At 62.4% G+C, this 230686-nt stretch carries 205 protein-coding genes, 2 tRNA genes, 1 other RNA gene and 2 pseudogenes (1 of these 210 cut by a window edge); 81 read left to right on the plus strand and 129 right to left on the minus strand.

Translation table 11 applies throughout. The features are described from left to right. Positions 1-260, plus strand: a pseudogene (locus P353_RS18975) (hypothetical protein); the annotation flags it as partial. 104 nt (positions 261-364) lie between these two features. Here P353_RS18975 and P353_RS18980 read toward each other — a convergent pair. The 7 genes from P353_RS18980 to P353_RS19010 form a co-directional block, all read right to left on the minus strand. Further along, a complete protein-coding gene (locus P353_RS18980) occupies positions 365-1264 on the minus strand; it encodes a carbohydrate kinase family protein (RefSeq protein ID WP_034373047.1) in 900 nt (299 codons plus the stop codon). Positions 1265-1374: 110 nt separating this feature from the next. Further along, positions 1375-2676: a DUF3426 domain-containing protein gene (locus tag P353_RS18985; RefSeq protein ID WP_034374084.1), complete on the minus strand. Its 1302-nt coding sequence runs from the start codon at positions 2674-2676 to the stop codon at positions 1375-1377. Between the two features lie 61 nt (positions 2677-2737). Then, complete coding sequence (prmA, locus tag P353_RS18990) at positions 2738-3628, minus strand: 50S ribosomal protein L11 methyltransferase (RefSeq protein ID WP_034374086.1); 891 nt, start codon at positions 3626-3628, stop codon at positions 2738-2740. 144 nt (positions 3629-3772) lie between these two features. Further along, entirely contained in the window at positions 3773-5131 is a 1359-nt protein-coding gene (gene accC, locus P353_RS18995) for an acetyl-CoA carboxylase biotin carboxylase subunit (protein ID WP_034373050.1), read from the minus strand. 124 nt (positions 5132-5255) lie between these two features. Next, positions 5256-5711 carry an acetyl-CoA carboxylase biotin carboxyl carrier protein gene (accB, locus tag P353_RS19000; RefSeq protein WP_034373053.1) on the minus strand — a complete coding sequence of 152 codons (456 nt, stop codon included), beginning with the start codon at positions 5709-5711 and terminating at the stop codon, positions 5256-5258. A 147-nt stretch (positions 5712-5858) separates the two neighbouring features. Then, positions 5859-6410: a TlpA family protein disulfide reductase gene (locus P353_RS19005; RefSeq protein WP_034373055.1), complete on the minus strand. Its 552-nt coding sequence runs from the start codon at positions 6408-6410 to the stop codon at positions 5859-5861. Continuing rightward, on the minus strand, positions 6403-7005 hold the full coding sequence (locus tag P353_RS19010) for a hypothetical protein (protein ID WP_196354083.1): 603 nt from the start codon (positions 7003-7005) through the stop codon (positions 6403-6405). The genes P353_RS19005 and P353_RS19010 overlap by 8 nt, the downstream gene beginning before the upstream one ends. Positions 7006-7278: 273 nt before the next feature. Between P353_RS19010 and mpl the strand changes: the two genes are divergently transcribed. Further along, positions 7279-8697 carry a UDP-N-acetylmuramate:L-alanyl-gamma-D-glutamyl-meso-diaminopimelate ligase gene (gene mpl, locus P353_RS19015; RefSeq protein WP_034373058.1) on the plus strand — a complete coding sequence of 473 codons (1419 nt, stop codon included), beginning with the start codon at positions 7279-7281 and terminating at the stop codon, positions 8695-8697. A 164-nt stretch (positions 8698-8861) separates the two neighbouring features. Here the strand turns inward: mpl and P353_RS19020 are convergent, their stop codons facing one another. Further along, positions 8862-9179 carry a hypothetical protein gene (locus P353_RS19020; RefSeq protein WP_034373061.1) on the minus strand — a complete coding sequence of 106 codons (318 nt, stop codon included), beginning with the start codon at positions 9177-9179 and terminating at the stop codon, positions 8862-8864. A gap of 396 nt (positions 9180-9575) precedes the next feature. Between P353_RS19020 and P353_RS19025 the strand changes: the two genes are divergently transcribed. Then, entirely contained in the window at positions 9576-9947 is a 372-nt protein-coding gene (locus tag P353_RS19025; protein ID WP_034373064.1) for a YqcC family protein, read from the plus strand. A gap of 97 nt (positions 9948-10044) precedes the next feature. Here the strand turns inward: P353_RS19025 and P353_RS19030 are convergent, their stop codons facing one another. The 3 genes from P353_RS19030 to rodA all read right to left on the minus strand — a co-directional run bounded on the left by P353_RS19030 (position 10045) and on the right by rodA (position 14819). Further along, positions 10045-11205: a 3-deoxy-7-phosphoheptulonate synthase gene (locus tag P353_RS19030; protein WP_034373068.1), complete on the minus strand. Its 1161-nt coding sequence runs from the start codon at positions 11203-11205 to the stop codon at positions 10045-10047. A gap of 587 nt (positions 11206-11792) precedes the next feature. Then, positions 11793-13253 (minus strand): metalloprotease TldD, encoded by a 1461-nt coding sequence (tldD, locus tag P353_RS19035; protein ID WP_003051333.1) that lies wholly within the window; start codon positions 13251-13253, stop codon positions 11793-11795. Positions 13254-13637: 384 nt separating this feature from the next. Next, the gene (gene rodA, locus P353_RS19040) at positions 13638-14819 is read right to left on the minus strand and encodes a rod shape-determining protein RodA (RefSeq protein ID WP_034373071.1); all 1182 of its coding nucleotides are present in this window, start codon (positions 14817-14819) and stop codon (positions 13638-13640) included. A 178-nt stretch (positions 14820-14997) separates the two neighbouring features. Here rodA and P353_RS19045 point away from each other — a divergent pair, with 178 nt between their 5' ends. The 6 genes from P353_RS19045 (at position 14998) to ruvC (ending at position 21174) form a co-directional block, all read left to right on the plus strand. After that, on the plus strand, positions 14998-15582 hold the full coding sequence (locus tag P353_RS19045) for a YqiA/YcfP family alpha/beta fold hydrolase (RefSeq protein ID WP_034373074.1): 585 nt from the start codon (positions 14998-15000) through the stop codon (positions 15580-15582). A 169-nt stretch (positions 15583-15751) separates the two neighbouring features. After that, the gene (locus tag P353_RS19050) at positions 15752-17821 is read left to right on the plus strand and encodes a ribonuclease catalytic domain-containing protein (RefSeq protein ID WP_034373077.1); all 2070 of its coding nucleotides are present in this window, start codon (positions 15752-15754) and stop codon (positions 17819-17821) included. A gap of 29 nt (positions 17822-17850) precedes the next feature. After that, positions 17851-18711, plus strand: a complete 861-nt coding sequence (locus tag P353_RS19055) for an energy transducer TonB (protein WP_034373080.1) — start codon at positions 17851-17853, stop codon at positions 18709-18711. 180 nt (positions 18712-18891) lie between these two features. Beyond that, the gene (gene aroE, locus P353_RS19060) at positions 18892-19758 is read left to right on the plus strand and encodes a shikimate dehydrogenase (RefSeq protein ID WP_034373083.1); all 867 of its coding nucleotides are present in this window, start codon (positions 18892-18894) and stop codon (positions 19756-19758) included. A 14-nt stretch (positions 19759-19772) separates the two neighbouring features. Further along, entirely contained in the window at positions 19773-20501 is a 729-nt protein-coding gene (gene mtgA, locus P353_RS19065) for a monofunctional biosynthetic peptidoglycan transglycosylase (protein ID WP_034373085.1), read from the plus strand. 124 nt (positions 20502-20625) lie between these two features. Beyond that, positions 20626-21174 (plus strand): crossover junction endodeoxyribonuclease RuvC, encoded by a 549-nt coding sequence (ruvC, locus tag P353_RS19070; protein WP_003081116.1) that lies wholly within the window; start codon positions 20626-20628, stop codon positions 21172-21174. A 173-nt stretch (positions 21175-21347) separates the two neighbouring features. Here the strand turns inward: ruvC and P353_RS19075 are convergent, their stop codons facing one another. From P353_RS19075 to P353_RS19235, 33 genes are all read right to left on the minus strand, one after another. After that, positions 21348-21776: an RcnB family protein gene (locus P353_RS19075; protein WP_034373089.1), complete on the minus strand. Its 429-nt coding sequence runs from the start codon at positions 21774-21776 to the stop codon at positions 21348-21350. A gap of 202 nt (positions 21777-21978) precedes the next feature. Beyond that, positions 21979-22155 (minus strand): hypothetical protein, encoded by a 177-nt coding sequence (locus P353_RS29630; RefSeq protein WP_198529103.1) that lies wholly within the window; start codon positions 22153-22155, stop codon positions 21979-21981. An 11-nt stretch (positions 22156-22166) separates the two neighbouring features. Then, on the minus strand, positions 22167-23090 hold the full coding sequence (lpxC, locus tag P353_RS19085; protein WP_034373096.1) for a UDP-3-O-acyl-N-acetylglucosamine deacetylase: 924 nt from the start codon (positions 23088-23090) through the stop codon (positions 22167-22169). 252 nt (positions 23091-23342) lie between these two features. Further along, positions 23343-24536 carry a cell division protein FtsZ gene (gene ftsZ, locus P353_RS19090; protein WP_034373099.1) on the minus strand — a complete coding sequence of 398 codons (1194 nt, stop codon included), beginning with the start codon at positions 24534-24536 and terminating at the stop codon, positions 23343-23345. Between the two features lie 146 nt (positions 24537-24682). Next, positions 24683-25912, minus strand: coding sequence for a cell division protein FtsA (gene ftsA / locus P353_RS19095; protein ID WP_003051293.1), 1230 nt, complete (start codon positions 25910-25912; stop codon positions 24683-24685). A gap of 72 nt (positions 25913-25984) precedes the next feature. After that, positions 25985-26794: a cell division protein FtsQ/DivIB gene (locus tag P353_RS19100; protein WP_034373103.1), complete on the minus strand. Its 810-nt coding sequence runs from the start codon at positions 26792-26794 to the stop codon at positions 25985-25987. Beyond that, complete coding sequence (locus P353_RS19105) at positions 26791-27762, minus strand: D-alanine--D-alanine ligase (RefSeq protein ID WP_034373106.1); 972 nt, start codon at positions 27760-27762, stop codon at positions 26791-26793. The genes P353_RS19100 and P353_RS19105 overlap by 4 nt, the downstream gene beginning before the upstream one ends. Further along, positions 27759-29192, minus strand: coding sequence for a UDP-N-acetylmuramate--L-alanine ligase (gene murC, locus P353_RS19110; protein ID WP_034373108.1), 1434 nt, complete (start codon positions 29190-29192; stop codon positions 27759-27761). The genes P353_RS19105 and murC overlap by 4 nt, the downstream gene beginning before the upstream one ends. After that, entirely contained in the window at positions 29189-30274 is a 1086-nt protein-coding gene (gene murG, locus P353_RS19115; protein WP_034373110.1) for an undecaprenyldiphospho-muramoylpentapeptide beta-N-acetylglucosaminyltransferase, read from the minus strand. The genes murC and murG overlap by 4 nt, the downstream gene beginning before the upstream one ends. Continuing rightward, a complete protein-coding gene (gene ftsW, locus P353_RS19120) occupies positions 30271-31542 on the minus strand; it encodes a putative lipid II flippase FtsW (protein ID WP_034373115.1) in 1272 nt (423 codons plus the stop codon). The genes murG and ftsW overlap by 4 nt, the downstream gene beginning before the upstream one ends. Then, the gene (gene murD / locus P353_RS19125) at positions 31539-33467 is read right to left on the minus strand and encodes a UDP-N-acetylmuramoyl-L-alanine--D-glutamate ligase (RefSeq protein WP_034373122.1); all 1929 of its coding nucleotides are present in this window, start codon (positions 33465-33467) and stop codon (positions 31539-31541) included. The genes ftsW and murD overlap by 4 nt, the downstream gene beginning before the upstream one ends. Positions 33468-33472: 5 nt before the next feature. After that, positions 33473-34651, minus strand: coding sequence for a phospho-N-acetylmuramoyl-pentapeptide-transferase (mraY, locus tag P353_RS19130; RefSeq protein WP_003081135.1), 1179 nt, complete (start codon positions 34649-34651; stop codon positions 33473-33475). Further along, a complete protein-coding gene (locus P353_RS19135) occupies positions 34642-36069 on the minus strand; it encodes a UDP-N-acetylmuramoyl-tripeptide--D-alanyl-D-alanine ligase (protein WP_034373124.1) in 1428 nt (475 codons plus the stop codon). Before P353_RS19135 ends, mraY begins: the two co-directional genes overlap by 10 nt. Next, positions 36066-37571 carry a UDP-N-acetylmuramoyl-L-alanyl-D-glutamate--2,6-diaminopimelate ligase gene (locus P353_RS19140; RefSeq protein WP_034373126.1) on the minus strand — a complete coding sequence of 502 codons (1506 nt, stop codon included), beginning with the start codon at positions 37569-37571 and terminating at the stop codon, positions 36066-36068. Before P353_RS19140 ends, P353_RS19135 begins: the two co-directional genes overlap by 4 nt. After that, the gene (locus tag P353_RS19145) at positions 37568-39316 is read right to left on the minus strand and encodes a peptidoglycan D,D-transpeptidase FtsI family protein (RefSeq protein WP_034373133.1); all 1749 of its coding nucleotides are present in this window, start codon (positions 39314-39316) and stop codon (positions 37568-37570) included. The genes P353_RS19140 and P353_RS19145 overlap by 4 nt, the downstream gene beginning before the upstream one ends. Beyond that, positions 39313-39594 carry a cell division protein FtsL gene (gene ftsL, locus P353_RS19150; protein WP_034373136.1) on the minus strand — a complete coding sequence of 94 codons (282 nt, stop codon included), beginning with the start codon at positions 39592-39594 and terminating at the stop codon, positions 39313-39315. The genes P353_RS19145 and ftsL overlap by 4 nt, the downstream gene beginning before the upstream one ends. A 43-nt stretch (positions 39595-39637) precedes the next feature. Further along, the gene (gene rsmH, locus P353_RS19155; RefSeq protein WP_034373139.1) at positions 39638-40567 is read right to left on the minus strand and encodes a 16S rRNA (cytosine(1402)-N(4))-methyltransferase RsmH; all 930 of its coding nucleotides are present in this window, start codon (positions 40565-40567) and stop codon (positions 39638-39640) included. 9 nt (positions 40568-40576) lie between these two features. Next, positions 40577-41005: a division/cell wall cluster transcriptional repressor MraZ gene (gene mraZ / locus P353_RS19160; RefSeq protein WP_034373141.1), complete on the minus strand. Its 429-nt coding sequence runs from the start codon at positions 41003-41005 to the stop codon at positions 40577-40579. Between the two features lie 354 nt (positions 41006-41359). Next, complete coding sequence (gene hslU, locus P353_RS19165) at positions 41360-42679, minus strand: ATP-dependent protease ATPase subunit HslU (protein WP_003051251.1); 1320 nt, start codon at positions 42677-42679, stop codon at positions 41360-41362. Positions 42680-42756: 77 nt separating this feature from the next. Beyond that, the gene (hslV, locus tag P353_RS19170; protein WP_034373143.1) at positions 42757-43302 is read right to left on the minus strand and encodes an ATP-dependent protease subunit HslV; all 546 of its coding nucleotides are present in this window, start codon (positions 43300-43302) and stop codon (positions 42757-42759) included. A 146-nt stretch (positions 43303-43448) separates the two neighbouring features. Next, positions 43449-45176 (minus strand): STAS domain-containing protein, encoded by a 1728-nt coding sequence (locus P353_RS19175; protein ID WP_034373147.1) that lies wholly within the window; start codon positions 45174-45176, stop codon positions 43449-43451. Between the two features lie 46 nt (positions 45177-45222). Then, on the minus strand, positions 45223-45966 hold the full coding sequence (gene dksA / locus P353_RS29635; RefSeq protein WP_003069012.1) for an RNA polymerase-binding protein DksA: 744 nt from the start codon (positions 45964-45966) through the stop codon (positions 45223-45225). Between the two features lie 254 nt (positions 45967-46220). Next, complete coding sequence (locus P353_RS19185; RefSeq protein WP_034373150.1) at positions 46221-47342, minus strand: CobW family GTP-binding protein; 1122 nt, start codon at positions 47340-47342, stop codon at positions 46221-46223. A 210-nt stretch (positions 47343-47552) separates the two neighbouring features. Then, the gene (locus P353_RS19190) at positions 47553-48599 is read right to left on the minus strand and encodes a tyrosine recombinase XerC (RefSeq protein ID WP_034373153.1); all 1047 of its coding nucleotides are present in this window, start codon (positions 48597-48599) and stop codon (positions 47553-47555) included. Positions 48600-48623: 24 nt separating this feature from the next. Continuing rightward, a complete protein-coding gene (locus tag P353_RS19195; protein ID WP_003069020.1) occupies positions 48624-49337 on the minus strand; it encodes a DUF484 family protein in 714 nt (237 codons plus the stop codon). Further along, positions 49334-50212, minus strand: a complete 879-nt coding sequence (dapF, locus tag P353_RS19200; protein WP_034374093.1) for a diaminopimelate epimerase — start codon at positions 50210-50212, stop codon at positions 49334-49336. The genes P353_RS19195 and dapF overlap by 4 nt, the downstream gene beginning before the upstream one ends. Before the next feature lie 50 nt (positions 50213-50262). Continuing rightward, complete coding sequence (locus tag P353_RS19205) at positions 50263-50823, minus strand: MarR family winged helix-turn-helix transcriptional regulator (protein WP_034373157.1); 561 nt, start codon at positions 50821-50823, stop codon at positions 50263-50265. A 96-nt stretch (positions 50824-50919) separates the two neighbouring features. Beyond that, on the minus strand, positions 50920-52683 hold the full coding sequence (locus tag P353_RS19210; RefSeq protein WP_034373159.1) for an acyl-CoA dehydrogenase family protein: 1764 nt from the start codon (positions 52681-52683) through the stop codon (positions 50920-50922). Positions 52684-52852: 169 nt separating this feature from the next. After that, positions 52853-53860, minus strand: coding sequence for a Bug family tripartite tricarboxylate transporter substrate binding protein (locus tag P353_RS19215; RefSeq protein WP_034373162.1), 1008 nt, complete (start codon positions 53858-53860; stop codon positions 52853-52855). A 91-nt stretch (positions 53861-53951) separates the two neighbouring features. Then, on the minus strand, positions 53952-54959 hold the full coding sequence (locus P353_RS19220; protein ID WP_034373165.1) for a tripartite tricarboxylate transporter substrate-binding protein: 1008 nt from the start codon (positions 54957-54959) through the stop codon (positions 53952-53954). Positions 54960-55055: 96 nt separating this feature from the next. Then, entirely contained in the window at positions 55056-55823 is a 768-nt protein-coding gene (locus P353_RS19225) for an SDR family NAD(P)-dependent oxidoreductase (RefSeq protein WP_034373169.1), read from the minus strand. Between the two features lie 60 nt (positions 55824-55883). Further along, on the minus strand, positions 55884-57788 hold the full coding sequence (locus P353_RS19230) for a feruloyl-CoA synthase (protein ID WP_034373172.1): 1905 nt from the start codon (positions 57786-57788) through the stop codon (positions 55884-55886). 39 nt (positions 57789-57827) lie between these two features. Continuing rightward, a complete protein-coding gene (locus tag P353_RS19235) occupies positions 57828-58610 on the minus strand; it encodes a crotonase/enoyl-CoA hydratase family protein (RefSeq protein ID WP_003069038.1) in 783 nt (260 codons plus the stop codon). A 159-nt stretch (positions 58611-58769) separates the two neighbouring features. Here P353_RS19235 and P353_RS19240 point away from each other — a divergent pair, with 159 nt between their 5' ends. The 4 genes from P353_RS19240 to P353_RS19255 all read left to right on the plus strand — a co-directional run bounded on the left by P353_RS19240 (position 58770) and on the right by P353_RS19255 (position 65316). Then, positions 58770-60464 carry an MBL fold metallo-hydrolase gene (locus P353_RS19240; protein WP_034373175.1) on the plus strand — a complete coding sequence of 565 codons (1695 nt, stop codon included), beginning with the start codon at positions 58770-58772 and terminating at the stop codon, positions 60462-60464. Positions 60465-60530: 66 nt separating this feature from the next. Continuing rightward, positions 60531-61298 carry a pseudouridine synthase gene (locus P353_RS19245; RefSeq protein ID WP_034373178.1) on the plus strand — a complete coding sequence of 256 codons (768 nt, stop codon included), beginning with the start codon at positions 60531-60533 and terminating at the stop codon, positions 61296-61298. A 96-nt stretch (positions 61299-61394) separates the two neighbouring features. Next, positions 61395-62711 (plus strand): sigma-70 family RNA polymerase sigma factor, encoded by a 1317-nt coding sequence (locus P353_RS19250; protein WP_034373182.1) that lies wholly within the window; start codon positions 61395-61397, stop codon positions 62709-62711. A gap of 136 nt (positions 62712-62847) precedes the next feature. After that, positions 62848-65316, plus strand: coding sequence for a TonB-dependent siderophore receptor (locus tag P353_RS19255; protein ID WP_034373186.1), 2469 nt, complete (start codon positions 62848-62850; stop codon positions 65314-65316). Between the two features lie 44 nt (positions 65317-65360). On the opposite strand, the gene rnpB is transcribed toward P353_RS19255, so the two are convergent. Continuing rightward, positions 65361-65721: RNase P RNA component class A (rnpB, locus tag P353_RS27665), an RNA gene on the minus strand. Between the two features lie 21 nt (positions 65722-65742). Next, a complete protein-coding gene (locus P353_RS19260; protein WP_034373188.1) occupies positions 65743-66567 on the minus strand; it encodes an AraC family transcriptional regulator in 825 nt (274 codons plus the stop codon). 91 nt (positions 66568-66658) lie between these two features. On the opposite strand from P353_RS19260, the gene P353_RS19265 reads away from it, so the two are divergent. Beyond that, positions 66659-67573: a DMT family transporter gene (locus P353_RS19265; RefSeq protein ID WP_034374096.1), complete on the plus strand. Its 915-nt coding sequence runs from the start codon at positions 66659-66661 to the stop codon at positions 67571-67573. Here the strand turns inward: P353_RS19265 and P353_RS19270 are convergent. Next, positions 67557-67721 carry a hypothetical protein gene (locus P353_RS19270; RefSeq protein WP_230847704.1) on the minus strand — a complete coding sequence of 55 codons (165 nt, stop codon included), beginning with the start codon at positions 67719-67721 and terminating at the stop codon, positions 67557-67559. The genes P353_RS19265 and P353_RS19270 overlap by 17 nt on opposite strands. A gap of 404 nt (positions 67722-68125) precedes the next feature. On the opposite strand from P353_RS19270, the gene P353_RS19275 reads away from it, so the two are divergent. From P353_RS19275 to P353_RS19285, 3 genes are all read left to right on the plus strand, one after another. Next, on the plus strand, positions 68126-69445 hold the full coding sequence (locus P353_RS19275) for an MFS transporter (protein ID WP_034373194.1): 1320 nt from the start codon (positions 68126-68128) through the stop codon (positions 69443-69445). A gap of 75 nt (positions 69446-69520) precedes the next feature. Further along, positions 69521-70198 (plus strand): DUF2848 domain-containing protein, encoded by a 678-nt coding sequence (locus tag P353_RS19280; protein WP_034373197.1) that lies wholly within the window; start codon positions 69521-69523, stop codon positions 70196-70198. Between the two features lie 15 nt (positions 70199-70213). Continuing rightward, the gene (locus P353_RS19285) at positions 70214-71578 is read left to right on the plus strand and encodes an amidase (RefSeq protein ID WP_034373199.1); all 1365 of its coding nucleotides are present in this window, start codon (positions 70214-70216) and stop codon (positions 71576-71578) included. A 177-nt stretch (positions 71579-71755) separates the two neighbouring features. On the opposite strand, the gene P353_RS19290 is transcribed toward P353_RS19285, so the two are convergent. After that, positions 71756-72697, minus strand: coding sequence for a LysR family transcriptional regulator (locus tag P353_RS19290; RefSeq protein ID WP_034373201.1), 942 nt, complete (start codon positions 72695-72697; stop codon positions 71756-71758). Between the two features lie 155 nt (positions 72698-72852). Between P353_RS19290 and cysK the strand changes: the two genes are divergently transcribed. The 3 genes from cysK (at position 72853) to P353_RS19305 (ending at position 77492) form a co-directional block, all read left to right on the plus strand. Further along, entirely contained in the window at positions 72853-73773 is a 921-nt protein-coding gene (cysK, locus tag P353_RS19295) for a cysteine synthase A (protein WP_034373204.1), read from the plus strand. Between the two features lie 246 nt (positions 73774-74019). Beyond that, positions 74020-75864, plus strand: coding sequence for an ABC transporter ATP-binding protein (locus tag P353_RS19300; protein WP_034373207.1), 1845 nt, complete (start codon positions 74020-74022; stop codon positions 75862-75864). 386 nt (positions 75865-76250) lie between these two features. After that, entirely contained in the window at positions 76251-77492 is a 1242-nt protein-coding gene (locus P353_RS19305) for a helix-turn-helix transcriptional regulator (protein WP_034373210.1), read from the plus strand. A 78-nt stretch (positions 77493-77570) separates the two neighbouring features. Here the strand turns inward: P353_RS19305 and P353_RS19310 are convergent, their stop codons facing one another. Both P353_RS19310 and P353_RS19315 read right to left on the minus strand, forming a co-directional pair. Then, a complete protein-coding gene (locus P353_RS19310; RefSeq protein ID WP_034373213.1) occupies positions 77571-78518 on the minus strand; it encodes a LysR family transcriptional regulator in 948 nt (315 codons plus the stop codon). A 15-nt stretch (positions 78519-78533) separates the two neighbouring features. Then, a complete protein-coding gene (locus tag P353_RS19315) occupies positions 78534-79508 on the minus strand; it encodes a quinone oxidoreductase family protein (RefSeq protein WP_034373216.1) in 975 nt (324 codons plus the stop codon). Between the two features lie 221 nt (positions 79509-79729). Between P353_RS19315 and P353_RS19320 the strand changes: the two genes are divergently transcribed. Genes P353_RS19320 through P353_RS19335 form a run of 4 tightly spaced genes read left to right on the plus strand, consistent with a single transcriptional unit; the run spans position 79730 to position 84997 of the window. Then, complete coding sequence (locus tag P353_RS19320) at positions 79730-79996, plus strand: DUF2164 domain-containing protein (protein WP_034373219.1); 267 nt, start codon at positions 79730-79732, stop codon at positions 79994-79996. A gap of 1 nt (position 79997) precedes the next feature. After that, entirely contained in the window at positions 79998-80276 is a 279-nt protein-coding gene (locus P353_RS19325) for a hypothetical protein (protein ID WP_034373222.1), read from the plus strand. A 48-nt stretch (positions 80277-80324) separates the two neighbouring features. Next, positions 80325-81569 carry an exonuclease subunit SbcD gene (gene sbcD / locus P353_RS19330; protein WP_034373225.1) on the plus strand — a complete coding sequence of 415 codons (1245 nt, stop codon included), beginning with the start codon at positions 80325-80327 and terminating at the stop codon, positions 81567-81569. Continuing rightward, positions 81566-84997 carry an AAA family ATPase gene (locus tag P353_RS19335; protein WP_034373227.1) on the plus strand — a complete coding sequence of 1144 codons (3432 nt, stop codon included), beginning with the start codon at positions 81566-81568 and terminating at the stop codon, positions 84995-84997. The genes sbcD and P353_RS19335 overlap by 4 nt, the downstream gene beginning before the upstream one ends. 8 nt (positions 84998-85005) lie before the next feature. Here the strand turns inward: P353_RS19335 and P353_RS19340 are convergent, their stop codons facing one another. After that, the gene (locus tag P353_RS19340) at positions 85006-85971 is read right to left on the minus strand and encodes an intradiol ring-cleavage dioxygenase (RefSeq protein WP_034373230.1); all 966 of its coding nucleotides are present in this window, start codon (positions 85969-85971) and stop codon (positions 85006-85008) included. Between the two features lie 340 nt (positions 85972-86311). Between P353_RS19340 and P353_RS19345 the strand changes: the two genes are divergently transcribed. The 5 genes from P353_RS19345 (at position 86312) to P353_RS19365 (ending at position 92780) form a co-directional block, all read left to right on the plus strand. Then, positions 86312-87427: a TRAP transporter substrate-binding protein gene (locus tag P353_RS19345; RefSeq protein ID WP_003068127.1), complete on the plus strand. Its 1116-nt coding sequence runs from the start codon at positions 86312-86314 to the stop codon at positions 87425-87427. A gap of 109 nt (positions 87428-87536) precedes the next feature. Continuing rightward, entirely contained in the window at positions 87537-88109 is a 573-nt protein-coding gene (locus tag P353_RS19350) for a TRAP transporter small permease subunit (RefSeq protein WP_034373233.1), read from the plus strand. Continuing rightward, on the plus strand, positions 88106-90043 hold the full coding sequence (locus P353_RS19355) for a TRAP transporter large permease (RefSeq protein ID WP_034373236.1): 1938 nt from the start codon (positions 88106-88108) through the stop codon (positions 90041-90043). The genes P353_RS19350 and P353_RS19355 overlap by 4 nt, the downstream gene beginning before the upstream one ends. Before the next feature lie 220 nt (positions 90044-90263). Further along, the gene (locus P353_RS19360) at positions 90264-92048 is read left to right on the plus strand and encodes an NAD(P)/FAD-dependent oxidoreductase (protein ID WP_034373238.1); all 1785 of its coding nucleotides are present in this window, start codon (positions 90264-90266) and stop codon (positions 92046-92048) included. A 177-nt stretch (positions 92049-92225) separates the two neighbouring features. Next, entirely contained in the window at positions 92226-92780 is a 555-nt protein-coding gene (locus P353_RS19365; RefSeq protein ID WP_034374099.1) for a hypothetical protein, read from the plus strand. An 18-nt stretch (positions 92781-92798) separates the two neighbouring features. Here P353_RS19365 and P353_RS19370 read toward each other — a convergent pair whose 3' ends face one another. The 6 genes from P353_RS19370 to pyrC form a co-directional block, all read right to left on the minus strand. Continuing rightward, a complete protein-coding gene (locus tag P353_RS19370; protein ID WP_034373241.1) occupies positions 92799-93593 on the minus strand; it encodes an oxepin-CoA hydrolase, alternative type in 795 nt (264 codons plus the stop codon). A gap of 86 nt (positions 93594-93679) precedes the next feature. Continuing rightward, positions 93680-94048: a YXWGXW repeat-containing protein gene (locus P353_RS19375; RefSeq protein WP_034373244.1), complete on the minus strand. Its 369-nt coding sequence runs from the start codon at positions 94046-94048 to the stop codon at positions 93680-93682. Positions 94049-94173: 125 nt separating this feature from the next. Continuing rightward, a complete protein-coding gene (gene htpX / locus P353_RS19380; RefSeq protein WP_003068113.1) occupies positions 94174-95046 on the minus strand; it encodes a protease HtpX in 873 nt (290 codons plus the stop codon). Between the two features lie 73 nt (positions 95047-95119). Then, positions 95120-95992, minus strand: a complete 873-nt coding sequence (locus tag P353_RS19385; protein ID WP_080750618.1) for a DUF3025 domain-containing protein — start codon at positions 95990-95992, stop codon at positions 95120-95122. 4 nt (positions 95993-95996) lie between these two features. Further along, positions 95997-96899 (minus strand): NYN domain-containing protein, encoded by a 903-nt coding sequence (locus P353_RS19390; RefSeq protein WP_034373246.1) that lies wholly within the window; start codon positions 96897-96899, stop codon positions 95997-95999. Positions 96900-97048: 149 nt separating this feature from the next. After that, complete coding sequence (gene pyrC, locus P353_RS19395; protein ID WP_080750619.1) at positions 97049-98089, minus strand: dihydroorotase; 1041 nt, start codon at positions 98087-98089, stop codon at positions 97049-97051. A 159-nt stretch (positions 98090-98248) separates the two neighbouring features. Here pyrC and P353_RS19400 point away from each other — a divergent pair, with 159 nt between their 5' ends. Both P353_RS19400 and rocF read left to right on the plus strand, forming a co-directional pair. Next, positions 98249-99355 carry an ornithine cyclodeaminase gene (locus P353_RS19400; RefSeq protein ID WP_034373251.1) on the plus strand — a complete coding sequence of 369 codons (1107 nt, stop codon included), beginning with the start codon at positions 98249-98251 and terminating at the stop codon, positions 99353-99355. A 13-nt stretch (positions 99356-99368) separates the two neighbouring features. Further along, positions 99369-100322, plus strand: a complete 954-nt coding sequence (gene rocF, locus P353_RS19405) for an arginase (RefSeq protein WP_034373254.1) — start codon at positions 99369-99371, stop codon at positions 100320-100322. Positions 100323-100350: 28 nt separating this feature from the next. On the opposite strand, the gene P353_RS19410 is transcribed toward rocF, so the two are convergent. Next, a complete protein-coding gene (locus P353_RS19410; protein ID WP_034373257.1) occupies positions 100351-101070 on the minus strand; it encodes a Crp/Fnr family transcriptional regulator in 720 nt (239 codons plus the stop codon). A 166-nt stretch (positions 101071-101236) separates the two neighbouring features. Here P353_RS19410 and P353_RS19415 point away from each other — a divergent pair, with 166 nt between their 5' ends. The 7 genes and pseudogenes from P353_RS19415 (at position 101237) to P353_RS19445 (ending at position 110657) form a co-directional block, all read left to right on the plus strand. Next, positions 101237-102301: a porin gene (locus P353_RS19415; protein ID WP_034373260.1), complete on the plus strand. Its 1065-nt coding sequence runs from the start codon at positions 101237-101239 to the stop codon at positions 102299-102301. Positions 102302-102313: 12 nt separating this feature from the next. Further along, the gene (locus P353_RS19420) at positions 102314-104470 is read left to right on the plus strand and encodes an acetate--CoA ligase family protein (protein ID WP_034373264.1); all 2157 of its coding nucleotides are present in this window, start codon (positions 102314-102316) and stop codon (positions 104468-104470) included. After that, complete coding sequence (locus tag P353_RS19425; RefSeq protein WP_080750620.1) at positions 104467-105579, plus strand: Bug family tripartite tricarboxylate transporter substrate binding protein; 1113 nt, start codon at positions 104467-104469, stop codon at positions 105577-105579. The genes P353_RS19420 and P353_RS19425 overlap by 4 nt, the downstream gene beginning before the upstream one ends. A 55-nt stretch (positions 105580-105634) precedes the next feature. Beyond that, entirely contained in the window at positions 105635-107023 is a 1389-nt protein-coding gene (locus tag P353_RS19430; RefSeq protein ID WP_034373267.1) for a DUF1254 domain-containing protein, read from the plus strand. Next, a pseudogene (locus tag P353_RS19435) lies at positions 107020-108384 on the plus strand (DUF1254 domain-containing protein). The gene P353_RS19430 and the pseudogene P353_RS19435 overlap by 4 nt, the downstream one beginning before the upstream one ends. Position 108385: 1 nt before the next feature. Continuing rightward, entirely contained in the window at positions 108386-109639 is a 1254-nt protein-coding gene (locus tag P353_RS19440) for an alkyl sulfatase dimerization domain-containing protein (protein ID WP_034373271.1), read from the plus strand. 25 nt (positions 109640-109664) lie between these two features. Beyond that, positions 109665-110657: a Bug family tripartite tricarboxylate transporter substrate binding protein gene (locus P353_RS19445; protein WP_034373274.1), complete on the plus strand. Its 993-nt coding sequence runs from the start codon at positions 109665-109667 to the stop codon at positions 110655-110657. A 210-nt stretch (positions 110658-110867) separates the two neighbouring features. On the opposite strand, the gene P353_RS19450 is transcribed toward P353_RS19445, so the two are convergent. From P353_RS19450 to P353_RS19470, 5 genes are all read right to left on the minus strand, one after another. Then, positions 110868-111605: an amino acid ABC transporter ATP-binding protein gene (locus P353_RS19450; protein WP_034373277.1), complete on the minus strand. Its 738-nt coding sequence runs from the start codon at positions 111603-111605 to the stop codon at positions 110868-110870. A gap of 144 nt (positions 111606-111749) precedes the next feature. Continuing rightward, the gene (locus P353_RS19455) at positions 111750-112421 is read right to left on the minus strand and encodes an amino acid ABC transporter permease (RefSeq protein ID WP_003068096.1); all 672 of its coding nucleotides are present in this window, start codon (positions 112419-112421) and stop codon (positions 111750-111752) included. Between the two features lies 1 nt (position 112422). Next, a complete protein-coding gene (locus tag P353_RS19460; protein ID WP_034373280.1) occupies positions 112423-113175 on the minus strand; it encodes an amino acid ABC transporter permease in 753 nt (250 codons plus the stop codon). Between the two features lie 113 nt (positions 113176-113288). After that, on the minus strand, positions 113289-114188 hold the full coding sequence (locus tag P353_RS19465) for a transporter substrate-binding domain-containing protein (RefSeq protein WP_034373283.1): 900 nt from the start codon (positions 114186-114188) through the stop codon (positions 113289-113291). A gap of 430 nt (positions 114189-114618) precedes the next feature. Then, the gene (locus P353_RS19470) at positions 114619-115569 is read right to left on the minus strand and encodes a LysR family transcriptional regulator (protein WP_003081255.1); all 951 of its coding nucleotides are present in this window, start codon (positions 115567-115569) and stop codon (positions 114619-114621) included. Between the two features lie 425 nt (positions 115570-115994). Between P353_RS19470 and P353_RS19475 the strand changes: the two genes are divergently transcribed. From P353_RS19475 to P353_RS19485, 3 genes are all read left to right on the plus strand, one after another. Beyond that, positions 115995-116558: a TRAP transporter small permease gene (locus tag P353_RS19475; RefSeq protein ID WP_034373286.1), complete on the plus strand. Its 564-nt coding sequence runs from the start codon at positions 115995-115997 to the stop codon at positions 116556-116558. Further along, a complete protein-coding gene (locus P353_RS19480; protein WP_034373289.1) occupies positions 116555-117853 on the plus strand; it encodes a TRAP transporter large permease in 1299 nt (432 codons plus the stop codon). The genes P353_RS19475 and P353_RS19480 overlap by 4 nt, the downstream gene beginning before the upstream one ends. Positions 117854-118055: 202 nt before the next feature. After that, a complete protein-coding gene (locus tag P353_RS19485; RefSeq protein ID WP_034373292.1) occupies positions 118056-119093 on the plus strand; it encodes a DctP family TRAP transporter solute-binding subunit in 1038 nt (345 codons plus the stop codon). Positions 119094-119380: 287 nt separating this feature from the next. Here P353_RS19485 and P353_RS19490 read toward each other — a convergent pair whose 3' ends face one another. The 9 genes from P353_RS19490 to P353_RS29640 all read right to left on the minus strand — a co-directional run bounded on the left by P353_RS19490 (position 119381) and on the right by P353_RS29640 (position 129010). Further along, complete coding sequence (locus tag P353_RS19490; RefSeq protein ID WP_034373293.1) at positions 119381-120322, minus strand: 2-hydroxyacid dehydrogenase; 942 nt, start codon at positions 120320-120322, stop codon at positions 119381-119383. Positions 120323-120415: 93 nt separating this feature from the next. Then, positions 120416-121384, minus strand: coding sequence for a PDR/VanB family oxidoreductase (locus P353_RS19495; protein WP_034373295.1), 969 nt, complete (start codon positions 121382-121384; stop codon positions 120416-120418). A 30-nt stretch (positions 121385-121414) separates the two neighbouring features. Further along, a complete protein-coding gene (locus P353_RS19500) occupies positions 121415-122494 on the minus strand; it encodes a Rieske 2Fe-2S domain-containing protein (RefSeq protein WP_034373297.1) in 1080 nt (359 codons plus the stop codon). Positions 122495-122508: 14 nt separating this feature from the next. Beyond that, positions 122509-123864, minus strand: coding sequence for an MFS transporter (locus tag P353_RS19505; protein ID WP_034373300.1), 1356 nt, complete (start codon positions 123862-123864; stop codon positions 122509-122511). A gap of 161 nt (positions 123865-124025) precedes the next feature. Then, the gene (locus P353_RS19510; RefSeq protein WP_034373304.1) at positions 124026-124505 is read right to left on the minus strand and encodes a MarR family winged helix-turn-helix transcriptional regulator; all 480 of its coding nucleotides are present in this window, start codon (positions 124503-124505) and stop codon (positions 124026-124028) included. Positions 124506-124613: 108 nt separating this feature from the next. Beyond that, on the minus strand, positions 124614-125690 hold the full coding sequence (locus tag P353_RS19515) for an aromatic ring-hydroxylating oxygenase subunit alpha (RefSeq protein WP_034374108.1): 1077 nt from the start codon (positions 125688-125690) through the stop codon (positions 124614-124616). A 95-nt stretch (positions 125691-125785) separates the two neighbouring features. Next, positions 125786-126550, minus strand: a complete 765-nt coding sequence (locus tag P353_RS19520) for a GntR family transcriptional regulator (RefSeq protein WP_034373307.1) — start codon at positions 126548-126550, stop codon at positions 125786-125788. Positions 126551-126731: 181 nt separating this feature from the next. Beyond that, positions 126732-128561, minus strand: coding sequence for an ABCB family ABC transporter ATP-binding protein/permease (locus P353_RS19525; protein ID WP_034373310.1), 1830 nt, complete (start codon positions 128559-128561; stop codon positions 126732-126734). Then, complete coding sequence (locus P353_RS29640) at positions 128519-129010, minus strand: hypothetical protein (RefSeq protein WP_196354082.1); 492 nt, start codon at positions 129008-129010, stop codon at positions 128519-128521. The genes P353_RS19525 and P353_RS29640 overlap by 43 nt, the downstream gene beginning before the upstream one ends. A 212-nt stretch (positions 129011-129222) precedes the next feature. Between P353_RS29640 and P353_RS19535 the strand changes: the two genes are divergently transcribed. Then, positions 129223-129693, plus strand: coding sequence for an acyl-CoA thioesterase (locus P353_RS19535; RefSeq protein WP_034373313.1), 471 nt, complete (start codon positions 129223-129225; stop codon positions 129691-129693). A 64-nt stretch (positions 129694-129757) separates the two neighbouring features. On the opposite strand, the gene P353_RS19540 is transcribed toward P353_RS19535, so the two are convergent. The 14 genes from P353_RS19540 to argB all read right to left on the minus strand — a co-directional run bounded on the left by P353_RS19540 (position 129758) and on the right by argB (position 145428). Then, positions 129758-130411, minus strand: coding sequence for a bactofilin family protein (locus tag P353_RS19540; protein ID WP_034373316.1), 654 nt, complete (start codon positions 130409-130411; stop codon positions 129758-129760). 241 nt (positions 130412-130652) lie between these two features. Continuing rightward, positions 130653-131165, minus strand: coding sequence for a thioesterase family protein (locus tag P353_RS19545; protein ID WP_052084943.1), 513 nt, complete (start codon positions 131163-131165; stop codon positions 130653-130655). A gap of 175 nt (positions 131166-131340) precedes the next feature. Beyond that, complete coding sequence (locus tag P353_RS19550) at positions 131341-132135, minus strand: enoyl-CoA hydratase (RefSeq protein ID WP_034373319.1); 795 nt, start codon at positions 132133-132135, stop codon at positions 131341-131343. Positions 132136-132181: 46 nt separating this feature from the next. Further along, complete coding sequence (locus P353_RS19555) at positions 132182-133015, minus strand: acyl-CoA thioesterase (protein ID WP_034373322.1); 834 nt, start codon at positions 133013-133015, stop codon at positions 132182-132184. A 37-nt stretch (positions 133016-133052) separates the two neighbouring features. Further along, on the minus strand, positions 133053-134018 hold the full coding sequence (locus tag P353_RS19560; protein ID WP_034373324.1) for an alpha/beta fold hydrolase: 966 nt from the start codon (positions 134016-134018) through the stop codon (positions 133053-133055). 11 nt (positions 134019-134029) lie between these two features. Next, positions 134030-135226 carry an acetyl-CoA C-acyltransferase gene (locus P353_RS19565; protein ID WP_034373327.1) on the minus strand — a complete coding sequence of 399 codons (1197 nt, stop codon included), beginning with the start codon at positions 135224-135226 and terminating at the stop codon, positions 134030-134032. 22 nt (positions 135227-135248) lie between these two features. Then, entirely contained in the window at positions 135249-137672 is a 2424-nt protein-coding gene (locus P353_RS19570; RefSeq protein ID WP_034373329.1) for a 3-hydroxyacyl-CoA dehydrogenase/enoyl-CoA hydratase family protein, read from the minus strand. A gap of 80 nt (positions 137673-137752) precedes the next feature. Then, positions 137753-138196: a DUF2147 domain-containing protein gene (locus P353_RS19575; protein WP_034373332.1), complete on the minus strand. Its 444-nt coding sequence runs from the start codon at positions 138194-138196 to the stop codon at positions 137753-137755. 87 nt (positions 138197-138283) lie between these two features. After that, positions 138284-140080 carry an acyl-CoA dehydrogenase C-terminal domain-containing protein gene (locus P353_RS19580; RefSeq protein ID WP_034373336.1) on the minus strand — a complete coding sequence of 599 codons (1797 nt, stop codon included), beginning with the start codon at positions 140078-140080 and terminating at the stop codon, positions 138284-138286. A 75-nt stretch (positions 140081-140155) separates the two neighbouring features. Further along, the gene (locus P353_RS19585) at positions 140156-140962 is read right to left on the minus strand and encodes a TetR/AcrR family transcriptional regulator (protein WP_113707742.1); all 807 of its coding nucleotides are present in this window, start codon (positions 140960-140962) and stop codon (positions 140156-140158) included. Between the two features lie 187 nt (positions 140963-141149). Further along, a complete protein-coding gene (slmA, locus tag P353_RS19590; RefSeq protein WP_034373339.1) occupies positions 141150-141845 on the minus strand; it encodes a nucleoid occlusion factor SlmA in 696 nt (231 codons plus the stop codon). 176 nt (positions 141846-142021) lie between these two features. Next, positions 142022-143521, minus strand: a complete 1500-nt coding sequence (locus P353_RS19595; RefSeq protein WP_034373342.1) for a sensor histidine kinase — start codon at positions 143519-143521, stop codon at positions 142022-142024. Positions 143522-143651: 130 nt separating this feature from the next. Continuing rightward, positions 143652-144371: a response regulator transcription factor gene (locus P353_RS19600; protein ID WP_003068054.1), complete on the minus strand. Its 720-nt coding sequence runs from the start codon at positions 144369-144371 to the stop codon at positions 143652-143654. A 157-nt stretch (positions 144372-144528) separates the two neighbouring features. Continuing rightward, positions 144529-145428, minus strand: a complete 900-nt coding sequence (gene argB / locus P353_RS19605; protein WP_003068053.1) for an acetylglutamate kinase — start codon at positions 145426-145428, stop codon at positions 144529-144531. Between the two features lie 141 nt (positions 145429-145569). Between argB and P353_RS19610 the strand changes: the two genes are divergently transcribed. Continuing rightward, entirely contained in the window at positions 145570-146679 is a 1110-nt protein-coding gene (locus P353_RS19610; protein WP_052084944.1) for an MraY family glycosyltransferase, read from the plus strand. Here P353_RS19610 and P353_RS19615 read toward each other — a convergent pair. The 10 genes from P353_RS19615 to glyQ all read right to left on the minus strand — a co-directional run bounded on the left by P353_RS19615 (position 146665) and on the right by glyQ (position 158264). Beyond that, positions 146665-147135 (minus strand): WbuC family cupin fold metalloprotein, encoded by a 471-nt coding sequence (locus tag P353_RS19615; protein WP_198529105.1) that lies wholly within the window; start codon positions 147133-147135, stop codon positions 146665-146667. The two genes, P353_RS19610 and P353_RS19615, sit on opposite strands and share 15 nt — an antisense overlap. A 32-nt stretch (positions 147136-147167) precedes the next feature. After that, positions 147168-148358 (minus strand): glycosyltransferase family 4 protein, encoded by a 1191-nt coding sequence (locus tag P353_RS19620; protein ID WP_034373349.1) that lies wholly within the window; start codon positions 148356-148358, stop codon positions 147168-147170. 15 nt (positions 148359-148373) lie between these two features. Then, complete coding sequence (wecB, locus tag P353_RS19625; protein ID WP_034373352.1) at positions 148374-149504, minus strand: non-hydrolyzing UDP-N-acetylglucosamine 2-epimerase; 1131 nt, start codon at positions 149502-149504, stop codon at positions 148374-148376. Between the two features lie 60 nt (positions 149505-149564). After that, positions 149565-150695: a UDP-2-acetamido-2,6-beta-L-arabino-hexul-4-ose reductase gene (gene wbjC, locus P353_RS19630; RefSeq protein ID WP_034373355.1), complete on the minus strand. Its 1131-nt coding sequence runs from the start codon at positions 150693-150695 to the stop codon at positions 149565-149567. A gap of 3 nt (positions 150696-150698) precedes the next feature. Next, positions 150699-151748, minus strand: a complete 1050-nt coding sequence (locus P353_RS19635; protein ID WP_034373358.1) for a polysaccharide biosynthesis protein — start codon at positions 151746-151748, stop codon at positions 150699-150701. Next, positions 151735-152856 carry a hypothetical protein gene (locus P353_RS19640; protein ID WP_157839641.1) on the minus strand — a complete coding sequence of 374 codons (1122 nt, stop codon included), beginning with the start codon at positions 152854-152856 and terminating at the stop codon, positions 151735-151737. Before P353_RS19640 ends, P353_RS19635 begins: the two co-directional genes overlap by 14 nt. Continuing rightward, entirely contained in the window at positions 152849-153835 is a 987-nt protein-coding gene (locus P353_RS28475) for a glycosyltransferase family 2 protein (RefSeq protein ID WP_080750621.1), read from the minus strand. Before P353_RS28475 ends, P353_RS19640 begins: the two co-directional genes overlap by 8 nt. Before the next feature lie 4 nt (positions 153836-153839). Further along, complete coding sequence (locus P353_RS19650) at positions 153840-155069, minus strand: oligosaccharide flippase family protein (protein ID WP_034373363.1); 1230 nt, start codon at positions 155067-155069, stop codon at positions 153840-153842. A gap of 50 nt (positions 155070-155119) precedes the next feature. Next, entirely contained in the window at positions 155120-157228 is a 2109-nt protein-coding gene (glyS, locus tag P353_RS19655) for a glycine--tRNA ligase subunit beta (RefSeq protein ID WP_034373366.1), read from the minus strand. Positions 157229-157325: 97 nt separating this feature from the next. Beyond that, complete coding sequence (gene glyQ / locus P353_RS19660) at positions 157326-158264, minus strand: glycine--tRNA ligase subunit alpha (RefSeq protein ID WP_003068041.1); 939 nt, start codon at positions 158262-158264, stop codon at positions 157326-157328. A 390-nt stretch (positions 158265-158654) separates the two neighbouring features. Between glyQ and P353_RS19665 the strand changes: the two genes are divergently transcribed. From P353_RS19665 to P353_RS19675, 3 genes are all read left to right on the plus strand, one after another. Continuing rightward, a complete protein-coding gene (locus P353_RS19665) occupies positions 158655-159764 on the plus strand; it encodes an SPFH and helix-turn-helix domain-containing protein (RefSeq protein ID WP_003068040.1) in 1110 nt (369 codons plus the stop codon). A gap of 29 nt (positions 159765-159793) precedes the next feature. After that, positions 159794-160177 (plus strand): bleomycin resistance protein, encoded by a 384-nt coding sequence (locus P353_RS19670; RefSeq protein WP_034373368.1) that lies wholly within the window; start codon positions 159794-159796, stop codon positions 160175-160177. 88 nt (positions 160178-160265) lie between these two features. Further along, a complete protein-coding gene (locus tag P353_RS19675; protein ID WP_034373369.1) occupies positions 160266-161360 on the plus strand; it encodes a TFIIB-type zinc ribbon-containing protein in 1095 nt (364 codons plus the stop codon). A 183-nt stretch (positions 161361-161543) separates the two neighbouring features. Here the strand turns inward: P353_RS19675 and P353_RS19680 are convergent, their stop codons facing one another. From P353_RS19680 to P353_RS19695, 4 genes are all read right to left on the minus strand, one after another. After that, positions 161544-162659, minus strand: coding sequence for a TIGR03364 family FAD-dependent oxidoreductase (locus tag P353_RS19680; protein ID WP_034373372.1), 1116 nt, complete (start codon positions 162657-162659; stop codon positions 161544-161546). 97 nt (positions 162660-162756) lie between these two features. Then, complete coding sequence (locus tag P353_RS19685; protein WP_113707748.1) at positions 162757-164517, minus strand: putative 2-aminoethylphosphonate ABC transporter permease subunit; 1761 nt, start codon at positions 164515-164517, stop codon at positions 162757-162759. A gap of 2 nt (positions 164518-164519) precedes the next feature. Then, positions 164520-165596 carry an ABC transporter ATP-binding protein gene (locus P353_RS19690; RefSeq protein WP_034373378.1) on the minus strand — a complete coding sequence of 359 codons (1077 nt, stop codon included), beginning with the start codon at positions 165594-165596 and terminating at the stop codon, positions 164520-164522. A gap of 202 nt (positions 165597-165798) precedes the next feature. Then, positions 165799-166848 carry a putative 2-aminoethylphosphonate ABC transporter substrate-binding protein gene (locus tag P353_RS19695; RefSeq protein ID WP_034373381.1) on the minus strand — a complete coding sequence of 350 codons (1050 nt, stop codon included), beginning with the start codon at positions 166846-166848 and terminating at the stop codon, positions 165799-165801. A gap of 346 nt (positions 166849-167194) precedes the next feature. Between P353_RS19695 and P353_RS19700 the strand changes: the two genes are divergently transcribed. Further along, complete coding sequence (locus tag P353_RS19700; protein ID WP_034374127.1) at positions 167195-168061, plus strand: LysR substrate-binding domain-containing protein; 867 nt, start codon at positions 167195-167197, stop codon at positions 168059-168061. Here the strand turns inward: P353_RS19700 and rfbC are convergent. The 5 genes from rfbC to P353_RS19725 form a co-directional block, all read right to left on the minus strand. Then, entirely contained in the window at positions 168058-168609 is a 552-nt protein-coding gene (gene rfbC, locus P353_RS19705; RefSeq protein WP_034373384.1) for a dTDP-4-dehydrorhamnose 3,5-epimerase, read from the minus strand. The two genes, P353_RS19700 and rfbC, sit on opposite strands and share 4 nt — an antisense overlap. Beyond that, positions 168606-169493, minus strand: coding sequence for a glucose-1-phosphate thymidylyltransferase RfbA (rfbA, locus tag P353_RS19710; RefSeq protein ID WP_034373387.1), 888 nt, complete (start codon positions 169491-169493; stop codon positions 168606-168608). The genes rfbC and rfbA overlap by 4 nt, the downstream gene beginning before the upstream one ends. 63 nt (positions 169494-169556) lie before the next feature. Next, positions 169557-170462 carry a dTDP-4-dehydrorhamnose reductase gene (gene rfbD / locus P353_RS19715; protein ID WP_034373390.1) on the minus strand — a complete coding sequence of 302 codons (906 nt, stop codon included), beginning with the start codon at positions 170460-170462 and terminating at the stop codon, positions 169557-169559. Then, a complete protein-coding gene (rfbB, locus tag P353_RS19720; protein WP_034373392.1) occupies positions 170459-171529 on the minus strand; it encodes a dTDP-glucose 4,6-dehydratase in 1071 nt (356 codons plus the stop codon). Before rfbB ends, rfbD begins: the two co-directional genes overlap by 4 nt. 66 nt (positions 171530-171595) lie before the next feature. Next, a complete protein-coding gene (locus P353_RS19725; RefSeq protein WP_034373396.1) occupies positions 171596-172369 on the minus strand; it encodes a type III pantothenate kinase in 774 nt (257 codons plus the stop codon). Between the two features lie 170 nt (positions 172370-172539). On the opposite strand from P353_RS19725, the gene lysM reads away from it, so the two are divergent. Both lysM and galE read left to right on the plus strand, forming a co-directional pair. Further along, a complete protein-coding gene (gene lysM, locus P353_RS19730; protein ID WP_034373399.1) occupies positions 172540-173010 on the plus strand; it encodes a peptidoglycan-binding protein LysM in 471 nt (156 codons plus the stop codon). 82 nt (positions 173011-173092) lie between these two features. Continuing rightward, positions 173093-174103, plus strand: a complete 1011-nt coding sequence (gene galE, locus P353_RS19735; protein WP_034373401.1) for a UDP-glucose 4-epimerase GalE — start codon at positions 173093-173095, stop codon at positions 174101-174103. 24 nt (positions 174104-174127) lie between these two features. Here galE and P353_RS19740 read toward each other — a convergent pair whose 3' ends face one another. The 10 genes from P353_RS19740 to P353_RS19785 all read right to left on the minus strand — a co-directional run bounded on the left by P353_RS19740 (position 174128) and on the right by P353_RS19785 (position 183282). Continuing rightward, positions 174128-174544 carry a rhodanese-like domain-containing protein gene (locus P353_RS19740; protein WP_034374130.1) on the minus strand — a complete coding sequence of 139 codons (417 nt, stop codon included), beginning with the start codon at positions 174542-174544 and terminating at the stop codon, positions 174128-174130. Positions 174545-174570: 26 nt separating this feature from the next. After that, positions 174571-175563 (minus strand): M48 family metallopeptidase, encoded by a 993-nt coding sequence (locus tag P353_RS19745; protein ID WP_034373404.1) that lies wholly within the window; start codon positions 175561-175563, stop codon positions 174571-174573. Positions 175564-175576: 13 nt separating this feature from the next. Next, the gene (locus tag P353_RS19750; RefSeq protein ID WP_034374132.1) at positions 175577-176317 is read right to left on the minus strand and encodes a lysophospholipid acyltransferase family protein; all 741 of its coding nucleotides are present in this window, start codon (positions 176315-176317) and stop codon (positions 175577-175579) included. A 131-nt stretch (positions 176318-176448) separates the two neighbouring features. After that, a complete protein-coding gene (locus P353_RS19755) occupies positions 176449-177036 on the minus strand; it encodes a D-glycero-alpha-D-manno-heptose-1,7-bisphosphate 7-phosphatase (RefSeq protein WP_034373407.1) in 588 nt (195 codons plus the stop codon). 79 nt (positions 177037-177115) lie between these two features. Next, positions 177116-178339: a beta-ketoacyl-ACP synthase I gene (gene fabB, locus P353_RS19760; RefSeq protein ID WP_034373410.1), complete on the minus strand. Its 1224-nt coding sequence runs from the start codon at positions 178337-178339 to the stop codon at positions 177116-177118. After that, positions 178336-178860, minus strand: coding sequence for a bifunctional 3-hydroxydecanoyl-ACP dehydratase/trans-2-decenoyl-ACP isomerase (fabA, locus tag P353_RS19765; RefSeq protein ID WP_003073442.1), 525 nt, complete (start codon positions 178858-178860; stop codon positions 178336-178338). The genes fabB and fabA overlap by 4 nt, the downstream gene beginning before the upstream one ends. Before the next feature lie 189 nt (positions 178861-179049). Further along, positions 179050-180711 carry an apolipoprotein N-acyltransferase gene (lnt, locus tag P353_RS19770; protein ID WP_034373413.1) on the minus strand — a complete coding sequence of 554 codons (1662 nt, stop codon included), beginning with the start codon at positions 180709-180711 and terminating at the stop codon, positions 179050-179052. Between the two features lie 152 nt (positions 180712-180863). Then, on the minus strand, positions 180864-181745 hold the full coding sequence (locus P353_RS19775; RefSeq protein WP_034373416.1) for an HlyC/CorC family transporter: 882 nt from the start codon (positions 181743-181745) through the stop codon (positions 180864-180866). Positions 181746-181933: 188 nt separating this feature from the next. Further along, positions 181934-182656 carry a GNAT family N-acetyltransferase gene (locus P353_RS19780; RefSeq protein WP_034373419.1) on the minus strand — a complete coding sequence of 241 codons (723 nt, stop codon included), beginning with the start codon at positions 182654-182656 and terminating at the stop codon, positions 181934-181936. Between the two features lie 143 nt (positions 182657-182799). Then, the gene (locus tag P353_RS19785) at positions 182800-183282 is read right to left on the minus strand and encodes an Lrp/AsnC family transcriptional regulator (protein WP_003050977.1); all 483 of its coding nucleotides are present in this window, start codon (positions 183280-183282) and stop codon (positions 182800-182802) included. Between the two features lie 219 nt (positions 183283-183501). Between P353_RS19785 and hppD the strand changes: the two genes are divergently transcribed. The 4 genes from hppD to P353_RS19805 all read left to right on the plus strand — a co-directional run bounded on the left by hppD (position 183502) and on the right by P353_RS19805 (position 189613). Beyond that, on the plus strand, positions 183502-184623 hold the full coding sequence (hppD, locus tag P353_RS19790; RefSeq protein ID WP_034374134.1) for a 4-hydroxyphenylpyruvate dioxygenase: 1122 nt from the start codon (positions 183502-183504) through the stop codon (positions 184621-184623). Positions 184624-184934: 311 nt separating this feature from the next. Further along, positions 184935-185945: a Bug family tripartite tricarboxylate transporter substrate binding protein gene (locus P353_RS19795; RefSeq protein WP_113707743.1), complete on the plus strand. Its 1011-nt coding sequence runs from the start codon at positions 184935-184937 to the stop codon at positions 185943-185945. Between the two features lie 94 nt (positions 185946-186039). Then, positions 186040-186924 carry a phenylalanine 4-monooxygenase gene (phhA, locus tag P353_RS19800; RefSeq protein ID WP_052084946.1) on the plus strand — a complete coding sequence of 295 codons (885 nt, stop codon included), beginning with the start codon at positions 186040-186042 and terminating at the stop codon, positions 186922-186924. Between the two features lie 241 nt (positions 186925-187165). Then, positions 187166-189613: a DUF3772 domain-containing protein gene (locus tag P353_RS19805; RefSeq protein WP_034373422.1), complete on the plus strand. Its 2448-nt coding sequence runs from the start codon at positions 187166-187168 to the stop codon at positions 189611-189613. On the opposite strand, the gene P353_RS19810 is transcribed toward P353_RS19805, so the two are convergent. After that, entirely contained in the window at positions 189553-190581 is a 1029-nt protein-coding gene (locus tag P353_RS19810; RefSeq protein ID WP_420093393.1) for an esterase/lipase family protein, read from the minus strand. The genes P353_RS19805 and P353_RS19810 overlap by 61 nt on opposite strands. Before the next feature lie 176 nt (positions 190582-190757). On the opposite strand from P353_RS19810, the gene P353_RS19815 reads away from it, so the two are divergent. The 5 genes from P353_RS19815 to P353_RS19835 all read left to right on the plus strand — a co-directional run bounded on the left by P353_RS19815 (position 190758) and on the right by P353_RS19835 (position 194397). Continuing rightward, positions 190758-192467, plus strand: coding sequence for an AMP-binding protein (locus tag P353_RS19815; RefSeq protein ID WP_034373425.1), 1710 nt, complete (start codon positions 190758-190760; stop codon positions 192465-192467). A gap of 66 nt (positions 192468-192533) precedes the next feature. Next, positions 192534-192608, plus strand: a tRNA-Val gene (locus tag P353_RS19820). A gap of 6 nt (positions 192609-192614) precedes the next feature. Further along, positions 192615-192689: transfer RNA gene (locus P353_RS19825), tRNA-Val, on the plus strand. Positions 192690-192847: 158 nt separating this feature from the next. After that, entirely contained in the window at positions 192848-193300 is a 453-nt protein-coding gene (locus P353_RS19830) for a bacteriohemerythrin (protein ID WP_034373428.1), read from the plus strand. 134 nt (positions 193301-193434) lie between these two features. After that, entirely contained in the window at positions 193435-194397 is a 963-nt protein-coding gene (locus P353_RS19835; protein ID WP_034373431.1) for an MBL fold metallo-hydrolase, read from the plus strand. Between the two features lie 7 nt (positions 194398-194404). On the opposite strand, the gene P353_RS19840 is transcribed toward P353_RS19835, so the two are convergent. Next, on the minus strand, positions 194405-194680 hold the full coding sequence (locus P353_RS19840) for a DUF2798 domain-containing protein (protein WP_034373434.1): 276 nt from the start codon (positions 194678-194680) through the stop codon (positions 194405-194407). After that, positions 194673-195473 carry a siderophore-interacting protein gene (locus tag P353_RS19845; RefSeq protein ID WP_034373436.1) on the minus strand — a complete coding sequence of 267 codons (801 nt, stop codon included), beginning with the start codon at positions 195471-195473 and terminating at the stop codon, positions 194673-194675. Before P353_RS19845 ends, P353_RS19840 begins: the two co-directional genes overlap by 8 nt. Positions 195474-195540: 67 nt before the next feature. Here P353_RS19845 and P353_RS19850 point away from each other — a divergent pair, with 67 nt between their 5' ends. From P353_RS19850 to P353_RS19860, 3 genes are all read left to right on the plus strand, one after another. Continuing rightward, entirely contained in the window at positions 195541-195984 is a 444-nt protein-coding gene (locus tag P353_RS19850; RefSeq protein WP_034373438.1) for a MarR family winged helix-turn-helix transcriptional regulator, read from the plus strand. Between the two features lie 339 nt (positions 195985-196323). Beyond that, positions 196324-198639 carry a catecholate siderophore receptor Fiu gene (locus P353_RS19855; RefSeq protein ID WP_034373441.1) on the plus strand — a complete coding sequence of 772 codons (2316 nt, stop codon included), beginning with the start codon at positions 196324-196326 and terminating at the stop codon, positions 198637-198639. Between the two features lie 196 nt (positions 198640-198835). Continuing rightward, the gene (locus P353_RS19860; protein WP_034373444.1) at positions 198836-199516 is read left to right on the plus strand and encodes a Fe2+-dependent dioxygenase; all 681 of its coding nucleotides are present in this window, start codon (positions 198836-198838) and stop codon (positions 199514-199516) included. A 15-nt stretch (positions 199517-199531) separates the two neighbouring features. Here P353_RS19860 and P353_RS19865 read toward each other — a convergent pair whose 3' ends face one another. From P353_RS19865 to P353_RS19875, 3 genes are all read right to left on the minus strand, one after another. Next, positions 199532-200104: a DUF4124 domain-containing protein gene (locus P353_RS19865; RefSeq protein ID WP_034373447.1), complete on the minus strand. Its 573-nt coding sequence runs from the start codon at positions 200102-200104 to the stop codon at positions 199532-199534. A gap of 209 nt (positions 200105-200313) precedes the next feature. After that, a complete protein-coding gene (locus P353_RS19870; protein WP_034374145.1) occupies positions 200314-202494 on the minus strand; it encodes a TonB-dependent receptor domain-containing protein in 2181 nt (726 codons plus the stop codon). A 357-nt stretch (positions 202495-202851) separates the two neighbouring features. Further along, entirely contained in the window at positions 202852-204831 is a 1980-nt protein-coding gene (locus P353_RS19875; RefSeq protein WP_034373450.1) for a lytic transglycosylase domain-containing protein, read from the minus strand. A 15-nt stretch (positions 204832-204846) separates the two neighbouring features. Here P353_RS19875 and P353_RS19880 point away from each other — a divergent pair, with 15 nt between their 5' ends. Further along, positions 204847-205419 (plus strand): 5-formyltetrahydrofolate cyclo-ligase, encoded by a 573-nt coding sequence (locus P353_RS19880; RefSeq protein WP_034373454.1) that lies wholly within the window; start codon positions 204847-204849, stop codon positions 205417-205419. 38 nt (positions 205420-205457) lie between these two features. After that, positions 205458-205718 carry a hypothetical protein gene (locus tag P353_RS19885; protein ID WP_034374148.1) on the plus strand — a complete coding sequence of 87 codons (261 nt, stop codon included), beginning with the start codon at positions 205458-205460 and terminating at the stop codon, positions 205716-205718. A gap of 117 nt (positions 205719-205835) precedes the next feature. Here the strand turns inward: P353_RS19885 and queC are convergent, their stop codons facing one another. Further along, positions 205836-206597: a 7-cyano-7-deazaguanine synthase QueC gene (queC, locus tag P353_RS19890; protein ID WP_080750622.1), complete on the minus strand. Its 762-nt coding sequence runs from the start codon at positions 206595-206597 to the stop codon at positions 205836-205838. Between the two features lie 114 nt (positions 206598-206711). On the opposite strand from queC, the gene P353_RS19895 reads away from it, so the two are divergent. From P353_RS19895 to adhP, 3 genes are all read left to right on the plus strand, one after another. Continuing rightward, a complete protein-coding gene (locus P353_RS19895) occupies positions 206712-207392 on the plus strand; it encodes a glutathione S-transferase family protein (protein ID WP_034373457.1) in 681 nt (226 codons plus the stop codon). Between the two features lie 59 nt (positions 207393-207451). After that, a complete protein-coding gene (locus P353_RS19900; protein ID WP_034373461.1) occupies positions 207452-208714 on the plus strand; it encodes a multifunctional CCA addition/repair protein in 1263 nt (420 codons plus the stop codon). 301 nt (positions 208715-209015) lie between these two features. Continuing rightward, positions 209016-210050 carry an alcohol dehydrogenase AdhP gene (adhP, locus tag P353_RS19905; RefSeq protein ID WP_034373464.1) on the plus strand — a complete coding sequence of 345 codons (1035 nt, stop codon included), beginning with the start codon at positions 209016-209018 and terminating at the stop codon, positions 210048-210050. Between the two features lie 61 nt (positions 210051-210111). Here the strand turns inward: adhP and trxC are convergent, their stop codons facing one another. Next, positions 210112-210546, minus strand: coding sequence for a thioredoxin TrxC (gene trxC, locus P353_RS19910; RefSeq protein ID WP_034373467.1), 435 nt, complete (start codon positions 210544-210546; stop codon positions 210112-210114). A gap of 208 nt (positions 210547-210754) precedes the next feature. Further along, complete coding sequence (locus tag P353_RS19915) at positions 210755-210955, minus strand: DUF2905 domain-containing protein (protein ID WP_012839950.1); 201 nt, start codon at positions 210953-210955, stop codon at positions 210755-210757. A gap of 208 nt (positions 210956-211163) precedes the next feature. On the opposite strand from P353_RS19915, the gene P353_RS19920 reads away from it, so the two are divergent. Beyond that, a complete protein-coding gene (locus P353_RS19920) occupies positions 211164-212150 on the plus strand; it encodes a Bug family tripartite tricarboxylate transporter substrate binding protein (RefSeq protein ID WP_034373470.1) in 987 nt (328 codons plus the stop codon). Positions 212151-212188: 38 nt separating this feature from the next. Here the strand turns inward: P353_RS19920 and P353_RS19925 are convergent, their stop codons facing one another. Then, on the minus strand, positions 212189-213316 hold the full coding sequence (locus tag P353_RS19925) for a class I SAM-dependent methyltransferase (protein WP_198529106.1): 1128 nt from the start codon (positions 213314-213316) through the stop codon (positions 212189-212191). 9 nt (positions 213317-213325) lie between these two features. Here P353_RS19925 and P353_RS19930 point away from each other — a divergent pair, with 9 nt between their 5' ends. From P353_RS19930 to P353_RS19960, 7 genes are all read left to right on the plus strand, one after another. Continuing rightward, entirely contained in the window at positions 213326-214111 is a 786-nt protein-coding gene (locus tag P353_RS19930; RefSeq protein ID WP_034373473.1) for an SDR family oxidoreductase, read from the plus strand. Between the two features lie 25 nt (positions 214112-214136). After that, positions 214137-214508 (plus strand): dihydroneopterin aldolase, encoded by a 372-nt coding sequence (locus P353_RS19935; RefSeq protein ID WP_003050921.1) that lies wholly within the window; start codon positions 214137-214139, stop codon positions 214506-214508. Continuing rightward, positions 214502-215497 carry a tRNA 2-thiocytidine(32) synthetase TtcA gene (gene ttcA, locus P353_RS19940; protein WP_034373476.1) on the plus strand — a complete coding sequence of 332 codons (996 nt, stop codon included), beginning with the start codon at positions 214502-214504 and terminating at the stop codon, positions 215495-215497. Before P353_RS19935 ends, ttcA begins: the two co-directional genes overlap by 7 nt. A gap of 83 nt (positions 215498-215580) precedes the next feature. Further along, positions 215581-216312, plus strand: coding sequence for a DUF4136 domain-containing protein (locus P353_RS19945; RefSeq protein WP_034373479.1), 732 nt, complete (start codon positions 215581-215583; stop codon positions 216310-216312). 103 nt (positions 216313-216415) lie between these two features. Beyond that, positions 216416-216898 (plus strand): DUF2501 domain-containing protein, encoded by a 483-nt coding sequence (locus P353_RS19950; protein ID WP_034373483.1) that lies wholly within the window; start codon positions 216416-216418, stop codon positions 216896-216898. A 353-nt stretch (positions 216899-217251) separates the two neighbouring features. Then, the gene (locus P353_RS19955) at positions 217252-217893 is read left to right on the plus strand and encodes a histidine phosphatase family protein (protein WP_034373486.1); all 642 of its coding nucleotides are present in this window, start codon (positions 217252-217254) and stop codon (positions 217891-217893) included. Beyond that, on the plus strand, positions 217877-219061 hold the full coding sequence (locus P353_RS19960; RefSeq protein WP_034373488.1) for a DSD1 family PLP-dependent enzyme: 1185 nt from the start codon (positions 217877-217879) through the stop codon (positions 219059-219061). The genes P353_RS19955 and P353_RS19960 overlap by 17 nt, the downstream gene beginning before the upstream one ends. Before the next feature lie 138 nt (positions 219062-219199). Here P353_RS19960 and P353_RS19965 read toward each other — a convergent pair whose 3' ends face one another. From P353_RS19965 to P353_RS19980, 4 genes are all read right to left on the minus strand, one after another. Then, entirely contained in the window at positions 219200-219955 is a 756-nt protein-coding gene (locus tag P353_RS19965; RefSeq protein ID WP_034373491.1) for a phosphoribosyltransferase, read from the minus strand. Positions 219956-219962: 7 nt separating this feature from the next. Then, positions 219963-221192 (minus strand): M20 aminoacylase family protein, encoded by a 1230-nt coding sequence (locus P353_RS19970; RefSeq protein ID WP_034373495.1) that lies wholly within the window; start codon positions 221190-221192, stop codon positions 219963-219965. 3 nt (positions 221193-221195) lie between these two features. After that, positions 221196-222188, minus strand: coding sequence for a Bug family tripartite tricarboxylate transporter substrate binding protein (locus tag P353_RS19975; RefSeq protein ID WP_034373497.1), 993 nt, complete (start codon positions 222186-222188; stop codon positions 221196-221198). 192 nt (positions 222189-222380) lie between these two features. Then, positions 222381-223346, minus strand: coding sequence for a LysR family transcriptional regulator (locus P353_RS19980; protein ID WP_232776718.1), 966 nt, complete (start codon positions 223344-223346; stop codon positions 222381-222383). A gap of 104 nt (positions 223347-223450) precedes the next feature. On the opposite strand from P353_RS19980, the gene P353_RS19985 reads away from it, so the two are divergent. The 7 genes from P353_RS19985 to P353_RS20015 all read left to right on the plus strand — a co-directional run. Beyond that, positions 223451-224647, plus strand: a complete 1197-nt coding sequence (locus P353_RS19985) for a CaiB/BaiF CoA transferase family protein (RefSeq protein WP_034374158.1) — start codon at positions 223451-223453, stop codon at positions 224645-224647. A 26-nt stretch (positions 224648-224673) separates the two neighbouring features. Next, a complete protein-coding gene (locus P353_RS19990; protein WP_034373498.1) occupies positions 224674-225900 on the plus strand; it encodes an acyl-CoA dehydrogenase family protein in 1227 nt (408 codons plus the stop codon). Further along, a complete protein-coding gene (locus tag P353_RS19995) occupies positions 225897-226991 on the plus strand; it encodes an NAD(P)H-dependent flavin oxidoreductase (RefSeq protein ID WP_034373500.1) in 1095 nt (364 codons plus the stop codon). Before P353_RS19990 ends, P353_RS19995 begins: the two co-directional genes overlap by 4 nt. 16 nt (positions 226992-227007) lie before the next feature. After that, entirely contained in the window at positions 227008-227985 is a 978-nt protein-coding gene (locus P353_RS20000; protein WP_034373503.1) for a Bug family tripartite tricarboxylate transporter substrate binding protein, read from the plus strand. Between the two features lie 74 nt (positions 227986-228059). Then, positions 228060-229862, plus strand: a complete 1803-nt coding sequence (locus P353_RS20005; RefSeq protein ID WP_034374160.1) for a lysoplasmalogenase family protein — start codon at positions 228060-228062, stop codon at positions 229860-229862. Between the two features lie 389 nt (positions 229863-230251). After that, the gene (locus tag P353_RS20010) at positions 230252-230449 is read left to right on the plus strand and encodes a hypothetical protein (RefSeq protein WP_034373506.1); all 198 of its coding nucleotides are present in this window, start codon (positions 230252-230254) and stop codon (positions 230447-230449) included. 236 nt (positions 230450-230685) lie between these two features. Further along, position 230686, plus strand: partial view of a hypothetical protein gene (locus P353_RS20015; protein WP_034373513.1) — a 1-nt sliver only. Its footprint extends 320 nt past the window's final position; only 1 of the gene's 321 nt is visible here; the start codon is cut by the window's right edge — 1 of its three bases falls inside, at position 230686; its stop codon lies off the right edge, out of view.

Below are 230686 nucleotides of genomic sequence, written 5' to 3' on the forward strand. Positions count from 1 at the left end.
CCAAGAAGGCTGCAACTGCTGCCAAGGCCGCCGCCCCCAAGAAGGCTGCAACTGCTGCCAAGGCCGCCGCCCCCAAGAAGGCTGCAACTGCTGCCAAGGCCGCTGCTCCTGCAAAGGCTGCACCCAAGAAGGCTGCCCCCAAGAAAGCTGCCGCACCTGCACCTGCACCCGCCGCCGTAACCGAAACCACCGCACCCGTGGCGCAGACCCGCCTGGCACCTCAAGCCGCCTGGCCCTTCCCCACAGGTAACAAGCCCTGATCGGTTCGCTGACCTGCACGCCATAAAAAAGCCCGGCCTCTCTTGCGAGAGCCGGGCTTTTTTACATGCGCCGCGATCAGCACCCTCAGGGCACTGACATCGCATCAGGGCTGGAAGTCCAGCTGATAGTTCTGCGGGCCGCGTTGCGCAATCTTCAGCGCCCCCAAGCGGTTGCCCAGTTCGGCGCAGCGCAGCAGATCCCAGCCACGCTCCAGACCAAACAGGAAAGCACCGCGCCAGGCGTCGCCACAACCCGTGGGGTCGACCACGGCGGCGGGCTTCACCGGCGCCACCAGGGTCTTCTCACCCTGCTGCCAGACTTCGCAGCCCTCGGCACCCAGGGTCACGACCAGACCGCGCACCTTGCGCGAGATCTCGTCAAAGCTCAGGCCCGTGCGCTCGCTGAGCATCTTGCCTTCATAGTCGTTCACTGCCACCCAGTCGGCCTGCTCGATAAAGGCCTTGAGCTCGTCACCATTGAACATGGGCAGGCCCTGACCCGGATCGAACACGAAAGGAATGCCTGCAGCCTTGAACTGGGCGGCGTGGTCGATCATGGCCTGGCGGCCATCGGGAGCAATGATGCCGACCTTGACCTCGGCGGCCATATCGGCCGTGATGCGGTTCTCGTGCGCCTGCATCATGGCTCCGGGATGGAAGGCCGTGATCTGGTTGTTGTCATGATCGGTCATGATCATGCACTGCGCCGTATGCGTGCTCTGCAGCTGGCCCACATGGCGGGTTTCGATACCCAGGTCCCTGAAGCGCTGCACATAGTCCGCGCCGTCGCTGCCCACCATGGCCATGGGATGCGCATCGCCACCGAGCAGCCTCAGGCTATAGGCAATATTGCCGGCGCAACCACCAAAATCGCGGCGCAGCGTGGGCACCAGAAACGACACATTGAGGATGTGCAGCTGGTCGGGAAGAATCTGGTCGGCAAAACGACCTTCAAAGGTCATGATGTTGTCGAATGCCAGCGACCCGCAGATCAAAGCGGCCATGATGCGTTCTCTTTCAGAAATGGATGAAGGGGGGCTTGCACCAACCAGGATGTACAACGGGCATTTCTATTGACGAGACACCTGCCTGATCCGAATTTGCGCAAGCCGTATTAGGGATAAAAAACCAGGGCCCGATAACCCGCCACGGCAGCGCCAAGATCCTGCACTTGCACAGGCACGTTGACGCTCCACTCCTGGCGGGCTTGCAGCTGCTGCGGGGCCCCCAGAGGCTTCAGGTCGATCACTCGGCGCAGCAAAGGCCTGTCCTGTGCATCGGTCAAGGTCAGCTCGGCCATGGGCATGGCCACCGGCACATCGGAGCGATTCTCCAGGGTCAGGCTCCACTGGTACTGATGGGCATCGGCAAGCTGCTTGAAGCCCGAGCCGCTGATCACCACATCGGCAATCGCGCGGCGGGCCTGCAGCTCGCAGCCTGCCAGACTGCAGGCCTTGGTCAGCACCGGAGCCAGCGCCGGGTACTGCGCAGCCAGCACATCGCGCTGCTGCCAGGCATGCTGTCCGACGACACCGGCAACAGCCGCCAGTGAACCCAGCACCAGCGCCACACGCATGCCTGCCGAGTGCCAGAAGGCCTGGCGTCGGGCCTGGCGCACAAAGCCCGGCTCATCGCCAGCAAGGGCCGCAGCCTCATCCTGATCCGTATCCGTGACAGCTTGCGCCCGGTCCCTGGCAGGTTGTATATCGCCGATATCGGCGTGCAGCAGCGCCTCTTTCGAGGCGGCCTCGACCCGGGCCTCATCCTCGAGGTCCTGCGCCGCCTCGGGCGTCAGGGCCTCGCTAGGCGGCGGCGAAGCCAGCAGCTCTGACTCCAGCGCCGGCTCGGCGGGCGCGGGAACATCACTAGATTCCAGCCCGCCTTCGGACTCCCTCGCATCCGGATGAGTATCTTGCCGGACCGCCGCTGCATCCTCTTCAGCCAGAGGACGCGCCTGATCGACAAACGACGGCTGTGCATCCGCCATCCCGGGCATGGACCCGGACAGCTCGGGTTCGGAAACCGCATCGGCAGTCTGTGCTGCCGGTGCGGCTTCTGCGGCCTGAGCAACAGCCGGCGCAGCGTCCACGGAATCCGAACCCGAATCCAGCAAGGCCTCAGCCTTCTGCGCATCGAAGGCGGAAGCGGGCAGCGCAGAATCTGCGGCATCCTGCTGCGGCCAAGCCGGCGCCCGCTGACCAGCCTGCGCCGGCTGCATTTCCTGCTCGGGCGGCTTCTGCGACACATCAGCAGCTTCCGGCTGCAGCAGCTCGTCGGGCACGGACTGCAAATCCTGCGAAGCATCAAAGACGCTTTGGCACATCCCGCAGCGCACCCAGCCCTGCGAGATACGCAGCTGGTCGGCAACCACTTTGAAGCGGGTTCCACAGGAAGGGCAACGGGTGACTTGGCTCATCAAGATGTCATTGTAGGCAGCAACCACCCACACACCTGCTGGCGGCGGGTCTGTCTCGCAATCAGGCCGCGCGCCGGGCGGTCATGAGAATCCAGCCGTCCTCGCTATCGGCCACCTCAAGCCTGAGGTAAGGCGCATAAGCCTCTTTCAGCTCATCGGCCTGGCGCTCCAGAATGCCGGCCAGCACCAGATTGCCACCGGCCTGCACACGGCCGCACAGCAGCGGAGCCAGCACCTTGAGCGGCGTGGCCAGGATATTGGCCAGCACGGTCTGGTACTCGCCGTCAGCCGCATCGGGCAGACCGGCCTTGATCTCCACATGGTTGGCGCTGCTGTTGTAGTTGGTCGACTCCACGGCGGCGGGATCGATGTCCACCGCATCCACATCGGTCGCGCCGAACTTGGCTGCACCAATGGCCAGGATGCCCGAGCCGCAGCCGTAGTCCAGCGTGCGTCCCAGAGTCGCCTGGGGCTGGCGCGCTATCCAGCGCAGGCACATGCGGGTGGTGGGATGGGTGCCGGTACCGAAAGCCAGACCGGGGTCCAGGCGAATGCTGACCTTGGCCTGCTCGGGCAATTCATGCCAAGTGGGCACGATCCAGAACTCGGGCGTGATGTCCACAGGCTCGAACTGCGACTGCGTCAGACGCACCCAGTCTTGCTCGGGCACGGGCTTGACGGCCAGAATCTTGCAGCCTTCGAAGAAGTCCTGCAGCTGCAGCAACTCGCGCGCCTCGGTGGCCGCAGCCTCGCTGGGGTAGAGAGCGATCACGCGGCTACGGTTCCAGCCTTCCTTGGGTGCGGGCATGCCAGGCTCGCCGAACAGCGCCTGCTCGGCTTCGGTCTGCGCATCGGCATCTTCGACGGACACGCTCAATGCATCAAGGGCATCCAGCGCATCGCTAATGGTTTCGACCCGGTCTTCGGGGCACAGCAGGCTCAGCTCAAACATGGCCATCCTTTCTAGCAACCGCGTCACTCGTGTCAGGCCGGAGCCGACAGAGACAGCGCAAGTTGTACTTTCCTGAAAAACGAAAATGCTGGCCTCCGTTGCCAGAGGCCAGCATGGGAACTCAGAGCTGCAAGGCTCCTGATCTCATCGCTTGCTGGGCGTGCGATGCGTCAGCCACTCTTCCAGATAGTGGATGTTGGTGCCGCCTTCCATGAACTTGGAGTCGACCATCAGATCCTGGTGCAGCGGAATATTGGTTTTGATGCCTTCCACCACGGTCTCCAGCAAGGCCGTGCGCATGCGGGCCATGGCCTGCTCGCGGGTATCGCCATAGGTAATGATCTTGCCGATCATGGAGTCGTAGTTGGGCGGCACGAAGTAATTGTTGTACACATGGGTGTCAACACGTACGCCAGGGCCGCCGGGAGCATGCCACATGGAGATGCGGCCTGGCGAAGGGATGAACTTGTACGGATCTTCGGCGTTCACACGGCACTCGATGGCGTGCCCCTTGAACTCGATCTGGCGCTGGGTGAAAGGCAGCTTCTCGCCGGCAGCGATCATGATCTGGGTGCGCACGATGTCGATGCCCGTGATCAGCTCGGTGATGGGGTGCTCCACCTGCACGCGGGTGTTCATCTCGATGAAGTAGAACTCGCCGTTCTCGTACAGGAACTCGAAGGTACCCGCACCGCGATAGCCGATCTTCTTGCAGGCCGCAGCACAGCGCTCGCCGATCTTCTCGATCAGACGACGGGGAATGCCGGGAGCCGGTGCTTCTTCGATCACCTTCTGGTGGCGACGCTGCATGGAGCAGTCGCGCTCGCCCAGATACACGGCACTCTTGTGCGTATCGGCCAGCACCTGGATCTCCACGTGACGTGGGTTCTGCAGGTACTTTTCCATGTAGACGGCAGGATTGCCGAAAGCAGCGCCGGCTTCGGCCTTGGTCATCTGCACGGCATTGATCAGCGCAGCTTCGGTGTGCACCACACGCATGCCGCGACCGCCGCCACCGCCCGAGGCCTTGATGATCACGGGGTAGCCAATGGTCTTTGCAATGCGCTTGATGAGTGCGGGATCATCGGGCAGTTCGCCGTCCGAGCCGGGCACGCAAGGCACACCGGCCTTGATCATGGCTTGCTTGGCCGAAACCTTGTCACCCATGGTGCGGATGTTCTCGGGAGTCGGGCCGATAAAGGTGAAGCCGCTCTTCTCCACTCGCTCGGCAAAGTCGGCGTTCTCTGACAGGAAGCCGTAACCGGGGTGGATGGCTTCTGCATCGGTCACCTCGGCAGCCGAGATGATGGCCGGCATGTTGAGGTAGGACAGCGGAGAAGGAGCCGGGCCGATACACACGGCCTCATCGGCCAGCTTGACGTACTTGGCATCACGATCGGCTTCGGAATACACCATCACCGCCTTGATACCCAGCTCACGGCAAGCGCGCTGGATGCGCAGGGCGATCTCGCCCCGATTGGCAACCAAAATTTTCTTAAACATGAAGTTCCTCGCAGCTTGGTGCCTGTGCCGCAGCACAGACCACTGCCAATGACTCAGTCGCGCAGCCAGTGGCTAGCGCACCTCGGCGCTGCAATGCGAACTGCATGCAACGCCTCATGATCTATCACTCGATCACGAACAGAGGCTGGCCGTATTCCACAGCCTGGCCGTTTTCACCCAGAACGCGAACAATGGTGCCGGTCTTGTCGGCTTCGATCTCGTTGAGGATCTTCATGGCTTCGACGATGCAGATGGTTTCGCCTTCCTTGACCTGGCTGCCCACATCCACAAAGGGCTTGGCGCCAGGGCTGGAGGCACGGTAGAAGGTACCGACCATGGGCGACTTGACCACATGGCCTTCTGCAACAGCCGGGGCGGCCACCGGTGTGGCGGCTGCGGGAGCGGCAGCCACGGGGGCGGCCATCATCGGTGCAGCTTGCACGGGGGCTGCGACGTATTGGTGGACCACACCTTCGCTCTTGACGATACGGACCTTGCCCTCTGCTTCGGTGATCTCCAGTTCCGACACATTCGATTCGGACACCAGATCAATAAGGGTCTTGAGTTTTCGCAAATCCATGGGAGCTCCAGCGACGTAATTCTAAACAGGGCGCGAATTTACCTCAAATTCGGCCTTCTGCGTGCATTGGCAGATATTTTTCACTAACGTCGCCATGGAATTTAGTTACCTACACTTTTCTGACGACAAGAGCAATGTTCGTTCGCTCTATTTGCTCCAATCTGTCAGATCTTCGCGGGAAAGCTCGCCTATTTTACGTTGTCGCACTTGTCCCTTGGCATCAAAAAGAACCGTGAATGGCAGGCCACCCTGCAAGTTGCCCAGGCTACGGCTCAGCCCCAATCCCCCTTGCATGGCGATGGCTACCGGAAATTGCACGGGTTGGCGCTGCAAAAAACGCAGCACCGCTTCGGATTTGTCGACCGCCAGCCCCACGACCTGAATGCCTTTTGCACCTTGCTGCGCCGCAAATTCGCTGAGCATGGGCAGCTCCTTGACACAGGGCGGGCACCAGGTGGCCCAGAAGTTCACCAGCAGAGGACGGCCCTGTAAACCAGCCATGGCAAAAGGCTTGCCATCGGGCGTTTCAAAGGTCTGGCTCCACAGCTGCACCTCGGCGCCAGGGCCCATGGCCTGCGGCTGGCTGCGCCACCAGGCCACGCCGGCTCCAGCCCCGGCCGCCACTGCGGCCACCGCGCCGGTCAGCCACAGACGGCGCGCGCCATTGGTCGACTTGTTCTCAGGGGTGTTTTCACTCATCGCGGCTCTCCTGCAGCAGCTTGCGCAAGGCCTTGGCATCGCCACGCGGGCTTTGGCCACGGCTGTCGGGCTTCATGGCGCCGCGCATATCGTCATGGTCGTAGACCAGCAGGTGCACGCCCACGGTTTCGTTGATCGGCTTGCACAGCGCGTGAACCGAAAGCGCCTCGACCGGCTTGCCCTGAAAGCCGGTGACCGTGCTCGGCTCGTACTGCACATGATTGTTGATGAGCGCTATTTCGGCCGATTTGGGATCATCGCAGAACAGCTGCAGATAGATGTCCGACAGCCTCGTGGCCGTGCCGCGCCAGACGGCCCCGGCCAGATGCGGGCGGAACTCCTGCAGCCTGTCCATCCAGACCAGGGCCAGCTCGCGCAGCGCCTGAAGCTCCTGCGGCTGGGTGTCACCGCAGAACAACTCTATATATTCGCGCACTGCTTCTTCAAGTTGGTCGTTATCAGGCAGCGCCGTGCGGCCGGGCAGACCGAGCTGACGCACGGCCCGTTGCTTGGCCGGGCCCCATTCGAGGCCTTCCTCCACCACCAGGCGGGCCGCTGTCTGAGCGATTTCAGCAGTCACGTTATCCAAACTCATAGCGCCATTTCATCACGCCTGCCGCAGCAGGCGCAGCAGGTCATGCACGCATTGTGACCGAGATGAATGACCGCACTTTGACCTGACCCGTGCAGGCCAATGTTTTGGTAGCTGCTAGCGCCCCTCCTATATGGAACTGAAAGTAAAAACACATTTAGATCTATATAGATCATGCGCAATAAGCTATCAATTTGATAAGAAAGGTTACCGCCAGCGCCCAGGCGCTCCGTGACTCGAATTAAGGTCACACAGGCAAACGTAGAATCCCCGGCCATGCACATACATATTCTGGGCATTTGCGGCACCTTCATGGGGGGCCTGGCCGCCTTGGCACGAGAAGCCGGTCACAAGGTGACGGGCTGCGATTCCGGCGTTTACCCGCCAATGAGCGATCAGCTGCGCCAGCTGGGCATCGAGCTGATCGAGGGCTATGGCGCCGACCAGATTGCGCTCAAGCCCGATATGTATGTGATCGGCAACGTCGTCAGCCGCAAACGCCTGCCCGACGGATCGCCCAAATTCCCGCTGATGGAAGCGATTCTGGACACCGGCGCCGCCTATACCAGCGGCCCGCAATGGCTGGCCGAGCATGTGCTGCGCGGTCGCCATGTGCTGGCCGTGGCCGGCACCCACGGCAAGACCACCACCACATCCATGCTGACCTGGGTGCTGGAGTGCGCGGGTCTGCAGCCCGGTTTCCTGGTCGGCGGCGTGCCGCTGGACTTTGGCGTCTCCGCCCGCCTCGGTGCGGCCCAGCGCCCCGTCGCGGGCCCTGGCCCCGTCGGTGAAGAACCCGTATTTGTGATCGAGGCCGATGAGTACGACACGGCCTTCTTCGACAAGCGCAGCAAGTTTGTGCACTACCGCCCCCGCACGGCCGTGCTCAACAACCTGGAATTCGATCATGCCGACATCTTTGACGATCTGGCTGCCATCGAGCGCCAGTTCCACCACCTGATACGCACCGTGCCGTCGAGCGGCCGTGTGGTGAGCAACGGCCTGGAAGAGAGCCTGACCCGCGTGCTGACCCAGGGCTGCTGGAGCGAAGTGCGCAGCTTCGGCTCGGCCGTCAGCGATTTCAGCGCCGATGGCGATCCCAGCGACTTTGCCGTGCTGCAGCGCGGCAAAAAGGTGGCGCAACTGCGCTGGAGCCTGACCGGCGTGCACAACCAGCTCAATGCACTGGCCGCCATCGCTGCCGCCGACCATCTGGGCGTTAGTGCCGAGGTGGCTTGCGAAGCCCTGTCGCGCTTTCAGAACGTCAAGCGTCGCATGGAGCTGCGCGGCACGGTCAACGGCATCGAGGTCTATGACGACTTCGCCCACCACCCCACAGCCATCCGCACCACCCTGGACGGCCTGCGCCGCAAGCTGGGTGCGCAGGCCCGCATCCTGGCCGTGTTCGAGCCGCGCAGCAACACCATGAAGCTGGGCACCATGAAGAGCCAGCTGCCCTGGTCGCTGGAAAGCGCCGATCTGGTCTTCTGCCACACCGCGGGTCTGGACTGGGATGCCGCCGAAGCACTGGAATCCATGGGCGTGGGAGCGGGCCAGCGCGCTCAGGTCGCCGGAGATATCGAGACCCTGATAGCGCAAATCACCGCCGTCGTCCGACCCGGTGACCATATCGTCTGCATGAGCAACGGCGGCTTTGGCGGGATCCACGCCAAGCTGCTGCAAGCGCTGAAATAAGTCCCGAACAAAAGCAAATGCCCGCCAAATGCGGGCATTTTCATCAGCGATCTTAAAACTGGCTTGCCTCGACACAGGGACAGCAAGCAAGAGCGGTCTCGCAGCGAAGCTGTCGCCCCCTCCGCGAAGCAGAGAGGGGGAAGCCGCAAAGCGGCTCAGGGATGTCAATAACTAATCGACATTGCCGGCACATCCACCCGGATCAAGGGCTTGGACAGCACAGCATGCGCTGCCTGGGCATAGCTGTTGCGCCAGTCTTCGTTGTCAAACAGCTCGGGGCGATTGCGCGCCTCACGCGCCACCACCACCAGCTTGTCAGCCAGCAGCACCTTGCCGGTGGCCCGCAAAGGCTCGCATTCGAGCGAGACGAACTGCTGATCCAGCCAGCGCCGACCTTCGTCCGAACTGATAGGGGACAGCGACTGGATATCGACCCGGTATTCACGGTCGACATCCAAAACCACGATTACTTCACTACGCATAAATCTCCTCTGACCTGGTGACTCTTGCACCATTCGTTGTCGTGGTCACAGCTTAATAGTGACCGCGGTGCTGAAGACGCTGCAAGCTGACGGCTCGCAAACAACTGCGGCAACCAATGCATGACCTGAAAGACTTGCATCAAGCATCACAGTGGTTACAGGAACATGATATGCAAAGCAATGAAAAAATCTTTAAATTTCATAGCATCGCCAGCATACTTGGCACGAATATAAGGGCAAAACCGTCTTTTTCAAGTGTCACGACGGACTCGTAACCCGCCAGTTATCTCCATCCAGGCTCCTGCCTTGAAAATGTGATGAGAGGACCTACATACTGGATAGATTTTTGACGAATACCAGTTTGCAGGCCTTGCAAGGCCTTCAGGAACCATCACCATGACCGCTGAAAACATCCACAAAGAAATACGCGAGCATCTGCAACAACTGGAGGCCGAACTGCAGGTCCAGAAGCTCTGGTCCGCCGTAGCCCCAGACCCCAAGGCACTGGAGTCCACAACGCCTTTCATGTACGACACTCTCAAGCTGCACGAGTGGCTGCAATGGGTGTTCATCCCGCGCCTGCGCGCCGTGATCGATGCCAAGGGCAGCCTCCCCCACCAAAGCCATGTATATCCGCTGGCCGACCACGAGTGGCAGCAGCGCACCGACTTCGACAAGCAGCAGTTGCTGCGCCTGCTCAACCGCATCGATGCCACACTCAATGGCTGCGAGATGACACCGACATCAACGCCGGACACCAAACACTGATCGAGCAGGCAAGCAGCAGCCGCATTCCCATATAAAAAACAAACAGGCCACAGGAAATACTCCCTGTGGCCTGTTTCGTTCACGCCAGCATTATCGATCAGGCGAGCACTTCGGCTTCCTGCTTGCTGGCGAGCACAGAAGCGCGGCGCTGGCTCACGGCCTGCGACAGCTCTTGCAGTGTTGCCAGAGAATCATCCCAGCCCAGGCAGGCATCGGTAATGCTCTGGCCATAGGTCAGATCGCAGACCTCGTCCTTGCCGGGTGTGAACTTCTGCGCACCACCGACCAGATGGCCTTCGATCATCACGCCGAACACGCTGCTGGAGCCTCCGGCGATCTGAGCCGCGATATCACGGGCCACATCCTTCTGGCGCTCATGCTGCTTGTTGCTGTTGGCGTGGCTGCAGTCCACCATCAGTGAAGACGTGAGGCCCGCTGCCTCCAGATCCCGGCAGGCGGCCGCCACATGCGCGGCATCGTAGTTGGGCGTCTTGCCACCGCGCAGAATCACGTGACAGTCCTGATTGCCTGCCGTATGCACGATGGCGACCTGGCCGTTCTTGTGTACCGACAGGAAATGGTGGCCGCGGCTGGCCGACTGAATCGCGTCGGTAGCAATGCGGATATTGCCGTCCGTGCCGTTCTTGAAGCCAATCGGTGCCGAAATGCCCGAAGCCAGTTCACGATGTACCTGGCTTTCCGTGGTGCGGGCACCGATGGCGCCCCAGCTGATCAGATCACCAATGTACTGGGGCGAGATCACGTCCAGGAACTCGCTGGCCGCAGGCACCCCCAGGCGGTTGATGTCGATCAGGAGCTGGCGCGCAATTCGAAGGCCTTCGTCGATGCGATAGCTCTGATCCAGGTAGGGATCATTGATCAGTCCCTTCCAGCCCACGGTGGTACGGGGTTTTTCGAAATAGACACGCATCACCACTTCCAGCGTGTCCTTGTACTGCTCGCGCACGACGGCCAGGCGGCGGGCGTAGTCCAGGGCAGCGGCTGGATCGTGAATCGAGCAAGGGCCGACGATGACCAGCAGACGATCATCCTGCGCACGCATGATGTTGTGGATGCTGCGGCGGGTGTCGCTGATCAGCGTCTCCACGGCAGTGCCGCGAATGGGGAAGAAGCGAATGAGGTGCTCTGGAGGGGGTAACACTGTGATTTCCTTGATACGTGCGTCGTCGGTCTGGCCTGTCTTGGGAGAGCCGGCGCGATACCAGGAGTCGGTGGCGGAAGTGTTCAGAGCAGTCATGGCAATCTTTCGTGAGGTGTTTGATCGTTGAAAACCGGGGGTGCTGAAACGTAGGGGTGAAAAAAAACCGCCGGGCTTTGCAGCTTCGGCGGTTCTTTGGGAGGTGTTTGCAGGGTGCGCGCGTTTACCTCTCAGCCGCCGGGGGCGAGAACCAAAAGTAAAAGAAATAAGCGCGTTGCGTTTGCATGTCTTTCAATGTAGCACAGCTCTTTTGCATTGCAACATCAGCAGATCGCGCAGCTGTTCTGTCAAAAACAAGTCTCCCCTCTGAAATGGCGCATTTTTCAAAATTTATCCATACGCAACATTTTTGCGTTTTTTATTATTTTTCAGAATTTTATTGATATAAATTTCTATTTACCCAGCGTTAGTGCAATTTTTCAGCGAATCAGCAATATTCAGTATCAGCCCACGAAACGCCATGAAAAACCCTGCTGCCAGGCAATACAAAGCGTTCTGCCACAAGCTTTGTTGCCTCACACGGTCTGTGGCGAACGGTTTGCGCACGCTGAAATGAAAAAACCCCGCTCTGCCATGCAAAGCGGGGTTTGGTGCTCGCGACGGGCAGAGCCGCCATGAAACCTCTATCAGGCCGTGCCGCCAACGGTCAGGCCGTCAATGCGCAGCGTAGGCTGTCCCACGCCCACAGGCACGCTCTGACCTTCCTTGCCGCAGGTGCCCACACCCGAGTCCAGGCGCATGTCGTTGCCTATCATGCTGATGTGCTTGAGCGACTCCGGGCCGCTACCGATGATGGTCGCTCCCTTGACGGGGTACTGGATCTTGCCGTTTTCCACCCAGTAGGCTTCGCTGGCAGAGAACACGAACTTGCCGCTGGTGATGTCCACCTGACCGCCGCCGAAGTTGGTGGCGTACAGACCCTTCTTGATGGAGCCAATGATCTCCTGCGGATCCTTGTCGCCACCCAGCATATAGGTGTTGGTCATGCGCGGCATGGGAATGTGGGCGTAGCTTTCGCGACGGCCATTGCCCGTGGGCTTGACGCCCATCAAGCGCGCATTCATCGAGTCCTGGATATAGCCCTTGAGAATGCCGTCCTCGATCAGCACATTGCTCTGGCTGACATGGCCTTCGTCGTCCACGTTCAAGGAGCCGCGGCGATCGGCAATCGTGCCGTCATCCAGCACGGTCACGCCCTTTGCGGCCACGCGCTGGCCGATGCGGCCGCTGAAGGCGCTGGAGCCCTTGCGGTTGAAGTCGCCTTCCAGTCCATGACCCACGGCCTCGTGGAACAGCACGCCGGGCCAGCCCGAGCCCAGCACCACCGTCATCACGCCTGCTGGTGCGGGACGCGATTCAAGGTTGACCAGGGCCGCATGCACGGCCTCGTCCACATACTGGCTGATTTGCTCGTCGCTGAAATAGGCCAGACCGAAGCGACCACCGCCACCGGAGGAGCCCACCTCGCGGCGGCCCTTCTGCTCGGCGATCACCGTCACCGACAGGCGTACCAGCGGGCGCACGTCAGCCGCCAGCGTGCCGTCTGCACGGGCCACCAGCACCACATCGTATTCACTGGCAAGGCCTGCCATGACCTGCACCACGCGCGGGTCCTTGGCGCGGGCCAGCTTTTCCACCTTGCCCAGCAGCTCGACCTTGGCCGTGCTGTCCAGCGTGCTGATGGGGTCCAGTTCAGGGTACAGAGAGCGGCTTTGTGCAATCTTCTGCGCACCCGCCTTGACGCGGCGCGTCTGGGTGGCGCTGGAGATGGAGCGCACGGTACGTGCGGCATCCAGCAGCGAGGCTTCGGAAATGTCGTCGGAATAGGCAAAAGCCGTCTTCTCGCCGCTGACCGCCCGAACGCCTACTCCCTGATCGATGGAGAAGGAGCCGGTCTTGACGATGCCTTCTTCCAGACTCCAGCCTTCCGCGCGGGTGTACTGAAAGTAGAGATCGGCGTCATCCACCTGGTGCGAGCGAATTTCGGCAAGCGCACGCGCAAGATGGGTTTCGTCCAGGCCGAAGGGCTCAAGCAGCAACTGACGGGCCGTGGCCAAGCGTTCGATGGTGGGTTCGCGGGAAATCATGAGAGCATTGTAGAGATAGCTGCAAGCCCTGACTTGTCTCGGGCTGCGCATAAAAAAGAGCGGAATGCTGCCCCACCAGGCTGAACAACATTCCGCTCCATTCACTTAGCTTCGCACTTGCCGGGTTCCGCCCTGCCCGCTTTGCATGACAGAACCCCACCTGGGTCCTTGCCGCTCCCGCTTGATCGGTCTTCTGACCCCCCAGAACCGTTTGTAAACGCTGTTTACAGTCGAAGCAAGACCTTGGACGGAACTACTGACATTTTTCAACGATCTAAGCCCGCCGCCCCGGCACGCAATTTCACATAAAACCATTACCCGAAGCTTGCAAAGCATGGGGTAGAAGCTCTCCTTTTAAGAGCATCCAATCCCAATCACGGGTCTTCACGCATGGGGAATATGCCCATCACCGCCAGGGAGTTGCCGCTGCGCCCGCGACACCGACATCAACACGCCCAGCGCCAGACCCAGCGTGACCATGGCTGTGCCGCCATAGCTGATGAAAGGCAGAGGCACCCCCACCACCGGCAGGATGCCGCTGACCATGCCCATGTTCACGAACGCATAGGTGAAGAAGATCATGGCCACGGCCGCTGCCATCAGTCGGCCGAACAACGAGTTGGCATTCATGGAAATGGCCAGCCCCCGCCAGACCAGCAGCAGAAAGCCGACGATGATGAAGAGATTGCCAATGAGACCGAATTCCTCGGAATAGGCGGCAAAGATGAAGTCGGTGGTGCGCTCTGGAATGAATTCCAGGTGGGTCTGCGTGCCTGCCATAAAACCCTTGCCCCAGACACCGCCCGAGCCGATGGCGATCATGCCCTGAATGATGTGAAAACCCTTGCCCAGCGGGTCGCGCGTGGGGTCCAGCAAGGTGCAAACGCGTGTACGCTGATAGTCATGCAAAAAATACCAGCTCACGCCATCGGCGCAGAGCTGGGGTTCAAACCAGACGATGAGGAAAATGCCGACCAGGGCCAGCAGCACGGGCGGCACGATGAGTTTCCAGGGCAGGCCGGCAAAAAAGATCACAGACAGGCCGGCAGCCATCACCAGCAGCGAGGTACCCAGATCGGGCTGCTTCATGATCAGGCCCACGGGCACCATCAGCAGCACAAAGGCGATGACAAAGTCCGATGCGCGCAGATTGCCCTCGCGGCGCTGGAACCACCAGGCCAGCATCAGCGGCGTGGCGATCTTCAAAAGCTCGGAGGGCTGAATCACCACTCCCACGTTCACCCAGCGCGTGGCCCCCTTCTTGGTGATGCCGAATAGCGCCACCGCCACCAGCAGCGCCACGCCCAGGGTGTAGAGCGGCACGGCCACCTTCATCAGTTGCTGGGGAGATATCTGGGCCAGCACGAACAGCAGACCCGCCGCAATCAGCATATTGCGGCCGTGGTCCACAAAGCGCGTGCCGTGATCGAAGCCCGCCGAGTACATGGCCAGCAGCCCCGCACCCGCCAACATGGCGATAAAGAGAAGCAGCAGGAAATCAAAGCCGCGAAACAGCGGAACAATGCGTTGCAGCAGCGAGGGCTTATCGAATTCGATGGCGGACATGGGCCGCAATTATCGTGGGAGCCGACTGCCGTGCAGCTTGCAGGGTTGAGCTTTGCTGACGACTCAAGTCGGCCCACGCTCATTGCCCCCGCCATAGGCCTTCTCCCCTGATAGTCTTGGGGCAGACAGTCCACAATGACCGAGACAGAAGTGTTTTTTACCAGAGGAGATTGCCGCTATGACGACCACCCACCTGCTGTATCTGCATGGCTTTCGCTCCTCCCCTCAGTCCAACAAGGCACGCATCATGGCGGACTACGTTGGTGCCAGGCATTCCAAGGTACGCTGGTGGTGCCCTCAGCTGCCGCCCTCGCCGCGCGAAGCGGCGGCCGTGATCGCCGAGGGCATCGCCAACTGGCCACGCCAGAACATGGCTGTCATGGGCTCCTCGCTGGGCGGCTATTACGCCAGCTGGGTGGCCCAGCTGGCGCGCTGCAAGAGCGTGATGATCAACCCCGCCGTCAACCCGGCCCGCGACCTGGAAAAATACATTGGCGAGCAGTCCAGCTGGCATGACCCCGAGGAAAAGTTCCTCTTTCGCCCCGAATACATAGAGGAATTACGCCAACTCGACACCCGCACCATGACGCCCGCAGCGCCCGAGATGGTGTTGATGGCCCAGGGCGACGAGGTGCTGGACTGGAACGAGATGAGCGAGCGCTACCCTCACGCCCTGCAATTGGTGCAAGAAGGCGGCGACCACGCCCTGAGCAACTTTGCCGAGTATCTGGACCGGATCGACGAGTTTTTGGCCTTGGCCTGATCCCCTCGGCGACTTCATGCGCTGCCCCAGGTAACGGCGGGTTTGCTGCAACGTGCCCCCTGTTCCCTGCCCTGACTGCGCGGGGCCGCGTCTGATATTGACCGATCTCAAGCATGAACTGAATCACTTCTGAGCGCCGAATGTTCGGCTCGTGGGAAAATGCGCGGTTATGCACGCACTGTTTGAAGAAGCCGGCAAATTTCTGGCCGGGCGCATCCTCTCCGAAGCCGAATCCTCTGCCCAAGTCGAGCTGGACTCGGGCAAGCGGGTCAAGGTCAAGGCCGCCAATATCCTGCTCAAGTTCGAGAAGCCGGCTCCTGCCGAGTTGATCGCCCAGGGCCAGGCCCAGGCCGCCGAGATCGATCTGGATCTAGCCTGGGAATTTGCGCCCGAGGAAGAGTTCGGCTTTGCCGACCTGGCGCGTGACTATTTTTCCGAATCCGCGACGCTGGCCCAGCAGGCCGGTGCGCTGTTCTGCCTGTACGACGCACCGCACTATTTCCGTCGTGCGGGCAAGGGCCGCTTCAAGAAGGCCCCTGCAGAAATCCTGCAGCAAGCCCTTGCCGCCATCGAGAAGAAAAAACAGATTCAGGCACAGATCGACGCCTGGGCCGAAGAGTTGGGCCGCGGCGAGTGCCCGCAGGCGATCCGCGAACAGCTCTACAAGATTCTGTTCAAGCCTGACAAGAACGCCCCCGAATACAAGGCCGTGGTCGATGCCAGCCGCGCCACCAAGCTGGCCCCGCTGGAGCTGCTGCACCGCGCAGGCGCTATCGACTCGTCCTACCAGTTCCACTGGAAGCGCTTCCTGTTCGACAACTTCCCCAAGGGCACAGGCTTCCCCTCCGTGCAGGCTCCCCAGCCACCGGCCGACCTGCCCGTGGCCGATGTAAAGGCTTTTTCCATCGACGACTCGGCCACCACCGAAATCGACGATGCGCTGTCCGTCACCGGCCTGGGTACAGGCACCGTCACCGTGGGCATCCACATTGCAGCTCCCGGTCTGGCCATCACGCCCGGCGGCGAGCTGGACAAGCTGGGCCGCGCCCGCCTGTCCACCGTCTACATGCCCGGCTACAAGATCACCATGCTGCCCGACGACGTGGTGCATATCTATACGCTGGACGAGGGCCGCTCCAACCCCGCCGTTTCGCTGTATGTGCAGATCAACGAGGAGACGCTGGAAACCATCTCCAGCGAAACCCGTCTCGAGCGCGTGCCCGTGGAAGTCAACTTCCGCTACGACAAGCTCGATCACATCGTCACCGAGCAATGGCTGAGCGACTCCTCAATCGAGGTTGAAAATACGCCTGATTCATTGCTGGGAAAGCGCAAGGAGCTCACCTTCTTGCAGCGCTGGTCCAAGTTCCTCAAGGCCAACCGCGAAGTGGTGCGCGGCAAGCCCGAGAACTTCAACCGCCCGGACTACAACTTCCGTCTCGTCGGCAACGACGGCGCCGAGCCCAACGGCAGCGAGCAGGTGCAGATCACCGTGCGCAAGCGCGGCGCGCCGCTGGACCTGATCGTGGCCGAGGCCGCCATCGTGGCCAACAGCACCTGGGGACTGATGCTGGCCGAGCACGGTGTGCCCGGCATCTACCGCAGCCAGGCCAGCCTGGCACCCGGCGTCAAGGTGCGCATGAGCACCAAGGCCCTGCCGCACGCCGGCATCGGCGTGAAGGCCTACTCCTGGGCCACCTCCCCGCTGCGCCGCTATGTGGATCTGGTCAATCAGTGGCAGATCATTGCCTGCGCCCGCCACGGCAAGACGGCCGCACTGGCAGCGCCCTTCAAGCCCAAGGATGCCGAGCTGTTCGGCATCATCAGCAGCTTTGACGGCGCCTACAGCGCCTACAACGGCTATCAAGCCGGCATGGAGCGTTTCTGGACGCTCAAGTATCTGGAGCAAAACGGCATCAGCGAGCTGACGGCCAGCGTCTTCAAGGAAGGCCCCAACGGATCCTTCCTGGTGCGCGCCGACAATCTGCCACTGGTGCTGCCCGTGCTGGGTGCGCAGAACCTGCCGCGCGGCGCCCATGTGCGCGTCAGGCTGGGCGAGATCGACGAGATCTCACTGGACGTCTCGGGCACGCTGATCGAGCGCCTGGATGCAGGAGCCGAAGCCGAGAGCGAAGGTGAGGATAGCGGCGAGGACGATGACGACACCGTGGCCGGCCCCATCTCCATTGCAGTGGACATGAACGACGCCGATCCCGCTGCAGACCAGCCAAAGTCCTGACCTCCACTCCTCATCGCCCTGACGCTGCCGTGAAACTGCCCACCTCTCTTCGACGACTGAGTACGCTGCAGCTGGCGCTGGGCGTGTCCATCGCCGTCCATGCCGTGTTGCTGACCATCCGTTTCGTGGACCCGGAACGCTTTGAGCGCGTTTTTCAGGACACGCCGCTGGAAGTGATTCTGGTCAACGCCCGCGCCAACGAGACGCCGGACAAGGCCCAGGCCATTGCCCAGACCTCGCTGGCCGGCGGCGGCGATGCCGACCAGGGCCGCTCCACCAGTCCCATGCCCTACTCGGCCCTGACGACGGTGGGCGATGATTTCGAGGAAAAACAGCGTCAGCTTGATGCCATGCAGGAGCAGCAAAACCAGTTGCTGACCCAGCTGCGCCAGCAAGTGGCCGCGCTGCCCCCCATAGACCCGCGCCTGAGCGCCGACAACAAGGCACTGGAGGCCCAGGAAGAAAAGCGCCTGCAGCTCATCAAGCTGCTGGCCGAGATTGAAAAGCGCATCAACGCAGAAAACGCCCGCCCAAAGAAGCGCTATATCAGCCCCGCCACCAAGGAGGCCGTGTATGCGGTCTACTACGATGCGCTGCGCCGCAAGGTGGAGGACAAGGGCACGGAAAATTTCCCCGAGAACAAGGGCAAGAAGCTGTATGGCGAGTTGGTCATGATCCTGACTGTGAATCATGACGGCCGCGTGCTCTCTACCGAGATCGTGCAGGGCTCGGGCAACCGCATGCTCGATACCCGTGCCGAGGCCATCGCCCGGGCCGCAGGCCCCTACGGCCACTTCGGCCCGGCCATGCGTACCAGGGCCGATCAGATTGCCGTCGTCTCGCGCTTCAGGTTCACGCGCGAGCAGACACTGGAAACAGACATAAGGTGACCCCCTGTGCCGCCTTCGGCGTCTTCCCCCCCTCTCGCATCGCTTCGCTTGCAGGCGGGGAACGCAGCCAGCGCGGCGGGACGGCCCTTGCGCGGCTGCCTTGGCTTAGGCCGCGCCGATCTCGCCGGCCACTACCCCAGCGCGCACCCAACTCTGTTTAGCAATTTCTTTCAGCCTTCTATGACAAATACGCTTGATGCCTACTGCGTCATCGGCAACCCCGTTGCCCATAGCCGCTCGCCCTGGATTCATGCCCGCTTTGCCGAGCTGACCGGCCAGCCCCTCAGCTACGACCGCGCCCTGGTACCACTGGATGGCTTTGCCGACTTTGTGCGCGACTTTGCCGCGCGTGGCGGCAAGGGCTGCAATGTGACCGTTCCCTTCAAGCTGCAGGCGGCCGAGCTGGCCAGCAGCGCCAGCGAGCGCGTGCGCCTGGCAGGTGCCGCCAACACTCTGGTATTCAGCGCCAACGGCATTCATGCAGATAACACCGATGGCCTGGGCATCGTGGCCGACATCACCCGCAATGCCGGCGTGCCCATCGCCGGGCGCGATGTGCTGCTGCTGGGTGCGGGTGGCGCAGCAGCCGGAGCACTTGGTTCGCTGATCGAGCAGCAGCCGCACCGCATCGTCGTCACCAACCGCACACAGGCCAAGGCCGTGGCGCTGATTGAGCAGCACGCGGCCATTGCCGCACTACATAAAGTAGAGCTGATAGCACTTGAAAGACAAGTGCTTGAGACCGATTTGACCCAGAACTTCGACATCATCATCAACGCCACGGCCAGCAGCCTGGCCGGCGCTGACGTGCCCGCACCCGCCAGCGTGCTGCACGCACGCAGTCTGGCCTACGACATGATGTATGGCCCTGCCGCCCAGAATTTTCTGAACTGGGCCAGCAGCCATGGCGCACTGGCGCGTGATGGCCTGGGTATGCTGGTGGAGCAGGCCGCCGAGTCCTTTGCGCTTTGGCGCGGCATGCGTCCGCCCTCTGCACAAGTCTTGGCCGAGCTGCGCGCTCTGCTGCACGCTGAAGCCGCTCACTAAAGCCCCGCCCCACGATGAAAGCTCTTGGCCGACTGCTGTTGCTGGTGCTTTGCGCCATCCTGCTGCTGCAATTGTTTTTTGTAGCACGCATCGCAGTCATGACCTGGCTGGATCCAGAGTCCACCAGCTATCAGCGCTCCGAAGCCTGGCAGCTTGCACACAGCAGCGAGGGCCTGCGCTGGCGCCAGCAATGGGTGGACTACGGCCAGATCTCCAGCAATCTCAAGCGCGCGGTGATTGCCTCCGAAGATGCCGGCTTCATGGACCACCACGGCGTTGAATGGGATGCCGTCCAGAGGGCCTGGCAGCGCAACGCACAAGCCGAGGCCAGGGCCATGCAGGCAGAAAAAGCCGGAAGCAACAGCAAGCCAGCCAAGGTCTATGGCGGCTCCACCATCACCCAGCAGCTGGCCAAGAACCTGCTGCTGTCGGGCGAACGCAATTTTCTGCGCAAGGGGCAGGAGCTGGTGCTGGCGCAATTGCTGGAGCTGATGCTGAGCAAGCAGCGCATTCTGGAGATCTACCTCAACAATGTGGAATGGGGGCAGGGCGTGTTCGGCGCCGAGGCCGCCGCCCGGCATTACTTCCGCAAGAGTGCCGCCCAACTCAATGCGGCTGAGGCAGCACGACTTGCCGCCATGCTTCCAGCACCCAAGCGCTTCGAGAAAATGCCGCAATCGCGCTATCTGGCTCAGCGCAGTCGCACGGTTGCTCGCTATATACCGATGGTGACCCCTCCCTGAGGCGCTTCGCCTGAGCGGCCCCGCGCCTTACCCCGAGGGGGACGGCAGCATCGCCGCGAAGCGGCTCTTGCTTGCTGCCACCTGCATGGCGCGTGAAGGTTGTGTACGTGGATAATCGACAGCCATGCGAATTCTAGGAATCGACCCCGGCCTGCAGACCACGGGCTTTGGCGTCATCGACATGGAAGGCCAGCGCCTGTCCTATGTGGCCAGCGGCACCATACGCACCAACAAGATGGAACTCGGCGACCTGCCGGGCCGTCTCAAGGTGCTGTTTGACGGTATCTCCGAGGTCGCTGCCCGCTACCAGCCTGAGGTAGCCTCCGTGGAAATCGTCTTCGTCAACGTCAACCCGCAGTCCACACTGCTGCTGGGCCAGGCACGCGGCGCGGCGCTGACGGCCCTGGTCAACGCCAATCTCGCGGTTTCCGAATACACCGCCCTGCAGATGAAAAAAGCCGTGGTCGGCCATGGTCGCGCAGCCAAGAGCCAGATTCAGGAAATGGTCAAACGGCTGCTGCAACTGCCCGGCCTGCCCGGCACCGATGCCGCCGACGCGCTGGGACTGGCCATCACCCATGCCCATGCTGCTGCCGCCATGGGGCTGATGGCCAAGTCCACCGATCTGCGCCGCAAGCAACATGCCATGTACCGGGGCGGACGGGTCTATTGAGCTCGCCCCGAGCCGCTTCGCGGCTTCCCCTTCTCTCTTCGCAAGGGGTCGGCAGTTGCGCCGCAGGATGGTTTTTGCTCGCTTCCTCCGAGTTGGCGAGCACACCGTCTCAAAGCTCTGCCCGATACAAAAAAGCCGTGACATGCCACGGCTTTTTTGATGGTGTGCTTTGCTTAATAGGCGCTCAGCACCATGGAAGCGATCACGCCGGTGGCGATGGCCACCAGCAGATAGTCGCCGCCGTTCTGAATCCAGTGATAGCCGCGCGGTGGCGCAGACAGACGGTGGCCCCGCCAGTCATTCACCACATAGTGCTGGCTGCGGTATTGCGGCGGTACGCGACTGCCCTTGTACCAGTTGTGATCGGGACCACCGCCGCGGCGGCCGTGGTCATGGCGATCGGCACGTCGGTCGTCGCGCCTGTCATAGCGCTGGTCATGCCGGCCGCGATCGTCATGGCGACCGCCATGGCGCATGTCCTGGGCTCCATGCCCATTGCCGCGACCGGGCGGCGGGCCGGGCTGCGCCTGGACGGCCAGACTGCCCAGACCCAGGCATGCGGCAATGGAGGCAGAAAGAATGCGGGTAGTCAAACGGGACATGGGTACTCCTTTGTCGAGTCGTTTCGGTCAACAAGGTGTGCGGTCGGTCATGGCGGCCGCAGCAGGTCCATCTTTACCCAATTTCGGCACCGCAAGAAGTGAGCAACTGCCGATTTACCACTTTTTGCGCGCTGTTTACAGAACGGATACCCATGAAGCGCCGAGCCGGATTTGGCAAGCCGCTATCAATATTCATTAGCTCTCAGATGATGCGCCCGACAAACATCACGGCAAAAAAGGCCAGAGCGGCGATCACCGTCCACTTGAACAGCAATAAGCCCAGGCGCTTGTAGTGCGCCTTGCCGGTTCCCAGGTAGAAGGCAAAGCTCAGTGCCGAAGCCAGAATCAGCAAGGTGGCCAGCCAGCGAAAGATCAGCATGGAGGTCTCGCTCACCAGGCCTGGGCAGGCATGGCAAAGCCCTGGGGAGCCTGGCGCTCGCTCTCAAAGGTCACGAGCTCCCAGGTCTCGGGCTGAGCGATCATGGCGCGCAGCAGCTTGTTGTTGAGGCCGTGACCCGAGCGAAAGGCGCTGTAGGCACCGAGAATGGGCTTGCCGATCAGATACAGGTCGCCGATCGCATCAAGGATCTTGTGCTTGGCAAACTCGTCGTCATAGCGCAGGCCGTCGCTGTTCAGGACCTTGTAGTCGTCCATGACGATGGCGTTGTCCAGCCCGCCGCCCAGTGCCAGGCCGTTGTTGCGCAGCATTTCCACATCCTTGGTGAAGCCGAAGGTGCGCGCGCGGGCGATATCGCGTGTGTAGTTGTCCAGGCCCATGTCGAACTCCACGCACTGCCCCGTGGAGTCCACCGCGGGGTGAGCGAAGTCGATCTCGAAGCGCAGCTTGAAGCCATGGTAGGGATCGAAGCGCGCCCACTTGAGGTTCTGGCCTTCACCTTCACGCACCTCGATCGGGCTCTTGATGCGGATGAAGCGCTTGGGAGCCTTCTGCAACTCGATGCCGGCGCTTTGCAGCAGAAAAACGAACGAGGACGAGGAACCATCGAGAATCGGCACTTCTTCGGCAGTGATGTCCACATAGAGGTTGTCGATTCCCAGACCGGCGATGGCCGACATCAGGTGCTCTACCGTATGCACCTTGGCACCGCCGCTGCCGATGGTCGAGGCCATGCGCGTATCGGTCACTGCCTCGGCGGAAATGGGGATATCCACAGGCTCGGGCAAGTCCACGCGACGAAACACGATGCCGGTATCAGGCTGGGCAGGGCGCAGCGTCAACTCGACACGCTGGCCGCTGTGCAGGCCCACGCCTACGGCACGGGAAATGGTCTTGATGGTACGTTGCTGAAGCATGCTGGTATTTTAAATGGGACAACCCCGAGCCGGCTTACGCCGACCCAGGGTTGTCTTAATCGCTGCGATACAGCGAACTGATGGGTCTTCAGCCCTTAACGAACCAAAGGCCTTTGCGGCTGACCTCTCAAATACTGACGATCACCAGCTCAGAGATGCCGAGCGAGGGACGCCCCGCAGCGATGGCGTCGTCCCCCTCCTGCGAAGCGAGAGAGGGGGAAGCGGCGCAGCCGCTCAGGGGGTATCGGACTATCAGTCAGCCTGCTTGCGCAGGAAGGCCGGGATCTCCACATCGTCCATGCCGCCAGAGGCCAGCGCGCTCACACGCTCCGAAGCCTGGGTGCGGTTGGTGCGCCAGACGCTGGGCACATTGGTGTTGGCCGTGCCGTATTCCATGCCGCCCAGGGGAGGCAGGCCCACGGCCACGTTGTCGGTACCGGTACGCAGACCGCCCTGCACCACCTGGATGTTCTGGCGACGCACATTGGGACGCGACAGGCCGGTGGCCACCACGGTCACGCGGATCTCGTCGCCCAGCGAGTCATCGTATGCGGCGCCATAGATCACATGCGCATCGGGAGACGCGTAGGCGTTGATGGTGGACATGGCCAGACGCGACTCGGACAGCTTCAGGCTGCCCTTGGCGGCCGTCACCAGCACCAGCACGCCCTTGGCGCCGGACAGATCGATACCTTCCAGCAGCGGGCAGGCCACGGCCTGCTCGGCGGCGATGCGGGCACGGTCAGGACCGGCTGCCTTGGCCGTGCCCATCATGGCCTTGCCGGGCTCGCCCATCACGGTGCGCACGTCTTCGAAGTCGACGTTCACATGGCCGTACTCGTTGATGATTTCGGCAATGCCGCCCACGGCGTTCTTCAGAACATCGTTGGCATGGGCAAACGCCTCGTCCTGGGAGATATCGTCACCCAGCACATCGAGCAGCTTTTCGTTGAGCACAACGATCAGCGAGTCCACATTCGCTTCCAGCTCGGCCAGGCCGGAGTCAGCGTTTTGCATGCGGCGACCGCCTTCCCACTCGAAAGGCTTGGTCACCACACCCACCGTCAGAATGCCCATCTCCTTGGCCACTCGTGCGATCACAGGCGATGCACCGGTACCCGTACCACCACCCATGCCTGCCGTAATGAAGAGCATGTGCGCGCCTTCGATGGCAGCGCGAATATCTTCCACAGCAGCTTCCGCAGCATCGCGGCCCTTGTCGGGCTTGCTGCCGGCCCCCAGGCCGCTGCCACCCAGATGGATGGTGCGGTGGGCGCGGCTGCGCAACAGAGCTTGAGCATCGGTATTGGCCGTAATGAATTCGACGCCCTGAACGCTGCGTTCAATCATGTGGTCGACGGCGTTGCCGCCGCCGCCGCCGACGCCGATCACCTTGATCTGCGTGCCTTGGTTGAATTCTTCGGTTTCAATCATGTCGATAGGCATGGTGGTGCTCCTGTTCTCTAGTGGTGGTTTGTCGCTGCTGTGGAAAAGAAATTTCGAACTCTTGAAGTCTTCGCGGTCTTCGTCGTCGATACCGCGAAAAATCCATCTGTGGTGGTCCGGTGATGAACATGCGATAAATGCTCATATCAGAAGTTCCCCACGATGAAGTCTTTGAACCGGCCGAAAGCGGTCTTCATGGAGCCGCTCTTCTGGGCCACCTTGTAGCCACGCAGACGTGCCAGACGTGCTTCATCGAGCAGGCCCATCACGGTGGCTGCACGGGGCTGGGCGACCATGTCGGCCAGCGCACCGGAATATTTGGGAAGACCGCGGCGCACGGGCTTGAGGAAGATGTCCTCGCCCAGCTCGATCATTCCGGGCATGACGGCGCTGCCGCCCGTGAGCACGATGCCCGAGGACAGCACTTCTTCGTAGCCCGACTCGCGGATGACCTGCTGCACCAGCGAGAAGATCTCCTCCACGCGGGGCTCGATCACGCCGGCCAGGGCCTGCTTGCTGATCATGCGCGGGCTGCGGTCGCCCAGACCAGGCACTTCGACCTGGGCATCGGGGTCGGCCAACAGTTGCTTGGCGTAGCCGCTCTCGACCTTGATGTCCTCGGCATCCTTGGTGGGAGTGCGCAGGGCCATGGCGATGTCGCTGGTGATCAGGTCACCGGCGATCGGGATCACGGCCGTGTGGCGAATCGCACCACCGGTGAAGATGGCCACATCGGTCGCGCCCGCGCCGATATCCACCACAGCCACGCCCAGCTCGCGCTCGTCGTCGGTCAGCACGGCCTGGGCCGATGCCAGCGGGTTGAGCAGCAGCTGCTCGACTTCCAGGCCGCAGCGGCGCACGCATTTGATGATGTTCTCGGCCGCGCTCTGGGCGCCGGTCACGATATGGATCTTGGCTTCAAGGCGAATGCCGCTCATGCCGATGGGCTCGCGCACCTCGTGGCCGTCGATGACGAACTCCTGCGCCTCGACCAGCAGCAGACGCTGGTCGGACGAAATATTGATGGCCTTGGCGGTTTCCATCACGCGGGCCATATCGGTGGACGAGACTTCCTTGTCCTTTATGGCCACCATGCCGCTGGAATTCAGACCGCGGATATGACTGCCCGTAATGCCGGTGCACACTCGCTGAATCTTGCAATCCGCCATCAGCTCGGCCTCTTTGAGCGCCTGCTGGATGCTTTGCACGGTCGCATCGATGTTCACGACCACGCCGCGCTTCAAGCCATTGCTGGGGGCTACGCCCAGACCTGCCAGCTTGAGCTCGCCATTGGACATGACCTCGGCCACCACCGCCATGACCTTGGCCGTGCCGATATCCAGCCCAACAATCACATCCTTGTATTCTCTTGCCATATCAGCTTCCGCCCCCGGTAGGTTCTGTCTTGTCTTTGTGTGCGCCTTGCATGTCTGCTCCCCTGCTCCCGCTCATCGTCTGGCCCTGGCAGCAGTTGCCGGCGCGGAGGTTCCAGTGGTCACGCCCTTGAGTCGCAAGGCATAGCCGTCTTCGTAACGCAAGTCTGCAGACTCCAGAGCCGCAGCCGAGCGCTTGTATTGAGAGGTGATCTGAGGCAGCGTGCGCACAAAGCGCTGCACGCGCTGCAATATGTCTTCGGCCGTGCCGCCGCCAAGTTCCAGCAGCGCATCGTTGTCCAGCACCAGCGTCCAGCTGCCACGCGCATCCAGAGTCAGGCTGTCCAGTGCCACATCGAGCGGCTTCAAGGCCGGCTCCAGTGCTCGATACATCTGCAGAACACGCGGGGCCGAACCCTCGGGGCCTTGCAGACGCGGCAGACCTTCGCGGTCCAGCTCGCCCAGATTGGCTTCAAACACTTCGCCGGCCTTGTTGACCAGACCGGTACTGGTCTCAGCCCCCCAGAAGGCCTCGGCCACATGCTCCTTGAGCGCAACGCGCAAGCCGTTCGGATATTCGCGGCGCACCTGCGCCTCCTGCACCCAGGGCACTTGCTCGAATGCGTGCTGAGCCGCCTTCAGGTCCACCGTGAAGAAGTTGCCTTTGAGCACTGGCGCCACATTGGCACGCAGCGTCACGGCGTTGTTATGCACCAACTCGCCTTCCACCACGATGCGGCCGATATTGAAGGCCGGAGTTCGCATCAACCACCAACCCACGGCCATCACGCACGCCGTCAAGCAGCCCATGAACATCACCGTGGCAGTGATGTTCATGAGCTTGACGTCGAACGGGACGACGGCTGTGGGCTGGTTGCGGTTCATGGCTGCTCCGCTTCTCCATCCAGCGTGCTCATGGCCAGAATGCCAAGGCACAGGTTTTCGTAGCTCACGCCGGAGGCGCGCGCAGCCATGGGGACGAGAGAATGCCCCGTCATGCCCGGAGAGGTATTGATCTCCAGCAAGAAAGGCTTGCGGTCGCTGGCGCGAATCATGATGTCGGCACGCGCCCAGCCACGGCAGCCCAGGGTGCGGAAGGCTTTCTCCACAATGCGCTGGATCTCGGCCTCCTCGGCAGCCGGCAGGCCGCTAGGGCAGTGGTACTGCGTGGTATCTGTGAAGTACTTGTTCTGGTAGTCGTAGTTGCCTTCGGGCGCAACGATTCGGATCACCGGCAGCGCTGCGGCCTTGGCTCCCGTGCCCAGCACGGGGCAGGTGGTCTCGTCACCGGCAATGAACTGCTCGCACAGCACTTCTGCGTCGTACTGGGCCGCCAGCTCGTAGGCCTTGGCGCATTCGTCGGCATTCATCACCTTGGTCAGGCCAATGCTGGAGCCGTCGCGTGCGGGCTTGACGATCATGGGAGCGCCCAGGGCCTGCAATGCATCACGAGTGGCTTCGGCCGAATCGACCATGCGCCAGTCCGGCGTGGGCAGGCCTTCAAAGCGCCAGATGCGCTTGGTCATGATCTTGTCCATGGCGATGCTGGAAGCCATCACGCCCGAACCCGTATAGGGGATGTCCAGCAACTCCAGCGTGCCCTGCACCGTGCCGTCCTCGCCGTAGCGGCCATGCAGCGCTATGAAGCAGCGGTCAAAGCCTTGTACCTTGAGCTGGTCCAGCCCCTGCTCGGCAGGGTCGAACTTGTGGGCATCGACACCCTTGGACAGCAATGCGGCCAGCACGCCAGCGCCGGACATCAGCGAGACCTCGCGCTCGGACGAGCGACCACCCATGAGCACTGCGACCTTGCCCAGTGCCTTCACATCGATATTTGTACCAAACATGCTCATTGCGCGCTCCCTGTGGGCGCAGCCAGCTCTTGTTTCTGAAGCATTTCAACCAGTTTCCCAGGCACGGCGCCAATCGACCCGGCACCCATGCACAGCAATACATCGCCCGCTTGCGCATTGGTAGCGATGGCTGCCGGCATATCGGCAATGTTTTCCACAAATACAGGCTCGACCTTGCCGGCCACGCGCAAAGCGCGAGCCAGGGATCGACCGTCGGCAGCCACGATGGGGGTCTCGCCCGCGGCATAGACCTCGGCCAGCAGCACCGAGTCGGCGCTGCCGATGACCTTCACAAAGTCCTCGAAGCAGTCGCGTGTGCGGCTGTAGCGATGCGGCTGGAAGGCCAGCACCAGGCGCTGCCCCGGAAAGGCACCGCGTGCCGCAGCCAGCGTGGCAGCCATTTCCACGGGGTGATGACCGTAGTCGTCGATGACGGTGAAAGTGCCACCATTGGCAGCCGGCAGTTCGCCATAGCGCTGGAAGCGCCGCCCCACGCCCTTGAAGCCTTCCAAGGCGCGCAGCAGCGCCTCGTCGGAAATCTCGAGTTCCATGGCCACCGCCACGGCAGACAGGGCGTTGAGCACGTTGTGCTCGCCGGGCAGGCTCAGCACGACTTCCAGATCCGGGTAGCTCTGACCGTTTTGGCGCCGCACGGTAAAGCGCATGCGACCGGCTTCGGCACGCACGTTCACGGCGCGCACCTGGGCATCATCGGCAAAGCCGTAGGTCGTGACCGGACGCGCCAGCTTTGGCAGGATCTCGCGCACGGCAGGGCTGTCGACGCAAAGAATGGCGCGCCCGTAAAACGGCATGCGATGCAGGAAGTCGACAAAGGCCTGCTTGAGACGGCCAAAGTCATGGCCGTAGGTTTCCATGTGATCGGCGTCGATATTGGTGACGACGGCCATCACAGGCAGCAGGTTCAGGAAGGAGGCATCGGACTCGTCAGCCTCGACCACGATGTAGTCGCCCTGACCCAGCTTGGCATTCGCGCCGGCGCTGTTGAGCTTGCCGCCGATCACGAAGGTGGGGTCCAGTCCGGCCTCGGCCAGCACACTGGTCACCAGGCTGGTGGTGGTGGTCTTGCCATGCGCGCCGGCAATGGCGATGCCCTGCTTGAAACGCATCAGCTCGGCGAGCATCAGTGCACGAGGAACCACAGGAATCTTTTTCTCGCGCGCAGCCATGACCTCGGGGTTGTCGCCCTGCACGGCCGTGGATGTCACCACGGCATCGCTGCCAACAACGTTCTCGGCCGCGTGACCGACAAAGGTCTTGATGCCCAGGCCCGCCAGGCGGCGCAGCGTGGCGCTGTCAGCCAGATCCGAGCCTGAAATGGCGTAACCCAGGTTGTGCAGAACCTCTGCAATACCGCTCATGCCGGCGCCGCCAATACCGACAAAGTGAATGTGATGAATGGCGTGTTTCATGCTGCCAACTCCTCACAAGCGGCGACCACCTTCGCGGTGGCATCAGTCTTTTGCATTTTCTTCGCGAGTTCAGCGCGCTCCAACAGCGTCGCACGCTGCATATTTTGTAGCATTTCCGCCAACCCTTGGGCGCTCAAAGTACTTTGTGGCTGTAACCAGCCGCCACCGGCATCCACCAGGAAGCGGGCATTGGAGGTCTGGTGGTCATCCACCGCCGCCGGAAACGGTACATAGACCGCTGCTGCGCCCACGGCGGCAATCTCGGTCACGGTGCTGGCACCGGCACGGCAGACGATGAGATCGGCATCGGCAAAGGCCTTGGCCGTGTCATCGATGAAGGGGGTCAGCTCGGCCTGTACGCCTGCCGCCTGATAGTTGGCGCGCAGCGCATCGATCTGGGTCGTGCCGCTTTGGTGCAGCACCACGGGGCGTTGCTCGGCGGGTATCAGGGCCAGAGCCTGGGGCACGATCTCATTGAGCGCCCTGGCTCCCAGACTGCCGCCCACCACCAGCAACTTGAGCGGGCCGCTGCGGCCGGCAAAGCGCTGGGCGGGCACGGCCTGCTCCAGGAAAGCCTGACGCAGCGGATTGCCCACCCATTCACCCTTGGCAAACACCCTGGGGAAAGCCGTGAACACGCGCTTGGCCACCTTGGCCACAACCTTGTTGGCCATGCCGGCCACGGAGTTCTGCTCGTGCAGCACCACGGGCACGCCCGACGCCGCGGCCATCAGGCCACCGGGGACGGTGAGGTAACCGCCCAGGCCGATGACCACATCGGGCTGCACGCGCTTCATCACGGCACGCGCCTGCGAGAAGGCCTTCGCCAGCCTGAACGGCAGTTGCACCAGGGTCTTGAGTCCCTTGCCGCGCACGCCGCCAAATTCGATCAGCTCCAGTGCAAAGCCCTGAGGCGGCACGATGCGCGACTCCATGGAGCTGGGCGCGCCCAGCCAGTGCACATTCCAGCCGCGCGAGCGCAGCTCCTGTGCCACGGCCAGACCGGGGAAGATATGACCGCCGGTACCACCGGCCATCACCAGTGCCGTGCGTGGCTTGTTTGGCTTGATGAGACGGCTCATGCGTGGCCCCCCTTCATCAGCAGCTTGTTTTCGTAATCGACTCTGAGCACCACAGCTATCGCAATCAAATTCATCAAAATGGCCGAACCGCCAAAGCTCATTAACGGAAGAGTCAGGCCTTTGGTTGGCAAGGCGCCCAGATTCACACCCATGTTGATAAAGGCCTGGAAGCCCATCCAGATCGCCACGCCCTCGGCCACCAGCCCGGCAAAGACACGGTCCAGCGCGATGGCCTGACGGCCGATCAGCATGATGCGGCGGGTCAACCAGAAGAAGACGGCAGCAATCAGCAGCAGGCCGACCAGACCAAATTCTTCGCCGATCACGGCCAGCAGAAAGTCGGTATGCGCCTCAGGCAGCCAGTGCAGCTTTTCCACGCTGCGGCCCAGGCCCACGCCAAAGATCTCGCCCCGCCCGATGGCAATCAGCGCATGCGAGAGCTGGTAGCCCTTGCCCAGCGCATGCTTCTCATCCCAGGGATCGAGGTAGGCAAAAATACGTTCACGGCGCCACTCCGAGGTGGCGATGATCATGCTGAAGGCCAGCACCACCAGCAGGGCGATGATGAAGAACATGCGCGCGTTCACGCCACCCAGGAACAGAATGCCCATGGAGATCACGACGATCACCATGAAGGCCCCCATGTCAGGCTCGGCCAGCAGCAGCACGCCCACCACGACCACGGCCAGGCCCATGGGCAGCACGGCACGGAAGAAGCGCTCCTTGACCTCCATCTTGCGTACCATGTAGTCGGCCGCGTAGATCAGGATGGAGAACTTGGCCAGCTCGGAAGGCTGGAAGTTCATGATGCCCAGCGACAGCCAGCGACGCGCGCCGTTGACCACCGTGCCCACATGCGGGATCAGCACCGCCACCAGCAACACGATGGAGATCAGAAACAGCTTGCGCGCCACCTTCTCCCAGACATTCATGGGCACCTGGAAGGCCAGCAGCGCAGCTACAAAGGCCATGCCTATCGACATGGTGTGGCGCAGCAGAAAGTGATAGGGCTCGATCTTGCCGAAGCGCGGGTTGTCGGGCATCGCAATCGATGCCGAATACACCATGACCAGACTCCAGGACAGCAAGGCGATGACGACCCAGATCAGAGCCTGGTCCAGTCCCAGGACGCTGGCAGGCGTGCGGGTCGGGCGGTCGTACATGGGCCCGCCCACGCGCACCGGCAGCACGTCGATGGGCTTGTCCCCGACCGTGCGGAACCACGAGCGCATGCGGCCGGAGAGGCTGGTCAGGAAGGCGGCTGTCATGCGCCGTCCTCCAGTTGCTGGCCTGCTTCAAGCGCCAGCTCGCGCACCGCTTCCACAAACTGGTGGGCGCGGTCCGCATAGTCCTTGAACATGTCCATGCTCGCGCAAGCGGGCGAGAGCAGCACCGCATCATTGGCATGGGCCAGGCGCGCGGCCTGCTGCACGGCGTCCTGCATGCTGGCAGCATCGACCAGGCTCACGCCGGTGTCGCTCAGTGCCTCGCGAATCTGCGACGCATCCTGGCCGATCAGCACGGCCGCGCGCACATAGCGCGAGACGGGCGCGGCCAGCGGAGTGAAGTCCTGGCCCTTGCCCAGTCCGCCCAGGATCACCACGATGCGGTGGTCAGGCCCCAGGCCCATGAGGGCGGCCACGGTGGCGCCCACATTCGTGCCCTTGCTGTCGTCAAAGTATTCGACATCGCCCACCCGGCCCACGGGCTGCACGCGATGCGGCTCGCCCCGGTATTCGCGCAGACCGTATAGAAGCGGTGCCAGCGTGCATCCCGCACCGGTCGCCAGCGCCAGGGCCGACAGCGCATTGATGGCGTTGTGGCGGCCGCGGATGCGCAGCGCATCGGCGGGCATCAGGCGCACGATGTGCAGATCGTCGACGTTCTTGCCCTTGCTGGTTTCGTCAGCCTCATGGGCGCGCACCAGCCAGGTCATGCCGTTGACCACCTCCAGACCAAAGTCTCCGGGGCGGCGCGGCATGTCGCCGCCAAAGGTGACATGGGCACGCTGGAAAGTCTTGCCACGCTTGCCGGGCACCGCCACGGGCGCGGGCAGCATGGCCATGACGACGGGGTCTTCCCGGTTGAGCACCATCAGAGCCTGCTCGCCAAAGACATGGGCCTTGGCATCGGCATAGGCCTGCATGCCGCCATGCCAGTCCAGATGGTCCTGGGTGATATTGAGCACCGTGGCTGCGGTGGGCTCGAAGCCGCGGCAGTCGTCGAGCTGAAAGCTGGACAGCTCGAGCACCCAGGCCTGGGGCAGGGTCTCGGCATCGATGCGCCCGGACAGGGTGTCGAGCAGCGTGGGGCCGATATTGCCGGCCACGCCCACGCTCATTCCGCCATGCTCCAGCAGCTGACCGGTCAGCGAGGTGACCGTGGTCTTGCCATTGGTGCCGGTGATGCCCAGCACCTTGGGCGCATAGCCATGGGCTTCGCGCAGGCCCTTTAGCGCAAAGGCAAACAGATCGAGTTCGCCACCCGTGGGCAGGCCGATGCTGCGCGCGGCATTGAAGACCGGCGCCACGCTGGCCGGGCTCAGACCCGGGGAGCGATAGACAGAGCTCAGGCTCTGGCCGTCGACCAGAGCCGCCGTGAACTCGCCTGCGACAAAGCGCACGCCGGGCAGCTCGGTCTGCAGCGCAGCCAGATAGGGCGGGGCTTCACGCGTATCTGCCACGGTGACCTCGGCACCGGCACGCACGCACCAGCGGGCCATGGCAATGCCCGAGATGCCCAGACCCAGAATCAGCACACGCTGACCCTGCAGATGCTGGGCCGCGCCCTGCGGCCAATGCACGGGGACAGGCGGCAGCTCCACCGCCTCCTGCGGCTCGGCTTCGGGCTGCGGCTCGGCCGCAGTCACTTCGGCATCGGCCGCATCGGAGATGCTGGGGTCGGCAAAGATTTGTGCCACAAAGGCGGCCGCGTCCCTGGCTGCCGTCAAGGTGGAGATATCGGGCACCGGCTCGGCATCCAGCGTCTTGGCGATGATGACAGTCGCTTCTATTTCAGGAGCACTTTGCGCTTGCTCCTGAATAACTTCAGACATATTCTCATCTGAAATGCTTTGCAGATCAGCGGAATGCGCTTGCATTTGCATAGCATCCGATTCCGATTCCGATTCCGATTCCGATTCCGCTTCCGGCTGCAGAAGCTGGTCGTCGAGCTTGAGGTCTTCGTCTTGCATGGCGATTACCTCAGCTTCAGGGTGGACAGGCCCAGCAGGCACAGCAGCATGGTGATGATCCAGAAGCGGATCACGACCTGAGTCTCCTTCCAGCCGCTCTTCTCAAAGTGGTGGTGCAGCGGCGCCATCTTCAGCAGACGGCGGCCCTCGCCATAGCGTTTCTTGGTGTACTTGAAGTAAGTCACCTGCAGCATCACCGAGATGGCTTCCGCCACAAAGATGCCGCCCATCACGGCCAGCACGATTTCCTGGCGCACGATCACGGCAATCGTGCCCAGAGCGGCGCCCAGCGCCAGCGCGCCCACATCGCCCATGAAGACCTGGGCGGGATGTGCGTTGAACCAGAGAAAAGCCAGACCTGCACCCGCCATGGCGCCGCAGAACACCATCAGCTCGCCCGTGCCGGGAATGCTGGGAAACAGCAGATAGCGCGCATAGGTGGCGTTGCCGGTCACATAGGCGAAGATGCCCAGCGCCGTGCCCACCATGATGACGGGCATGATGGCCAGGCCGTCGAGGCCGTCGGTCAGGTTCACGGCATTGCTGGCGCCCACGATGACCAAATAGGTCATGACGATGAAGCCCAGCACACCCAGCGGGTAGCTGACTTCCTTGAAGAAGGGCACCATCAGGCCGGCCTTGGGCGGCAGATCCATGGAAAAGCCCGACTGCACCCAGGAGACGAACAGCGCGAAGACCTCGGCATTGCTGTTCTCCGAGATGCAGAACACCAGATACAGGGCCGCCAGCAGACCGATGACGGACTGCCAGAAATACTTCTCGCCCGAGCGCATGCCCTCGGGGTCCTTATTGACGACCTTGCGCCAGTCGTCCACCCAGCCAATCGCACCGAAGCCCAGCGTGACCAGCAGCACGATCCAGACAAAGCGGTTGGATAGGTCAAACCACAGCAAGGTGGAGACGGCAATCGAGAACAGAATCAGCACGCCGCCCATGGTGGGCGTGCCGCTCTTGACCAGATGGGTCTCCATGCCGTAGCCGCGCACGGGCTGACCGATCTTGAGTGCGGTCAGCATGCGAATCGCCCTGGGGCCGACGATCAGACCGATCAGCAAGGCGGTGACGGCGGCCAGCACGGCACGCAGCGTCAGGTACTGGAAGACGCGCAGAAAACCGAATTCCGGCGAGATACCCTGCAGCCATTGAGCCAGCATCAGCAGCATGCGGCCTCCTCGCAGTTGCCCTGCTTCTTGTCTGCACAGGCCTCAATGCTCTGCACCACTTGCTCCATCTTCATGAACCGCGAACCCTTGACCAAAACGCTACCCACCTTGGGTAAAACTGCGCACACCGCCTGCTGAAGGGCGGCCATGCTATCAAAATACTGAGCACCACTGCCAAAGGCAGAGGCAGCAAACGCGCTCTGCTCACCCAGAGCAAAGAAATGGGCAATACCTGCCTGCTGCGCCAGCGCGCCGGCCTCGGCATGGAACTGCGGGCCGTTATCGCCTACTTCCCCCATGTCGCCCAGCACCAGCAACTGCGGTGCGGGCAGCTCGGCTAGCACCGCAATGGCAGCTGCCACGGAATCGGGATTGGCGTTATAGGTGTCGTCGACCACCGTGACGCCTTGACCCTTGATCTGCACGGCCAGCGCGCGCGAGCGGCCGGTCACGGGCTCGAAGCCCGAGAGTCCTTGTGCAATGGCAAGCAAAGGCACACCTGCGGCATGGGCACAGGCAGCCGCGGCCAGTGCGTTGCGCACATTGTGGCGGCCAGCAATATGCAGCTGCACGGCTGCCACGCCTTGCGGGGTGTTCAGCGCAAAACTCCAGGCTCCGTTGGCCCAGACCACATCGCTGGCAAAAACCTGAGCCCCATCAGCGGCCTCGCCAAACATCAGACTGGGGCGACCGGCGGCCAGCTCCGTCCACAGCGACGTGTACGTATCGCCGGCAGGGAAGATGGCCACGCCGTCCTTGGGCACAAAGCGCAGCACCGAACCGTTTTCACGCGCCACGGCTTCCACCGTGCCCATGAACTCCTGGTGTTCACGCTGGGCGTTGTTGACCAGGGCCACCGTGGGCTGGCCGATGGCGGCCAGCTCGGCAATCTCGCCGGGGTGGTTCATGCCCATCTCCAGCACTGCAATGCGATGCGCGCCCGTCATGCGCAGCAGGTTCAGCGGCATGCCGATGGAGTTGTTGAAATTGCCGCGTGTAGCCAGCGCTGCCTCGCCCTGCCCGCCCACGTGCGCGCGCAGGATGGATGCGATCATCTGCGTGACCGTAGTCTTGCCATTGCTGCCGGTCACGGCAATCAAGGGTAGATCGAACTGTGCACGCCAGGCCCGCGCCAGCGCGCCCAATGCCAGCAGCGTATCCGGCACTTCGATACCGGCCATGCCTGCAGCTTCCAGCCCATGGCTGGCAATGGCCGCCACAGCACCGGCGGCCTGCGCCTGAGGCAGAAAATCATGGGCGTCAAAACGCTCGCCCTTCAGGGCCACGAACAAGTCCCCGTTCTGCAACGTGCGCGTATCGGTGTGCACGCGTGCCAGCTCCAGCTGGCCGTTGCCGACCAGGCGGGCTTGTGGGATATGCGTCTGGATCAGCTCCAGCGCTTTTGCCAGGGTCATCATGACCGAATCTTTCCTTCGCGGGCTGCAAGCGCCTTGTGCGCCTCAGCCATGTCGGAGAACGGATGGCGCACGCCCATCGTCTCCTGATAGTCCTCATGTCCCTTGCCGGCAATCAGCACCACGTCGCGCGCATCGGCACGGGCAATGGCTTGGGCAATGGCCGCCGCGCGGTCGGCCTGAACATGCAATGCCTCGCCCGCCTGCATGCCGACCAGAATCTGGTCGATGATGCTTTCGGGCACTTCACTGCGCGGGTTGTCGCTGGTGACGAACACGCCGTCGGCATTCGCCTGTGCGGCCCGTCCCATCAGCGGGCGCTTGCTGTTGTCCCTGTCACCGCCGCAGCCAAACACGCACCACAGCTTGCCCTGGCGCTGGCGCGCTGCAGGCTGCAGGGCGCGCAAGGCCTTCTCCAGCGCATCGGGGGTATGGGCATAGTCCACGGCCACCAAAGGCAGGCCGGGCTTGACGATCTGCTGCATGCGACCGGGTACTGGCTCCAGATGGGCGCAGGCCTGCACGGCCTGCTCCAGCGTCAGCCCCAGGCAGCGCAAGGCGGCCAACACCCCCAGCAGATTGGAAACGTTGTACTGACCGACCAGACGCGTGTTCATGCGCAGGCTGTGACCGGCTTCCAGCACGGTAAAGCTCAGGCCTTCGTCGCCCAGTCCGATGTCCTTGGCCTGCAGGCGCGCCGGTCCTTGAATGGAAACACTCCAGACATCCATCGCACGGCCCTGCAGCCTGGCCCAGAGCCTGGCGCCGTGTGCGTCATCGATATTGACCACGGCCGCCGGCAAGCCGGGCCAGTCGAACAGCTGGGCCTTGGCCTGCCAGTAGGCATCCATGCTGCCGTGGTAGTCCAGGTGATCCTGCGTGAAATTGGTGAACAGAGCCACGCGAATCTTGCTGCCATCAAGACGGTGCTCGGCGATGCCGATGGACGATGCCTCAATGGCGCAGGCGGCGAGGCCCTGGTCGGCATAGCTGCGGAACGCGCGCTGCAGAAGCACCGGGTCCGGCGTGGTCATGCCCGTCGACTCCAGCGCAGGCGGTACGCCCACGCCCAGGGTGCCCACCAGCGCACAGCCAGTGCGCGCGTTCCGCGTCACCTTGGCCAGCGCATGGGCCAGCCACCAGGCTGTGGTGGTCTTGCCATTGGTGCCGGTCACGGCCAGTACGTCGAGCTCGCCACTGGGATGTGCAAACCATTGATCGGCAATCAGTCCCGTCGCGGCCTTCAGACCCTTGAGAGCCGCAATACGGTCACCGCTCAGATCGAAGGTCTGCAGGCCGTCGGCCTCCACCAGCACAGCAGCGGCGCCCTGCTCCAGAGCCTTGCCCACATAGGCTCGGCCGTCAGTAGCTGCTCCAGGCCAGGCGACAAAGGCATCGCCTGCCTTGACCTTGCGACTATCGGTCTGCAGATCACCCTGCACGCGGCTGCGCAGCCAGGCAACGGCCTCGGCTGCATTGTTCAGAATTGGAATGGGGGTGCTCATAGCACAGGCTCCTCAGCGGGTGCAGCCACGATCTGAGGCTTGACTTCCTTGTCGGGCTGAACGCCCATGAAACGCAATGTCTGCTGGACCACGTCCGCAAACACCGGGCCGGCCACCGTGCCACCGTAGTAGGACCCTGCCGTAGGCTCGTCCACCATCACGGCCACGATGATGCGCGGCTTGTCGATGGGAGCAATGCCTGTGAACCAGGCACGGTACTTGCCCGCGGCATAGCTCTTGCCCACCTGCTTGCGGGCAGTGCCCGACTTGCCGCCAATGGTGTAACCCTCGGCCTGGGCCTTCTGGCCGGTACCGCCAGGGCCGGCAGCCAGGCGCAGCATGTGCAGCACCGCCTCGGCGTTTTCCTTGGAGATCACACGCACGCCCACGGGAGGCTCGTTTGTTTTCAGAATCGTCGAGGGAATGACATTGCCGTCGTTGGAAAACACGGTGTAGGAACGCGCCATCTGGAACAGCGAGGCCGACAGGCCATAGCCATAGGACATGGTGGCCTGCTCGATGGGCTTCCAGGTCTTCCAGGCACGCAGACGACCCGAGACCGCGCCAGGAAACTGGATCTGCGGCTTCTGGCCGAAGCCCAGCGCACTGAAGTACTCCCACATTTCCTGAGGCGAGAGCTTTTGCGCCACCTTGGTCGCGCCCACGTTGCTGGACTTCTGGATCACGCCCTCCACCGTCAGCGCACCGTAGTTGTGCGTGTCGGTGATGGTGGAGCCCGTCACCGTATAACGGCCGGGTGCGGTATCGATGATGGTGCTCGGCTTGACACGCTTGAGCTCCAGCGCCGTGGCAACGGTGATGGGCTTCATGGTCGAGCCGGGCTCGAAGGTGTCGGTCAGCGCGCGATTGCGCAGCTGCTCGCCTGTCAGGTTCTTGCGGTGACCCGGGTCATAGCTGGGATAGTTCGCCAGGGCCAGCAATTCGCCGGTGTGTGCATCCATGACCACCACGCTGCCTGCCTTGGCCTTGAAGGTCTCGACCTGCTGCTTGAGTTTCTGGTAGGCGTAGTACTGGACCTTGCTGTCAATGGACAACTGAATATCCTGACCGTCCTGAGGCGGCACTTCATCGCCCACGCCCTCCACCACGCGGCCCAGACGATCCTTGATCACACGGCGCGAGCCAGCCTTGCCGGCCAGTTCCTTGTCGAACGCCAGCTCCATGCCTTCCTGACCATGGTCTTCCACATTGGTGAAGCCCACGATATGCGCCGCAGACTCCCCTTCGGGATACTGGCGCTTGTATTCCTTGCGGTTGTAGATGCCCTTGATATTGAGCGCCACGATCTTCTGGCCCACATCCCAGTCCAGCTGACGCTTTACCCAGACAAAGGTCTTGTCCTCGACATCCAGCTTCTCCATCAGGGAGCGCAGCGGCATGTCCATGAGGCGTGCCACCTCCTTGAGCTTTTGCTGGACTTCAGGATCCTTCAGATCCACGTCCTCGGGAATAGCCCAGATACTGGCCGCCGGCACGCTGGACGCAAGAATCAGGCCATTGCGATCCAGCAAACGGCCCCGATTGGCCGGCAGCTCCAGGGTACGCGCAAAGCGCACCAGACCCTGGCGCTTGAAGAAGTCGTTGCCGAAGACCTGCACATAGGCCGCACGCGCGCCCAGGCCCACAAAGCCCAGCGCCAGCGCAGCCACGATGAACTTGCTGCGCCACAGCGGTGTTTTCGAGGCCAGCAAAGGGCTGGTGGTATAGAGCACGCTGCGTGTCATTGCGCAGTTCCTGCAGCCGTTTCATGCACGTACTGCGTAATTGCCTGAGAAGCCTGCTTCATCTGCAGCTTTTCTCGCGCCACTGTCTCGATGCGCTGAGGCGTGGCCTGGGCACGCTTTTCCACCTGCAGGCGCAGTTGATCCGTCGCCAGCCGACGTGCCTCTGCCTCGGCGCGGTCCAGTTCGGTGAACAGGCGACGCGACTCATACTGGGTATGCACCAGAAAGATGGCACTGGCCATGACCGCCAGCAGCAGCAGCAGGTTTATGCGCAGCATGGCAGCCCTCCTGCAACCATGCTCGGAGCGGCATGGCGATACATCATGCAGGCACCTCGGTGCGCTCGGCGACGCGCATCACGGCGGAACGCGAACGGGGATTGACAGCTACCTCGGCAGCACTGGGCTTGATGCGCTCCAGCGCCTTCAGACGCATGGGCGTGGGAGGCGCAAACGGTGCACGGCGGTCGTAGACCTCCTTGGAATGCTTGGCAATGAACTGCTTGACGATGCGATCTTCCAGCGAGTGGAAGCTGATCACGGCCAGACGGCCGCCGGGGGCCAGCACGCGCAGACTCGCTTCTAGCGCTTGCTCAAGCTCCTGAAGTTCGGCATTGATGAAAATCCGAAGAGCCTGGAAGGTCCGTGTTGCCGGGTTCTGCCCAGCCTCGCGGGTCTTGACCGCGCCAGCCACGAGTTGGGCCAGCTCGGCAGTGGTGCGTAATGGGCCCTGGCTTTCGCGCCGAGCAACAATCGCCTTTGCAATGGGGCCAGCAAACCGTTCTTCGCCGTAGTCACGTATCACCTCCGCAATCTGCTGCACTTCCGCATCTTCGAGCCACTCGGCCACGCTCTGACCACGCGTGGTGTCCATGCGCATGTCGAGGGGGCCGTCAAAGCGAAAACTGAAGCCCCGGTCCGGGTTGTCGATCTGGGGCGAGCTCACCCCCAGGTCCATCAACACGCCCTGCACACTGCCTTCGGGCAGTTCGCCCAGATGGCGAAATCCTTCATGCCGAATCGAAAAACGCGCATCGGTGATGCGCGCCGCCTCAGCAATTGCGTCCGGGTCTTTGTCGAACGCGATCAGGCTCCCGTCCGGCCCCAGCCTTTGCAATATGAGCCGGGAATGACCACCTCGACCGAACGTCGCATCGACCCACTGGCCGGCGGGCGGCTCTGCGGCACCACCCAGCAGGGCGTCCACGGCCTCTTCCAGCAAGACGGTGATATGTTGCAACGGCTGATTCACAAGCACTTCCTACAAAACAAAATCCTGGAAAGCTGCCGGCATCGGTTGCTGGCGCGCTTCCGCTTCGCGCACTTCATAAGTGGCCTTGTCCCAGACCTCGAAATGCGCCCCCATGCCCAGCATCAAGACCTCTTTGGTCAGACCTGTGGCTTCACGCAACTCGGGCGAAATCAGCAGCCGACCGGTTGCATCCATCTCCGCATCCATGGCATTGCCCAGAAAAATCCGCTTCCACCACTGAGCCGTGATCGGCAGTTGCGCGACACGTTCGCGAAACTGCAGCCACTCTGGGCGCGGAAACAGCAACAGACAGCCATCGGGATGCTTGGTGAAAGTGACCTGCCCCTCAGCCAAGGACAAAAGGGCGTCACGATGCCGGGTCGGCACTGAGAGCCGCCCCTTTCCATCGAGATTCAGCGAAGACGCCCCTTGAAACACGGCAAGTTACTCCGGTCATCTGGAGCCGCTCGTTCCCCAAAAATGGGCACGAGGGCAGCTTTCACCACTTAATTGCACTTTTTTGCACTGTATCAGCAATTTAAGGTGAATCCAAACCCGAATGAACAATTATTTGCAATGAAATCAAGCACTTAGAGAGAAAAAGAAAAGCCTTATTCTGAAAATATCTTTCCTTTACAAGCACTTAGCAAAGTCAATGCAAGTGGACTCTCATTAGGAGGCGTCAATTGCAACCATTCAATTCAATGGAAAGAACTGATTTAAGTCTCGACCTTCTCCTACAAATGCAAACTGCCCGCACAGGCGGGCAGCTCGCTTCAAGCGCTCGGTTCTTCAAAGAATGAAGCGCGACAGATCCTCATCCTTGCTCAGCACCTGTAGGCGCTGATCCACATAGGCTGCATCGATCACCACCGTCTGACCCGAAAGCTTGGCCGCATCGAAGCTGACCTCATCAAGCAGACGCTCCATCACTGTGGACAAGCGCCGTGCACCGATGTTTTCGGTACTCTCGTTGACATCAAAGGCAATCGTTGCCAGACGCGTGATGCCCTCTGGCTTGAACTCCAGAGTCACGCCTTCGGTCGCCAGCAGCGCCTGATACTGCTTGACCAGGGAGGCGTGAGTCTGCATCAGAATCGCCTCGAAGTCCTGTACCGACAGAGATTCCAGTTCCACGCGAATGGGAAAGCGCCCCTGCAGCTCGGGAATCAGATCGCTTGGCTTGGACAGATGGAAGGCACCCGAGGCGATGAACAGAATGTGGTCTGTCTTGACCACACCGTACTTGGTCGAGACGCTGGTGCCTTCGACCAAGGGCAGCAGGTCGCGCTGCACACCCTGACGCGATACATCGGAGCCACTGGTTTCCTGGCGCGTCGCCACCTTGTCGATTTCGTCGATGAAGACAATGCCGTTTTGCTCGGCATTGGCAATGGCGCGGGTCTTGACGTCCTCCTCATTGACCATCTTTGCTGCTTCCTCATCGGTCAGCAGCTTCAGGGCCTCGGCGATCTTGAGCTTGCGCGTCTTGCGCTTTTCCTGGCCCATATGGCTGAACATGCCGCGCAGCTGCTCGGCCATCTCTTCCATGCCCTGGGGGCCCATGATCTGCACCTGAGGCATCTGCTCGGCGATATCGATCTCGATCTCCTTGTCGTCAAGCTGGCCTTCGCGCAACTTCTTGCGGAAAACCTGACGCGCCGTGTTGTCCGCAGGTACTTCGCCGGTGCGGGCCTGCGGGATCAGCACATCGAGAATGCGCTCCTCGGCAGCATCTTCGGCGCGGGCGCGCATCTTCTTCATGTCCGACTCGCGCGTTTGCTTGACGGCAACTTCGGCCAGATCGCGGATGATGGCGTCCACATCCTTGCCCACATAGCCCACTTCGGTGAACTTGGTCGCCTCGACCTTGATGAAGGGAGCATCGGCGAGTTTTGCCAGGCGGCGTGCTATCTCCGTCTTGCCAACGCCCGTGGGGCCGATCATCAGAATGTTCTTCGGTGTGATTTCCTGGCGCAGGCCCTCGGGCACCTGCTGGCGGCGCCAGCGATTGCGCAATGCAATCGACACCGCGCGCTTGGCACCATGCTGGCCGACGATGTGCTTGTCTAGCTCGGAGACGATCTCCTGGGGAGTCATGGCAGAAGACATGTGAATTCTCAGTCAAATATGCATCTGGCGCCCATCCATAAAGCGCCAGTAGCTATCAATTCGGATAGACGAGACGCTTACAGCGTCTCGATCGTGTGATTCATATTGGTGTAGATGCACAGCTCGCCGGCAATCGCCAGGGATTTGCGCACCACATCTTCGGCCGACAGCTCGGTGTTGTTCAGCAAGGCCTTGGCTGCGGAATGCGCATAGGCGCCGCCGGAGCCGATGGCCACAATGCCCTGCTCGGGCTCCAGAACGTCGCCATTGCCGGTAATGATGAGCGAGGTCGTCGCATCGGCCACGGCCAGCATGGCTTCAAGCTTGCGCAGCACACGGTCGGTACGCCACTCCTTGGTCAGCTCGATCGCAGCGCGGGTCAGGTTGCCCTGGTGTTTTTCCAGCTTGGCCTCGAAGCGCTCGAACAGCGTGAAGGCATCTGCTGTGGCCCCCGCAAAGCCCGCCAGCACCTTGCCGTGATAGAGCTTGCGCACCTTGCGCGCCGTGCCCTTGATGACGATATGACCCAATGTGACCTGACCATCACCGCCGATGGCGACTTGCACGCCCTCGGGAGTCTGGCGGCGCACGCTCAAAATGGTGGTGCCGTGAAACTGTTCCATCTGGAGCAAATGGGGGCAGGCAAGATCGACCTCAAGGGGCCCTGAAAAATTAAATTTACCGCGCTTGCTGTGGATAGCGCCTCAAACGGCCCGACTCCAACCAGAGACACAGCCCCTTGGCGCAGGCGGCATAGCCACTCTGGGAGCTAGTCCCGTCTTGGAATCACCTGTGCATGTTCCTGAATGCCAACAACATTGAAGAACACCGCCAGCAACTGGTGCAACTGACTGAACTGCAACACGTGGCCCAGCTCCTGCATCTGCGCAGCCCAGTTCAGCACCGAGCCTGCGGCAGCAAAGTCCATGCGCACCAGGCGCGAGCAGTCAATGGCAATGGCTTCGCCAAGCTTGGCCTTTTCCTGAACCTCGGCAAGCCAGGGCAATGCATCGCCGTCGATCACGCCTTGCAGCGTAAAACGCGGCTGATGCTCCTTCCAGAGCATACCGGGCTGAATCGTCTCCGGCCCCAAGAGCCGGCTATCTTGGACACGCAGGTTCTGTGCCTGCCCTTCATTCGAATACGCACAGACCGGATCGTCCCAGGAGGGTGGCGACAGCTCGTAGGTCACGCAATAGTCCAGCGCCGTCAGCTCAAATTCGTCCTGCAGACGCATCAGGCGCTGCATGGCCAGACGCAAATACCACCAGTCCTGATCGACGGCGCGATCACCGGAAGGGGTGTGCTTGCTGAGCACGGCCTGCAATCTTTCATGACCGGCAAAAACCAGTGATCCCTTTTCGTCGGCCCATCGCTGTGCCGCATCCAGCAGCGGCTTCTTCACGCCGGGGTCGAGGCTCTCCAGAACGCTCCAGTCCATGACCGAGCTGCCGGAGCTGCGCGCCTTGCTGGCCAGCAGCGCCTTGAAACCAGGCTCATCCAAATGCACAGGAGCCCGCCAGCGAAAGCCGGTCTGCACTGCTGCGGCATCCGGCGCGGTTTCGCTAAGCCTGCCCGCCTGCTGCGGCATCACAAACCATTGCGGGGCCGAACGACCGAAGCGCGCCACAAAATCCATGGCAGCGTCTTCAAACTGAGCCTGCATGCCTGCTGCGCGGTACATGTCCAGCAGCGCCAGCCAGACCTGCAACTGTGCCGGCGTATCCTGAGCACGCTCGGCAATCAAGGCCTTGAGACTGCTCTCGGCTGCGACGCTGTCACCGCTGGCAAAGACAATCGCAGCATCCTCCAGCGCGGCATCATGCTCGAAGCGCGCAAAGGACGGCGGAACCATGTTGATATCGGTTGGAGCAGAGACCTCGGTTGTGGCAAACGCCGGCGAAAAGTCTGTCTCGCCACGCAGGCCCGGCAAAGCAACAGGATTGCCCTGCCGACCCGGTTGCGGCAGCTCCAGATCGCTTGGCAACACATCCTGAAGCAGAGGCAGCGTGCTGATCGAAAGCGGCTGGCTTTTAAATACCGAAGGCATGCTGCCACCGCCCTCAGGCAGTTGCAGCGGCATGGTGGCGGCATCGGCGGCCAGCTTGCCGCGCCACCATTGCTGGGCCATCTGCGCTTCGATCTCGTCGATCTTCTTGATGGTTTCTGCGCGCTCGCCCGGCACGGAGCTTTGGGCAGTCTGCAAAAAAGAGGACGGTGCCAGTGGGGTCGGCGTCTCGAGTGGAGCCCTGGCAGTCACCGCCGTCTTGGACAACTGAGCCTGACGCAGCTTGCGCAACTGGTCAAACTCGCGCTTTCGCACAAAGTCGTTCTGGCGCTTGCGCTCCAGCATCTCCTTGAGCGCCTGCTTGCTGTACTGGCTTTCTTCGCTTTCCTGGTTGAGATTCTCCAAATCGGACCAATTCACGGTCGGGTGGCGCACAAAACGCACCACCTTGGACAGCAACCCTCCCGACTTGTTTTCTTCTTTTGCCATGGTCCTCTACTTTGCTGCCTGCAGCCCCGCCAACGCCTGACGCAGATCAATCGCCGTACATCTTCTGCTTGAGCTCACGGCGCTGCTGGGCTTCCAGCGACAGTGTAGCCGTGGGGCGAGCCAACAGGCGTCCCACACCGATAGGCTCGCCGGTTTCGTCGCAGTAGCCGTAGTCACCGGCATCAATGCGGGCAATGGACTGATCGATCTTCTTGAGCAGCTTGCGCTCGCGGTCACGGGTGCGCAGCTCGAGAGCGTGCTCTTCCTCTATGGTGGCACGATCGGCAGGATCGGGCACCACGACGGTGTCTTCACGCAGGTTTTCCGCAGTCTCGCCCGCATTCACATGCATATCGTTCTTGAGCGCGACCAGCTTGCGACGGAAATAGGCCAGCTGGGCGTCGTTCATGTAATCGTCATCAGACATGGCCAGCACTTCAGCATCGGTCAGCTCCTCTACCGACTTGGTCTTCCAGGCGTTGGCCAGCTTGGGATCTTTCTTGGGCACAGCTTGCTTTGTGTTGGTCATTGCTTTCGTATCTCTCATGGTTGCCGCAGCCTTGACTGCCGAAGCTGCCAGGGGCGGAACATCTGTTTCAGGCTGCCGCGCTGGAGGCGATGCAGAACGCTTGGATCTGGACGATTTGGAAGATTCTCCCGCTGCTGCAGGTACCAGCACCGGGTTGTCCAACGCTGCGTCCACCAAAGAGGTCTCGACGCTGCGGGGGTGCACAGCCGCTGCCGCAGCTTTGGCTGCAGCCTTGGGCAGATTACTTTTCACAGCGGTCACGTCCTGTCTCCTTACAGTACAGAGCCCTTGCAGGGCCGGATTGCTCCAACACCCTCTTTAGGGCCGGCATTGTAGCCACGCCAGTCGCCCCAGCCCGACTCCGTTGCACATACCCCACAATTTGCAACAAAGCCTGCGCCTGTTTCGGTCAGTTTGCGAGAAATAACAGACAAACAAAACGGCCTGCTTGGCAGGCCGTCAGTCATTGTCAGCAAACCGTTAGCTTTCGCCGAAACAGCCCCAAAACTCAGGGTTTACACCAGACATTGATCCAGTCCCTGGCGAAGAATATCCTGCGGCAGATCGATACCGATGAAGACCATTTTGCTGACTCGCTTTTCATCGGCTTCCCACTCGGGTCCCAGATCGCTGCCCATGAGCTGGTGCACGCCCTGGAAGATGACCTTGCGGCTGGTGCCCTTCATGTCGAGCACGCCCTTGTAGCGCAGCATCTTGGGGCCGTAGATATTGACGATGGCGCCCAAGAAGTCTTCCAGCTTGGCCGGGTCGAAAGCGCGATCGGCCCGGTAGACAAAGCTCTTCACGTCATCGTCGTGATGATGGTGATGTGGGTGATTGCAGTGCTCGCCATGCTCGTGGTCATGGTGGTCGTGGCCACAATGCTCGTCATGCTGGTGTCCATGGTCGTGATCGTGTTCGCATTGGCCATGGTCATGGTCGCAAGCGCTGTGGTCGTGATGATCGTGGTCGTGATCATCTTCCTTGAGGAAATCGGGGTCGATGTCCAGCTTGGCGTTCAGGTTGAAGCCACGCAGGTCGAGCACTTCGCTCAGGGGCACATCGCCAAAATGAACGGCACGGATGGGCGCGCGAGGGTTCATATGCTTGAGGCGATGGGTCAGCGCCTCCTTTTCCGCATCCGTCACCAGGTCGGTCTTGGACAGGAACATCTGGTCGGCAAAGCCCACCTGACGGCGCGCTTCCTGGCGGTCGTCGAGTTGCTGGTTGGCATGCTTGGCATCCACCAGAGTGATGATGGAGTCGATCAGATAGGTCTCGGCGATCTCGTCATCCATGAAGAAGGTCTGGGCCACGGGGCCAGGGTCTGCCAGGCCGGTGGTCTCGATGACGATACGGTCGAAGTCCACCTGTCCCTTGCGGCGCTTGGCGGCCAGCAACTGCAAAGCCTCACGCAGGTCTTCGCGGATGGTGCAGCAGATGCAGCCGTTGCTCATCTGCAGAATCTGTTCTTTGGATTCGGTCTTGAGAATGTCGGTGTCGATGTTCTCCTCGCCGAACTCGTTCTCGATCACGGCAATCTTCATGCCGTGGGATTCGTGCAGCACGCGCTTGAGCAGCGTGGTCTTGCCCGAGCCCAGAAAGCCCGTGAGGATGGTGACTGGAATGAGAGCCATGCGTTGAAACCTCTTGCTGCGGCCAGCCGCCACATGCGGCTGTCCAAAAAACACGGGCGGCGCATCCCTATGCGCGCTCCGGTGATAACAGCTGGGGAGTGTAGCGGCGCTTTCAAGCGCGCATGGACAGCAGGGACGGCAGAAATTTCAGCAAAAATCTCCCTCCATCACATACTCAACAATCACTTTACGCTATCAAATCAGGACTCTTCAGTCTTGCTCTTCGTCGTCCAGCGTGCGCAAGGGAGCAGGCATCTCACCGACACTGCGGCGCTGCGCACGCGGATGGGATTTTTCATAAGCCTGGGCCAGATGCTGGAAATCCAGCCGCGTATAAATCTGTGTGGTGGCAATGCTGGAATGCCCGAGCAGCTCCTGCACGGCACGCAGATCGCCACTGGACTGCAGCATATGACTGGCAAAGGAGTGACGCAGCACATGCGGGTGCACGCCAGTTGCAAGCCCCGCCTGCTGGCCTCGCTGCTTGAGACGTGACCAGACCGACTGGGCGCTGAGCCGCTCGCCCCGGCGGCCGACGAACAAGGCCGCTTCGTCCTGTGCCTTGAGCTGTGCAGTGCCGGTCATCGCGGTGCTGCGCAGCGCCAGCCAGCGCTGCAAGGCCTGGATCGCCATGCGCCCCACGGGCACGATGCGGCGCTTGCTGCCTTTGCCCTGAACATGGGCATCGCCCGCCTCCAGATCAATCCAGCCCCGGCCTTCATGCCGGCTATGCTGATCGGGCCGCAGATCCAGCCCCACCAGCTCGGCCACACGCAGGCCACAGCTGTAGAGCAGCTCGGTCATGGCGACGTCACGCGCCTCTATCCACGGATCAGCTTCGGGGTTCTGAAAACTGGCCAATTGCACGGCGTCGTCCACTGCCAGAGCCTTGGGAAGAGGCTTGGCAGCCTTGGGGCCGCGCACGCCCTCCACGGGGTTGAAAGGTACCAGTTCCCGCTGGGCCGCCCAGCGAAAGAAGCTGCGCCAGCCTGAAAGAATCAGTGCGATGCCGCGTGCACTGCGGCCGGCGCCATGCATTTGCGCAGCAAAGCGGCGGATATGCGAGGGTTGCAGCGTCAAAAGCTCCTGAGCTGCCGCCTGCGCAAAGCTCTGCAGCTTGATCAGGTCCAGCGCATACAGCGTATGCGTGCGCTCGGCCAGGCGCTTTTGCACACGCACATGCTCCAGATAGCTGTGGACAACTTCCGGAAGCTGCGCGTACTGCTCCTCAAAAGAGGGCTGCTCGCGCTCTTGCATCAGTATCTACACCCTTTTGCAGCTTCAGCCGTGCGCCAGCGTCAGCGCAGGAGCACGCATGCGCGAGAGCGAGGCACTGGCCAGCTCGGAGATGCGTGAAAGGAATTCAAGACCCATAGTGGCATCGAAGCGCAGCGGGTCGGGCGAGCCCAGCACCAGCATGCCAAAGGCGTTGGAAGTGCTGTCCATGGCACCGTCATGCAGGGTCAGCAGCGCTACCGACTGCACCGCATTGGGGTTTGGCAGCCAGGTCACGGGTTCGAAGCCCATATTGGGGCCGCAGAACGGCATGGTCAGCGACGAGGCAAAGGCCTTGGCATCATCGCTCACTCCCATGGTGTAGACGGTGCCGCTGTGCGCGCCCGCCACATTCCACAGACGCAGCGCGACCTGGGGTACATCAAACGTGTGCTGCAGGCTGGCGGTGAGCGCATGGGGCAGCTCGCGCAGGTCCTGCACCTTGACCAGGGCATGGGTCCACTGGTGAATCTTGTTGGCGATGGAGGCGTTCTCGCTGCCGTGGCGCACCATGTCCATGATGCGATGCTCCAGACCCTTGATCTTTTCGCGCAGCATCTCGGCCTGGCGCTCCTGCAGGCTGACGGCACGTGGGCCATGGCCGCTGATCAAACGCACGCCCGTCAGCATCTCGGCGTGGCGCTCGAAGAAATCGGGGTTTTCCTGGAGGTAGTCGGCAATCGACTCTTCGGTCATGGCGGTATCGGTCAAGCTGTTCATAAGGTATCAGGTATGTCGATCTGGCCTTCAAAAACAAATTCGGCAGGGCCTGTCATGCGCACGCGATCCTGCGCACCGCCAGCCCATTCAATGGTCAGCAGACCGCCACGGGTATGCACATCGACGCGCTGGTCGAGCAGGCCCCAGCCAATGCCGGCCACCACGGCGGCACAAGCCCCCGTGCCGCAGGCCAGGGTCTCGCCAGCACCGCGTTCATAGACGCGCAAGCGGACTTCACCACGGTTGAGGATCTGCATGAAGCCGGCGTTCACACGCTGAGGAAAACGGGCATGGTTCTCGATCAACGGGCCGTGCAACTCCACCAAAGCGGCATTCACATCGTCCACCAGTTGCACCGCATGCGGGTTGCCCATGGAAACGGGCGCTATCCAGACTGTAGCTGGCTGCAAAGGTGTATCAATCGTCAGAGGCCATTTTTGTGTTGACCCCAAGGCTTCAGGCTCCAGACCGTCGCTCGTGAACGGCACCTTGGCCGGATCGAGCTGAGGCGCACCCATATCGACCGTGACGCGGCCATTGCCATGAATTTCGGGGGCGATGACGCCCGAGAGGGTCTGTACTCGGATCACGCTCTTGTCGGTCAGCCCCTTGTCATGCACATAGCGCGCAAAACAGCGTGCGCCGTTTCCGCACTGCTCGACCTCGCCACCATCGGCGTTGTGGATGACATATTCAAAGTCCACGCCCTCTGCGGGCGCCGGGCGCACCGTCAGGATCTGGTCGGCGCCCACGCCAAAGTGACGATTGGCCAGGTAGCGGTACTGGGCGGCGCTCAAGCCCAGACGAGCCTGGGTTTCGTCGAGCACGACAAAGTCGTTGCCCGCGCCTTGCATCTTGGTAAAGCGAATCTGCATGATGCCGCACATTATCGCGCCGGGCGCAGGATCTGCGCCATGCCATGGGATCAGCGATACAGCTTTTGCAACAACGCCATGAGCTGCACCTGCTCGGCAGCACTCAGATGCGCGATGGCACGGGTCTCGCTGCTCTTGAGTTCGGGCTCGGCCGTATCCACCAGTTCGCACCCTGCGGCGGTCAGGTACAGACCCGTGGCGCGGCCGTCTCGCGGGTGCGGACGCCGCTCCAGAAAACCGCGCTTGCCCAGCGCATCGATCATCCCCACCATATTCGGCGGCAGCACGGCCAGTTGCTGACAGAGCTGACGCGAGGTGATGCCCGGATTGCTGCCCACCAGCGACAGCACGGAAAACTCGACAATCTTGAGGTCAAAACGCTCCATGCAGCGCATGAAAACCCCCACCAGAGCGAGCGAGGCGCGCCTTGCGTTGTAGCCCAGCAGCGACTCCAGAAAGCTGGCATTGACCTGATCGACGGCAAAAACTTCGGCACTGTCCCTGGGCTCCTGCCCCGAGCCCGGGAGGTCCGAGCCGGCCTCTTTGGAGCGCGTTCCGCGCAAGGAGCGTGCAGGTTTGGAATCTGGTTCAGCAGTCTTGTGAGCGAGCATTGGCGATGTCAACTTCGAAGGCAAAAGAGCAATCCAGGAGCGCGATGAAAAGACTGCAATTGTGCCGGTATTGCTCGCATCTTGCAGCCATTTTGATCAATGCGCAGAGGTGAACAGCTGGTTGCCGTGCACAACGGAAGCCTGCGCCCACTGCGCCTTCATCAGAGTCAGACGCCAGTCCATTTCAGGCAATATGCGCTGCAGCACCTGCTTGCAGGGGCCTCGCCAGCGCTCACCATCACCTCCCGCTGTGGCAGCAATACGTGCCCACGCCCAGCCCAGCAGCACCACGGCCACGCAGCGCAGATAGTCGTCGGCCACGCGCCAGGCCAGGGTGTCATCTTCCTTGCAGGCCTGCGCCAGCACCGTGGTGAAGTAGCGCAGTTGGGCCAGGCAGCGCAGCACTTCTGCATCCAGCGCCCGCCCAGCATCGAGGCTGTTGCGCAAAGTCAGCAGCCATTGCCCCATGGCCTGACCACCGTCCGGAAGCACCTTGCGCACCAGCAGGTCGATGGCCTGAATTTCATTCGTGCCTTCGTAAATCATGGCCACGCGCGAATCACGCACGATCTGCTCTATGCCCCACTCGCGGATATAGCCGTGGCCGCCGAATACCTGCAGGCAGGCGCTGGAGCCCTCGAATGCCTGCTGGGTCCAGGCCGCCTTGAGCACGGGCGTGATCAGGCTGCACCACTGCTGGGCCTGATCACGCTCACGGGCGCTTTCGGCATGTCGCGCCATATCGAGATAAATACCGGTCTGGTAGGCGAGCACACGCCCGCCATCCACCCAGGCACGCTGGAGATCGAGCGTACGGCGAATGGCCGGATGCTCGATGATCAAATCTGCTGCATCGCCAGCGCCACGCGAGGCAGGCACCGCCCCTGGCGCGCGCATCTGGCGGCGTTCCTGCGCATAGGCATGGGCCTTCTGCCACGCCGCGTCCAGCAGCCCTATGCCCTGCAGCGCCACGTGCAGACGCGCGGCATTCATCATGACGAACATGGCGTTCAGGCCCGCTGCGGGCTGACCGATCAGCCAGCCGGCAGCGGCATCAAAACGCATCACGCAGGTAGGGCTGCCATGCAGGCCCATTTTCTCCTCGATGCGCTCGCAGACCACGCTGTTGCGCTCGCCATCTGGCAATAGCTTGGGCACAAGAAAAAGCGACAAGCCCTTTGGCCCTGCAGGGGCCCCGGGCAGACGCGCCAGCACCAGATGCACGATGTTATCGGTCAGATCATGCTCGCCGCCCGAAATGAAAATCTTGCTGCCGCTGATCTCGAAGCGCTCGCCCAGCTCGGATTCGCCCATCGCCACGGCCTGCGTGCGCACCTGCCCCAGGTCGCTGCCCGCATGGGCCTCCGTCAGGCACATGGTTGCCAGCCATTCTCCGCTGGCCACCTTGGGCAGATAGGCACTCTTCAAGGCCTCGCTGCCATGGTGCTTGAGGCACTCATAAGCGCCATGCAGCAAGCCCGGAGCCATGGTCCAGCCATGGTTGGCGGCGCTCAGCCATTCATAGAGCACGCCTTCCAGCACCCAGGGCAGACCCTGACCTCCGTCCTCCTCGGCACAGGCCAGTGCAGGCCAGCCGGCCTGCCAGAAGTCCTGATATGCCTGGGCAAATCCAGGCGGCGTAGTGACCTTGCCCGCTGCAAACTGCACGCCGACCTCATCGCCTTCGCGCGACAGCGGCGCCACCACCTCGCCCACCCATTTGCCGCCCTCCTCCAGCACTTGCTGCATCAGCCCCCGGTCCGTTGCCGCATGCGTCGGCAGGCGCTGCAACTGCTCATCGGCCTGGAGCACATCAAAAAGAAGAAACGCGATATCGGCACTGGCGGGCAAATAGGACATACAAAACCGGCTGCAACGCAGCAAATGAAAATCTCTAAATAACGACCCCATACGCGCCGAGCGCGGCCCATGCCAGAGATGCCAAGCAAGGGCCGCCCCGCCGCGAAGGCATCGTCCCCCTCCCGCGCAGCGAGAGAGGGGGAAGCCGCGAAGCGGCTCAGGGGCTGTATCAGGTATCCGCAGTAAAGCCAATCTGCTTGACCAGCGGCCCCCAACGCTCGAACTCCGCCTGCTGCGAACGGGCCATCTCCTCGGGCGTGGAGCTGGTGGCAATCAGGCCGACCACACCCACGCTTTCCTTGAGAGTCTCGCTCTTGAGCGCCGCCGTGATCGCGGCATGGGCGCGTGCACGCACATCGGCGGGCGTCTTGGCATTGGCATAGAAGCCAAACCACTCCTCGGCTGTCAGATCGGCAAAGCCCTGCTCGGCAAACGTGGGCACATTGGGCAGATAGGGATTGCGCTGCGGGCCGCTGGTGGCCAGCACGCGCAGCTTGCCGGCCTTGTAGTAACTCAGGAAGTCGCCGCTGGGGCCCATCACGGCAGCAATCTGGCCACCGGCCAGGTCGGACACCGCAGGCGCCGTGCCGCGATAAGGCACATGGCTGAGCTTGATGCCCGAACGCAGGCTGAGCAGGGAGCCGATCAGATGCGGCTGGGTACCTGCTCCTGGGCTGCCGAAGCTGGCCTTATCGGGGTTGTTCTTGCACCAGGCCAGAAAGTCCTTGAGCGTCTTCACCTCGGCCGGCACGGCAGGGCCGACAGCCAGCCCGTGGTGCATGATGGCCCCAATCGAGATCGGCTCGAAATCCTTGGCTTGATAGGTCAGCTTGCTATAGATATGTGGATAGATGGAGAAGGCCGAGACCTGCGACAGCACGATGACCGAGCCGTCCCCCACGGAGTTGCGCAGATTCTCCAGCGCGATGCGGCCACCGGCACCAGGCTTGTTTTCCACCACGCCCATGTTCTTGGAGTAGCTGGTGCCACCGATCTTTTCGGCCACGCGACGCGCCACCGAGTCACCGGCACTGCCTGCGGGAAAGCCGTACAGAATGCGCACCTGCTCCAGCGGCCCGCTGCCCTGGGCATAGGCACTGCGGCCGGCGATGCCGCCGAATGCGGCCAGGGCGGCTCCAGCGCCCAGGCCTTTGACGAAATTGCGACGATCTTGCATGGTTTGTCTCCTTTATTGTTCGATCGCTATGTGCAGGCTTGAGCCTGTCTGAAAAATCCCAGCTCGAATGCTATTCGATACCAAGCGGTCATCAGGAATCGCTCGTAAAACCGATCTGCTTGACCAGCGGCCCCCAGCGCTCGAACTCGGCCTGCTGCGAACGGGCCATTTCCTCGGGCGTGGAGCTGGTGGCAATCAGGCCGACCACACCCAGGCTTTCCTTGAGCGCGTCGCTCTTGAGCGCCGCCGTGATCGCCGCATGGGCGCGTGCACGCACATCGGCCGGTGTCCTGGCATTGGCGTAGAAGCCAAACCACTCTTCGGCCGTCAGATCGGCAAAGCCCTGCTCGGCAAAGGTGGGCACATTGGGCAGATAGGGGTTGCGCTGCGGACCGCTGGTGGCCAGCACGCGCAGCTTGCCGGCCTTGTAGTAGCTCAGATAGTCGCCGCAAGGCCCCATGATGGCCGCGATCTGGCCACCCACCACGTCCGAGACACCGGGAGCCATGCCGCGATAAGGTGCATGGCTGAGCTTGACGCCCGAGCGCAGGCTCAGCAACGCCCCCAGCAGATGCAGCTGGCTGCCGGCACCGGGGCTGCCGAAGCTGGCCTTGTCGGGGTTGTTCTTGCACCAGGCCAGAAATTCCTTGAGCGTCTTCACCTCGGCTGGCACGGCAGGGCCGACGGCCAGACCGTGGTGCATGATGGCTCCGATGGAGATCGGCTCGAAATCCTTGGCCTGATAGGTCAGCTTGCTATAGATATGCGGATAGATGGAGAAGGCCGAGACCTGAGACAGCGCAATCACCGAGCCGTCCCCCACGGCATTGCGCAGATTCTCCAGCGCGATGCGGCCACCGGCACCGGGCTTGTTTTCCACCACGCCCATATTTCTGGTGTAGCTGCTGCCGCCCATTTTTTCGGCCACACGGCGGGCCACCGAGTCCCCGGCGCTGCCTGCGGGAAAGCCGTACAGAATACGCACCTGCTCCAGCGGCCCGCTGCCCTGGGCATAGGCGCTGCGGCTGGCGATGCCGCCGAATGCGGCCAGCGCTACGCCAGCGCCTAGACCTTTGACGAAATTGCGACGACCTTGCATGACTTGTCTCCTGCTTGAAATACGGACTCTTCGGTCCTGTGGAATCAATACACGTCTCGATAGCAAACCAGCGGGCTGTCACCAGCCCGCCCTGTCTCAGCGCGCAGCCATGCGCAGCGCACCATCCAGGCGAATCACCTCTCCATTGAGGTGATCGTTGTGCACGACGTGCACGGCCAGATCGGCAAACTCCGAAGGCTTGCCCAGGCGCGAGGGAAAGGGAATGGACGCCGCCAGCGACTGCTGCACGGGCTCGGGCAGCTCCTTCATCAACGGTGTGGCGAACAGGCCAGGCGCCACGGTGCAGACACGAATGCCGTGCTGAGCCAGATCACGCGCCATGGGCAGCGTCATGCCAACCAGGCCACCCTTGGATGCGCTGTAGGCCTGCTGCCCCACCTGGCCGTCAAAGGCTGCCACCGAGGCGGTATAGAGAATCACGCCACGCGCGCCATCTTCGAGCGCTGCCAGCCTGGCGCAGCGTGCGGCAAACAGCCGCGTCATGTTGTAGCTGCCGATGAGGTTGACGCGAATTACGCGCTCAAAGTCTTCCAGCGGTGCGGGCTCGCCATCGCGGCCGATCACGCGCTTGGCCGTACCGATGCCGGCCACATTCATGAGAATGCGTGCGTCGCTGCCCCATTGCTCGCGAATGGCGTCCAGCGCAGCCGTGACGCTGGCCGCATCGCAGATATCGCTCTGCAGCGCCAGTCCGCCAATCTCGGCAGCCACCGCCTTGGCCTTGTCGAGCTGGCGGTCCAGCACGGCAACCCTGGCCCCTGCAGCAGCCAGCGCACGCGCCGTGGCTTCGCCCAGGCCCGAGGCTCCCCCGGTCACGATGGCAATCTGATCCTTAACTTGCATGTCACTATCCTTTTAAAAGCTGCTTGCGCTTTCTGCTATCGGGCTCAAGCCTGTTCTGGCTCAGAGATTGGGCTTGAGGATCAAAGCCAGCGTTTCGTCGTACAGGCCGGTCACCACATCGGCGCGATGCTGGAGCACGGCACGCTGGTTGATGGAGCCCTTGTCCGTGACTTCGCCCAGATCCAGCGATGGCGGCTTGATCGCCGCCACCGCACGCGCAATGCGGGTGGCACTGCCGGTTGCCGTCTGCGCCAGCTGGTTCAGAACCGTCTGCAAATGCCGCTGCACGGACTCGCTGTGCATGATCTGCTCCAGCGTCGCCCCCGCGTCCAGGCCGCTTAAGGCCGCACAGGCCGGGGTCCCGAAAACGATGGCACCGACCTCCTTGCGATCCAGGCCGGTCAACACCACGTCCTGGATATAGGGCGCACCTGCGTGAATGATCCTGGCCCGCAACGGTCCCACATTGACGAACGTGCCCGTGGCCAGCTTGAAGTCTTCGGCAATGCGGCCATCGAAGCGCAGGCCCTGGTTTCGATCCTGCGGGTCGCGCCACTGCACGGCGTCGCCGGTGCGGAAAAATCCGTCCTCATCAAACGCCTCGTGCGTCGCCTCCGGCGCGCGCCAGTAGCCGGGCGTGACGTTCGGTCCGCGATAGCGGACCTCCAGCTTGCCATCCACAGGCGCCAGCTTGAGCTCCAGACCCGGCACCGGTACGCCCAGGTCTCCCGAGCGCACATCGGGACGGTTGATGAACAGGGCCGATGGAGAGGACTCGGTCATGCCCAGGCCCGTTCCCATCACGATGCGCTCGCCGCACTCGGACTCCTGGGTGCGGTGCAGGCTATCCCAGACGGGCTGCGCCAGAGAGGCTCCGGCGTAGAAGAACATCTTGACGCGCTTGAGCAGGCTGCTGCGCAACTGCGCGTCGCTCTCCATGGCGCGGGCGATGTATTCGAAGCCCGTGGGTACGTTGAAGTAAACAGTGGGCGAGATCTCGCGCAGATTGCGCAGCGTCTCGGCAATGCCCGCCGCCGTGGGCTTGCCTTCGTCGATATAGACGGTGCCGCCGTGATAGAGCGCGAGGCCGATGTTCTTGTTGCCGCCGAAAGTGTGATTCCAGGGCAGCCAGTCCACGAGAACCGGCGGCCCCTTGACCATATCGGGCATGGTCTGGGCAATCTGCTGCTGGTTGGCACACCACATTCCATGCGTGTTGATCACGGCCTTGGGCAGCTTGGTCGAGCCCGAGGTGAACAGGAACTTGGTGATGGTGTCGGGCCCGGTGGCCTGCATGGCAGCATCCACCGCAGATGTGGGCGCGGTCGCCAGCAGGTCGGCAAACAAGGTGCACGACTGGGCGTCGACGGCCGGCTTGCGGTAGACCACCTCGCAGCCATCGGGCAGCACGGCGCGTACCGCCTTGTCATAGCGCGCGGCATCGGCAGCAAAGATCAGGCCGGGCGTGAGCGTGTCGACCACATGACGCAGCTTGGCGTAATCGGTGCTGACCAGCGAATAGGCCGTGGAGACCGAGCAATAGGGCACGCCCGCATACAAGCAGCCCATGGCAAGCATGGCATGGTCGAGATCGTTCTCGCTGAGGATGATGACGGGGCGCTGTGCGGAGAGCTTTCTGTCCAGCAAGGCCTGCGCGATGCTGCGCGCTGCTGCCAGTGTGCGTTCATAGCTGATGCATTGCCAGTCGCCCGTGCTGCCGTCGACCAGTCGCTCACGCTGAGCAATGAAGGTCTGCTGCGGCGTGGTCTGCGCCCAGTGCACCAGCTTGTCGGTCATGCGCGCTGCGTGCTCTGCCAGCTCCTGGTCGGAGCGCACGTAGAAAGTGCCGTCGCCTGCCTCCCTGACCTGGATGCTGCGCACGCCGAACTCCAGCTCGCGGTAGCGGGGCCTGCTCCCCTCTACCACCTGGCCGAGGGCCTGCATGGCTGTGTTTGTCTCCTGCATTGTCTTTGTCTCCACAGCGTTGTTTTATTGAGGTTGCTTTCAGTCCTTGCTGACCTTGGCCGCCCGCCCGGACAGGAATTCCTGCAAACGGAACTTGGCTTCCGGCGCACTCTGCGCCACGGCGGCCATCAGAGCTTCTGTCATCAGCCCCTGATCGGCGGGCTGATCGGCAATCCGGGGCAACGCGTGCATCAGCGCGTAATTGGTCATGGGGGCGTTTTCGGCAATGCGCAGCGCCAGCTCCACGGCCTTGTCCAATGCATGTCCTTCGGGCACCAGATATTGCGACAGACCAATGCGCTCACCCTCTTCGGCCTTGTACACACGGCCTGTGAACATCATGTCGGCCATGCGCGCGGCTCCGATCAGGCGCGGGATGCGCACCGAGCCGCCGCCGCCCACGAAAATGCCGCGCGAACCTTCGGGCAAGGCATAGAAGGTACTGCTGTCGGCCACACGGATATGGCAGGCGCTGGCCAGCTCCAGACCGCCCCCCACCACGGCACCATGCAGGGCGGCGACAACGGGCACCGCGCCGAACTGCACCTGGCGCAGCGCCTCATGCCACATGCGCGAATGCAGAACGCCCTGGGCCGCATCGCGTTCGCTGAGCTCGCTCAGATCCAGGCCGGCGCAGAAATGCGGTCCATCGCCATCCACCACTGCAGCGCGCACGCTGGCAGGCAGATTCATGAATACATCGCGCAGACCCAGAACCAGCCCGTCGGACAAGGCGTTGCGCTTGGCGGCACGCATCAGGCGAATGACGGCGACCTGTTCGGCTTCGCCACGGAACTCAACTGCAATTTCTTTATGAGTCATAACCATTCCTTTTGCAACATTATTGTTATTTCAAATAACTAAATGCAAGACATCCCCGGACGTTTGCTCTCAGTGCTTTCCCCGATTCGCACAGCAGGAGTGCACAACTAGTCCAGGTGTGACATTCACGAACGCGGCGACTTCGCATAATGTGACCTCATGACATCACCCAGCCAGCCCCGTCCCAGCCAGTTGCTTCAGCCCCAGCGCGCGCCAGTTCCCGCGCGAGACGCTTCCACGCTTTTGTTGCTGCGCGACTGCGCCGACGGCAATGGTTTTGAAGTGCTGATGACAAGGCGCGCCGATCAAGGCATCTTTGCCAATGCCTATGTTTTCCCCGGTGGCGGCCAGGAAGATGAAGATGCAGCCCCAGCCAGTCACGCGCTGGCGCGCGTGCGCCCCAGCATGATCGCCGAGGCGGGAGATGAACGCATCACCCAGGCTCTGGCAGGCATTCGCGAGACTTTTGAGGAGCTGGGCATCCTGCTGGCCTATGACCAGGCTGGCCAACCCGTTCCACCTGCCCAAGTTCAGCAACTGGACCGCAAGGCATCGCTGTATGAGCAATGCCGCGCGCGCGGCTGGACGCTGGCCGTGGACCAGCTCTGGTATCTGGCCCACTGGACCGCACCACTGGACCTGCCCAAGCGCTTCAACGTTCCGTTCTTTGTGGCCCGCATGCCCGAGGGCCAGACGGCGGTGGCCGACGAAACCGAGCAGTTCGAGCCAACCTGGATTTCTCCGCAGGATGCGATTGCGCGCTTTGAAGAGAAAAAGCTGTTCATCCTCTTTCCCACCCAGCGTACATTGCAGCGCATCGCTCACCTGCCCGATACCCAGGCCGTGATCCACACCCTGCTAAACGAGAAGCCGCTGTGGCAGGCCTGCCCCCGTGGCGGCCACCTCAAAGGCAAAGACACACGCCATACCGAAACCGATATGGCCTATGGCGAGCTGGAAATGGTGCTGCCCGACGGCCACGGCATTCACCATCTGGACTGGCAGCCTGAAAAAGCTGTGCCGCTGCGCAAGAACCTGCTGCGCCTGACGGCCCCCAACCCCGGCATGATGACCGGCCCCGGAACCAACAGCTATCTGGTCGGCGATGCGCATACCGGCTATATCGCCATCGACCCCGGCCCGGACGATGCCGATCATCTGCAGCGCCTGCACGATGCAGCTGGCGGCGATATCCGTTTCATCGTCTGCACCCATTCCCACCCCGATCACTCGCCGGGTGCCGCGCCGCTGCAGGCCATGGTCCTGCTCTCGGGCCACGCCAGGCCGCCCATCATGGGCCTGCCTTCAGCACCCACGGCACGTGCCAACAGTCGCTTCAGACCCGAGGTGACGCTACAGGACGGAGAGCGCATCACGCTTAGCGGAAAAGGGGAAGAAGGCGAAATCACGCATACGCTGCAAGCCATCTTCACGCCCGGCCACGCGGCCAACCACCTGTGCTTTGTGCTGGAGGAGGACGCGCTGCTATTCAGCGGCGATCACATCCTCAATGGCAGCACCACCGTCATCAGCCCGCCGGACGGCAATATGATCGATTACCTCGATTCGCTGGACCGGCTGCATGCCATGTGTCTGGAGTACGACATTCGCTACATCCTGCCCGCCCACGGCTACGTGCTGGGCTTTGCTCAGCACCAGATCACCCGCCTCAAGGCCCACCGCCTGGCGCGCGAGGCCAAGGTGCATCAGGCCATGCGCGCCAAGCCGGACGGCAGCATTCAGGACTGGGTGGCGATTGCCTATTCCGACACGCCGCAAGCGCTGTGGCCCGTGGCCCAGCAATCGCTGCTGGCGCATGTGGAACGCATTCAGAAGCTGTGCCTGGGCCGATAGCGCGCCGCGACCGCCGCGCTAGACCTGTGGACAACTAGGACATGGCCGGAGCATTAAGCTCTCGCCATGTCTGAATCCCTGCCTGAACAAGAAAGCATCCGCCTGGCCAAACGCCTGGCGGAGCAAGAACAATGCTCGCGCCGCGAGGCCGAGCTCCATATCGTCGCGGGCAATGTCCAGGTGGACGGCAAAGTGGTGCAAGTGCCCGAAACCCGTGTGCGCCCCGACCAGGTGGTGATCCTGACCAAGGATGCCAAGCCTGAAGCCATTCCGCCCGTCACCATCCTGATGAACAAGCCTGCGGGCATGACCCAGGGCCCGGCCTATGGCCGCGTGCGCAGCGCGCATTCGCTGCTGAGCGAAGACACCAAGGCCAAGCTGGACACACCCATGCCCCAGCTGGTGCTGGATCATCACTTCAGGAATCTGGAGTCGTTTCTGACGATTCCCCTGCCTGCCAGCGGCCTCATCGTCTACACCCAGGACAAGCGCGTGGCACGCAAGCTGGCCGAGGAAGGCATCTGGCTGGAGCAGGAAATCATCGTCGGCGTAGAGGGCCAGATCATTGAAGATGGCCTGGAGATCCTGTACGAAGGTCTGCCCATTCCCGGCGGCAATGGCCATCGCCGCATGCCACCCTGCCATGTGAGCTGGCAAAGCGACAACCATCTGCGCTTCGCTCTCAAGGGCATTGCGCCCGAAGAGATCGAGAAGATGTGCGCCGCCATCGGCCTGACGGTGCTCAGCATGCGCCGGCTGCGCCTTGGCCGCGTCTCGCTGGCCAAGGTGCCCGAGGGTCAGTGGCGCTATCTGATGCCCTGGGAAAGGTTCTAGACACCTGCCCTCCAGCGGCATCGCGGGTCACGCGATTGGCAAATGAGAATCATTTCATAGAATGCGGGATTCCTGTGCTGCCTTCCGGCCTCCCGCATGCCCGCGCCCGTCTCTTCCTCCTCCCTGCTGAGTACCTTCCAGGACTGCTATCACGAGCTGGTGCGCTTCGTTGCACGCCGCACCGGCCCTCAGGCCGCGCGTGACCTGGTCCATGACGCCTGGATACGCCTGGCCGAACGCCAGCGCGGTGAAAGCGATGCGCCCACCGCGCCGGACCACTCACCAAGCGCCAGCCGTCCCTATCTCTACGCGGTGATGGAGAACATCGCCATCGACCACCTGCGCCATGGCCAGCGCACGGCCGAGCGCTTTGACAGCAGCGTCCGCGAAGGCGAGCCGCCCTCCCCGCTCAGCCCCGACGTGGCCGACACCCATTCCTACCGCCAGGCCCTGGCTGGGGTCGAAGGTGCCCTGGCGCAGCTGCCAACGCGCTGCCGCGACATCTTCTTGGCCGACCGCATCGAGGGCGCCTCGCATGCCGAGCTGGCGGCGCGCCACGGCGTATCGGTCAAGACGGTGGAGCGCGACGTCATGCGCGCCATGGACAGCGTGGAAGCCGAGCTGCGCCGCTGGCGCGGAGATGCCGTAGCATCCTCCGCAACACGCACGGGCCGCCGCCGTGCCCTGTCCAGCCTGCTGGGCCTGGCAGGCCTGGGTGCGGGCAGTGCGGCGATCTGGCGGGCCTGGCTCCAGTGGATGCCGCAATACCAGATCCGTCTGAGCACAGCCACCGGCCGCATGCTGAGCCAGCCCCTGCCCGACGGCAGCAGCTTGACGCTGGACGCAGCCAGCCGCGCCGAGGTGGACTTCTACGCCAAGCGCCGACAGGTGCGGCTGCTGGCCGGCAGCGCCTTCTTCGTCGTGGCGCGCGACACGGAAAGGCCCTTCGTGGTCCAGGCCGCAGACGTACAGGTCACCGTGCTGGGCACGCGCTTCGAGGTCGCGCTGGAGGGCGATGCCGTGCTGGTCGCCGTCGATGCAGGCCGCGTGCAGGTGCGCGACGGCAGCGGCGCCCACTATGAACTGGGCGCAGGCCAGATGCTGCGCCTGGTGGCAGGACAGACAGCCGCCGTACAGACCACTGCCACGGTGGCGGTCTGGCAGGCAGGCTGGCTGGACTTCCAGAACACGCCGCTGGCCGACGTGGCCCGGCGTCTGGAACGCTACAGCCCGCAACCGCTGCGCGTGGAGCCCGATGCCGCCGCTCTGCCCGTGCTGGGGCGCGTGCGCATTGCAGCGGCCCAGAGCTGGCTGCGCATGCTGCCGCACACCCTGCCGGTCAGTGTGCAGGAAGAGGAAGGGGAACAGGGCCCGGGAACCGGGCGCACCCTGGTCATCCGCCGCCGCAGCTGATGCGCCGAAAGCTCGCCATGTGCGCATCAGGAATGAGGGAATGTCGGCGCCCGTTCGTAAAGGCATGAAGACCCCGGAACGCGAATCATCCGCAACCCGGGAATCACCATTGCCCAGATCCGTCACGGGACCTTCCATGTCTTCATCCCCATCCCAACCTTCCCGCCTTGCCCGCCACCATGCGATCGCGGCTGCCATCGCACTGCTGGCCCTGCAGCTGCCTCCTGGCGCTCAGGCTCAGGCAGCACCGGCCACGGCCGCCAGCACCGACTTCCACATTCCCGCTCAGCCGCTGGACCAGGCGCTGGCCCAGCTGGCCCGCCAGGCTGGCCTGCAACTATTGGCCGCGCCCGAACTGGTGCAGGGCCGACGCGCGCCCGCCGTGGAAGGGCGCCTGAGCACGACAGCAGCCGTAGCCCGGCTGCTGCGCGGCAGCGGGCTGGAAGGCCATGTGAGCCAGGGCACGCTGGTGGTGGAAACGCCTGCCGGCACCGGATCCCTGCCCGAAGTCACGGTCTCCGCCGTGGGCGAGACCACGACCACCGAAGGCTCGGGCTCCTACACCACGGGGCTGATGAGCACCTCCACCAAGCTGCCGCTGTCTATCCGCGAGACGCCGCAGTCCCTGACCGTGGTCACGCGCCAGAAGATGGATGACCAGGGCATGCTATCCATCGACGACGTGGCCAACAGCGCCACCGGCATCACCATCAACCGCTGGAGCGACGACCGGGCGCGCTATTTCTCGCGCGGCTTCGTGATCGGCTCCTTCCTGCAGGACGGCGTGCCCGTCTCGTATGAAACCGATACCTCCACCTACGACACCATGGCCATGTACGACCATGTGGAAGTGGTGCGCGGCCCCACGGGGCTGATGACGGGCGTGGGCGATCCTTCGGGCACGATCAACTTCGTGCGCAAGCGCGCGCCGCGCACCACCCAGCGCTCGGCCACGCTGCGCGCCGGCAGCTGGAACCAGGCCGTGGGCGAGATCGATGTGGGGGGCTCCTTCAACGAGGACGGCTCGGCGCGCGGGCGCGTCGTGGCCTCGCTGCAGTCGCGCGACCACTTCATCGATGGCTACGGCAGCCGCCGCCAGCTGCTGTACGGCACCGCCGAATTCGACCTGGGGCGCGACACCACGCTGAGCGTGGGCGGCTCCTATGTCAACGAAGACAACCCCGGCTCGCAATGGATGGGCGTGCCGATGGGCTTCGATGGCTCTTTCCTCGACATTGCGCGATCCAGGCGTTTCTCGCCCTCCTGGAGCAAATGGGACAAGAAGGAGGTCAGCCTGTTCGCCGACCTGGAGCACCGCTTCGACAGCGGCTGGAAGGCCAGGCTGGCCGCGCGCGCCCTGCAGGCCAAGTCCGCGCTGGACGGCGCCTACCTGGTCTCGGGCGGCCTCGACGAACTGGGCCGTACGCGCTACGACGTGGCTGGAGGCCTCTACGACTACGACAAGCGCCAACTCAGCCTGGATGCCTCGGCCCAGGGCCCCGTGCGCCTGTTCGGCCGCGAGCACGACCTAGCCTTCGGTGTCAGCCGCCGCACCATCCGCTGGAGCGACCAGGGCTACAGCTACCTGTCGCCCACCGGCGAGTGGTTGATCGCCAATGGCGTCGATCCCTACACCTGGAACCCGGACTCGCTGGACCGCTCCGGCCTAATGGCCGAAGACCTGTGGACGCGCCGCCAGAAGACCACGCTGACCTCGGCCTACGCCACGGGCCGCTTCCTGCTGGCCGAGCCGCTGAACCTGATCGCCGGTGCACGCCTGGATTGGTATGACTTCACCAACGCCCAGCGCCAGGGCAGCTGGAGCCGTGAACGCGAATTCAGCGAGAAAGCCCATGCCACACCCTATGCGGCGCTGACCTACGACATCAACAAGACCTACTCGGCCTATGCCAGCTACACCAGCATCTTCCGGCCACAGGATTTTCTCGATGTCTCGGGCAGCATGCTGGCGCCGGTGGAAGGCCGCAATTTCGAGCTGGGCCTCAAGGGCAGCTATCTGGACGACCGCGTGAACCTAGCCGTTGCCGTGTTCAACACCACGCAGGACAACCTGCCCCAGGCCATTACGGACATCAACTCCTGCACGGTGAAGACCAATTGCTACCGCTCGGTGGGCAAGGTCAGGAGCAAGGGGCTGGATGTGGACATCAGCGGCGAGGTCCTGCCACGCCTGAATGCCGGCTTTGGCTACACCTTCACCCAGGCCCAGATCGCCAGCGACAGCACCGAAGGCGTCAAGGGTGCGCCCTATGCCAGCTACACGCCGCGCCACCAGCTCAAGCTTTCCGCCATGTACCACCTGGGCGGCGAGCTGGGTGCATGGCGCGTGGGCGGCGGCCTGCGCTACCAGAGCCGCACCACGTCCGAGTCGCTGACCAGCGCCGAGGGCTATGTCATCCGACAACCGGCCTATGCTGTGGCCGACCTGGTGGTCGGCTGGCGCGTGAACCAGCAGTTGGACCTGCAGGTGAACATCAGCAACCTGTTCGATCGTCGCTATTTCGAGACCCTGGGCACAAACAATGGTGGCAACTATTTCGGCATGCCGCGCAAGGTTCTGCTGACCGCGCGATACCAGTTCTGACCCGCCAACGAAAATGCCCCGCCAGTGGCGGGGCATGGAAGAAAGTGTGAAGTGCGCCGATAAGCCGGATTCTGTGCACAGCGGTTGCCCGCCATGTGACCGCCATTAATCTTGGCCATCAGTCGCCTGATGGCTCGGTGCTACCTACCCGCACACTCCGGGGGCCCCGTCAACGTGTGCCTACTTGGTATTGCTGCGCGTAGAGATTGCCCGTTTCACCCTGGTTGGTCTGCCTTGCGGCACTCCTGCCAGACTCGTCTCTGTTGCTCTGATCCTCACCTCACGGTGGACAGCTGTTAGCTGCTACGCCGCCCTATGCAGTCCGGACGTTCCTCCAGTACGGTCTTTCGACCCAACGCAAGCGTTGGCCTTTCGGCTAGTACCAGCGGCGGTCTGGCGCACTTCACGGCGCGCATTATCCCGCGTTCAGAAAGAACTTGCACAGAACTCGCGTCTGAACTGCTCGGGCGGCAGGCCGGACTCGCGCTGGAACATGGCAATAAAGGCCGAGGGCGTGCTGTAACCCAGGTCGTAGGCGATCTGCTGCACGGTGTGGCCGGCCTCCAGCGCATCGATCGCCTGCAGATAACGCATGCGCTGGCGCCACTCGCCCAGACTCATGCCCAGCTCGCGCTGACAGTGACGTGCCAGTGTGCGCTCCGTCATGTGCACGGTCTCGGCCCATTCGGCCAGGCTGCGATGGTCATCGGGGCTCGACTGCATGGCGTCCAGCACCTGCACCAGCGCCGGATGCCGGGCCACGGGCAGAAAGCTCAGCTCCAGCGGCGTGGCACGCAACTGGTCATGCACCACCCGGGCCAGACGCAGGTCTGCGTCAGTCACCGGGATCTGCACGCCTCGGGCACCGAAGTCCGCCAGCACGGCCTTGACGATGGGCCCCAGGCGCATGCAGCCCGCCGTCTGCGGCAGATCCGCACACAGATCAGGGGCCAGATAGACGGAGCGGTACTGCACAGCATGCTGCAGATAGCAGCTGTGCACCACGCCCGGCGGAATCCACACCCCGTGCTGCGGCGGGCACAGGATATGACCCGTGGGCACGTCCATGCTCAGACTGCCGTGGGCCGCATAGTTCAGGTGCCCCCAGCGATGGCTGTGCGGCGGAGCCTCGCTGTGTTCGCCGAACTCGTCATAGCGGAAGTAATAGCTGCCAGGCACTTTGTCGGTGTCCAGTATCTGTACGGCATGGCGCTTGGCGGCCGGACCGGGAGTCGGGGCAGAGGCGGGCATGGGTTCGTCCGGCTTGAGTTATGAAATGTCTGAAATCAGCAATGCGCTTCAAATACGTCAAGCGCATCATAAGCACCTCAAGGAGTTTCATATGGGTGCATACCTACTACCACTGGGCGCGGTGCTGATCTGGTCGGTCAACACCGTGGTCAGCAAGCTGGCCGCAGACAGCATCAGCGCGGCCGAGATCGGGTTCTTTCGCTGGCTGGTGGCCGCCGTGCTTTTCACGCCCTTCGTTCTGCCCTCGATCTGGCGCCAGCGCGCCGACATCAAGCCCCTGCTGCCACGGATCGTCGTGCTGGGCGTGCTGGGCATGGTCATCTACCAAAGCCTGGCCTATTACGCTGCCCACTTCACCACGGCCACACACATGGGCATCATCGGCTCGCTCACGCCCATGCTGGTGCTGGCCCTGGCCGTGTTCATGCTGGGCCAGCCGCTCACGCATGGCGGCATCTGGGGTTCGTTGCTGGCAATTGTGGGAGTCGCGCTGGTGGTTTCCTCGGGCCGGCTCAGCCATCTGGCCTCCGAGGGACTGAACCTGGGCGACGCCATGATGTTCCTGGCCATGCTGGCCTATGCGGTCTACAACATCCTGCTCAAGCGCTGGCCCATGCCGCGCCTGGCCACGGTGCAGCTGCTGTATCTGCAGGTGCTGGTTGCCGTTATCGTGCAATTGCCGCTCTATCTCTTCTCGCCCAAGACCGGGCTTGACGCCAGCAACCTGCCGCTGGTGGGCTACGCGGGCATCATGGCCTCCATCGCTGCGCCGCTGCTGTGGATGAAGGCGGTGCAGACGCTGGGACCCGGGCGATCGAGCATGTTCTTCAATCTGATCCCGGTCTTCACCGCCCTGATCGCGGCTTTCGCCCTGAACGAGCCCCTGGCGGCCTACCATGCCGTGGGCGGCATCATGACGATTGCCGGTCTGCTGCTGGCCGAGTTGTGGAAGGCCCCGCTGCGCTCGCGGCCTGCCTTGGCCTGCAGTGCTAAAGCAGCAGATTGAGAATCGCGTAGCTCATCAGCGACAGCAGGCTGACCACGAACACCAGCATGACCCAGGGGCCCCAGCGCTGCTCGCGCCAGGAAAAACCGACCAACAGGCCTACGCAGCAGGCCCCCAGCAGCATCAAAATTGTGTTGAACGTGAGCAAGAGCAGTCCTCCCTGAAACAGACTTCGTTCCATTGTTCCCGATTGCAGGCCCCAGGGGAAACACCATCGCCCCTGGGCTTGACCTGAATCAAGCACAAGCCCTGCAGACTCGCGCCCGCGGCCTGCCCAGCGCTGCCATCGGCCGCGCCCAGCCCCTAGGGTTTTCCCGCGCTTTATCGGTGCACGCCTGCCTCATGCCGGTGCAAAGCCCGCACCACCTCTGCTCATAAGAATTTGCATTCAGGGCCGCTCAGAATTTCTTGTTGGACAGCCCCTCGCTGCCTTTCGATACTGCCGCCACAGGAACACCGGCCCGCGCCGCATCCCCATGTTCCAAATCACACAGGAGCGCCAGCAAAAGCGCCCCATGTGCCCGCTGCACTTTCGCATACAGGAGACTCCCCATGAGCAGCCCGGCTTCCGCCACCACCCCTCTTGCCGACCATGCCGGTGCGCACGCGCACCTCGACATGGACGCCACCTACCGCAAGATCACCTGGCGCCTGATCCCCTTTCTGGTCTTTCTCTTTGTCCTGGCCTGGATAGACCGCGTCAACGTCGGCTTCGCCAAGCTGCAGATGCTGCAGGACCTGCAGTTCAGCGAGGCCGTCTACGGCCTGGGCGCCGGCATCTTCTTCATCGGCTACTTCCTGTTCGAAGTGCCCAGCAACCTGCTGCTGGAGAAGATCGGCGCACGCAAGACGCTGGCGCGCATCACCATCCTCTGGGGCGCGGCCTCAATGGCCATGGCCTATGTGACCACGCCCACCATGTTCTATGTGCTGCGCTTCATCCTGGGCGTGGTCGAGGCGGGCTTCTTCCCCGGCGTGGTGCTGTATCTGACCTACTGGTTCCCGGCCCGTCACCGCGCACGCATCAACGGCTTGTTCATGACCTCGTTCGCCATCGCCGGCGCCGTGGGCGGCCCGATCGCGGGCGCCATCATGAACGGCATGCAGGACGTGGGCCATCTGGCCAACTGGCAATGGCTGTTCATCCTTGAAGGCATTCCCTCGGTGATCGCCGGCTTCTTCGTGCTGGCCTGGCTGCCCGAGAAGCCCGAGAACGCCAAGTGGCTGAGCGCCGCCGAGCAGCGCGCCGTCACCGCCGCCGTGGCCCAGGAGAGCCAGCAAGGCCACAAGCAGCATTCCTTCGCCGACGCCTGCCGCAACTACCGCGTCTGGCTGTGCGCCGCCGTGTACTTTTGCATCGTCAGCGGCAACGCCACGATCGCCTTCTGGTCGCCGTCCATCATCAAGGAGATCGGCATCCATAACAATCTGCAGATCGGCCTGATCTCGGCCATTCCCTTTCTCGCCGGCACGCTGGCCATGGTCTGGAACGGCATGCATTCGGACAAGACCGGCGAGCGCCGCATGCACAGCGCCATCCCCGCGCTAATCGCCGCCACAGGCCTGATCCTGACAGGCATGTTCCTGCACGACGCCGTGCTGGCCCTGTGCGCGCTGACGCTGGCCTCCGTCGGCATCCTCGCCGCCTTCCCTGTGTTCTGGTCCATTCCCTCGGCCTTTCTGGCCGGCACGGCGGCCGCAGGCGGCATCGCCCTCATCAACTCCATCGGCAACCTAGCCGGCTTTGTGGCGCCCTACATGATCGGCGCGCTCAAGACCAGCACCGGCTCGCTGTCCTCGGGGCTGTACTTCGTGGCCGCGCTGGAGTTCCTCGCCGCCTTCCTGGTCGTGCTCTTCGTCAAGAAGCAGTGACCGCCTGACGCTGCCTGCGCAGCGCCGCTTTGCGGGGCCCACGGCCCCGCCTCCCCCTTTTTTGAGATTTCCGCCATGCAACTGCAATTCACCACCCCCGAAGGCCAGACCCTGGCCCCCATCTTCGACACCCTGATCGTCGCCGGCTGGGCCGGACGCGACCATGCGGCCATCGAGCACCATATCGAGGAGCTGGCCGCGCTCGGCATTCCGCGCCCCAGCGCCGTGCCGCTGTACTACCGCATCGCCAGCAACCAGCTGAGCCAGAGCAGCACGCTGCAGGTGCTTGGCCCGGACTCCTCGGGCGAAGCCGAGGTCTTCGTCTTCACCCATGACGGCGAGATGTTCGTGAGCCTGGCCTCGGACCACACCGACCGCAAGCTCGAAGCCTATAGCGTGGCCTTCTCCAAGCAGGCCTGCATCAAGCCCGTGGCCACCCAGGCCTGGCGTTTTGCCGATGTGGCCGGCCACTGGGACGAGCTGATCCTGCGCTCGTGGATCGTGGAGGACGGCCGCGAAGTGCTGTACCAGGAAGGCACGCTGGCCAGCCTGCGCACGCCCCAGGACCTGATCGCGGGCTACACCGGCGGCCAGAGCCTGCTACCCGAAGGCAACGGCATGACCTGCGGCACCATGGCCGCCATCGGCGGCATACGCCCGGCCACGCAGTTCGCCATGGAGCTGTACGACCCGCGCAGCCAGCGCAGCATCCGCCACCGCTACCGCAGCGAGCTGCTGGACATCGTCGCCTGAACCCCGGAGCTGCCCATGACTTCAGTCTCTCCCCGCCTGGACCAGGCCTGCGAGCGCCTGGCCCAAGGCCAGACCAGCGCCGTGCAACTGACCGAGCAGGCGCTGGACCGCGCCGCGCAAGGCGAAGGCCCGCGCGTGTTCACCCGCGTGCTGCGCGAACAGGCCCTGGCCGAAGCCCGCGCCAGCGATGCGCTGCGCGCGGCCGGCCTGGCGCGCTCGCCCCTGGAAGGCCTGCCCATCTCGGTCAAGGATCTGTTCGACATCGCCGGCCACCCCACGCTGGGCGGCTCCAGACTGCTGGCCGATGCCGCACCCGCCACGCAGACGGCCGAAGTCGTGCAGCGCCTGCGCCGCGCGGGCGCGGTCATCGTGGGCACCACCAATATGACCGAGTTCGCCTACTCGGGCCTGGGGCTGAATCCGCACTACGGCACGCCGCGCAACCCCTGGCTGCGTGATATCGACGGCGGCCGCATTCCCGGCGGCTCGTCCTCGGGCGCGGCCATCTCGGTGACCGACGGCATGGCGCTGGCCGCCATCGGCTCGGACACCGGCGGCTCGGTGCGCATTCCCTCGGCGCTGTGCGGCCTGACCGGCTTCAAGCCCACGGCGCGGCGCGTTTCCATGCAGGGCGTGCTGCCGCTGTCGGCCAACCTCGACTCCATAGGCCCGCTGGCGCCCAGCGTGCGCTGCTGCGCCGCGCTGGACGCGGTGCTGTCGGGCGAGCCGCATGGCGAGCTGCGCGCGGCCTCGCTGCAGGGCCTGCGCCTGTTGGTGCCCACGAATGTGGTGATGGACGGCATGGACAGCACCGTGGCCGCTGCCTGGCAGCGTGCGCTGTCGCTGCTGTACGCGGCCGGCGTGCAGATCACCGAGGCCGTGGTGCCGCCCTTTTCCGAGCTTGCGCAGATCAATGCCAAGGGCGGCTTCACCGCCGCCGAGGCCTGGGCCTGGCATCGCAGCCATATCGACGGCGCCGGCCGCCTGGCCGAATACGATCCGCGCGTGGGCACGCGCATTCTGCGCGGCAAGGACATCAGCGCGGCCGACTATATCGAGCTGCTGGCGCGCCGCCAGCAGTGGATTGCCCGGGTCCAGGCGCAGATGGCCGATCACGACCTGATGCTCATGCCCACGGTACCCGTGATCGCGCCCAAGATTGCCGAGCTTGAAGCCAGCGATGAAGCCTATTTCGCGGCCAACGGGCTGATGCTGCGCAATCCCACGCTGATCAACTTCCTCGATGGCTGCGCGCTGTCCCTGCCCTGCCACCGCGCGGGCGAAGCACCCGTGGGCCTGAGTCTGGCCGGCACGGCCGGTCAGGACCAGCGCCTGCTGTCGGTGGCGCTGGCCGTGGAAGACTTGCTGGCCCGGGCCTGATTGCAGAGCCAAAAAAACAGGAGCTGCTAGCGCTTGACTGCACTCGATTTCAGAAACAAAACACTCTGAAATCGATATGTATCAGGCGCTAGCAGCTCCTTTTTTGTTCAGTATTGAGGCACACCCCAATGCACGGCAGGCATTGGCGCCCGCACCATTGGAGCCTGCTCCTGCGCCTTATGCGTCCCCCGCCAGACGGGTGCCGGGCAGCCGCGCCACCGCCTGGCCGTGGTTCAGCGCAAAGGCCGTGGCCACCTCTTCGGCGGCGCGCACCACGGTTTCGGCCAGCGGGTTCTGGTGATCGTTGCGCCAGCAGGCCACCAGCGGCAGCGAGGGAAACTCGCGATCCACGCGCAGCAGGCGCAGGCGCTGCTCGGCCAGCTCGCGCTGGATGATGGCCGGCGGCACGGCCGCCACGCCCAGGCCGTCGCAGACCACGCGGATCATGGTCGCCACAGAGGCAATGCAGTTCATGTGCGGCGAGGCGTTGCCTTCGGCGCTGAACAGTTGCTCGATCACCGCATACGGCTCGGAGCCACGCGCAAAACTCATGATGGGAAAAGCCGCCAGCTCGGCCAGGCTCAGCGTCTCGTCGCCTATGCCCAGCTTGGGGCTGCCCACCCAGGCCATGGCGAACTCGCCCAGCGACAGATTCGCGATGGCAGCGCCGGAGACTGGCTTGGCCTGCAGCGAGACATCGAGCTGCCCCTTGAGCAACTGCTCCGACATATGGATGGTGGTGTCGCAGGCGATCTCCACCTGCAGCCGCGGATAGCGCTGCTGCAGCAGCGCGAGAAAGTCGGGGAACCAGCTGTGCACGATGGATTCGATGGCGCCGATGCGGATCACGCCCGCATAGGCCTGCTTGTCCAGCATGTCCTCGCGCATCTCGCGCATGAGCCTGAGCATGCGCTCGGCATGCACCAGGGCCTTGGCTCCGTCGGCCGTGAGCGTGACCTCGCGCACACCGCGGTCGAACAGGCGCACGCCGAACTCCTGCTCCAGCGTGGCGATGCGGCTGGAGACGGCGGCCTGTGTGGTGAACAGCCGCTCGGCCGTCATGCGGAAGTTGCGCAGCTCGGCCAGCAGCACAAAGGTTTCCAGAAACCGTAGATTCATGGGCCGATGTTAATCACCGCCCGGGCCTTGCCCACTTTTCGGGTCATATCGATATAGCCCATTCGCACAACGCTTGCGTGCACAATGCTTTCTGTCTGCGCAGACCGCCTGCGCTGCGATCCACTGTCCCACCACCCCTTATTCGCGGAGGTCCGATGAGAGCTGACAACATTCTGCAAACGATTGGCGACACGCCCGTCATTCACATCAACCGTCTGTTCGGAAGCAATACCAACGTCTGGATCAAGTCCGAGCGCAGCAACCCCGGCGGCTCCATCAAGGACCGTATCGCGCTGTCCATGGTGGAAGACGCCGAGAAGTCCGGTGCGCTCAAGCCCGGCGGCGTCATCATCGAGCCCACCAGCGGCAACACCGGCGTGGGCCTGGCCCTGGTCGCGGCCGTCAAGGGCTACAAGCTGATCCTGGTCATGCCCGAGAGCATGAGCATCGAGCGCCGCCGCCTGATGCTGGCCTATGGCGCATCGTTCGATCTGACGCCCAAGGAAAAAGGCATGAAGGGCGCCATCGCCCGCGCCCAGGAGCTGGCCGCCCAGACGCCCGGCTCCTGGATTCCCCAGCAGTTCGAGAACCCCGCCAACGTGGCCGTGCATGAAACCACCACGGCCCAGGAAATCCTGCGCGACTTCCCCGACGGCATCGACGCCTTCATCACCGGCGTGGGCACGGGCGGTCACCTCTCCGGCGTGGCCAGGGTGCTCAAGGCCAAGTTCCCCAATCTCAAGGTCTATGCGGTCGAGCCCGCGGCCTCGCCCGTGATCTCCGGCGGTCAGCCCGCACCCCACCCGATCCAGGGTATTGGCGCCGGCTTTGTGCCCAAGAATCTTGACGTCAGCCTGCTCGACGGCGTGATTCAGGTGGAGGCCGAGCCCGCACGCGAATACGCGCGCCGCGCCGCTCGCGAGGAAGGCCTGCTGGTCGGCATCTCCTCGGGCGCCACACTGGCCGCCATTGCCCAGAAGCTGCCTGAGCTTCCACCCAGCGCCAGGGTGCTGGGTTTTGCCTACGACACAGGTGAGCGCTACCTGTCGGTGGAAGGCTTCCTGCCCAACGCCTGATCGCGCAGCGCGCTTTCCTGCCACGCCGCACACGATGCGGCGTTTTTTTTCGCCGCGCAGGCCGCCGCAATAGCCCTCTATAAGCCGCTATAACCCGCTATAGCCCGAGCGCGCCATGCGCTCAACAGGCCCGCACCAATGGCCCATGGGACAAGCGGTCATCGAGTCCGCTTGACACCAATCCAGGGCACTCCCCTACCATGGGGACAAGATATGCCACAAGCATGAACCGGGAGAATTTCCATCTTGTTCCGATTTTTTGAAAAAAAGGTTCCACCTTATCCCGCACAGGAGCCCAAGGTCCCGCCCAAGGGTTTTTTTGCTTTTGTCTGGGCCTGCACGCAAGGCATGCGCGGCTGGATTGGTCTGATGACCCTCACCTCGGCACTGCTGGCCGCTTATGAAGCAGTGCTGTTCGCCATCATGGGCCGCGTGGTGGATTGGCTGGGAACAGTCTCGCCCGCCAGCTTCTGGGCCGAGCAGCAAACCATGGTGCTGGGCATCGCCGCCATCTTGCTCGGCAGCGTGGTGCTGCTGGCCCTGCACACCACCGTCATGCACCAGGTGCTGGCCATCAACTTTCCCATGCGGCTGCGCTGGGTGTTCCACAAGCTGATGCTGGGCCAGAGCATGTCCTTTTATGCGGACGAATTTGCCGGCCGCATCACCACCAAGATCATGCAGACCGCGCTGTCGGTGCGGGAAGTGGTGTTCATGGTGGTGGACGTGTTTGTGGGCGTTGGCGTCTACATGATCGGCATTCTGATTCTGGCGGCCAGCTTCGAGTGGCGGCTGATGATTCCGTTTGCGCTGTGGTTCGTCGCCTATGCCGGCGCCTGCTTCTATTTTGTGCCGCGCCTGGGCCAGATCGGCAAGGAGCAGGCCGACGCACGCTCCATGATGACGGGCCGCGTCACCGATGCCTATACCAATATCGCCACCGTCAAGCTGTTTGCACACACACGCCGCGAGGCCGAATATGCGCGCAATGCCATGGAGGCGTTCAAGGTCACGGGCTATGCGCAGATGCGTCTGGTCAGCCTGTTCGAGATCACCAACCACCTGATGATTGCCCTGCTGCTGCTGGGCAGCGGCGGCACGGCGCTCTATCTGTGGACGCAAGGCCAGGCATCTGCTGGCGTGGTGGCGGCCGTGATTGCCATGGCGCTGCGGCTGATGGGCTACTCGCACTGGGTGATGTGGCAGATGACGGGCCTGTTCGAGAACGTGGGCACCATCCAGGACGGCATCACCACGCTGACCAAACCGCGCACCATCGTCGATGAACCCGACGCCAAACCGCTGCAGGTCACGCGAGGAGCGATTGCCTTCGAGGATGTGAGCTTTGGCTACAAGGCGGGCGGCAAAAAGGTGCTGGACCATCTGAACCTGCACATCCGCCCCGGCGAGCGCATCGGCCTGATCGGACGCTCGGGCGCGGGCAAGTCCACGCTGGTCAATCTGCTGCTGCGCTTTCACGAGCCGCAAAGCGGGCGCATCACCATCGACGGCCAGGACATTCGCAGCGTGACGCAGGACAGCCTGCGCAGCTCCATCGGCATGGTGACGCAGGACACCTCGCTGCTGCACCGCTCCATGCGCGACAACATCCTCTATGGTCGCCCCGACGCCAGCGAAGCCGACATGCACGCCGCTGCCGACAAGGCAGAGGCTTCTGAGTTCATCGCCACGCTGACCGACCTCAAAGGCCGCAGCGGCTATGACGCCCAGGTCGGCGAGCGCGGCATCAAGCTCTCGGGCGGCCAGCGCCAGCGCGTGGCAATTGCACGCGTGATGCTCAAGGACGCTCCGATTTTGCTGCTCGACGAAGCCACCAGCGCGCTGGACAGCGAGGTGGAAGCTGCCATCCAGGAAAGCCTGGACTCGCTGATGGACGGCAAGACCGTGATCGCCATTGCCCACCGGCTGTCCACCATTGCAGCCATGGATCGCCTAATCGTCATGAACGAAGGCCATATCGTGGAAGAAGGCACGCACCAGCAACTGCTGCAGCGTGGCGGCATTTACGCCAAGCTCTGGGCGCACCAAAGCGGCGGCTTCCTGGCCGAGCAGGACGAAGCCGTGCAATAGGCCTGTCTTGTCGTGAGTTCAGGCCACAATCGCCCGTAGCGCCTGGCACACGGGGGCACGCCACTCATCGCATGCGTGCACCAGAGATCACAAAAGGGGAGCATCGCTCCCCTTTTGCAGGCCGCCAGCCCACACGCAGCAATACGCTTCAACTCCAGCTTGCAAGAGTGTGTGCCTCTTCGCCATGGACCGCATCACAAAGGGGCACATTGAACTGGTTGCTGGACAGGTTCACTGCACATTCGATGCTCGGTTTACTGGAACATGTACTACACACCGCCCCGTTCAAGAGCTGCCAGATGGCTTTGTGTCGTCCATACGACGGCATTGCACGAAGCAGGCCGATGAGGGGCACTGATAATGCAAGACAGCAAGAGGTCAACGCAATGAGCACCACCTACGGCAAACTGAAACCCATCGATTACGCACAGGCCTCAATGACTTTTGCTCTCAAGGATGGCTCGACATCCGGAATTCAGAACCCAGAGACAACAGAGCTGATCAGTGCGGAGCTCTTCAGCGAATTCATCAACCACCTCTACGATGCGGCTTCTTTGCCGGAGGCCTGGGTTCCCTGCCTGGAGGTGATTCGCACGCATATGCGCAGCAATTTTGCGGTGCTGATCATCCGCCAGACCGAGGGGGACAATATCGGTTTGGTGGTCACCGCATCCGGAGGGCTCAAGGGCTTGCTTACGCACGACGTCTACAGCGAGCACAGTCCTTTCCTTGGCATGCCCAAGGAGCAATTCAAGACCATTCCCGACCTGATGTCCGAAAGCGAATGGCGCAGCAGCGTCTATTACAAGGACTGGTGCCGTGTGCACAATATTTTCCATGTGATGGCTGCCGATATCGTGACCACCGATGGCAGTGTCTACGGCCTGCGGATCACGCGCCCCGAATCAGAACCGGCCTTCAGCCAGCGGGATATGGATCTGGGGCGCATGATCATGCCGCACATCCGCCGTGCGCTGAACATGCATCTGGCGCTGCACCATGACCGCCAGGTCATGTCGCTGTACAGCACTGTCACGGCTCGCTTGATGGTAGGTGTCGTCATCCTGGACCAGAATGGCCAAGTGCTGGAAAGCAATCCTGCGGCCAAAGGCATTCTCGATGCTCAGGATGGACTCAGGATCTCCGGCGGCATGCTGGAGGCTGAATATGCCAGCGACAACCGAAAGCTCCAGCGACTGGTCAAGGATGCCTTGCTGTCCTCCCTGGCGTCGGCGTCCGTCATGACCGAAGGCATCTCGATTGCCCGTCCTTCGGGTCAGCTCAATTGGGGGCTTGTCGTCCAGAGCATTTCCTCGGGTGAAAACGCAGAGGGCAAGAGCCGTCCCTGCGTCGCGGTGTTCATGCGCAACACCGATGACAAGGCCGATCCGTCGGCGCACCTGGCCCAGCAGCTGTTTCAGCTCACGTCGGCGGAGACCGCGCTGGTGATCCAGCTGACCCACGGCCTGACGCTGGAGGAAGCAGCCAAAGCGCTGGGCATTCGCCTCAACACCGCAAGAGCTCACCTGCGCTCCATCTTCTCCAAGACCGGCGCCCGTCGTCAGAGCGAGCTGGTACGCTTTTTTCTCAATAGCGCTGCCTGGCTGGGAAGCAAGAGCGGCACCTGATCCTCGCGCGGCAACCGCGCTCCAGGCCTTGAGCGGCCCGTACTCATCGCCCTTAAGCGGCAGGGCAGGCAGGACTCTTCAGCGGTCTGAGGGCCGCTGCCAGGCAGCCGCCGCGAAAGCCTCCGTCACCCATTGCTTGAACGCCTTCATGGCGCCCGTGTTGTACTGCCCCGAAGGTCGTAGCAGGTAGATGCCGCCGGCTTCCCCCAATGTCCATTGCGGCAATATGCGGACCAGCTCTCCAGCATGGATGGAAGGCATGAGGTGCCAGTCACTGCCGGCGATGATGCCCACGCCCTTGATTGCCGCATGAAGCAAAGCTTCGTTGTCGTTGCTGAGAATGGAGCCGCTGACGCGCACCGATTCGGCAACCCTTGCGACCTTCTTTCCTGCCGACTGAACCAGCCGCCATTGCGGAAAGTCCAGCAAGCCGGTGTAGCCCAGGCAGTTGTGACGGACGAGATCTGCAGGCCTGTCTGGCGCTTCATGGCGCTCAAGATAGCTGGAGGATGCACACAGAAGGCGGTACTGATCGCATAGCCGCGTGGCAACCAGCCGGCTGTCCGCCAGATTGCCGATACGTATGGCGGCGTCAAAACGCTCTCCCACAATGTCCACGATGCGCTCGCTGTACTCCACTTCGAGCGCCACTTCCGGGTAGGCCAGGGAAAAATCCGCCAGCATGGGGCTGATCCACCGCCGCCCCATCGTCGCGGGCATGGACAAGCGCAGGCGCCCCCGTATTTCCTGCGCTCCCTGCGCCGCTTCCTGCTCTGCATCCCGAATCAGATGGGCAGCCTGGCGCAGCTTTTCGACCAGTCGCCAGCCTTCGTTGGTGAAGTGCAGCTGGCGCGTGGTTCGCTCCACCAGACGCACACCCAGTCTTCGCTCGAGCGCCTGCATGCGCTTGGAGAGCACCGAAGGGTGACGCGCCAGCAATCGTCCCGCAGCGGCAAACGATCCCTGGTCCGCCAGTGCGACCAGCGTGGCGAGCTCATCCGTGTGCTGGCTGTCGAATATCTCCATGGTGTCTATAGCGATTCAGGGGGTGAGGATGATCGAGCCTTGCGAGCGTCCTTGCTCCAGGTCTGCGTGCGCCAGGGCTGCGTCCTTGAGCGCGTAGCTTTTCCATATGCGAGGCGTGAGTATGCCGGCTGCGATGGCATCCAGCACGTCCTGCGCACGGCTCTGATACTCCTCTATCGTTGCCGTATGCGCGGCCAGAGACGGACGGGTCAGAAACAGCGAACCCTTGGCATTGAGCACGCCCACCTCGACGGCAGGCGGCAGGCCCGATGTGGCACCAAACGACACCATCAGCCCTCTGGGTCGCAGGCAGTCCAGCGAGGCGTAGAAGGTGTCTTTTCCGATGGAGTCGTAGACCACATCCACCTTTCGGCCCTGCGTGGCCTGCATCACCTGGGATGGCAGTGACTGCGCCTCGAAGACAAACACATGGTCGCAGCCTGCCGCCTTGGCGCGTTCAACGCTGGCGGGCCTGGAGACGACGCCCAGAACCTGGGCGCCCAGATGCTTTGCCCACGCGCACATCAACTGCCCCAGAGCCCCCGCAGCGCCATAGATCAGCACGCGGCTGCCCTGCTTCACCTGGCCGGTGGTCTTGAGCAGGTACTGGGCCGTGATGCCCTTGAACAGGACCGATGCGGCAGCTTCGTCCCCAAGTGCGTCCGGAAGCCTGATCAGGCGATCAGCGGGAAACAAGCGCGCACTGGCATACGCGCCCAGGGGTCCGGTGGCATAGCCGACACGGTCCCCTGACTTCAGGCCCGACACTCCCGAGCCCACGGCAGCCACTGTTCCCGCGCCCTCCAGACCCAATCCCGAAGGCAATGCGATCGGGACCAGGCCCTTGCGTTGATTGACATCCAGAGGATTGACACCGATGGCGGTCTGCTCGAGCAGAACCTCGCCCGGCCCTGGCGACGGCAGATCCAGCTCTTCGAGCTGCATCACTTCGGGCGCACCTGAGCTGTAGATTCGAATGGCGAGGGCCATGGCTTTTCCTTGGGAATGATGAAGCAGCCATCGTATTCATGCCATCTGTGTGCATCAACATGAGCGCATGCACATAATAAGTGCATGTGGTGCAGCAATATCTGCCTGAAGCCCTGAGCTTGTGCCGAAGTCATGAAGCCGGTTGCGAGGCAGGGTAGCCAGTCAGCTGAAGCGAAATCAGACGCTTGAGGCGAAAGAAGATTTACAAGAAAGCTTGATCGATGAGCATAGAACTCCCCAAACACGCACAGCAGCAGGCCATTGCCTCCATAGAACGCTATTTCCGCGAAAACATGGACGAGCCCATCGGCAATATGCAATCCGGTGCCCTGCTGAATTTCTTTCTCGCGGAAATAGGCCCCAGCATCTACAACCGTGCCGTGGCCGATGTGCAGGAGAACCTGCAGGCCCGGCTGCAGGAGCTGGACTATGAAGTGGGCAAGGAAGAATTCAGCTACTGGACGGCCAAACGCACAAGCAAGCGCTGAAATGATTCCTGCCAGACGCCTGCAAGCAGCTTTGCGGCTGGATCAGCCGGCACCGACTGCCGCTGCGTTGGAGAAACTGGCTCATGCCCTCAGGGATGAAGGCATGAGCCAGGTCGCGCTCTACCGCCTGTACCAGGGCGAACATGCGCGCGGCGACCTCGACGAACTGCGCCTGGAGGCGCTGGCCGAGACCATGGATCGGATCTGGGGTGGCGGCTGGGCCAAAGGCCATGCATTGTTCGAACAAGCGCTGTCGCAAGCACGGCTGGATAGCGAATAAGACAGCGCCTGCGCCCGCCAGCCGGTCCGGCTGGCATACCATCGCCGCATGCGTCTTCTCCACACCTCCGACTGGCATCTGGGCCAGCACTTCATGGGCCAGAGCCGCCAGGCCGAACATCAGGCCCTGATTGACTGGTTGCTGCAGCAGGTACAGGCCCATCAGGTCGACGCCGTGCTGATTGCCGGCGATGTGTTCGACACCGGCGCACCGGCCAGCTATGCGCGCGAACTCTACAACCAGCTGATTGCGCGGCTGCACCAGGCCGGTGTGGGCCTGCTGATTCTGGGCGGCAACCATGACTCGGTCAGCGTGCTCGACGAAAGCCGCGAGCTGCTGACCTACCTGGGCGCCCAGGTGGTCAGCTCGACCGGCGACGAGGCCCGGCATGTGATCACGCTGCCGCTGCGCGGCACGGCCCGCAAGCCGGGCTGCATCGTCTGCGCCCTGCCCTTCATCCGCCCGCGTGATGTGCAGCAAAGCCAGGCCGGACAAAGCGCGCAGGACAAGCAGCAGGCACTGCAAACCGCGATAGCTGCCACCTACCTGCGCGTATATGCCGCAGCCCTGCAGCAGCAACAGACGATGCAGGCCAGCCTGGGCGAGCGGCTGCCCATCATTGCCACCGGCCATCTGACCACGGTGGGAGCCAGCAGCAATGAATCGGTGCGCGAGATCTATGTGGGCGCACTGGAGGCCTTTCCCACCAATGCTTTTCCGCCAGCCTGCTATATCGCTCTTGGCCATATCCACAAGCCGCAGCTCGTCGGCGGACTCGATCACATTCGCTACAGCGGCTCTCCCATTGCGCTGGGCTTTGACGAAGCCAGGCAGACCAAGCAGGTACTGCTGGTGGACCTGGATGCCGACGGGCTGCAGACCGTCACTGCCCTGCCCGTGCCGGTGTTCCAGCCCATGGCCTCCATCGCCGGCACTCTGGCGCAGATGCCTGCCTTGCTGGAATCTGCCTCGGCCCAGGCACAGGCCGATCGGCCGGTCTGGCTGGAGGTGACGGTGCAAGATGACGACTACCTGTCCGACCTCACGGCGCGCGTGCAGGCCATGGCCGAGTCACTGCCCGTGGAGATTCTGCGCATCAAGCGCCAGCGCGGCCAGGCTGCGGCACTGCTGTCCGGCGAGGCCCGCGAGTCACTGGATGAACTCACTCCGCTCGATGTGTTTGCGCGTCGACTGGCCCAGGAGAGCCTGGAGCCGCCGCTGCAATCGGCGCTGACCGAGCGCTATCAACAGGTGCTGCACGGCCTCCACGACGAGCAAGGAGCAGCGGCATGAGAATTCTCAAACTACGCCTGAAGAACCTGAACTCGCTCAAGGGCGAGTGGAACATCGACTTCACCGCTGCCCCCTTTGCCGACAACGGCCTGTTTGCCATCACCGGCCCCACGGGCGCGGGCAAGTCCACGCTGCTCGATGCCATCTGCCTGGCGCTCTATCACCAGACGCCGCGGCTCGACAGCATCAGCGGCAGCAACGACATCATGACGCGCCACACCGGCGAGTGCGAAGCCGAGGTGGAGTTCGAGGTCAAGGGCGTGGCCTATCGCGCCTTCTGGAGCCAGCGCCGCGCGCGCGGCAAGCCCGACGCAGCCCTGCAAGCGCCCAGGGTGGAGCTGGCACTGGTGGCGGACGGCAGCATACTCACCACCCACGTCAAGGACAAAACCCGGCGCATCGCCGAGATCACCGGGCTGGACTTTGCACGCTTTACCAAGTCCATGCTGCTGGCCCAGGGCGGCTTTGCCGCCTTCTTGCAGGCCACGGCCAATGAGCGTGCCGAACTGCTCGAAGAGCTGACCGGCACCGATATCTACGGCCGCATCTCGGAGAGCGTCTTTGCACGCGCACGCGACGCCCGCCAGGCCCTGGAAAAGCAGCAGGCCCAGGCACAGGGCATGCAGTTGCTGGATGCCAGCACGCGCGAGCAACTGCAATCCCAGGCGGCACTGCTGCAGACCGGCTTGACGGATCTGCAGGCACGCCACCAGCAACTGCAAACCGTGCAACGCTGGCAGGCGCAAACCATGCAGGCCATGCAGGCAGTGCAAGAGGCCCGCAGTGAACAAGAGAAAGCCCGGCAAGCGCTGAGTGATGCCGCGCACGATTTGCTGCGTCTGCAGGCCCACGGACCTGCGCAGGCAATCCAGCCCATGCACCAGCGCTGGCAACTGGCACAAGGCCAGCAAAGCGAACAGGCCGCGCAATTGCAGCAACTGCATACCCTGCGGCGGCAAGCCCAAAGCGCGCAATGGCACCAACACCAACAGGCCCGGCAATTGGCTGACGCTCAGCAGCAGCAGTCAAGGCTGCAGCTGGAGTCTGCCCAGAATCAGCAGGCTAATCTGGCCGCATGGCTGCAGGTCCATGCCAGCCACGCCCTGCTGGGCGAGAACCTCAGCGGCTGGCGCGAGCAGCTGCAGCAAGGCCAGCAACTGCAACGTCAAACCGTCCAGGCAGAAGGCCAGATGACGCAGTTGCAGAAGGCCGCCCGGCAACTGCAGCAGCAAGCAGATGCACAGAAGCAGCAATCCACGCAGTCGACACAGCAAGTCTCCCAGACGCTGCAACAGCAGCAGGCCGCAGAGCAAGCCCTGCAGCAGCAACTGCTCACGCACGGCAGCCTGCCTCAGTTGCGCAGCCACTGGCAAAACGCTCAGCGCCAGCTGCATCACTGGCAGCTGTTGCAGGAGCATGCCGCGCTGCGCCAGCCCCTGGACGTACAGCAGCAGCGCAATGCGCAGGCGTTGAGCGACGTTGATGCCCGCATTCAGCAGCAGCTTGCACAACGCGACGACTTGCGTGCGCAGTACAAGGCGCTCAAGGACAAGGTGGCCGACAAGCAAGCCCTGCTTGACCAGGAGCGCCTCATCCAAAGCCTGCAAGAGCACCGCGCCGCGCTGCAGCCCGGCGATGCCTGCCCGCTGTGCGGATCGCACGAGCACCCTGCCATCACCGAGTACGCCACGCTGGATGTATCTGCCACTGCCGCTGCGCTGCAGCAAGCACACAGCGAACTAGAGTCACTGCAGCGCCTGGGCGAGCAGCTGAACACCGCGCTGGCCACTGCCCAGGGTCAGCGGCACCAGCAGCAGGAGCAGCACCAGGTCATTGCCCAGCAGATTGAGAAATGGCTGGCACGCTGGGCTGACCTGCGCGCACAGAGCGCAGTGCCGCTGGATGAGGCGGCATGGCAACAGCCCGATGCACTGCGCACCGCTTGCGCTGAAGCCGGGCAGCAGATTGCACAGTTGCAGCAGAGCCTGGCCGATGCCGAAACTGCCGAACGCCAGCTGCAACAGGCCAAGGACGCCTGCCAGGCGGCTGTGCAACACCAACAGCAGATCGAGCATGCACAGGCCAGTACCCAGCAGGCTCTGCAGAACAATCTGACGCAGCAGCAGCAGACCGACCAGGCACTGCAAGCCTTGATACAGCAGGCCGGCGACCTGCAAAATCGCTTGCAGCTTGCTCTGCAGACGGCAGGCTACGCATTGCCCGACAGCGCGGACACCGCAGAGTGGCTGGCTGCACGCCAGCAGGAATGGCAGCAATGGCAGCGCCAGCAACAGGCAATGCAGGAGCTGACCCAGCAGATCGACCTGCTGCAACGCCAGGTCGAACAAGCCGCAGAGGATGCCGAGCACTGGCTGCAACGCAGCCTGGCCCTGCCCGATCTGCCCGCCGACGCCACCGCCTGTACAGCACCACCCGCCGCCACGCTGCAGGACTGCAGAGTTCTGCTCGAGCAGACTGCGCAGCAACTGGCCACGCTGCAAGGTCAGGAAAGCCAGGCACAAGCCACGCTCGAGCAGCTGCAGCAATCGACGCAGCAGACCCTGGTCGAATGGCAGCAGGCGCTGCAGGCCAGTCCGTTCTCCGACGAAGCGCAGTACACCGCAGCTCTGCTGTCCGATGCCGAACAGCAAGGTCTGCAGGCACTGAGCAACCAGCTTCAGGGCGCGGCACAACGCGCAGCCGCCTTGCAGGCAGACGCCAGCCGGCGCCTGACCACACTGCAGACACAGGCGCTCAGCGATGAAGCACCCGAAACCATTACCGAGCAGATTACCCAGCTGGAAGCCGAGCGAGCCCAGCAGGCCGAGCAACTGGGCGCCCACCGCGCCCGCCTCAAAGATGACGATGACCGCCGCGCTGGCCAGCAAGCCTTGCTGGCCCAGATTGCCGAGCAGGAAAAAGACTGCGACCTGTGGCAGCGGCTGGACGGTCTGATCGGCTCCGCCAGGGGCGACAAGTTCCGCAAATTTGCACAGGGGCTGACGCTGGACCATCTGCTGCATCTGGCCAACCGGCACCTGGAGCGCCTGCACGGTCGCTATCTGCTGCGGCGCAAGCCCACGGGCGAGCTGGAGCTGGACATCGTGGACGGCTGGCAGGGCGATGTGGCGCGCGACACGCGCACGCTCTCCGGCGGCGAGGCCTTTCTCGTCAGCCTGGCACTGGCACTGGCACTGTCCGATCTGGTCAGCAGCAAGACCTCGATCGATTCGCTATTCCTGGACGAAGGCTTCGGCACGCTGGACGGCGACACGCTGGAGATGGCCCTCGCCGCGCTCGATGCACTCAATGCCAGCGGCAAGATGATTGGCGTCATCAGCCATGTGGAAGCGCTCAAGGAGCGTATTCCGGCGCAGATCCGCGTGGAAAAAGCGGCCGGAATCGGTTACTCCAGACTGGTGATCTGAAGCCTGGTTCAGGTGCCGGGCGGAGGTGGCGGCATCATGCCCGGGCGCGGCGGCCGCATGCCGCCGGGCCGCCCCGGACCTCCAGGCCCACCTGGGCCGCCTGGCGGCATGGAGCCCTTGACCTGGCAGAGCTTGTCGGCACTGTCGCTACGCACCACCACGGTCTTCGATGCCAGCATCACCCCTGCCAGGTTCTGCACATCGAAGACATAAGGTGTCTTGTCCGGCTCCTGCCCGACCACGTTGTCCACATCCAGGCGGGTATCGGGCTGGCCCTTGTCCTTGTAGAGCGGCGCCTGCGCAAAGATTTCGCTGTTGAGCGCATCGCTGAACAACAGCTGGCTGGTCAGCCACGATGCAGCGCTGTCCGCCGGGTCGTAGCTGCCTTGCAGAATGCGGAAGTGCACATGCACGGCACGGCCTCGATACCAGCCGGGGTAGCAGCTGTCGAAGCGCGCCACGCCATTGCCGTCGGTGCGCTGATAGCCGCGAAAGAACTGCTTGTTCACATCGGCGGCATCGTTGTTGCACATGCGGTGAATCTGGCCGGAGTAACCGCCCGTGTGATTGGTATGCCAGATCTCCACAATCGTGCCCGCCACCGGCTCGCAGCGCTCGTTGACCACGCGAATCTGCATATGCAACGGCAGGCCATTCCAGCCATCGCTGATATCCATGCGCTCGGGCGACAGCGTATGGCAGGGGCCTATGGTGGCCTCGCAGCTCAGGCGGCAACTACCCGCCAGCCCGGCACCGGCAAACGGATTGATGCCGCGCACGGCAGCGGTGATGGCCTTGGTACCACCGCTGAGCCATGGCGCAGCGGCTTGCCCCCCGCTCCTCACCGACTGCGCAGCGGGAGCTGCGCAGCCGAGCAGGGGAATGACGGGCAGCGCCCCCAGTACAGCACCGGAATGCTGCAGCCAATGCCTGCGGGTAAGCGGTGGGAAAGAGTCGGAGGATGAATGGGACATGGAGCTTGGGCATCAAGTCAGACTGACTGCATGCTAGTGCACGGCCAGGCATTCAGGCGCTTGCCTTGCGAGCTTTACCGCAACGATACATCCACGCAGCGCCCCCCCAAATTACCCTAAACCGGCAGATCTCCGACACTGCCAAACACTCACCAATCCATAGCAATCACCACTTTAACTTCGGGCGTAATCGTTTGATTTCACTAAGAAAAAATCAAGACTTCAAGCCGCCATCCGCCCATCAAGTCTGGTGTTAACCCTCTGCGCCGGCCTGTCACTCGCTTCAAAGATGCATGCACTGGCGGAAGGCCAGGATAACCACCATGAGGAGATGAAGTAGATGACACAGGAGACCCAGAAAACCGGCCGCCGCAACCTACTCAAAGGTGCCGCGGTGGCTGCTTCCGCCATGTCCGTGCCCATGATAAGCACGGCCCAGACCACGTCCTGGCGCTTTCAGAGTACCTGGCCAGCCAAGGATATTTTTCACGAGTTTGCCCAGGACTTCGCGAAGAAAGTCAACGACATGACCGGCAACCGCCTCAAGATCGAGGTGCTGCCTGCCGGCTCCGTGGTGCCTGCGTTCCAGTTGCTGGATGCGGTATCCAAAGGCACGCTGGATGGCGGGCACGGCGTGATTGCGTACTGGTATGGCAAAAGCCAGGCCGTAGCGCTGTGGGGGTCCGGGCCGGCCTTTGGCATGGATGCCAATATGGTGCTGGCCTGGCACAACTATGGCGGAGGCAAGGAGTTGCTGGACGAAATCTACGGCGGCCTGAAAATGGACGTGGTCTCCAAACTCTACGGCCCCATGCCGACCCAGCCGCTGGGCTGGTTCAAGAAACCCGTGGCCAAGGTGGAGGACCTCAAGGGACTGAAATTCCGCACCGTCGGCCTTGCCGTGGATGTGTTTACGGAGATGGGTCTGGCAGTGAACCCGCTGCCTGCCGGTGAGATCGTTCCAGCCCTGGATCGCGGCCTGCTGGATGCCGCCGAGTTCAACAATGCATCCAGCGACCGCGTGCTGGGCTTTCCGGATGTGACCAAGAACTGCATGCTGCAAAGCTTTCACCAGTCGAGTGAGCAGTTCGAGGTGCTGTTCAACAAGACCAAGTTCAACGCCCTGCCGGCCGAGATCAAGTCCATCATCGAGTACGCCACCCAGGCCGCCAGCGCCGACATGAGCTGGAAGGCCACCGACCGCTATGCCAAGGACTATGCAGAGATGCAGTCCAAGCAAGGCGTGAAGTTCTACAAGACACCCGACGCCATCCTGCGCGCCCAATTGGCCGCCTGGGACAAGGTGACATCCAAGAAGGCCGCCGAGAACCCCATGTTCAAGCGGGTGATGGACTCCATGCGCACGTTTGCCCAGCGCAGCGGGCGCTGGCAAAACGATACCGACCTCGACTTCAAGATGGCCTGGAACCACTATTTCGCGCAAAAGCGCAGTTGATTGCGGCACGGCGCAGCCCAGAAGGGGCTGCGCCTGCCTCCCGTAGTCCCGCCCCGGCAGGCGGGCATCTCCTCTTCGCACCTCGCTGCCTCACGCAGCGGAGACTGCCATGCAAAAAATTCTGCTTGCTGTCGATGCGTTCTCGACCTTTATCGGCAAGGTGGCGGCCTGGGCCGTGGTGCTGCTGACAATGCTGATCAGCTGGGAGGTGTTCTCCCGCTATGCACTGAACAAACCTCACGCCTGGGTGCTGGATGCACAGATCATGCTCTACGGCACCATGTTCATGCTGGCCGGCGCCTACACCCTGTCCAAGAACGGCCATGTGCGCGGCGATGTCCTCTACGGCTTCTTCAGCCCGCGTGCGCAGGCTGCCGTTGATCTGTGCCTGTACATCCTGTTCTTTCTGCCTGGCGTGCTGGCCCTGACATGGGCCGGATGGACCTATGCCCGCGAATCGCTGGACATTCGCGAGCAGACCTTCTCTGCCCATCCGTTGCCGCTGTATCCATTCAAATTCATGATTCCGCTGGCCGGTGGCGTGCTGCTGCTTCAGGGCCTTGCTGAGATCGCCCGCTGCATGCTGTGCCTGCGCGACGGCCAATGGCCCCGCCGCAGCGCAGACGTGGAAGAAGTGGATGTGGAAAAGCTCAAGGAAATGGTGCAGGAGGGAAAAGCATGAAGATGCGCAAGGAACTGTGGTTCGGCTTTTCCATCATGGCCCTGGTCGTGCTCTCGGCCATCGTGCTGCTGCTGGGCGTAGAAAACATCACCAACGGCCATCTGGGCCTGCTGATGCTTTCGCTGGTGGTGGTCGCCATCATGCTGGGCTTTCCCACGGCCTTCACGCTGATGGGCATGGGCATGATCTTCACCTGGCTGGCCTATGAGCGCGATACCACACGCACACTGGATTTGATGGTTCAGTCAGCCTACAAGAGCATGACCAATGACGTGCTCATCGCCATCCCCCTTTTCGTCTTCATGGGCTATCTGGTCGAGCGCGCCAACCTGATCGAAAAGCTGTTCAAAAGCATGCACCTGGCCATGGCCCGCGTGCCGGGCTCGCTTGCTGTGGCCACGCTGGTGACCTGCACCGTGTTTGCCACCGCCACCGGCATTGTGGGCGCCGTGGTCACGCTCATGGGCCTGCTGGCACTGCCCACCATGCTGCGTGCCGGCTACAGCACGTCCATGGCGGCAGGGGCCATCACGGCGGGTGGCTGCCTTGGCATCTTGATACCGCCTTCGGTGCTGCTGATTCTCTATGGCGCGACAGCAGGCGTTTCCGTCGTCCAGTTGTATGCCGGCGCTTTCTTCCCTGGCCTGATGCTTGCCGGCCTGTACGTGGGCTACGTGATTCTCATGGCCAAGATCAAGCCGGCCTGGGCACCACCGCTGTCAGCCGCCGAGCGCCAGGTAGCTCTACCGCCCCTGACGCGCGAGCTGCCCGCCACCGCTCAGCAATACGCCCCCATGCGCCTGCTGGCCGCACTCAAAGGCCAGCGCAATGCACAGGTACCCACGGGCTACCTGCTGCGCCAGCTGGCCGTGGTGGTTCTGCCCGGAATGCTGTTCCTGCTGCTGGCTGCCAGCAGCTGGCAGGCAGTGACAACGCCGAAGGTGCAGGAACAGTTCGAGATCCAGCCCATAGGCATGGAAAGCGGCAGCTCCTCGAGCTCCGGCACAGGCCTGACCGAGCCGCCCATAGAAGGTGGCTTGCAGGAACCACCAACCGAAGGAGGGCTGCAGGAGCCGCCCGGCTCGGAGTCCTCCAGCACAGTGGCAGCAACGGCGCTGGCAGAGCCTGAAACAGGCAGCAACGCACCGGGCGTGCCTGCTGCCAGCCAGGCTGAAACCCAGCCAGCCCCCACCTGGTGGTGGATTGGCTTTGCAATGCTGGGGGCTTGCACCGCACTGTTCTACCTGTTTCTGAGTTTTGCGCGGCTGGAAATCTTCAAGATGCTGCTGGGCTCGTTCTTTCCGCTGGTAGTGCTGATCCTGACCGTACTCGGCTCCATTGTCTTTGGCCTGGCCACGCCGACCGAAGCGGCTGCCATGGGCGCCTTGGGCGGCTTTGTGCTTGCCGCTGCCTACAAGCGCCTGAGTCTCAATGTCGTCAAGGAGTCCGTGTACCTGACCGCCAAGACCTCGGCCATGGTCTGCTGGCTGTTTGTGGGCTCGGCCATTTTCTCCGCCGCCTTTGCGTTGCTGGGCGGGCAGGAGCTCATAGAGCGCTGGGTGCTGTCCATGAACCTCAGCAAGATCGAGTTCATGATCCTCTCCCAGGTCGTGATCTTTCTGCTGGGCTGGCCGCTGGAGTGGACCGAGATCATCGTCATCTTCATGCCCATCTTCATTCCCCTGCTCAACCACTTTGGCGTTGACCCGCTGTTCTTCGGCCTGCTGGTGGCGCTGAATCTGCAGACGGCCTTCCTCTCGCCACCCGTGGCCATGTCTGCCTTCTACCTCAAGGGAGTGGCACCGCCTTCGGTGACGCTCAACCAGATCTTCCTGGGCATGATGCCCTTCATGGGCATACAAATCCTGGCCATCGTGCTGCTCTACATCTGGCCGCAGATCGGTCTGTGGCTGCCGCAACTGCTCTACAAATAACAAAAGGCCATCAGCACATAACTATCAAATGCATAGCTTACTTCTCTTGCTACATAGTAACTTCGTATTCATTTATATGAAAACATGAGATGGAACAAGCGCAAGAAGCTATCTTTTTAGAATCGATAAGCACAACAAAGCTCGAGGTCACCATGGCCTTGTCGCGCGGTCATCAGGTCTTTGCCGTACCATCCAGACCCTTGCTTGATAGGTACAAGCCATGATCCGGATCGCAGAACTCAAACTCCCTCTCTCGGCGGTTGAATACCACCCCGAGAACCACACCGAATATCAGCCCACGGACAAGCTCACGCAGCTCGCGGCCGAGCGTCTGGGCATTCCATCCTCCGCCATTGCCAAGCTGCATGTGCACAAGCGCAGCTTCGATGCGCGCAAGGCGGAACTGCTGGCCGTCTACATTGTCGATATCACGCTGGCCGACGAAGGCCAGGAAGCTGCGCTGCTGACGCAGTTTGCCGACCATCCCCATGTCAATCCCACGCCCGACATGAGCTGGAAACCCGTGGGCCAGGCCCCGGCGGATCTGGACGAGCGCCCCGTGGTCGTGGGCTTTGGCCCCTGCGGCATGTTTGCCGGACTGGTGCTGGCCCAGATGGGCTTCAAGCCCATCGTGCTGGAGCGCGGCAAGACCGTGCGCGAGCGCACCAAGGACACCTGGCGCCTGTGGCGCAAGCGCGAGCTGACGCCCGAGTCCAATGTGCAGTACGGCGAAGGCGGCGCCGGCACCTTCTCCGACGGCAAGCTCTATAGCCAGATCAAGGACCCGCGCCATCTGGGCCGCAAGGTGCTGACCGAGTTCGTGACCTATGGTGCTCCGCCCGAAATTCTCTACGCGGCTCACCCCCATATCGGAACTTTCAAGCTGGTCAAGCTGGTCGAAGGCATTCGCGAGGAAATCGTGCGCCTGGGCGGCGAAATCCGCTTCGAGCAGCGCGTGACCGATGTGCAGATCGAAGAGGTCGACGGCCAGCGCCAGCTGGTCGGCCTGCAGGTGCTCGACCAGGCCACAGGCCAAAGCTATGCGCTGCCCACCCATCATGCCGTGATGGCGCTGGGCCACAGCTCGCGCGACACTTTTGCCATGTTCTACGAGCGCGGCGTGGCCATGGAGGCCAAGCCCTTCTCCGTGGGCTTTCGCATCGAGCATCCGCAAAGCGTGATCGACCGCGCCCGCTGGGGCAAGGATGCCGGCCACCCGCTGCTGGGCGCTGCCGACTATAAGCTGGTGCACCATGCCAAAAACGGCCGCGCCGTCTATAGCTTTTGCATGTGCCCGGGCGGCACCGTGGTGGCCGCGACCAGCGAACCCGGGCGCGTCGTCACCAACGGCATGAGCCAGTATTCGCGCGCCGAGCGCAATGCCAATGCCGGCATGGTCTGCGCCATCAGCCCCGAAGACTACCCGCAAGACGCCGAGAGCTTTGCCTGGGCCTTCGACGGCAAGACCTTCGGCGTCGAAAAGCTGCAAAAAGGCGAGCATCACCCGCTCTCCGGCATTGTGCTGCAGCGCCAGCTGGAGTCCAAAGCCTATGTGCTCGGCGGCCAGAACTACAGTGCGCCCGGCCAGCTCGTGGGCGACTTTGTGACTGGCAAGCCATCCACCGAATTTGGCGAAGTTCAGCCCTCCTACAAGCCCGGCATCAGCCTCGGCGATCTGCACCAGGCCCTGCCCGCCTATGCGATCGAAGCCATGCGCGAGGCCCTGCCCGCCTTTGGCAAAAAGATTCGCGGCTACGACATGAAGGATGCCGTGCTGACCGGTGTGGAAACCCGCACCTCGTCCCCGGTCAAGATCGGTCGCGGCGCCGACTTCCAGAGCGACAACACGCGCGGCCTGTACCCGGCAGGCGAAGGTGCCAGCTATGCGGGCGGCATTCTGTCGGCCGGTGTGGACGGCATCAAGGTCGGCGAGGCCGTGGCTGCGGCGATTCTCGGCGTCGAGGTGCCCTCATCGGGCGCGCGCGGCTCGGGCGGCGCCCTGTAAGCGAGGCAGACAGCCACGCTGCACCCACTCTCAGGCATGCCAGCCCTGCTGCTGGCTGCCTTTGATGGGTACTTCCATGCCAGACGTCATGGCCCTACAGGTTTTGGGACGCTGACTGACATTGCGCCAGGCTTGGCATCGGTACGCTGGGGGCTTCATCGCACGCCAAGCGTCACCATGAAACCTCTGCGACTCGCACCTGCCTCTTTAACCCTGGGACTGGCCTGCTGGCTGGCTGCCACCAGCGCCAGCGCACAAACTAGCGATTCAACTACCGCCGACAAGCCCTCTGCGCTGTCGGGCTGGATGTTTGGCTACGCCCCCCTGGACTGGCATTTCTCCGATGCCAAAAAGGAAAACGATTTCGAGCCCGACGAACAAAAGCATGCCTATGTCTGGCTGATCCAGGCCGAGAAGGAGCTGGACGAACGCCATATCGCAGGCTTTGCCTATTTCAAGAATTCATTTGGCCAGCCCAGCCAGTACGCCTACTACGGCTGGCGCTTCAGACCGTTTGACAGCGTGCCAGGCCTTTTCTTCAAGGTCACGGGCGGCATCATTCACGGCTACAAGTTTCCGTACAACAAGAAGATCCCGTTCAACAACCGGCATGGCTGGGGCATCACGGCCATTCCGGCCGTGGGCTATGACTTCAATCGGAACTGGGGAGCCCAGATCAATGTGCTGGGCAATGCCGGCGTGATGTTCCAGCTCAACTACACGGTTCGCTAGGCCGTCGGATACGACCTGTCAGGCTCCGCGCAGCCTGACGAAGTCGGGCGCACGCTTTTCCAGAAAGGCCGCAATGCCTTCGCGGGACTCCTCGCTGCCCTGGGCCTCGACCATGTAGTCAGCCTCCAGCGCCAGCTGCTGCTCCAGGCTGTGGCTGTGGGCCACGCGGCACAGTGCCTTGATACGCGCGGTCGCCACCTCCGGCCCCTGGGCCAGCTGCCGCGCCAGCTCCAGCGCTTGGGCCAAGGCCTGGCCCGGCTCCGTCAAACGGTTGATGCAGCCATACGCATGCATGCGCTCGCCGCTGATGCGCTCACCCGTCATGCAGAGCTCGGTCAGCAACTGACGGGACATGAACTCGGCCAGAAACGACGTCGCGCCACCGTCGGGGGTGAGGCCGACCTTTACATAGGCCACCGAGAAAACCGCAGACCTTGCCGCCACCAGCATGTCGCAAGCCATGGCCAGAGACAGGCCCGCACCCGCGGCAGCACCCTCCACCGCCGCGATCACGGGCTTGGGGCAGTCGCGTATGGCACGCATCAGATGGTTGAGATCCTCGAGCCTGAGACGGCGCTCGGCCAGCGGCATCTCGCGCCGCGTCGCCAGCTGGTTCAGATCGCCGCCAGCGCAGAAATGACCGCCCTCGCCCGTGAGGATCACAGCGGCCACCGAGGCATCGGTGCCGGCCGCACGCAGCGCTTCCATGACCGCGTGGTAATACTCGGGCGACAGCGCATTGCGCGCGGCCTGGTTGTTGTTGGAGAGAACGAGAACAGCGCCTTCGCGGCGGGTGACAAGAGCAGGATTCACGGCAAACCTCCTGCATCCGACTCTAGCGATGCCGGCATGGCCCGCCTAGCGGGCTTATGCCATCTCTTGTCACCTAGCGGACGCCCTCAGCGGCGCGGCCCCCAATGGCCACCGCCATGATGCCAGCCTCCAGGGCCATGGTTCCAGCCCCCTTCATGCCAGCCGTAGCCGGGACGTGGCGGCATGGCCCAGCGACCGGGACGCCAGTTGTAGCGTCCGCCGCCCCAGCCCCAGGAGCCGCCGATCCAGACATAGGCCGGCGAGGGAGCCACCGGGATCACCTCGTTGATCAGGGGAGGCGGGGCCATGGGTGCATAGACGTCGCCCGCGACCACCTCGCCTCCATAAGCCGGATAGGCCGGGGCCACCACGCAGCCCGTAAGCAGGGCGGCCGAGCCACCCAGCAGCAAGACCGGCAGCAGTCGGCGGGTCATGGTTTGAGAGATGAAGGACATCACAACTCCTGAAAGTCCGGGGGACATGTATATGCTCTTACAACGCAAAAGCCCCTGCCAGTTGTTGACAGGGGCTTGTGAAGCAGCGGTAAAGACCGGCTACTGCCGTTTACACATGTGTACGCTTAACGGGCGTTTTGCAGTGCAGCAATGCGCTGCTCGATGGGCGGGTGGGTGGAGAACAGCTGGCCGATGCCGCCGGCAATGCCCATGGCCGCCACGCTCTTGGGCAGCTCGCCCGGATGCATGCCGCCCAGACGGGCCAGCGCATTCATCATGGGCTGCTTGCGACCCATGAGCTGCGCGGCGCCCGCGTCGGCGCGGAACTCACGCTGGCGCGAGAACCAGGCCACGATCATGGCGGCGACAAAGCCCAGCAAGATATCCAGCACCACGGTGGTGATCATGTAGCCGATGCCGGGGCCCGAGCTTTGCTCGTCGTTGCGGCGCAGGAAGGAGTCGACCGCATAGCCGATCACGCGCGAGAGGAAGACCACAAAGGTGTTCATCACGCCCTGGATCAGCGTCATGGTCACCATGTCGCCATTGGCGATGTGGGCCACTTCGTGACCGATCACGGCCTCGACCTCTTCGCGCGTCATGCCTTCAAGCAGCCCTGTGGACACCGCCACCAGGGCCGAGTTCTTGAAGGCGCCGGTCGCAAAGGCGTTGGGCTCGCCCTCATAGATGCCGACTTCGGGCATGCCGATGCCGGCCTTCTCGGCAAAGCCGCGCACGGTGTTGACGATCCAGGCCTCATCGGCGTTGCGCGGCTCGTTGATGACCTGCACGCCCGACGTCCACTTGGCCATGGGTTTGGAGATCAGCAGCGAGATGATGGCGCCGCCAAAGCCCATGATGAAGGCAAAGCCCAGCAGGGCGCCCAGGTTGAGGCCGTTGGCAGTGAGGTAGCGGTTGACGCCCAGCAAGCTGGCGACAATGCCCAATACCGCCACCACGGCGATATTGGTCAATAGAAATAAGGCAATACGTTTCATCGAGGGTGTACTCCACACAGGGGACAAAATGGCCAGAACCCCTGAGGCACCGCCTGTGCAGGACGAATGCGCATCAAGCCAGTTCTCTTTCTGGCAGTACCCGTTGTTGTGTTGTTTGTGCGGTACGTGGGGCTCGGAAAACTAGAGAGTCATCATAGAAGGAAAAGTTCTGGTTTTGCAGGCACCAGTCCGGGATTCCCAATATGGGAATTGGTAGATAGGGCTTGCTGGCCAGATTGCAAGACTGGGTCCTCAACTGATCGTCCAGCCAGCCGTCGGCCTCGGCCAGCGATGTCAGGCGCGGCGCCTGCTCCAGCGGCACGCAGATCACATGTGCGGTGATGGCCTTGCGCGGCTGGACCAGCTTTTCCAGCAGTGCATGGCCTATGGGAAGGAGGCGCGCCTGCTGCCACAGCGCACGCCGGCCCACGAACAGTTCCTGCCAGCGCTTGTCGCGCAGCGCATCGCACAGGGCCTGCGGCGCCAGCAGCAGGCCGCCGTTTTCGTCCAGCACCGTGATCGAGTCGCGCAGGCGCCCGCGCTGCGCTCCCACACCCTGGCGCGCTATCTCGGCCGCCTGCAGCGCGTTGAGCCGCTGCTTGAGCAGCGGCCAGTGCAGCCAGATCAGGCCGTTGAAGAAGTCATGCAGATTGTCGCGCGTGGGAATGCTGCGCCGGCTGTGGATGAATGCCTCATAGGCCTGACCGGCAGGCAATGCCTCTTGCGGCAAAAAGTGCCAGCCATGATCGCTCAGGGCCGGGGGCAGCCTGTCATTGAGCGCTAGGTACACAGGCATCCCTTTCGCAATGCGCTCCGCCATCGACCGCCCGGCAGAGGCCAGGCAGCTGAGCCAGGGGCGTGACCAGTCGATCGCCAAAAATGCCTCGGCATCACTGGCGCTCGATAGGCCCGGACATGCGGTGCGCAGCGGATTCATGCATTCCATGCCGCTATTTTGGCGGTGGCATTGCGGCCGAGATGCTCTGGGGCGACGCTGCTTTCTTCAGGCGCTTGTCGCGCACGGCGACTCGCGAAGTGCCTTCATCGCGGAATTCAAATGCCTGAATTGCCGCCAGCAGCTTGCTCAAGGAAGGGTAGCCATAGTTGCGCGCATCAAAAGACAGCTTGTTGCCGATATGCGTGCCCAGCTTACCCACCAACGCCCACCCGGCTTCATCTTGGGTAGCCTTCACCGCATCCCGCAACATCGCCAGCAGCTTGGTGTTCTGGCGCAGCAAATTGGTCGGCACCGGCGCCGGAGTCGCCGGCTCCGCAGAGCTTGGTGCTTTTTCAAGGATGGCAGGCACGGCCGTCACAGCCGCGACAAGGCTGGCAGATGACTGCGGCAACGCTTCCCCCGCATATTCTTCCAACTCGCGGCGTTCACTGCGGCTGACAATGCCGTCGCCCAGCTCCTTGAGCGCATCGAAATACAGAAAGCGCGAGCAGGCGTTGACGAAAGCCTTGGGTGTCTGCTCCGCACCGAATCCGTAGACGGCAGCGCCCTTGGCGCGCAGATGCATGACCAGCGGCGTGAAGTCGGCGTCCGAGGAGACGATGCCGAAGGCATCGGGCTTTTCGGTATAGAGCAGCTCCATGGCATCCACCGTCATGGCCATGTCGGTCGCGTTCTTGCCCTTGGAGTAATCGAACTGCTGCATGGGCCGCACGGCATATTCGAGCAGCTTGCTCTGCCAGCCATGCAGACCGGCCTTGGTCCAGTTGCCATAGGCACGGCGGATATTGATCAGGCCGAAGGTGGACAGCTCGGTCAATATCTCGTCAATCATCTCCGCGGGCGCGTTGTCCGCATCGATCAGCAAGGCAATCCTGGGCTGGACATCGTTGGGCATGCAATCTCCTGAGCGCTGTTTGGCCAAGCCTAACCGAGGCCTTGCGCAAAGCCAAATTAAAAAAGGAGCAGCTTGCGCAACTCCCTTCTAAATTTCAGAACGAAAACACCTTCAATTCAATTGAACACAGGCGCTTGCAGCTACTGTTTTTAATCCAGCATCTTCCAGGGCAGGGCTTCGCCAAAGCGCAGCGGCTTGAGCTGCGCACCTTCGCCGTATGCAAAGCTCACGGGCGGCGTCCAGCTTTCCTTGACCAGGGTGATGGTGTCGGTGTTGCGGGGCAGGCCGTAGAAATCGGCGCCGTTGAAGGAGGCAAAGGCTTCGAGCTTGTCCAGGGCGCCGACGCCGTCAAACACCTCGGCATACATCTCGATGGCGGCGTGGGCGCTGTAGCAGCCGGCGCAGCCGGTCGCGGCTTCCTTCAGGTGCGCGGCGTGAGGAGCGCTGTCCGTGCCCAGGAAGAACTTGCGGCTGCCGCTGGTGGCGGCCTGCACCAGCGCCAGGCGATGGGTTTCGCGCTTCAGCACCGGCAGGCAATAGAAGTGCGGGCGCACGCCGCCCAGGAAGATGGCATTGCGGTTGAACAGCAGATGCTGGGGCGTGATGGTCGCTGCCAGGAAATCATCGGCTGCGGCCACGTACTCGGCGGCTTCCTTGGTCGTCACATGCTCCATGACGATCTTGAGCTCGGGGAAATCCTTGCGCAGAGGCTTGAGCTGCTGCTCGATGAACACGGCTTCGCGGTCGAACAGGTCGATGCTCTGATCGGTCACTTCACCGTGCACCAGCAGCACCAGGCCTTCGCGCTGCATGGCCTCCAGCGTCGGGTAGATCTTGCGCAGATCGGTCACGCCGTGGTCGGAATTGGTCGTGGCACCTGCGGGGTAGAGCTTGCAGGCCACCACGCCGGCTGCCTTGGCATGCACGATTTCCTCGGGACCCAGGTTGTCCGTCAGATACAGCGTCATCAGCGGCTGGAACCGGCTGCCTGCGGGCACGGCCGACAGAATGCGGGCGCGGTAGTCCGCTGCCATCTCCGCCGTGGTGACCGGGGGCTTGAGGTTGGGCATGATGATGGCACGGCCCATCTGGCGGGCAGTGTGCGGCACCACGCAGCGCATGGCATCGCCATCGCGCACATGCAAGTGCCAGTCATCGGGGCGGGTAATCGTGATGGTCTGCTGAGTCATGGCCGATATTGTCCCATCTTCCCTGACGACAGTCCTGCAGCCACGCGCGTGCGCATGCGGACCATGGCGGGTGCGGGCAGGGCCCAGGCTTCATCCGAGCGGCATTTCTCTGGCGTTTGGCGCAGAAATCCTCAAAAATGAGGCCAAGGAGGAGGTCTTATGTCTGTTCCTCAAGCTCTGGCCGGCACACCTTTGCGCACCGACTTTCTCAGCGCCAGCGATGCAGCCCGGCTGGTCGCGCGCATCGGCATCACCCAGGTGCTGCGCCTGATCAGCCAAGCCCTGGAGGCCGACTTCGGCCGCTGGCAGGACTTCGACAAAAGCGCGCGTACGGCCGCCCATTCCGCCAGCGGCGTGATCGAGCTGATGCCGGTGGCCGATGCGCGGGACTACGCCTTCAAATACGTCAACGGCCACCCGCACAATCCGCGCCTGGGCCTGCCCACGGTGATGGCCTTCGGCGCGCTGGCCGATGTCGCCACCGGCATGCCGCGCTTTGTCAGCGAGCTGACGCTGACCACGGCCTTGCGCACCGCTGCCACATCCGCCATGGCCGCGCGTCATCTGGCGCGCACCGGCAACCGCAGCATGGCGCTGATAGGCAATGGCTCGCAAAGTGAATTTCAGGCCCTGGCCTTCATGGAGCTGCTGGGCGTGCGCGAGCTGCGCCTGTTCGACATCGACCCTGCAGCCTCGCAAAAGCTGCTGCGCAACCTGCAGCCGTTCCTGCCCGGCTTTTGCGCCACGGCCATCGTCTGCACCAGCGTGCGGGACGCAGTGGCCGGCACGGACATCGTGACCACCGTCACCGCCGACAAGACCCACGCCACCATCATCCCCGGGCATTTGCTGGAGCCCGGCATGCATATCAATGCCGTGGGCGGAGATTGCCCCGGCAAGACAGAGTTCGATGCCAGCGCCCTGCAACGTGCACAGGTCTTTGTCGAGTACGAGCCGCAGACGCGCATCGAGGGCGAGCTGCAGCAAATGCCTGCCGACTTTGCCGTGACCGAGCTGTGGCGCGTGCTGCAAAAGCTGGCGCCGGGCCGGACATCGGCCGACCAGATCACCTTGTTCGACTCCGTGGGCTTCGCACTGGAGGACTACTCGGCGCTGCGCACCATGCATAGCCTGGCGCAAGGCGCGGGCCTGCTGTCCCAGATCGAGCTGGTGCCGGAGCTCGCCGACCCCAAGGACCTGTTTGCCATGGTGAGACAGGCATCGAATCCCCAGATCATCAATCTTGCGGCCCGTAAGACGGCCTGAAGCGGAGCGGCTCATGGCATACACATCATCCACACTGATCGGTCTGCCCACCGATATCGGTGCCTCACGCCTTGGCGCAGCCATGGGGCCCGATGCCCTGCGTGTGGCCCAGCTCGCTCCAGCCCTTGAACGGCTGGGCGTGCAGGTCAGCGATCTGGGCAATCTGAGCGGCCCCGCCAACCCGCGTGGCGCGCGCGACGCCCAGGGCCTGCGCAATCTGGCCGAATGCCTGAGCTGGAACCGGATCGCCCATGACGCGGTACTGCAGGTGCTGCAGCAAAACCGGCTACCCATACTGCTGGGTGGTGACCATACGCTTGCAACGGGCTCCATCAGCGCCGTGGCCCGCCATTGCCGCGCCACGGGCAAGCAGCTGCGCGTGCTCTGGCTGGACGCTCACTCGGATTGCAACACCCCCGAAAGCTCGCCCACGGGCAATCTGCACGGCATGCCGGTGTCAAGCCTCTGCGGACTGGGGCCGACGGAGCTGGCCTCGCTGTCGGGCACGACTCCCGCCCTGCCCGCCTCATCGTTCTGTCAGATCGGCCTGCGCAGCGTGGACGAGAGCGAAAAGCACATGATCCGAGAGCTGGGGCTGGAGGTCTACGACATGCGGGCCATTGACGAGCTGGGCATGCGTGAAGTGATGCGCCGGGCACTGCTCACCTTGCTGGGACGCAACGACAGGGACATCCACCTGCATCTGAGCTTTGATGTGGACTTTCTCGATCCTGACATTGCTCCCGGCACCGGCACGCCGGTACGCGGCGGCCCCACCTACCGCGAGGCCCAGCTGTGCATGGAAATGATTGCCGACACCGGCCGTCTTGCCTCGCTGGACATTGTGGAGCTCAACCCGGCGCTGGACCTGCGCAACCAGACGGCGGAGCTGGTGGTCGATCTGGTGCAAAGCCTGTTCGGCCAGAGCACGCTGATGCGCCCCGCGCCGCAAGCGGCACTGCGCTGAGGCTGACACAGCACGCGCCGCAGGCAGATCAGCCGCCGGCTGCCTGGCGCAGGGCTTCAAGGTCGTGGATGGTCACGCGCCCGTAGGCCGCATTGATCACGCCCATCTGCTCCAGCGTGCGCAGCTCCTTGTTCACGGTCTGGCGCGAGACCGCCACCATGGCCGCCAGATCGCCCTGCGAGATGCGCAGGCTCACGGCCTGGCCGCCTTCGATGGGCTTGCCGTGGATCAGCGCCAGCCGCACCAGCGCATCGGCCACATGGTTGGCGGTATGGCCCAGAGCGCGGCGCTGCTGGGTGGCAATCTGCTCGTGCAGGCGCTCCAGCACCAGCATGCAGACATCGCGCCACAGCGCCGGATGCGCATCCAGCACGGCCATGAACGCCCCGCCCGGCAGGTGCACGAGCACCGTGCCCTCCTGCACCACGAAGTGATAGACGAAGCGGGTGTTGCCCAGCATGCGCACCAGGCTCAAGATCTCTCCGGGGCCGTGCAGGGACAGCACGAAGCGCACGCCCGCCGCATCCACGCCCTCCACCGCCAGACGCCCCGAAGCCACCACCAGCACCTCGCGGCGCGATCGCTCGCCGACCATGAGGGGCGTTCGCTTGTCATAGCGCCTCAGCCGCGCCACGGCCACCACTTCGTCCAGCACGTCATCCGGCCAGTGCCTCATCAGCGGGCACAGCCTCAGGGCTCGCCGTATCAGCGCCACGGAATCGGCTTCAGGGTGGTGTTTGCGAGGCATGGATCTGTGTGCGCGGAAAAACAGGCTCCGGGTTAGTCCCGGGCTCGAGTGCCGCCAATTGTCAAAGCGTTGACAGAGTGCCAACCGCACTGGTTCGGATAGTAGCAGTCACACCGCAACGCAAGGCTGTGCGCCCGTGCAAAAGCACAAACACAGGAGACATATCGTGAAGCACAAACAATGGCTGGCCGCCGCAGGCTGGGCCATAGTCGGCAGTGCCGCCTGGGCCCAGAGCAGCGTGGAGATCTTCGGCGTCATGGACGTCCATCTCAACAGTGCCCGATCGGGGGCCACACGGCTGACACGCCTGGAAGACGGCGGCAGCGCCGCCTCGCGCATAGGCTTTCGCGGCTCCGAGGAACTGGGTGGCGGCTGGCGCGCCCATTTCATGCTCGAGGCCGGCGTCACTCCGGACACCGGCATGGGCACCATTCCCGGCCCTTCCCTGGCCTTCACCCGCCAGTCCTTCGTCGGCCTGAGCGCGCCCTGGGGCCACATCGATATGGGCCGCATGTACACGCCCATGTTCAGCGCCCTGTTCCGCGCCGATCCATTCGGCATGAATTCACTGTTCTCTCCCACCAACCTCGGCTATAGCACCGACGGCCAGCCCCGCCTGAAGGCCTTTGCCGCGCGCGGCAGCAATCTCGTGCGCTACCGCCTTCCCGAGGGCCAGCCCTGGGTGCTGGACCTGGCCTACTCCTTCGGCGAGGTGCCCTCGCCCAACAGCAACAACGCCCGGCTCTACGGCGCCACCGTGGGCTGGAGGCAGAAGCCCTTCTTCGTGGCCTACAGCGTCCAGAACTCCACAGAAGGCAGCGCGGCAGCGCCCGTGGCCACGCCGCGCACCAGCCGCTACCAGACGCTGGTGGCCAGCTGGGAGGCCATGCCTGCGCTGCGCCTGAGCGGCAGCTACAGCCGCGGCAGCATCAACCAGGCCGGTACGGGCGACGCCCGCCTCCTGCAGCTGGGCACGGAGTGGAGTGCGACCTTCACGTCCAAGGTGCTGCTGTCGGTGGCACGCCGCAAGGTCGACGGCTCCGAACGCCGCCAGACCGCCTGGACCCTGGGCTACGACTACCACCTGAGCAAGCGCACCACGCTGTACGCGCGCTGGCTGCAACTGAGCAACGGGGGCGGCTCCTCGGTATCCATCGCCAACGTTCCCGTGGTGGCCGACAGCGGCAACAGCGTGCATTCGCAGGCACTGGGCGTGCGCCACAACTTCTGACAGAGGAACTTCATGCAGCCATCAATGGACTTCGATTTCGCCGGGCTGGACGCCCTGTTCTCGCCACGCTCCATCGCCGTCGTCGGCGCCACCGACTCGCCGCAGCGCATAGGAGGCATTGCGCTCGACTACCTGCTGCGCTTTGGCTACACGGGCCGGCTGCATGCCGTGAACCCGCGCTCGGCCACGGTGCAGGGCCTGCCCGCCCACGCGCGGCTGACCGACATCCCCGAGCCCGTGGACCTGGCCATCGTGGCCGTGCCCCAGGCCCATGTGGCCGCGGTGCTTGAGGACGCGGCCGCGGCCCGCGTGCGCTCCATGGTGCTGTTCTCGTCGGGCTTTGCCGAAACCGGCGCCGAAGGCGCAGCCGCCCAGCAGGCCCTGCAGGAACGCGCCCGCGCTGCCGGCATACGCCTCATAGGCCCCAACTGCCTGGGCTTCATGCGCCCCGGCCACCAGACCTATGCCACCTTCTCGCCCGCCCCCAATGCGGGCCGCGTCAAGCCCGGGCGCATAGGCCTGATCAGCCAGTCCGGGGCCTTCGGAGCCTATGCCTACAGCATGGCGCGCGAGCGCGGTCTGGGCCTGTCCCTGTGGGCGACCACGGGCAACGAAGCCGACGTGCAGCTGGCCGACGGCCTGGCCTGGCTGGCTCGCGATCCGCAGACCGATGTCATCATGGCCTACATGGAGGGCTGCCGCGACGGCGAGCGCCTGCGCGCGGCCCTGGCGCTGGCGCGCGAGCGCGGCAAGCCCGTGATCATGTTCAAGGTGGGCACCAGCGAGCTGGGCGCGGCTGCGGCCGCCTCGCATACGGCATCGCTGGCCGGCAACGATGCCGTCTATGACGCCGTGTTCCGCCAGTACGGCGTGCTGCGTGCACACACCATCAGCGACTTCTTCGCGCTGGCAGCCAGCGCCTCCATCGCGCCGATTCCGCGCAACCGATCCCTGGGACTTCTCACCGTCTCGGGCGGCGTGGGCGCCATGATGGCCGACGACGCCAGCGCCGCCGGTCTCGACGTGCAGCCCCTGTCCGAGGCCGCCCAGCGCCAGTTGCTCGAATGGGTGCCGTTTGCCGCGCCGCGCAACCCCGTGGACATCACGGGCCAGGTCACCAACGACGTCACGCTGCTCGAGCGCAGCGCCGAGCTGATGATGCAGGATCGGAACTTCGCGAGCTGGCTGGGCTTTTTCGCCGCAGGCGGCCTGTCCGACGCGTTCTGGGCCGCGCTGCGCTCCCTGGTGGAAAAGCTGCGCGCCGCCCACCCCGACACGCTGCTGGCCATCTGCACGCTGTGCTCCGACGCACGCCGCGCCGAGATGGAAGCCCTGGGCTGCCTGGTGTTCTCGGACCCCAGCGCGGCCATACGCTGCATAGGCGCCCTGGCCTCGCTGGCCGATGCGCCGCTGCCGCCGGCTTCCCCGGCCCAGGCTGCACTGCAGCTGCCTGCGGGCAGCCTGTCCGAAGCCCGCAGCATGGAGCTGCTGGCCAAGGCCGGCATGCCCGTGGTGCCCCACCAGCTGGTGCGCACCCAGCAGCAGGCGGCGCAGGCCGTGCAGGCCCTGGGCGGCACCATTGCGCTGAAGGTGGCCAGCGCCGACATCGCGCACAAGTCCGAGGTCGGCGGCGTGGCGCTGAACCTGCGCACGGCCGTGGATGCGAGCGCCGCCTTCGAGCGCATTCTCGCCAGTGCGCGCCAGGCACGACCCGGAGCGCAGCTGGACGGAGCGCTGGCCGCCCGCATGGTGCACGGCGGCGTCGAATGCATTGCGGGCGTGCACCGCGATCCGGTGTTCGGCCCGGTGCTGATGTTCGGCCTGGGCGGCATCCACGTCGAAATCCTGCGCGACGTGTCGCTGCGCGCACTGCCCATCACCCGGGGCGATGCCCTGGCCATGGTGCAGGAGCTGCGCACCTTCCCCATCCTGGCCGGCGCGCGCGGCAAGCCGCCTGCGGACCTGCAGGCGCTGGCCGATGCGCTGGTGGCCCTGGCCGACTTTGCCCAGCGCTGCGGCGACACCCTGTCCAGCGCCGAGATCAACCCGCTGATCGCCCTGCCCCGGGAGCAGGGCGGCTGCGTGGCGGTCGATGCGCTGGTGATAGGCGCCGACCGCTGCACGGACCCGGCCCGCATGTCCTCTGCCCCAACCCAAGGATTCGCATGAAGACCCATCACACCCATGCCCCGGCCGCTGGCGGCCACAACGACGGCGCCATGCAGGGCCTGCCTGCAGGCAGCTGCGCAGCCGGCTCCACCACCGGCTACACAGGCCTGTCCCGGCGCAGCTGCCTGCTGCATCTGGCGGGCCTGGCTCCCGCACTCGCTCCCGCATTCGCCCTGGCTCCGGCCGCCGCACGCGCCCAGGGCGGCTACCCCAGCCGGCCCGTGCGCATCATCGTGCAGTTCGCGGCAGGCGGCTCCTCCGACATCCTCGCGCGCACCCTGGGCGACGGCCTGTCCAAGCGCCTGGGCCAACCCGTCATCGTGGAAAATCGCAGCGGCGCGGGCGGCATCATTGGCACGGACTACGTGGCCAAGAGCGCTGCCGACGGCTACACCCTGCTGCTGACCGTGCCCGGCCCCATCGCCGCCAACCTGGTGCTGTACAAGAAGCTGCCCTACGACCCGCGCACCGACCTGCGCATGGTCTCGGACGTGGCCGGCCAGCGCACCGTCATGGCCGTGCACTCTTCCGTGCCTGCCAAGACCTTTGCCGAGCTGATCGAGCTGGTGCGCAAGGCGCCCGGCGACTACGCCATGGGCTCCTGGGGCGCGGGCACGCAGCCGCACCAGATACAGGCTTTCATGGAGCGCAAGTACGGCGTCAAGGTGCTGCACGCCGCCTACAAGGGCGAAAGCCCCATGGTCTCCGACCTCATCAGCGGCATGATCCAGATGACCTCGGCCTCCATCTCCGCGCTCAAGCCCTATATCGAGTCCGGTCGGCTGCGCGCCCTGGCCGTGCCCGGCACCAGCCGCGCGACCGCCCTGCCCGACGTGCCCACCTTTGCCGAACAGGGCTTCAAGGACGACGTCTACATCTTCATGGCGCCCACCTCGCTGATGGCTCCGGCCAAGACGCCCGACGCCATCGTCGAGCTCATCGGCCGCGAGGTGGCCGTGGTGATCCGACAGCCCGAGATGCTGCGCCGCCTGAAGGAAATGGGGGCCGACCCCATAGGCAACACGCCCGCCCAGGCCGCCAGCGACTACCAGTCCTACCTGCCAGTCGCCATTGCGCTGACCCAGTCCACCGGCGTGCAGCCGAACTGAAGCCCCGCACTCTTTCCCCGAACGCCTTCCTGTTCCTTTTGCAAAGGTAGATTCCATGCCCCAGTCCACCACGCCCCTGCTGCAGACGCGCCAGGCCCTGGCCCGCTCCATAGGCCAGGCCGCCTTCGTCTACGGCTACCCGCTCACCGAGACCTACCGCACCTGCGCCCTGCAGACCGCCGAGCAGGCACGGCTGCGCCCCGGCAGCTCGGCCGGCTCGGATGTGCGCGCTCCCATGAATACGCTGCACCATGCGCCGCGCCCTTCCACCCACGAGGACCGCGACGTGGTCACTCCGGCCAACGACCTGCTGTATTCCATGGCCTGGCTGAACCTGGAAGGCGGCCCCATGCTGCTGACCATTCCGTCCTCGGCCCGCCATACGGGGCGCTACTTCGTGCTGCCGCTGTACGACGCCTATACCGAGAACTTCGAGAACCTGGGTCCGCGCAACTGCAATCCCGAAGGCGAGACCGTGCTCCTGCTCGGCCCCGGTGGCCAGGTGCCGGCATCGATGTCCCATCTGCGCGCGGTGCACTGCCCCTCCCACCTTGTCTGGCTGATAGGCCGCATCCTCGCGGGCGACGAGCGCGACTGGCCCGCGGCACGCGCGCTGCAGTCGGAGATACGTCTGGAGCCCGCGCCCGGCACCGTGCCTCAGGGACGCCCCGCCGCCATCGCGCACTGGTGCGGCGAGCCCGTGGACGCCATGGCCGCCGCCTTCGAGAACGGCGAGCCCGCGCAGCAGGTAGCGCCGCGCTTTTTCACCAATCTCTGCCAGGCGCTGGCCGAGGCGCCAGGCCGCATCGAGGACCGCGGCCTGGTCGCCTGGTTGGGCCAGGCCGGCCTGGTGCCCGGCGTGCCTTTTTCCTGGGAGGCGCTGGACGAGCCCACGCGCGCCGGCCTCATCGAAGGCTTTGCCGACGGCGTGCAGACCGTGGCGGCCATGGGCAGCAACCGCCGTCCCCGGCCGTGGACCATGACGACCAATACCGGCCGCTACGGCAGCCACTTCCTGATCCGCGCCCGCACCGCCTACCTGGGCCTGGGCGCGCTGGCCACCACCGAGGCCATCTACTGCGCCTCGCATTACGACGCCGGCCTCGAGCCACTCAACGGCCAGCAGCGCTATGTGATGCGCTTCGAAGCGGGCGACCTGCCGCCGGCCGATGCCTTCTGGTCCGTGACGCTGTATGACAGCGACCGCTTTCTCTACCCCAACGACATCCGCCGCCACGCCATCGGCGACCGCACGCCCGGGCTCCAGTTCGGCGCCGACGGCAGCCTGGAGATACAGATCGGCCACGAGCGCCCCGCCAATGCGGCCAACTGGCTGCCCTCGCCCGCCGGGCGCTTCTACCTGATACTGCGCATGTACTACCCGCGCGACGGCGTGCAGAGCTGGCGCATTCCCGCCCTGCAGGCACAGGCGGTGCACGCATGACCGCCATGACCGCCACCGCAACGGCCGCCGAACTGCAGGCCCTGGCCGAGCAGGCCGTGACCTGGGCCTACCCGCTGTACGAGATGCGCCGCATGCGCGCGGCCACCTCGCCCCGGCGCACCGAGGCGGGCCATGCCGCGCCCGAAGGCATGCGCTGGTGCAACCTCTTCACCCACGCGCGCCAGCTGCTGCGCGCCGGCACCAGCCGCGTGGTCACCCCCAACAACGACACGCTCTACACCAATGCCTGGCTGGACCTGGGCGCCGGACCGCTTGTCATCGACGTGCCCGACACCGCGGGGCGTTACTACGTGCTGGGCCTGCTGGACTTCTACACCAATCCCTTCGCCCACATAGGCCCGCGCCTGACCGGCACCCAGGCGCGCTCCTTCCTGGTCACGCCGCCGGACTGGAGCGGCGCGCTGCCCGCGGGCTTCGATGCGCCCGGCGCCCACATCCAGGCGCCCACGCGCTGGCTATGGATCATTGGCCGCATCCTCGTGGACGGCCCCCGGGACCTGGCGATCGTGCATGCGCTGCAGGACGGCTTCAGCGTGGCCCCGCTGGCCGACTGGCAGGCCGGGCAGGCGGCAGTCGCGCCCGCGCCCCGGGCCTTTGCGCCGGACTGCGACCCGCAGGCCCCGGCCACGGCCGCCCACTTCGCCGCCCAGGTCAACGCCGCGCTGCGGGAGAATCCGCCGCCCGCTGCGCAGCGCAAACTGGTGGAGCGCTTTGCGGCCGTGGGCCTGGGCAGCGGCTGCACCGGGCCGAACGAGGACCAGACCCTGGTCCTGCAGCAGGCGCTGGACGCCGTGCTGCCGCAGCTGCGCAGCGCACAGTCCGGCGCGAGCCAGGCCTCAGGCTGGATCGTGCCGCCGCTGGTGATGGACAGCTTCGGCGACGACTACATCACCCGCGCCCAGGTGGCGCTCAAGTACATAGGCATGCTGGACGGGCGCGAAGCCGTCTACCCCATGGCCTGAACCGATGCCCGGGGCCAGCCCCTGGATGGCGGCGCGCGCTACCGCCTGCGCTTTGCGCCCGGGGCCCTGCCGCCCGTGGACGCGTTCTGGTCCATCACCCTGTACGACGCGCGCAGCTACATGCTGGTGGACAACCCGCTGGACCGCTACGCCATAGGCGACCGCAGCACCGGCCTGCGCCGCGACGCCGACGGCGGCCTGAGCCTGCACATACAGCACGCCGCGCCGCACAGTGAAGCCGCGCGCGCCAACTGGCTGCCCGCGCCCGAAGGCCGCTTCTACCTCTGCCTGCGCGCCTATCTGCCGCGCACCGACATGCTGAACGGGCGCTACGCACTGCCGCCGCTGCAGCGCCTGAACGATGAACAGGAGACCTGACATGGACAGCAAAGACGACGACAAGCCCTTCCTGCTCGTGGGCACGGGCAGCGAAACCGTGGCCCCGGGCCTGCACATACTGCGCGGCCAGGGCCAGTCCTTCGTGGCCGAGACGGACGCTGGCCTGGTGGTCGTGGACGCCGGCCCCGGCGGCTCCGTCACCCAGGGCATGATCGACAGCCTGCGCGCGCTCAGCGACGCCCCCGTGCATGCGCTGTGCTACAGCCATGGCCACATCGGCTACAACGCCGGCGTGTCCCAGTGGCTGGAGCATGCACGCCAGCGGGGCGAGCCCGCGCCTCGCCTCATCGCCCACCGCAACGTGCTGCGCCGCCACGCACGCTACCGCGAGACGCAGGCCCTGCAGCACCGCATGGCCGAAGTGCAGTTCAACCGCTCGCCCGGCTTCTTCGAGCGCCGGCTGGCCATGCACGAGCCCACCGAAACCTTTGACCAGCGCCTGGTCATAGGCAGCGGCGAGCAGCGCATCGAACTGCTGTGGGCTCCGTCCGAGACCGACGACGCCATCGCCCTGTGGAGCCCCGCGCAGCGCGTGATCTACGGCGGCGCGGCGCTGCTGGACTCCATTCCCAACATCGGAACTCCGTTTCGCACGCTGCGCGACACCGTGCGCTGGGCCGGCACGCTCGAAGCCCTGGCCGCGCTCGATCCGCGCATCGCCGTGCGCGAATTCGGCCCCGTGATCGAGGGCGAGGCCGAAGTGCAGAAGGTGCTCACCCACACGGCCCGCGCGCTGCGCTGGCTGCGCGCCGAAGTGGTCAGCCTCATGAACCAGGGCCTGGGCGAGCAGCAGGTGCTGGCCCGGATGCACTACCCCGAGGAGCTGTTCGGCGTGCCCTGGATGAAGCCCACCTATGGCGACCCCAGCTACATCGTGCGCGACATCTACCGCTCGGAAAACGGCTGGTGGGACCGCAATCCCACCACCCTGCACCCCGAGCCGCCCGAGGCCGTGGGCGCCGCCGTGGCCCGGGCCATCACCGACAAGCCCGCCGTCATCGCCAGCGCCCGGGCCCTGGCCGACGCCGGCCAGTGGCAGCTGGCCCTGCACGTCGTCGACCTGCTGGCCACCGCCCATGGCGACGCGCCCGAACTCATCCAGGCGCGTGCCCTCAAGGCAGCCTGGCTGCGCGAGCGCGCGGCCCAGGTCGCCAGCTACGTATCGCGCAATCTCTACAAGGTCAGCGCCGACATGATCGAGCAAGGCACGCAGGGCCGCTTCGGCATCCGCTAGCACGCCCGCCATCCAGGAGACATCCATGCACCCTCAACCGCACCACCTGCGCCGCTGCCTGGCCCTCGCCGCAGCGCTGGCCTCCGCCACCTGCGGCACCGCCAATGCACAAGGCGCCGCCGGCTACCCCAGCCGGCCCGTGACCCTGGTCGTGCCCACGGCGGCCGCCGGCGGCACCGACACCATTGCCCGCCTGTTCGCCGACGCGCTGGGCAAGGCCTTGAAGCAGCCCTTCGTGGTGGACAACCGCCCCGGCGCCAACGGCATCATCGGCGTCGAATCCGTGGCCAAGGGCCCGGCCGACGGCTACCGCCTGCTGTTCACCTACGCGGCCACCATGGCGGTCAACCCCAGCCTCTACCGCAAGCTGCCCTACGACCCGCTCAGGGACTTCGCCCCCATCGCACAGATCGGGCGCGCCGGCAATCTGCTGCTGGTCAGAAAGGACCTGCCCGTCAACACGCTGCAGGAATTCGTGAGCTATGCCAAGGCCCATCCCGACACGCTCAACTACTGCTCCTGGGGCCTGGGCTCGGGCGGCCACCTGACCATGGAAAGCCTGAAGAAGCAGGCCGGGATCACCATGACCCACGTTCCCTACAAGGGCTCCGGCCCCTGCGTGCAGGACATCATGGGCGGGCAGGTGGATGCGGGCTTCGGCGACACCGCCACCACCGTGGAACTGGTCAAGGCCGGCCGCGTGAAGGCGCTGGCGCACAGCACGCAGCGGCTGCCGTCCCTGCCCGAGGTGCCCTCCATGGCCGAGGCCGGCTACCCATTCAAGAACTACTCGTGGTACGGCATCTTCGCGCCGGCCAAGACCCCGCCGGCCATCGTCGCGCGGCTCAACGAACAGGTGCTGCGCGCGCTGCGCGACCCGGCCCTGATTCAGCGCATGCGCGAGCTCAACTTCTCGGACCTGCCGCTGACCACGCCTCAGCAATTCACCCAGACCCTGCGCCAGGACCTGGACGACTGGAGCCAGCTGGTCAAGGAAACCGGCGTGCAGCTCGACTAGCGCGCACCGGCCAGCCGCTGTCTGATGCAGGCAAGCTCATGCTAGAAAACAGGAGCTGTCATCGCTCACGAGCCAATAAATCTGAATACTTTCATATCCATATTTGTTGATTGACAAGCGATGTAAGCTCATCTTTTATTCAAACCCTCATGGCCGAACCATGAAAAAAGGCGCTCACGAGGAGCGCCTTGGGCCCAGAGGGCAGCAGCATCAATGCTGCAGGATCTTGTTGAGGAATTCCTTGGTACGCGGCTGGCGGTTTTCGGGATGACCGAAGAACTCGTCCTTGCTGCAGTCTTCCAGAATCTTGCCGCCCACGTCCATGAAGATCACACGGCTGGCCACCTTGCGCGCAAATCCCATTTCGTGGGTCACGCACATCATGGTCATGCCTTCATGGGCCAGGCCCATCATCACGTCCAGCACTTCGCCGACCATTTCAGGATCCAGCGCCGAAGTGGGTTCGTCAAACAGCATGACGATGGGATCCATCGACAGAGCGCGCGCAATGGCCACGCGCTGCTGCTGACCACCGGAGAGCTGGCCGGGGAACTTGTCCTTGTGAGCGGTCAGGCCCACACGGTCCAGCATCTTGAGGCCACGGGTCTTGGCGTCGGCAGCACTGCGGCCCAGCACCTTCATCTGTGCGATGGTCAGGTTCTCCGTCACCGACAGGTGGGGGAACAGCTCAAAGTGCTGGAACACCATGCCCACGCGGCTGCGCAGCTTGGGCAGATTGGTCTTGGGATCGTGCACTGCCGTGCCGTCCACAAAGATCTCGCCCTTCTGGAAAGGCTCCAGTGCATTGATGGTCTTGATCAGCGTGGACTTGCCGGAGCCCGAAGGGCCGCACACCACCACCACCTCGCCCTTGTTGATATTGGTGGAGCAATCGGACAGCACCTGAAAGCTGCCGTACCACTTGGAAACGTTCTTGAGTTCAATCATTTTTCACTCCGACTTTTGTCAGTGATCCATCGCAGCGCCTGCAACGGGCTCGGTCAGGCCAGGGACGGCCAGCAAGGGCCGCCCCGCAGCCGAGGCCGTCGTCCCCCTTGAGGGGGGAGGGCGCAAAGCGACTCAGGGGGTGTTTCATCGAATAATGGCGATCTTCTTGTGCAGACGCTTGACGAACCAAGACAGTGCAAAGCAGATCACAAAATAGGTCACGGCAGCCGCCAGATAGGATTCGATGGGTCGGCCGAAGTTCTTGCCGGCAATTTCGAAGCCCTTGAGCATGTCGTAGGCACCGATCGCATAGACCAGCGAGGTATCCTGAAACAGGATGATGGTCTGGGTCAGCAGCACGGGCAGCATGTTGCGGAAGGCCTGAGGCAGCACCACCAGACGCATGTTCTGACCATAGGTCATGCCCAGCGCCTGGCCGGCAAACACCTGTCCACGTGGAATGGACTGAATGCCGGCGCGCATGATTTCAGAGAAATATGCGGCTTCGAACGCCACAAAGGTGATGATGGCCGAAGTCTCCGCACCGATGGGCTTGCCGATAAGCATGGGCATCAGCAGGAAGAACCACAGAATCACCATCACCAGCGGGATGGAGCGCATGCCGTTGACATAGATGGTGGCAGGCAGGTCCAGCCACTTCTTGCCCGACAGGCGCATCAGCGCCAGCAAGGTGCCGAAGAAGATGCCGCCCAGCGTGGCGATCACGGTCAGGGACACGCTGAAATACAGCCCCTTCAGCACAAAGTTGCTGAACAGGTCCCACGAGAAAAACGACCAGTCGAGGTTGAGATTCATATCAGTGGCCTCCACCGCTGGCTGCAATCAGGCCGGGCACGCGAGAACGCTTCTCGATGAAGGCCATGATGCGGTTGATGATGAAGGCAGAAATCACATACAGACCTGTCACAGCCATATAAATTTCGACGCCGCGTGCAGTCTCTTCCTGGGCCTGCATGGCGAACATGGTCAACTCGGCCACGGACACGGCAAACGCCACGGACGAGTTCTTGAACACGTTCATGGCCTCGCTGGTCAGCGGCGGAATGATGATGCGAAACGCCATCGGCAACAGCACATAGCGGTAGGTCTGGAAGGTCGTGAACCCCACGGCCATGCCTGCGTACCGCTGGCCCCGCGGCAGAGCCTGAATACCGGAGCGCACCTGCTCGGCGATACGGGCAGAGGTGAAGAAACCGATCGCAAACACCACCAGCACAAAGCCCGGCAGGGACTTCATTGCAGGGAAGATGGCCGGAACCACGTGGTACCAGATGAACACCTGGACCAGCAACGGAATATTGCGGAACAACTCCACCCAGGCATTGCCCAGGCGCACTATCCACGGACGATCAGGCAAGGTACGCAAGGTACCGATGGCTGCGCCCAACACCAGAGCGATGACCAGCGACAGCAATGCCACCGACACGGTCCAGCCCCAGGCAGACATCATCCAATCCAGATAGGTGATGTCACCGTTCTTGCCAAAACAACTCTGCCCGACCTCTTGGGTAATGGTGTCCTGACAGAACACCTGCCAATCCCAACTCATACGAGCACCTCTTTCATTCTTGGTTTATGAGGGCAAACGCTCACACCGGCCCTCGCAACAAAAAAGCCCCTTCTAACCGCTTGGCAGAAGGGGCGGTACACCTATAGGCGGGATTACTTGACTTCGTAAGCTTCCATGGGCTTGTCGTTGGGGTGAGCCCACGCATCCTTGGTCGCTGCCGACAGTGGCAGACCCACCTTCACGTTGTTGGGAGGAATGGGCTGCAGGAACCACTTGTCGTACAGCTTGGTCAGAGAACCATCCTTGATCTGACGCACGATGGATTCGTCCACAGCCTTCTTGAAGGCGGGATCGTCCTTGCGCATCATGCAGGCAATGGGTTCCACCGACAGCACTTCACCCACGATCTTGTACTCGCTGGGAGACTTGGACTTGGAAATATTGGCGGCCAGGATGGAGCCGTCCATGATGAAGGCATCGGCGCGGCCGGTTTCCAGCATCAGGAAGCTGTCGGCGTGGTCCTTGCCCATGACTTCCTTGAAGGTCAGGCCGTCAGCGCGCTTGTTCTTGCGCAGGGTCTGCACGGAAGTCGTACCCGTCGTGGTCACGATGGTCTTGCCGTTCAGATCCTTGATGCCGGTGATGCCGGAGTTGGCACGGGTGGCAATACGCACTTCTTCCACATAGGTGGTGAAGGCGAAGGCTGCATCCTTTTGGCGAGCCGTGTTGTTGGTGGTGGAGCCGCACTCGATGTCCACGGTGCCGTTCTGCACCAGAGGAATACGGTTTTGCGAGGTCACGGGCTGGTACTTCACTTCCAGCGCTGTCAGGCCCAGTTGCTTCTGGATGTCCTTGAGAATGCGCTCACCCATTTCGGTATGGAAGCCTACATATTTGCCATTGCCCAGCGTATAGCCCAGGCCGGACGATTCACGCACGCCCAGAGTGACGCTGCCGCTGGACTTGATCTTGGCCAAGGTGTCATTGGCCTGGGCAAACACGGTGCCAGTTGCCAGTGCGGTTACGGCGATGGCCAACAAATGCTTCTTCATACGGATCTCCTATTGGTGAGGACCAAAAACGCTTGCCACTCCTTAACGCATCGCCCTTTGTGAGGGTGGACAGGTTGCGTTAACAAATGTACTGCACACATTGTGCAGTCATGAAGATGGCTGAAATGCAATCATTTCTAAGACTTTTCCCGTAGGTAATTCAGGAAGGCAACCACCTACTTACCGCCTCATTCTTGTGTTGCAAAGCAGCACCTCTTTTTGTGCAAGCTGCGAACTCTAATGCTTTCGTGATTTCACAAGCCAATGCCGATGGCAAAAATCCTTATGCGCAACTTGCATATTCAGTATTAACCCGATGCATAACATTAGGGTTTTCACCAGTAAAACGCCTGAAATCACGACAAGCAGGTCACACAAGCAAAAAAAGGGCCAACTGGCCCTTTTGGAAGAAAAGCAACACTCGATCAGGTTACACAGCCTTGACCTCGCCACCCGCAATCTCGCCCTGCTCCTTGAGGAAGTTCCAGAGCGCGGCAGCTCCTCCCTGAGGGGCATCGCCCGTGGGTTTTTCCCGATAGGCCCGCACTTCCATGTCCATCTGAAAACCGGTCACGCCTTCCGGCACTGCACGCACCAGTCGACCGGACTCCAGATCGCCGCGTACTGCGCTGTAGGGCAGAAAAGCCACGCCATGACCTTCCAGCGCCATGGCCTTGAGGCCTTCGGCCATATCGGTTTCATAGACACGCTCCAGATGCACGGCCTCGGCCGCCTCCTTGAGGATCAGCTCCGTCACCCGACCCAGATAGGCACCAGCGGCATAGCCCAGATATGGCAGCGGCTGACCCTGGCGGCCGGGCAGGACGAAGATGGGATTGCCGTTCTCGTCCGGCTTGGAGTAGGGAGCCAGCACCTCATGCCCCAGGCTCACCATCTCATAGCGCGAAGGGTCCAGCTGGAAGGGCTGGGAAGAGTGGTAGTAGGCGATCAGCAGATCGCAGCCGCCTTCCACGAGGCGCATCACCGCATCATGCACATTGAGGGCGAACAGACGGCTGCGGAAGGGGCCGAACTTCTCGTGCACGGCCGAAACCCAGTTCGGGAAGAATGTGAACGCCAAGGTATGCGGAACGGCAAAGCCCACCATGCCCTTGCCCGCACTGACGTGGGCACGCAACATGGTTCGGGTGCTCTGCAAGGACTGCAGTATCTCCAGCGCCTGCTCGTACATGGTCTTGCCCGCTGGCGTCAGGCGCGTCGGATACGAGCTTCTGTCGACCAGATCGGTTCCCGCCCAGGCCTCCAGCGCCTGGATACGGCGCGAGAACGCAGGCTGCGTAACGTGGCGCAGCTGGGCCGAGCGGCTGAAACTGCGGGTTTCAGCAAGGCTGACAAAATCTTCAAGCCATTTGGTTTCCATAGACTCTCATTATCCGCTGCCCTGCACCAAAGCTGTGCAACGGAGGTAATCCTTGTTGGCTAGTAAACGGGACAAATCACAGACTCGACGATGAGCCATGCCTTGGTCGCCAGATCCTAGGGTAATGCCTGTCGCCGGACGTAAGCCCTGCGACATAGATACCTTGATAATATTTGTTCACATCTATCCGGTGTGTCTACTCGCTCCAAGCCATCCCGGCGCACAACGCCGTGAAGGTCAAGGAACAACATAAGGACTTACGCAAACAAGAATGCAACAACGGCCTGCCTCCTGAGGCAATCGTCTTGCCTGAACCCGTTTTGCGTAAGTCGTGAACATAAGGGCATTCTCATCGAGTGCGCGCGGATCACGCCATTCAGGCGAGCTGCCCTGACTCCTGTGTGTTTTTCTGACTTTCCGCGTTCATGTCCTCCACTCCTCCCGAGACCGATGGTGCAGCCGATGCCGGCGCGCGCCCGGACGAGCCTCGCTCCCTGCGCATTGAAGACTGGCTGACCGTGATCATCATGGCCGCTCTGGCCCTGATCACGTTTGCCAATGTGCTGGTGCGCTACTTCACCAACTCCTCCTTCGCCTGGACCGAGGAAATTTCCGTCTTTCTGATGATTTTGCTGGCCCTGGTCGCAGGCTCTGCCGCCGTGGCCCGCAATCAGCATATCCGCATCGAGTTTTTCTCGGACAGCGGCTCCGTCCAGCGCCGCAAGGCTCTGGCCCGGTTCGGCTCGCTGATGGTGGCGCTGCTGTTTGCCATCATTGCCGTGCTCAGCGTGCGCGTGGTCTGGGACGACTTCCGTTTCGAGGAAACCTCGCCCGGCATCGGCCTGCCCCAGTGGTGGTATTCGATCTGGCTGCCCGTGGTCTCGGCACTGATCACCGTGCGCGCCATCGGCCTGTTCATCCGCCAGGGCAGGCCCGGCGCCTTCCCTGACGAGCCCGTGGAAAAAGACCACAGCAAGGAGATCGCATGATCGCCACCTTGCTGTTCGTGGCCTTTCTGGGCCTGATGTTCATTGGCGTGCCCATAGGCGCGGCCCTCGGCCTGGCCGGGGCGGCGGCGATTGCTCTTGCCAATGCCGATACGCAGTGGTTCGGCCTGCTGGCCGTGCCGCAGAACTTCTATGCCGGGCTGGGCAAATATCCGCTGCTGGCCATTCCCATGTTCGTGCTGGTGGGCTCCATCTTCGATCGCTCGGGCGTTGCCCTGCGCCTGGTGAACTTTGCCGTGTCCATCGTGGGCCGCGGCCCCGGCATGCTGCCACTGGTGGCGATCGCCGTGGCCATGTTCCTGGGCGGCATCTCCGGCTCCGGGCCGGCCAATGCGGCGGCCGTGGGCGGCGTGATGATTGCCGCCATGAGCCGCGCGGGCTACCCCAAGAGCTTCTCGGCCAGTGTGGTCGGAGCGGCCGCAGCGACGGACATCCTGATTCCGCCTTCGGTGGCCTTCATCATCTACTCGGTACTGGTGCCCGGCGCTTCGGTGCCCGCCCTGTTCGCGGCCGGCATGATTCCCGGCGTGCTGGCGGGTATCGCGCTCATCATTCCCGCCGTGTGGATGTCGCGCAAGCACAAGATGGGTGCGCTCGAAGCCTCCATGCCCCGCCCGCCGTTCTGGAAGAGCCTGCGCGAGGCCTCCTGGGGCCTGGCCGCTCCGGTGCTGATCCTGGGCGGCATGCGCATGGGCTGGTTCACCCCCACCGAAGCCGCCGTGGTCGCCGTGTTCTACGGGCTGTTCGTCGGCATGGTGATTCACCGCACCATCGGCGTGCGCGACCTGTTCCCGATTCTGCGCGAAGCGGGCGAGCTGTCGGCCGTGATCCTGCTGGTGGTGTCGCTGGCCGGCATTTTTGCCTTCTCGCTGTCCACCCTGGGCGTGATCGATCCGGTGGCCAATGCCATCGTGAATTCCGGTCTCGGCGAATACGGCGTGCTGGGCCTGCTGATCCTGCTGCTGATCACCGTGGGCATGTTCCTGGACGGCATCTCGATCTTCCTGATCTTTGTGCCGCTGCTGCTGCCCATCATGAATCACTACCAGTGGGATCCCGTCTGGTTTGGCGTGATCCTCACGCTCAAGGTGGCACTGGGCCAGTTCACGCCGCCGCTGGCCGTGAACCTGATGGTCAGCTGCCGCATTGCAGGCGTGCGCATGGAGTCCACTGTGCGCTGGGTGGGCTGGATGCTGCTGTCGATGTTCGCCGTGATGATTCTGGTCATTGCCTTCCCGCAGCTGGCGCTCTGGCTGCCCGCCAGACTTGGCTATTGATCTCCTGAGCGGCTATGCCTAGGCGGCCCCACCACTTCCCCCCTCTCTCGCTTCGCGGGAGGGGGACGACACCAGCGCTGCGGGGCGGCGCGGCCAGCTTCGGCCCTTGCGCGGTGTCCGCTGAAATGGGCCGTGCTTATTCCATGTGCAATGCATCCAACAAGCAAAGCATTTTTTCGTTTCTAAAAGGGAGACAAACCAAATGAAACTTCGTACCTTCCTCGCATCCGCCGTGGCCACGGCCGCCGCTTTGGCCTTTGCATCGCCCATGGCCATGGCACAGACCAAGTACAAGAGCGAATACCGCATGTCCCTGGTGCTGGGCACGGCCTTCCCCTGGGGCAAGGGCGGCGAGTTGTGGGCCGACAAGGTGCGCGAGCGCACCCAGGGCCGCATCAACATCAAGCTCTACCCCGGCACCTCGCTGGTCCAGGGCGACCAGACGCGCGAGTTCTCCGCGCTGCGCCAGGGCGTGATCGACATGGCGGTGGGCTCGACCATCAACTGGTCGCCCCAGGTCAAGTCGCTGAACCTGTTCTCCATGCCCTTTCTCTTCCCCAACTTCAAGGCCGTGGATGCCGTGACCCAGGGCGAAGTGGGCCAGGAAATCTTCAAGACCCTGGAAAAAGGCGGTGTGGTGCCTCTGGCCTGGGGTGAGAACGGCTACCGCGAAATCTCCAACTCCAAGCACGCCATCAAGACGCCTGCCGACCTCAAGGGCATGAAGATCCGCGTCGTGGGCTCGCCCCTGTTCCTGGACACTTTCACGGCACTGGGTGCCAACCCCACGCAGATGAGCTGGGCCGATGCCCAGCCCGCCATGGCCAGCGGCGCCGTGGACGGCCAGGAGAACCCCATCGGCGTGTACATGGCGGCCAAGCTGCAATCGGTGGGCCAGAAGCATCTGACCATGTGGGGCTATATGAACGACCCGCTGATCTTCGTCGTCAACAAGGACGTGTGGGCCAGCTGGACGCCTGCCGACCAGGCCATCGTCAAGCAGGCCGCGCTGGATGCCGCCAAGGAAGAAATCGCCATTGCACGCAAGGGCCTGATCGAGGCCGACAAGCCCTTGCTCAAGGACCTGGCCGGCCTGGGCGTGACCGTGACCACGCCTAACGCGGCCGAGCGCGAAGCCTTTGTCAAGGCCACGCGCCCCGTCTACGACAAGTGGAAGAGCCAGATCGGCGCACCGCTGGTCGACAAGGCCGAAAAGGCCATTGCTGCCAGCCAGAAATAAGCTCCCCCTGAGCCGCTACGCCTAGGCGGCCCCGCGGCTTCCCCCTCTCTCTTCGGGAGGGGGACGACACCCTCGCTGCGGGGCGGCCCTTGCTTGGTGTCACTGGTTTGGTCCGCGCCAGTTTCATGGCGCCGCAGATAGTAAAAATCCCCGCACGGCTTGCCGTGGTGGGGATTTTTTTGCTATGAATATCAAAGCTACAAGCGCTTGATATAAGGGATTTTCAATGCTATATCGTATTGAAATACAACAATATCAAGCGCAAGCAGCTTTCAATTCAATAGCACTCAAATGGGCGAAACCAAGGGCTTGCCATCCAGATGGCAGCGCATATTGGCGATGAAGCGATCCACCGAGTTCTGCACCGCCTCGGGCGACCAGCCGCCCACATGGGGCGTCAGCACCACGGCGTCCAGATCGATGAGTTCCTGCGGCGGCTGCGGCTCGCTTTCGTAGACATCCAGCCCGGCACCGGCCAGACGGCCTGTGCGCACGGCGTCGGCCAGCGCTGTGGTATCGACCACCGAGCCGCGCGCGATATTCACCAGCACGCCTTTTTCGCCCAGCGCATCGAGCACCTCGGCATTGATCAGATGGCGGGTGCCAGTGCCTCCCGGCGTGGCCACCAACAGCACATCGGCCCAGGTGGCCAGCGCCAGCAGATCGTCGAAGTACTGGTGCTCGACTCCCTCGCGCGGCTTGCGGTTGTGATAGCCGACGGGCATGTCGAACGCGGCCGCGCGCCTGGCGATCTTGGCGCCGATCTGGCCCAGTCCCACGATGCCCAGGCGCTTGCCCGAGACATTGGCCGGCAGCGGCAGGGCCGAGCGCCAGATGCCGGCACGCGTGGCCTTGTCCAGCTTGACGAGGCCGCGCACCGCGGCGATCAGCAGACCCATGGCGTGGTCGGCCACGCAGTCGTCGTTCGTCCCCACGCCGTTGCCGACGGCAATCCCGTGCGCCTTCGCATAGGCCACGTCGATGTTCTCGTAGCCCGCGCCCATGGCGCAGACCAGCGACAGCCGCGGCATGCGCTGCATCTGCGCGGCCGACAGGCCCGTCGCACCAATCGTGCACACGCATTGCACGCGTGCGCCGTGGGCGGCGATTGCGGCCTCGGCCTGATCGACCTCGGGCGCATAGATCACATCAAAGTCGGCAAAGGTCTGCTCCATCTGCTGCAGATGGGCGGGGACCTGGAGGTTCAGAACTAGCAGGGCAGGCTTCATGGCGGGAACGCGGCGCTTTCATGGAAAACGCCTATTTTGAGCAGGCTGCGCCAGCCCTGCCCGCGCATGGTCAAAGCCTGCCCGATCCGCTGCTCACAGATCCAGCACCAGGCGACCCGACCTGGCGCGCGAGCAGCAGGGCAGGAACTGGTCGTTGGCTGCCTGCTCGTCTTCCGTCAGATACATATCGCGGTGATCGGGCTGACCCGAGATGACGCGCGTCAGGCAGGTGCCGCAGACGCCCTGCTCGCACGAGGTCTGCACGCAGACGCCGATGGACTCCAGCGCCTGCACCACGGTCTGCGCCGGCGTGACGCGCACCACCTGGCCGCTGCTGGCGACTTCCACCTCGAAGCTCTCGTCGTCGTCGCGGTGCTCCACTTCGGCGGCAAAGAACTCGTAGTGCAGCTGCTCGGCAGGCCAGCCCGCCGCTCGCGCCGTGTCGAGCACGGCGTCCATGAAGCCCTTGGGCCCGCACACATACAGATGCTGCCCCTGCTCTCTTTGCTGCAGCAATTCGCTCAATCCCAGCGACGACTTTCCATTCACGTCATCCACATGGATCTGCGCCTTGTCAGCCCATTGCGCCGCCTCGATGGCCTGGGCAAACGCCATGCGCTCGCGCGAGCGGCCGCAGTAGTGCAGTGCGAAATCCGCACCGTCGCTCGCCAGCTTGCGCGCCATCGCCAGAATCGGCGTGATGCCTATGCCGCCTGCCAGCAGCAGGTGCTTGCGGGCCGGCGCATGCAGCTCGAAATGGTTGCGCGGCAGGCTGATGGTGATCTGCTGGCCGGCCTGCAGCTGCTCGTGCACGGCCGCCGAGCCACCGCGCGAAGCGGGCTCGCGCAGCACGGCAATCACATAGCGATCCAGCTCTGCCGGATCGTTGCTCAGCGAGTACTGGCGCACCAGCCCTCCGGGCAGGTGCACATCGATGTGCGCACCCGCACTGAACGGCGCCAGGCTGCTGCCTTCCAGAGCCCGCAACTCCAGGCTGCAGATGCCAGCCGCCTGCTCCTGCTTGTGCGCAATGCGCACCTCGAACGTGGTTTCAGTCTTCATCTCGGGTACTTCTCTTTTGCTTGTGCGTCGCTAGGCCTGCGCCTTTGAGGCTTGCGCGCCGGCCTGGCGCAAACGCTCGATCACGCGCCGCGCACGGTTGGGCCCCACATCCACGTGGATATCCACCACGGAGCGTGAACCAAAGCGTTGCTGGTTGCGGAACTGGGCTTCGATGACCACCTTGTCTTCCTCAAAGGTGGCCGCCGTCTGATCGATCACCAGCTGTGTCGTGTCCAGCATCTGCGGATGCGGATTGGTCGCGATCGTCCAGAAGTAATGCGCGCTGGTCTCCGTCTCCGGCGTCACGCCGTGAAAGCCGCGCATATGAAATCCTTCGCGCGCCGGGTTGTCCAGCCTGTCCTGGCCGGCATCCATGGCACCGGTCCAGATACGCACATGCGAGGGGTGGAACTCCACTTCCTGCCAGCGATCGATGCGGCCCTGAAAAGGCCAGGCCTGTGCATAAGTAGGTGGAGGGTCCGAATCCGGCATCCAGCGCACCACCTTCACGCTGTCCCCGTCCTGGCTGACCTTGAGATCCGCGTTCATATGCACGCGGGCGTTGCCGCCGATGGTCTTGAGGTGCACATAGCCCAGATGGCTCAGATCCAGCAGATTGTCGTGAATCAGCTGATACGGAGCGTCGTAGTGGTAGACGCCGCCGCCAAAACGATATTGCGGGTCGCTGTGCACGGCATAGGCCGGCGGCTCCGTGCCCGGCACGGAATCCGGCGTCGCGCCCATCCAGATCCAGAGAATCTGGTCGCGCTCGCGCAGATCGAAGGATTTCACGCAGGCCTTGGCTGGAATCCGTTCCTGGCCCGGTATTTCGAGGCACTGCCCCTCATGGCTGAAGAGCAGACCATGGTAGCCACAACGCAGACCCGCAGCTTCCACCGTGCCGCAGGACAGCGGCAACTCGCGGTGGCAGCAGCGATCCTCAAGCGCCGCAACGCGGCCATCTTGCGTGCGAAACAGCACCACCGGCTGACCCAGCAAGGTGCGCGCCACCGGCTGGTCCTTGAGCTCCCAGGCAAAGCCTGCCACATACCATTGATCCAGCGCAAAGGCCGGCATGGCTGCGCTCATGGTTTGAGAAATCTGGTTCATCGAAGTCTCCCTGCTCAATGAGCGGCCACTGTTTCGGACGCGGTGCGCCTGTGCGCGGCCTGCGGGCCGGCAATGCGGTGCAGGGACACGATGACGGCAGCCAGGACAAACGCCATGCCATAACCCAGGTACAGCTGATCGGGCGACCAGGCCGCATCCAGCAGGCCGCCGGCCACCAGCGGCGACACAATTGCACCGATGCGGCCGATGCCGATGCCCCAGCCCACACCGGTGGCGCGCACATCGCTGCCGTAGACCACCGGCGCAATCGCATAGAGGCCGGCCACGCAGGCATTCACAAACACGCCGATCAGGAAGGCCAGCGTGTACGACATCCACAGCGCACCGGAGCTGCCCACCAGAAAGCACAGCAGCACTGCCGTCACCAGCATGAAGACCGCCAGCGCACGGTGAATCGCAAAGCGCGCCGCCAGCAGACCCAGCAAGGTCGCGCCCAGAATGCCGCCCAGGCTCAGCAGCACGCCCGTGGTCACGCCCTGCTCGGGCGTCAGGCCCGAGGCTGCCAGCAGCTTGGGCGTCCAGCTCATCACGAAATAAAAGCCGAACATCACCGAGAAGAAGGACAGCCAGACCAGCAAGGTGGGGCGCAGCAGTTGGGGAGACAGCAGCTGCAAAGGACCCATGCGCTTGCTTTCACCGCTGCCTGCGACCACGGACTGAGGCAGGGAGCCCAGTGCGGGCAGGCCCATCTTGTGGATCAGTGCATTGAGACGCTGCAGCGCATTGGCGGGCCGCTTGACCAGCAAAAAGTCCATTGACTCCGGCAAGACAAACCAGGCCAGAACCAGCACCGCCAGCGTGGAAAAGCCGCCGAACATGAAGACGGAACGCCAGCCATGGTGGGCCAGCAGCCAGACCGCAATGCTGCCGCCGATGGTCGCGCCCAGCGCATAGCCGGTCGATTGCAGCGTGACGGCCAGACTGCGCCAGCGCAGCGAGGCATATTCGCTGGCAATCACATTGCTGCAAGCCAGAATGCCCCCCACGCCCAGGCCCGTGATCACGCGCAGCACCGCAAGCTGCGTGGGCGTCTGGCTCCAGGCCGACGCCAGCATGCCCAGCCCGGACACGGCCAGGCACAGCAGGATCAGGGGACGGCGCCCCAGCTTGTCGGCCATGGGCGCCAGCAGCAGCGAACCGGCCGCCATGCCGAAAAGCCCGGCACTGAGCAAAAAGCCCAGCTCCGAGCCGCTGAGCTTCCAGTGCGCCGACACCGCCGAAGCCGTGAAAGCCATCACCAGCACGTCAAAACCATCGATCATGTTCAGGGCCATGCATACCGCGATGACCGACCATTGGAAGGTCGTCATGGGCCGCTGGTCCAGATGCGCGCGCAAATCCTGTTCCATCGTTGTCTCCTTGTTTTTTATCATTCATTCAGCATACTGAATCACATTCAGTTTACTGAATGAACTCTTGATCCAGCACAAGTGGATTCCCTAGTCGTGCCGGTTCACTGCCGGCGCTGGCCGGCGTGATCGTGGTGAAGACGCCGCGCCAGAACGAGCTGCTAGCCGTTGATCGCCGCTTGCTCGCCGGTTTCAGCGCTGTCGTGCAACTGCACGAACTTGCGCAGCAGACGCTTGAACTCCGCCTGCTCCTCGGGCTCCAGCGCGGAGAGCATGCGCTGCTGTAGCTCGTAGACATTGGGCACAAATGCGGCCAGCATGGCTTCGCCCTCGGTGCTCAGACTCAAGCGGCGCTGACGCCTTGGCAGCAGCTCGCGATGAATCCAGCCCTTGCTTTCCAGCCGCGCAGCGATATCGGCCGTGGTCGAGTTGTCCAGTGCGACAAGACGCGCCAGCGTCACCTGATCGATGCCGGGAGACTCTTGCAGCATGCGCAGGATGGCGTACTGAACCGGCGTCACATCGGGGCCCAGCACTTCTCGAAACAGCAGCGCAGCAATCTGCTGGGCTCGTCGAATCAGATGACCTGGCTGGTCGTAGAGATCCAGGGAAAGCGGGTTGGGTGTGGTGGGCGATTCCATGCAGCAGCGTAGCAAGGGCAGCGCTGCCGATGGACATCGCTGACTCCGATTCGAGGAGCTGCAAGATTACTCCATCTACAGACATGATCTGCCCCTGCCTGCAGCCGCTCAAGCCAGCGCCGCAACGCCCGACTCGTTTTTCTCCTGGTCGATCAGGCGCTCGATGATCTTGCGCGACTGCACGCCGCCGGCATCGATATTGAGCTTGAGCAGCTGACGCTGAGGATAGTCCTCAAGATTGCGCTGCTGCAGCTCCAGCATCTCCAGGTCTTCACTGAAGATCTTGTGCTGGCCCTGCTTGATGGCCGCCGTCACCGATGCATCGCCAGGATTGAACTTGCGCGCCATGCCCCAGAAGTACCACATGCTGCCATCGGTCTCTGGAGTGATGAAGTCCACCACCATGCTGTAGACCTTGTGCTCGTCCGCGGCGTCATAGCCGCCCTTGCCGGCATGTGCCACACCGACCTCGATCAGCACATGGCTGGGAGGGGTGAAGCGGCAGACCTGCCAGCGGTCCACAGGCACTTCATCGGCCAGACCATTGCTGCGCAATGCCATCTTCCAGAACGGAGGCGCCTCGATGTTCTCCATGAAGCGGCTGGTGACCACCTCGCTGTCGCCGATGACCTCGGTCTTGCAGGGCGTCTCGTCGATCTCCGCTTGGCCGATGCTGCTGGCATGCACATAGGTCTCATGGGTCAGGTCCATGAGGTTGTCGATCATCAGGCGATAGTCGGCCTTGATGTGGAACAGGCCGCCGTCATAGGCCCACTCGGGGTTGTCATGCCATGGCAGATCCGGGATCAGCGCTGCATCGGCCTCATCCTTGTCACCCGGCCAGACCCAGACAAAGCCGTAACGCTCTTCCACCGGGTAGCTCTTGATGGCAGGAAAGCCGCGCACGCGCTGACCGGGCATGGCAACCGTCTTGCCGTCGCAGCCCATCTCCAGCCCGTGATAGCCGCAGACCAGCTTGCCTTCGCAGACGCGGCCCAGCGACAGCGGTGCGCCGCGATGCGGGCAGAAGTCCTCGACGGCAGCCATCTTGCCCTCCAGTGCACGATAGAAAACCATGCGCTCACCGCAGATCTGGCGCCCCAGCGGCTTGTCCGTGACTTCGGCCGCAGTGGCAGCTACATACCAGGTGTTGCGAGGATAGGTGGGCTGTGCTTGCTTGCTCATCATGGGTGTCTCCTTGTATTTATCGGTCGGGGTCGGGGTCGGGGTCGGGGTCGGGGTCGGGTCCGGGCACCGCCTGCTGCGCCACGGACCGGGCATCAGCGGCTGGCGCGAATCAGTTGCGCACCGGGTACGCGTGTGGTCTCGGGCGAGCGCATGGCTTCGCGCAGATTGCGCCGCGCAATGCGCGAGTGCTCTTTCATCAACGCCTCGGCACGCGCGCCTTCGCGGTGCTCGATGGCGTCAATCACTTCGCGGTGCTGCTCCTGCGCCAGGATCAGGCTGCGAAGCGCGCGCGGCGACTCGGAGTCGGCCACCACAAAGCCAGAGGGGGAGGCAAAGGGCAGGCGCTTGACCCGCTCCAGCTCGCGCTGCATGAAGCTGCTGCCCGACATCTCCAGCAGGATGTCGTGAAATTCGGAGTTCAAGGCCACATAGGCGGAAAACGCTTCGTCGCCCCAGTTCTGGGCATCCAGCACACGGTCGATGGCATCCAGACAGCGCGCGGCTCGCGCCAGCAGGGCTTCATCCACACCGCGCTCGGCCGCCATGCGCGCCGCCAGACCTTCCAGCGTCCCGCGCAGCTCGATGGCGTCCGACACATCGGCTTCGGACAGCACGCGCACCTTGTAGCCGCGCCCGCCAGCCGTGGCTTCCAGCATGCCCTCCTGCTCAAGCCGCATCAGCGCTGCGCGTATGGGGGTGCGGGAGATGCCCAGACGCTCAGCCAGCACCAGCTCGGAGATGCGCTCTCCGGCAGCCATCTCGCCGGCAAGAATCATTTCGCGCAGCTGCAGCTGCGCCTTCACGACCTGGGAATGGTTTTCTTCCGCTGCAGCAGCGGGGGCAATGGAGGGTGGCATGTCTCGCGGGTATTTAGTTCTTGGTAGACGGAAGAAATGTATACATAAAAATCAAATAACAGCTATTTAATTGCAAATTCAAGGGTAAACACCTAACAACATGTATACATACAAGCAATGCAGGCGCAAAAAAAGCCACCCTAAGGTGGCCTGTGAGAAGTCTGGCTAAAAGTGGCCGCACTCAGGCGGGAATCTCCGCAGACTCCGCCTGGTTGAGCTGCATATTCCACATGCTGGAGTAGCGCCCGCCGGCGGCCAGCAGCTCCTCGTGGGTGCCGCGCTCGATGATGCGGCCGCTGTCCATGACCAGGATTTCATGCGCTTCGACCACGGTGGACAGGCGGTGGGCAATGACCAGTGAGGTCTTGCCCTGCGCCGCGCTGCGCAGCTCGTTCTGGATGGCGCGCTCGTTGGCGCTGTCCAGTGCCGAAGTTGCTTCGTCGAAGATCAGGATCGGCGGGTTCTTGAGCAGGGTGCGCGCAATCGCCACACGCTGCTTTTCACCGCCCGAGAGCTTGAGGCCGCGCTCGCCCACCCGCGTGGCATAGCCCTGCGGCGTGCGCTCGATGAAGTCATGGATGCGTGCAGCCTTGGCCGCTGCAACCACCTGCTCCTGCGTGGCGCCCGGTTGCCCATAGGCAATGTTGTAGGCCACCGTGTCGTTGAACAGCACCGTATCTTGCGGAACGATGCCCACGCAGTGACGTACGCTGCTCTGGGTCACCGTGCGGATGTCCTGCCCGGCAATGCGCACATGGCCGCCCTGCACGTCGTAGAAGCGAAACAGCAGACGTGCCAGCGTGCTCTTGCCCGAACCCGAGGGACCGACCACGGCCACGGTCTTGCCCGCAGGAATGGTGAAGCTCACGTCATGCAATATGGGCCGCGCGCTATCGTAGGCGAACTGCACGTTTTCAAAGCGCACTTCAGGCGGCGGATTGTCAATCTGCAAGGGCTGGGCACCGGGCGCATCAGCCACTTCTCGCTCCTTGTCCATGAGCGTGAACATGCGGTTCAGGTCGGTCAGGCTCTGCTTGATCTCGCGGTAGATCACGCCCAGGAAATTCAGCGGAATGTAGAGCTGAATCATGAAGGCATTGATCATGACCAGATCGCCCAGCGTCAGCCTGCCGTCGACCACGCCCTGCGTGGCACGCCACAGAATGGCCACCAGCGCCGCTCCGATGATGAGCTGCTGGCCGCAGTTGAGCATGGACAGCGTGGTCTGGCTCTTGAGCCGCACGCGACGCAGGTTCTCGAGGTTCTCGTCGTAGCGCGCTGACTCGAACTGCTCGTTGTTGAAGTACTTGACGGTCTCATAGTTCAGCAACGAGTCAATGGCCTTGGTATGGGCCGCCGACTCCTGCGCATTGGCCTCTTTTCTGAAGCGTGTGCGCCACTCCGTCACTGTGACCGTGAAGCCGATATAGAACACCAGCGCTGCCAGCGTGATGACGGCAAACCAGATGTCGAAACGCACGGCCAGAATGCCCAGCACCAGCGCCATCTCAATCAGCGTGGGCAAGATGGAGTAGAGCGAATACGAGATCAGCGACTCGGTGCTGCGCACGCCGCGCTCGATGTCGCGCGTCATGCCGCCGGTCTGGCGCTCCAGATGAAAGCGCAGGCTCAGTGCATGCAGATGCTCGAAGGTAGACAGCGCAATAGAGCGCGATGCCCCTTGCGTGGCCTTGGAAAAGACCAGGTCCCGCAGCTCGGTGAACATGGTGGAGGAAAAGCGCAGCAATCCATAGGCCGCCAGCAGCCCCATGGGGACCACCAGCACGGCCTGCGCCTGCCCGGGCTTGATATCCAGCGCATCGACCAAGTGCTTGAGCAAGATGGGCACGCCCACATTGGCCAGCTTGGCGCAGATCATGAATGCCAGCGCCGCCAGCGCATGCCATTTATAGCTCCAGATATAGGGAATGAGGCGACGCAGCGTGGCGCCGTCTGACTGGTTTGCCGCTACTGCGGCTTCTTCTGGGGTTGCAGGTAACTGTGAACGCATTGTGGGGCTGTGTCGCCCTGCAGGCAGTCGGAGCCGCGGTAGAGGGCGTCTATTTCGATGACGGGAATCTGGGTACCCACGAATTCTGCCTGTCCCGTCACTTTTGCGCTCACCCAGACCAGGGTGAAGGGCTGTAGCAACTGTCTGTCATACGGACCTGCACCGCAGGCCTTGAAGAAGCTTGCCTCGCGCGGCCAGGACAGAAAGCCCTGCTCGCTGAACTCGGCATGCAGCAAAACCATGCAATCGCGCTGCTCGCCGACCGACTCTATGGTGCGCAGCCCGCCAGCCCAGCAGACACGCGCATTCAGCGCACCGGCCTGCAAGGCCTGCCTGGGAGTCATTGCAGTGAAAGGCCCGGCCAGCGCTGCCGCGCCGGTCAAGGGCTCGGGATGGCAGGAGGGCTGCACGGCCTGTACAAGCGACTTGAGTGACGTTGCAGATGCCATATCGTCTCTGCCCGATACTGGGGCTTTTACCGGATGGCTGTTGCAGGCCGCCAGCACGACACTCAGGCATCCACAGATCCACCACAAACACCGTCCCATAGTTACTCCCTACTTACTTGCCCGAACCGTCGTTAGTGGCTTTTCCTCGCCAACATGGTAGAAACCCGATGTTGAGGGACAATTCAATCTTTCCATTCGTGTCACAGATTTCCATGCCCCCCCGTTCGCCCGACCTTCCCAGCGTTGCCCTGCCCGCCGACAAGGAACTGGTTCTCAAAGTCGTGCCCATGCCTGCCGATGTCAATGCCAATGGCGACATCTTCGGTGGCTGGGTCATGGCTCAGGTGGATCTGGCCGGCTCGGTGCTGCCCCAGCGCATCAGCCACACCCGCATGGTGACCGTGGCCGTCAACGAATTCATCTTCAAGCAACCCGTGCGCGTGGGCGACATTCTGTCCTTTTATGCCGGCGTGCAGCATGTGGGTCGTACCTCGGTCGCCGTGGATGTGCAAGTCTTTGCCGAGCGCTTTTCCGACCAGGGCAAATATGTCAAAGTGACCGAGGCCCGCCTGACCTATGTGGCCATAGACGCCACCGGCAAGCCCCAGTCTCTGCCTGACACCGAGCAGACACGCGCCTGGCGCGAGAAAATCCAGGCTCAGGCTGCTGCCGCCAAGAGCTGACATTGTTCAGACATAAAAAAGCGACCTCTGAAGGTCGCTTTTTTCATGGGCTGTGCGCAGAGATTCAGGCGACTGCAGCGCTACCCGTCGTTTCACTGCTGCTGGCCACACCGGTCACCTGGCTGCTGGCGCTGCTGCCGGCACTGCTCTTGCTCCAGGCTGAAGCAGAGGCATTGCTGGAACTGCTGGCGCCGGAACGGGTTCCCGCTTCGATCTGCCCCGTCAGCTCGCCGCCCTCTTCGATCACCACCTTGCCATAGCGGATCGTGCCACTGACCTTGCCGGAACCATAGATCACCAGCTTTTCGCGCACCGTGAGAGTGCCGTCGAACTTGCCGTGGATTTCTGCAATATCGATCTCGGCTGTGCCATGAAAAGCACCCTGTTCGGCAATCTTGATGACACGGGAGTTCATGGTCGCCTCAACCGTTCCCTCCACTACCAAGGTGTCGCAGTCCGTGATTTCCACGCCCTTGAGCTTGATGTTCGGACCGACGGTCAGCTTGCTGCCTCCGTTTTCCTCCGCAGCAGGCGCGGTGGGAGCTGCAGTCGCAGCCGCACGCATGGTGCTGGATGACGCCGTGCCAAGGCCCGCGTTACTCAGAGAGCTGGCGCCAGATGTCGCAGCACTATTCGCTGTCGAAAGCCCGGTGACGGAATTGCGTGGAGGAAAGCTATCGTTTTCACGTTTGCCGAAGAACGGGTTTTGCACAGCCATGGCAGGAATCTCCTAGTCAGAAAGCGCCATCCTATGCAGCATAAGCGGCAACATTTGCCCTTATCTCGCAATAACGGTAAGCAAAGCTTTCACAAGTTTCAGTTACTTGCATGCATTGCCTGATCTCACACAATGAAAGATTTGGCAGCATCCGGGCAAGCGTTCACTTGCCCGTCTTTGAAGCACATTTTGCTGCCAGTCCATATTTCGCAGGCGCTTTACGCTCTCGTTTCAGAGATCGTCAAGAGACGATATAGGCCGCGGTGCCGGTCGAGAGCAGCTCGCCATCCACCGACAGAAACTCCATCTGAGTGTTCGCCACCCGCGAGCCAAGGCGCAGCACTCTGGCGTTGAGCAGAAATTCCTTGCCGATGCCGGGGCGCATGTAGTCCACACGCAGATCGATTGTGCCCAGCCGGGAAAACCGATGCAGTCTTTGCGCGGGCGTATCGTCCATATGCTTGGCCGCAATGGCCGCCATCACCGCCAGCCCGCCCATGGAGTCCAGGCCGGCGCTGATCACGCCGCCATGAATGCGCTGGTAGGCCGAATGTCCGATCAGATCGGGGCGCATGGCGATATGCCCCTGCACCAGCGTGGGTGTGATCTCGCCGATCTTCAGACCGATCGTCTGGTTGAAGGCCACGCGCGTTTCAAAGATCTCGCGCAAGCCGGAGATGAACTCAGGCTCGAACTGCACGGACTCGGCAATTTCCTGCGCTGAATTACGGGACGGTACAAACCTGGATGTCATAGGCAACCCTGAAAAGAGGTCAAAGAAAAATCGCCCGACAAGGGGCGATTTTCAGTTCGGCACGGCCGCAAGCCGGCGAAGCTGGCCTGGATTCGGCACATGCCGAAATCCGGGTGGCGCCTTGGGTAGAAACACCCCCATCGCTGCGCTCAGCTTGCTGCCTCAATGTCTGACTTCAGCACTGGCTGAAGTCAGGGTGGCGTTTTTCCATGAAGGCCGTCAGTGCTTCCTTGGCCGCGGGCTCGCGCAGCATGCGGGCGAAGACCGCGCCCTCTTCCACGATACGCTCGCCCACTGCCTTGGCCTGGCCGCCCTTCATCAGGCGCTTGGTCTCGATCAGCGAGGACAGGGGCTTGCGCGCCAGCTTTCTGGCCTGGGCCTGTGCCACGGCATTGCATTCGCTGGGCGGCACCACGCGGTTGATCAGGCCCACCTCCAGCGCGGCTTCTGCCATGAAGGGCTCGCCCAGCAGCAGGGCCTCGGCGGCGCGGTGATAACCCAGCATCTGGGGCAGAAGCAGGCTGGACGCGGCTTCGGGGCATACGCCCAGGTTGATGAAGGGCAGCGAGAATGCGGCGTTATCGCCGGCATAGACCAGATCGCAGTGCAGCAGCAGCGTGGTGCCAATGCCCACGGCCGGACCACAGACGGCAGCAATCAGCGGCTTGGGACAGGCCGAGACTTCCTGCAAAAAACGCCACACGGGCGCATCGGCCCCCATGGCACCAGGGGTTGAGGCCTGCTTCAGGAAGTCCGCAATATCGTTGCCTGCGCTGAAGATGGCGATGTCGCCCTGAAACACCACCACGCGCACGCCTGCGTCCACCTTGGCGGCGGCCAATGCATCCGCCATCTGGGTGTACATGGCCTCGGTGAAGGAGTTCTTCTTTGCCGCACGGTTGAAGGTGATGGTGCACACGCCCTCTTCGGTGTGCACCAGGATGTCCTGGCTATCCTGGGTATTGCTCATGGTCTTGCCTTGTGAATGATGTGAACAGCTTGCCGGTTTCGGCGCGCTATTCCTTGTAGTAAACAATCTGGTGGCTGGTCGCCAGCATCTGGCCGGACTGGCTCCACAGCTGGGCCGTCTGGTCAAAAAATCCGTTGCGAAACTCCTGCCCGCGCGCCTGCGCCAGCAGCAATCCGTCGCCTGCCGCAGCAAGTTCCTCGCGTCCGGCATGGAAGTAGACCGTGATGGACACCGTACCCGCGGGCACGCGCCTGGAGCGGCGCAGCCACGCCCGCGGAAAGAACACGTCGGAGACCGCAGCCAGCGACGCGAAATCCAGCGGACGCGGCGGATTGTCTCTCACCCACAGTCGCGTCAGACTGTCGCGCTCGGCACCGTCCTCTTCACGCGGCAGGATTCCGTCCACAAATCGCATCTCATAGCGGGTCAGCCACTCGGAGGCCTTGAACAGCGGCGGCACACGCTCCACCTCGGCGGCAGCCCGGACCTCGGGCATGGGCATATCGCTGACGCTCCAGGTCTGACGGCGTACCGCGGTCACGGCCGTGGCCGTGGTCACGATCTGCGGCTGGCCCTGGGCATCGGGCTGGGTGATCGTCAGCAGCCAGTGCTGGGTGGAGCGGTTGGTACGCACCGGGTTGGCGTCGATCTCGAAAGCACCCGGCCCCACGGCAGCCGCATAGTTGACGGTGATGGACAGCGGATCGCCCAGGCACTGCGGGTGTTGCTGAATGGCCTGCACCAGGCTGGCCGCCGTGATGCCGCCATAAGGACCGACCATATTCCAGTAGTCGGGCGAGGCCGCTCCCTGGTACTGATTGGGCACGCCCGTAGCGGTCAGCGCTACGGCACGATCAAAGGGGTGGAGGTCTGTGCTCATGATTGGCAGTGTTGCCCAAGGGCGGTAATGAAAGCCGTCAAACAGGTGACTCATGCGGCCCGAACAAGGGTTTGCCTGGGCCGCGATCACCGGCGCGCCAGCTCTGCAGCAAAGGCAACAGGGGCTGCCACAGTAGCTCGCGCATCTCTTCCTTGAAATACCCCAGATGGCCTATGCGTCCGGCCGGAGCCAGCCCCGGGTCCACTCGCTCCAGCGTGCTGGGCGCACTTTTGTACCAGTCCACCAGCGACTGCACGCTGGCCAGCGACATCATTTCGTCGTCCTCGAAATACAGCGCATGCAAGGGGTAGTGGGCTGCTGCATAGGCCTCGGCGGCCCAGCGCCCCTCCACCCCCATGGCGTACAGAGGATTCAGGCACCAGCGACGCCACTGCCAGATCACGCCTGCCGGCAGATCGCCCACGATGCCCAGCTTGCGCCCCGGAAAAGCGCCGTACAAAGCCGTGACCAGCGGAGCGACACCCCACCAGAACAGCCCGATCATGCGCCTGGTGGGCGCCGCGTTGTCGCGCCAGTAGCCGCTGCCGCTGCCCACGGACAACAAGCCGTTGATGGGCAAGGGGATGGAGGCCAGGCCCGGCAGTTGCGAACCCACGCTATGACCAATCCAGATCAGTGGCTGCTGGGGAAACTGCTGCTTGAGCTGCGCGGCCACCAGCTCGCAGTCCTTGGCCCAGTCCAGCAGGTCGGCCCTGGCATCGCGCAGCGGCACCTGCAGCGAGAGGCCATGACCGCGGTAGTCGAAGGTGGTGACGCCATAGCCCTGCTCCGCCAGCCAGCGGGCAAAAGCCTGGTAGTAGCTTTGCTGCACGCCCATGGCGCCCGCCACCACCACCTGGGCCAGCGGCGCTGCCGCCCTGGGCTGACACTGGCGCAGCACCAGATGGGCCGAGCCCACGGAGATGGGCAAGGCCAACTCCGTCCATTGCACGGCGGCTTGCACCGGAACTTGCCCAGAGGCTTGCGACGGGTTGGTCTGCATGGTCGCAGCGTTCAGACGCGCTCGAAGATGCCTGCCGCGCCCTGACCCATGCCCACGCACATGGTCACCATGCCGTACTTGAGCTGCTTGCGTTGCAGCGCATGCACCACGGTGGCGGCACGGATGGCTCCGGTCGCCCCCAGGGGATGGCCCAGTGCAATCGCGCCGCCCATGGGGTTGACCTTGCTCTGGTCCAGACCCAGGGTGTTGATGACGGCCAGGGACTGGGCCGCAAAGGCCTCGTTGAGCTCGTACCAGTCGATATCGTCCTGCTTGAGACCCGCGTAGCGCAGCGCAGCGGGAATGGCCTCGATAGGGCCAATGCCCATGATGGCGGGCGGCACGCCCTTGCTGGCATAGCTGACAAAGCGCGCCAGCGGCGTCAGGCCGAAGCGCTTGACGGCATCGCCGCTGGCAATGATCAGCGCGCCCGCGCCGTCGCTGGTCTGCGAGCTATTGCCCGCAGTGACCGAGCCGCGCGCCGCAAACACGGTGCGCAGCTTGGCCAGGCCTTCGAGGCTGGTATCGGGGCGCGGGCCTTCGTCCAGACTCACGGTGCGCGTGCTGGTCACAGTTTCACCCGTGGCAATGTTCAGCGTGCGGTCGGTGACTTCGATCGGCGTGATCTCGGCGGCAAACTCGCCTGCCTGCTGCGCGGCGATCGCGCGGCGGTGCGATTCGAGTGCAAACGCATCCTGCGCCTCGCGCGAGACCTTCCATTGCTGGGCCACCTTCTCTGCCGTCAGGCCCATGCCGTAGGCAATGCCGACATCGCCATCGCGCTCGAAGATGCTGGGCGAGAGGCTGGGCGCATTGCCCATCATGGGCACCATGCTCATGCTCTCCACACCGGCGGCAATCATCACATCGGCTTCACCGACGCGGATACGGTCTGCCGCCATGGCCACAGCCGACAGGCCAGAGGCGCAGAAGCGGTTGACGGTGATGCCGCCGATGCTGGTGGGCAGCCCTGCCAGCACGGCACCGATACGCGCCACATTCAGGCCCTGCTGGGCTTCGGGAATCGCGCAGCCGCAGACGATGTCCTCGATCGCCCTGGGGTCCAGGCCGGGCACCTGGGCCAGCGCCGCCTTGAGCGTGGTGGCCAGCAGATCGTCGGGACGGTAGTTGCGGAAAAAGCCCTTGTGCGAGCGCCCGATGGGCGTGCGCGTGGCAGCAACGATATAGGCGTCTTGTACTTGCTTCATTTTTGTTTCTCCTCGCTTCGCCTTAGTTGCGTACCGGTTTGCCAGTGTTGAGCATTCCGAGAATGCGTTCATGGGTCTTGGGGTGAGCAATCAGATGGCAGAAAGCCTTGCGCTCCAGGCTCATCAGATAGGCCTCATCCACCAGCGTTCCGGCATCGACATCGCCGCCGCAGACCACATTGGCGATCAGGCCGGCAATATGCTGGTCGAACTCGCTGATGAAACCGCCGTCGCGCATATTGACGAGCGAGCCCTTGATCGTGGCCTGGCCGCTGCGGCCCGCCACGGGGAAGCTGCGCTTGTGCGGCGCACGCCAGCCGCCGGCTGCCATGGCCTTGGCCTCGTTGATGGCAACAAACAGCACCTCGTCCTTGTGGGCCACGACGATGTCGCTGTCCAGCAGATAGCCGAGCTTGCGCGACTCCAGTGCGCTGGTTCCCACCTTGGCCATGGCTGCGGCCGTGAAGCCTTCGGTCAGGAAGGGCAGCAAATCCTTGCCGGTGCTGGTAGCGGCATTTTCGGCAGCGCGGCGCGCGATATAGGTCAGGCCACCGGCGCCGGGCACCAGGCCCACGCCGACTTCCACCAGGCCGATATAGCTTTCCATATGGGCCACGCGGCGTGCCGAATACACCGCCATCTCGCAACCACCGCCCAGCGCCAGCCCGTGAATGGCTGACACCACGGGCACCTGTGCATAACGCAGGCGCAGCATCAGGTTCTGCAGCTCCTGCTCGATGCTCTCGATGGCGTCCGCTCCACCGATCACAAAGGCAGGCATGGTGGCCTCCAGATCGGCGCCCACGCTGAAGGGCGCATCGCCGGACCAGATGACCATGCCATCGAAGTCGCTCTCGGCCGTATCCACCGCCTCCATCAGACCTTCCATGACTTCGGGGCTGATGGCGTGCATCTTGTTCTTGATGCTGGCGATCAAGACCCGCTTACCGGAGGGGCTGTCATCCTCGTCCAGCGTCCAGGTGCGCAGTGCCCTGGTTTCGGCAATCGTCGTGCCTGCCGTCTGCCAGTCGGGCAGATCGGTTTCACCCAGCAGCTTTTCAGGGAACAGCTGGCGCTCGTACACGGGCAGCACACGGCGCGGCACGAATTGGTTCTGCGCAGGGCTCCACGAGCCATTTCCCGTGTGCACTCCGCCGGCCTCGGCCACCGGACCTTCGAAGACCCATTGAGGCAGCGGCGCCTTGCACAGCGCCTTGCCGGCGTCGATGTCCTCTTGCACCATCTTGGCCACTTCCAGCCAGCCGGCTTCCTGCCACAGCTCGAACGGACCCTGCTTCATGCCGAAGCCCCAGCGCATGGCCTGGTCCACATCGCGTGCGCAATCGGCAATGGATTGCAGATGCACGGCGGCATAGTGGAAGCTGTTGCGCAAAATGGCCCAGAGGAACTGGCCCTCCTTGCCCTCGGCATTGCGCAGCAGCTTCAGGCGCTCTGCAGCGGGCTTTTTGAGCATGCGGCCGTAGACCTCATCGGCCTTGCCGCCTGCGGGAATGTAGTCCTCGCTGTCGAGCTCGAACTGGAAGATGTCGCGGCCGACCTTCTTGTAGAAGCCCTTCTTGGTCTTCTGGCCCAGGTTGCCCAGCTCGATCAGCTTGGCCAGCACGGGCGGCGTGCCGAAGCTTGCGTAGAAGGGGTCGGTCTCCAGGCTCAGATTGTCCTGCAGCGTCTTGACGACATGGGCCATGGTGTCCAGGCCCACCACATCGGCAGTGCGGAAGGTGCCCGAGGAGGCACGGCCCAGCTTCTTGCCCGTGAGATCGTCCACCACGTCGAAGGACAGGCCGAAGTTCTCGACCTCCTTCATCGTGGACAGCATGCCGGCGATGCCGATGCGGTTGGCAATGAAGTTGGGAGTGTCGTGCGCGCGCACCACGCCCTTGCCCAGGGTGCTGGTGACAAAGGCTTCGAGCTGGTCCAGCACCTGGGCCTGCGTGGTGGGCGTGTTGATCAGCTCCACCAGCTGCATATAGCGCGGCGGGTTGAAGAAGTGGATGCCGCAAAAGCGCGGCTTGATGGCGTCGGGCAAGGCCTCGGACAGCTTGGTGATCGACAGGCCAGAAGTGTTGGACGCCAGCAGCGCATGCTTGGCGACGAACGGGGCGATCTTGTGATACAGGTCCAGCTTCCAGTCCATGCGCTCGGCAATGGCCTCGATCACCAGATCGCAGCCCTTGAGCAGCTTCATATGCTCTTCGTAGTTGGCCGGCTGAATCAGCTCCACATCATCGGCCACGCCGATCGGCGAAGGCTTGAGCTTCTTCAGGTTGGCAATGGCGCGCTCTGCAATGCCGCTCTTGGAGCCTTCCTTGGCTGGCAGGTCAAACAAAATGACCGGCACCTTGACGTTGACCAGATGGGCGGCGATCTGCGCACCCATCACGCCCGCGCCCAGCACGGCGACTTTTTTCACATTGAATCGGGACATGAGCTATGTTCCATTAAGGGCCAGCGGCCTTGCCACGGACAAAGCATGGGCTGAGGCGCTGGCTGTTTTTGTCTTGAGATTTACTGGACGCGAATCCAGGTCTGGGTACGCCAGAAGGGACCGATGGAGCCACGCACCTCCAGCTTCTGGCCGTCATCGACGGGCGTCAGGCGCACGGTATAGGTCTTGCCGTTTTCGGGATCGAGAATCTTGCCGCCTTCCCAGACTTCCTTGCCTTCGGCCTTTTTGACACCGCTGATCAGCGTCATGCCCACCACGGGCTTGTCCTTGAGCTCGTCCTTGCACTCGGTACACAGCGCATTCGGATCGGCGCCCTTGCGCAGCAGGGCCTCGACCTTGCCCGTGACCACGCCGCCGGCCTCGGTGATCTTCACCTGCGCCTTGGGCGTGTTTTCCTTTTCATCCATGCTGCGCCAGGTGCCTACGGGCGACATCTGCGCCCAGGCAGCCGACATGCTGCCCGCTACCAATACAAGAGCTGCTACCGCTTTTATCTTCTTCATTTCCGAGTCCTTTATATTCAAAACAAGGGATGAATAGGCGCATGCAGCTACTCTTTCAATAGCAATACAGCATGCGCCTGCGGAACATCAGGCCAGGGCCGCGTCGCTGTCCATCAGCGACTGGCTGCCTGCGCGAGCGGTGCGCATCAGCGTCGCCGTCTCGGGGAACAGCTTGGCGAAGTAAAAGCGCGCGGTCTGCAGCTTGCCCAGGTAGAAGGGGTCCGCATTGCCGGCCGCGATCTCGCGCAGCGCCACCTGGGCCATGCGGGCAAACAGGTAGCCGAAGACCAGATGGCCGGCCACGCGCAGATAGTCCACGGCGGCTGCGCCGACTTCGTCGGGGTTCTGCATGCCCTTGAAGCCGATCTCGGTGGTGAACTTGGTCATCTGCTCGCCCAGCATGGCAATGGGCGTGATGAACTCGCTCATCTTCTCGTTGACGCCTTCTTCTTCCACCAGTTGGGCGATCAGCTTGCCGAACTTCTTGAGCGTCGCACCCTGGTTGCCCAGGATCTTGCGACCCAGCAGATCCAGCGCCTGGATGCCGTTCGTGCCTTCATAGATCATGTTGATGCGCGCATCGCGCACAAACTGCTCCATGCCCCATTCCTTGATGAAGCCGTGGCCGCCGAAGACCTGCTGGCTCAGGGCCGTCGCCGTCCAGCCGTTGTCGGTGATGAAGGCCTTGACGATGGGCGTCAGCAACGCCACCAGCTCGCCGCTGTCCTTGCGCACCTTCTCGTCGGGGTGGTGCAGCTCCTTGTCCAGCAGCAGGCCGCAGAAGGTGGACAGCGCACGACCGCCTTCTGCATAGGCCTTGGCCGTGAGCAGCATGCGGCGCACATCGGGGTGGACAATGATGGGGTCAGCCGGCTTGTCCTTGGCCTTCACGCCCGACAGGCTGCGCATCTGCAGGCGGTCCTTGGCATAGGCCAGTGCATTCTGGTAGGCCACTTCGGTCAGTCCCAGCGACTGGTTGCCCACGCCCAGACGGGCCGCGTTCATCATCACGAACATGGCCTGCAGACCCTTGTTGGGCTCGCCCACCAGGGTGCCGACGGCGCCGTCGATATTGATCTGGGCCGTGGCATTGCCGTGAATGCCCATCTTGTGCTCCAGCGCACCGCAGAAAATCGGGTTGCGCTCGCCCAGCGAGCCATCGGCCTTCACCTTGAACTTGGGCACGACGAACAGGCTGATGCCCTTGGAGCCGACGGGCGCATCGGGCAGACGCGCCAGCACCAGGTGCACGATGTTGCTGGTGAAGTCATGCTCGCCGGCCGAGATGAAGATCTTGTTGCCGGTGATCTTGTAGCTGCCGTCCGCCAGCGGCTCGGCCTTGGTGCGCAGCAGGCCCAGGTCTGTGCCGCAATGCGGCTCGGTCAGGCACATGGTGCCGGTCCACTCGCCGCTGGTCAGCTTGCCCAGATAGGTCTTCTTCTGCTCCGGCGTGCCGTAGGCATGCAGGGCCTCATAGGCGCCATGCGACAGACCGGGATACATGGTCCAGGCCTGATTGGCGCTGTTGAGCATTTCATACAGCGCCGAATTGAGCACGAAGGGCAGGCCCTGGCCGCCATACTCCGGATCGCAGGACAGAGCTGGCCAGCCGCCTTCGATGAACTGCGCGTACGCCTGCTTGAAGCCCTTGGGCGTGGTGACCTCGTGGGTCTCCTTGTTCAGCGTGCAGCCCTCTTCATCGCCGGAGATATTCAGGGGAAACGCGACATTGGCCGCAAACTTTCCCGCCTCCTCGACCACCGCGTTGATGGTGTCGGCATCGACCTCCGCGTACTTGGGAATCTGCTGGTAGGTCTCGGTGACCTTGAAGACCTCGTGCATGAGGAATTGCATGTCACGCAGTGGCGGGTTGTAGCTGGGCATTTGTCGTCTCCTGTGATGGTTGCGCGTTGAACGGTTTGCTTTTGGGTTATGAACTGACGCGGATTGCAGGCGGCCTCAGGCGGCCGTCGGCTCGCTGGCATAGCGCGCCAGAATATTGTTGAAGCCTGCATGGGCCCGCTCTATCGAGCCTTCGCTGTGCAAAAAGCGGGCCTCGTAGTGCAAGGCCAGAATCAGGCCGTGAATTTCAAACAGCAACTGGCTGGCGTCGGCGTCGGCACGCAGATCGCCGCATTCCTGGCTTTGCACAATGGTGCGGCGCATGGCGGCCAGCCAGGTGCTGACGGACTCGGCCAGTGCATCGCGCACCGGACCCGTGCGGTCGTCGAACTCCACCGCTCCGCTGATATAGATGCAGCCGGAATCGATCTCCATGGAAGTGCGCTTCATCCAGTTGCCAAACAGCTCGCGCAGACGCGGAATGCCGCGCGGCGCCTCGATGGCGGGGTAGAAGACTTCCTGCTCGAAACGGTCGTGGTACTCGTGCACCACGGAAATCTGCAATTCCTCGCGCGAGCCAAAATGGGCAAACACGCCCGATTTGCTCATCCCCGTGAGCTCGGCAATCGCGCCAATGGACAGGCCTTCCAGCCCGATATGGGTTGCCAGATTGAGCGCGGCCTCGACAATCGTGGCCTTGGTCTGCTGACCTTTGGCGAGCGAGCGGCCCGCAGACCGGGCGGCCGCAGCCTCAACGGCCTTCCTGGGGCTAACCGCATCTTGCGCCTGAGCGTGCAGCTTGCGAGACTTTGCGCTAGTCTTCGCAGTCCCAGCCTCCCCGCGCTGCCCCGAACGGCCGGCCCTATGCGTCGCATCCCTGGCAGCGGGAGAAGTGGAAGAACGGGAAACGGGAGACGAAGCCATGAAACTCTCAATAAAACGAACGTTCGTTCTATTTTGCACAGTTTCAGACCGCTTTTGAATCCATCAAGGGTAAATACTTAGCCTTCCCTGCCAGAACTTTTGCCGACTCAGGTGGCTTGATACACAATAAAAAACGCCGCCAGTCCTGAGACTGCGGCGTTTCTCAAAGAGTGCTCGGGCGAGCGACTCAGACCACGACCATCATGGCCAGGCTGGCATCCAGGTGTTCGGTGGGCAGGCGGCGGAAGCCCGAGCGGGCATAGCGCTGCAGACGCCCCAGCGCAAACGAGGTCAGCACACTGGCCGCGACCGATGCTTCGGCCGTCGGTGCAGCAGAGCCCATGGCGCCAGCGGCAGGGCGCAGGCATTGGCGCAAGGTGGACTCGATGCGGTCAAAGAACTGGTTCATGCGGGTCTGCAGACGCTCGTGCTCGAAAACAATGGCGTCGCCGACCATCACGCGCACCATGCCGGGGTTTTTTTCGCCAAACTGCAGCAGCAATGCCACCACGCGGTTGGCATTGCGCACACTCGTGATCGGGTCATGTGCAGCCTCGGGCACATCGCGGCCCACGATCTGCTGCACCAGCGTGAAGACGGACTGCTCGATGAACTCGATCAGGCCTTCGAACATCTGGGCCTTGCTGGCGAAATGACGGTACAGAGCCGCCTCGCTCACGCTCAGATGGGCAGCCAGGGCCGCCGTGGTAATACGGTCGGCACCGGGCTTTTCCAGCATGGAGGCCAATGCCTGCAGGATTTGCTCGCGGCGTTCGCCGGGCTTGGGGCGCTTGCGCGCAGGAGCCATGGCGGGAGCGGCAGGACTGTCCTCCGCGGGATTTTCAATATTGGAAACAGGCGACAGGACTTCAGACTCAGACATAGGCGACTCAGTATTTATTAGCAATTTTCTCACAGCCAGTTGCACTGTTAAGCACACGACTATCCTTACCGGTAGGTGTCAGGTGCGTCAAACCAACCTTAATACACAGCAGGCTTGCGGTCTCCACCCCAAACTTTCACCCCCGCTCTCACCAACACGCAAGCGTAACCGAGAAATTAACCTTTGAGAGCTTCAGATACCTCATGACTGCCTTCTGAAACTGATTGAACCGGAATTTCAAGTCTTACTAATAGGCCTTTACCGAAACTTCCATCTGAAAAACTCAGTACACCTTGATGCAATTGCGTTATTTCATCGGCAATTGCCAGGCCCAGACCGGTTCCTTCTTCAATCACCCCCTGGGCGCGGTAGAAACGCTGGGTAATCTGGCTGCGCTCTTCCTCGGGCACGCCGGGCCCGTCATCGTCAACCTCGACAAAAGCCCATTGCCGCACACCCGCCATCTGCAGCAAGGTGGCATCGTCCGTGCCCACGGGCCGGGGGCGCAGACCGCAGCGCAAGGTGACGCTGCCGCCCCTGGGCGTGTACTTGATGGCGTTTTCCACCAGATTGGAAACCAGTTCGCGCAGCAACCAGCTATGGCCCCAGACCGATGCAGGCTCGACTTCGAGACCAAAGTCAAGATGCTTGATCGAGGCACGATCGATAAAGGTCTCGAGCATGCTCTCGCAAAGCTCCTTGAGATCCACCTCCTGCAGTGGCTGCACCTCGGCATTGCGCGCATCGGCACGCGACAGGGCCAGCAGTTGACGCGCCAGCTGGGAGGTGCGCCGGGTTGCATCGCGCAGCTGCTCAATCTGCTCCACCGTGAGCACGACCTGCGCCTGCTCACCCGTACGCTTGGCCAGACGCCTGGCCTCCTGTCCGCTCAAGGCCCAGGCCTCCACCTGAGTCTGCAAGGCCGCCAGCGGCGTGCGCAGCTGGTGGGCTGCATCGGCGACGAAACGGCGCTGGCCTTCGGCCTGGGCATTGACCAGGGAGAACAGGCGATTGAGCGAGCGCACCAGAGGCCGCACCTCGGCTGGCGAGGTCTGCTCGTCGATCGGGCTCAGATCGCGCGGCGAGCGGCGCTCCACCGCCTGCGTCAGCTTGTGCAGCGGCTTGAAGGCCCGGCTCACCGACCAGTAAATGGCCACGGCCGCACCCGCAATCAGCAGCAGATTGGGCAGCAAAACATGCATCAGCAGCTGTCGCACCCATTGCTGGCGCACATCGCTGCTGTCGGCCAGCATGACGACCATCTCGCCGGCGCCATAGGTTTCGGCCTTGAGCACGGCAACGCGATAGGTCACACCGTCGTGCTCCTGGCTATGGAATTCCGCCGTGCCGGTCGCCGGCACATCGAAGCTGATCCAGGTATCGCCTGCCACAACATTGCCTTGCAGATCGCCCACGGCATAGCCTGCTTCATCGCCCTGATTGCGCAAAAAGTCTTCGACGCTTGGCGTCAGCGACACGAGCGGCGGCGTGCCGTCCGCAATCGAGGGCGCGAGCACCGAATCGGCCAGGGCCGGCAGCAAGCGCAACAAACGCTGGTCATGCTGGGTGGAGGCCTCATCCGCGGCGCTGTAGCTGAACCAGCCACCCATGGCCGCCAAAAGCATCAGCGGCACCAAAAGCAGAACCAGCAGCCGAAAACGCAGATTGGCGGTCATTAATACTTATTTAATGAGAACTCGGAGTATTCAATTTTTATAGCTGCAAGCGCTTTATTAATAACCAGTTCAGATATATAAATAACCAAACTCCATATCAATCAATCGCTGACAGCTATCAAATAGGGAATCAAACGGATTCAGGCATCAACTCCAGCCGATAACCGAAACCGCGAATGGAGCGTAGGGCCACGCCATGCGGCTCCAGTTTGCTGCGCAGGCGGGACACATAAACTTCCACGGCATTCGGCGTGATTTCACGGTCCCAACCGGTCAGGGCCTGCAGCAGCTTTTCCTTGCTGGCGGGTTTGGGGGCATTGAGCAGCAGATACTCCAGCACCGTCCATTCACGTGGCCCCAGGTCGATGGGCAGCAGCTTGCCTTCAGTTTCGCCCTCCTGCGGCAGCTGGCGTGCGCCGGCGCGACGGCCCGCCGTATCCAGCTCAATGCAGCCAAAGTTCAGGACAGCCGAAGTGGCTGCCTGGGAGCGGCGCATCAGCGCACGCAGGCGCGCCAGCAACTCGGGCAGCTCGAAAGGCTTGACCATATAGTCGTCAGCGCCCCAGTCCAGGCCCTGCACCCGGTCCTGCAGCGCATCGCGCGCTGTGAGAATCAACACCGGCATGGCCTTGCTTTCCACATCGCTGCTGCGCAGGCGACGCGTCAGCTCCAGGCCGTTGATGCCCGGCAGGCCGATATCGATCACCGCCACATCAAACGCTTCCTGGGCCAGCACTTCCAGCGCACGCTCGGCACTGCCCACCCAGTCCACCGCATAACCGGCATCGGAAAGACCCAGCTTGATACCGCTGGCCACCATCACATCATCTTCCACCAGAAGCAAACGCATAAAGTCCTACCTCGCTCAAAAACAAAAGCCGCCCAAAGGCGGCTTGCGGCGGAGTCTAGAGCGCGACTCCACCCGGGAAAGCCCTGCGGCGATGTTAACGCCATATGTGAAAAGTCACTCGACAAGAGCAACCACATGTCAGGGCCAGACAGACTCATCAATGGCTGCGAATCATCGTGCCATACGCCTGGTCCGTCAAAATTTCCAGCAGCATGGAATGCGGTACGCGTCCATCGATGATGTGCACCGCATTCACACCCGCCTTGGCAGCATCCAGAGCGCCCGAAATCTTGGGCAGCATGCCACCGGAAATCGTACCGTCGGCAAACAGCGCATCAATCTCGCGCGCCGTCAGGTCAGTCAGCAGATTGCCGGCCTTGTCCAGCACACCTGGAGTGTTGGTTAAAAGCACCAGCTTTTCAGCTTGCAACACTGTTGCGAGTTTGCTTGCAACCACGTCGGCGTTGATGTTGTAACTTTCGTTCTCTTCACCAAAACCGATAGGGCTGATCACCGGAATGAACGCATCGTCCTGCAGCGCCTTCACCACGCTGGGATCGATTGCAACGATATCACCCACCTGACCCACATCGTGCTCGATGCTCGGATCCTTGTTGTCCAGCATCTTGAGCTTCTTGGCGCGAATCAAGCCGCCATCACGCCCCGTCAGGCCCACGGCCTTGCCACCCGCCTGATGGATCAGACCCACGATGTCCTGCTGAACCTCGCCAGCCAGCACCCACTCCACCACTTCCATGGTTTCCTCATCCGTGACACGCATGCCCTGAATGAATTCACCTTTCTTGCCAAGACGGCCCAGCGCCGCCTCGATCTGAGGTCCACCACCATGAACCACCACAGGGTTAATCCCCACCAGCTTGAGCAACACCACATCTTCCGCAAAATCGGCCTGCAAGGCAGGATCGGTCATGGCGTTCCCGCCATACTTGATGACCATGGTCTTGCCATGGAACTTGCGGATATAGGGCAGCGCTTGCGCCAGGATTTCAGCTTTGTCGCGGGGGGCGATCTGGGTGGTGGGGTCAATGGTGGTCATAGATCAAGGCTCTGTCCCGTGGGACAATGTTCAAGTCAGATGGGCTGCATTGTGCCGCAAATGCTCTTGGAGACGAGCAAGATGCCAACTTCCCCGAGTCAGCCTCCCACGATATAAAACAATTCCACGTCCACTCACTCCATGAATTCGATTATTTTCTCTGTTCAAGAGTTATTCAGGTATGACGCGTTCCTTGCAGGTTTGGCTTCGTTTATCACCTGCGTGTTGCTGGTTACCACCCAAAAATGGCATGGAAGCTTTTCCATGGACTCTAGTAGTGGGGTACAGAAGGTTCACACCACCCCGACGCCAAGAATTGGCGGCATCGGTATTGCCATAGGCGTCTTTGCAGGTTTCGCGGCCTCGAGCCATGGTGCAGCTGCGGCGGAGAAGAGAATGATTCTTGGTGCCATCCTCATGGCTGGAATACCTGCTTTCATTTTTGGCCTTTTGGAAGATTTGACCAAAAAGGTATCGGTAAAAATCCGTCTTCTGGCCACCATGGCCTCTGGCGTCCTGGGCTGGGGTATTACAGGAACATCACTCACCCATGTCGATATTCCAGGCCTTGACTTCTTACTGGGCTTTACCATCATCTCGGTCATCTTCACTGCCATCGCTGTTGGCGGAGTTGCCAACTCCATCAACATCATCGATGGACTGAACGGCCTGACCGCAGGCACTGCAATGATTATTCTTGCTGCCTTCGGTATCATTGCAAGGCTAGTAGGAGATATCCCTCTTGCCTTTACCTGCTTGATTATTGCTGGCGCTGTTGCAGGTTTCTTTTTTGTCAACTGGCCAAAGGGGAAGATATTTCTGGGCGACGGGGGTGCATATTTTCTTGGGTTTACACTGGCATGGATTGCCGTGCTTCTTCCAGAGCGCAATCATTCGGTTTCCCCATGGACCAGCCTGCTGATTTGCTCCTACCCTATTATTGAAGTAGGTTTTAGCATTTTGCGAAGATCTCTCCGAGAAGGCTATAGTCCAACTGAGCCGGACTTCTTTCACCTGCACTCTTTGGCCAACAAACGCTGGGCACGAAAAATATTCTCCAATTTTTCAAAGCCTATGCAAAACGGGTTAACTGCCCCTTTTCTCTGGATCTATGCAGCAATCCCCTGCACATTGGCAGTCCTGACCTATCAAAGCAAACTATTGACTGCTGCGTCTTTCATATTCAGCTCGTTATGCTATTTGATGTTCTATCGAAAGCTGGCATTCTTCAGATGGCTACCCAGGAAGTGACACAAGCTTCTTCAAGGCCCCCAGGTAAATCTGACCTTCTTGAGTCATTTCCTCGGGGGCCCAGGAAGCGAAATACTTAGGAGCCTCCGGATCGAAGGGGCCCCCCTTCATTTCAAGCAATATAGAGCCGCTTTCAAGTGAAATGACTGTGTGCCATTGCCCCGGCTGAACCTCGACCCCCACTGCCACGCCCTGCTCCTCTGCGTGATTTCCTGCGCCGAATAGGTGAACAGCCTGCACTTCCCCTTTGCTCCCAAAAACTATGAAAGCCAGCAAACCCTTGATGGCAATAAGAGTTTCTGCCCCCTGGTAGGGGCCGTGGCAGTGAGGCCTTAGATAGCTATCGGGCTCAATCGCATTGAAGAACCGCTGGCATGCCTCCTGGTAGTCAGCATGCAGGTTCTTATGCTTTCGCCTTCTGGGATTGGATCTAGCCTCATCTATCAATGAGCCCATCAAATCTCCAGAGAAAACTCGTACCGACATTATTATCTTTCTAGTTCCTGAACGATTTGTCTCACAGCTTGCGAAGGCGAAAACATTTTTTCATATACAGCTCTGCATCTTTTCCGGAAATCGGCATCCGTCTCGACAGAATTGATCAAAGCATTAGCCTTTCGCTCCAGATCCAAGATGTCAGCGCTCTCGCAAGCCACACCAACACCTTCGCTCCTGATGAGCTCCGCAAGATCATTGCCAGGGTTTATGTTTGCCAGAACGGGAATGCCGCTTTGCATATAAGAAAGAAATTTCCCGGGAATGTTATGTGATTTATGTCTCTGATCCAAAGAAACAATACCTACGAAGCATTGCTCATAAAGTGCAGGAATCTCATCAGGATGAATCTCATCCTTGAATTCCATGTTATCCAAAGACCTTTTGCGAGACTCCTCAGCCAGCCTTTTGGCCTCGCTACCACGACCAACAAACAAAAATCCAATATCGCGTCGATCTTTAAGCTTTTCTGCGAGATCTATCAGGATGTCCATGCCCTGAGCGACGCCCATATTTCCCGCATACACAAATATCTTTCGCCCGACCAGAGTCGTCCTATTTATCGATATCGAGCAACTACCTGGCTTTGTATCCGCAAGCCAGTTCTGAAGCACCACCAATTTCTTTCCCTTGTTCTTCTGCCAATCCTCAAAATATGAGAGATTCCCAGGAGTTTGAACGCCGATGATATCGGCCACAGAATATTGATAGCGGGCCACTGCACTAAAGAAACGGTAAATAAGCCCCCTTCCCATCAAGCCCATATCAACAGCCCACTCAGGGAAGATATCTCTTATTATCAGATAACCTTTGCAATCACTGCCTTTCTTCAAGTCATTGACAAAAGGCGCATGAAATATGGAAGGAGCATACCAAGCAACACCATCCCATTTTTCGTGACGCAAAGGGGACTTTTTATAGCCCCTTTTCATAAAAAATGGCATCAGGAATTCTGACAAGGTTCTTCTCGCGTAATTGACGTCCTTGGTTTTGGGGGACTTCAGCCTCAAGACCTGAAAACCTTCCATCTCCTCAAGAAGAAAGTCCTCCTTGATCTCCCACGATGGAAGAATTACCGTCAATTGATGGCCTTGAGCAACAAATTCACGCGATAAGTCCCTTAGCTGCACTGCCCCGGAATTCCGCAAGGGAGGAAAGGTGTCAGCGATCAAGGCTATTTTCATTCTTCACAACCAGTCTCAGTATTTCTTCCACACCACTCGATTCACATAATCGGTGTAGCTGTGAATGATACGGACTACCTTGTCACTCACGTTCGGCATGCTGTAGTCGGACACTTGGCGCAACAGCCGCTCGTTGCCCCGCGGTTGGTTCTGCAAAATCGCAAGCCCCTGCAGCACCCGCTGCTCTTCGAGGCCAACCATCATCACAGCCGCTTCCTCCATACCTTCCGGACGCTCATGAGCCTCGCGCAGGTTCAGGGCCGGGAAGTTCAAAATGGACGACTCCTCATTGATGGTTCCGCTGTCGGAAAGCACCGCTCGCGCAGACAACTGCAGCTTGTTGTAATCGGTGAATCCCAACGGCTTGAGCAATTGAACCAGGGGATGGAACTGCGCCCCCATGGCCTCCACCCGCTTTTGTGTGCGCGGATGAGTGGAAACAATAACAGGCAGGCCATAGACTTCGGCTACCTTGTTGAGCACCTGCACCAGCTTGCCGAAATTGCGGTCGGATTCAATGTTTTCCTCACGGTGCGCACTGACCACAAAGAAGTCGGCTGGCTGCAGTCCCAGCCGCTGCAACACATCGGAGGCATCGATACGCTCGCGGTAATGCGTCAGCACCTCGAACATCGGGCTGCCAGTCTTGATCACCTGATCCGGTGGCAGGCCTTCGCGCAGCAGATACTCACGCGCAATGCTGCTGTAGGTGAGATTGATGTCGGCCGTGTGATCCACGATGCGGCGATTGGTCTCCTCGGGAACACGCTGGTCGAAGCAGCGGTTGCCCGCTTCCATGTGGAAGATCGGGATCTTACGTCGCTTGGCCGGGATTACCGACAAGCAACTGTTGGTATCACCCAGTACCAGCAGCGCCTCGGGCTGCTCGGCAATCAACACAGCATCCATGGCAGCAATGATCTTGCCGATGGTCTCTGCAGCGCTGCCACCCGCAGCGTTCAGGAAGTGGTCCGGTTTGCGAATGCCCAGGTCGTCAAAGAAGATCTGGTTGAGCTCGTAGTCGTAGTTTTGACCCGTGTGCACCACAACGTGCTCGCAATTCTCGTCTAGGCGAGCCAACACGCGGGAAAGACGAATGATTTCAGGCCGGGTACCGACCACGGTCATGACTTTGAGTTTTTTCATTTGGGATCTGGAAAGAAGGGGATCTGACGCCCGAGATCACCGGGCGCTCAGCGAAGCTGGTTACAGCAGGCACGCAAAGGTATCCGGCCTAGCACGGTCGAATACCTCGTTTGCCCAGAGCATGACAATCATCTCGTCAGCGCCGATATTGGTAATGTCGTGCGTCCAGCCTGGCACCGTTTCAACAATCTCGGCCTTGTCACCGCTGGTGACAAGCTCATGGGCTTGGCCTGTCTGCATATGGCGGAACTTGAAACGCGCCTGCCCTTTGATCACGAGGAATTTTTCGGTCTTCGTGTGGTGGTAGTGCCCGCCCCGCGTAATGCCCGGGTGTGCGGTAAAAAAGGAAAACTGGCCGCAATCCGGCGTCTTGAGCATTTCTACGAACACACCTCGCGGGTCCCCATGCTGGGGCACGGCATAGGTGAAAGCCTCCACAGGCAAATAGCTCACGTACGTGGCATACAACGCCCGCACCAAGCCAGTCCCCACACGCTCGGTCATCAGCGTGCCACGGCTGTCCTTGAAGGCCTGGATCTGGGCTGCGAGCTGACCCACAGTCGTCGTGTATTGCGGCGTCACGGCGGCAAAACCATCGGAATCGACCATGGCATCCGCACCATCCATGAGCTGCATGAAGCGCTCAACGACATCGTCCACGTAGACAAGAGTCAATGACACCGCTGGATCATTCACCTGAATGGGTAGATCGCGCGCTATGTTGTGGCAGAACGTCGCCACGGCAGAGTTGTAGTTGGGCTTGCACCATTTGCCGAAGACATTGGGCAAACGGAAAACATGCACCGGCACGCCGGCCGAGCGCTGCAGAGCAAATAGCGCATCCTCGGCCGTGCGCTTGCTCTGCCCATAGGGGTTATCAAGCGCCGCCTGGGTGGAAGAGGTGCACACCACGGGGATCTTTCGCCCTGTTTCCTCAGCCACCGCACCCACAGCTCGGCACAAGATTTGCGTCATTTCGGCGTTGCCGGTAGCGAACTCATGCGGGTCTTTCGGTCGATTGACGCCCGCCAGGTGGAACACGAAATCCACCTCCTTCAGCAAACCGGGCAGTTGAGCCACATCACTCTCACGCGTAAAGCCCAGAACCTGCACATCCTTGCGCTCAGCTAGGTGCAGTTGCAGGTTCTTGCCCACAAAGCCGTTAACGCCGGTGATCAGAACCTTTTTCATGCTTCAGTGCTCCTCAACATCGATCAGCTCGCCATTAGAAATACGTCGCATTCCCTCCAGCTTAAGCAGCAGCTTCTGCATGCCTGCCACATCCAGGCGCAGCGTATTGTGAGAGTTGTAGTCCTCACCATGAGCCGTCTGGGTCAGACGCTGCTGCCCCTGATCCACATATTTCCCATAGTTCAAATCACGGCTGTCGGCAGGCACGCGGAAATAATCTCCCATGTCTTCCGCGCAGGCCATTTCCTCGCGACTGAGCAGGGCTTCGTACAGCTTCTCCCCATGGCGTGTACCGATCACATTCACCGGGTGTTCGGGCTTGCCCATCAAGCCCGTCACCGCATGGGCAAGCGTCTCGATCGTCGCTGCAGGTGCCTTTTGCACAAAGATATCGCCGTTATTGCCGTGCTCAAAGGCATACAGCACCAAATCCACTGCATCTGCAAGTGTCATCATGAAACGCGTCATGGCGGGGTCCGTGATCGTGATGGCTTGCCCTGACATCACCTGCTGAACAAACAGCGGGATCACCGAGCCACGCGATGCCATCACGTTGCCGTAGCGCGTTCCACAGATCACAGTGCCCGAACCCTCGAGATTGCGACTGGCTGCGACCATCACCTTTTCCATCATTGCCTTGCTGATCCCCATGGCATTAATGGGATAGACGGCTTTGTCCGTGCTAAGGCAGACCACGCGCTTGACACCGGCCTGAATGGCGGCCTCCAGCACATTCTCGGTCCCAAGTACATTGGTGCGCACCGCCTGCATGGGATGGAACTCGCAAGACGGTACCTGCTTCAGCGCCGCAGCATGGAATACATAGTCTACTCCGCGCATGACCTGTTCAACACTACGTGCGTCACGCACATCACCTATATAAAACTTAATCTTAGGATTTCCATAGCGTTTTCGCATGTCATCCTGCTTTTTCTCATCGCGACTAAATATTCTTATCTCAGAAATATCCGACTTCAAAAATCTGTTTAGAACAGCATTTCCGAACGATCCAGTTCCACCTGTTATACAAAGAATTTTCTTATCGAATTTCATGGGAATCACCTTTCATTTCATGATTGTATCTTATGAAAATAAAAACAAATGTCATAAAAATGTATGCATTTGCCCCAATAACCAAACCCTTTGTATTCAAAATCAATCCAAAAGTCAGCCATAGAAATTGATGAATGCGATTTTTAAAAGCTCTCATTGAAAGTGCTATCAACAAGAAAAGCACTAGAAAAATTGATATCACTCCATAATAATTTATTAAAATAACCCATCCAATATCAGATCCAGACTCCTCGCCATAAACCTTTGTACCAGCACCAAACAGCCATTCCCAAAATCCATTATTGTGAAAATTCAGATGATTTTCAATTAATATTTGAACTGTTCGAATCCCACCCGACTCTATCTCGTCAGAAAATCTTGGGATATATTTAACCCCAAAATAGAAAACCAACCCCAACGAAGCTATAGCCAAAATAATTTTATTGATGACTTTAATCTTGGCTCCTACGAATCCCAAAATAGCAGCCACGGCGACCAAATTAGAATTCACAAGCTGTGTTACAGCATTTAGCAAGACAATAGGCGAATTCAACCCAATGAGGATCAAGCTAATAAAAACAGAAACTGAAGGCGATGTGAAATTTATTTCATTAGATAATCCAAAACCACGACTCTCAATATTTTGAGGCCACAGGTTAACCGAATCACTTGCCCCAATAATATTGTAAACCGCGACCTTGAAATCTACAGAAATATAGGTAGCAATCCAAAAAAACAACTGAACGAAAAATGAGAACTTCAAAATCCATATCAATTTCTTCACATCATTCTTTATATACTCCTCAACAATAAAAAACGCAGAAAAAATAGAAACAAAAACCATAAAAAATATTCTTATAGAGAGCGACATTGAATCAAAATCAGCCCCATACAGAATATCAACAACAAGAGAATAGAAAAATAAAAACAGTATTAAAACATTCTCCCATTTAGCACAGTAAATAAATTTACTCGCCTTAGAAATAGAAGAAAATAAAAATAACAAATATGAAAAATTAATAAATATAGAAATATATGCAAAATAATAAAAAACACTAATCCGGTAAAATGATAAAAAAAATACAGCTCCAAAAAATAACTTAGTCATACCATCCTGTTTTATTAACATTCGTAGTATTTAAGATATTTTTATATCTATTCCTTTTTCCATCCCTATAGGCTGCAGCCAAGACCAATTTATATAAGTTTTCAACGTAGCAATAACTCAAACCATCTGTCAATTCGCAGAATTTCAAAACCAGCTTAGGAATATAGGAATCAAGCACGCCAAGCATTATTCTAATCTTGATGTTTGCAGACTCACTTTCCAACAAGGATGTTTCCCCCAACGAAGCGTCTATTTTATTCTTTCCATAAAAGACCCTCATCCCATCTTTTGAGCAATGGTAAAATTTCTTACAAAATTTCCTCAAACTCCCCTTTAGCTCAAGATGCAATATATCTGAATCACAAGTGATCAGACCAATCCCCTTATTGGATAATTGCAAACCAAAATCAATATCTTCATACCCATACCCCTTAAATGAATCATCAAAATAAACTCCTTCATCCAAAAGAAGATCTCTTCTGACAAACATATTCATTGTTACGATATTTTTATATGAAAGCACAGTCCCTTTATCTGATTTAAAATGCCGCCCATTTCTATATCGATAATAGTTACTTCTGGCGACTAGATCTTCATCAAAATACACACCACCACATAACAAAACTTTTTCGTTTGCATGCTCCTCAGCAAATGAGAAAAAATTCCTAAGCCATTCAGCCTCTGGAACGCAATCATCATCAAGAAATGCAATATATTTTCCAAACGAATTATTTATTCCAAAGTTCCTTTTCGAACTGATTGAGTTCTCAAGAATATTTAGATATCTTACTTTTTCACTCGAAATTTCATCAATAACAGTCATGGTCTCAAGACCGCTATAGCTGTCAACCACCAATATTTCATATGTAATATTGGTTGCATGAGATTGATTCAACAGAGCTTGCAGAACCATTTTCAAAATCTCATGCCTACGCCACGTTGAAACAACAATAGAGACATCCACAATTTTATTATTCATAAATTTACTGCAATTTATAAAATCTAATCCTAATCAAGAAATAAATTCCTATCAATAGGCATGACATATATCCCAAAATCATTGATATCGGGCCGGCAAAAGCCCCATATCTTTCTCCTTCAAAAGTAAGGAACAATATTGAAACCAGCAAAGAAACTCCCCACTTTAGGAAAACAACCCACCCGTTCTTCATCTTGTTAAAAACAACGTTTATGCATTCATCCAAAAAACACAGCAGCAAAGGCGCCATGAACACATAAATATAAGGCACGGCCGCAACATAATTTGATCCAAAAATTATGCGAACAACACTCTCCGAAAGAAAAAAAACAAATACAACAATAATCCCATACAACGCAATCACAAACAAAGTAATTTTAAAAAAATTTCTATATAGCAAATTCACATTACTTTGAGAATATATCAATTTCGGGGCCAGAACAATAATTGATATTGACCCTAGTACCATCAGATTATCATAAATCATTGCCGCAGCAGAATAGAATGAGAATTCTTGAGTCCCAATATAATTCTCAATAAAAACCCGATCTATCTTCTTAAAGGCGTACATCGAAAGCACAGCAAGTCCAAAAGGGAAGGATTTTTTTAGCAATTCGACGGCAATTTTTTTATCAAATATAAAAATTGAAAACTTGTTTATTTTTAGAAAAAATAAAAATATAAAACCGTAAACCAAAAATCCATCAAGCATCAATACTGTCAAGTAATACTTGTAATCGTAAACATCAAAAAAATAGAGAAATCCAATGACGGATATCTTTATACAATTTGATATTATTATTAGAGTAGAGTACGTAGAATTTTTTGATTTAGCTTGGAACCAAGCTATTGCGATAGAAAAAGCTTCTTTAAATAATATTGGAATCCCTAAAACAGCAAAATAATTTATACCAACTCTTTCTCTCCAGAAAACCATAAATGCGATAAAGGCAATTATTCCAAAAAGAAGTCTTATCCAGAAAGCTGTTGCGATTATTATATTTTCTAAAAAGTTATCGTTACACTCAACGATTCTCGGTACGATTACTTCTGCTCCGCAGAAAAAAGATATGGCCATAAAAATGGCCACTATCGATAACGCATACTGAAATGAGCCAAAAAGATCTGTTCCTAAACTTCTGGCCAAAATACCGCTAACAAAGACTCCGGCGCCAATAGTGAGCAGTCTTTCAATATTAAGAACAATAAAATTTCTAAGAATAATTTTATTCATAAAAAATATTTGCTTTGATCTTTATCATCAAAGCAAATATCCCGCTCAAATTATAGAACTGAAATTCTCGCTACCTTATTCATCAGTACATATAATTTCCGAAGTAGAAAAATTCTGTTATTTTTCTGATCCTCATCGTCAGAATTAACCATTACATTTTCAAAGAAATCATCAACAAAAGGACGCAATGAAGATAGCACCACCAAGCTTTGGTCGTATTCACCTTCTTTGAATTTACCAATCACCTCAGGCTCACATCTATCAATCGCCTGAAATAGATTAATTTCAGACTCCTCAACAAGAAGCTCTCTCTTGACATCGGAATACTGAGATATCTCTGATTTCTTAAGAATATTCTCGACACGCTTGTTGGCCGCGGCCAGGGCCGGAGCTTCGGGCAGCGCCGCAAAGGCGCGCACCGCTTCCAGGCGTTTTTGCACGTCGGACAGGCGCTGGGGCTGCAGGGCCAGCACGGCCTCCACCTCCTGGGCGCTGTAGCCTTGTTCGCGGAACATATTGGCCAGGCGGTCGTAGATGAATTCGACCAGTTGAGGCGTGGCGTCCTGGATCTTGTCACCAAAGGCAGGCAAGGTACTGACCAGCAGGGTTTCCAGATCCAGCTCCAGATCCTTTTCGACCAGCATGCGGATCACACCCAGCGCATGGCGGCGCAGGGCGAAGGGGTCGCGGTCCCCGGTAGGCAGATTGCCGATACCGAACATGCCGACCAGGGTTTCGAGCTTGTCGGCCAGGGCCACGATCACGCCGACATCGCCGCGCGGCAGTTCGTCGCCGGCAAAGCGGGGCTTGTAGTGGTCTTCGATGGCATCGGCCACAGCCACATCCAGGCCGTCGTTCTGGGCGTAGTAGCGGCCCATGATGCCCTGCAGCTCGGGGAACTCGCCCACCATGTCGGTGACCAGATCGGTCTTGGCCAGCATGGCGGCCTGATCAGCCAGACGTCCCAGCTCGGAGTTGCCCAGTTGCTGGGCAATGCTCTTGGCGATGGCGCGTACGCGGGCAATGCGCTCGCCCTGCGTGCCCAGCTTGTTGTGATAGACCACCTTGTCCAGCTGCTCTACGCGGCTGGCCAGGGTCTTTTTGCGGTCCTGGTCGAAGAAGAACTTGGCGTCGGCCAGACGGGGGCGCACCACACGTTCGTTGCCGCCGACCACGGCCGAAGCGTCCTGAGGCTGGATGTTGCTGACGATCAGGAACTGATGGGTCAGCTTTCCATTGGTGTCCAGCAGCGGGAAGTACTTCTGATTGGCCTTCATGGTCAGAATCAGGCATTCCTGAGGCACGGCCAGGAATTCCTTCTCGAATTCGCAGACCAGCACATTGGGGCGCTCGACCAGGGCTGTCACCTCGTCCAGCAGGGCCGGGTCGTCGATGGGGCGCACGTCGCCGCCAATGCGTTCGGCAGCCGCCTGCAGCTGGCGGGCGATATCGGCACGGCGCTCGGTAAAGCTGGCGATCACTGCGCCCTGTTCACGCAGTTGCTCGGCATAGCTGTCGGCATTCTGGATGACCACGGGGTCCACAGCGGCTTCAAAGCGGTGGCCATGCGTGGCGGCACCGGCCGTCAGTCCCAGGGCCTTCACGCCGATCAGCACCTGGGTGCCATGCAGCACGACCAGACCGTGGGCCGGGCGCACAAAGTGCACGCTGGTCCAGCCGTCCTGCAACTGGTAGCGCATGACCTTGGGGATGGGCAGCTTGGCCAGTGCTTCGTCCAGCGCCTTTTGCACGCCATCGGTCAGCAGCACGCCCTTGGCAGTGGATTCGTAGAACAGGGCTTCGGCCTTGCCTTCGCCCTGGCGCTTCAGAGCGGCCACGGCGGATTCGTCGGCCCCCAGGGCCGCCAGCTTTTTCAGCAGTGCAGCCGTGGGCTTGCCCTCGGCATCCAGCGCCACGGAGACAGGCATCAGCTTTTGCGAGACAGCCTTGTCTTCGGCCTGAGGCAGCACTTCGGTGATGTGCACGGCCAGACGGCGGGGCGACGCGTAGGCGGTCAGGCGCGACTCGGTCGATGCCAGCAGTCCCTGGGCCTTGAGCTGCTCGAAGATGACGGCGGCAAAAGCGTCACCCAGCTTTTGCAGCGCCTTGGGCGGCAGCTCTTCGACAAACAGTTCAACCAGTAGATTCGATGCGTTCATGATGATCTTGATAGCTGCCAGCGCTTGCTAGATCAAGGCTGGCTGCTGAAATTTTGGAATATGGGACGGTGGTAGCGTGAAAGCGGCTCAGGCAGGCTCAAGCGGCCTTCTTCGCTGCCTGCTCTGCGGCCTTGGCCAGCTCGGCCAGCACCTCGTCGGCATGGGCCTTGGGCGCCATGGGGAAGCCCAGACGTGCGCGGCTGTCCAGATAGCTCTTGCCCACGGCGCGGGCCAGGTTGCGGATACGGCCGATATAGGCAGCGCGCTCGGTCACCGAGATGGCACCACGGGCGTCCAGCAGGTTGAAAGTGTGGGCAGCCTTGAGCACCTGCTCATAGGCGGGCAGCGCCAGCTGGGCGTCGATCAGCTGATTGGCCGTGCCTTCGTGGGCAGCAAAGGCGCTGAACAGGAACTCGGCATTCGAATGCTCGAAGTTGTAAGTGGACTGCTCCACCTCGTTCTGGTGGAACACATCGCCATAGGACAGGCCGTCGGTATAGACCAGGTCGTATACCGACTCCTTGCCCTGCAGATACATGGCCAGACGTTCCAGGCCGTAGGTGATCTCGCCGGTGGCAGGCTTGCAGTCGATGCCGGCGACCTGCTGGAAATACGTGAACTGGGTCACTTCCATGCCGTTGAGCCAGACTTCCCAGCCCAGACCCCAGGCGCCCAGCGTGGGGTTTTCCCAGTCGTCCTCGACAAAGCGGATGTCGTTCTTCTTCAGATCGAAGCCCAGGGCTTCGAGCGAGCCCAGATACAGCTCGAGGATGTTGTCGGGTGCTGGCTTCAGAACAACCTGGAACTGGTAGTAGTGCTGCAGGCGGTTGGGGTTCTCGCCATAGCGGCCGTCCTTGGGGCGGCGGCTGGGCTGAACATAGGCTGCCTTCCAGGGCTCGGGGCCGATGGCGCGCAGAAAGGTTGCGGTGTGCGAGGTACCGGCGCCGACTTCCATGTCATAGGGCTGGAGCAATGCACAGCCCTGTTCGGCCCAGTAGGACTGCAGTTTCAGAATGATTTGTTGGAAGGTCAGCATGACTTGTATACGTTCGCGCGTCAGCAATCACTGGCGATTGCGGGCGGCATCTTCATTAAGAGGTGTTCTGGGCGGTATCGACCGCATAAGCGGTAGATTCTAAGTCTGTGCCACTGATCGCGGACGTAGTCTGTCTGCGCGGCCCCACAGCGGGCATTTTCACGAAAGGGCTCCAGCCGGCGATTTCAAAATGTGAAAAACAAAATGCTAGCGCTTACCACCCATGAATAGGCAGATTCAGCATCAATCGACTCTGAAACTATCGGATAGCGGGCGCAGTACGCTCACTTTTTAACAATTTCCGCGCAACTGCCATGCATCCCGGAACCGGCTGCTGCGGTTTGCCTCCTAGAATGATTCCTTTCCCGTCATCCTCTTTCGGAGTACGTCATGGATTTCATGAAAATCATCACCAAGCAACTGATCGAAATCATCGAATGGACCGATGATTCGCGCGACACGCTGTCGTATCGCTGGCCCGATGAAGACAAGGAAATCAAGAACGGCGCCCAGCTCATCGTGCGCGAGTCGCAGCAGGTGCAGTTCGTCTCCGAAGGCCAGTTTGCAGACCTGTTCAACCCGGGCCGCCATCTGCTGACCACGCAGAACATCCCGGTTCTGTCCACACTGCGCGGCTGGAAGTACGGCTTCAACTCTCCCTTCAAGTGCGATGTCTACTACATCAACACGCGCTTGTTCACGGGCAACAAATGGGGCACCTCCAACCCCATCATGATGCGCGACAAGGACTTTGGCGTGATCCGTCTGCGCGCCTTCGGTACCTATGACTTCCGCATCACCAACGCCGCCCTGTTCCTCAAGGAAGTGGCGGGCACGGACCAGAACTTCCGCATCGACGAGTTTGCCGACACCATGCGCTCGCGCATCGTCAGCATCTTCTCCGAGGCCCTGGCCAAGGCCCAGGTGCCGGCACTCGATGTGGCCCAGCGCTACAGCGAGCTGGGCGACGCACTGCTGCAGCTCATCAACCCGGCCGTCAGCGAGAAATACGGCCTGGAAATCACCAGTTTCCTGCTGGAAAACGTTTCCGTGCCGCCCGAGGTGGAGCAGGCCATCGACAAGCGCTCCAGCATGGGCGCCATCGGCAACCTCAACGACTATGTGAAATACCAGATGGGCCAGGCCATGGCCAACGGCGGCGAAGGCGCTGCCGCAGCCACCATTCCGGCCACCATGGCCATGGGCTTTGGCATGGCCCAGGAAATGATGAAGGGCATGCAGGGCGGCGGCGCTGCAGGCGCCCCGGCCGCTGCGGTGGCAGACCCCTTTTCGCCGGCCGCAGCGCAAGCCGCCCAGACGCCTGCCGCCCCGGCCGCCGCCGGTCTGCAGGTGCTGACCCCCGCCCAGGCGGCCCAGGTGCTGGGCGTGGCCGAGGCAGATGTGCTGGCCGAAATCCAGGCCGGCAACCTCAAGGCCCGCCAGATCGGCAGCCAGTGGCGCATCGCCCAGGCTGCGCTGGACGAATTTCTGCGCGGCTGATCCGCAACCCATGGCATCGGGTGCACGTCATGAATGAACACAAACCGGTTTTCATCAGCACCACTCCGGTGCTGGCATCCCTGGACATGGCGCGCACCGTGGCTTTCTACGCCCGCGTGCTGGGCGCCAGAACCGTCCACGCCCAGCCCGGTGAGTACGCCATCGTCTCGCTGGGTGGGCTGGAGCTGCACTTCTGGGCCTGCCAGAACCCGGAGATTCCCAGGCAGACCAGCTGCCGTATCCAGGTGGCGGGAATTACCGCCTTGCATGCACAGTGTCTGACCGAGAATGCGGTTCACCCCAACGGCGGTCTGCGCCAGCAGCCTTGGGGTACCCAGGAATTCAGTCTTCTCGACGAGGACGGCAACTGCGTGACCTTCTACGAAACCCATCCCGCCGCTGCTGCCGCCTGAACCCGTTTTTGCCGTGGCCACACCCGCTTCTTCCTCTCGCTCTTCCGGATCTGCATTTACCCCTGTCTCCGAGACGGCGCCCACCTCCATGGTGGGCCGGCATGTCTGCCCCGAATGCGGCGGCAATCTGGAGTGGAATGCCAAGGCCCAGTCGCTCAAATGCCCTTACTGCGGCACCGTCGTTCCCTGGAGCGAGCAGACGCAGCCCGAGCTGGGACGCACCGTGGTGGAGCAGGATCTGGCCGAGGCCTTGCGCAACCCGGCCAGCGGTCGCGGCTGGGGCTCGGACGAGCGCTACGAGGTGCAGTGCCAGAACTGCCGCGCCATCTCGGTATTTCTCGGCAAGCACGTGGCCCAGCGCTGCGACTTCTGCGGCTCGCCGGCCATCGTCGCCCATGAGGAGCGCAGCGACGCCATCACGCCGCAGAGCATTCTTCCGTTCAAGATCAGCGACGGCCAGATTCGCGACAAGATCCGTCAGTGGTATGGCAGCCGCTGGTTTGCGCCCAGCAAGCTCAAGAGCGCCGCGCTGACGGACACGCTGCACGGCATCTATCTGCCCTATTGGACCTTTGACGCCCATGCCAGCGCACAGTGGTGGGCAGAGGCCGGCTATTACTACTACACCACCGAGTCCTATCGCGACGGCAACGGCAATCTGCAGACCCGCCAGGTCCAGCATGTGCGCTGGGAGCCGGCATCGGGCAGCTTGGAGCATTTCTTCGACGATGAGCTGGTGCCCGGCACCGTGGGCGTGCAAGCCCATCTACTGCGCCAGGTGGAGCCCTTCCCGACCACCACCGACCTCAAGCCCTACAGCCCGGAGTTCGTGCGCGGCTGGACGGTGGAGCGCTACCAGGTGGACCTCTCCAAGGCCGCCAGGATCAACGAGGAAGACATGGACAGCCAGCTGCGCAGCATGTGCTCGCGTGAGGTGCCGGGCGACACGCAACGCAATCTGCAGGTCCAGCGCCAATACTCGGGCCGCAGCTTCAAGCACACGCTGGTGCCGGTCTGGCTGGTCGGCTACACCTATGGCAGCAAGAACTACCAGATCGTGGCCAATGGCTATACCGGCCAGATTGCGGGCGAGCGGCCATACAGCTGGGTCAAGATCATGTTTGCCGTGCTGGCCGCAATCGTGCTCGTCATGCTGATTGCACCGCTGTTTGTGCAGCAGTGATCGCCTGCCATACCGGCCTGGGACACCGAGCAAGGGCCTGAGCCGGTCGCCCCGCCCCGCAGCGATGGTGCCGTCCCCCTCCCGCGTAGCGAGAGAGGGAGAAACGGTGGAGCCGCCAAGGTGGGGCCGCCTAGGTGGAGCCGCCCAGGTGGGGCCGCCAAGGCGGAGCAGCTCAGGGGATGACTACCAATTTCCCCAGACTTCCTCGGCCAGACCAAACGCCGTGCTCGCGCCCGAGCCGCTGGTCACCGCCACCACGCGTGTCGCGGCATCGGGCGCTTTGACAAAACAAGGGGCTTCGGCACTGGAGGGGTAGATGCCCGTCCAGCGCTCCACAACCTGGGCCTTGTCGATATGCAGCGCCTCGTGCATATGGCGCAGCATGAGCTGGTCGACGGCTTCGCTGGCAAAAGGCTGGGGTGCGCTGCCGTAGTGGTGCGAATCGCCCACCACGAGCGAGCCGTCGGCGCTTTGCACGGCAATCAGGTGGATGCCGTGCTTCAGGCATTGCGCCTCCTCAAGCTCCAGCTGAGCGCGCAGTGCTGCGGCTTCGGGCAGCGCGCTATAGCCCTCGTAGCGCACCAGGCTCAGATCCCCCATGACCGAGCCTTCGAGCTTGAAGCCCGCTTGCGGCTTGACGCGCAACATCTGCAACTGGCATAGCTGCACTTTGTTGTCAGTCCATTCGCTGGCGAACAGCCCGCCTGGATCGGCGTTGTTGCAGACCACCACACGTTCGGCATGGTAAATACCTCGCGAGGTGGTGACGCGCGGCGTTGCCACTTCCGTCACGCTTTCGCTATAGGCGAAATCCACTCCAAGCGTCTGCTGCAGCCACAGGGCCAGTTGCGGGATGGCTGTGCGTGACTCCACGCGCAGCTCATGCGGGCTGTAGAGCACGGATTGCAGCCCGTCGGTGCGCAGCGCCGGATGGCGCGCCGCGGCCTGGGAGGGCGTCAGCAGCTCACAACCTGCGCCCATTTCGGTGTGCATAAAGGCTTCAAGCACTGCTGCGGCAGCAGGACGGCGCGCCGTCAGCCACAGGCCGGAATGAAGGACACCGATACCGGCCTTGGGCGCAATCTCGGCCCAGACATCGCGTGAGCGCATGGCGCGCCGCCAATGGGCACCGGCGCGCTGGCCCGTGATGGTGACAAAGCCGAAGTTGCGAATCGAGGCGCCCAGGCAGGCGCCGTCGCGCTCTATCACCAGCACGGAGCGACCGCGCGTGGCCGCGGTATAGGCATGGGCCAGGCCGACAATGCCGGCGCCGACGACGATCAGATCGTAGTTTTTCATAGCGTTACAGAAAAAGCAGACAAGCCAAGTCCCTGCCGCAGCGCCAAGGCGATGCAGCGAGAGACGTTCGGAGAATCAAGTGACGTGGAGAAAGTCCTCAGCGCTGGCGCCAGTGCTGGGTACGCCGCTGCAGCCAGGCATCCAGCAGCGCAATCAGCAGGCGACCGGCGGCTGCGGTTGCAAAGATCAGCGTGGCCATGGCGGCAGCGGGAGCGGTATCGCCCGCGTCATCCATGGCCAGCACGGCCACCGAGGCCAGTGTGGTTTCGGGCGAGTACAAGAAGACCACTGCCGACACCGTGGTCATCGCATTCACGAAGAAGTAGCCCGCCACCTGCATCACCGCAGGCAGGCACACAGGCAGGTGCACGCGCCACAGCAGCGTCCAGAACGGCACGCCCATGGAATCGGCCACGCGTTCGTATTCGGCGTCCAGCTGCTGCAAGGCGGTGAGCTGGGTGATGTGCGCCACCGAGAAGAAATGCGCCACCGAGCACAGCACCAGAATGCCCATGGACCCGTACAGAAAGTGCAGTGGATTGCTGCCCGAATTGAAGAACAGGATATAGCCCAGACCCAGCGCCAGCCCCGGCACCGCCATGGGCAGAGTGGCCACTGCGTGCAACCACTGGCGCACGCGGCCCCAGCTCGTGGGCTTGGCCACCAGATAGGCGCTCAGAAAGCTCAGCAGCGCGCCGGTTGCCGCCGTGGCCACGGCCATGGTCAGCGAGTTGGCGTAACTGGCCCAGCCGCCGCCATCCATCAGGTCGAACCGGTAGTTCCTGAGGGTCAGCGTGAGGTTGTAGGGCCAGAAGCTGACCAGGGATGCCAGCACGGCCACTCCCATCACCGCCAGCAGCGCCAAAGCCATCAGGCTGCAATACACCAGCAGCGCACGGTCAAGCGACGCACAGGGCTGCGGCACCAGAGGCACGGCCCGCACGCTCATGGCTGCGGCCTGCCGGGCACGCAAATGGCGCTCGGCGGCAAAGGCCAGGCCCGCTGGCACCAGCAGCAGCATGGCCACCACGGCTCCCATGGACAGGTTTTGCTGGCCAATCACCTGCTTGTAGATATCGGTGGCCAGCATCTGCGTGTTGCCGCCAATCACCTTGGGCACGCCAAAGTCGGTGACCACCAGGACGAACACCACGATCCAGGCAATCATCAGTCCATAACGGCTGGCTGGCAGTGTGACCTGGCAGAAGCTGCGCCAGCGGCCTGCGCCCAGCGTGGCGGCGGCCTCATACAGGCGTGCATCGCCCGAGGCCAGCGTGGTGCACAGAATCATCAGCGCATGCGGAAACGTCCACAGCACCGAGCCAAGGATAATGCCAAACGGGCCGTAGGCCGTGCCGCCCGCCAACCAGCTCTTGAGCAGACCCTGGGCGCCAAAAAGATAGATCAGGCTGATGGCCATGAGCAGCGACGGCGCCAGCAGAGGCACCAGGGCAATGGCGCGAAAGAACCGGGCCAGCGGCATGCAGCTGCGCATCACGCCATAGGCATAGCCATAGGCCAGGGCCACACACAAGGTGCTGCTGATGGCCGACAGCCACAGGCTGTTGAACAGCGACTGGCCTACGCCCGGCGTTTGCGCATAGGCGAGGTACTGGGCCAGGCCCGAGAACTGGCCATCGGCCGACACAAAGCTGCGGCCCAGCAGCGCTCCCACGGGCAGTGCAATGGCCACCAGCAGCGCGCCCAGCAGGCCCAGCACCGACAGGCCCAGCCACAGCTTTTCCCAATGAAAAAAGCGCGTTTGCCGTGGCGCCACAGGGCCGGTGCCTTGCTGCTGGCGTGATGCCGCTGCGGGCGCATAGCTCCGCACGGGCAGCGCAGAAGAAGAGGCATCCATGCTCATGCCGCCTTTCGCACAATCTCGGGCGCTGCCAGCGACTGCAGCGCAGCCGCCGGCAACTCTATCAGCACCTCACCCTGCAGCCAGTCGGGCAGGCGCGCGTCATGGCGCAGCGGCCATTGCACATCGATCTGGCATTGCAGCGTGGGGCTGAACACGCGCACCAACACCAGCGAGCCCAGGAACGAGGTCTCGACCACCCGCGCCCGGAACAGATTGGGCAGTGCTGCCGGCTGGGCCGGGTGCAGCACCACGCTTTCGGGCCTCACGCCCACCAGCAAGGCATCACCGGCCTCAAAGCCGGCAGTGCAGCATTCAAGCCGCCCCTCGCCCACGCGCACCGCATCGCCCGACTCGGCCACGGCGGGCAGCAAATTCATGCGCCCCACAAAACCGGCCGCAAAGTGACTGACCGGCTTGGCGTAGAGCTGCTCGGGCGAGCCCTGCTGCTCGATACGCCCCTGGTGCATCAGCACCACGCGGTCGGCCATGGACAGCGCCTCTTCCTGGTCGTGCGTGACCATCACGCAGGCAATGCCCAGCTGACGCTGCAACTGGCGGATTTCGCTGCGCAGCTCGGTGCGCACCTGGGCATCCAGCGCGGACAGCGGCTCGTCCAGCAACAGCAGACGCGGGCGCGGCGCCAGTGCGCGGGCCAGCGCAATGCGCTGCTGCTGGCCACCCGACAATTGCGCCGGATAGCGCTGCGCCTGCGCGCCCAGGCCTACCAGAGCCAGCATCTCCTGCACCCGGGCCTGCACCTGCGCCGCAGGCTGGCCCTTGAGACCAAACGCCACATTCTGGGCCGCCGTCAGATTAGGAAACAATGCGTAGCTCTGGAACACCACGCCAAAGCCCCTGCGCGCGGCAGGCCAGCGCGTGATGTCCTCGCCCTGAAACAGAATGCGGCCCGCGTCGGCCTGCTCGATGCCGCACAGAATGCGCAGCAGCGTGGTCTTGCCGCAGCCCGAAGGGCCCAGCAGGCTGACGAACTCGCCGCCCTCCACCAACAGGTCAATGTCGCGCAGCACCGGGGTGTCTTTGTACCGCTTGGCGATATGGTCAATGCGCAGCATGTATCTCTTTCAACGTGCAAACAATCCGAAGGCAGTTCCGATCTGTATCGCTCGAAATGCCACCCTGCTGCATGTGCCCCCCTGTCGCCAGTGACAGCGAGCAAGGGCCGCCCCGCAGCGAGGCTGCAGTCCCCCTCCGGCGCGTAGCGCCAGAGAGGGGGAAGGCGCGCAGCCGTCTAGGCAAAGCGCCTCAGGGGGGTGATTACTTTTTCTCCGCCTTGGCTTCGTAGCGACGGCTCCATTCGGAAAGAATGCGATCGCGATTGACCGCGGCCCAGTTGAAGTCGTTTCTGGCCAGGCGCTTTTCCAGGTCAGCCGGAATGAATTCGTGTTTTTCCTGGGCTTCAGGCAATGCCAGTACGGCGAAGTTGGCGGCGTAGAGCTTGTTGGCATCGGGCGTCACCGCCCAGTCGGCCAGGGCCTTGGCAGCCTCCTGCTTTTTGCTGGCCTTCAGAATGGCCGTGGCCTCCACATCCCAGCCCAGGCCTTCCCTGGGGAAGACGATGTTTATGGGCGCCCCGTCCTTCTTGGTCTTGTTGGCCCGATACTCAAAGCTCAGACCCACGGGAAACTCGCCCGCGCCGGCCTGGCGGCAGGGCTTGGAGCCACTGTGCGTGTAGACGCCGATGTTCTGGTGCAGCGCATCCATGTAGGCCCAGCCCTTGTCCTCGCCCATCATCTGCAGCCAGGCGGCCACCATCAGATAGCCGGTGCCGCTGGACGCGGGGTGGGGCATGGTGATCGCGCCCTTGAATTCGGGCCTGGTCAGGTCGGCCCAGCTGGCAGGCGTGGGCAGCTTGCGTTTTTCGCCTTCCACAGTGTTGAAGCAGACGGCGGACGACCACAGATCCATGCCCACCCAGGTCGGCGTGGCTGCCGCATCGCGCATGGTGGAGCGCACCTTGGCCAGGTTCCTGGGCGCATAGGGCTGCAGCATGCCTTGCTTGTCCAGCAGCATCAGCGATGTGGCGGCCACACCCCAGATCACATCGGCCTGGGGATTGGCTTTTTCGGCCAGCAGGCGCGCAGTGATGATGCCCGTGCTGTCGCGCACAAACTTCAGCTCGATGTCGGGATGGGCTTTTTCAAAAGCCGCCTTGTAGGCCTTGATCTGGTCGGCCTCCAGGGCCGAATACACGAGCAGATCGGTCCTGGCGTGGGCGGCGGAAGCCAGGCCCAGCAAGGCCGTGGCAACCGTGGCAAAGGCGATCGAGGTAAAGCGGCGAGTGGCGGGTGCAAAAGCGTGGCGCATGGATGACAGTCCCTTGGATTGATCGTTGCCGCCCGACCAACGCGATCATTTGCGGCATGAGGGAACTGTAGAAACTCACTGTGAAACGCTGGTGTCATAGAACTGAAATCTGCCAAGGATGTCATCAGCAAACTTTGTAGTCAGCGCGCCGCGTCAGCGTTCGCCATCGAGATGCTATTGAATCAAAAGCATATTGCGCTTTACCCGTCTCATATTTATATAAAAAATCATCTACAAACCTTCGCATATATGCGCAAGAAGCTATTGAAATCAAAGCAACTCATCCACATTGCTGCTCGCAGCGTTCATGGTGAAATCCGGGTACCGCTTTCTTGAAGACCTTGTCATGTTTGCCACACAGCTCAAATCCTTTTTCTGGGTCGCCCGCCTCGGCAGCATCACGCAGGCAGCGCGCCAGCTGGGGCTGAGCCAGCCCACGGTCACAGCGCAGATCAAGGCCTTGGAGGAGCTGTATGAGGTCGAGCTGTTCACGCGCCAGAGCGGAAGGCTGGCCATCACCGATGCGGGCCTGAAGCTGCTGCCGGAAATAGAGAAGCTGCTGCTGCAGTCGGCCCAGATCGAATCGGCGCTGCGCCAGTCAGGCCATGTCAACCAGGGCCAGCTGCGCATAGGCGCAACAGCGCCCTACTATGTGCTGGACATCGTCAGGCGCTATCAGCAGCACTATGCGCTGGTGGAGGTGAGCATCGTCAACGGCAATTCGCGCCAGATGATTCAGGCGCTGGCCGAGTATCAGGTGGACCTGGCCACCTCTTCGCACCTGGACACCGACCCGCGCCTGCTGCGCCTGGAGCTGGGGCGCGACCCGCTGGCCCTGGTCGTGAACCGGCAGCATGCGCTGGCCGGGCAGAAGTCCGTAGCCATCAAGGATCTGGCAAAGAACACGCTGATCCTGCGCGAGCGCGGCTCCATGACCCGGCAGATGACCGAGCAGATGCTGGAAGCCGCTCAGGTCAGCCCGCACCGGATTCTGGAAATTGCCAGCCGCGAATCCATACGCGAAGCCGTGATACGCCAGATGGGCATCAGCATTTTTGCGCGGCACGAAGCATCGGCCCACCCGGACCTCGTCGTTCTAGACCTGGAAGGCGAGGTTCCCAGCCTTCCCGAATACCTGTACTGCCTGCGAGAGCGGCGCGATGCGCAGCTGATTCAGCCATTTCTGCAGATGGCCGAATCAAGAAAGAACTAATCGAACAGTTCGGCCTGCTTGAATGCAGGCTGATGCAGATCCTTTTCGGACAAGGAAAAAGCGATATCGAGCTGTGGCCATGCAATAGCTATGTCAGGGTCGCTCCAGAGCAGGCCCCGATCGGACTCCGGCGCGTAATAGGCCGTGGTCTTGTACACAAGGTCTGCTGTGTCACTGAGCACCACGAAGCCATGGGCAAAGCCCGGCGGAATCCAGAGCTGGTGGTGATTCTCGGCACTCAGCTCCGCTCCCACCCATTGACCAAAAGTGGGCGAGCTGCGGCGAATATCCACCGCCACATCAAACACCGCACCCGAAATCACACGCACCAGCTTGCCCTGGGCATGGGGCGGCAGTTGGTAGTGCAGCCCGCGCAGCACGCCCTTGCTGCTGCGGCTGTGGTTGTCCTGAACGAACTCGTAGTTCGTGCCCGTCGCCTGGTTGAAGAGATCCTGGCGAAAGCTTTCCACGAAAAGTCCCCGCCCATCCCGATGAATCGTGGGTTTGAACAGCTTGATCTCGGGGATCGCAGTCGGAACCACCTTCATCGCGCTCCAGCCTCCAGACATTGCATCAGATACCGTCCATAGCCGTTCTTGAGCAACGGCCTTGCCAGCTCGGCGAGCTGCGTGGCGTCAATCCAGCCAGCACGAAATGCGATTTCTTCCGGGCACGCAACCTTCAACCCCTGACGCTGCTCAAGGGTTGCAATGAATTGACCTGCCTCCAGCAGACTGTCATGGGTGCCAGTGTCGAGCCAGGCATAGCCTCGCCCCATCAGCTTCACATTGAGCTGACCTCTTTCGAGATAAATACGATTGATGTCTGTGATTTCCAGCTCGCCTCTGCCAGAAGGCTTGAGAGTCTTTGCAATCTCGACCACTTGCGAATCGTAGAAATACAGCCCCGTCACTGCGTAATTGGATTTTGGCTCGACCGGTTTTTCCTCTATCGAGAGCACCTGCCCCTGCTGGTCAAATTCCACCACCCCGTAGCGGCTGGGATCCTGCACATGATAGGCAAACACCGTCGCCCCATCCTGGCTCTGATTGGCAACTTTGACCAAGGTCTGCAGATCATGGCCGTGGAAAATATTGTCTCCAAGCACCAACGCGCAAGAGGCCCCACTCAGGAAAGACTCGGCAATCAAAAAGGCCTGCGCCAAACCATCAGGGCTAGGCTGCACCGCATATTCAAGCTCAAGCCCCCATTGCAGCCCATCACCCAACAATTGCTGAAAGCGCGGCGTATCCTGCGGCGTGCTGATGATCAAGATGTCCCGGATGCCCGCCAGCATCAGCGTGCTCAGCGGGTAGTAGATCATGGGCTTGTCGTAGATCGGCAGCAGCTGTTTGCTGATGGCCAGGGTGGCGGGGTGCAGACGGGTGCCGGAGCCGCCAGCCAGAATGATGCCTTTGCGCTGTGTCGTCATGATGAATCAATGGATAGCTTCAAACGCTTTACGGATAAGCACTTGAAGCGAATTATTGGAAGATTACAGAATCTCGCGCAGCATGCGCTCCACGCCTTGCTGCCATGCCGGCAAATGCAGTTGCATGACCGCTTGCAGCTTCTGTGTATCCAGGCGCGAGTTCAAGGGCCGCGCCGCCGGTGTCGGGAAAGCCGTGGTCGACACGGCAGCAATGCTTTGCACCTTCCAGTCCAGATCCGGACGCAGGCTTTGGGCGCGCTCGATCACATGGCAGGCATAGGCATGCCAGTTGGTCTCTCCTGCCGCGACCAGATGGTAGAGACCGCCATCGCCTTCATGAGCGCTCACATGGCGCACGGCATGGGCCGTGACATCGGCAATCAGATCGGCGCCGGTCGGTGCTCCCCATTGATCGTTGATCACGCTGAGCGCCTCACGCTCCTGCGCCAGGCGCAACATGGTCTTGGCAAAGTTGCCGCCACGTGCTGCATAGACCCAGCTGGTGCGAAAAATCAGGTGGCGGCAATTCGTGGCAGCAATTCGCTGCTCGCCCTCCAGCTTGGTGCGACCGTAGACCGATAGCGCCCCGGTCGCATCGCCCTCCTTGCGCGCCGCACTGCCAAAGCCGTCGAAGACATAGTCGGTGCTGTAGTGCACCAGCAAGGCGCCCAGGCTTTTAGCCTCCTGCGCCATGACTTCAGGGGCTTCGGCATTCAGGTGCCAAGCCAGATCTGGCTCGCTCTCGGCCTTGTCCACTGCCGTATGCGCTGCGGCATTGACGATCACATCTGGGCGCACGCTGCGAATGGTCTGCGCCAGCGTCTGCAGATCGCCGATATCACCGCACAGACCATTTCCATCCACATTCACGCTCTGGCGATCCAGCGCAATCACCTCGCCCAAAGGGGCGAGGCTTCGCTGCAGCTCCCAGCCGACCTGACCGTTCTTGCCCAGCAAGAGCAGCTTCATGCCGAAGCCTCTGCGGTGTACTGCTTTTGCACCCAGTCGCGGTATGCGCCCGATTGCACATTGGCCACCCACTCGGGGTTGGCCAGATACCACTGCACGGTCTTGCGAATGCCTGTCTCGAAGGTCTCGGCCGGCTTCCAGCCCAGCTCACGCTCGAGCTTGCGCGCATCGATCGCATAGCGGCGATCATGGCCGGGACGGTCGATCACATAGGTGATCTGCTCGGCATAGGCCTTGCCATCGGCGCGCGGGCGCAGCTCGTCGAGCAAGCTGCACACGGTCTTGACGATGTCGATATTGGCCTTCTCGTTCCAGCCGCCCACGTTATAGGTCTCGCCCAGTTGGCCGGCCTCCAGCACACGGCGGATGGCGCTGCAATGGTCGCGCACATACAGCCAGTCACGCACCTGCATGCCGTCGCCGTAGATGGGCAGCGGCTTGCCTGCCAGCGCATTGACAATGACCAGCGGGATGAGCTTTTCCGGGAAATGCAGCGGGCCGTAATTGTTGCTGCAGTTGGTCGTCAGCACCGGCAGGCCGTAGGTGTGATGCCAGGCACGCACCAGATGGTCCGAAGCAGCCTTGCTGGCCGAGTACGGGCTGTTGGGCTCGTAATTGTGCTCTTCGGTAAACGCAGGGTCCGTGGGCGCCAGCGTGCCATAGACCTCGTCGGTGGAGACATGCAGAAAACGGAAGCCGGACTTGGCCTCGTCCTCCAGACCATTCCAATAGGCACGCACTGCCTCCAGCAGGCGGAAAGTGCCCACCACATTGGTCTGTATGAAATCCTCGGGACCATGAATGGAGCGGTCCACATGCGACTCGGCCGCCAAGTTCACCACGGCGCGAGGCTGGTGCTGCGCCAGCAATTGCGCCAGTTGTGCATTGTCGCCGATATCGGCCTGCACGAAAACATGGCGGGCATCGCCCTTCAAGCTGGCCAGATTCTCCAGATTGCCTGCATAGGTCAGTTTGTCGATATTGACCACAGGCTCGTTCACATATGCCAGCCAGTCGAGAACAAAGTTGGCGCCGATAAAGCCTGCACCGCCGGTTACAAAAATCATAGAGAGATGCCTCTAAATTTCAGTGATAGCGATAAGACCCAACCCATGGCCATCAAGCCTGTGCACTCAGCCCCAACGCTTTTCAGCCATCACCAGCAGGCCATCAAAAATCAGGTTGTTGATCAGCTCAAAAGGCCTGGTCATGCTCGGAGACATTTTCCAGCCGGCGCCGCCCGCCATGATGCACATCGGCTCTGCGCCGCAGTGTTCGGCCAGGTGCTGGTACATGCGCTCCACCGCACCCGCAATGGCATAGGTTCCGCCGCTGGTCAGCGCATCGCTGGTGTTCTTGGGAAAGCACCTGACTTCACCGGTCGGCACGTGCAGACCCGCAGTGCCGCCTTCCAGGGCCCTGAGCATGATGCCATGCCCGGGAATGATCAGGCCGCCCAGAAATCGGCCTTGCGCATCCATGGCGTCGACCGTCACTGCGGTGCCCACCATAACCGTGATCAAAGGCCGGGCCTCGCCCAATTGCAACATGTGGTGACGTGCACCAATCATGGCCACCCATCGGTCCGCCCCCAGCCTGGAAGGATGGTCATAGCCATTGGTCACGCCGGCTTCTGCAATAGACGGAACTACCCATTGAGGCTCGAGATTCCATCCCAGCATGAGTTCGATCTGCTCGTGCACCCTGCGCCTTGCCGTCTCACCGGCAACCACGCAGCCCAGCATGCGCTCAGGAGCCGGCAAGCCTGCCCAGGCACCATCTGCCAAGCGCTCAATATGCTCCAGGAACTCCGCTCCATGGGCCAGCAAGGCAGCACCCGGGCGATGATCTTCATACATGGCCCACTTCAAACGGGTGTTGCCAATGTCTATGGCCAAAAATGTCATGCGGCGGATTATCAGCACTTTTCTCTTCGTCAGACAGCCGTTTGTCACATTCATTACAAGCGGGCAGGAAATTGTCAAAGAAAGCGCTCAGTCCATATCCTGCAAGGATTCATTTCGATTTCCCGTTAAAGTGAACCGCCTTCTTCCACTAATTTTGAGGAGTCGAAACCATGGGTCTGTTCAGTTTCATCAAGGAAGCCGGAGAAAAACTGTTTGGCGGCAGTGACGCACATGCTGCTGCACCGGCCGAAGACTTGAATGCCAAGGCGGCTCAAGCGATCGCCAGCTATGTCAACACTCAGAATCTTGGCGTATCCGACCTGCAGGTTCAGTTCGATGGCTCTCAAGGCAAGGTGACGGTCAACGGGACCGCCCCCACTCAGGCCATCAAGGAAAAAGTGACGCTGTGCTGCGGCAATGTGGCCAATGTCCAGTCCGTGGACAACCTGATGACGGTCACCAACCCCGAGCCAGAAGCCCAGTACCACGATGTGGTGCGCGGTGACACCCTGTCGGCCATCTCCAAGAAGTACTATGGCGACGCCAACAAGTACAACGTGATTTTTGAAGCCAACAAGCCCATGCTCAGCAACCCGGACAGGATCTATCCCGGCCAGAAGCTGCGCATCCCGGCGCTGTAAATACGGCCCTGCATATACGGTCAGGCATAAAAGCGCTCGGAAGAGCGCTTTTTTTATTCGTGACAAAGCTAGACTGCAGCTTATGAAAACTCTGCTCACAGGCGGCGCCGGCTATATCGGCAGCCATACCGCCATTGAACTGCTAGGCAAAGGCCATGAAGTCGTGATTTTCGACAACTTCAGCAACAGCCATCCTGAAGCCATCCGCCGCGTGGAGCAAATCACTGGACGCACCATTGCCGTGATCAATGGCGATGTACGCGATCAAGCTGCACTTGAGCAGGCATTGCGGGAGCATGGCATTGACAGCGTCGTGCATTTGGCTGGCAAGAAGGCCGTGGGCGAGTCATCCGCACAGCCAGTTGACTACTACGACAACAATGTCAACGGAACCCTTGTTTTACTGCGGGCGATGCAAAGTCTGGCGATACACAAGCTTGTCTTCAGCTCGTCCGCCACCGTCTACGGGACGCCCCAATACCTGCCCTATGACGAAAAACACCCCACGGCGGCGATGAATCCCTATGGGCGGACCAAGCTCATGGCAGAAGAAATCCTCGCCGACCTGGCGCACTCGGACTCCAAATGGAGCATGGCCGTTCTGCGCTATTTCAACCCCATCGGAGCACATCCCAGCGGCCTGATTGGCGAAGACCCGGCAGATATTCCCAATAACCTTCTACCCTACATCGCACAGGTTGCAGTGGGAAGGCGCGACAAGCTGCAGATTTTTGGCGGCGACTACAACACACCGGATGGCACGGGAGTGCGCGACTATCTTCACGTCGTGGATCTCGCCAGCGGACATGTCAAGGCCCTGGAAAAGCTTGCGTCTGGTGTCATGACCTTCAACTTGGGCACCGGCAAGGGCTTTAGCGTGCTCGACGTTCTGCACGCCTTCGAGAAGGCCTGCGGCAAGGCCATTCCATACGCCATTACCGAGCGACGCCCCGGCGATCTGCCAAGCTATTACGCCAACCCTGATCACGCCCTGAAAACCCTTGGCTGGCAAGCCGAGCATGATCTGGACACCATGTGCGCCGACACATGGCGCTGGCAAAGCCGCAACCCCAACGGCTATCGCTCGATCTAGAAGCTACCGATCAAGCCCTGCGCATTACTGATGCCAGGGCAGGCCGCGCTTGCGCCAGCCACCCAACTGGCCTCGTTGGCCGTTGGCGTCAACGTCGCCCTCAAAACCTTCAAGAATGTTGTAGGCCTCGACTCCCAGGCCCGCAGCACGCTGGGCGGCCGCAACGGAACGCACTCCGCTGCGGCACAGAAGCACCACTTTCTTGCCCTCGGGTACTGCTGCTCGCAGTTCGGCGTCAAAGTTCTGGTTGACGGCCATGCCGGGCCACTGCTTCCAGGCCACGGCAACAGCGCCTGGCACCTTGCCCACCCACTCGCGCTCGGCATCGGTGCGCACATCGACCAGAACGGCCTCGCCAGCCTGCAGCCATTGCCAGGCCAGTTCCGCCGGCACATCGCCGGCATAGCCGGCAGCGGGTTGGATTTGGGTTGTATTGCTCATTTCATTCCTCGTCTCGGTCATTGCCGCTATTCCCAAACCGGCAGAGGCCTGTCTCTCAAGGCTCTGCGCAAGTGCTTCCAGTCGGGCAGCACCTGAGCCACCACAGCCCAGAACTGCGGGCTGTGATCCATATGATGCAGATGGGCGAGCTCATGCACCACCACATAGTCGATGATTTGCGGGCTGTGCTGCATCAACCGCCAGTTCAGACGAATAATCCCGCTGCTGTTGGCACTGCCCCAGCGCGTGCTGGCACTTGTCAGGCGCAGCGCATTCCAGCGCACGCCCATGAGTGCGGCAAAGTGCAGCATGCGGGCCGTGAAATAGCTGCGCGCCTCCCGCAGGATCCAGGCCTGAACGGTTGCGCGCACCTGAGCTGCCGGTGCCTGCGGCGGCAGGGGAAGGTGCAGGCTTTGCGAGCCATCGATCCCCTGCTCTCTATGCGTCTGGCGGGTACGCAGCAGTTGTGGCGCATCCCCGGTCAGCCGCAAATTCATGGGCTGCCCCAGGTAGTCAAGCACGCCTCCATCCTGCCAGAGAATGCGCGCCTCCTGCTTGATCTGCTGTCGCTGTCCGGCTTCCTGCAGCTTGCGCACAATCCAGCCGGCCTTGGTCTGCAACGCTGATTCGATCTCGCGCATGGCCACCCATTGCGGAGCGGTGACTTCAAGCCCTTGCTGCCCTACGCTGAAGCCGATGCTGCGGCGCGCCGAACGGCGCAGCAGATAAGCCACCTCACACCCTTGCAAGCGGGCGCTGTGGCTGGCTTCCGGATGTACCAGAAGTGCGGGCTCTGCAGGCAGCTCATCCTCTTCAGAATCAATAGCACCCACCGAAATACTGACGGGCGCTACAGGCTGACTATTCTCAAATTCCAGCTCGGATTGATCCAAACGCCGTTCAATCGCTTCAGGGCCACTGCGCCGGCGCTTGCGCGGCACTAACCCACCCTGCCCATCCCCCACCGCAGGCGGCACCAGCCATTGCCAAGCTTGCTGCAAGCTATCGCCTGTGGACATGGGCAGTTTTGCCTTATTTGCGGTAGGCCTCGGGGTCCAGGCGCTGCATTTCGGACTCGATCCAGGCCTCGACCTCGACCATCAGCTCGTCATGCTTGCGGCCGACCGAAGAAATGGGCTTTCCTATGGAAACCTCCACCACACCGGGCTTTTTGATGAAGGCCTTGCGCGGCCAGCACTTGGCCGAGGTAACAGCGATGGGTACCACGGGCGCACCCGTCATGATGGCCAGACGGGTGGCGCCGGTCTTGTACTCGCCCACTTCTCCGCGATTCACACGTGTACCCTCGGGAAACATGATGACCCAGATGCCTTGATCGAGCAGGCGCTTGCCTTGCTCCACCACCTTGTGAAAGGCGCGCGAGCGCTGGGCTCGGTCGATGTGGATCATGTCCAGTGCACCGATGGACCAACCGAAGAATGGCACCTTCAGCAGCTCCTTCTTGAACACATAGGCCAGCGGGCGCGGCATGATGGCAGGCATGAGAAAGGTCTCGTAGGTGGACTGGTGCTTGACCAGCAGCACCACCCCCTGATTCGGGTCCGCAGGCAGGTTCTCCATGCCCTGCACCTGATACCGGACCCCCATGATCACGCGGGCGCTGTCCACCGAGAGCTTGAGCCAGGCGCGGGCAGCGCGGTATGCCTTGGTCGACGAACCGCTGGTCCACTTGGCCAGCAGCACCGCGAAAGTGTAGGGAATGACGGTAATAGCCATCCACAACATGTGGAGGACGGAGCGAATCAGGGGCATGACAGCAATCGAATGACGTGAGCACAGACCTGAAGCCTGGCCCATTGATTTGGCACAGTTATCAACAAGAAACATAGCAGCTTGCGCTACTCTTTCAAGCAGTTGAGTCTATTTTGACCTGAAACCCGAGCTCAATGCGGGGCAGGCGCCGAATCCAGGGATTGAGCATCCTCATCCCCGCCCAGCGGCAACAGCATATTCACCACGGCCGCCAGATCTGGATAGCGCTCGCTGCCTTCAGGCAGGACGGCATCACTGCTGCACTCGGGCCTGGCGGTGGACTCCACGAACACCAGATGAGCGCCCAGAGCCTTGCCCGCCTGCAAATGCTCGACACCGCTGCCAATGGCCCAGATTTCATGGCCTTCCGCACCGTAGCGATCGGCAATCTGCTCGAACAGCGCTACGCCTGGTTTGCGGCACTGGCAGTCTTCATCAGGAGCGTGCGGACAAAAAAACACTGCCTCCACCCGCGCGCCGACGGCTGCCATTTCCCGGTGCATCTTGGCGTGCACTGCGTTGAGCTCGATCACATCGAACAGCCCGCGACCCAGCCCAGGCTGATTGGTGGCGACCACCACATGCCAGCCGGCACGGTTCAGGCGTGAAACTGCCTCCAGCGCGCTGGGAACTGCTACCCATTCATCGGGCCGGCCAATGAAACCTTGAGCTCCCCACTGGTTCAGGGTGCCATCACGGTCAAGAATTGCGATCTTCATGGGGGAGACGGTAGTCGATGACAGAAAAAAGCCCGCTTACCTCAAGGCCAAGCGGGCTCGCGATCCAGGACTCCGGCGCTTACTGCCCTTCCCAGCGCTTGAGCACCAGGGAGGCATTGGTGCCGCCAAAGCCAAAGCTGTTGGACAGCACGGTCTTGAGTTCGGCATCGCGGGTCTGGGTGACCAGAGGCATATCGCCCAGCAGCGGATCGGGTGTGTCCACGTTCACGGACCCTGCGATAAAGCCCTTGTTCAGCATGATCAGGCAGTAAATCGCCTCCTGCACACCGGTCGCGCCCAGCGAGTGGCCGGTCAGCGACTTAGTGGACGAGAATGCGGGCACCTGGTCGCCGAACAGCTCGCGCATGGCACGAACTTCCTGCATATCGCCCACGGGGGTCGATGTGCCGTGGGTGTTGATGTAGTCGATGGGCGCATCCACGGTTTCCATGGCCTGCTTCATGCAGGCGATGGCGCCGTCGCCCGAAGGGGCGACCATGTCCTCACCGTCGCTGGTGGCGCCAAAGCCCACCACTTCGGCCAGGATGTTGGCGCCGCGCGCCAGCGCATGATCCAGGCTTTCCAGCACCACGGCACCACCACCGCCGGCGATCACAAAGCCGTCGCGGTTGGCGTCGTAGGCACGCGAGGCCTTCTCTGGCGTCTCGTTGTACTTGCTGGACATGGCACCCATGCCGTCGAACAGCAGCGACATGCCCCAGGACAGCTCTTCGCCGCCGCCGGCAAACATCACATCCTGCATGCCCCAGGCGATCTGCTGAGCCGCAGCACCGATACAGTGGGCCGAGGTGGAGCATGCCGAGGTGATGGAGTAGTTGATGCCCTTGACCTTGAAGTTGGTTGCCAGGCAAGCCGACACCGTGGAGCTCATGCAGCGTGTGACCTGGTAAGGGCCAACGCGGCGGATGCCTTTTTCACGCAGCGTATCGGCTGCCTCGATCTGATTGGCCGGCGAGCCGCCGCCCGAGCCCATGATCAGACCGGTGCGCGGGTTGCTCACCTGTTCGGGCGTGAGACCGGCTTGCTTGATCGCGTCTTCGAGGGCGATCTGCGAATAAGCCGCAGCATCACCCATGAAGCGCAACTGCTTGCGGTCGATGCGCGCCTCGACATCGATCTCGGGAATACCTGCCACCTGCGAGCGCATGCCCAGCTCCGTGAACTGGGGCATGGCCTTGATTCCGCTTTTGCCCTCGCGCAGCGAGGCCTCCACCGTTGCCAGGTCATTGCCGATGCACGAGACAATGCCCGCGCCGGTGATCACTACCCGCTTCTTGCTCATGCTGCCGTTCCCTTGGCATCACCTTCACGCAGGAACAGACCCACGCGCAGGTCATTGGCCACGTAAATTTCCTTACCGTCGGCCAGCAGGCGTGCGTCGCCGATGGCCATGTTCAGCTTGCGCTTGATCACTCGCTTGATATCAATTTCATATGTCACGAGTTTGACATCGGGACCTACTTCACCCGTGAACTTGACTTCACCGGCCCCCAGGGCGCGACCGCGACCCGGCAAGCGCAGCCAGGTCAGGTAAAAGCCGATCAGCTGCCACATGGCGTCCAGGCCCAGGCAACCGGGCATGACGGGGTCGCCACGGAAGTGGCAATCAAAGAACCACAGGTCGGGCTTGACGTCCAGTTCCGCAACAATCTTGCCCAGACCGTGGGCACCGCCGTCCTCGGAGATATGTGTGATGCGATCGAACATCAACATGGGAGGCAGGGGCAGACGTCCGCTATCGGCACCAAACAGCTTGCCTTCGCCGGACGCGATCAGTTGTTCGTAGGAAAAAGATTCAGCCATTCTCTCAATTGCTCCGCGGCAGCCTGTGCAAGCTACCTGTTACTGTGTATTTTGGGTGACGGGACCCGCGCCCACTGCGGGCGGTACAACCGGGGATTATCAAGGCTCGCAGACCTACCCGGGACACAATACCCGTTTTCAGGCCCAAGACTCTGCCACAAATGCCACAGCCGCTGATGCCGATGTGGCTTATTCCGTGCGGGACACTACGCCTTCCTCGGTCTTTCTCAAGGTGATACTGGCCAGGGCGCACACCGCCAGGCACAACAGCGTCAGGGGCAACAGACCCAAAGCATGCACCCAGCGCGCATAAGGCGTCAGCCCGTCGCGTCCCTGAACCCGGCCCTGCAACACCGCGCGCTCGAAAGGCGCCAGTGCTTTCACCACTTGTCCCCTGTGATCAATCATCACTGTGGCTCCTGTGTTCGTTGCGCGCAACATGGGGCGCTCGAACTCCAGCGCGCGCATGCGGCTGATGGACAGATGCTGATCGATGGCCACGGAGTCGCCAAACCAGCCGATATTGCTCAGATTGACGAGCACCGTGGGTGCCGTCGCCGCATTGCCGAAATGGGCCGCAAGCTCTTCGCCAAACAAGTCCTCGTAACAGATATTGGGCGACAGGCGCTCGCCTGCCCAGCTCATGGAAGGCTGACCCAGTGCGCCGCGATTGAAGTCGCCCAGCGGAATATTCATGAGTTCGGTGAACCAGCGGAACATGGGCGGAATGAATTCACCAAACGGCACCAGATGGTGCTTGTCGTACTGATAGGCCTGGGTCTGCCCCGGCAGCCAGCCTTCGACCGTATTGGTAAAGCCCTGATCCCAGTTGCCCAGCGGAAGCCCCACCAGCGCCGCACGGCTGGAGTCCTTGGCGACAAAAGGTGCGCGCACAAAGTCCAGATAGCCCTCGGGAAGCTGCTGAGGCAGCAGCGGAATCGCGGTCTCGGGCGCCACTACCAGCTGGGCCCTTGCGTCATGCAGCTGCTGGGCATACCAGCGCAGCGCCACCACCACGCCCGATCCCAGTTCAAACTTTTCATCCTGAGGAATATTGCCCTGCAGCAGCTCCACGCTCATGCCGGGCTGCTGACCAGGAGCTTCAATGGCGGCATCACGCGACCACCACAACCCGCCCCAGACCAGACCCAGGGCCACCGCAGATGCAAGGGCCGGCTTGAATTTCAGCACCGCCGACCTGGTCTGCATGCGCCAGACCAGCAGCGCCATCCAGGCCGCCGCCCAGGCCGCCACAAACCCCGTGCCGTAGACGCCAATCCAGCGCGGCAGCACGGCCAGCGGGCCTTCCACATGGGCATAGCCGCCGGCGCCCCAGGGAAAACCGGTCCACAACCAGCCGCGCGCCAGCTCGGCCAGCGTCCATAGTGCAGCAAAGACCATCGCTGACAATGCATCCGGCGTCTTTGCCAAACGCTTGAAGCACCATGCAGCCGCGGCGTAATAGCCCCCCAGAAAGCCCGCCAGCGCCAGCACGGCAGCTACGGCCAGCGGCGCCGCCAACCCGCCATAGGTGTGCATGGAGATAAACAGCCACCAGAAGGTGGCCACAAGCCATGCCGTGCCAAACAACCAGGCCCGGCCTGCCGCCTGAGCGGCGCAGCGGGCAGCCAGCAGCGCATGAACCAGCACCGCCAGCGACAGAATCTGCAGCCACCACAGCGGACGACCATAGCCACCGGCCAGGCTCAACCAGCCGTCGCCCTGGCCACGAGCCCATGGCCAGGCCAGGGAAAGCGCTTGCAGACTGCCGGCAATCACCAGCAAAAGCCAGCGCATCCAGCCTTGGGGCCTGACAGCAACGGTCTGAACGGAAGAGGCAGTGGTGGTCATAGAAATCAACGGGTACCAACAAAACACCCAACCGGGTGGTTGGGTGAATTCAAGCATACGAGGTATCGGCAGGCCTTGCGCAAACCAAGAGGCGCGACCGGTATTTCCACCGACATCACACCAGGCCTGACCCGGATTTGCGCCAATCGCGATCAGTTGCGAACAAGGCTGTCCGGCGAAGGATCGCGCACCACCTTGAACCAGCGCACCGCGCCGCCCTTGGTGTGAAGCACGGTGAACTCCAGCCCGCCCAGGTGAATCTGCTCGCCGCGCTTGGGCATATGACCGATCTCGTGGGCGATCAATCCACCAATCGTGTCGAACTCGGCATCGGGGTCGCTGGCATGCAGCGAGGTCTCGAACTCCTCGCTCACATGCTCGATGCTGGCATCGCCCGCGACGCGATAGCTGTTGTCGGCCAGGGCAAAGATATCGCCCTCGTCCTCGGGGATGTCGAACTCATCCTCGATCTCGCCGACGATCTCTTCCAGCACATCCTCAATCGTCACCAGGCCGGCTACACGGCCAAACTCGTCGATGACCACTGCCAGATGGTTGCGATTGGCACGGAACTCGCGCAGCAGATCGTTGAGGCCCTTGCTCTCGGGCACAAAGACCGCCGGGCGCACCAGAGCGCGGATATTCAGGGTGGGAGAGCGCTGCAGCTTGAGCAAGTCCTTGGCCATGAGAATGCCAATGATGTTCTCGCGTTCGCCCTGGTAGACCGGAAAGCGCGAATGCGCCGTGGTGAGGACCTGGTGCAGGATTTCTTCGTACGGAGCGTCGATATTGATGAGATCCATGCGTGGCGCAGCCACCATGACTTCCCCGGCGCTCATGTCGGCCATGCGGATCACGCGCTCCAGCATGACGCGGGACTCAGTGCCGATGACCTGGTTGTCTTCGGCTTCGGCCAGGGTTTCGATCAGTTCATCGGCAGATTCCGGTGCCGGATGGATGAACTCAGCCACCTTTTGCAGGAAGCTTCGCTTGTCTTCCTTCTCGGGAAGGCGCGCAGGATGGGGGTCAGACACTGTCTTGGAGTGCAGGACGTGCGGTAGTCAAACAAGTCCCCAAGAATAACGGATTGTGTTGACAGACGGCTTGCTAGCTCACAAAAGCCATGAGCGGCTGTCACAGAGCGCGCTTAGTCAAAGCCATTTTGATAGCTGCTTGTGCTTGTCTTTATTGGGCTGCGGGCTCTCCAGCTTCACAAACCGACTTACTCGCCTGATTTATGGCGGCCTTCCTGCACACCCTTGCGCACTTCCTGCACACCGGCCAGGAAAGTCCAGAAATTGACGGCCTGCTTCTTGAGCTGATAGTCCATCTCGCCCAGATGCTCGGTCACCAGGTCGCTGACATGGGTCTCGAAGTCGGCAGGCGGCAGCTCCAGATAGGCTTCGGATTCCGAGCCGTCTCGCTTGACGGTGGCGCCCGCATTGCGCGCAATCTTGAGCATGGCCGTGTTCTCGGACAGCGCATGGATGAACATCATGCTCACGTTCTTGCTGCGCGCGTGCAGCACTGCACGCGCAAACAGACGTGCACCCAGCCCCTTGCCGCGTGCACTCTTGAGCACGGAGACGCCGAATTCCGCGCATTTCTCATGTTCGGGATGGCCGGCAAAGGCCAGATGCGCCATGGAGATCAATTCCAGGCGGCGGTTGAAGATGCCGAAGATATCGTCGCGATCGAAATCGAGCTGCTCGACATAGCGGCGCACCTGCTCGTCGTTGGCCGCATAGCCAAAGCGCAGATAGCGGTCCCGCGCATCCAGCTTGAGCAGATGCTTGATGATGCGGTCGCGATGGCGCGGACTTAGCGAACGGATGGGAACCAAGGACGGCGAGCGACGCTCGGCGCCATGGGACTTGCCCATGTCTCGCAGCCAGCCGGAGCCGGCCTGCCAGGGCGATTTCAACCAGTCTTTGGGGAGGTTCATAGCTTGAAATATAGGTAAAAACCCGAGGTTTCACAAGCCGCATGTTGCATTGCAACAATTCTGTAAGGATTTTCCGCTAATTCAACACCTTAGCCCCTGCTTCCGGCTAGGTCATGGTCCGTATGAAGGACTCCCCTGAAGGTCTACAGCGGCACGGCCGTCGTGACCTTGACCCGGTCCATGACAAAGCTGGTTTTGCAATCCTGCACGCTGGGGTGTTTGAGCAGGGTATCCATGATGAATCGACTGTAATGCTGCATGTCTGCCACCACCACCCGCAGCAGATAGTCCATCTCGCCTGTGAGGGAGACGCACTCCACCACCTCGGGCCAGGTCTGCACGCTGGCGCGGAACACATCCATGGGGTTGCGCTTGCTGGTTTCGGTGTATTTTTCCAGACGCACATTGATATAGGCAGTCAGCCCCAGGCCCACAGTCTCGGGCTGCACCAGAGCCACATAGCGGTCGATGACACCGTTTTCCTCCAGACGCTTGACACGGCGCAGCACGGCACTGGGCGACAGGCCAACCTGCTCCCCGATGACGTCATAAGTTTCTCGGCCATTGGCCTGCAATCGGCGCAAAATCGCCTTATCCAGTTTGTCGATGGTGTGCATGGGACTCATGGCGGCAGATTATAAAAAAAGCGCAGTTTTTATTAATGGTTAACCCTTGATAACCATTTAAATTGCATGAAATCGATTTTTTATGCAATTTTCATGCATCAAGCTGTTTGCAGCCAAGGCATTTTTGCATGAAGCTTGTCTGCGCCCTGTCCTACAGTGCATCCATCGTCGACACCTGTTCTTCATGTGTTGTGCCCCTTCCCGATGGAGACCTCTGCCATGAACGCCCCACTGACCCAAAGCAACGCCAGCCCATTCCAGACCTGGGACAACCCCATGGGAACGGACGGCTTCGAATTCGTCGAATACGCCGCCCCCGATCCCGTGGCCATGGGTCAGCTGTTCGAGCGCATGGGCTTTCAGGCCATCGCCAAGCACCGCCGCAAGAACGTGACCCTGTATCGCCAGGGCGAGATCAACTTCATCATCAATGCAGAGCCCGACAGCTTTGCCCAGCGCTTCGCGCGTCTGCACGGCCCCAGCGTCTGTGCCATCGCCGTGCGCGTCAATGACGCCAAGTACGCCTATGAGCGCGCCACCTCGCTGGGTGCCTGGGGCTATGCCCAGCAGGCCGCCCCTGGTGAACTGAGCATTCCCGCCATCAAGGGCATTGGCGACTCCCTGATCTATTTCATCGACAAATGGCGCGGCAAGAATGGCGCCAAGGACGGGGACCTGGGCAATATCAGCTTCTTCGACGTGGACTTCGAGCCCCTGCCCGGTGCCGATCTGCACCCCGAGGGCCTGGGCCTGACCTATATCGACCACCTGACCAACAACGTCTATCGCGGCCGCATGGCCGAGCTGGCCGAGTTCTACGAGCGCATCTTCAACTTCCGCGAGATCCGCTACTTTGACATCGAAGGCCAGGCCACAGGCGTCAAGAGCAAGGCCATGACCAGCCCCTGCGGCAAGATCCGCATTCCCATCAACGAGGAAGGCAACGACAAGGCCGGCCAGATCCAGGAATATCTGGACATGTACCACGGCGAAGGCATACAGCACATCGCGCTGGGCTCGACCAATCTCTATGACACCGTGGACGGTCTGCAGATGAACGGCATCAAGCTGCTCAACACCAGCGAGACCTATTACGAGCTGCTGCCCAAGCGCATCCCGGACCTGCAGGAACCCGTTCCCGAGCTGATGGCGCGCAATATCCTGGTGGACGGCCAGCCCGGCGAGCTGCTGCTGCAGATCTTCAGCGAAAACCAGCTGGGCCCCATCTTCTTCGAGTTCATCCAGCGCAAGGGCAATAGCGGCTTTGGCGAGGGCAATTTCAAGGCCTTGTTCGAGACCATGGAACTCGACCAGATGCGCCGCGGCGTGCTCAAGACCTGAGCCGCTTCCGGAGCCGATCATGCGCCACCCCGGCCACCACCTGCCACTTGCGCTCGCTTGCAGCGTGGCCGGCCCGGGCTCTGGTGCTACGACTTGCCTCAAAAAGATACCAATGGTTACCACTCCGTCAAACGGACCATGTGGCGATCGGTTTCCGTCCCTATACTTTCCGTCATGCTGCACTGCCGCATCCACGCTTGGCGTGAGTCGGCGCAGCCAGCTTCAACGCCCGGAAGGATCAAGTGTCGCGCCCCCATCAGCCCCCCGCTACAGCCCCCGAGGACTGCAGAGCACCGAGGCTGGACGCGCCCGTGCTCTCCCGTCGCCAGGCCCTGTCGCTGGCAGTGGCCTCCGCGACTACCCTGATCGCGAGCAGCGCGCATGCGGCCAGGGATTCCAGCATCCTGCCGTCAAATTCCAGCCGCAGCCGCAACGAGCTCTCCCTGGTCGTGCCCTATACAGCGGGCGGCCCGCTGGACCGTGCAGCACGCAAGCTGACGCAGGAAACCACGGCCCTGGGCAACATCAATGTGCTCAATGTCGCGGGCGAGGGGGGAGCCACGGGCGCAGCCATGGTGGCCAGGGCGGGAGCGCGCGAGCCCATGCTGCTGATGGGCGCCGTGGCCACCCATGCCATCTTGCCCTGGCTCAATCCTCAGTTGCCCTACGATCCGCTGCGCGACTTTCAGCCGCTGACACTCGTGGCCCGCATGCCGCATGTGCTGGTCATGCGCAGCGAGCTGGCCATGCAGTGGCGCATCTACACGCCCGAAGATCTGCTGCGCTTCATGTCCAAGCACCGGCAGCCCCTGCGCTATGCCTCGGCGGGCAACGGCAGCATCGGCCATATCGCGGGCCAGTGGTTCCAGTCGCTGACCCAGGTGCCGCTGCAGCATCTGCCGTTCGGCGGGGCCAGGCCGGCTCTGTCGGCACTGCTCGAGGGCACGGCCGACCTGATGTTCGACAACATCGCCTCGGCCCTGCCCCATCTGCGCGCCGGCAGACTCAAGGCGATTGGCGTGACTTGGCGCTCGCCGCTGCCGGCTCTGCCGGAGGTGCCCAGTCTGGACGACAGCATCAAGGGCATGAATCTGAGCACCTGGTTCGGCATCTTTGCCACTGCCGGCATCACGGACAGCCAGGCCAGACGCTGGTCGGACGCTTTTGCCCAGACGCTGCAAAGGCCCGATATACAGCAGTACTTCGACGCCATGGGCGTGGTGCGCGACGACCTGCGTCTGCAGGACTTTGCCCGTCTGGTGCAGGCCGAGCATGCGCGCTACGGACAGCTCGTCAAGCGCGCCCAGATACAGATGCACTGAGCCAGCTTCCGGCTCTCTTCTCCTTTTCCCTGCTGCGCCCCGGCCACGAGCTCTGGCCGCAGCCTTCGCGACCCCTCATCTCAGGGAGTGCCTTATGAACAGCATCCAGAACAGCACCGCCATGACCGGCGGCATCGGCGTGGCCCCCGTCGTCTATGGTCAGTCCGATCGTCCGCCACGCGGCGACTACACGCGTGCCCATGCAGACTACACCTGCACGCAGGACTATGCCGCCTACACCGAGGCCGAGCATGACACCTACCACCGCCTCTACGAGCGCCAATCCGCGCTGCTGCCGGGCCGCGCCAGCCAGCATTTCATCGACGCCCTGCCGTCGCTGGGCGCCAAGGAGCGCATTCCGCGCTTCGAGGAAATCAACGAGCGACTGTTCAAGGCCACGGGCTGGGAGATCGTCGGCGTTCCGGGTCTGATCCCCGAGGTACCGTTCTTCTCGCTGCTGGCCCAGCGCAAATTTCCGGTCACGGACTGGATACGCAAGCCCGAGGAGTTCGAATACATCGTCGAGCCCGACATCTTTCACGACCTCTTCGGCCATGTGCCGCTGCTGTTCAACCCCGTCATGGCCGATTTCATCCAGGCCTACGGACAGGGCGGCCTCAAGGCCGCCGAGCTCGGTGCCTGCGAGATGCTGTCGCGCCTGTACTGGTATACGGTGGAATTCGGTCTGATCCGTGAGAGCGGCGGCGTGCGCGCCTATGGCGCAGGCATTCTCAGCTCCGTGGGTGAGTTGGAGTACAGCGTCAACAGCCCGCTGCCGCATCGTCTGCCGCTGCAGCTGGAGCGCACCATGCGCACGCTCTACAAGATCGACACCTATCAGCAGACCTATTTCGTGATCGACGACATGCCCCACCTGCTGAACCTGGCCGATACCGATTTTGCGCCTCTGTATGAGCAGCTGCGTCAGTTGCCCACCATTGGCGCCAAGGAGTTGCTGCCCGGCGAGCAGCTGATTTAGTCAGCGGATGTATACCGGCACGCGCCCTGGCAAGCGCGAGGTCACGCGCCGAATTTTCAGACGGAAATTCGGCTCCATCCCTTTTCAGCAAAGCGCATACAGCTCCATTTCCCATAGCATTCGATGCGCAATACCGGGGCTGCAAGCCCTGCTTGGCCCGGCTGCGCCCTGAAACCCTGCCCGCTGCATTGCACCTATAGTGAGCGCCAGAGGCAAACTGCCGCCCACTCACTTCTTCACAATGCATTACCGCTGCAACCACCTGCTGCGCTGGCTTTTAGCGCTCCAACTTTGCATAGGTCTGGCCGTCGCGGCCGAGCTGCCTGCCAATGGCGATATCCAGACCACCTCCATCGCCCAGATTCAACAGGCATCGAACACACTGGACAAGGTACGCCAGTCGCTGGACGATGCCGACACCTCCGAAACGCTGCAGGCCCTGTCCGAAAAAGCCCTGCAGTCCAAACGCGATGCCGACAATGCCGTCACTGCGCTGGAGCCGCTGCTCAAGCAGATCGATGCCCGCATTGCCCAGCTGGGGCCGGTAGCCGAAGGCAGTGAGGAGTCCCCCGAACTGAGCCTGCAGCGCAAGGATCTGGCGCAGCAGCACAGCGAGCTGGACTCTGCGCTCAAGCGCGGCAAGCTGTTGTCCATGGAGGCCAAGCAGACCACGGACAGCATCGAGAAAATCCGTACCCAGCAGTTCAACGCGCAGATCGCCCGCAAGGTGGCGTCCCCGCTGTCGCCTTCGCTGTGGAAGCAGTTTGCCGAGCATCTGCCGACCGACCTGCAACGCATTGCAGCCCTTGCACGCCAGGGCCAGGCCAGCTTTGCAGCAGCCATAGCCGAGCATGGCTGGTCGGCCACGCTGACCGGCATTGCCCTGGCGCTGTTTGTGATGTTTCCGCTGCGCATCGGCCTGCGCTATGCGGGCCGAAAATTTGCGGCCTCCGAACGCGCGCCCAACGGGCGGCTGCGCCGCACGGGTCTGGCCGTCTGGATGCTGGTAGTGGGCACGGCCCTACCCGGCCTGGCCAGTCTGATATTCATCGAGAGCCTGCGCTCCATAGACGCGATTGCACCGCGCCTGCAGACCGTGGCCGATGCCTGGATTCAATCCTCATTTGTCGCGGCCTTCTTCCTCTCCGTCAGCGCCTGCCTGCTGGTGCCAAAGCGTCCGACCTGGCGACTGCTCAACATCGACGACATTGCCGCCCCTGCGCTCACACGCTTTGCCTGGGGAGCCGCCGGTCTGACCTGGTTTTCCATGATGCTCAACGCGGTGGACATTGCCGCACGCACCAGCGCCGTCAGCAGCGTGGCCCTGGACGGACTGATTGCACTGATCTATGCCGTGCTCATCATGTCGGTGCTGATGGTCATCAACAAGCAGCGCAAGCGCCAGCAACTGGCCGAGCGCGAGAAAGCCGCCCACCATGGTGACGATTACCGACCTGCGACCACCAGCCGCTGGCTGATGCTGGCCTGGCTGGGTGGGCATCTGACGGTGCTGGCCGCACTGATCGCGGCGCTGATCGGCTATCTGAACTTTTCGGTCTTCGCGGCCACGCAAATGGTCTGGATCACGGTGGTGGTTCTGGCCACCTCGCTGCTGATGAAGTTTGCCGACGACCTCTTTACCTGGCTGTGCTCCAGCGAGAGCCGTATCGGCCAGGGCTTCGCTGCCGGCACGGGGCTCAAGCCCTCGCGTCTGGAGCAGGTCGGCGTGCTGCTGTCGGCCTTCACGCGTGTCTGTCTGTTGCTGCTGGGGCTGATGGCGCTGATCGCGCCCTTTGGCAACTCCAGCAGCCTGATCGTGCTGGCCGATACGCTGACCAACGGCCTGCCCGTGGGCGACTCCTTCCTGCGTCCCATGACGATTTTGCGCGGCCTGCTGGTGCTGGTGGCGGGACTGACGCTGTTTGGTGCCTTGCAGCACTGGCTGGTGGAGACCTTTCTGCCCAAGACCGAGCTGGACATCGGCGCACGCAACTCCATCAGCACCGTGGCCCGCTACACCGGCATTTTGCTGTCCGGCCTGTGGACGCTGGCGGCCCTGGGCATAGGCTTCGAAAAAGTGGCTTTGCTGGCCAGCGCCTTGTCCGTCGGCATCGGCTTCGGCCTGCAGGCCATCACGCAGAACTTTGTCTCGGGCCTGATTCTGCTGGCCGAGCGCCCCGTGAAGCTGGGCGACCGCGTGCGCATCGGCGATCAGGTCGGCGACATCCGCCGCATCAGCGTGCGCGCCACCGAGATCCAGACCGATGACAAATCCACCGTCATCGTGCCCAACTCGGAGTTCATCACCAAGTCCGTGCAGAACCTGACCATGGATGGCGCGCTGGGCCGCATCTCGATCGCGTTCTCGGTGCCGCTGAACACCGATATCGTCAAGCTGCGCGAGGTACTGCTGGGCCTTTATGCCGAGCATGAGGCCGTGCTGAGCACCCCGGCCCCTTCAATGTATGTGGACTCCATCAATGGCAGCGTGGTCAACATCACCAGCTTCGGCCATGTCTCGAGCTCGCGCAATGTCTACAGCACGCGCAGCGACCTGCTGTTCGGGCTGCTGCAGCGCTGCGCCGAGCAGAAGATCGCCCTGGTCTCCGCCACCGACATCCACCTGATTCAGGATCCGCAGGCCCGTGCCCCGGCATCGGCTGCCGAGGCACCTGCCTCGGCGGCCTGATACCGCTGCTGCAGTCGCTCCTGCAGTTGCGCGTGCAGCTGCAGGCAGTGCTGCCAGACCCGCGCATCAAACAGCAGCTGCATATGCGCTGCATCGTCGACCTGATGGCGCTGCGCATTCGGCAGGACAGCCAGATCGGGCGGAAAGACGATGTTGTCGCTGCTGCTGCACCAGCAGCTGAATGACACATCCTCGGGCGGCGGCCCCAGCCGCTGCAGCCAGTCGCTGCCCTCGCGCATCTCCACGGCCGGCAGGCGCTGCGCAAACCGCGCCAGCCAGGCGCCGCCATGCGGCGTGGCCACGGTGACCACATGGGCCGCATGGCGCGCGCTCTCACCGGCATCAAGCCGCTTGAGCCAGGCCCGCACCACCAGACCGCCCATGCTGTGCGCAACCAGAAGAGGGGCACAGCCGGTTTGCTGGACCATGGCTTTCACGCATCTGTCGAGATCGTCCACCATGGCGTCGACAGGGCTGCCATGCGCGGGCTCCAGCGTCATGGCCATGCAGGCAATGCCGCGCGACTTAAGCCTGCGCAGCCAGACGGTCCACACGCCACGGTTGCAGAAATAGCCGTGCACCAGCACCACGCCCACCTGCCCTTGCACCTGCCCTTGCACTGGCCCTTGCACCTGCTTGCCCTCGCGATCCACAGGCACTCCATCTGGCTCGGCATGTTCGCCAAAAGGAATCTGCCAGCCAAACAACCGCCAGGCCCAGCGCCACTCCGACAGCCAGGCGCGCAGCGCAATCATGGCGGATGGCAGCGGCACACCGCGGCGGCGCAGCACCATGCGCATCATCAGCATCTGCGTGCCCAGCTGCAGTCCGGCACCGCCCGCAATCAGGGCTGCGCCGGCCAAGGCCGTCGCGACCGAGCGCGGCCACCAATAGCCGCACCAGAGCAGCAGCGCCAGCCAGCTGCCCATCACCACTGCGCGCCAGAACCAAGTATTCAAAGCCTGCACCTCCAAGCACTAGCGTAGCAAGCATGCCGCTCAGCGCCTAGGACAAGCCCCCGTAGACCCTGACAGAGCGCATCCGCAGAATCAGCCGCAGCGCAGTTTTTGCACGCTGGCTTTCTTTGTTCAACCCGCCGCCCGCTTCCCTGGACGACGAGCGGCTTCTGCAAGGTACCTCTTCTATGGACGCTGCCGCTCCCTGGTTCAAGAACTATCCGCCCAATGTGCCGCACGATGTACAGCCCGAGCAGTACCGCTCGCTGGTACATCTGCTCGAAGAAGCCTTTTCCCAGCATGCGCAGCGGCCGTTTTCCGTCTGCATGGACCGCTGGATGAGCTATGCTGAGCTGGAGAAGCTATCCGCACAGATGGGGGCCTGGCTGCAGGGCCTGGGCCTGGAGCCAGGGGCACGCGTAGCCATCATGCTGCCCAATGTGCCGCAGTTCGCCGTCAGCATGGCCGGCGTGCTGCGCGCAGGCTTTACCTGCGTCAACGTCAACCCGCTCTACACCGCGCGCGAGCTCGAGCATCAGCTCAAGGACTCGGGTGCCACGGCCATTATCATCCTGGAGAACTTTGCCCACACCCTGGCCCAGGTGCTGGAGCGCAGCCATATCCGCCATATCTGCCTGACCAGCATGGGCGATCTGCTCGGTGGCCTGTACGGCAGCTGGATCACCTTTGCCGTGCGCCACCTGGCCAAGATGGTGCCGGCCTTTGACCTGCCCCTTGGTTCGGATTCAGGCGCCGGCAGCCAGCCGCGCCAGGTCACCCAGTTCAGCAAGGCCCTAGCCGAGGGCGCTGGACGCAAGCTCATCCCCAGCACGGCCACGCTGGACTCGATTGCCTTTCTGCAATACACGGGCGGCACAACAGGCCTGTCCAAGGGGGCAGTACTGACCCATCGCAATATCGTCGCCGCCACGCTGCAGGCCCATACCTGGTTCACCCCTGCGCTGGAAGGCAGGGTCAAGGCCAATGAAACCCATATCGTGGCGGCCTTGCCGCTCTATCACATCTTCGCGCTCACCGTGAGTCTGTTCGCCATGCGACTGGGCGGCAGCCTCAGTCTGATCCCCAACCCACGCGATATCCCGAAATTTGTGAAGGTGCTCAAGAAGCGGCCCTTCCATGTGCTGCCTGCCGTGAACACCTTGTTCAATGCGCTGCTCAACAACCCGGAGTTCCGCCAGCTCGATTTCTCTCAGTTGTTCATCTCCCAGGCCGGCGGCATGGCGGCGTCCGAAGGCACGGCGCGCCAGTGGCAGCAGGCCACGGGCTGCGCCATGATTGAAGGCTGGGGCATGAGCGAGACCTGCGCCATAGGCACGAACAATCCCGTCACCAACAAGGAGTTCACCGGCACCATAGGCCTGCCTCTGCCCAGCATCTCGGTCGCCATCAAGGACGATGAAGGCCGCAACCTGCCCAACGGCCAGGCGGGAGAGCTGTGCATCAAGGGGCCCAACGTCATGCACAGCTACTACAACCAGCCTGCAGAGACCGCCAAGGCCTTCACGGCCGATGGCTATATGCGCACCGGCGATATCGGTGTGCTGGACGACGAGGGATACACCCGCATCATCGACCGCAAGAAGGACATGATGGTGGTCAGCGGCTTCAACGTCTATCCGAACGAGCTGGAAAACGTCATCTCCATGTGCCCCGGCGTGCTCGAATGCGCAGCCGTGGGCGTCAAGGACGATCAGCAGGGCGAATCGATCAAGGTCTATGTGGTGCGCAGCGACCCCTCGCTGACGGAAGACCGGGTCATGCGCTACTGCCAGGAGCAACTGACAGGCTACAAGCGACCACGCTATATCGAGTTCCGCGACGAGCTGCCCAAGACCAATGTGGGCAAGATCCTGCGGCGCGAGCTGCGGTCGAACTGAGTTTTTTCAGAAAATTTACGAGTTTTCCCGAAGACTTCCAAAGTTGCTGCTAGAATTGCGGTCTTCGGGTGATTAGCTCAGCGGTAGAGCACTGCCTTCACACGGCAGGGGTCACATGTTCGATCCATGTATCACCCACCAGTTAAAGCGCGATTAGCTCAGCGGTAGAGCACTGCCTTCACACGGCAGGGGTCACATGTTCGATCCATGTATCGCGCACCAGACAAAGCCTCTTGAATTTCGGTTCAAGAGGCTTTTTCTTTGCCCGCACGGCAGACCGCCCCCTCTTTTGGAGGATGCCTGCCCACCGATACGGCTTGCATAATGGTCTTCAGAGACAAACTGCGCACACGCCGCAGCATTCACAAGAAGACATTGCCATGAGCCACACCGCCACCCTGGTCTGGGGAGACCATCTGCTCATGGGCCACGGGCCCATGGACGAGCTGCACGAGGAATTCGTCAAGCTGATTGCCCTGCTGCAAACCGCCGAAGACAGCGAGCTGCCCAGTCTGCTGCAAGCCATGCAGACCCATCTGCAGCACCACTTTGCCGAAGAGGACCAGTGGATGCTGAGTACCGCCTTCCCTCCGCGCGACTGCCATATCGACGAGCATGCGGCCGTGCTCAAGTCCGTGGCAGAAGTCCGCGTCAAGCTCGCCGAAGGCAATGTCGCCCTTTGCCGCGATCTGACCAAAGCCCTGGCGGACTGGTTTCCCGGCCACGCCACGCATCTCGATTCGGCCCTGGCTCACTGGCTGTCCAAGCAGCGCTTTGGCGGCAAGCCCGTGGTGATTCGCCGCAACATCCTGTCTTCGGCCGAGTCGCACTGAGCAGCACTGAGCAGCACTGAGCAGCACTGAGCAGCACTGAGCAGCACCGAGCAGCCCGCCCGCGCGACAGCTGCACGATGAGCGGCCTGCTAGGCTTGAGCAAAACACAAAGCACCGCACAGGAGACCAGCCCGATGAATGCATCCCCGGCAATGCATGTCCCACTGCCGCCCGGCATGACCGTGCTGGAGCGCGGCTGGCTGTCGGCCAACAACATCGTCTTTGCCGCGCAGGCCGGCGATGCCGAAGGCGCTGCCGTCATCGACACCGGCTATGTCACGCATAGCGCGCAAACACTGGCGCTGATCGAAAGCACGCTGGCAGGTCAGCCGCTGGCGCGCATTCTCAACACCCATCTGCACAGCGACCATTGCGGCGGCAATGCCGCACTGCAGCTGGCTTATCCACAGGTGCAGACCTTCATCGCACCGGGCCAGGCCGAGCAGGTACGCCGCTGGGAGGAAGCCGCCCTCAGCTACGCCCCCACGGGCCAGGAATGCCCGCGCTTTGCCATCACGGGACTGCTGCAGCCAGGCAGCACGGTACGCCTGTCGGGCCGCGACTGGCAGATCCATGCAGCCCCCGGCCATGATCCGCATTCGGTGATTCTGTTCGAGCCCGACAGCCGCATCCTGATCTCTGCCGATGCGCTATGGGAAAACGGCTTTGGCGTGGTCTTCCCCGAGATCGAAGGCATTGCCGCCTTTGACGAGGTCGCCGCGACCCTGGACGTGATCGAGCGCCTGGAGCCCCGCCTTGTCGTGCCCGGACACGGCGGCTTGTTTGGCGATGTGCAGGCGGCTCTGGGCATTGCCCGCAAGCGGCTGGCCGGCTTTGTCCAGGCGCCGCAGCGCCATGCCAGCTATGCCGCCAAGGTGCTGCTCAAATACAAGCTGCTGGAGTGGCAAAGCATCAAAGTGCAGGATCTGCAGCGCTGGATTCATGCCACCCCCTATTTCGGCATCCTGCACCAAAGCTACTTTGGTGAACAAACGGAACAGCAATGGCTGGACAGCCTGATCGCAGGCCTGGTTGCCAGCGGCGCGGCCGAGCTGCAGCGCGATGCGACCGGCGCCCCCGTCCTGCTCAATCAATAAGGCACGCTCAGGGCTGCACTGTGGCGGCAACCAGCCGCATGACCAGCGGACGCACCAGCACCACGCATGCAAAGGCCGAAGGCATGGCCAGCGCATAGGCCTTGAGCACCCGCCACCCGTAGCCTGCGCCCAGGCCGCCGTTGGCAGCCACGATGATGCAGCACATGAAGAACGCCATGATCAGCGCCATGTAGAAGGCAAACACCAGGGGCGTGTGGCGCTTGTGCAGCTTGCGACGCCGTATTGCTGCGGATCGCGAAGGCCGGCTTCCCTCTTCAGTCATTCGCGCTCAGTTCCTCGTGGTGAGCGGCCTCGCCCTGCTTCCAGTAGGACGCAATCCGCATGCGCTTGGGATTGGCACCGGGCTTGGCCAGAATGCGCTTGCGCAGATCGGCCATGGCACGATTCTCGCCAGCCGCCCAGACAAAGCCCTCGCCTTCGGGCAGCTCCAGGGCATCGACGGCAGCGGCCAGGGACGGCACCCACTGCAGATCCAGCTGCGCAGCACTGCTCCAGCGGCGCTGGTCTGCCGGATTGGCGATCTGCACCCGCACGATGGCGCGGCTGCCGGCCGGCAGTTCCGCCAGACGGCGCTCCATGGCGGGCATGGCGCTTTCATCGCCCAGCAGCACATGCCAGTCCAGATCGGCGGGCACGACCAGGCTGCCGCGCGGGCCGGCCAGACCCAGCCACTGACCAATGGGTGCCGTGCGCGCCCATTCCACGGCCGGGCCCGAGCCATGCTCGGCGAACTCCAGCTGCAGCGTGTTGCGGGCGGCGTCATAGTTCAGAGGCGTGTAGTCGCGCATGGTGGGGCGCTCGCCGTCGATATGGGGGCGACCGTCGACCATCTGCGGCAGATTGGGCCTGTCCATCCCGGCCTGGGGCAGGATGAGCTTGGTATGGTCGTCAAAGCCCGCGCTGACAAAGCCTGCCAGGCCGGGGCCGCCCACGGTCAGGCGGATAAAGCCGGGGCTGAGCTGCTCGCGCGCCAGCAACTGCACATGGCGTGAGCGGAATTCGTGGCGTACACGCTGCATGATGGACACTGTCTCGGTGTTGGACATGATTTTCATTAAGTTGATAAAGTCCACGAAATATCCATTAATAAGTTGACTAAGTCAACAAACAACCTTTCCCACCATGAGTTCATCCATCGCTGCCGAAGTGTTCGAGGTGCTGCACGATCTGCTGCACCTGTTTCGCGCGCGCCTGCTTGAGTCGCTTGAAGCGGTACAACCGGGGCTGACCTTCAACGAATTCCGCATCCTCATGCACACCGGTCGCCACCCCGGCATCACGCAAAAGGAGCTGGTCGAGCACAGCCACACCGACAAGGCCCAGATGGCGCGCACCCTGGCCCAGTTGCAGGACAAGGGCTGGCTGGAGCGCTCGGCCAGCGAAGCCGACAAGCGCGTGCGCTGCCTGCAGCTCAGCGCCCAGGGACAGCAGCTGTTCGATCAGCTCAGACACCGGCGCGAGCAGATAGCCACCGAGCTGCTCAGCGACTTTCCCCAAGCCCAGCAGGGCTTGCTGCACGAGCTGCTGCTGCAGGCCAGGGACAGCGCCCAGGCTACGCGACCATAAAGACTCTCAAAAAAGAAGCAGGCAGCGCATGTTGTTCGGTGATTTCAATGCTCTATCGCTTTGAAATGCAGATATGAAGGGCGATAGACGCTCTCATATTCGAAGTGAAGCGAGCGCCCGCCTATCCCGACCATGTTGCCATGCAACAACGTCAGACATGATTCTCCGTAAACTTTCGCAAAGTTTTATTAAGAATCATTATCATCTGCTGCATTCGTACCCGAGTACGCTTTAGCCAGCCAGGACTTCGCCCGGACGCCACCCTCGTCCGCGGTCGCATCACAAGTGCAGACAGCCCGTACCAGCCAGCCAACTGTCTTCACTCCCAGTCCTTTCAACATGGCTCAATCCAACATCTATATCCAAAGCCGCAAGCATTCTGCGGGCCGCTTGCCCTCCTCCGCCGGTCTGCTCGCCTGCGCCACCGTGCTGGCCGGTGCCACGCTGGCACTGCCGGCACAGGCCCAGTCCGCCGAAACCACGCTCAAGGAAGTCAAGGTGGAAGGCAACGCCGACACCGGCTACACGCCCGGCCAGCTGTCCTCGCCCAAGTTCACCCAGCCGCTGGTCAACACCACGCAGACCGTCAACATCATCAAGGAGCAGCTGCTGCAGGAGCAAGGCGCGACCACGCTGACCGAGGCGCTGCGCAATGTGCCCGGCGCCGGCACCTTCTACGCGGGCGAGAACGGCAACACCAGCACGGGCGATGCCGTCTATATGCGTGGCTTCGACAGCTCCAGCAGCATCTATGTGGACGGCGTGCGCGACATCGGCTCGATCTCGCGCGATATGTTCAATATCGACCAGGTCGAGGTCACCAAGGGCCCGGCCGGCACGGACTACGGCCGCAGCGCGCCCACGGGTGCCATCAACCTGGTGAGCAAGCAGGCCAATCTGAACAACAGCTTCGGCGGCTCCCTGGGCCTGGGCTCGGCCAGCTACAAGCGCGCCAGCATCGACCTGAATCGCGTCATCAATGCCGAGACCGGCACGGCCGTGCGCCTGAATGCCATGGCACAGGACGCCAATGTGGCGGGCCGCAACGGCATCGAGAACAACCGCTGGGGCATTGCGCCCTCGTTTGCCTTCGGCCTGAACTCGCCCACCCGCGTGTTCGTGAACCTGCTGCACATCAAGCAGAGCAATGTGCCCGACGGCGGCGTGCTGACCATGGGCCTGCCCGGCTACACCTCGCCGGACCCCGCCAAGCGCGGCTATCTGAGCGGCGCGGCGCGCGTCAACAGCAAGAACTTCTACGGCACGGCTTCCGATCACGACGATGTGACGGCCACCATGGCCACGCTGAAGGTGGGGCATGACTTCTCCGCCACCACCAAGCTGCGCAACACCACGCGCTGGGGCGAGACCAAGCAGGACTATCTGCTGACCGCCTTCATGGCAGGCAGCACCCAGCTGATCACGCCCAATGCCAACGACCCGTCCACCTGGACCATGTCGCGCAACATCAATACCAAGGATCAGGTCAACCGCATCCTGACCAACCAGACCAATCTGAGCACCAGCCTTGTCGCCGGCAGCGTGCAGCATGATCTGAGCCTGGGGCTGGAGCTGACACGCGAGGAACAGACCAATTACGGCCTGGCCACCAAGGGCACGGTGCCCGCGGTCAGCGTCTACAACCCGGACTCCAGCATCTTGCTGCCCGACTACCAGCGCAACGGCGCCGACAGCAAGGGCAAGACCGACACCGTGGCGCTGTATGCCTTCGACACGCTGAAGTTCAACGACCAGTGGCAGGCCAACCTGGGCCTGCGCCTGGACCGCTACAAGACCTCGTACAACGCCATGGCGGCCTGCACGGCCACATCGACCACCCAGCCCTGCGGCAGCAACCCCGTGGGCACCGTGGTGCCCACCACATCGGACGGCCTGAGCAAGTCCGGCACCTTGCTGAGCTGGAAGGCCGGCGTGCTCTACAAGCCCGCGCCCAATGGCAGCGTCTACCTGAACTACGCGCTCTCGCAGCAGCCGCCGGGCGGCAGCAACTTTGCACTGTCGGCCGCCGTGAACAATGCCGCCAACCCCAATATGGACCCGCAAAAGGCCAAGACGCTGGAGCTGGGCAGCAAATGGGAGCTGGCGGAAAAGAACCTGATGCTCAGCGGCGCGCTGTTCCGCACCGAGGTCACCAATGAGATCGTCACCAACTCCGACGGCACCGTGGGCCAGACCGGCAAGAAGATCGTGCAGGGCCTGGAGCTGGGCGTGATCGGCCAGATCAACAAGGCCTGGGGCGTGAGCGCGGGCTACACCGTGCAGAACACCAAAGTCGACACCGGCGCCCTGGTGGCAGCCGACGCCAGCAACGGCCTGACCTATACGCCCAAGAATGCCTTCAGCCTGTGGAGCACCTATCAGCTGCCCTTCGGCCTGACGATTGGCGGCGGCGCGCGCTATGCGGGCGGCCTCAAGCGCGGCACCGACGGTGCCGTGGGCACGCCCAACCACACAGACTCCTACTGGGTGTTTGACGCCATGGCCAGCTACCGCGTGAACAAGAATCTGGACATCCAGCTCAATGTCTTCAATCTGTTCGACAAGGACTATGTGGCGGCCATCAACAAGAGCGGCTACCGCTACTTCCCCGGCATTGCACGCTCGGCCCGTCTGACGGCAAACTTCAAGTTTTAAGAGGGAACACCCCCTGCGCGACTGCGTCGCTTCCCCCTCTCTGGCGCTGAGCGCCGGAGGGGGACGACATCTTCGCTGCGGGGCGGCCCTTGCTTGATGTCTCTGGCTTGGGCCATGCCAGCTTGAAGGCTACGCCTTATGTTTACGCTTTCAGCCCCGCGCCTGCGGGGCTTTCCCGTCCGAGGAAATTCAAAAAATGATGCTGCACATCCCCAATGTCCTGAGCCGCGAGCAGGTCGCCAGCATGCGTGCCGCCATCGATGCCGCCGACTGGGTCGACGGCCGCGCCACCGTGGGCAGCCAGGGCGCCCAGGTCAAGCGCAACCGGCAGCTGCCCGAGCACTCGCCCGTGGCGCGGGAACAGGGCAGCATCATCTTGCAGGCGCTGGAAGCCAGCCCGCTGTTCTTCAGCGCTGCCTTGCCCGCGCGCACCATGCCGCCGCTGTTCAACCGCTACAGCGACAGCGAGACCTACGGCCTGCATGTGGACGGCGCGGCACGCCGCGTCGCGGGCTCCGAGCAGTGGCTGCGCACCGATGTGTCCTGCACGCTGTTTCTCTGCGAGCCCGAGGACTACGAGGGCGGCGAGCTGGTCGTGGTCGACACCTACGGCACGCACGAGGTCAAGCTGCCTGCAGGCGATCTCATCCTCTACCCCTCCACCAGCCTGCACCGGGTCGAGCCCGTCACGCGCGGCGAGCGGGTCTGCTCCTTCTTCTGGGCCCAGAGCATGGTGCGTGACGATGCACGCCGGGCCATGCTGTTCGAGATGGATCAGGCCATCACCGGCCTGCGCGGAAAACTCGGCGAAACCGAGGAGACCGTCAGCCTGACCGGCCACTATCACAACCTGCTGCGCATGTGGGCCGAGACCTGAGGCCCGCTGGAACGCTCAGGGCCGGTGCTTCTCGGCGCAGCCGACCAGATGGTTGTGCATGCTGCTCATGCACTGGTACATATCGCGCGAGCGTCCCGTGGCGGCCTTGCAGTCGCTGACCGTGGCCTGCGAGCGCAGCTTCACGAAGTTGCCCGCCGAGCTGTCGTACTGGGCCTGGGTGATATAGCCGCCCCTGAGGTTTTTCTGGCCGTTTTCCAGCATGGTCTCGATCTGGCTGCGAATGTTGTCGACTGCCAGCGCGCAGTTCAGCGCCACCTCCTTGCCGTCGACCTTTCTCAGGCCCTGGGCCAGACCATCGGCCATTTCCTGAGCGCCCTTGGGCAGCTTCCTGGTGCCGTCGGGATTGCGTGCCTCGGCTCCCTCGCCAAAGCGCCCCGCGCCCGCGCCCGAGCTGCCATTGGGCGAGACCTTGACCTGCGACGCATCCGCCTGCTGCGGCGGCAGTTGCGATCCGTAATGCGTCTGCCCCTGCGCATCCACCCATTTGTAGACGGGCTGCGCCATCAGGGCACCGACCCAGACCAGCCCCAGCGTGGCGATAAGCACGCGGCCTCTTGCTGCTGACATTGCGACTTTCTCCCTCACTCGGTATGGGTCTGCCATGTGCAGAACCGGCACTTGTAAAGAAGTGTAAACAATAATCAGGGATATGAAAACAGGAGCTGCCTGCGCTTTTTCCTCATTGATTTCAGACCTAAAACAGTTTGAAACCGATGAGTGAACTGCGCTGACAGCTCCTGATTCAGAAGCTCATGCCGCGGCTGAAGCGCTCAGCCTCAGAACTTCATGTTCGCCGTGATCCAGAAGGTGCGGCCGGCCTGCGTCACGCCCGACACCGAGGAGCCGCCCTGGAAATAGCTGTTCACCCAGGTCGGCGTGCCGTTGACGCTCACCTGCTGGTACTTGCGGAAATCCTTGTCGAACAGATTGAAGATGCTGGCGTTCAGGCTCAGGCTCTTGTTGACCTGATAGCTGCCGCCCAGATGGAACAGCGCATAGCCCTTGATATCGCCCACGGCATCGAACACGGCCTTGTTGGCAGTGCTCAGATTGTCGTAGGAGCCGCTGAAGCGCGGGCTCTTGCTGCGGTACTCGCCGCGTGCCCACAGACGCCACTGGCTGCTCGGGGTCCAGTCCAGCTGGGCGCTGGCAATATGCTTGGCGGTGTTGGCCAGCTGACCGTTCTTGCGGCCTCCTTCGATCACCTCGCTGTTGGTCCAGGTGTAGCCGGCCTTGACCGCCCAGTCCTTGGCCAGCTGGGCGCGGCTGCTCAGCTCCAGACCCCAGGTCTTGGCCTTGTCCACATTGATGGAGTAATCGGCCGTGGGGTTGTAGGTGCAGCTGGAGATGGCCGCCGTGGTGCAGGAGCCGCCCGAGGCAATCTTGTCCTTGACATCGTTGTGGAAGAACGTGGCCGCGCTGGTCCAGCCTGCCTTGTTGTCGAACAGGGCCGACAGCTCCACATTGGTGCTGGTCTCGGGCTTGAGGTTGGGGTTGCCGATATTGATGTTCTGGCCCTGGCCGCTAATGCCGCTGACACCGTCGATCAGCTGATTCAGACGCGGCGCCTTGAAGCCCTGGCTCACGCCGCCCTTGAAGGTCCAGTTCGTCGTCGCATCCCAGACCAGATAGGCACGCGGGCTGAACTGGCCGCCAAAGGCGTCATGGTGGTCATAGCGGCCGCCCAGCGTGGCCGTCAGGCCCTGGCGCAGACGCCATTCGTCTTCCACGAACAGCGACCACATGGTCTGCTTGTGGCTTTGCGGCAGCAGCCCGTCCTTGAGCTTGGCATCCCAGAACTGGCCGCCTACGGTCAGCATATGGGCATCGCCCACAGGCGCCACCAGCTTGCTGTCCAGCACCAGATTGGTGGTCTTCAGCTCGCGATCGGCGCCAGCACGCGGGTCGCCCTTGGGCACCGACGCGCCGGGGATGGTGCGGCCAATGGTCTCGGTTTCGGTATGCATCAGGCTGCTTTCCAGCGTGCCAAAGCCCAGACGGCTGGTATGACCGATGCTGACCTGATCGCGGTTGAAACGCAGCGCATCGCGATAACCGGGCTGCGAACCAGGCTTGGCAACCGCATCGCGATTGCCCAGACGGCCATCCTCGTTGTTGTACCAGGTGCGGCCCTGGTCCACGTCCAGCCAGATATCGTGATAGCGGTTGGGCGTCAGCGTCAGCTTGGCACCCAGGCTGTGCTGGCGGCTTTGCGCCGGCGCGGGGTTGCGTGAACCGGCGGGCTGTGCGGCGCCAGGGGCCAGCACCCAGTCCGAGGCATCTCGGTTGAAGGTGCTGCCACGCACGGCCAGGCCCAGCAGGTCCTGCTTGATGGGGCCGTTGATGTAGAAGCTGCTCCTGTACTGGTTGCCCCATTCGCTGTCTTGCGGAATGCCGGCGCCCACGCTGACTTCGCCGCCCCACTCCTTGCTGACCTTGCGCGTGATGATGTTGATCACGCCGCCCATGGCGTCCGAGCCGTAGAGCGTGGACATGGGGCCGCGAATGACTTCGATACGCTCGATGGCCGACATGGGCGGCATGAAGCTGGTCAGCGCCGCACCAAAGCCGTTGGGCGTGACGTCGCCCGCCACGTTCTGGCGGCGCCCGTCGATCAGGATCAGCGTGTAGTCGCTGGGCATGCCACGGATGCTGATATCGAGACCGCCGGTCTTGCCGGTGCCGCCCATCACATCAATGCCTTCCACGCCCTGCAGAGCTTCGGCCAGATCGCGGAAGTTCTTGGTCTCAAGCTCCTGGCGCGTCACGACGGAGATGGAGGCCGGAGCATTTTTCAGCTCCTGCTCGAAGCCGGAGGCAGAGACCACTACCTCCTCCATGGTGGACTCCTTGGCTTGTGCAAAAGCATTGCCGGCGCATGCGGCGGCGGCGGCCAGGGCCAGTAGACGGGGTTGCCAGCGAATGTGGCGGGCACGGCTGAGAGCTGCGTTGGACATGATGACTCCTCGGCCTGCCTCGGGCAGGTGGTTCACAGATACGGGTAGGAAGCGGCGGCCCGATGGGCCTTCTGGACAGCTGGCAGGCAGCTAAAGGGAGACAAAGCCGAGGTTGTATGTGACGTTATGGGCTCTGACGGTTGCAATTATGTACTTTTGTAAACGCAAACCAGTCTCATTCGCCATCTGTTTGTAGGTTATTTACCTACAAGGGACTTTGCATGCTATTTCACGCGCGCCTCGGCGCGGGTCTTGTCTGAGCACTTGAAGAGTTCAATAAAAAAAGCGCTCTACACCTTTCGGGTAGAGCGCTCTTCACTATCATTAAATGAGCGATCAGCTCATCGAGACACCTGCTTATGGCAAGTCCTTCATGGTCTCGGGATCATTGGCCGGGCGCGGGCCTATGGTGCCCAGACGGCTTTTGAGCGACTGAGGCTGGCCGGTGATCAGCGCCGCATAGTTGGTGGTGTTGGAGAGCACCTTCTTCACATAGTCGCGGGTCTCGCTGAAGGGCACGTTTTCGGCCCAGATGGCGGCATCCAGCGTGGGGCCGTTGCGCCAGTTGCGCGGGCGGCCCGGGCCGGCGTTGTAACCAGCGGCAGCCAGTGCCATCGAACCCTCGAAGTCATCCAGCGCCAGCTTGAGATAGGAGGTGCCGATGGTGATATTGGTGTCGCGGTCGTTGATCATGTCGGGAGTGAAGCCCGTCATGCCGATCTTCCTGGCCGTCCAGCGTGCCGTGGCCGGCATCACCTGCATCAGCCCCGAAGCGCCCACGCCCGAGCGGGCATCCATGATGAAGCGGCTCTCCTGACGGATCAGGCCGTAGACATAGGCCGGGTCCAGTCCGATATTGCGCGACTTGGCCAGCACCGTGTCGTGATAGGGCATGGGAAAGCGCTGCTTCCAGTCGGCAAAGGTCTTGGTGCGCTCGCTGGTGTTGATGCAGCGATCCCAGACCTGGCGCTCGCAGGCCAGATCGGCGGCCGCATACAGTTCGCGATCTTCCATGCCTCCCGGCTGGTGCAGATTGGTGGAGTAGTTCCACTCGCGCACGCCTTCGCTGCGCAGGCCCATGCCAATCGCATACAGGCTGCGGCTCAGGCCGGGGTTGCTGCGCGCCGCCGCCTTTTCCTGCGCCGTCAACGGTGCGGGCGCGGGCGGCACGGTGATGCGCTGGCCGATTTCCTCCAGCGCCAGCTGTTCATAGAAGCTGTGGCTGCCGGCCGTGTCCTCCAGCAGTTGCCGGGCTTCGGCCTTTTCCTCAGCATTGGGGCGGCCGGCCAGCATGGCCTTGGCTTTCCAGTAGGCCCAGGTCGGGTCGGTGCGCTCCGGCCCCATGGCATCGATGGCTCGGCGCACGGCCTTCCAGTCGCCAGCGCGCAACGCGGCACGGGCCTTCCAGCCCAGCAGGTCGTCGCTCAGGTCCTCGTTGCGGCGCACCTTGCCGAAATAGCTATTGGCATCGGGCGAGAGCTTGAAGGCGGCCTGCTTGCCGGCCACGGCCCAGGCCCAGTTGCGCTCCTCGCCGTTGAGCTGGGCGCCCCAGCCGCCGTCGATCTGCGTGGCTGCCGCATCGGGGTCGCTGGCCGCCATGCGGATCAGGGCCAGCAGGGCCAGCTCCTTGCGTTCGCGCCCGCGTGCCTTGCTCTGGCCTGCCAGGTATTTGGCGGGCGAGGCAAACACCTGCGCCACCTGGTCGGCCGCTTCGGGAGCGACTATGGCGACCGCATCACGGGCCGCCTTCTGGCGATTGCTTTCGGTGGCCACACGGGCACGGCGCCAGACATCGGCGTCGGTGATCAGCTTGTTCGCATACAGCTGGCCGGCGGCCGTGGTGCAGCCGTCATCGGCATCTTTTTGCGCCATCCACAGATCGCGCACCTGCTGGCCCACATTGGGCGCGCCCCGGCCTTGCAAGGCGTCGGCCAGCAGGGCGTAGCAGGTGACGGACTTGTCGTCGCGCATGCGGAACTTGGGATAGACCTGACTGAAGGTGTTCCAGTCGCGCTGCTTGCCCAGCAGCAGCAGCCAGTCGTTGCGCAAACGGTCTTCCTGGTAGGTGCCGGCATAGCGGTTCAGAAAGCCCTGGATTTCATCGGGCGACGCGGTTTCCAGGCGGTTCTTGAGTTCCCAGTAAGCGGCCCAAGGTTCGAGGGGGTGTCCGGCAGCCTGAGGCAGGAGCTGGGTCAGCGCCGTCTGATTGCGGCTGCGGAATGCTTTTTGCATGTCCAGCAACACGGCATCGCCCGGGTTCTGTGCCTGCGCAAACGGAGCAGCTACAGTCAGCAGGGAAGCCGCACAAAGCGGTGTCAAAATCTTCAGCCAGTGCATGGAGGAAATTATCCGATGGACAAAGCAGCGTTACGCCGCAAGTTGATTGAACTGCGCCTCAACCTTCCAGATCGCCTGCAACGCGCCGATGCGCTGCAGCAGGTGATGCGCTTTTGGCTGATGGAGCGGCCCGATACCGTGATTGGTGCCTACTGGCCCATCAAGGGAGAGTTCGACCCGCTGCCAGCCCTGCATCGCTGGAAGGAAGATGGCGAGCTACAGGGTACTCCACAAAGGCGCAGAATCGGGCTGCCAGTGATAGACAAACAGCGCAAGACGCTGAGTTTTCATGCCTGGTACCCCGGTTGCCCGATGGAGGAGGACGCCTATGGCATTCCCAAGCCCAAGGATACCGAACTGCTGGTGCCCACGCTGCTGTTTGTCCCCTGCGTAGGTTATGCCGCCGGCGGCTACCGCCTGGGCTATGGCGGCGGCTTCTATGACCGCACGCTGGCCGAGCTGAGCCCGAGCCCGTTCACCGTGGGCCTGGGCTATACCAATGGCTATGTCGATGACTTCCAGCCCGAGGCCCATGACCTGCCGCTGGACGCCATCCTCAACGACAACGGCGTGGTCTGGCCCGTCTAGGGGCGTGAACACGCTCCAAACCTTTGTATCGCTTTGACATGAATCGTCCCCGCAAGAACATTCCCCAGCGTCGCTACCGAGCGCGCCCTCCGCTGACCGTGATGCAGCTGCCGCTGACTGCGGCAGAGTTGCAGCGGCTGCAAGCCCATATGCGCCGCCATGGCGCGCTCAGCCTGACACCGCGCCAGCACGATGCGATCTGGGACTTTCTGTTCGAGCGCCCGGAAAGCCAGACCTGGCTGAGCCAGATGACGGCGCAGATTCAGGCCGGGCAGATCGCCACGCGGCCCAGCGCCTGAATCGGATTCACCAAAAAAATGCTCCTTATTAAGGAGCATTTTCCGCATTAAATAAAAGGACTTCAGCGCTTTATCAGCCTGAAGTCCTTTTTCATCAAGCGCAAGAAGCTATCAGTTTCAAGCCGACTGGCTAGCGCGCCAGTTCTTCCAGCCCGATGCACGCAGCTCGCAGGCCGGGCAGCTGCCGCAGCCATAGCCCCAGTCGTGCAGCACATCGCGCGTGCCCTGGTAGCAGGTATGGGTCTCGGTGCGAATCAGCTCGACCAATGCGTCGCCACCCAGGTCGTGCGCCAGTTGCCAGGTCTGGGCCTTGTCCAGCCACATCAGCGGCGTGTCGATGCGCATGCGGCGCTCCAGCCCCAGGTTCAGCGCCAGTTGCTGGGCCTTCATGGTGTCGTCGCGGCAATCGGGGTAGCCCGAGTAATCGGTCTCGCAGACGCCGGTGACGATCACCGTCAGCCCGCGGCGATAGGCCAGCGCGCCGGCCAGCGTCAGGAACAGCAGGTTGCGGCCCGGCACAAAGGTGTTGGGCAGGCCGTCGGCCTGCATGGCAAAAGCCACATCCTCGGTCAGGGACGAGCCGCCGATCTGCTTGAGCACATCGAGCGACAGCACATGGTCCTCGCCCAGACGCGGCGCCCACTGGGCAAAGCGCTCAGCCAGCTGCTCGCGCACGCCTGCGCGCACCTGCATCTCCACGCTGTGGCGCTGGCCGTAGTCAAAGCCCAGCGTCTCCACGCGCTCGAACATGGCCAGGGCCTGAGCCAGGCAGGTGGTCGAGTCCTGGCCGCCCGAGAACAGCACCAGAGCGCCCTTGTGGTGACCAGCCCCTGCCACATGCGCGGCCAGGTTTGCAGAAGAAGTGGAAGTATTTGCCATAGTGGTGCAATTACATCATCAGCCGCAGCGCCCCGTGCAGGACTGTGGAATCCACACACAGACCGCCCGCCCCAAGCTTGATAAGCTGCTCGGCAAACCACACAGGAGTCCGCCATGAAGCTCTATATCGGCAACAAGAATTACTCGTCCTGGTCCATGCGGCCCTGGGTGCTGATGCGCCAAAGCGGCATCAGCTTCGAAGAGCTCACACTGCGCTTTGACAGCTTTGCGCCCGACTCCAGCTTCAAGCTGCAGGCGCTGGCACTCGCCCCCACCGGCAAGGTGCCACTGCTGGTCGATGAAGGGCTGATCATCTGGGACAGCCTGGCCATCTGCGAATACCTGGCCGAGCGCTTTCCCGACAAGCATCTGTGGCCGCAGACCGTGGCCCAGCGCGCCCGCGCGCGCAGCCTGGTGGCGCAGATGCACAGCGGCTTCGGTGCGCTGCGCAGCTTCTGCCCCATGAATATCGAAGCCCAGCTGCAGGAGACCGGCGCCAGGCTCTGGGCCGAGCATGCCGATCTGCGCAGCGATGTCCAGCAGCTCGAAGAACTCTGGACCCCGCTGCTGAGCGCCGCCAGCGGCCCCATGCTGTTTGACCAGTTCAGCATTGCCGATGCCTTTTTTGCACCGGTGTGCATGCGCATCAACAGCTACGGCCTGCCGACCTCTGCCCCGGTACGCGCCTATGTGCAGCGCATCACCCAGCTGCCCGCCACCCAGGAATGGATTCAGGCCGCTTTGGCCGAGCAGGACTTTCTGCAGTTCGAAGAGCCTTATCGCCAGCAGCGCTGAGTCCGCAATCCCGCGATTGCGGTATCTGCAGGCCGCACCGCAGCCACTACCATTGCAGCATGAGTGAATTCAAGGTTTTCAAGGTAGGCGGTGCGGTGCGCGATGCATTGCTGGGCCTGCCCGTCAACGATACGGACTGGGTGGTGGTTGGCGCCACGCCGGAGCAGATGAGCGCGCGCGGCTTCGTGCCCGTGGGACGCGACTTTCCGGTGTTTCTGCACCCCCAGACCCATGAGGAATATGCGCTGGCACGCACCGAGCGCAAGAACGGCATGGGCTATCGCGGTTTTGTGGTCCACACCGCCGCCGATGTGACGCTGGAAGAAGATCTGGCGCGGCGCGATCTCACCATCAACTCCATCGCCGCTCCTGCGGACTGGACAGGCAACGGCGACCTCGAAGACCTGGTGGACCCCTATCGCGGCCAGCAGGATCTGAAGGATCGCGTGCTGCGCCATGTGACCGATGCCTTCCGCGAAGACCCGGTACGCATTCTGCGTCTGGCCCGCTTTGCGGCGCGCTTCACCGATTTTTCCGTCGCGCCCGAGACCATGGAACTCATGCACGAGATGGTGGCGGCCGGCGAGGTCGATGCCCTGGTGCCCGAGCGTGTGTGGCAGGAAATCAGCCGCGGCCTGATGGAGGCCCAGCCCTCGCGCATGTTCAGCATCCTGCGCGAATGCGGAGCTCTGGCCCGGCTGCTGCCCGAGCTCGACAAGCTCTGGGGCGTGCCCCAGCGCGCCGAATACCACCCCGAGATCGATTGCGGCGTGCATGCCATGATGGTGCTGGACATGTCGGCCCGCTTGCAGGCACCGCTGTCCGTGCGCTTTGCCTGCCTGTGCCATGACTTCGGCAAAGGCACCACGCCGGCCGATGTGCTGCCCCGCCATATCGGCCACGAACAGCGCAGCGCCCGCCTGCTGCTGCAGGTCTGCGAGCGCTGGCGCGTGCCCAACGACTGCAAGGAGCTGGCCGAGGTCGTGGCGCGCGAGCATGGCAACATCCATCGCAGCCACGAACTCAACGCCGCCGCCCTGCTGCGCCTGCTGGAGCGCTGCGATGCCATACGCAAGCCCCAGCGCTTCGAGGAAGCCTTGCAGGCCTGCGAGTGCGACGCGCGCGGCCGGCTGGGTTTTGAAGAGGCGGCCTACCCGCAGCGCCCGCGCCTGGGCAGTGCCCTGAAGGCGGCACTTGACGTGGAAACCGCTCCCGTTGCCCAGGCCGCAGCGCAGCGCGGCCTCAAGGGCAAGGCCATTGGCGACGCAGTGAGCAAGGCTCGCGAGCAGGCGATTGCCGCCTATCTGGAAGGCGGCGCCTAGCCAGCTGGCACCAGCTGATGCGCCAGGAACCGGGCCGGTCTTTAGCCGGCCTTTCGAATGTGCGCCAGCGACTGCATCCCGATACCGGGCCCGGATGGACCCGTCTTGAGCTGGGTCAAAGAATGTATGCTGCAGCCATTGCACAGTATGAACAGGCTGCGGCGGTTAGCCCCGTCAAGGCCATGGCACCGGGTCACCCAACCTGCGTGCAACACCCATGTCATACCGACATGGTTCTTTGACGGGCAAGTGTCCGGCCTACAGGTCTGGGCCTTGCCTTCTACTTCAAGGAGGTGCTCTGATGTCCTTACCCCAGACCATGAAAGCCGCCGTGGTGCGTTCCTTCGGGAAACCGCTCACGATTGAAGAAATGCCGGTGCCCCGACCGGCAGATGATCAGATCCTGGTCAAGATCGCGGCTTCCGGCGTCTGCCACACCGATCTGCATGCGGCCGAAGGCGACTGGCCTGTCAAGCCTCATCCGCCCTTCATTCCCGGCCACGAGGGCGTGGGCTATGTGGCTGCGGTGGGCAAGAACGTCAAGCATGTCAAGGAAGGCGATCGCGTGGGCGTGCCCTGGCTGCACAGCGCCTGCGGCTTCTGCCGCCACTGCATCGGCGGCTGGGAAACCTTGTGCGAATCTCAGACCAATACCGGCTATTCGGTCAACGGCGGCTTTGCCGACTACGCACTGGCCGATCCCAACTATGTGGGCCATCTGCCGTCCAACGTGAGCTTTATCGACGTCGCTCCCGTGCTCTGCGCCGGGGTCACGGTGTACAAGGGGCTGAAAGTCACCGATGCCAAGCCCGGCGACTGGGTGGTGATTTCTGGCATCGGCGGCCTGGGCCATATGGCCGTGCAATATGCCAAGGCCATGGGCTTCAACGTCGCGGCCGTCGACATCGATGACAGCAAGCTCGCTCTGGCGCGTCAGCTGGGCGCCACCGTCACTGTCAACGCAAAGACCACCGATCCGGCGGCCTATCTGCAAAGAGAGATTGAAGGCGCCCATGGCGTGCTGGTCACCGCCGTGTCGCCCAAGGCTTTCGAGCAGGCGCTGGGCATGGTGCGCCGCGGCGGCACGATTTCGCTCAACGGCCTGCCACCTGGCGATTTTCCGCTGCCGATCTTCTCCATGGTGCTCAAGGGCATCACGGTACGCGGCTCCATCGTCGGCACGCGCCTGGATCTGCAGGAGTCGCTGGACTTTGCTGCTCAGGGCAAGGTCAAGGCCACCGTATCCACCGACAAGCTGGAAAACATCAACGACATCTTTGCCCGCATGCACGAAGGCAAGATCGAAGGCCGCGTGGTGCTGGACATCGCCGCCTGAGAGCCTGACCGGCCCCGAGCCGGGGCCGGGTGAGCAGGCCCGGCTCCCGCGAAACCACCGCTCAGATCACCGAGCGCACCCATCGCACGATCTCCGAGGCCGGCAGTGCCCCGGAGATGCGGGCCAGCTCCTTGCCTTCCCTGAAGATCACCATGGTCGGAATGCTGCGGATGCCCAAGGGTGCTGCGGCCTGCGGGTAAGCCTCGGTATCGAGCTTGGCCAGTTGCGCCTGCCCCGCCAGCTGCTGCGCCGCCTGGGCAAAGGCGGGCGCCATCATGCGGCAGGGGCCGCACCAGGGGGCCCAGAAATCCACGACCACCGGCACTTGGCTGCGCCCGGTGTGCCGGGCAAAGCTGTCGTTGTCCAGTGCCACGGGCTCGCCCGTCACCAGAGCCTGGTGGCAGCTGCCGCAGTCAGGCTGATTGCCCAGTTGCTCTTTGGCGATGCGATTGGTGGTGTGGCAATGAGGACAGACGTAGTGCAGGGATTCGGACACAGGGGCAACCTTTCTAGGTTTTACGCAAACAGGAATGCGACAACGGCCCGTCTCCAGAGACAGTCGCCTTGCCTGAACCCGCTCGCGTAAGTCGTACTTTCTTTGGCAATGCCTGACAGTGCCAGCAGGCACTGCTCGGGCTCAGGCCCGTATGTGCAGCCAAAGCCTGCAGATTCAAGTCGGCCAGCCTCAGAACGTGTCTACGACCTCAGAGCTTCACAAAGCGGGCAATCAGCGCGGCCACCACACTGAGCAGCACCGTGCTGGCCACCGGCAGGAAGAACTCCTTGCCGAACAGGCGAAAGCGGAAGTCGCCAGGCAAGCGCCCCAGCCCTATGCGCTGCAGCCAGCCGTGCAGCCCGTTGACGAGCAACAGGGCCAGAAAAATGACGATCAACCAGCGAATCATGAGGCCGCAAGTATAGAGGCCTGCCGTGCTGACGGCCTGAGCGCCCATGCTGGCAGACAGCCATTCCGTTTATGCATGACATGCTTCCCAAAGATTGATTGACCTCAACTCCCCCCTCTGCCCATGATGTCCAAGCCCTGCGCCATGCAGGGACCGGGCCCTTGCGTCTGCCGTCACGGCCCGCCAACTACAAACAACGAGACATACCGTGCCCCTGACCTTCTCACGCAAACAGATTCTTCTGAGCGCAGCGCTGCTCGGCGCCTGCCTGGCCCTGCCGGCAGCCGCCGACAGCTTCCCCAATCGCCCACTCAAGCTGGTCGTGCCCTTCTCGCCCGGCGGCAATACCGATGTCGTGGCGCGCCTGGTCGGCCAGGGTCTGGCCGAGGCGCTGGGCCAGCCGGTCGTGGTGGAGAACGTCCCCGGAGCCAACGGTGCCATCGGTGCCAGCCGCGTCGCAGCCGCCGCCAATGACGGCTACACCCTGCTGTTCGGCACGGCGGGCACGCAGGCCATCAATCCCAGCCTGTACCGCAATCTCAGCGAGAAAAGCCTGGACGACTTCGAGTACGTGGCTCTGGTGACCTCGATTCCCAATGTGCTGGTGGTCAACGAGTCGAAAACGCCGGTCAAATCGGTGGCCGAGCTGGTGAGCTACGCGCGCGAGCGCCGCGCCGGGATGAGCTATGGCTCGCCGGGCATGGGCTCCACCGTGCATCTGTCGGGTGAGCTGCTCAAGAGCGCCGCCAAACTGGACCTGGTTCACGCGCCCTACAAGGGCAGCGCTCCGGCACTGACCGATCTGATCGGCGGCCAGATTGATTTCATCTTCGAGAACATCACGCCGGCGCTGCCCTTCATCCAGGGCGGCAAGCTCAAGGCGCTGGCCGTGACCTCGGCCGAGCGCCTGCCGATGTTGCCCCAGGTCCCGACCATGAAGGAAAGCGGCTTTCCGTCCTTTGTCACTGCCACCTGGAACGGCGTGCTGGCGCCCAAGGGAACGCCGCGCGCCGTGGTCCAGCGCCTGGAAGCGGCCACGCTCAAGGTGGCCAGCAGCCCCGAGTTCAAGGCCAGGGTCGCGGCCCTGGGTGGCGAGCCTCGCCTGCTCGGCTCAAGCGCGTTCCGCGACTTCACGCGCACCGAGTACAAGCACTGGGGCAGCATCATCCAGGCCGCCAGACTGGAAAAGCAGTAAACGCGCCAGACACGCAGACGCTATAGCCGCTACAGCCGCTATAGCCGGTGCGTGCGGTCGCCCTGCACAAAGCCCTGCGGCGTCCAGGGCTCCACGCCCTTGGACAGGGCAACGACCTTGAACAGCTCGCCCATCTCGTGCTCCATGACCAGCTTGGAGGCCATGGAGCGGGCCTTGATGCCGGCCGCATCGAGCTTGGGCGCAAGTCCGCAGTTGATGAGAAAGTGCGCCTGATTGGTATAGCCCAGCACGTCGAAGCCCGCATCCTGGGCCGCCACGGCCGTGCCCGTGAAATTGACGTGGGCCGTGATGTCCTTGAGGCCGACCAGCGCCAGAGGGTCGTTGTCCACCTGATGCTGGTAGTGGCAGACCAGGGTCCCCATATGGCGCTGCTCGTGGTAGTACTCGCCCTCACCAAAGCCGTAATCGATGAAAAAAGCGGCACCGCGAGTCAGGCGCTCGCCCAGGGTGTGGATAAACGCCTCGCCCTGGCGGTGGATTTCGGTCAGAAAGTCATGCGGGCCGCCGATATCCACAGGCGGACGCAGCTCGGTTGCTCGGTCTTCCCAGGCAAAGGCCGCCTCATCCCCCTCAGCTGCGAGCACCACGCCGCGCTCATGCCATTGGCCCTGGGTGCGCTGCAGCAGCTGCACCGGCATGGCGTCCAGCACCTCGTTGCCGATGATCACGCCTTCCATGGCGTTTGGCAGTGCATCGACCCAGCGCACCAGATGCTCGTACTTGGCCAGCGCCAGCTTCTGGCGCGCGCGCAGCGTGCCCGAGAGATCGACGATGGTGTAGCGCTCAGGCAAATCGCCCAGAGCCGCCAGCTCGTCAAGGATCTGCAGCGCCAGTGCGCCGGTGCCGGCGCCGAATTCCCAGATCTCGCGGGTATTCGTTTTTTGTAGCGCTTCCCGTAACTGGGACGCCACCAGCTGACCAAAAATAGGCGAAATCTCCGGCGCCGTCACAAAGTCGCTGCCCGACTCCGGCATGGCGCCAAACTTGGCCGTTTCATTGGCGTAATAGCCCAGGCCCGGCGCATAGAGCGCCAGCTCCATGAAACGGTCGAAAGGCAACCAGCCGCCCACGGCGGCAATCTCCTTGGCAATGCGGGATTGCAAGGCGCTCGTTAAACTTGAGGGTTCTGTCGTCACAACCCGCATTTTCCACGAATGTCCTCACCCGCCCGACCACGCACAGTATTGGTGACCGGTTCCGCCCGTCGCCTTGGACGTGACATGGCCCTGGCCCTGGCCCGCGCGGGCTGGCAAGTGGCTGTGCACTATCGCGACTCCCACGAGCAAGCCATGCAGACCGTGGCTTCCTGCGCGCAGTTGTCGGGGGACAGCGCGGCTTTTGACGCGGACTTCTTTGACGAGGAGTCGGTGCGCTCGCTGGTGCCACGTGTGGTGGAGCGCTTTGGCCGCATCGACGCTGTGGTCAATAACGCCTCGCTGTTCGAGCATGACGATGCCCAGAGCTTCAGCTATGTGGCACTGGAAGCGCATCTGCGCAGCAACACGGGTGCGCCCATATTGCTGTCCCAGGCTCTGCACGCCCATGTGCAGGAGCGCGTGGCGGCAGGCGAAGAGTCGGCACAGGGCGCCGTGGTCAATGTGCTGGACCAAAAGCTCTGGAACCAGAACCCCGATTTCCTGAGCTACACCCTCTCCAAGGCGGCTCTGGAAGCCGCCAACACCATGCTGGCCCTGGCACTGGCTCCACGCGTGCGCGTGGTGGGCGTGGCGCCGGGCCTGACGCTGACCAGCCATATGCTGAGTCAGGAAAAGTTCGAGGCCCTGCACGCCATGAGCCCGCTGGGACGCTCCTCCTCGCCCGAGGACATTGCCGCCGCCGTGTGCTTCGCACTGGAAAACCGCTCCATGACGGGCACCACCATGCTGGTGGACGGCGGCCAACATTTACAGCGCTTCGAGCGCGATTTTTCGATGATGTGAGCCCGCCGAGGCCGCAACTTTTCCCATGACTTCCACTTCCGGACAACAAATTCTCACGCTCACCGGCCTGCGCTTTGACGCCAGCCTCGGGATTCTTGCGCATGAGAAACAAGAGCCCCAGCCGATCCAGGTCGACGCCGAACTCAACCTCGGCCCCCAGCCCCTGGCTCCGCGCGATGACGACATCCTCCATGTGCTGGACTACCGCAAGGTGCGCCAGATCATCATCGACGAGTGCACCTCCGAGCATGTGAACCTGCTTGAGAGCCTGATCGGCAAGCTGGCCCAGCGCCTGCTGCAGCTGCCCGGCGTGCGCGGCGTGCGTGTGAAAATTGCGAAGCTGGAAATTTTTGACGACTGCGAAGTAGCCATTCGCATCGAAACCGGACAATGGTGAACCCCATGAATGCAGTAAACGACAACCCCTGGATTGCCGAAGAGGCAGAAGCCGCCGATGCTGCGGCCGCAGAGAGCGCCAACGGCGAAGAAGCCGCCAAGCCCGGCAAGATCAAGATCGAGCGCGAACAGATCAAGCTCGAAAAGCGCCTGTGCCGCGAAGTGGGCAAGGCCATCCTCGACTACAACATGATCGAGGAAGGCGATCGTGTCATGGTCTGCATGTCCGGCGGCAAGGACAGCTACACCCTGCTCGACATCCTGCGCAAGCTGCAAAAGCGTGCACCCGTGAAGTTCGACATCGTGGCCGTGAACCTGGACCAGAAGCAGCCCGGCTTCCCCGAGCATGTGCTGCCCGAGTACTTCCAGAGCATCGGCGTGGACTACCACATCGAGAACCAGGACACCTACAGCGTCGTCAAGCGCGTCGTGCCCGAAGGCAAGACCACCTGCGGTCTGTGCTCGCGCCTGCGCCGCGCCATCCTGTACAAGGTGGCCGACCAGCTGGGCTGCACCAAGGTGGCCCTGGGCCATCACCGCGACGACATCGTGCAGACCATGATGCTCAACATGTTCTACGGCGGCCGCATGAAGGGCATGCCGCCCAAGCTGGTCAGCGACGACGGCAAGCATGTGGTGATCCGCCCGCTGTGCTATGTGCCCGAGAAGGACACGACACGCTGGGCCCAGTACCAGAACTTCCCCATCATTCCCTGCAACCTCTGCGGCAGCCAGGACGGCCTGCAGCGCGTGGCCGTGGGCAATATGCTGCGCGAGTGGGACAAGAAGTTCCCCGGCCGCATCGAGAGCATGTTCCGCGCCATGGGCAACATCGTGACCACCCACATGATGGACCCCCAGCTGCACGACTTCAGGAACGCCAAGGCCACCGGCATTGCCGATCCCAACGGAGACATGGCCTTTGACCATGAAGAGCTGCCAACCATGGCCGCCCTGCCCGGCGGAGTGCAAGTGGTACAACTGTCCTGAGCGGACTTTTGAACTAAAACCGGACCCTGTAGTCCAATCAAAGGCCCATTCGATGGGCCTTTGTCGTTTTCAGAGAAATCATCATGAACCTGCGCAAAACCTCCTTACGCTGGATCGGCCTTGCGGCCCTGACTGCGACGGCTCTGCTGGCCGGCTGCAGCACGGTGCGCGAGGTCAACAGCACGGTGCAGAGCTTTTCCGCACTGAGCACCATCCCCGTGCCGGCCACCTACCGGCTGGAGACCCTGCCCTCTCAACAAGGCCAGGTGAACTTCGCGGCCGTGGAAGCCCAGGCCCAGCATGCGCTGGCCCGCGTCGGCCTGACGCGCGACGACTCGCACGCCAGCCTGGTGGTGCAGATCAGCGCCATGGCCCGCTATGCGCGCGACTGGGCCAGCTGGCCCTACTACGACCCCTACTGGGGCCCGCGCTGGGGCTGGGGCATGAGCTACGGCCGCGGCTTTGGCTGGGGCTTTGGCGGCGGCATGATGTTCAACGAGCCGCCGCTGGAGTATTACCGCGCCGTGAGCATCGTCATGCGCGATATCAAGACCCAGCAGATCGTCTACGAAACCTCGGCCCAGCGCCAGGATGTATGGACCGACGACCCGGCCATATTCGGCATTTTGTTCGATGCGGCGCTGACGGGCTTTCCCAAGCCGCCGCAGGGCCAGCGCAATGTGCGCACCGTCATCCAGCCGCCGGGGGCCCAGCCTGCCAGCGGCACGCCGGCAACACCTGCACAGCCCGCCGCATCGGTTGCGCCAGCAGCACCGGCCACCATGGCGCCGGCCACCGTGGCGCCGGCACGTTGATTTGCAATCTTCAACAGTTGTCGGGCCTGGCGCGTGCTAACGTGCAGCTCGGCTTGAACCGGGTCCTCCTGCCTGGGCCCTCGCCATGAAAAGGATGACTGTCATGAAGAAACTTGCTCTCTCCACCCTGCTTTGCGCCACAGTGGCCGCGGGCTCCTTCAGCGCCTATGCCAGCGGCCTCGGCGACGCCTTGCGCGGCCAGCTGAGCGGCGGCGCAGCCGAGAGCAGCTCCAGCGCCTCGGGCCTGGGCGGCATGCTCGGCGGCTCCGGCGGCTCTTCGGCACTGTCGGCCCTGGGCCTGGGCAACCTGAGCTCCGGCACGGCCAGCAATGCCGCCGGTGTCCTCACCTACTGCATGAAGAACAACTACCTGAACGCCGACAAGGCCGCCCAGGTCAAGAATCAGCTGCTGGGCAAGCTGGGCCTGGGCCAGAAGGAAGAGCCCAAGGACCAGGGCTACCAGAACGGCCTGATGGGCATGGTCACGGGCGCCGACGGCAAGAGCTTCAGCCTGGACAAGGTCAAGAGCAACCTCAAGGAAAAGGCCTGCGACTTTGTGCTGGACAATGCCAAGTCACTGATCTGACACCGAAAGACATGGCGGCCGGCGCTTGAAGCGCAAGTGCTGCAATGCCCAAAGGCTTGCAACCGTGGTTGCAGGCCTTTTTTCTTGGCTGCAGCAACATTTGCCCAGGAAAAAGCAGCGCCTTGCACCGCCATCATCACGCCCCCCGAGCAGAGCGCTGCCGTCCATGCCCCAGGTGCGCCCTGCCAGGCTGGGGCTGTGCAAGCTGGTGATTCGCGCACCATGGCCCGCTGTGCCTGACGGACGAAGGCCGAGTCTTAAAAGGTCTGTAACAACAGACCGGGGTACAGGCACACTTTGTTTGCAAGACAATGACTGTTCAATAAAACAACCCACGCTGAACGAGCCAAGACATGCACGCCACGCGCATCATTGCCATCCGGCACGGAGAGACAACCTGGAATGTCGATGGACGCATCCAGGGGCATCTGGATATCCCCTTGAACGACACCGGCCTGTGGCAGGCCGAGCAGGCGGCCCAGGCGCTGGCCGACGAGAGCATTGCCGCCATCTACAGCAGCGACCTGCAGCGTGCCCATGTCACGGCGCAGGCGATTGCCCAGAGATCCGGTGCACCTCTGCACACCACCACCGGCCTGCGCGAGCGCTGCTTCGGCGATTTTCAGGGCCGCACCTTCAAGGATGTGGAAGCCACCCAGCCCGAGGACGCCCAGCTATGGCGCACGCGCAACCCGGCCTATGCCCCGCCCGGAGGGGGCGACTCGCTGCAGGCCTTGCGCGAACGCATCTTTGCCACCGTGGACCGGATTGCACGCCAGCATGAGGGCGAGCAGATCGTGCTGGTCGCCCATGGCGGTGTGATGGATGTGCTCTACCGCCTGGCCACGCGCCAGGACTTCCAGACGCCACGCACCTGGGAGCTGAGCAACTGCGCCATCAATCGCCTGCTCTGGACGCCTGACGGCCTGTCTTTGGTAGGCTGGGCAGATACCGCACACCTTCAGCAAGGCAGCCGAGATGAAGCACATTCCTGAGCATTTGCAGACCCTTGTCGGCCAGGCCGTCAAACGCATAGACACGCCCGCGCTGGTCATCGACCTGGACGCCATGGACCGCAATATCGAGCGCATGGCCCGCTTTGCCCAGCAGCATGGCGTGCTCTGGCGCCCGCATGCCAAGCTGCACAAAAGCGCTCATATCGCCCATCTGCTCGAGCATGCCGGTGCCTGCGGTCACTGCGTGCAAAAAGTCAGCGAGGCCGAGGCACTGGCCCAGGGCGGCATCACCAATATCTTCATCAGCAACGAAGTCATTGCCCTGCCGAAGCTGGCGCGCGTGGCGGCTCTGGCCAAGGCACTGAATGCCCAGGGCGGACGACTGGCCCTGGCCGTGGATTGCGAGGAAGGCATCACCCGCCTGGCACGGGCCCTGCAGGATGCGCAGGCAGGCGATTCGGCCATGGACGTGCTGGTGGAGATCAATGTAGGCCAGAACCGCTGCGGCGCAGAGCCCGGCGAAGCCGCCCTGGTCCTGGCACAGGCCATTGCCGCCCAGCCCACGCTGCGCTTTGCTGGCCTGCAGGCTTATCACGGCGGAGCCCAGCATCTGCGCAGCGCCGAAGTGCGCAAGGCAGCCATCGACCAGGTGCTCAAGCTCGTCAACCGCACGCGCCACGAGTTCGACCGCGCCGGCCTGGCCATCCCGCTGATCACGGGTGCGGGCACGGGAACCATGGTCAACGAAGCCGCCAGCGGCATCTATGGCGAAATCCAGCCCGGCTCCTTCCTCTTCATGGACGCCGACTACGCCGCCAACCAGCGCGACGCGGCCCAGCCCCTGTTCGAGCATGCGCTCTACGTCAAGACCCAGGTCATGTCGCTCAGCGGCGACCATGCCGTCTGCGACGCTGGCCACAAGGCCCATGCCATAGACTCCGGCCTGCCCAGACTGCATGCGCTGGCGCCCGAAAACGCGCTGCGCTTTGCCAATGGCGGCGACGAGCATGGCGTGCTGCACCCCGATGCCGAGGCCGGCAACCACAGCGGCTGGCTGCCAGCGCTGGGCGAGAGCCTGTGGCTGATCCCCGGCCACTGCGACCCTACGGTCAATCTGCACGACCACCTGATCGGCGTGCGCGGCGGCCGGCTCAAGGGCGTGGTCGAGCGCATCTTCACCGTTGACGGGCGCGGCGCGCTGACCTGATGCGATCTTGCCCCGAGCTCTTCTTGCCTCGGGCTTCGATTGCTACATAAATAATAGCTTACAACGCATTTCACACAATGATTTCAAGGCATAAACAGCCTGAACTTCATGCCTGAAAGGCGCTAACAGCTCTCTTTTTTACAGGCTTTCAGGCCACCAGCCGTCGGCGCGGCGCTCCATGCGTGGGCAGTCGTAGGCCGCAACCACAGGGATGGCACTGCCATCGGCACGCACCAATTTCTGCTGCCACTGCATGCCCTGGCGCATGGCCACGGCAATGGCGGCCACGTGGGCACCGCAGCGCTCGAGCAGCTTGAGGCCCGACACCATGGTCGTGCCCGAACTCACGGCATCGTCGACCACCAGCACGCGCTTTCCGGCAATCAGGCCCAGCTGATTCGGGTCGACATAGAGCAGCTTGCCCTTGCCCGGCGTGGTGATGGAGCTGACGGGCTCGCTGAGCTCGTCGCGATACCAGTATTTGCGCGAATAGCCCAGCGGCACATAGCGGCTGTGACCCAGGTGGCGCGCCACCAGCGGCGCAAAGGCCAGGCCCAGCGTGGGCAGGCCGATGACCGCATCGAAGTCATGCGCCCCGGCGGCTTGCGCCATGTGCAGCGCCAGCTCCTCCACCACCTGCATCGATGCCTGATTGGCAATCAGAGAGGCCACGCAGCGGTCCGGAGCCGAGCCATCGGCCGTGGGCATGCCGCGCAGCGGCAGCAGCAGATAGCGGCCGTCGGGCAATCTGGCCGGGTAGCTCTTCGCATAGGGCGGCAGCGGCGACTGGCTCAGCTCGGCCTCGGTGACGGTGGCTTGCCAGTAGTCGGTCGTGGCATCGAAGCCGGGCAGGTTCTGGCCGCAAAGGTCGGCCACGGATGCAATTTCACTCATACAAAACTCAGTCGCGATGCAGATAGCTCTCGGCCAGCTTCACCCAGTACGAGGCAGTGACGGGCAGCAGGTTGTCGTTGAAGTCATAGGCCGCGTTATGCACCATGCAGCCGCCCTCGCCCATGCCGTTGCCGACGATGAAATAGTTGCCCGGAACCTGGTTGAGCATGATGGCGAAGTCGTCGCTGGCCTGCAGTGGCTGCAGATCGGGAATCAGCCATTGCTCGCCTGGAAATGCACGCGCCACCTCCACCGCAAAATCCGTCGCGGCCTTATCGTTCATGACGGGCGGATAACGCCATTTGTAGTCCACCTCGGCCGTGGCGCGGTGCACGGCGGCCTGGGCATGGGCCATGGCCGTGATGCGCTCGCGCAACTGCTGGCGCACCTCGGGGCAGCGCGCGCGGATGGTCACGCGCAGCTCGCAGGTTTCGGGAATCACATTGGGCGCATCGCCCGCATGGATGGCACCGATGGTGACCACCGCCATGTCGTTGGGGTCGATCTCGCGCGAGCGTATGGTCTGCAGCGCCAGCACCAGATGCGAAGCCACAACGATCGGGTCCACGGCCACATGGGGCATGGCGCCATGGCCGCCCTTGCCGCGGATGGTGATGATGGCCGTGTCCGAGCTGGAATACATCACGCCCGAGCGAAAGCCGAACTGCCCGGCCGGGTAGCCGGGCTCGTTGTGAAAGGCATAGAGTGCATCGCAGGGAAACAGCTCGAACAGGCCCTGCTCCACCATCTTCTGCGCGCCGCCATGGCCTTCCTCGGCGGGCTGAAAGATCAGATTGAGCGTGCCCTGGAGCTGATCCTTGCGCCCGGCCAGCACCCTGGCTGCGGCCAGCAGCGTGGCCGTGTGTCCGTCGTGGCCGCAGGCATGCATCTTGCCGTCGTGACGGCTAGCATAGGGCAGACCCGTGGTTTCACGGATAGGCAGCGCATCCATATCGGCGCGCAGGCCAAGACGTTTGCCGATGTGCTTGCCATGGGCATGGTCACCACAGCGCAGCGTCCCCACCACGCCGGTGTCGCCCAGGCCACGATGGACCTCGTAGCCCCATTCGGCCAGTCTGGCGGCCACGATATCGCCGGTGCGGTGCTCTTCGTAGGCCAGCTCGGGATGGGCGTGCAGATCATGGCGCAGGGCCAGCATCTCGGCCGCTACAGCAGCCACTTCGGGCAGCACGGGCGGATGGATCTCGGCATGCACCGGGTTCAAAGGCGCGGCCATGGCTTATTCCGCCTGGATGTTGGCCGACTTCACGATCTGGGCATAGCCGGCTTTTTCCTTCTTCAGGAACTGGACGAAGCTGGCCTGGGTGCCGGAGCCGGGCGTGGCGCCGCCGTCTTCCAGGCGCTTGCGCACATCGGGCATCTTGAGCACGGCATCGAGCTCGGTGGCCAGGCGCGTGACCACGGCCTGAGGTGTCTTGGCGGGCACGAACAGACCCGTCCAGGTGTTGAGGTCAAAGCCCTTGAGTTCGGCCGTCTCGCCAAAGGTGGGCACGTTGTGGATCGCATCGATGCGCTTGGCCGATGTCACGCCCAGACCTTCGAGCTTTTTTTGCTGGATCATGGGCACGGCGCTCACGGTGGTGAGCATGCCCACATCGACCTGAGCGCCCATCACGTCGCTGGTGATCTGGGCACCGCCGCGGTAGGGCACATGCACCAGCTTGATCTTGGCGCGCTCCTGCAGCATTTCCATGGCTAGATGCAGCATGGTGCCCACGCCCGAAGTGGCGTAGGTCAGCGATCCGGGCTTGGAACGCGCCAGTGCAATCAGCTCGTTCAGATTGTGTGCCGGCAGGCCGGGGCGGGCCACGGCGACCACGGGGGCGATGGTGGTCAGCCCCACGGGTGTCAGATCCTTTTCGGCGTCGTACTTGACGGCGGAATTCACCAGCTGGGCAATGCTGATGGGGCCGTCAAAGCCCATGAGCAGGGTGTAGCCGTCGGCCGGTGCCTTGACGGCCTTGCTCACCCCGAGCACGCCGCCCGCGCCGGGCACGTTGTCCACCACGATGGACTGGTGCAGGCGCTCGCCCAGCTTCTGGCCGATCAGGCGTGCCGTGGTGTCCACATTGCCACCGGCGCTGAACGGCACGATCAACGTAATGGGCTTGGTGGCGGGCCAGGCATCGGCGGCGGCAAAAACGGGAGAGGAAAAACCGGCCGCAGCCATCAGGGCGGCGGTCGCGACAAGAGAGCGGCGTGGTATGGACATGTACAGGCAGCAGTAGGTAACAGGCACCTTGTCGCAGCATGCGGACGGCGGAGTGCCCGTGCAGGCCGGCGGGTCAAGACAGCTTGCCGACCGGGGAGATGGGCGAAATTATCGGCTCGCTTCTCGCGAAATCTCATAAATAAAACTACTTAGCAATCGATGCTTACCCCTGAAAACCTCTGATCCACGGCCTCAAAGCACTGCCTGTCGGGCCATCAATGCGCCAGCGGTCTCGGCTACCAGGGCCGCCACCGCCTTGCCTGCCAGAGTGAAAGGACGCTGACTGCTGGTAGCCAGCACCACATGCTGACCAAACACCCGCTCCGCCAGCGGAATGGCTGCGAGGCTGCCACAGGCCAGCTCCTCGCTGACGGCATGGCGCGGCAGCAGCGTGGCGCAGTCGTGCCGAGCGAGCATGCTCTTGAGGATCACCGAGGAGCTACCCTCCAGGATCACGTTCATGCGCAGCCCCTGCCGGCCTGTCTGCTCATCGAGCAGGTTGCGGATGGCGTTGGGAGGCACCGGCAACACCAGCGGCAGGCGCTCGAGCGTCTGCAGGGCCATGCTGACCGGCAGGGCCGTATCCGCCGGTGCCAGCATGCGCTGCAGCACACTCTGGCGCCCCACCACGCAGATCTGCGCATCGGCCAGCTTGCGGTAGCTGTTGCTGCCCCTGGCACGGTAGCGGTTCAGGATCGCCATGTCGATGCGGCCCTGGCTCAGCGCCACCTCCATGTCTCCGCTATAGCCCTCTATGACGCGCAGCCGGATCTCGGGGAAGCGCTGCGCCACCTCGCCATACAGCGCCGCTGCCACGAAGCCGGCCACACCCGGCACCAGACCCAGCGTAACCAGGCCGCTGGGCACACCGGTCAGCTCCTTGCCCAGGCGCACCAGCGCCTCGGCCTCGGACAGCAAAGCCGAAACGCGCGGCAGCATCTGCTCGGCCAGTGCCGTGGGCTTGACGCCGCGTCCCGTGCGGTAGAAGAGCGCGCCGCCCAGCGCGCGCTCCAGTTCAGCGATCTGCCGACTCACGGCCGACTGCGCCAGTCCACGCTCGACGGCCGCTCGTGTCAGGCTGCCGCCCTGGATCACGGCGGCCAGCGTCCTCAGCGACTTCAGTGTCAGCAACTCCAGAGCTTCGGTGGCGTGGGTCATGGCAACTTATGCATCCATCTGAAAGCGAGATATCTGATTCTCATATTTCTGGTTGGCTCGCGGCTAGCGGTTTCCTACATTGACCTTCAGGAGACATGCACACCATGAACGGACCTCTCACCGGACTGCGCGTCCTGGACATCGCCACCATCATTGCCGCACCCTCGGCTGCGGCCCTCCTGGCCGACTACGGCGCCAGCGTCGTCAAGGCTGAGCTGCCCGGCGCAGGCGACGGTATGCGCGACTTTCCACCACACAAGGACGGCAAGCCTCTGTGGTGGAAAGTGACCAACCGCGGCAAACGCTTGGTCACCCTCGACCTGCGCAAGGCCGAGGGCGCCGCACTGCTGCTGCGCATGCTGCCTCAGTTCGATGTGCTGATCGAGAACTTCCGCCCCGGCACGCTGGACCGCTGGGGCCTGACCAAAGAGGCCTTGTGGCAGGCCCAGCCCAGCCTCGTGATACTGCGCACCACGGGCTTCGGCCAGAGCGGCCCCTACCGCGACCGGCCGGGCTTTGCACGCGTGTTCGAAGCCATGGGCGGCCTGACCTACATCAGCGGCGACGCCCAGGGAGCGCCCATGCACTCCGGCTATCCACTGGCCGACAACGTCGGCGGACTGTTCGGCGCGGTAGGCGTGCTGGCTGCGCTGTGGCGCCGCGCCTGCCACCCGCAGGCCCCGGGCGAGGAAATCGACCTGTCGCTCACCGAGGCCACGCTCAAGCTGCTCGAGTTCCTGCCCATCCAGCACGAGCAGCTAGGCACCGTGTATCAGCGCTCGGGCAATGCCAATCAGTACTCTGCACCGGCCGCGGTCTACCGCACTGCCGACGGGCAATGGGTATCGCTGTCGGGCAGCACCAATGCCATGTTTGCCAACAACTGCCGCGCCATAGGCCGGCCTGAGCTGATAGACGAGCCATGCTTCGCCAGCAACCGCGACCGTGTGCGGCATGCCCAGGAGTTGAACGGCATCTTCGCAGCCTGGTGCGCAGCACATCCGCTGGCGACGGTGCTGGCCGCCTTCGAAGCGGCGCAGGGCACCATCGCCCCTGTCTACGGCATCGACCAGATCGAGGCCGATCCGCACATGCGCGCTCGCCAGGCTCTTTGCGACGTGCCCGACCGGGACTTCGGCAGCGTGCGCATGGCAAATGTCGTTCCGCGCTTTGTCCGATCGCCCGGCAGCATCCGCCACGCCGGCGGTGCACTGGGGCAGGACAACGAAGCGTTCTACCAGGGCGAGCTGGGATTGCCGGCCGCCGAACTGGCCAGCCTGCGCGAGGCTGGCGTCATCTGAGGCAAATCTGAGGCAAAGGAGACCCCATGTTGATTCCCGAATCCCATCACCCGCTCGTGCACCTGTCGCCCGATGAAACCGCACTGCTTGAGCGCGTGAAAACGCTGGTGGCCGAGCGCATCGGTCCGGACGCCGACCGCGTGGCGCAGCAGGACGTCTTCGCCTGGGACACCTTCCGGCTGTTGTGTCGCGAAGGCATCGTCGCCACCGCATTCCCGCGCGTTCACGGCGGCAGCGAGGCGTCGATGATGCTGCGCGTGCGCATCATCGAGGAAGTAGCGTCTGTGTGTTCGACGGCCGCTTCGCTGGTCACAGGCACCGACCTGTCCTCGCGCCCCATCGTGGCCGGCGGCAGCCAGGCGCTGCGCAGCGCGCTGATCCCCGACCTGGCCAGCGGCGCGCGACAGTCGGCCTTTGCACTGACCGAGCCCGGCGCAGGCAGCGACGTGGCACGGCTGGGGGCGCACTATGCGCCGGCGCCGCAGGGCGGCTGGACGCTCAATGGCCAGAAGAAATTCATCACGCGCGCCAACGTAGCCGACATGTTCGTGGTGGTGGCGCGCCAGGCCGACGGACCCGGCGGCGGCCGCGGACTGAGCGCCTTCGTCGTTCCGCGCGACACGCCCGGCATCACGGTATCGCCGGTGATTCCCAAGCTGGGCTGGTACGGCGTGCCGATCGCGCTGGTCAGCTTCGACGACGTGCACATCGCGCCGGAGCATCTGCTCGGCAAGGAAGGCGAAGGCATGGCGCTGGCACAGGACACATTGCTGCGCGCACGCATCGGCCACGCTGCGATCGCGCTGGGTCGCGCCGCAGGCGCGCTGCAGATTGCCGCCCAGTACGCCAACCAGCGCCATGTCTTCGGGCAGCCGGTGGGTGCGCACCAGGGCATCCAGTGGATGGTGGCCGAGATGGCGGCCCAGATCGAGGCCGCACGCTGTCTGGTCTACAGCACCGCGCAGCGCTACGACGCAGGCGATGCCGACGTGGCCATCCATGCATCGATCGCCAAGCTGCATGCCACCGACCTGTGCATGCGCATCGTGGTCGACTGCCTGCAACTGCTGGGTGGCAACGGCTACCTCAAGGCCTTCCCGCTGGAGCGCTTCCTGCGCGACGCCAAGATGAACCAGATCGGCGAAGGTACCAGCGAGATTCACAAGACGCTGATCGGCCGCCATGTGCTGCGCCGCGCCGCAGCGCTGCCGCAGCACCCATGCCTGGACATGGAGCCGGAGCTGTGGACATGAGCAATGCACTGACCAACGACCTCTGCCGCCGACTGGGCATACGCCTGCCCATCTTTGGTCTGGCCCACCGCATCGAAGTGGCCGCCGCGATCTCACAGGCCGGCGGACTGGGCGTCTATGCCGCCGCGCGTGACGGCCCGCATGAGCTGCAGAAGAAGCTGCGCCAGCTGCGCGAACTGTGCCCCGAACACCCGGTGGGCGTGGACTTGCTGCTGCCCACCGGCCTGCCCGAACACGACGACCGCGTAGCCGTGGCTGCCGCGCTGCCGCAGGGGCACAGGGATTTCGTGCAGGGCCTGTTCAAGCAATACGACGTGCCGCCGGCCACCGAAGGCAACTTCTTCTCGCAGTACGTGCGCTCGCAGAGCCTGTTCGAGGAGCAGGTGGACGCCATTGCGGGCAGCGATATCGAGGTCTTTGCCGCCGGCGTCGGCACGCCGGTGGAGGCGCTGGCACGCATCAAGGCGCGCGGCCTGCACACCATCGCCCTGGTCGGCAGCGTGCGCCATGCTCAGAAGGCGATCGCAGCCGGGGCCGACATCCTGGTGGCCCAGGGCTATGACGCGGGCGGCCACACAGGGCCCATCGGCACCTTCACGCTGGTGCCGCAGATAGTGGCTGCAGCCGAGGGCCGGCCCGTCATCGCGGCAGGCGGCATCGGCACCGGGGCGCAGGTGGCGGCCTCGCTGGCCTTGGGCGCGCAGGGTGCCTGGCTGGGCACGCTATGGCTGGGCACGCGCGAGCACGAGATGCCGCAGGCGCTGGCAAAGAAGCTGATCGCGGCCGACAGCGAAGACACGGTGATCACGCGCGCCCACAGCGGCAAGCCCTGCCGCGTGCTGCGCAGCGCGTTCAGCGACGCCTGGGCACAGCCCGGCGCACCCGAGCCACTGTCCATGCCCTACCAGCAGGCTCTCACCGGCGATCTGCTGGCAGCGGTGGAACAGCACCAGATCGGGCCGCTGATGTACGAGGCCGCGGGGCAGAGCGTGCACTGGCTGCGCGGAATCGAACCCGTGGCCGCCGTGATGGACCGCCTGGAGGCCGAGACACGCCAGGCCCTGCAATCAATGGCGGGTTACATCGCCTAGAACCGGAGATACAAGCATGAACCGTCGGCAATTCCACCTTCGTCTGCTGCTGGCCGGCCTGGTGCCCGGCATGGCCCGCGCAGGCACCGCGCCGAGCCCGGACGGCTACCCCGATCGACCCATCCGCATCGTGGTGCCCTATCCCGCAGGCGGCGTCGTCGACGTGGTGCTGCGCGCCGTCTGCGACCCGCTTTCCGACGCGCTGCCGCAACGCATCGTGATCGAGAACCGTCCCGGTGCCGATGGCCGCATCGGCCTGGATGCGGTGGCCAGGGCCCCGGCCGACGGCTACACACTGCTGGGCGTAGCGCCGATCCTCGCGGTGGGCGAGCACCTGATGCCCGAGATGAAGGCGCGCAGCAGGGACTTCGTGGGGGTGTGCGGCTTGGCCGCGCCGCCGACGGTGTTCGTGGTGCACGACACGGTGCCCGCCAGGACGCTGAAGGAGTTCGTCGCACTGGCTGCCGCCAGACCGGGCGAGTTCAACGCAGCCAACCCCGGCACCGGCAGCTCCATCCACCTGGCGCAGGAACTGTTCTTCGAGCGCACCGGCATCCGCTTGACCAACGTGAGCTACAAGGGCCAGCCACCGGCGCTGCTGGACCTGGGCTCCGGCCTGCTGCAGTTCGCGCTAATCTCGCAGAGCCTGGTGCTGCCGCTGATCCAGTCCGGCAAGGTACGGGCTCTGGCTGTCAACGCCGCAGGGCGCACGCGCTCGCTGCCCGAGGTACCCACCATCGCACAGGCCGGCTACCCCGATATCCTGGTGCAGTCCTGGTACGGCATTGCCGCACCGGCGAAGACGCCCGTGCCGGTGGTCGAGTGGCTGAGCCAGCAATTCCAGCGCGCGCTGGCGATGCCTGAAGTGCGCGCGCGGCTGACAGCCACCGATGCGGAAATCCTGGCGCTGGATGCGGCACGCTTCACCGAGCTTATCGCCGTGGAGAACAGGCGCTGGGGTGCGTTAATCCACAAGCGCGGCATACGGTTGTGAGAGCCTGCGCCAAGAGCCGCAACTAGGGAAGATGCGAGGCGTCGCACGCCGCGCCCTGCCCACAATCGATGACCATGCTCTCCCCCAGCCAAGTCATCGTTCTGGCCACGCCGGTCTTTTTTGCATTGATTGCCGTGGAATGGGCCATCAGCCTCAGGCGCGGGCGCAATGCCTATGCGCTGGCCGATGCCATCAGCTCGCTGAACCTGGGCGTGCTGAGCCAGACCAGCGCCGTCTTCACCAAGCTGCTGACGCTGGGCATCTACACCGTCGTGGCCAGCCATGTGGCGCTGATCGAGGCCGATGCCTTCTGGCTCAGCCTGCCGGGCTGGCTGCTGGCCCTGCTGTTCTACGATCTGTGCTACTACTGGCTGCACCGCATGGGCCATGAAGTGGGCGTGCTCTGGGCCGCCCATGCCGTGCACCACCAAAGCCAGGCCTACAACCTCTCCACCGCGCTGCGCCAGACCAGCTCCGGCGCGCTGCTGGGCTGGATCTTCTATCTGCCCATGGCCCTGGCCGGCGTGCCGCCACTGGTGTTTGCCGTGGTCGGGCTGATCGATCTGCTCTACCAGTTCTGGGTGCATACCGAGCAGGTCAAGAAGCTGGGTTGGTTCGACCGCTGGTTCTGCGCGCCCAGCAATCACCGCGTGCACCATGCCGTCAACGAGCGCTATCTGGACCGCAACTACGGCGGCATTCTCATCGTCTGGGACCGGCTCTTCGGCACTTACAAGACCGAGGATGACGAGGAGCCCTGCGTCTACGGCACGCGCGGCCTGCTCAAGAGCTGGGACCCGCTGTGGGCCAACTTCAGCGTCTACCGCCAGCTGGCCCATGACAGCTGGCACGCACGCAGCTGGATGGACAAAGTCCGTGTCTGGTTCAAGCCGCCGGGCTGGCGCCCGGCCGATGTGGCGCAGCGCTTTCCCAAGCCCGCCTTCGATCTGGACGAGCACCGCATCATCTATTCGCCTCCCATGAGCGCTGCGCTGCGCTGGTTTGCCGGCCTGCAGTTTGCGGCGCTGGTTGCGGGCACTTCGGTCTTTCTCTGGCATGCCGATCAGTCGCCGCTGGCCACCAATCTGATCTGGTTCGGCGTGCTGCTCACCGGGCAATGGGCTCTGGGCGCAGCCATGCAGGGACGCATCAGCCTGTGGCTGGCGCTGATGCTGCAAAGCGGTGCACTGGCCACGGCCACAGCGGCGCTCGGTCTGCAGCCATGGCATTGGCTGTTCAAGCCTGCCACCATGGTTTTCGCTCTCGTATGCATAGCTTCTTGCGCAAGCCAGACCTTAAAAACAATACAAAACCTGCCTAAAAGTCATATCCATCTGCTGCTGGCAGCTATTGTTTTTTCCATGTTCGGCGATGTCTTCCTGATGCTGGACGGACAGCTGCCAACCAGTCTGTTCATTCCCGGCCTGGTCAGCTTTTTATTGGCCCATGTCTGCTACGTTGCGCTGTTCAGGCTTGATGTGGCCTGGTTTGCCGACCGCAGCGCACTGCTGCTGGTGGCTGCGATCGGCGCCGCCATGTATGTCTTTCTCTGGACCCATGGCCTGCCCGCCGCCCTGCGTCTGCCCGTGGCCGCCTATGTCGGTGTCATCGCCCTGATGGCGGCCCAGGCCTGGGGACGCTATCGTCAACTGCGCAGCCGCGCCGCACTGCTGACCGCCCTGGGCGCCAGCTTTTTCATGCTCAGCGACTCCATCCTGGCCATCAACCGTTTTGTGCAGCCACTGCCCTGGTCGTCGGTGAGCGTGCTCGGCAGCTATTACGCCGCGCAGGCCCTGATCGTCTGGGGCTGTGTGCGCCAATGGGCCGAGCCTGCAACCCGCCAGGCCCCGGCACAATTGCAACTGAAAGCCACCTAGGGTTGACCCTGGGCCCGGTCTGGGCCGATAATCGAGAGATCGCAATTTCAGGAGTCCCCACGTGGACAGTGCCAGTTCAACCAGTGATTTATCGCACGCCGCAATGGCTGCGAAGCTGGCCGACTGACAGACTCCCCCGGATCGGGAGTCGTCATCGACCGCCCCGCATCCATTGCCCCGCGCCCCTCGCAACTTGCTGTTTGGCTTCCCGACGTTCGGGGCGGCCCGCCGTGCGCAGCACGGGTAGAGCCCTCAAGCTCGCAAGCTCTGCTCATCACTGAGTTTTCGCGCCGCCATCCGCTCCGGCTTCCCGTCGGTTCATGGCCGCGCCAAAACGTTTGTGCCGCGCTGCCGCCTGGCCCGCTCCCTCAACCGATGAGGAGAACGCCATGAGCAACCGCCTGACCCACTCTCTGCACCAGCTGCGCCCTCTGCTGCTGCGCGCCCGCGCCACGCCCCGCCAGGCAGCGCCCGCCGCACCGGCAGCCTTGCCGCAAGCGCTGGAACAGACGCTGGAGCTCGATGCACTGACCAGTTGGCCTACGCATCGCATCCGCAGCTTTCTGAGCAGCCGCAACGTGCGCTGAGCCGCCCCATCGCGGACCGGCTCCAGCCCGTATTTCATTCACTTTTAACCAAGGAACACGTATGGATCCCGACCCTAGTCGATCTTGCAGCGCGCCCCGTACGGCGCGCTGTCAAGCCATTGGCCTGCGTGTGACCCTGATGGCTGCGCGCAGGGACTGGAACCCCGTCCCGGGGCTGGACGCCTGATGCAGTAGCAGCGGCGGGCAGCTCCCGGGCCACCCCAAGGAGTATGCCCA

It is taken from the genome of Comamonas testosteroni, from assembly GCF_000761245.1.
Taxonomy (GTDB): domain Bacteria; phylum Pseudomonadota; class Gammaproteobacteria; order Burkholderiales; family Burkholderiaceae_C; genus Comamonas; species Comamonas testosteroni_C.

Bases quoted from the DNA above. Each gene is read 5' to 3' on its own strand.
- P353_RS19030 (WP_034373068.1), bottom strand. From the start codon at position 11,205: ATGACTGCTCTGAACACTTCCGCCACCGACTCCTGGTATCGCGCCGGC.
- P353_RS19140 (WP_034373126.1), bottom strand. From the start codon at position 37,571: ATGAGCACCCCCATTCCAATTCTGAACAATGCAGCCGAGGCCGTTGCC.
- P353_RS19360 (WP_034373238.1), top strand. From the start codon at position 90,264: ATGATCCGGATCGCAGAACTCAAACTCCCTCTCTCGGCGGTTGAATAC.
- P353_RS19145 (WP_034373133.1), bottom strand. From the start codon at position 39,316: ATGACACGCAGCGTGCTCTATACCACCAGCCCTTTGCTGGCCTCGAAA.
- P353_RS19780 (WP_034373419.1), bottom strand. From the start codon at position 182,656: ATGAACCTCCCCAAAGACTGGTTGAAATCGCCCTGGCAGGCCGGCTCC.
- P353_RS19275 (WP_034373194.1), top strand. From the start codon at position 68,126: ATGAGCAGCCCGGCTTCCGCCACCACCCCTCTTGCCGACCATGCCGGT.
- P353_RS19185 (WP_034373150.1), bottom strand. From the start codon at position 47,342: ATGGCTCTCATTCCAGTCACCATCCTCACGGGCTTTCTGGGCTCGGGC.
- P353_RS19900 (WP_034373461.1), top strand. From the start codon at position 207,452: ATGAGTGAATTCAAGGTTTTCAAGGTAGGCGGTGCGGTGCGCGATGCA.
- P353_RS19885 (WP_034374148.1), top strand. From the start codon at position 205,458: ATGAATCGTCCCCGCAAGAACATTCCCCAGCGTCGCTACCGAGCGCGC.
- ruvC (WP_003081116.1), top strand. From the start codon at position 20,626: ATGCGAATTCTAGGAATCGACCCCGGCCTGCAGACCACGGGCTTTGGC.
- P353_RS19875 (WP_034373450.1), bottom strand. From the start codon at position 204,831: ATGCACTGGCTGAAGATTTTGACACCGCTTTGTGCGGCTTCCCTGCTG.
- rocF (WP_034373254.1), top strand. From the start codon at position 99,369: ATGGCATACACATCATCCACACTGATCGGTCTGCCCACCGATATCGGT.
- P353_RS18980 (WP_034373047.1), bottom strand. From the start codon at position 1,264: ATGGCCGCTTTGATCTGCGGGTCGCTGGCATTCGACAACATCATGACC.
- P353_RS19545 (WP_052084943.1), bottom strand. From the start codon at position 131,165: ATGACATCCAGGTTTGTACCGTCCCGTAATTCAGCGCAGGAAATTGCC.
- mpl (WP_034373058.1), top strand. From the start codon at position 7,279: ATGCACATACATATTCTGGGCATTTGCGGCACCTTCATGGGGGGCCTG.
- P353_RS19400 (WP_034373251.1), top strand. From the start codon at position 98,249: ATGTCTGTTCCTCAAGCTCTGGCCGGCACACCTTTGCGCACCGACTTT.
- P353_RS19520 (WP_034373307.1), bottom strand. From the start codon at position 126,550: ATGCCACCCTCCATTGCCCCCGCTGCTGCAGCGGAAGAAAACCATTCC.
- P353_RS19525 (WP_034373310.1), bottom strand. From the start codon at position 128,561: ATGCGTTCACAGTTACCTGCAACCCCAGAAGAAGCCGCAGTAGCGGCA.
- P353_RS19220 (WP_034373165.1), bottom strand. From the start codon at position 54,959: ATGCAAGGTCGTCGCAATTTCGTCAAAGGTCTAGGCGCTGGCGTAGCG.
- P353_RS19515 (WP_034374108.1), bottom strand. From the start codon at position 125,690: ATGAGCAAGCAAGCACAGCCCACCTATCCTCGCAACACCTGGTATGTA.
- P353_RS19240 (WP_034373175.1), top strand. From the start codon at position 58,770: ATGACATCACCCAGCCAGCCCCGTCCCAGCCAGTTGCTTCAGCCCCAG.
- P353_RS19350 (WP_034373233.1), top strand. From the start codon at position 87,537: ATGCAAAAAATTCTGCTTGCTGTCGATGCGTTCTCGACCTTTATCGGC.
- P353_RS28475 (WP_080750621.1), bottom strand. From the start codon at position 153,835: ATGAATAATAAAATTGTGGATGTCTCTATTGTTGTTTCAACGTGGCGT.
- P353_RS19670 (WP_034373368.1), top strand. From the start codon at position 159,794: ATGAATGAACACAAACCGGTTTTCATCAGCACCACTCCGGTGCTGGCA.
- cysK (WP_034373204.1), top strand. From the start codon at position 72,853: ATGAGAGCTGACAACATTCTGCAAACGATTGGCGACACGCCCGTCATT.
- P353_RS19585 (WP_113707742.1), bottom strand. From the start codon at position 140,962: ATGGCTTCGTCTCCCGTTTCCCGTTCTTCCACTTCTCCCGCTGCCAGG.
- P353_RS19935 (WP_003050921.1), top strand. From the start codon at position 214,137: ATGACTTCCACTTCCGGACAACAAATTCTCACGCTCACCGGCCTGCGC.
- P353_RS19685 (WP_113707748.1), bottom strand. From the start codon at position 164,517: ATGGATGCCTCTTCTTCTGCGCTGCCCGTGCGGAGCTATGCGCCCGCA.
- P353_RS19855 (WP_034373441.1), top strand. From the start codon at position 196,324: ATGGCTCAATCCAACATCTATATCCAAAGCCGCAAGCATTCTGCGGGC.
- queC (WP_080750622.1), bottom strand. From the start codon at position 206,597: ATGGCAAATACTTCCACTTCTTCTGCAAACCTGGCCGCGCATGTGGCA.
- P353_RS19615 (WP_198529105.1), bottom strand. From the start codon at position 147,135: ATGGGCTCATTGATAGATGAGGCTAGATCCAATCCCAGAAGGCGAAAG.
- P353_RS19860 (WP_034373444.1), top strand. From the start codon at position 198,836: ATGATGCTGCACATCCCCAATGTCCTGAGCCGCGAGCAGGTCGCCAGC.
- galE (WP_034373401.1), top strand. From the start codon at position 173,093: ATGAAAACTCTGCTCACAGGCGGCGCCGGCTATATCGGCAGCCATACC.
- rodA (WP_034373071.1), bottom strand. From the start codon at position 14,819: ATGTCCGCCATCGAATTCGATAAGCCCTCGCTGCTGCAACGCATTGTT.
- P353_RS19235 (WP_003069038.1), bottom strand. From the start codon at position 58,610: ATGACTCATAAAGAAATTGCAGTTGAGTTCCGTGGCGAAGCCGAACAG.
- pyrC (WP_080750619.1), bottom strand. From the start codon at position 98,089: ATGACTCAGCAGACCATCACGATTACCCGCCCCGATGACTGGCACTTG.
- P353_RS19460 (WP_034373280.1), bottom strand. From the start codon at position 113,175: ATGAGTTGGGATTGGCAGGTGTTCTGTCAGGACACCATTACCCAAGAG.
- P353_RS19020 (WP_034373061.1), bottom strand. From the start codon at position 9,179: ATGCGTAGTGAAGTAATCGTGGTTTTGGATGTCGACCGTGAATACCGG.
- P353_RS19575 (WP_034373332.1), bottom strand. From the start codon at position 138,196: ATGAAGAAGATAAAAGCGGTAGCAGCTCTTGTATTGGTAGCGGGCAGC.
- P353_RS19680 (WP_034373372.1), bottom strand. From the start codon at position 162,659: ATGAAAAACTACGATCTGATCGTCGTCGGCGCCGGCATTGTCGGCCTG.
- lysM (WP_034373399.1), top strand. From the start codon at position 172,540: ATGGGTCTGTTCAGTTTCATCAAGGAAGCCGGAGAAAAACTGTTTGGC.
- murG (WP_034373110.1), bottom strand. From the start codon at position 30,274: ATGAGCCGTCTCATCAAGCCAAACAAGCCACGCACGGCACTGGTGATG.
- P353_RS19600 (WP_003068054.1), bottom strand. From the start codon at position 144,371: ATGCGTTTGCTTCTGGTGGAAGATGATGTGATGGTGGCCAGCGGTATC.
- htpX (WP_003068113.1), bottom strand. From the start codon at position 95,046: ATGAAACGTATTGCCTTATTTCTATTGACCAATATCGCCGTGGTGGCG.
- fabA (WP_003073442.1), bottom strand. From the start codon at position 178,860: ATGGCTGAATCTTTTTCCTACGAACAACTGATCGCGTCCGGCGAAGGC.
- P353_RS19455 (WP_003068096.1), bottom strand. From the start codon at position 112,421: ATGAATCTCAACCTCGACTGGTCGTTTTTCTCGTGGGACCTGTTCAGC.
- ftsZ (WP_034373099.1), bottom strand. From the start codon at position 24,536: ATGCCTATCGACATGATTGAAACCGAAGAATTCAACCAAGGCACGCAG.
- P353_RS18985 (WP_034374084.1), bottom strand. From the start codon at position 2,676: ATGAGCCAAGTCACCCGTTGCCCTTCCTGTGGAACCCGCTTCAAAGTG.
- P353_RS19265 (WP_034374096.1), top strand. From the start codon at position 66,659: ATGGGTGCATACCTACTACCACTGGGCGCGGTGCTGATCTGGTCGGTC.
- P353_RS19965 (WP_034373491.1), bottom strand. From the start codon at position 219,955: ATGAGTGAAATTGCATCCGTGGCCGACCTTTGCGGCCAGAACCTGCCC.
- P353_RS19610 (WP_052084944.1), top strand. From the start codon at position 145,570: ATGAATTCGATTATTTTCTCTGTTCAAGAGTTATTCAGGTATGACGCG.
- P353_RS19190 (WP_034373153.1), bottom strand. From the start codon at position 48,599: ATGCAAGAGCGCGAGCAGCCCTCTTTTGAGGAGCAGTACGCGCAGCTT.
- P353_RS19835 (WP_034373431.1), top strand. From the start codon at position 193,435: ATGAATGCATCCCCGGCAATGCATGTCCCACTGCCGCCCGGCATGACC.
- P353_RS19340 (WP_034373230.1), bottom strand. From the start codon at position 85,971: ATGTCCCATTCATCCTCCGACTCTTTCCCACCGCTTACCCGCAGGCAT.
- hppD (WP_034374134.1), top strand. From the start codon at position 183,502: ATGAACGCCCCACTGACCCAAAGCAACGCCAGCCCATTCCAGACCTGG.
- P353_RS19135 (WP_034373124.1), bottom strand. From the start codon at position 36,069: ATGATGACCCTGGCAAAAGCGCTGGAGCTGATCCAGACGCATATCCCA.
- slmA (WP_034373339.1), bottom strand. From the start codon at position 141,845: ATGTCTGAGTCTGAAGTCCTGTCGCCTGTTTCCAATATTGAAAATCCC.
- P353_RS19550 (WP_034373319.1), bottom strand. From the start codon at position 132,135: ATGAGCAATACCCAGGATAGCCAGGACATCCTGGTGCACACCGAAGAG.
- P353_RS19930 (WP_034373473.1), top strand. From the start codon at position 213,326: ATGTCCTCACCCGCCCGACCACGCACAGTATTGGTGACCGGTTCCGCC.
- P353_RS19480 (WP_034373289.1), top strand. From the start codon at position 116,555: ATGATCGCCACCTTGCTGTTCGTGGCCTTTCTGGGCCTGATGTTCATT.
- P353_RS19105 (WP_034373106.1), bottom strand. From the start codon at position 27,762: ATGAGCATGTTTGGTACAAATATCGATGTGAAGGCACTGGGCAAGGTC.
- P353_RS19675 (WP_034373369.1), top strand. From the start codon at position 160,266: ATGGTGGGCCGGCATGTCTGCCCCGAATGCGGCGGCAATCTGGAGTGG.
- sbcD (WP_034373225.1), top strand. From the start codon at position 80,325: ATGCGTCTTCTCCACACCTCCGACTGGCATCTGGGCCAGCACTTCATG.
- P353_RS19285 (WP_034373199.1), top strand. From the start codon at position 70,214: ATGACTTCAGTCTCTCCCCGCCTGGACCAGGCCTGCGAGCGCCTGGCC.
- P353_RS19555 (WP_034373322.1), bottom strand. From the start codon at position 133,015: ATGAGCACAGACCTCCACCCCTTTGATCGTGCCGTAGCGCTGACCGCT.
- P353_RS19840 (WP_034373434.1), bottom strand. From the start codon at position 194,680: ATGACTGAAGAGGGAAGCCGGCCTTCGCGATCCGCAGCAATACGGCGT.
- rfbD (WP_034373390.1), bottom strand. From the start codon at position 170,462: ATGAAGCTGCTCTTGCTGGGCAAGAACGGTCAGGTCGGCTGGGAGCTG.
- wecB (WP_034373352.1), bottom strand. From the start codon at position 149,504: ATGAAAAAACTCAAAGTCATGACCGTGGTCGGTACCCGGCCTGAAATC.
- P353_RS19005 (WP_034373055.1), bottom strand. From the start codon at position 6,410: ATGAGTGAAAACACCCCTGAGAACAAGTCGACCAATGGCGCGCGCCGT.
- P353_RS19210 (WP_034373159.1), bottom strand. From the start codon at position 52,683: ATGTCCTATTTGCCCGCCAGTGCCGATATCGCGTTTCTTCTTTTTGAT.
- P353_RS19075 (WP_034373089.1), bottom strand. From the start codon at position 21,776: ATGTCCCGTTTGACTACCCGCATTCTTTCTGCCTCCATTGCCGCATGC.
- P353_RS19315 (WP_034373216.1), bottom strand. From the start codon at position 79,508: ATGGCCCTCGCCATTCGAATCTACAGCTCAGGTGCGCCCGAAGTGATG.
- P353_RS19845 (WP_034373436.1), bottom strand. From the start codon at position 195,473: ATGAAAATCATGTCCAACACCGAGACAGTGTCCATCATGCAGCGTGTA.
- accB (WP_034373053.1), bottom strand. From the start codon at position 5,711: ATGGATTTGCGAAAACTCAAGACCCTTATTGATCTGGTGTCCGAATCG.
- P353_RS19850 (WP_034373438.1), top strand. From the start codon at position 195,541: ATGAGTTCATCCATCGCTGCCGAAGTGTTCGAGGTGCTGCACGATCTG.
- P353_RS19620 (WP_034373349.1), bottom strand. From the start codon at position 148,358: ATGAAAATAGCCTTGATCGCTGACACCTTTCCTCCCTTGCGGAATTCC.
- P353_RS19215 (WP_034373162.1), bottom strand. From the start codon at position 53,860: ATGCAAGATCGTCGCAATTTCGTCAAAGGCCTGGGCGCTGGAGCCGCC.
- P353_RS19500 (WP_034373297.1), bottom strand. From the start codon at position 122,494: ATGAACCAGATTTCTCAAACCATGAGCGCAGCCATGCCGGCCTTTGCG.
- P353_RS19205 (WP_034373157.1), bottom strand. From the start codon at position 50,823: ATGCTCGCTCACAAGACTGCTGAACCAGATTCCAAACCTGCACGCTCC.
- P353_RS19895 (WP_034373457.1), top strand. From the start codon at position 206,712: ATGAAGCTCTATATCGGCAACAAGAATTACTCGTCCTGGTCCATGCGG.
- P353_RS20010 (WP_034373506.1), top strand. From the start codon at position 230,252: ATGAGCAACCGCCTGACCCACTCTCTGCACCAGCTGCGCCCTCTGCTG.
- rfbA (WP_034373387.1), bottom strand. From the start codon at position 169,493: ATGACGACACAGCGCAAAGGCATCATTCTGGCTGGCGGCTCCGGCACC.
- P353_RS19540 (WP_034373316.1), bottom strand. From the start codon at position 130,411: ATGGCTGTGCAAAACCCGTTCTTCGGCAAACGTGAAAACGATAGCTTT.
- P353_RS19175 (WP_034373147.1), bottom strand. From the start codon at position 45,176: ATGGCAAAAGAAGAAAACAAGTCGGGAGGGTTGCTGTCCAAGGTGGTG.
- P353_RS19485 (WP_034373292.1), top strand. From the start codon at position 118,056: ATGAAACTTCGTACCTTCCTCGCATCCGCCGTGGCCACGGCCGCCGCT.
- P353_RS19695 (WP_034373381.1), bottom strand. From the start codon at position 166,848: ATGCGCCACGCTTTTGCACCCGCCACTCGCCGCTTTACCTCGATCGCC.
- P353_RS19225 (WP_034373169.1), bottom strand. From the start codon at position 55,823: ATGCAAGTTAAGGATCAGATTGCCATCGTGACCGGGGGAGCCTCGGGC.
- P353_RS29630 (WP_198529103.1), bottom strand. From the start codon at position 22,155: ATGCTGATCTTTCGCTGGCTGGCCACCTTGCTGATTCTGGCTTCGGCA.
- mtgA (WP_034373085.1), top strand. From the start codon at position 19,773: ATGAAAGCTCTTGGCCGACTGCTGTTGCTGGTGCTTTGCGCCATCCTG.
- prmA (WP_034374086.1), bottom strand. From the start codon at position 3,628: ATGTTTGAGCTGAGCCTGCTGTGCCCCGAAGACCGGGTCGAAACCATT.
- P353_RS19725 (WP_034373396.1), bottom strand. From the start codon at position 172,369: ATGACATTTTTGGCCATAGACATTGGCAACACCCGTTTGAAGTGGGCC.
- adhP (WP_034373464.1), top strand. From the start codon at position 209,016: ATGTCCTTACCCCAGACCATGAAAGCCGCCGTGGTGCGTTCCTTCGGG.
- lpxC (WP_034373096.1), bottom strand. From the start codon at position 23,090: ATGCTTCAGCAACGTACCATCAAGACCATTTCCCGTGCCGTAGGCGTG.
- P353_RS19310 (WP_034373213.1), bottom strand. From the start codon at position 78,518: ATGGAGATATTCGACAGCCAGCACACGGATGAGCTCGCCACGCTGGTC.
- P353_RS19925 (WP_198529106.1), bottom strand. From the start codon at position 213,316: ATGCGGGTTGTGACGACAGAACCCTCAAGTTTAACGAGCGCCTTGCAA.
- P353_RS19305 (WP_034373210.1), top strand. From the start codon at position 76,251: ATGAGCACCACCTACGGCAAACTGAAACCCATCGATTACGCACAGGCC.
- P353_RS19510 (WP_034373304.1), bottom strand. From the start codon at position 124,505: ATGGAATCGCCCACCACACCCAACCCGCTTTCCCTGGATCTCTACGAC.
- P353_RS19320 (WP_034373219.1), top strand. From the start codon at position 79,730: ATGAGCATAGAACTCCCCAAACACGCACAGCAGCAGGCCATTGCCTCC.
- P353_RS19100 (WP_034373103.1), bottom strand. From the start codon at position 26,794: ATGAACCGCAACCAGCCCACAGCCGTCGTCCCGTTCGACGTCAAGCTC.
- argB (WP_003068053.1), bottom strand. From the start codon at position 145,428: ATGACCACCATTGACCCCACCACCCAGATCGCCCCCCGCGACAAAGCT.
- P353_RS19475 (WP_034373286.1), top strand. From the start codon at position 115,995: ATGTCCTCCACTCCTCCCGAGACCGATGGTGCAGCCGATGCCGGCGCG.
- P353_RS19280 (WP_034373197.1), top strand. From the start codon at position 69,521: ATGCAACTGCAATTCACCACCCCCGAAGGCCAGACCCTGGCCCCCATC.
- ttcA (WP_034373476.1), top strand. From the start codon at position 214,502: ATGGTGAACCCCATGAATGCAGTAAACGACAACCCCTGGATTGCCGAA.
- P353_RS19250 (WP_034373182.1), top strand. From the start codon at position 61,395: ATGCCCGCGCCCGTCTCTTCCTCCTCCCTGCTGAGTACCTTCCAGGAC.
- P353_RS19465 (WP_034373283.1), bottom strand. From the start codon at position 114,188: ATGAAGAAGCATTTGTTGGCCATCGCCGTAACCGCACTGGCAACTGGC.
- P353_RS19635 (WP_034373358.1), bottom strand. From the start codon at position 151,748: ATGAAATTCGATAAGAAAATTCTTTGTATAACAGGTGGAACTGGATCG.
- P353_RS20005 (WP_034374160.1), top strand. From the start codon at position 228,060: ATGCTCTCCCCCAGCCAAGTCATCGTTCTGGCCACGCCGGTCTTTTTT.
- P353_RS19560 (WP_034373324.1), bottom strand. From the start codon at position 134,018: ATGCAGACCAACCCGTCGCAAGCCTCTGGGCAAGTTCCGGTGCAAGCC.
- P353_RS29640 (WP_196354082.1), bottom strand. From the start codon at position 129,010: ATGGCATCTGCAACGTCACTCAAGTCGCTTGTACAGGCCGTGCAGCCC.
- glyS (WP_034373366.1), bottom strand. From the start codon at position 157,228: ATGAACGCATCGAATCTACTGGTTGAACTGTTTGTCGAAGAGCTGCCG.
- dapF (WP_034374093.1), bottom strand. From the start codon at position 50,212: ATGCAGATTCGCTTTACCAAGATGCAAGGCGCGGGCAACGACTTTGTC.
- P353_RS19970 (WP_034373495.1), bottom strand. From the start codon at position 221,192: ATGGCCGCGCCTTTGAACCCGGTGCATGCCGAGATCCATCCGCCCGTG.
- P353_RS19010 (WP_196354083.1), bottom strand. From the start codon at position 7,005: ATGAGTTTGGATAACGTGACTGCTGAAATCGCTCAGACAGCGGCCCGC.
- P353_RS19785 (WP_003050977.1), bottom strand. From the start codon at position 183,282: ATGAGTCCCATGCACACCATCGACAAACTGGATAAGGCGATTTTGCGC.
- P353_RS19745 (WP_034373404.1), bottom strand. From the start codon at position 175,563: ATGTCCACAGGCGATAGCTTGCAGCAAGCTTGGCAATGGCTGGTGCCG.
- P353_RS19470 (WP_003081255.1), bottom strand. From the start codon at position 115,569: ATGGAAACCAAATGGCTTGAAGATTTTGTCAGCCTTGCTGAAACCCGC.
- P353_RS19495 (WP_034373295.1), bottom strand. From the start codon at position 121,384: ATGAAGACTGAAACCACGTTCGAGGTGCGCATTGCGCACAAGCAGGAG.
- hslU (WP_003051251.1), bottom strand. From the start codon at position 42,679: ATGTCTTCTGCCATGACTCCCCAGGAGATCGTCTCCGAGCTAGACAAG.
- rfbC (WP_034373384.1), bottom strand. From the start codon at position 168,609: ATGAAGGTGGTTCCGACTGCGATCCCCGAGATCAAGCTGTTCAAACCC.
- P353_RS19980 (WP_232776718.1), bottom strand. From the start codon at position 223,346: ATGACCCACGCCACCGAAGCTCTGGAGTTGCTGACACTGAAGTCGCTG.
- rfbB (WP_034373392.1), bottom strand. From the start codon at position 171,529: ATGATTTTTGTAACCGGCGGTGCAGGCTTTATCGGCGCCAACTTTGTT.
- P353_RS19995 (WP_034373500.1), top strand. From the start codon at position 225,897: ATGAGCAATGCACTGACCAACGACCTCTGCCGCCGACTGGGCATACGC.
- phhA (WP_052084946.1), top strand. From the start codon at position 186,040: ATGAACAGCATCCAGAACAGCACCGCCATGACCGGCGGCATCGGCGTG.
- P353_RS19490 (WP_034373293.1), bottom strand. From the start codon at position 120,322: ATGAAGCCTGCCCTGCTAGTTCTGAACCTCCAGGTCCCCGCCCATCTG.
- wbjC (WP_034373355.1), bottom strand. From the start codon at position 150,695: ATGAAAAAGGTTCTGATCACCGGCGTTAACGGCTTTGTGGGCAAGAAC.
- P353_RS19195 (WP_003069020.1), bottom strand. From the start codon at position 49,337: ATGAACAGCTTGACCGATACCGCCATGACCGAAGAGTCGATTGCCGAC.
- P353_RS19385 (WP_080750618.1), bottom strand. From the start codon at position 95,992: ATGGAATGCATGAATCCGCTGCGCACCGCATGTCCGGGCCTATCGAGC.
- P353_RS19565 (WP_034373327.1), bottom strand. From the start codon at position 135,226: ATGAAGCAAGTACAAGACGCCTATATCGTTGCTGCCACGCGCACGCCC.
- P353_RS19975 (WP_034373497.1), bottom strand. From the start codon at position 222,188: ATGTCCATACCACGCCGCTCTCTTGTCGCGACCGCCGCCCTGATGGCT.
- hslV (WP_034373143.1), bottom strand. From the start codon at position 43,302: ATGGAACAGTTTCACGGCACCACCATTTTGAGCGTGCGCCGCCAGACT.
- P353_RS19445 (WP_034373274.1), top strand. From the start codon at position 109,665: ATGCACCCTCAACCGCACCACCTGCGCCGCTGCCTGGCCCTCGCCGCA.
- P353_RS19650 (WP_034373363.1), bottom strand. From the start codon at position 155,069: ATGAATAAAATTATTCTTAGAAATTTTATTGTTCTTAATATTGAAAGA.
- P353_RS19535 (WP_034373313.1), top strand. From the start codon at position 129,223: ATGCCCCCCCGTTCGCCCGACCTTCCCAGCGTTGCCCTGCCCGCCGAC.
- P353_RS19245 (WP_034373178.1), top strand. From the start codon at position 60,531: ATGTCTGAATCCCTGCCTGAACAAGAAAGCATCCGCCTGGCCAAACGC.
- P353_RS19375 (WP_034373244.1), bottom strand. From the start codon at position 94,048: ATGTCCTTCATCTCTCAAACCATGACCCGCCGACTGCTGCCGGTCTTG.
- P353_RS19025 (WP_034373064.1), top strand. From the start codon at position 9,576: ATGACCGCTGAAAACATCCACAAAGAAATACGCGAGCATCTGCAACAA.
- murD (WP_034373122.1), bottom strand. From the start codon at position 33,467: ATGCAAGACGAAGACCTCAAGCTCGACGACCAGCTTCTGCAGCCGGAA.
- P353_RS19755 (WP_034373407.1), bottom strand. From the start codon at position 177,036: ATGAAGATCGCAATTCTTGACCGTGATGGCACCCTGAACCAGTGGGGA.
- P353_RS19450 (WP_034373277.1), bottom strand. From the start codon at position 111,605: ATGATTGAACTCAAGAACGTTTCCAAGTGGTACGGCAGCTTTCAGGTG.
- P353_RS19355 (WP_034373236.1), top strand. From the start codon at position 88,106: ATGAAGATGCGCAAGGAACTGTGGTTCGGCTTTTCCATCATGGCCCTG.
- P353_RS19255 (WP_034373186.1), top strand. From the start codon at position 62,848: ATGTCTTCATCCCCATCCCAACCTTCCCGCCTTGCCCGCCACCATGCG.
- P353_RS19390 (WP_034373246.1), bottom strand. From the start codon at position 96,899: ATGCCCAACGATGTCCAGCCCAGGATTGCCTTGCTGATCGATGCGGAC.
- P353_RS19050 (WP_034373077.1), top strand. From the start codon at position 15,752: ATGCACGCACTGTTTGAAGAAGCCGGCAAATTTCTGGCCGGGCGCATC.
- lnt (WP_034373413.1), bottom strand. From the start codon at position 180,711: ATGACCACCACTGCCTCTTCCGTTCAGACCGTTGCTGTCAGGCCCCAA.
- P353_RS19740 (WP_034374130.1), bottom strand. From the start codon at position 174,544: ATGAGCAATACAACCCAAATCCAACCCGCTGCCGGCTATGCCGGCGAT.
- P353_RS20000 (WP_034373503.1), top strand. From the start codon at position 227,008: ATGAACCGTCGGCAATTCCACCTTCGTCTGCTGCTGGCCGGCCTGGTG.
- P353_RS19345 (WP_003068127.1), top strand. From the start codon at position 86,312: ATGACACAGGAGACCCAGAAAACCGGCCGCCGCAACCTACTCAAAGGT.
- P353_RS19945 (WP_034373479.1), top strand. From the start codon at position 215,581: ATGAACCTGCGCAAAACCTCCTTACGCTGGATCGGCCTTGCGGCCCTG.
- ftsA (WP_003051293.1), bottom strand. From the start codon at position 25,912: ATGGCAAGAGAATACAAGGATGTGATTGTTGGGCTGGATATCGGCACG.
- P353_RS19750 (WP_034374132.1), bottom strand. From the start codon at position 176,317: ATGCCCCTGATTCGCTCCGTCCTCCACATGTTGTGGATGGCTATTACC.
- glyQ (WP_003068041.1), bottom strand. From the start codon at position 158,264: ATGCTGACCTTCCAACAAATCATTCTGAAACTGCAGTCCTACTGGGCC.
- P353_RS19700 (WP_034374127.1), top strand. From the start codon at position 167,195: ATGTTTGCCACACAGCTCAAATCCTTTTTCTGGGTCGCCCGCCTCGGC.
- P353_RS19430 (WP_034373267.1), top strand. From the start codon at position 105,635: ATGCCCCAGTCCACCACGCCCCTGCTGCAGACGCGCCAGGCCCTGGCC.
- mraY (WP_003081135.1), bottom strand. From the start codon at position 34,651: ATGCTGCTGATGCTGGCTCAATGGCTGCAGGGTATCTCGCCGGAATTC.
- tldD (WP_003051333.1), bottom strand. From the start codon at position 13,253: ATGATTTCCCGCGAACCCACCATCGAACGCTTGGCCACGGCCCGTCAG.
- ftsL (WP_034373136.1), bottom strand. From the start codon at position 39,594: ATGCTGCGCATAAACCTGCTGCTGCTGCTGGCGGTCATGGCCAGTGCC.
- P353_RS19985 (WP_034374158.1), top strand. From the start codon at position 223,451: ATGAACGGACCTCTCACCGGACTGCGCGTCCTGGACATCGCCACCATC.
- P353_RS19570 (WP_034373329.1), bottom strand. From the start codon at position 137,672: ATGTCCCGATTCAATGTGAAAAAAGTCGCCGTGCTGGGCGCGGGCGTG.
- P353_RS19230 (WP_034373172.1), bottom strand. From the start codon at position 57,788: ATGCAGGAGACAAACACAGCCATGCAGGCCCTCGGCCAGGTGGTAGAG.
- P353_RS19335 (WP_034373227.1), top strand. From the start codon at position 81,566: ATGAGAATTCTCAAACTACGCCTGAAGAACCTGAACTCGCTCAAGGGC.
- accC (WP_034373050.1), bottom strand. From the start codon at position 5,131: ATGTTTAAGAAAATTTTGGTTGCCAATCGGGGCGAGATCGCCCTGCGC.
- P353_RS19440 (WP_034373271.1), top strand. From the start codon at position 108,386: ATGGACAGCAAAGACGACGACAAGCCCTTCCTGCTCGTGGGCACGGGC.
- P353_RS19325 (WP_034373222.1), top strand. From the start codon at position 79,998: ATGATTCCTGCCAGACGCCTGCAAGCAGCTTTGCGGCTGGATCAGCCG.
- P353_RS19665 (WP_003068040.1), top strand. From the start codon at position 158,655: ATGGATTTCATGAAAATCATCACCAAGCAACTGATCGAAATCATCGAA.
- P353_RS19915 (WP_012839950.1), bottom strand. From the start codon at position 210,955: ATGATTCGCTGGTTGATCGTCATTTTTCTGGCCCTGTTGCTCGTCAAC.
- P353_RS19805 (WP_034373422.1), top strand. From the start codon at position 187,166: ATGCATTACCGCTGCAACCACCTGCTGCGCTGGCTTTTAGCGCTCCAA.
- fabB (WP_034373410.1), bottom strand. From the start codon at position 178,339: ATGAGCAAGAAGCGGGTAGTGATCACCGGCGCGGGCATTGTCTCGTGC.
- P353_RS19580 (WP_034373336.1), bottom strand. From the start codon at position 140,080: ATGCCCAGCTACAACCCGCCACTGCGTGACATGCAATTCCTCATGCAC.
- P353_RS19880 (WP_034373454.1), top strand. From the start codon at position 204,847: ATGGACAAAGCAGCGTTACGCCGCAAGTTGATTGAACTGCGCCTCAAC.
- P353_RS19045 (WP_034373074.1), top strand. From the start codon at position 14,998: ATGACGACCACCCACCTGCTGTATCTGCATGGCTTTCGCTCCTCCCCT.
- P353_RS19290 (WP_034373201.1), bottom strand. From the start codon at position 72,697: ATGAATCTACGGTTTCTGGAAACCTTTGTGCTGCTGGCCGAGCTGCGC.
- P353_RS19815 (WP_034373425.1), top strand. From the start codon at position 190,758: ATGGACGCTGCCGCTCCCTGGTTCAAGAACTATCCGCCCAATGTGCCG.
- P353_RS19690 (WP_034373378.1), bottom strand. From the start codon at position 165,596: ATGCTGCGCATTGACCATATCGCCAAGCGGTACAAAGACACCCCGGTG.
- P353_RS19260 (WP_034373188.1), bottom strand. From the start codon at position 66,567: ATGCCCGCCTCTGCCCCGACTCCCGGTCCGGCCGCCAAGCGCCATGCC.
- P353_RS19425 (WP_080750620.1), top strand. From the start codon at position 104,467: ATGAAGACCCATCACACCCATGCCCCGGCCGCTGGCGGCCACAACGAC.
- P353_RS19365 (WP_034374099.1), top strand. From the start codon at position 92,226: ATGAAACCTCTGCGACTCGCACCTGCCTCTTTAACCCTGGGACTGGCC.
- P353_RS19990 (WP_034373498.1), top strand. From the start codon at position 224,674: ATGTTGATTCCCGAATCCCATCACCCGCTCGTGCACCTGTCGCCCGAT.
- P353_RS19960 (WP_034373488.1), top strand. From the start codon at position 217,877: ATGAAGCACATTCCTGAGCATTTGCAGACCCTTGTCGGCCAGGCCGTC.
- P353_RS19595 (WP_034373342.1), bottom strand. From the start codon at position 143,521: ATGACCGCCAATCTGCGTTTTCGGCTGCTGGTTCTGCTTTTGGTGCCG.
- P353_RS19505 (WP_034373300.1), bottom strand. From the start codon at position 123,864: ATGGAACAGGATTTGCGCGCGCATCTGGACCAGCGGCCCATGACGACC.
- aroE (WP_034373083.1), top strand. From the start codon at position 18,892: ATGACAAATACGCTTGATGCCTACTGCGTCATCGGCAACCCCGTTGCC.
- P353_RS19830 (WP_034373428.1), top strand. From the start codon at position 192,848: ATGAGCCACACCGCCACCCTGGTCTGGGGAGACCATCTGCTCATGGGC.
- P353_RS19950 (WP_034373483.1), top strand. From the start codon at position 216,416: ATGAAGAAACTTGCTCTCTCCACCCTGCTTTGCGCCACAGTGGCCGCG.
- P353_RS19865 (WP_034373447.1), bottom strand. From the start codon at position 200,104: ATGTCAGCAGCAAGAGGCCGCGTGCTTATCGCCACGCTGGGGCTGGTC.
- ftsW (WP_034373115.1), bottom strand. From the start codon at position 31,542: ATGACAGCCGCCTTCCTGACCAGCCTCTCCGGCCGCATGCGCTCGTGG.
- P353_RS19420 (WP_034373264.1), top strand. From the start codon at position 102,314: ATGCAGCCATCAATGGACTTCGATTTCGCCGGGCTGGACGCCCTGTTC.
- P353_RS19410 (WP_034373257.1), bottom strand. From the start codon at position 101,070: ATGCCTCGCAAACACCACCCTGAAGCCGATTCCGTGGCGCTGATACGG.
- P353_RS19870 (WP_034374145.1), bottom strand. From the start codon at position 202,494: ATGTCCAACGCAGCTCTCAGCCGTGCCCGCCACATTCGCTGGCAACCC.
- P353_RS19640 (WP_157839641.1), bottom strand. From the start codon at position 152,856: ATGACTAAGTTATTTTTTGGAGCTGTATTTTTTTTATCATTTTACCGG.
- P353_RS19955 (WP_034373486.1), top strand. From the start codon at position 217,252: ATGCACGCCACGCGCATCATTGCCATCCGGCACGGAGAGACAACCTGG.
- murC (WP_034373108.1), bottom strand. From the start codon at position 29,192: ATGAAACACGCCATTCATCACATTCACTTTGTCGGTATTGGCGGCGCC.